Origin of the sequence: Lachnospira intestinalis, assembly GCF_040095895.1 — a bacterium.
Taxonomy (GTDB): Bacteria; Bacillota; Clostridia; order Lachnospirales; family Lachnospiraceae; genus Lachnospira; species Lachnospira intestinalis.
In genome coordinates, this window is record NZ_JBBMFS010000001.1 from 173,015 (window position 1) to 403,700 (window position 230,686).

General features: G+C 40.7%; 247 protein-coding genes, 3 tRNA genes, 1 other RNA gene, 3 pseudogenes and 2 other annotated features (2 of these 256 cut by a window edge). Of the genes and pseudogenes, 223 read left to right on the forward strand and 31 right to left on the reverse strand.

Features of this window, described 5'->3' with window-relative positions; translation table 11 throughout:
* The 18 genes from WMO37_RS00710 to WMO37_RS00795 all read left to right on the forward strand — a co-directional run.
* Window positions 1-600 carry the 3' portion of a vitamin B12 dependent-methionine synthase activation domain-containing protein gene (locus WMO37_RS00710; protein ID WP_227089545.1) on the forward strand. The gene continues 84 nt to the left of window position 1, outside the view, so 600 of the gene's 684 nt are visible here — the last part of the coding sequence; its start codon lies off the left edge, out of view; it ends in the stop codon at window positions 598-600.
* Window positions 593-3,043 (forward strand): homocysteine S-methyltransferase family protein, encoded by a 2,451-nt coding sequence (locus WMO37_RS00715; protein ID WP_349154014.1) that lies wholly within the window; start codon window positions 593-595, stop codon window positions 3,041-3,043. Before WMO37_RS00710 ends, WMO37_RS00715 begins: the two co-directional genes overlap by 8 nt.
* Window positions 3,044-3,256: 213 nt before the next feature.
* On the forward strand, window positions 3,257-3,898 hold the full coding sequence (locus WMO37_RS00720) for a redox-sensing transcriptional repressor Rex (protein ID WP_436970244.1): 642 nt from the start codon (window positions 3,257-3,259) through the stop codon (window positions 3,896-3,898).
* Window positions 3,899-3,925: 27 nt separating this feature from the next.
* Entirely contained in the window at window positions 3,926-4,531 is a 606-nt protein-coding gene (locus tag WMO37_RS00725; RefSeq protein WP_349154015.1) for a hypothetical protein, read from the forward strand.
* 67 nt (window positions 4,532-4,598) lie between these two features.
* On the forward strand, window positions 4,599-6,167 hold the full coding sequence (locus WMO37_RS00730; RefSeq protein ID WP_349154016.1) for an NAD(P)H-hydrate dehydratase: 1,569 nt from the start codon (window positions 4,599-4,601) through the stop codon (window positions 6,165-6,167).
* A 62-nt stretch (window positions 6,168-6,229) separates the two neighbouring features.
* Window positions 6,230-7,420 (forward strand): alanine racemase, encoded by a 1,191-nt coding sequence (gene alr, locus WMO37_RS00735; RefSeq protein WP_349154017.1) that lies wholly within the window; start codon window positions 6,230-6,232, stop codon window positions 7,418-7,420.
* A gap of 74 nt (window positions 7,421-7,494) precedes the next feature.
* On the forward strand, window positions 7,495-7,860 hold the full coding sequence (locus WMO37_RS00740) for a type II toxin-antitoxin system PemK/MazF family toxin (protein WP_022432790.1): 366 nt from the start codon (window positions 7,495-7,497) through the stop codon (window positions 7,858-7,860).
* Between the two features lie 144 nt (window positions 7,861-8,004).
* On the forward strand, window positions 8,005-8,898 hold the full coding sequence (locus tag WMO37_RS00745) for a hemolysin family protein (protein WP_022432789.1): 894 nt from the start codon (window positions 8,005-8,007) through the stop codon (window positions 8,896-8,898).
* Window positions 8,891-10,180: an O-acetylhomoserine aminocarboxypropyltransferase/cysteine synthase family protein gene (locus WMO37_RS00750; RefSeq protein ID WP_022432788.1), complete on the forward strand. Its 1,290-nt coding sequence runs from the start codon at window positions 8,891-8,893 to the stop codon at window positions 10,178-10,180. Before WMO37_RS00745 ends, WMO37_RS00750 begins: the two co-directional genes overlap by 8 nt.
* A gap of 61 nt (window positions 10,181-10,241) precedes the next feature.
* On the forward strand, window positions 10,242-12,056 hold the full coding sequence (locus WMO37_RS00755) for a GGDEF domain-containing protein (RefSeq protein ID WP_227089551.1): 1,815 nt from the start codon (window positions 10,242-10,244) through the stop codon (window positions 12,054-12,056).
* Window position 12,057: 1 nt separating this feature from the next.
* Window positions 12,058-12,843 carry an ABC transporter permease gene (locus tag WMO37_RS00760; RefSeq protein ID WP_349154018.1) on the forward strand — a complete coding sequence of 262 codons (786 nt, stop codon included), beginning with the start codon at window positions 12,058-12,060 and terminating at the stop codon, window positions 12,841-12,843.
* A 2-nt stretch (window positions 12,844-12,845) separates the two neighbouring features.
* Window positions 12,846-13,430: an ATP-binding cassette domain-containing protein gene (locus tag WMO37_RS00765; protein WP_227089553.1), complete on the forward strand. Its 585-nt coding sequence runs from the start codon at window positions 12,846-12,848 to the stop codon at window positions 13,428-13,430.
* Window positions 13,431-13,507: 77 nt separating this feature from the next.
* Window positions 13,508-13,999 (forward strand): acetolactate synthase small subunit, encoded by a 492-nt coding sequence (gene ilvN / locus WMO37_RS00770; protein WP_022432784.1) that lies wholly within the window; start codon window positions 13,508-13,510, stop codon window positions 13,997-13,999.
* Window positions 14,000-14,032: 33 nt separating this feature from the next.
* Window positions 14,033-15,058 (forward strand): ketol-acid reductoisomerase, encoded by a 1,026-nt coding sequence (gene ilvC / locus WMO37_RS00775; protein WP_022432783.1) that lies wholly within the window; start codon window positions 14,033-14,035, stop codon window positions 15,056-15,058.
* Window positions 15,059-15,293: 235 nt separating this feature from the next.
* Window positions 15,294-16,040 (forward strand): adaptor protein MecA, encoded by a 747-nt coding sequence (locus tag WMO37_RS00780; protein ID WP_022432782.1) that lies wholly within the window; start codon window positions 15,294-15,296, stop codon window positions 16,038-16,040.
* 20 nt (window positions 16,041-16,060) lie between these two features.
* Window positions 16,061-16,786, forward strand: coding sequence for an ABC transporter ATP-binding protein (locus WMO37_RS00785; protein ID WP_022432781.1), 726 nt, complete (start codon window positions 16,061-16,063; stop codon window positions 16,784-16,786).
* Between the two features lie 9 nt (window positions 16,787-16,795).
* Window positions 16,796-17,713: a SufB/SufD family protein gene (locus WMO37_RS00790; protein ID WP_227089556.1), complete on the forward strand. Its 918-nt coding sequence runs from the start codon at window positions 16,796-16,798 to the stop codon at window positions 17,711-17,713.
* Window positions 17,714-17,896: 183 nt separating this feature from the next.
* Window positions 17,897-19,009 carry a S66 family peptidase gene (locus WMO37_RS00795; protein WP_349154019.1) on the forward strand — a complete coding sequence of 371 codons (1,113 nt, stop codon included), beginning with the start codon at window positions 17,897-17,899 and terminating at the stop codon, window positions 19,007-19,009.
* A gap of 66 nt (window positions 19,010-19,075) precedes the next feature.
* Here WMO37_RS00795 and WMO37_RS00800 read toward each other — a convergent pair whose 3' ends face one another.
* Window positions 19,076-20,260: a nucleotide sugar dehydrogenase gene (locus WMO37_RS00800; RefSeq protein ID WP_022432778.1), complete on the reverse strand. Its 1,185-nt coding sequence runs from the start codon at window positions 20,258-20,260 to the stop codon at window positions 19,076-19,078.
* A gap of 216 nt (window positions 20,261-20,476) precedes the next feature.
* Here WMO37_RS00800 and WMO37_RS00805 point away from each other — a divergent pair, with 216 nt between their 5' ends.
* The 7 genes from WMO37_RS00805 (at window position 20,477) to WMO37_RS00835 (ending at window position 26,999) form a co-directional block, all read left to right on the forward strand.
* A complete protein-coding gene (locus tag WMO37_RS00805; RefSeq protein ID WP_349154020.1) occupies window positions 20,477-21,946 on the forward strand; it encodes a sensor histidine kinase in 1,470 nt (489 codons plus the stop codon).
* Complete coding sequence (locus tag WMO37_RS00810) at window positions 21,943-23,016, forward strand: response regulator (RefSeq protein ID WP_349154021.1); 1,074 nt, start codon at window positions 21,943-21,945, stop codon at window positions 23,014-23,016. Before WMO37_RS00805 ends, WMO37_RS00810 begins: the two co-directional genes overlap by 4 nt.
* A gap of 12 nt (window positions 23,017-23,028) precedes the next feature.
* Window positions 23,029-23,832, forward strand: a complete 804-nt coding sequence (locus WMO37_RS00815) for a CheR family methyltransferase (protein ID WP_349154022.1) — start codon at window positions 23,029-23,031, stop codon at window positions 23,830-23,832.
* A gap of 23 nt (window positions 23,833-23,855) precedes the next feature.
* Window positions 23,856-24,884, forward strand: a complete 1,029-nt coding sequence (locus WMO37_RS00820) for a protein-glutamate methylesterase/protein-glutamine glutaminase (protein WP_349154023.1) — start codon at window positions 23,856-23,858, stop codon at window positions 24,882-24,884.
* A gap of 27 nt (window positions 24,885-24,911) precedes the next feature.
* Window positions 24,912-25,304: a response regulator transcription factor gene (locus WMO37_RS00825; protein ID WP_227089563.1), complete on the forward strand. Its 393-nt coding sequence runs from the start codon at window positions 24,912-24,914 to the stop codon at window positions 25,302-25,304.
* A 19-nt stretch (window positions 25,305-25,323) separates the two neighbouring features.
* The gene (locus WMO37_RS00830) at window positions 25,324-26,499 is read left to right on the forward strand and encodes an Hpt domain-containing protein (RefSeq protein WP_349154024.1); all 1,176 of its coding nucleotides are present in this window, start codon (window positions 25,324-25,326) and stop codon (window positions 26,497-26,499) included.
* 426 nt (window positions 26,500-26,925) lie between these two features.
* Window positions 26,926-26,999, forward strand: a tRNA-Pro gene (locus tag WMO37_RS00835).
* 156 nt (window positions 27,000-27,155) lie between these two features.
* Here WMO37_RS00835 and WMO37_RS00840 read toward each other — a convergent pair.
* Window positions 27,156-28,007, reverse strand: a complete 852-nt coding sequence (locus tag WMO37_RS00840; RefSeq protein ID WP_349154025.1) for a LysR family transcriptional regulator — start codon at window positions 28,005-28,007, stop codon at window positions 27,156-27,158.
* A gap of 454 nt (window positions 28,008-28,461) precedes the next feature.
* On the opposite strand from WMO37_RS00840, the gene leuC reads away from it, so the two are divergent.
* Window positions 28,462-29,727, forward strand: coding sequence for a 3-isopropylmalate dehydratase large subunit (gene leuC / locus WMO37_RS00845; RefSeq protein WP_022432768.1), 1,266 nt, complete (start codon window positions 28,462-28,464; stop codon window positions 29,725-29,727).
* Between the two features lie 26 nt (window positions 29,728-29,753).
* Window positions 29,754-30,239, forward strand: coding sequence for a 3-isopropylmalate dehydratase small subunit (gene leuD, locus WMO37_RS00850; protein WP_022432767.1), 486 nt, complete (start codon window positions 29,754-29,756; stop codon window positions 30,237-30,239).
* Between the two features lie 109 nt (window positions 30,240-30,348).
* Here the strand turns inward: leuD and WMO37_RS00855 are convergent, their stop codons facing one another.
* On the reverse strand, window positions 30,349-31,182 hold the full coding sequence (locus WMO37_RS00855; protein WP_349154026.1) for a hypothetical protein: 834 nt from the start codon (window positions 31,180-31,182) through the stop codon (window positions 30,349-30,351).
* A 232-nt stretch (window positions 31,183-31,414) separates the two neighbouring features.
* Between WMO37_RS00855 and thrC the strand changes: the two genes are divergently transcribed.
* From thrC to WMO37_RS00935, 16 genes are all read left to right on the forward strand, one after another.
* Window positions 31,415-32,902, forward strand: coding sequence for a threonine synthase (gene thrC / locus WMO37_RS00860; protein ID WP_349154027.1), 1,488 nt, complete (start codon window positions 31,415-31,417; stop codon window positions 32,900-32,902).
* A gap of 131 nt (window positions 32,903-33,033) precedes the next feature.
* Window positions 33,034-33,780, forward strand: a complete 747-nt coding sequence (locus WMO37_RS00865) for a CpsB/CapC family capsule biosynthesis tyrosine phosphatase (protein ID WP_349154028.1) — start codon at window positions 33,034-33,036, stop codon at window positions 33,778-33,780.
* Window positions 33,781-33,786: 6 nt separating this feature from the next.
* On the forward strand, window positions 33,787-34,551 hold the full coding sequence (locus WMO37_RS00870; protein WP_349154029.1) for a YveK family protein: 765 nt from the start codon (window positions 33,787-33,789) through the stop codon (window positions 34,549-34,551).
* Window positions 34,551-35,261, forward strand: coding sequence for a polysaccharide biosynthesis tyrosine autokinase (locus WMO37_RS00875; RefSeq protein WP_227089572.1), 711 nt, complete (start codon window positions 34,551-34,553; stop codon window positions 35,259-35,261). Before WMO37_RS00870 ends, WMO37_RS00875 begins: the two co-directional genes overlap by 1 nt.
* Before the next feature lie 52 nt (window positions 35,262-35,313).
* A complete protein-coding gene (locus WMO37_RS00880) occupies window positions 35,314-36,048 on the forward strand; it encodes a hypothetical protein (protein WP_349154030.1) in 735 nt (244 codons plus the stop codon).
* Window positions 36,049-36,253: 205 nt separating this feature from the next.
* Window positions 36,254-37,336, forward strand: coding sequence for a heat-inducible transcriptional repressor HrcA (gene hrcA, locus WMO37_RS00885; protein WP_022432761.1), 1,083 nt, complete (start codon window positions 36,254-36,256; stop codon window positions 37,334-37,336).
* A gap of 71 nt (window positions 37,337-37,407) precedes the next feature.
* Window positions 37,408-37,998, forward strand: a complete 591-nt coding sequence (gene grpE / locus WMO37_RS00890) for a nucleotide exchange factor GrpE (protein WP_264473923.1) — start codon at window positions 37,408-37,410, stop codon at window positions 37,996-37,998.
* A gap of 43 nt (window positions 37,999-38,041) precedes the next feature.
* Complete coding sequence (gene dnaK, locus WMO37_RS00895; protein ID WP_022432759.1) at window positions 38,042-39,931, forward strand: molecular chaperone DnaK; 1,890 nt, start codon at window positions 38,042-38,044, stop codon at window positions 39,929-39,931.
* Between the two features lie 85 nt (window positions 39,932-40,016).
* Complete coding sequence (gene dnaJ, locus WMO37_RS00900; protein WP_349154031.1) at window positions 40,017-41,147, forward strand: molecular chaperone DnaJ; 1,131 nt, start codon at window positions 40,017-40,019, stop codon at window positions 41,145-41,147.
* 191 nt (window positions 41,148-41,338) lie between these two features.
* Window positions 41,339-44,293, forward strand: coding sequence for an insulinase family protein (locus WMO37_RS00905; protein ID WP_349154032.1), 2,955 nt, complete (start codon window positions 41,339-41,341; stop codon window positions 44,291-44,293).
* A gap of 30 nt (window positions 44,294-44,323) precedes the next feature.
* Window positions 44,324-45,277 (forward strand): GTPase Era, encoded by a 954-nt coding sequence (gene era, locus WMO37_RS00910; protein WP_436970245.1) that lies wholly within the window; start codon window positions 44,324-44,326, stop codon window positions 45,275-45,277.
* Between the two features lie 15 nt (window positions 45,278-45,292).
* Window positions 45,293-46,030 carry a DNA repair protein RecO gene (gene recO, locus WMO37_RS00915; RefSeq protein WP_349154034.1) on the forward strand — a complete coding sequence of 246 codons (738 nt, stop codon included), beginning with the start codon at window positions 45,293-45,295 and terminating at the stop codon, window positions 46,028-46,030.
* Between the two features lie 120 nt (window positions 46,031-46,150).
* Entirely contained in the window at window positions 46,151-46,987 is an 837-nt protein-coding gene (locus tag WMO37_RS00920) for a pyridoxamine kinase (protein WP_349154035.1), read from the forward strand.
* Between the two features lie 24 nt (window positions 46,988-47,011).
* Entirely contained in the window at window positions 47,012-47,614 is a 603-nt protein-coding gene (locus WMO37_RS00925) for a TIGR04100 family radical SAM protein (protein WP_022432753.1), read from the forward strand.
* Between the two features lie 235 nt (window positions 47,615-47,849).
* Complete coding sequence (locus tag WMO37_RS00930) at window positions 47,850-49,238, forward strand: glycine--tRNA ligase (RefSeq protein WP_349154036.1); 1,389 nt, start codon at window positions 47,850-47,852, stop codon at window positions 49,236-49,238.
* Between the two features lie 18 nt (window positions 49,239-49,256).
* Window positions 49,257-50,915 (forward strand): hypothetical protein, encoded by a 1,659-nt coding sequence (locus WMO37_RS00935; RefSeq protein WP_349154037.1) that lies wholly within the window; start codon window positions 49,257-49,259, stop codon window positions 50,913-50,915.
* Window positions 50,916-51,112: 197 nt separating this feature from the next.
* On the opposite strand, the gene WMO37_RS00940 is transcribed toward WMO37_RS00935, so the two are convergent.
* A complete protein-coding gene (locus WMO37_RS00940) occupies window positions 51,113-52,315 on the reverse strand; it encodes a D-alanyl-D-alanine carboxypeptidase family protein (protein ID WP_349154038.1) in 1,203 nt (400 codons plus the stop codon).
* A 186-nt stretch (window positions 52,316-52,501) separates the two neighbouring features.
* On the opposite strand from WMO37_RS00940, the gene WMO37_RS00945 reads away from it, so the two are divergent.
* From WMO37_RS00945 to WMO37_RS01025, 18 genes are all read left to right on the forward strand, one after another.
* Window positions 52,502-54,454 (forward strand): diguanylate cyclase domain-containing protein, encoded by a 1,953-nt coding sequence (locus WMO37_RS00945; protein WP_349154039.1) that lies wholly within the window; start codon window positions 52,502-52,504, stop codon window positions 54,452-54,454.
* Between the two features lie 154 nt (window positions 54,455-54,608).
* Window positions 54,609-55,940, forward strand: a complete 1,332-nt coding sequence (locus tag WMO37_RS00950) for a replication-associated recombination protein A (protein ID WP_227089581.1) — start codon at window positions 54,609-54,611, stop codon at window positions 55,938-55,940.
* Window positions 55,937-59,488, forward strand: a complete 3,552-nt coding sequence (locus tag WMO37_RS00955; RefSeq protein WP_349154040.1) for a DUF5717 family protein — start codon at window positions 55,937-55,939, stop codon at window positions 59,486-59,488. Before WMO37_RS00950 ends, WMO37_RS00955 begins: the two co-directional genes overlap by 4 nt.
* A gap of 38 nt (window positions 59,489-59,526) precedes the next feature.
* Complete coding sequence (locus tag WMO37_RS00960) at window positions 59,527-60,690, forward strand: DUF5716 family protein (RefSeq protein WP_349154041.1); 1,164 nt, start codon at window positions 59,527-59,529, stop codon at window positions 60,688-60,690.
* Between the two features lie 2 nt (window positions 60,691-60,692).
* Window positions 60,693-61,514 carry a hypothetical protein gene (locus WMO37_RS00965; protein WP_349154042.1) on the forward strand — a complete coding sequence of 274 codons (822 nt, stop codon included), beginning with the start codon at window positions 60,693-60,695 and terminating at the stop codon, window positions 61,512-61,514.
* Window positions 61,515-61,533: 19 nt separating this feature from the next.
* Window positions 61,534-63,192 (forward strand): hypothetical protein, encoded by a 1,659-nt coding sequence (locus tag WMO37_RS00970; protein ID WP_227089585.1) that lies wholly within the window; start codon window positions 61,534-61,536, stop codon window positions 63,190-63,192.
* A gap of 71 nt (window positions 63,193-63,263) precedes the next feature.
* Complete coding sequence (gene pheS, locus WMO37_RS00975) at window positions 63,264-64,283, forward strand: phenylalanine--tRNA ligase subunit alpha (RefSeq protein ID WP_227089792.1); 1,020 nt, start codon at window positions 63,264-63,266, stop codon at window positions 64,281-64,283.
* Window positions 64,284-64,341: 58 nt separating this feature from the next.
* A complete protein-coding gene (gene pheT / locus WMO37_RS00980) occupies window positions 64,342-66,765 on the forward strand; it encodes a phenylalanine--tRNA ligase subunit beta (protein ID WP_349154043.1) in 2,424 nt (807 codons plus the stop codon).
* An 88-nt stretch (window positions 66,766-66,853) separates the two neighbouring features.
* On the forward strand, window positions 66,854-67,885 hold the full coding sequence (gene queA / locus WMO37_RS00985; RefSeq protein WP_349154227.1) for a tRNA preQ1(34) S-adenosylmethionine ribosyltransferase-isomerase QueA: 1,032 nt from the start codon (window positions 66,854-66,856) through the stop codon (window positions 67,883-67,885).
* A gap of 43 nt (window positions 67,886-67,928) precedes the next feature.
* Window positions 67,929-68,276, forward strand: a complete 348-nt coding sequence (locus tag WMO37_RS00990; protein WP_349154044.1) for a PilZ domain-containing protein — start codon at window positions 67,929-67,931, stop codon at window positions 68,274-68,276.
* Between the two features lie 7 nt (window positions 68,277-68,283).
* An RNA gene (rnpB, locus tag WMO37_RS00995) (RNase P RNA component class A) lies at window positions 68,284-68,631 on the forward strand.
* 282 nt (window positions 68,632-68,913) lie between these two features.
* Window positions 68,914-70,212 (forward strand): phosphopyruvate hydratase, encoded by a 1,299-nt coding sequence (gene eno / locus WMO37_RS01000; RefSeq protein ID WP_349154045.1) that lies wholly within the window; start codon window positions 68,914-68,916, stop codon window positions 70,210-70,212.
* Between the two features lie 105 nt (window positions 70,213-70,317).
* Window positions 70,318-72,498 carry a glycoside hydrolase family 3 C-terminal domain-containing protein gene (locus WMO37_RS01005; RefSeq protein WP_349154046.1) on the forward strand — a complete coding sequence of 727 codons (2,181 nt, stop codon included), beginning with the start codon at window positions 70,318-70,320 and terminating at the stop codon, window positions 72,496-72,498.
* A 96-nt stretch (window positions 72,499-72,594) separates the two neighbouring features.
* A complete protein-coding gene (locus WMO37_RS01010; protein ID WP_022432737.1) occupies window positions 72,595-73,458 on the forward strand; it encodes a methyl-accepting chemotaxis protein in 864 nt (287 codons plus the stop codon).
* Between the two features lie 47 nt (window positions 73,459-73,505).
* Window positions 73,506-74,426, forward strand: a complete 921-nt coding sequence (locus tag WMO37_RS01015) for an AAA family ATPase (protein ID WP_227089590.1) — start codon at window positions 73,506-73,508, stop codon at window positions 74,424-74,426.
* Window positions 74,426-76,180, forward strand: a complete 1,755-nt coding sequence (locus WMO37_RS01020; RefSeq protein ID WP_227089591.1) for a vWA domain-containing protein — start codon at window positions 74,426-74,428, stop codon at window positions 76,178-76,180. Before WMO37_RS01015 ends, WMO37_RS01020 begins: the two co-directional genes overlap by 1 nt.
* Before the next feature lie 159 nt (window positions 76,181-76,339).
* Window positions 76,340-76,444, forward strand: coding sequence for a hypothetical protein (locus tag WMO37_RS14875; protein WP_369426203.1), 105 nt, complete (start codon window positions 76,340-76,342; stop codon window positions 76,442-76,444).
* Window positions 76,419-76,595, forward strand: coding sequence for a hypothetical protein (locus tag WMO37_RS01025; RefSeq protein ID WP_227089593.1), 177 nt, complete (start codon window positions 76,419-76,421; stop codon window positions 76,593-76,595). The genes WMO37_RS14875 and WMO37_RS01025 overlap by 26 nt, the downstream gene beginning before the upstream one ends.
* Before the next feature lie 99 nt (window positions 76,596-76,694).
* Here the strand turns inward: WMO37_RS01025 and WMO37_RS01030 are convergent, their stop codons facing one another.
* Together WMO37_RS01030 and pyrB are read right to left on the reverse strand one after the other, a co-directional pair.
* A complete protein-coding gene (locus tag WMO37_RS01030) occupies window positions 76,695-77,120 on the reverse strand; it encodes an aspartate carbamoyltransferase regulatory subunit (RefSeq protein WP_022433214.1) in 426 nt (141 codons plus the stop codon).
* Window positions 77,121-77,172: 52 nt separating this feature from the next.
* Window positions 77,173-78,096 (reverse strand): aspartate carbamoyltransferase, encoded by a 924-nt coding sequence (gene pyrB / locus WMO37_RS01035; RefSeq protein WP_349154048.1) that lies wholly within the window; start codon window positions 78,094-78,096, stop codon window positions 77,173-77,175.
* A gap of 403 nt (window positions 78,097-78,499) precedes the next feature.
* Between pyrB and trpS the strand changes: the two genes are divergently transcribed.
* Window positions 78,500-79,591 (forward strand): tryptophan--tRNA ligase, encoded by a 1,092-nt coding sequence (trpS, locus tag WMO37_RS01040; protein ID WP_022433216.1) that lies wholly within the window; start codon window positions 78,500-78,502, stop codon window positions 79,589-79,591.
* Between the two features lie 125 nt (window positions 79,592-79,716).
* On the opposite strand, the gene WMO37_RS01045 is transcribed toward trpS, so the two are convergent.
* The 3 genes and pseudogenes from WMO37_RS01045 to WMO37_RS01055 form a co-directional block, all read right to left on the reverse strand.
* Window positions 79,717-80,766: a lactonase family protein gene (locus WMO37_RS01045; protein ID WP_349154049.1), complete on the reverse strand. Its 1,050-nt coding sequence runs from the start codon at window positions 80,764-80,766 to the stop codon at window positions 79,717-79,719.
* 306 nt (window positions 80,767-81,072) lie between these two features.
* Window positions 81,073-81,330, reverse strand: coding sequence for a PRC-barrel domain-containing protein (locus tag WMO37_RS01050; protein WP_022433218.1), 258 nt, complete (start codon window positions 81,328-81,330; stop codon window positions 81,073-81,075).
* A gap of 61 nt (window positions 81,331-81,391) precedes the next feature.
* Window positions 81,392-81,889: pseudogene (locus WMO37_RS01055) on the reverse strand (sigma-70 family RNA polymerase sigma factor); the annotation flags it as partial.
* A 136-nt stretch (window positions 81,890-82,025) separates the two neighbouring features.
* Here WMO37_RS01055 and WMO37_RS01060 point away from each other — a divergent pair.
* From WMO37_RS01060 to WMO37_RS14900, 13 genes are all read left to right on the forward strand, one after another.
* Window positions 82,026-82,190, forward strand: a complete 165-nt coding sequence (locus tag WMO37_RS01060) for a hypothetical protein (RefSeq protein WP_349154050.1) — start codon at window positions 82,026-82,028, stop codon at window positions 82,188-82,190.
* The gene (locus WMO37_RS01065) at window positions 82,147-82,689 is read left to right on the forward strand and encodes a hypothetical protein (RefSeq protein ID WP_349154051.1); all 543 of its coding nucleotides are present in this window, start codon (window positions 82,147-82,149) and stop codon (window positions 82,687-82,689) included. Before WMO37_RS01060 ends, WMO37_RS01065 begins: the two co-directional genes overlap by 44 nt.
* Window positions 82,686-82,922, forward strand: a complete 237-nt coding sequence (locus WMO37_RS01070) for a hypothetical protein (protein WP_349154052.1) — start codon at window positions 82,686-82,688, stop codon at window positions 82,920-82,922. Before WMO37_RS01065 ends, WMO37_RS01070 begins: the two co-directional genes overlap by 4 nt.
* Before the next feature lie 72 nt (window positions 82,923-82,994).
* A complete protein-coding gene (locus WMO37_RS01075; RefSeq protein ID WP_349154053.1) occupies window positions 82,995-83,786 on the forward strand; it encodes a hypothetical protein in 792 nt (263 codons plus the stop codon).
* Between the two features lie 179 nt (window positions 83,787-83,965).
* Window positions 83,966-84,388, forward strand: a complete 423-nt coding sequence (locus WMO37_RS01080) for a hypothetical protein (RefSeq protein ID WP_349154054.1) — start codon at window positions 83,966-83,968, stop codon at window positions 84,386-84,388.
* Window positions 84,389-84,400: 12 nt separating this feature from the next.
* On the forward strand, window positions 84,401-85,036 hold the full coding sequence (locus WMO37_RS01085; RefSeq protein WP_349154055.1) for a hypothetical protein: 636 nt from the start codon (window positions 84,401-84,403) through the stop codon (window positions 85,034-85,036).
* Window positions 85,037-85,220: 184 nt separating this feature from the next.
* Window positions 85,221-85,367: a hypothetical protein gene (locus WMO37_RS01090; protein WP_349154056.1), complete on the forward strand. Its 147-nt coding sequence runs from the start codon at window positions 85,221-85,223 to the stop codon at window positions 85,365-85,367.
* 128 nt (window positions 85,368-85,495) lie between these two features.
* Window positions 85,496-85,738 carry a hypothetical protein gene (locus tag WMO37_RS01095; protein WP_349154057.1) on the forward strand — a complete coding sequence of 81 codons (243 nt, stop codon included), beginning with the start codon at window positions 85,496-85,498 and terminating at the stop codon, window positions 85,736-85,738.
* A gap of 11 nt (window positions 85,739-85,749) precedes the next feature.
* Window positions 85,750-86,403 carry a Rha family transcriptional regulator gene (locus tag WMO37_RS01100; RefSeq protein WP_349154058.1) on the forward strand — a complete coding sequence of 218 codons (654 nt, stop codon included), beginning with the start codon at window positions 85,750-85,752 and terminating at the stop codon, window positions 86,401-86,403.
* Window positions 86,404-86,476: 73 nt separating this feature from the next.
* Window positions 86,477-86,800 carry a hypothetical protein gene (locus WMO37_RS01105; protein ID WP_349154059.1) on the forward strand — a complete coding sequence of 108 codons (324 nt, stop codon included), beginning with the start codon at window positions 86,477-86,479 and terminating at the stop codon, window positions 86,798-86,800.
* On the forward strand, window positions 86,800-86,964 hold the full coding sequence (locus tag WMO37_RS01110) for a hypothetical protein (protein ID WP_349154060.1): 165 nt from the start codon (window positions 86,800-86,802) through the stop codon (window positions 86,962-86,964). Before WMO37_RS01105 ends, WMO37_RS01110 begins: the two co-directional genes overlap by 1 nt.
* 56 nt (window positions 86,965-87,020) lie before the next feature.
* Window positions 87,021-87,266: a hypothetical protein gene (locus tag WMO37_RS01115; protein ID WP_349154061.1), complete on the forward strand. Its 246-nt coding sequence runs from the start codon at window positions 87,021-87,023 to the stop codon at window positions 87,264-87,266.
* A gap of 76 nt (window positions 87,267-87,342) precedes the next feature.
* A complete protein-coding gene (locus tag WMO37_RS14900; protein WP_436970241.1) occupies window positions 87,343-87,477 on the forward strand; it encodes a hypothetical protein in 135 nt (44 codons plus the stop codon).
* A 1,192-nt stretch (window positions 87,478-88,669) separates the two neighbouring features.
* Here WMO37_RS14900 and WMO37_RS01125 read toward each other — a convergent pair.
* From WMO37_RS01125 to WMO37_RS01145, 5 genes are all read right to left on the reverse strand, one after another.
* Entirely contained in the window at window positions 88,670-88,993 is a 324-nt protein-coding gene (locus WMO37_RS01125) for a hypothetical protein (RefSeq protein WP_349154063.1), read from the reverse strand.
* Window positions 88,994-89,009: 16 nt separating this feature from the next.
* Window positions 89,010-89,318 (reverse strand): hypothetical protein, encoded by a 309-nt coding sequence (locus tag WMO37_RS01130; RefSeq protein ID WP_349154064.1) that lies wholly within the window; start codon window positions 89,316-89,318, stop codon window positions 89,010-89,012.
* A 120-nt stretch (window positions 89,319-89,438) separates the two neighbouring features.
* Window positions 89,439-89,708: a hypothetical protein gene (locus WMO37_RS01135; protein WP_349154065.1), complete on the reverse strand. Its 270-nt coding sequence runs from the start codon at window positions 89,706-89,708 to the stop codon at window positions 89,439-89,441.
* Between the two features lie 69 nt (window positions 89,709-89,777).
* Window positions 89,778-90,053 (reverse strand): hypothetical protein, encoded by a 276-nt coding sequence (locus WMO37_RS01140; protein WP_349154066.1) that lies wholly within the window; start codon window positions 90,051-90,053, stop codon window positions 89,778-89,780.
* A gap of 16 nt (window positions 90,054-90,069) precedes the next feature.
* Window positions 90,070-90,447, reverse strand: coding sequence for a hypothetical protein (locus WMO37_RS01145; RefSeq protein ID WP_349154067.1), 378 nt, complete (start codon window positions 90,445-90,447; stop codon window positions 90,070-90,072).
* Window positions 90,448-90,686: 239 nt separating this feature from the next.
* On the opposite strand from WMO37_RS01145, the gene WMO37_RS01150 reads away from it, so the two are divergent.
* Window positions 90,687-91,076 carry a hypothetical protein gene (locus WMO37_RS01150; protein WP_349154068.1) on the forward strand — a complete coding sequence of 130 codons (390 nt, stop codon included), beginning with the start codon at window positions 90,687-90,689 and terminating at the stop codon, window positions 91,074-91,076.
* 134 nt (window positions 91,077-91,210) lie between these two features.
* On the opposite strand, the gene WMO37_RS01155 is transcribed toward WMO37_RS01150, so the two are convergent.
* The gene (locus tag WMO37_RS01155) at window positions 91,211-91,441 is read right to left on the reverse strand and encodes a hypothetical protein (protein WP_349154069.1); all 231 of its coding nucleotides are present in this window, start codon (window positions 91,439-91,441) and stop codon (window positions 91,211-91,213) included.
* A 172-nt stretch (window positions 91,442-91,613) separates the two neighbouring features.
* Between WMO37_RS01155 and WMO37_RS01160 the strand changes: the two genes are divergently transcribed.
* From WMO37_RS01160 to WMO37_RS01320, 33 genes are all read left to right on the forward strand, one after another.
* The gene (locus WMO37_RS01160) at window positions 91,614-91,841 is read left to right on the forward strand and encodes a helix-turn-helix domain-containing protein (protein WP_349154070.1); all 228 of its coding nucleotides are present in this window, start codon (window positions 91,614-91,616) and stop codon (window positions 91,839-91,841) included.
* Window positions 91,842-91,931: 90 nt separating this feature from the next.
* Window positions 91,932-92,210, forward strand: coding sequence for a hypothetical protein (locus WMO37_RS01165; RefSeq protein ID WP_349154071.1), 279 nt, complete (start codon window positions 91,932-91,934; stop codon window positions 92,208-92,210).
* A gap of 72 nt (window positions 92,211-92,282) precedes the next feature.
* Entirely contained in the window at window positions 92,283-92,903 is a 621-nt protein-coding gene (locus WMO37_RS01170; protein ID WP_349154072.1) for a hypothetical protein, read from the forward strand.
* A 624-nt stretch (window positions 92,904-93,527) separates the two neighbouring features.
* Entirely contained in the window at window positions 93,528-94,253 is a 726-nt protein-coding gene (locus WMO37_RS01175) for a hypothetical protein (RefSeq protein ID WP_349154073.1), read from the forward strand.
* A 248-nt stretch (window positions 94,254-94,501) separates the two neighbouring features.
* Entirely contained in the window at window positions 94,502-94,843 is a 342-nt protein-coding gene (locus WMO37_RS01180; RefSeq protein ID WP_349154074.1) for a nucleoside triphosphate pyrophosphohydrolase family protein, read from the forward strand.
* A gap of 100 nt (window positions 94,844-94,943) precedes the next feature.
* A tRNA-Gln gene (locus tag WMO37_RS01185) sits at window positions 94,944-95,014 on the forward strand.
* A 775-nt stretch (window positions 95,015-95,789) separates the two neighbouring features.
* Window positions 95,790-95,975, forward strand: coding sequence for a hypothetical protein (locus tag WMO37_RS01190; protein ID WP_349154075.1), 186 nt, complete (start codon window positions 95,790-95,792; stop codon window positions 95,973-95,975).
* Between the two features lie 10 nt (window positions 95,976-95,985).
* Complete coding sequence (locus tag WMO37_RS01195) at window positions 95,986-96,231, forward strand: hypothetical protein (protein WP_349154076.1); 246 nt, start codon at window positions 95,986-95,988, stop codon at window positions 96,229-96,231.
* 2 nt (window positions 96,232-96,233) lie between these two features.
* Window positions 96,234-96,476 carry a hypothetical protein gene (locus WMO37_RS01200; protein WP_349154077.1) on the forward strand — a complete coding sequence of 81 codons (243 nt, stop codon included), beginning with the start codon at window positions 96,234-96,236 and terminating at the stop codon, window positions 96,474-96,476.
* Window positions 96,473-96,664 (forward strand): hypothetical protein, encoded by a 192-nt coding sequence (locus WMO37_RS01205; protein WP_349154078.1) that lies wholly within the window; start codon window positions 96,473-96,475, stop codon window positions 96,662-96,664. The genes WMO37_RS01200 and WMO37_RS01205 overlap by 4 nt, the downstream gene beginning before the upstream one ends.
* A 4-nt stretch (window positions 96,665-96,668) precedes the next feature.
* Window positions 96,669-97,043, forward strand: a complete 375-nt coding sequence (locus tag WMO37_RS01210) for a hypothetical protein (protein WP_349154079.1) — start codon at window positions 96,669-96,671, stop codon at window positions 97,041-97,043.
* Window positions 97,044-97,072: 29 nt separating this feature from the next.
* Entirely contained in the window at window positions 97,073-97,354 is a 282-nt protein-coding gene (locus WMO37_RS01215; RefSeq protein ID WP_349154080.1) for a hypothetical protein, read from the forward strand.
* A 105-nt stretch (window positions 97,355-97,459) separates the two neighbouring features.
* Window positions 97,460-99,196, forward strand: coding sequence for a hypothetical protein (locus tag WMO37_RS01220; RefSeq protein WP_349154081.1), 1,737 nt, complete (start codon window positions 97,460-97,462; stop codon window positions 99,194-99,196).
* 3 nt (window positions 99,197-99,199) lie between these two features.
* Window positions 99,200-99,631, forward strand: coding sequence for a hypothetical protein (locus WMO37_RS01225; RefSeq protein WP_349154082.1), 432 nt, complete (start codon window positions 99,200-99,202; stop codon window positions 99,629-99,631).
* A gap of 328 nt (window positions 99,632-99,959) precedes the next feature.
* Window positions 99,960-101,399 (forward strand): phage portal protein, encoded by a 1,440-nt coding sequence (locus tag WMO37_RS01230; RefSeq protein WP_349154083.1) that lies wholly within the window; start codon window positions 99,960-99,962, stop codon window positions 101,397-101,399.
* Between the two features lie 106 nt (window positions 101,400-101,505).
* Window positions 101,506-102,087 carry a hypothetical protein gene (locus WMO37_RS01235; RefSeq protein ID WP_349154084.1) on the forward strand — a complete coding sequence of 194 codons (582 nt, stop codon included), beginning with the start codon at window positions 101,506-101,508 and terminating at the stop codon, window positions 102,085-102,087.
* A gap of 2 nt (window positions 102,088-102,089) precedes the next feature.
* On the forward strand, window positions 102,090-102,434 hold the full coding sequence (locus WMO37_RS01240; protein ID WP_349154085.1) for a hypothetical protein: 345 nt from the start codon (window positions 102,090-102,092) through the stop codon (window positions 102,432-102,434).
* Between the two features lie 16 nt (window positions 102,435-102,450).
* On the forward strand, window positions 102,451-103,521 hold the full coding sequence (locus tag WMO37_RS01245) for a major capsid protein (protein ID WP_349154086.1): 1,071 nt from the start codon (window positions 102,451-102,453) through the stop codon (window positions 103,519-103,521).
* Between the two features lie 13 nt (window positions 103,522-103,534).
* Window positions 103,535-103,762: a hypothetical protein gene (locus WMO37_RS01250; protein ID WP_349154087.1), complete on the forward strand. Its 228-nt coding sequence runs from the start codon at window positions 103,535-103,537 to the stop codon at window positions 103,760-103,762.
* 13 nt (window positions 103,763-103,775) lie between these two features.
* On the forward strand, window positions 103,776-104,156 hold the full coding sequence (locus WMO37_RS01255; protein ID WP_349154088.1) for a hypothetical protein: 381 nt from the start codon (window positions 103,776-103,778) through the stop codon (window positions 104,154-104,156).
* A gap of 102 nt (window positions 104,157-104,258) precedes the next feature.
* Complete coding sequence (locus WMO37_RS01260; protein WP_349154089.1) at window positions 104,259-104,582, forward strand: hypothetical protein; 324 nt, start codon at window positions 104,259-104,261, stop codon at window positions 104,580-104,582.
* 1 nt (window position 104,583) lies between these two features.
* Window positions 104,584-104,910, forward strand: coding sequence for a hypothetical protein (locus WMO37_RS01265; RefSeq protein WP_349154090.1), 327 nt, complete (start codon window positions 104,584-104,586; stop codon window positions 104,908-104,910).
* A gap of 1 nt (window position 104,911) precedes the next feature.
* Window positions 104,912-105,343: a hypothetical protein gene (locus WMO37_RS01270; protein ID WP_349154091.1), complete on the forward strand. Its 432-nt coding sequence runs from the start codon at window positions 104,912-104,914 to the stop codon at window positions 105,341-105,343.
* Between the two features lie 4 nt (window positions 105,344-105,347).
* A complete protein-coding gene (locus WMO37_RS01275; protein WP_349154092.1) occupies window positions 105,348-105,887 on the forward strand; it encodes a hypothetical protein in 540 nt (179 codons plus the stop codon).
* On the forward strand, window positions 105,887-106,297 hold the full coding sequence (locus WMO37_RS01280; RefSeq protein ID WP_349154093.1) for a hypothetical protein: 411 nt from the start codon (window positions 105,887-105,889) through the stop codon (window positions 106,295-106,297). The genes WMO37_RS01275 and WMO37_RS01280 overlap by 1 nt, the downstream gene beginning before the upstream one ends.
* A gap of 57 nt (window positions 106,298-106,354) precedes the next feature.
* Complete coding sequence (locus tag WMO37_RS01285; RefSeq protein WP_349154094.1) at window positions 106,355-106,855, forward strand: hypothetical protein; 501 nt, start codon at window positions 106,355-106,357, stop codon at window positions 106,853-106,855.
* Between the two features lie 145 nt (window positions 106,856-107,000).
* Entirely contained in the window at window positions 107,001-107,432 is a 432-nt protein-coding gene (locus WMO37_RS01290; RefSeq protein ID WP_349154095.1) for a hypothetical protein, read from the forward strand.
* Window positions 107,433-107,524: 92 nt separating this feature from the next.
* Window positions 107,525-107,824, forward strand: coding sequence for a hypothetical protein (locus tag WMO37_RS01295; protein ID WP_349154096.1), 300 nt, complete (start codon window positions 107,525-107,527; stop codon window positions 107,822-107,824).
* Window positions 107,825-107,879: 55 nt separating this feature from the next.
* A complete protein-coding gene (locus WMO37_RS01300; RefSeq protein ID WP_349154097.1) occupies window positions 107,880-112,115 on the forward strand; it encodes a hypothetical protein in 4,236 nt (1,411 codons plus the stop codon).
* Window positions 112,116-112,278: 163 nt separating this feature from the next.
* Window positions 112,279-112,695 carry a DUF6711 family protein gene (locus WMO37_RS01305; RefSeq protein WP_349154098.1) on the forward strand — a complete coding sequence of 139 codons (417 nt, stop codon included), beginning with the start codon at window positions 112,279-112,281 and terminating at the stop codon, window positions 112,693-112,695.
* On the forward strand, window positions 112,688-114,835 hold the full coding sequence (locus tag WMO37_RS01310) for a hypothetical protein (protein ID WP_349154099.1): 2,148 nt from the start codon (window positions 112,688-112,690) through the stop codon (window positions 114,833-114,835). Before WMO37_RS01305 ends, WMO37_RS01310 begins: the two co-directional genes overlap by 8 nt.
* Before the next feature lie 12 nt (window positions 114,836-114,847).
* Window positions 114,848-116,926, forward strand: a complete 2,079-nt coding sequence (locus tag WMO37_RS01315) for a hypothetical protein (RefSeq protein ID WP_349154100.1) — start codon at window positions 114,848-114,850, stop codon at window positions 116,924-116,926.
* Window positions 116,927-117,045: 119 nt separating this feature from the next.
* Entirely contained in the window at window positions 117,046-118,143 is a 1,098-nt protein-coding gene (locus tag WMO37_RS01320; protein WP_349154101.1) for a glycoside hydrolase family 25 protein, read from the forward strand.
* A 39-nt stretch (window positions 118,144-118,182) separates the two neighbouring features.
* Here WMO37_RS01320 and WMO37_RS01325 read toward each other — a convergent pair whose 3' ends face one another.
* The gene (locus tag WMO37_RS01325) at window positions 118,183-118,692 is read right to left on the reverse strand and encodes a hypothetical protein (protein ID WP_349154102.1); all 510 of its coding nucleotides are present in this window, start codon (window positions 118,690-118,692) and stop codon (window positions 118,183-118,185) included.
* Window positions 118,693-119,249: 557 nt separating this feature from the next.
* The gene (locus WMO37_RS01330; RefSeq protein WP_349154103.1) at window positions 119,250-119,615 is read right to left on the reverse strand and encodes a helix-turn-helix transcriptional regulator; all 366 of its coding nucleotides are present in this window, start codon (window positions 119,613-119,615) and stop codon (window positions 119,250-119,252) included.
* A gap of 121 nt (window positions 119,616-119,736) precedes the next feature.
* Between WMO37_RS01330 and WMO37_RS01335 the strand changes: the two genes are divergently transcribed.
* From WMO37_RS01335 to WMO37_RS01500, 35 genes are all read left to right on the forward strand, one after another.
* A complete protein-coding gene (locus WMO37_RS01335) occupies window positions 119,737-119,961 on the forward strand; it encodes a hypothetical protein (protein WP_349154104.1) in 225 nt (74 codons plus the stop codon).
* A 252-nt stretch (window positions 119,962-120,213) separates the two neighbouring features.
* On the forward strand, window positions 120,214-120,366 hold the full coding sequence (locus WMO37_RS01340; protein ID WP_349154105.1) for a hypothetical protein: 153 nt from the start codon (window positions 120,214-120,216) through the stop codon (window positions 120,364-120,366).
* Between the two features lie 3 nt (window positions 120,367-120,369).
* Window positions 120,370-120,528, forward strand: a complete 159-nt coding sequence (locus tag WMO37_RS01345; protein WP_349154106.1) for a hypothetical protein — start codon at window positions 120,370-120,372, stop codon at window positions 120,526-120,528.
* A gap of 221 nt (window positions 120,529-120,749) precedes the next feature.
* Window positions 120,750-121,481, forward strand: a complete 732-nt coding sequence (locus tag WMO37_RS01350) for an ORF6C domain-containing protein (RefSeq protein ID WP_349154107.1) — start codon at window positions 120,750-120,752, stop codon at window positions 121,479-121,481.
* Window positions 121,482-121,593: 112 nt separating this feature from the next.
* The gene (locus WMO37_RS14905; RefSeq protein WP_436970242.1) at window positions 121,594-121,851 is read left to right on the forward strand and encodes a DUF6906 family protein; all 258 of its coding nucleotides are present in this window, start codon (window positions 121,594-121,596) and stop codon (window positions 121,849-121,851) included.
* On the forward strand, window positions 121,775-122,221 hold the full coding sequence (locus WMO37_RS01355) for a hypothetical protein (protein WP_349154108.1): 447 nt from the start codon (window positions 121,775-121,777) through the stop codon (window positions 122,219-122,221). Before WMO37_RS14905 ends, WMO37_RS01355 begins: the two co-directional genes overlap by 77 nt.
* Before the next feature lie 19 nt (window positions 122,222-122,240).
* Window positions 122,241-122,834 carry a single-stranded DNA-binding protein gene (locus WMO37_RS01360; RefSeq protein WP_349154109.1) on the forward strand — a complete coding sequence of 198 codons (594 nt, stop codon included), beginning with the start codon at window positions 122,241-122,243 and terminating at the stop codon, window positions 122,832-122,834.
* The gene (locus WMO37_RS01365) at window positions 122,821-123,015 is read left to right on the forward strand and encodes a hypothetical protein (protein ID WP_349154110.1); all 195 of its coding nucleotides are present in this window, start codon (window positions 122,821-122,823) and stop codon (window positions 123,013-123,015) included. The genes WMO37_RS01360 and WMO37_RS01365 overlap by 14 nt, the downstream gene beginning before the upstream one ends.
* Window positions 123,005-124,930, forward strand: coding sequence for an AAA family ATPase (locus tag WMO37_RS01370; RefSeq protein ID WP_349154111.1), 1,926 nt, complete (start codon window positions 123,005-123,007; stop codon window positions 124,928-124,930). Before WMO37_RS01365 ends, WMO37_RS01370 begins: the two co-directional genes overlap by 11 nt.
* Before the next feature lies 1 nt (window position 124,931).
* A complete protein-coding gene (locus WMO37_RS01375; RefSeq protein ID WP_349154112.1) occupies window positions 124,932-125,246 on the forward strand; it encodes a hypothetical protein in 315 nt (104 codons plus the stop codon).
* Window positions 125,247-125,852: a DUF6273 domain-containing protein gene (locus tag WMO37_RS01380; protein ID WP_349154113.1), complete on the forward strand. Its 606-nt coding sequence runs from the start codon at window positions 125,247-125,249 to the stop codon at window positions 125,850-125,852.
* A 6-nt stretch (window positions 125,853-125,858) separates the two neighbouring features.
* Window positions 125,859-126,464, forward strand: coding sequence for a hypothetical protein (locus WMO37_RS01385; protein WP_349154114.1), 606 nt, complete (start codon window positions 125,859-125,861; stop codon window positions 126,462-126,464).
* A 3-nt stretch (window positions 126,465-126,467) separates the two neighbouring features.
* Entirely contained in the window at window positions 126,468-126,839 is a 372-nt protein-coding gene (locus WMO37_RS01390; protein WP_349154115.1) for a four helix bundle protein, read from the forward strand.
* A gap of 67 nt (window positions 126,840-126,906) precedes the next feature.
* The gene (locus WMO37_RS01395) at window positions 126,907-127,788 is read left to right on the forward strand and encodes a recombinase RecT (protein ID WP_349154116.1); all 882 of its coding nucleotides are present in this window, start codon (window positions 126,907-126,909) and stop codon (window positions 127,786-127,788) included.
* Between the two features lie 4 nt (window positions 127,789-127,792).
* A complete protein-coding gene (locus tag WMO37_RS01400; RefSeq protein ID WP_349154117.1) occupies window positions 127,793-128,182 on the forward strand; it encodes a YkgJ family cysteine cluster protein in 390 nt (129 codons plus the stop codon).
* Window positions 128,179-128,544 carry a hypothetical protein gene (locus tag WMO37_RS01405; RefSeq protein WP_349154118.1) on the forward strand — a complete coding sequence of 122 codons (366 nt, stop codon included), beginning with the start codon at window positions 128,179-128,181 and terminating at the stop codon, window positions 128,542-128,544. Before WMO37_RS01400 ends, WMO37_RS01405 begins: the two co-directional genes overlap by 4 nt.
* Before the next feature lie 2 nt (window positions 128,545-128,546).
* Entirely contained in the window at window positions 128,547-128,675 is a 129-nt protein-coding gene (locus tag WMO37_RS01410) for a hypothetical protein (protein ID WP_349154119.1), read from the forward strand.
* Between the two features lie 17 nt (window positions 128,676-128,692).
* Entirely contained in the window at window positions 128,693-128,869 is a 177-nt protein-coding gene (locus WMO37_RS01415) for a hypothetical protein (RefSeq protein ID WP_349154120.1), read from the forward strand.
* A complete protein-coding gene (locus tag WMO37_RS01420; protein ID WP_349154121.1) occupies window positions 128,859-129,587 on the forward strand; it encodes an MBL fold metallo-hydrolase in 729 nt (242 codons plus the stop codon). Before WMO37_RS01415 ends, WMO37_RS01420 begins: the two co-directional genes overlap by 11 nt.
* A 161-nt stretch (window positions 129,588-129,748) precedes the next feature.
* Window positions 129,749-129,922, forward strand: coding sequence for a hypothetical protein (locus tag WMO37_RS01425; protein WP_349154122.1), 174 nt, complete (start codon window positions 129,749-129,751; stop codon window positions 129,920-129,922).
* A 102-nt stretch (window positions 129,923-130,024) separates the two neighbouring features.
* Complete coding sequence (locus WMO37_RS01430) at window positions 130,025-130,444, forward strand: hypothetical protein (RefSeq protein ID WP_349154123.1); 420 nt, start codon at window positions 130,025-130,027, stop codon at window positions 130,442-130,444.
* Window positions 130,428-130,811, forward strand: coding sequence for a hypothetical protein (locus tag WMO37_RS01435; RefSeq protein WP_349154124.1), 384 nt, complete (start codon window positions 130,428-130,430; stop codon window positions 130,809-130,811). Before WMO37_RS01430 ends, WMO37_RS01435 begins: the two co-directional genes overlap by 17 nt.
* A gap of 8 nt (window positions 130,812-130,819) precedes the next feature.
* Window positions 130,820-131,227, forward strand: coding sequence for a YopX family protein (locus tag WMO37_RS01440; protein WP_349154125.1), 408 nt, complete (start codon window positions 130,820-130,822; stop codon window positions 131,225-131,227).
* A gap of 1 nt (window position 131,228) precedes the next feature.
* Window positions 131,229-131,693: a DUF1653 domain-containing protein gene (locus WMO37_RS01445; RefSeq protein ID WP_349154126.1), complete on the forward strand. Its 465-nt coding sequence runs from the start codon at window positions 131,229-131,231 to the stop codon at window positions 131,691-131,693.
* Complete coding sequence (locus WMO37_RS01450; protein WP_349154127.1) at window positions 131,694-132,122, forward strand: single-stranded DNA-binding protein; 429 nt, start codon at window positions 131,694-131,696, stop codon at window positions 132,120-132,122.
* A gap of 12 nt (window positions 132,123-132,134) precedes the next feature.
* The gene (locus WMO37_RS01455; protein WP_349154128.1) at window positions 132,135-132,473 is read left to right on the forward strand and encodes a hypothetical protein; all 339 of its coding nucleotides are present in this window, start codon (window positions 132,135-132,137) and stop codon (window positions 132,471-132,473) included.
* Window positions 132,470-133,063 carry a GIY-YIG nuclease family protein gene (locus tag WMO37_RS01460; protein WP_349154129.1) on the forward strand — a complete coding sequence of 198 codons (594 nt, stop codon included), beginning with the start codon at window positions 132,470-132,472 and terminating at the stop codon, window positions 133,061-133,063. The genes WMO37_RS01455 and WMO37_RS01460 overlap by 4 nt, the downstream gene beginning before the upstream one ends.
* Window positions 133,053-133,865 carry a radical SAM family protein gene (locus tag WMO37_RS01465; RefSeq protein WP_349154130.1) on the forward strand — a complete coding sequence of 271 codons (813 nt, stop codon included), beginning with the start codon at window positions 133,053-133,055 and terminating at the stop codon, window positions 133,863-133,865. Before WMO37_RS01460 ends, WMO37_RS01465 begins: the two co-directional genes overlap by 11 nt.
* Before the next feature lie 175 nt (window positions 133,866-134,040).
* Complete coding sequence (locus WMO37_RS01470) at window positions 134,041-134,211, forward strand: hypothetical protein (RefSeq protein WP_349154131.1); 171 nt, start codon at window positions 134,041-134,043, stop codon at window positions 134,209-134,211.
* A gap of 72 nt (window positions 134,212-134,283) precedes the next feature.
* Window positions 134,284-134,475 (forward strand): hypothetical protein, encoded by a 192-nt coding sequence (locus tag WMO37_RS01475; protein ID WP_349154132.1) that lies wholly within the window; start codon window positions 134,284-134,286, stop codon window positions 134,473-134,475.
* Between the two features lie 40 nt (window positions 134,476-134,515).
* Entirely contained in the window at window positions 134,516-135,277 is a 762-nt protein-coding gene (locus WMO37_RS01480; protein WP_349154133.1) for a conserved phage C-terminal domain-containing protein, read from the forward strand.
* A 16-nt stretch (window positions 135,278-135,293) separates the two neighbouring features.
* Window positions 135,294-135,956: a replicative helicase loader/inhibitor gene (locus WMO37_RS01485; protein WP_349154134.1), complete on the forward strand. Its 663-nt coding sequence runs from the start codon at window positions 135,294-135,296 to the stop codon at window positions 135,954-135,956.
* A gap of 1 nt (window position 135,957) precedes the next feature.
* Window positions 135,958-136,623, forward strand: coding sequence for a hypothetical protein (locus WMO37_RS01490; RefSeq protein WP_349154135.1), 666 nt, complete (start codon window positions 135,958-135,960; stop codon window positions 136,621-136,623).
* A gap of 141 nt (window positions 136,624-136,764) precedes the next feature.
* Entirely contained in the window at window positions 136,765-136,974 is a 210-nt protein-coding gene (locus tag WMO37_RS01495) for a LuxR C-terminal-related transcriptional regulator (RefSeq protein ID WP_349154136.1), read from the forward strand.
* Window positions 136,975-137,140: 166 nt separating this feature from the next.
* Window positions 137,141-138,502 carry a recombinase family protein gene (locus WMO37_RS01500; RefSeq protein WP_349154137.1) on the forward strand — a complete coding sequence of 454 codons (1,362 nt, stop codon included), beginning with the start codon at window positions 137,141-137,143 and terminating at the stop codon, window positions 138,500-138,502.
* Window positions 138,503-138,510: 8 nt separating this feature from the next.
* Here the strand turns inward: WMO37_RS01500 and WMO37_RS01505 are convergent.
* A pseudogene (locus WMO37_RS01505) lies at window positions 138,511-138,807 on the reverse strand (sigma-70 family RNA polymerase sigma factor); the annotation flags it as partial.
* Between the two features lie 147 nt (window positions 138,808-138,954).
* On the opposite strand from WMO37_RS01505, the gene nrdR reads away from it, so the two are divergent.
* The 17 genes from nrdR (at window position 138,955) to WMO37_RS01590 (ending at window position 152,003) form a co-directional block, all read left to right on the forward strand.
* On the forward strand, window positions 138,955-139,401 hold the full coding sequence (gene nrdR, locus WMO37_RS01510) for a transcriptional regulator NrdR (protein WP_349154138.1): 447 nt from the start codon (window positions 138,955-138,957) through the stop codon (window positions 139,399-139,401).
* A gap of 29 nt (window positions 139,402-139,430) precedes the next feature.
* Window positions 139,431-139,946 carry a YqeG family HAD IIIA-type phosphatase gene (locus WMO37_RS01515; protein ID WP_349154139.1) on the forward strand — a complete coding sequence of 172 codons (516 nt, stop codon included), beginning with the start codon at window positions 139,431-139,433 and terminating at the stop codon, window positions 139,944-139,946.
* Window positions 139,933-140,799 carry a shikimate dehydrogenase gene (aroE, locus tag WMO37_RS01520; protein ID WP_349154140.1) on the forward strand — a complete coding sequence of 289 codons (867 nt, stop codon included), beginning with the start codon at window positions 139,933-139,935 and terminating at the stop codon, window positions 140,797-140,799. Before WMO37_RS01515 ends, aroE begins: the two co-directional genes overlap by 14 nt.
* Before the next feature lie 90 nt (window positions 140,800-140,889).
* Window positions 140,890-141,387, forward strand: coding sequence for a shikimate kinase (locus tag WMO37_RS01525; RefSeq protein ID WP_227089598.1), 498 nt, complete (start codon window positions 140,890-140,892; stop codon window positions 141,385-141,387).
* On the forward strand, window positions 141,384-141,830 hold the full coding sequence (aroQ, locus tag WMO37_RS01530; protein WP_227089599.1) for a type II 3-dehydroquinate dehydratase: 447 nt from the start codon (window positions 141,384-141,386) through the stop codon (window positions 141,828-141,830). The genes WMO37_RS01525 and aroQ overlap by 4 nt, the downstream gene beginning before the upstream one ends.
* A gap of 112 nt (window positions 141,831-141,942) precedes the next feature.
* The gene (gene efp, locus WMO37_RS01535; protein WP_022433225.1) at window positions 141,943-142,500 is read left to right on the forward strand and encodes an elongation factor P; all 558 of its coding nucleotides are present in this window, start codon (window positions 141,943-141,945) and stop codon (window positions 142,498-142,500) included.
* A 147-nt stretch (window positions 142,501-142,647) separates the two neighbouring features.
* Window positions 142,648-143,697: a mannonate dehydratase gene (locus WMO37_RS01540; RefSeq protein WP_349154141.1), complete on the forward strand. Its 1,050-nt coding sequence runs from the start codon at window positions 142,648-142,650 to the stop codon at window positions 143,695-143,697.
* A gap of 111 nt (window positions 143,698-143,808) precedes the next feature.
* The gene (locus WMO37_RS01545) at window positions 143,809-144,654 is read left to right on the forward strand and encodes an SDR family oxidoreductase (RefSeq protein WP_349154142.1); all 846 of its coding nucleotides are present in this window, start codon (window positions 143,809-143,811) and stop codon (window positions 144,652-144,654) included.
* Window positions 144,655-144,889: 235 nt separating this feature from the next.
* The gene (locus WMO37_RS01550; protein WP_349154143.1) at window positions 144,890-146,578 is read left to right on the forward strand and encodes an ATP-dependent nuclease; all 1,689 of its coding nucleotides are present in this window, start codon (window positions 144,890-144,892) and stop codon (window positions 146,576-146,578) included.
* 397 nt (window positions 146,579-146,975) lie between these two features.
* Window positions 146,976-147,470, forward strand: coding sequence for an alpha/beta hydrolase fold domain-containing protein (locus WMO37_RS01555; protein ID WP_349154144.1), 495 nt, complete (start codon window positions 146,976-146,978; stop codon window positions 147,468-147,470).
* A complete protein-coding gene (locus tag WMO37_RS01560; protein WP_349154145.1) occupies window positions 147,425-147,664 on the forward strand; it encodes an alpha/beta hydrolase family protein in 240 nt (79 codons plus the stop codon). The genes WMO37_RS01555 and WMO37_RS01560 overlap by 46 nt, the downstream gene beginning before the upstream one ends.
* Before the next feature lie 43 nt (window positions 147,665-147,707).
* Window positions 147,708-147,926, forward strand: coding sequence for an aspartate dehydrogenase (locus WMO37_RS01565; RefSeq protein ID WP_347996703.1), 219 nt, complete (start codon window positions 147,708-147,710; stop codon window positions 147,924-147,926).
* 14 nt (window positions 147,927-147,940) lie between these two features.
* Window positions 147,941-148,480, forward strand: a complete 540-nt coding sequence (locus tag WMO37_RS01570) for a nitroreductase family protein (protein ID WP_227089606.1) — start codon at window positions 147,941-147,943, stop codon at window positions 148,478-148,480.
* A gap of 78 nt (window positions 148,481-148,558) precedes the next feature.
* A complete protein-coding gene (locus WMO37_RS01575; RefSeq protein WP_349154146.1) occupies window positions 148,559-148,969 on the forward strand; it encodes a peptide deformylase in 411 nt (136 codons plus the stop codon).
* 318 nt (window positions 148,970-149,287) lie between these two features.
* Entirely contained in the window at window positions 149,288-150,289 is a 1,002-nt protein-coding gene (locus tag WMO37_RS01580) for a calcium/sodium antiporter (protein ID WP_349154147.1), read from the forward strand.
* A 16-nt stretch (window positions 150,290-150,305) separates the two neighbouring features.
* Complete coding sequence (locus tag WMO37_RS01585; RefSeq protein WP_349154148.1) at window positions 150,306-150,992, forward strand: TMEM165/GDT1 family protein; 687 nt, start codon at window positions 150,306-150,308, stop codon at window positions 150,990-150,992.
* Between the two features lie 30 nt (window positions 150,993-151,022).
* A complete protein-coding gene (locus tag WMO37_RS01590; protein WP_349154149.1) occupies window positions 151,023-152,003 on the forward strand; it encodes a DUF3878 family protein in 981 nt (326 codons plus the stop codon).
* A 271-nt stretch (window positions 152,004-152,274) separates the two neighbouring features.
* Here the strand turns inward: WMO37_RS01590 and WMO37_RS01595 are convergent, their stop codons facing one another.
* From WMO37_RS01595 to WMO37_RS01620, 6 genes are all read right to left on the reverse strand, one after another.
* Window positions 152,275-152,586 carry a DUF1540 domain-containing protein gene (locus WMO37_RS01595; RefSeq protein WP_227089609.1) on the reverse strand — a complete coding sequence of 104 codons (312 nt, stop codon included), beginning with the start codon at window positions 152,584-152,586 and terminating at the stop codon, window positions 152,275-152,277.
* Window positions 152,587-152,764: 178 nt separating this feature from the next.
* Window positions 152,765-153,382, reverse strand: a complete 618-nt coding sequence (gene lepB, locus WMO37_RS01600) for a signal peptidase I (RefSeq protein ID WP_436970246.1) — start codon at window positions 153,380-153,382, stop codon at window positions 152,765-152,767.
* A gap of 183 nt (window positions 153,383-153,565) precedes the next feature.
* Window positions 153,566-155,560, reverse strand: coding sequence for a molecular chaperone HtpG (gene htpG / locus WMO37_RS01605; RefSeq protein WP_022433241.1), 1,995 nt, complete (start codon window positions 155,558-155,560; stop codon window positions 153,566-153,568).
* Between the two features lie 182 nt (window positions 155,561-155,742).
* The gene (locus WMO37_RS01610; RefSeq protein WP_022433242.1) at window positions 155,743-156,240 is read right to left on the reverse strand and encodes a DUF5721 family protein; all 498 of its coding nucleotides are present in this window, start codon (window positions 156,238-156,240) and stop codon (window positions 155,743-155,745) included.
* Between the two features lie 33 nt (window positions 156,241-156,273).
* A complete protein-coding gene (locus tag WMO37_RS01615; RefSeq protein WP_349154150.1) occupies window positions 156,274-157,053 on the reverse strand; it encodes an ABC transporter permease in 780 nt (259 codons plus the stop codon).
* The gene (locus tag WMO37_RS01620) at window positions 157,053-157,811 is read right to left on the reverse strand and encodes an ABC transporter ATP-binding protein (RefSeq protein ID WP_227089612.1); all 759 of its coding nucleotides are present in this window, start codon (window positions 157,809-157,811) and stop codon (window positions 157,053-157,055) included. Before WMO37_RS01620 ends, WMO37_RS01615 begins: the two co-directional genes overlap by 1 nt.
* A gap of 156 nt (window positions 157,812-157,967) precedes the next feature.
* Here WMO37_RS01620 and WMO37_RS01625 point away from each other — a divergent pair, with 156 nt between their 5' ends.
* A complete protein-coding gene (locus WMO37_RS01625; protein WP_349154151.1) occupies window positions 157,968-159,011 on the forward strand; it encodes a DHH family phosphoesterase in 1,044 nt (347 codons plus the stop codon).
* Window positions 159,012-159,019: 8 nt separating this feature from the next.
* Here WMO37_RS01625 and WMO37_RS01630 read toward each other — a convergent pair.
* Window positions 159,020-159,092: transfer RNA gene (locus WMO37_RS01630), tRNA-Thr, on the reverse strand.
* Between the two features lie 132 nt (window positions 159,093-159,224).
* Here WMO37_RS01630 and WMO37_RS01635 point away from each other — a divergent pair.
* From WMO37_RS01635 to WMO37_RS01730, 21 genes are all read left to right on the forward strand, one after another.
* Window positions 159,225-159,899 carry a ClpP family protease gene (locus WMO37_RS01635; RefSeq protein WP_022433246.1) on the forward strand — a complete coding sequence of 225 codons (675 nt, stop codon included), beginning with the start codon at window positions 159,225-159,227 and terminating at the stop codon, window positions 159,897-159,899.
* A 47-nt stretch (window positions 159,900-159,946) separates the two neighbouring features.
* Window positions 159,947-160,861 (forward strand): radical SAM protein, encoded by a 915-nt coding sequence (locus WMO37_RS01640; RefSeq protein WP_349154152.1) that lies wholly within the window; start codon window positions 159,947-159,949, stop codon window positions 160,859-160,861.
* A 107-nt stretch (window positions 160,862-160,968) separates the two neighbouring features.
* Entirely contained in the window at window positions 160,969-162,420 is a 1,452-nt protein-coding gene (locus WMO37_RS01645) for an MFS transporter (protein WP_349154153.1), read from the forward strand.
* Window positions 162,421-162,434: 14 nt separating this feature from the next.
* Window positions 162,435-164,324 carry an alpha-amylase family glycosyl hydrolase gene (locus WMO37_RS01650; RefSeq protein ID WP_349154154.1) on the forward strand — a complete coding sequence of 630 codons (1,890 nt, stop codon included), beginning with the start codon at window positions 162,435-162,437 and terminating at the stop codon, window positions 164,322-164,324.
* On the forward strand, window positions 164,311-165,252 hold the full coding sequence (locus tag WMO37_RS01655; RefSeq protein WP_349154155.1) for a tetratricopeptide repeat protein: 942 nt from the start codon (window positions 164,311-164,313) through the stop codon (window positions 165,250-165,252). The genes WMO37_RS01650 and WMO37_RS01655 overlap by 14 nt, the downstream gene beginning before the upstream one ends.
* Before the next feature lie 50 nt (window positions 165,253-165,302).
* Entirely contained in the window at window positions 165,303-165,944 is a 642-nt protein-coding gene (locus tag WMO37_RS01660) for an HAD family hydrolase (RefSeq protein ID WP_349154156.1), read from the forward strand.
* A 58-nt stretch (window positions 165,945-166,002) separates the two neighbouring features.
* Window positions 166,003-166,383, forward strand: coding sequence for an AlbA family DNA-binding domain-containing protein (locus WMO37_RS01665; protein WP_349154157.1), 381 nt, complete (start codon window positions 166,003-166,005; stop codon window positions 166,381-166,383).
* A 42-nt stretch (window positions 166,384-166,425) separates the two neighbouring features.
* Window positions 166,426-167,310 (forward strand): DUF5301 domain-containing protein, encoded by an 885-nt coding sequence (locus tag WMO37_RS01670; RefSeq protein ID WP_349154158.1) that lies wholly within the window; start codon window positions 166,426-166,428, stop codon window positions 167,308-167,310.
* Entirely contained in the window at window positions 167,228-167,461 is a 234-nt protein-coding gene (locus tag WMO37_RS14880) for a FaeA/PapI family transcriptional regulator (protein WP_369426199.1), read from the forward strand. The genes WMO37_RS01670 and WMO37_RS14880 overlap by 83 nt, the downstream gene beginning before the upstream one ends.
* Window positions 167,462-167,534: 73 nt before the next feature.
* Window positions 167,535-167,925: a binding site (T-box leader), on the forward strand.
* A gap of 47 nt (window positions 167,926-167,972) precedes the next feature.
* Window positions 167,973-169,382 (forward strand): anthranilate synthase component I, encoded by a 1,410-nt coding sequence (trpE, locus tag WMO37_RS01675; RefSeq protein WP_349154159.1) that lies wholly within the window; start codon window positions 167,973-167,975, stop codon window positions 169,380-169,382.
* Complete coding sequence (locus WMO37_RS01680) at window positions 169,379-169,978, forward strand: anthranilate synthase component II (RefSeq protein ID WP_349154160.1); 600 nt, start codon at window positions 169,379-169,381, stop codon at window positions 169,976-169,978. The genes trpE and WMO37_RS01680 overlap by 4 nt, the downstream gene beginning before the upstream one ends.
* 1 nt (window position 169,979) lies before the next feature.
* The gene (trpC, locus tag WMO37_RS01685) at window positions 169,980-170,780 is read left to right on the forward strand and encodes an indole-3-glycerol phosphate synthase TrpC (RefSeq protein WP_349154161.1); all 801 of its coding nucleotides are present in this window, start codon (window positions 169,980-169,982) and stop codon (window positions 170,778-170,780) included.
* A complete protein-coding gene (locus WMO37_RS01690; RefSeq protein ID WP_349154162.1) occupies window positions 170,773-171,432 on the forward strand; it encodes a phosphoribosylanthranilate isomerase in 660 nt (219 codons plus the stop codon). The genes trpC and WMO37_RS01690 overlap by 8 nt, the downstream gene beginning before the upstream one ends.
* 51 nt (window positions 171,433-171,483) lie before the next feature.
* Window positions 171,484-172,668 (forward strand): tryptophan synthase subunit beta, encoded by a 1,185-nt coding sequence (gene trpB / locus WMO37_RS01695; protein WP_022433257.1) that lies wholly within the window; start codon window positions 171,484-171,486, stop codon window positions 172,666-172,668.
* A complete protein-coding gene (gene trpA / locus WMO37_RS01700; protein WP_349154163.1) occupies window positions 172,668-173,468 on the forward strand; it encodes a tryptophan synthase subunit alpha in 801 nt (266 codons plus the stop codon). Before trpB ends, trpA begins: the two co-directional genes overlap by 1 nt.
* A 15-nt stretch (window positions 173,469-173,483) precedes the next feature.
* A complete protein-coding gene (locus WMO37_RS01705; protein ID WP_022433259.1) occupies window positions 173,484-173,795 on the forward strand; it encodes a DUF3837 domain-containing protein in 312 nt (103 codons plus the stop codon).
* 138 nt (window positions 173,796-173,933) lie between these two features.
* Entirely contained in the window at window positions 173,934-174,200 is a 267-nt protein-coding gene (locus WMO37_RS01710; protein WP_022433260.1) for an HPr family phosphocarrier protein, read from the forward strand.
* Between the two features lie 36 nt (window positions 174,201-174,236).
* Complete coding sequence (locus WMO37_RS01715; protein ID WP_022433261.1) at window positions 174,237-174,824, forward strand: DUF6465 family protein; 588 nt, start codon at window positions 174,237-174,239, stop codon at window positions 174,822-174,824.
* Between the two features lie 95 nt (window positions 174,825-174,919).
* The gene (locus tag WMO37_RS01720) at window positions 174,920-175,417 is read left to right on the forward strand and encodes a CarD family transcriptional regulator (protein ID WP_022433262.1); all 498 of its coding nucleotides are present in this window, start codon (window positions 174,920-174,922) and stop codon (window positions 175,415-175,417) included.
* A gap of 154 nt (window positions 175,418-175,571) precedes the next feature.
* Window positions 175,572-176,258, forward strand: coding sequence for a polysaccharide deacetylase family protein (locus tag WMO37_RS01725; RefSeq protein WP_349154164.1), 687 nt, complete (start codon window positions 175,572-175,574; stop codon window positions 176,256-176,258).
* 98 nt (window positions 176,259-176,356) lie between these two features.
* Window positions 176,357-177,349, forward strand: a complete 993-nt coding sequence (locus WMO37_RS01730; RefSeq protein ID WP_349154165.1) for a Gfo/Idh/MocA family protein — start codon at window positions 176,357-176,359, stop codon at window positions 177,347-177,349.
* Between the two features lie 190 nt (window positions 177,350-177,539).
* Here WMO37_RS01730 and WMO37_RS01735 read toward each other — a convergent pair whose 3' ends face one another.
* A complete protein-coding gene (locus WMO37_RS01735; RefSeq protein WP_349154166.1) occupies window positions 177,540-178,253 on the reverse strand; it encodes a Crp/Fnr family transcriptional regulator in 714 nt (237 codons plus the stop codon).
* 235 nt (window positions 178,254-178,488) lie between these two features.
* Between WMO37_RS01735 and WMO37_RS01740 the strand changes: the two genes are divergently transcribed.
* The 8 genes from WMO37_RS01740 to WMO37_RS01775 all read left to right on the forward strand — a co-directional run bounded on the left by WMO37_RS01740 (window position 178,489) and on the right by WMO37_RS01775 (window position 186,665).
* Entirely contained in the window at window positions 178,489-179,319 is an 831-nt protein-coding gene (locus tag WMO37_RS01740) for an ATP-binding protein (RefSeq protein ID WP_022433266.1), read from the forward strand.
* A 23-nt stretch (window positions 179,320-179,342) separates the two neighbouring features.
* Window positions 179,343-180,935 (forward strand): hydroxylamine reductase, encoded by a 1,593-nt coding sequence (hcp, locus tag WMO37_RS01745; RefSeq protein WP_349154167.1) that lies wholly within the window; start codon window positions 179,343-179,345, stop codon window positions 180,933-180,935.
* Between the two features lie 279 nt (window positions 180,936-181,214).
* Window positions 181,215-181,631 (forward strand): hypothetical protein, encoded by a 417-nt coding sequence (locus WMO37_RS01750; RefSeq protein WP_349154168.1) that lies wholly within the window; start codon window positions 181,215-181,217, stop codon window positions 181,629-181,631.
* 113 nt (window positions 181,632-181,744) lie between these two features.
* Entirely contained in the window at window positions 181,745-183,256 is a 1,512-nt protein-coding gene (locus tag WMO37_RS01755; protein WP_349154169.1) for a type I restriction-modification system subunit M, read from the forward strand.
* A complete protein-coding gene (locus tag WMO37_RS01760; protein WP_349154170.1) occupies window positions 183,246-184,277 on the forward strand; it encodes a restriction endonuclease subunit S in 1,032 nt (343 codons plus the stop codon). Before WMO37_RS01755 ends, WMO37_RS01760 begins: the two co-directional genes overlap by 11 nt.
* A gap of 161 nt (window positions 184,278-184,438) precedes the next feature.
* A complete protein-coding gene (gene fic / locus WMO37_RS01765) occupies window positions 184,439-185,044 on the forward strand; it encodes a protein adenylyltransferase Fic (protein ID WP_349154171.1) in 606 nt (201 codons plus the stop codon).
* Between the two features lie 85 nt (window positions 185,045-185,129).
* The gene (gene xerA, locus WMO37_RS01770; protein WP_349154172.1) at window positions 185,130-186,113 is read left to right on the forward strand and encodes a site-specific tyrosine recombinase/integron integrase; all 984 of its coding nucleotides are present in this window, start codon (window positions 185,130-185,132) and stop codon (window positions 186,111-186,113) included.
* A 15-nt stretch (window positions 186,114-186,128) separates the two neighbouring features.
* Window positions 186,129-186,665 carry a restriction endonuclease subunit S gene (locus tag WMO37_RS01775; protein WP_349154173.1) on the forward strand — a complete coding sequence of 179 codons (537 nt, stop codon included), beginning with the start codon at window positions 186,129-186,131 and terminating at the stop codon, window positions 186,663-186,665.
* Here the strand turns inward: WMO37_RS01775 and WMO37_RS01780 are convergent.
* The gene (locus WMO37_RS01780; protein WP_349154174.1) at window positions 186,662-187,327 is read right to left on the reverse strand and encodes a restriction endonuclease subunit S; all 666 of its coding nucleotides are present in this window, start codon (window positions 187,325-187,327) and stop codon (window positions 186,662-186,664) included. The genes WMO37_RS01775 and WMO37_RS01780 overlap by 4 nt on opposite strands.
* A gap of 72 nt (window positions 187,328-187,399) precedes the next feature.
* On the opposite strand from WMO37_RS01780, the gene WMO37_RS01785 reads away from it, so the two are divergent.
* The 19 genes from WMO37_RS01785 (at window position 187,400) to WMO37_RS01875 (ending at window position 212,275) form a co-directional block, all read left to right on the forward strand.
* A complete protein-coding gene (locus tag WMO37_RS01785; RefSeq protein WP_349154175.1) occupies window positions 187,400-188,626 on the forward strand; it encodes an FRG domain-containing protein in 1,227 nt (408 codons plus the stop codon).
* A gap of 14 nt (window positions 188,627-188,640) precedes the next feature.
* A complete protein-coding gene (locus WMO37_RS01790; protein WP_349154176.1) occupies window positions 188,641-191,847 on the forward strand; it encodes a type I restriction endonuclease subunit R in 3,207 nt (1,068 codons plus the stop codon).
* Between the two features lie 16 nt (window positions 191,848-191,863).
* Window positions 191,864-192,181 carry a nucleotidyltransferase family protein gene (locus tag WMO37_RS01795; RefSeq protein ID WP_349154177.1) on the forward strand — a complete coding sequence of 106 codons (318 nt, stop codon included), beginning with the start codon at window positions 191,864-191,866 and terminating at the stop codon, window positions 192,179-192,181.
* A gap of 21 nt (window positions 192,182-192,202) precedes the next feature.
* Window positions 192,203-193,210, forward strand: coding sequence for a virulence RhuM family protein (locus tag WMO37_RS01800; RefSeq protein WP_349154178.1), 1,008 nt, complete (start codon window positions 192,203-192,205; stop codon window positions 193,208-193,210).
* A gap of 35 nt (window positions 193,211-193,245) precedes the next feature.
* Window positions 193,246-193,815 carry a M48 family metallopeptidase gene (locus WMO37_RS01805; RefSeq protein WP_349154179.1) on the forward strand — a complete coding sequence of 190 codons (570 nt, stop codon included), beginning with the start codon at window positions 193,246-193,248 and terminating at the stop codon, window positions 193,813-193,815.
* 82 nt (window positions 193,816-193,897) lie between these two features.
* Window positions 193,898-194,177: a binding site (T-box leader), on the forward strand.
* Window positions 194,178-194,240: 63 nt separating this feature from the next.
* Complete coding sequence (locus tag WMO37_RS01810) at window positions 194,241-196,892, forward strand: valine--tRNA ligase (RefSeq protein ID WP_349154180.1); 2,652 nt, start codon at window positions 194,241-194,243, stop codon at window positions 196,890-196,892.
* Between the two features lie 76 nt (window positions 196,893-196,968).
* Window positions 196,969-197,340 (forward strand): PAS domain-containing protein, encoded by a 372-nt coding sequence (locus WMO37_RS01815; RefSeq protein WP_022433274.1) that lies wholly within the window; start codon window positions 196,969-196,971, stop codon window positions 197,338-197,340.
* 123 nt (window positions 197,341-197,463) lie between these two features.
* Entirely contained in the window at window positions 197,464-198,624 is a 1,161-nt protein-coding gene (locus WMO37_RS01820) for a pyridoxal phosphate-dependent aminotransferase (protein ID WP_022433275.1), read from the forward strand.
* Window positions 198,621-199,334, forward strand: coding sequence for an ECF transporter S component (locus WMO37_RS01825; protein ID WP_349154181.1), 714 nt, complete (start codon window positions 198,621-198,623; stop codon window positions 199,332-199,334). Before WMO37_RS01820 ends, WMO37_RS01825 begins: the two co-directional genes overlap by 4 nt.
* A 56-nt stretch (window positions 199,335-199,390) precedes the next feature.
* Complete coding sequence (locus WMO37_RS01830) at window positions 199,391-199,690, forward strand: hypothetical protein (protein WP_022433277.1); 300 nt, start codon at window positions 199,391-199,393, stop codon at window positions 199,688-199,690.
* A gap of 265 nt (window positions 199,691-199,955) precedes the next feature.
* Window positions 199,956-201,893, forward strand: coding sequence for an NAD(+) synthase (locus WMO37_RS01835; RefSeq protein WP_349154182.1), 1,938 nt, complete (start codon window positions 199,956-199,958; stop codon window positions 201,891-201,893).
* 50 nt (window positions 201,894-201,943) lie between these two features.
* A complete protein-coding gene (locus WMO37_RS01840; protein WP_349154183.1) occupies window positions 201,944-203,143 on the forward strand; it encodes a peptidyl-prolyl cis-trans isomerase in 1,200 nt (399 codons plus the stop codon).
* Window positions 203,144-203,160: 17 nt separating this feature from the next.
* Entirely contained in the window at window positions 203,161-203,814 is a 654-nt protein-coding gene (locus WMO37_RS01845; RefSeq protein WP_227089638.1) for an HAD family hydrolase, read from the forward strand.
* A 2-nt stretch (window positions 203,815-203,816) separates the two neighbouring features.
* Entirely contained in the window at window positions 203,817-204,488 is a 672-nt protein-coding gene (locus WMO37_RS01850) for an HAD hydrolase-like protein (RefSeq protein WP_349154184.1), read from the forward strand.
* Window positions 204,489-204,822: 334 nt separating this feature from the next.
* A complete protein-coding gene (cysK, locus tag WMO37_RS01855) occupies window positions 204,823-205,758 on the forward strand; it encodes a cysteine synthase A (protein WP_227089639.1) in 936 nt (311 codons plus the stop codon).
* A gap of 18 nt (window positions 205,759-205,776) precedes the next feature.
* Complete coding sequence (gene nadA, locus WMO37_RS01860; RefSeq protein WP_349154185.1) at window positions 205,777-206,688, forward strand: quinolinate synthase NadA; 912 nt, start codon at window positions 205,777-205,779, stop codon at window positions 206,686-206,688.
* Window positions 206,689-206,880: 192 nt separating this feature from the next.
* Complete coding sequence (locus tag WMO37_RS01865; RefSeq protein WP_227089641.1) at window positions 206,881-207,459, forward strand: TetR/AcrR family transcriptional regulator; 579 nt, start codon at window positions 206,881-206,883, stop codon at window positions 207,457-207,459.
* A gap of 119 nt (window positions 207,460-207,578) precedes the next feature.
* Window positions 207,579-209,561, forward strand: coding sequence for an oleate hydratase (locus WMO37_RS01870; RefSeq protein ID WP_349154186.1), 1,983 nt, complete (start codon window positions 207,579-207,581; stop codon window positions 209,559-209,561).
* 242 nt (window positions 209,562-209,803) lie between these two features.
* Window positions 209,804-212,275 (forward strand): cation-translocating P-type ATPase, encoded by a 2,472-nt coding sequence (locus WMO37_RS01875; RefSeq protein WP_349154187.1) that lies wholly within the window; start codon window positions 209,804-209,806, stop codon window positions 212,273-212,275.
* A 48-nt stretch (window positions 212,276-212,323) separates the two neighbouring features.
* Here WMO37_RS01875 and WMO37_RS01880 read toward each other — a convergent pair whose 3' ends face one another.
* From WMO37_RS01880 to WMO37_RS01890, 3 genes are read right to left on the reverse strand one after another with little or no spacing between them, the layout of a single operon-like run.
* A complete protein-coding gene (locus WMO37_RS01880) occupies window positions 212,324-214,222 on the reverse strand; it encodes an ABC transporter ATP-binding protein (protein WP_349154188.1) in 1,899 nt (632 codons plus the stop codon).
* Window positions 214,215-215,948, reverse strand: coding sequence for an ABC transporter ATP-binding protein (locus WMO37_RS01885; RefSeq protein WP_349154189.1), 1,734 nt, complete (start codon window positions 215,946-215,948; stop codon window positions 214,215-214,217). The genes WMO37_RS01880 and WMO37_RS01885 overlap by 8 nt, the downstream gene beginning before the upstream one ends.
* Window positions 215,949-215,967: 19 nt before the next feature.
* Entirely contained in the window at window positions 215,968-216,432 is a 465-nt protein-coding gene (locus WMO37_RS01890) for a MarR family winged helix-turn-helix transcriptional regulator (protein ID WP_349154228.1), read from the reverse strand.
* Window positions 216,433-216,743: 311 nt separating this feature from the next.
* Between WMO37_RS01890 and WMO37_RS01895 the strand changes: the two genes are divergently transcribed.
* The 7 genes from WMO37_RS01895 to WMO37_RS01925 all read left to right on the forward strand — a co-directional run bounded on the left by WMO37_RS01895 (window position 216,744) and on the right by WMO37_RS01925 (window position 224,829).
* A complete protein-coding gene (locus tag WMO37_RS01895) occupies window positions 216,744-217,556 on the forward strand; it encodes a substrate-binding periplasmic protein (RefSeq protein ID WP_349154190.1) in 813 nt (270 codons plus the stop codon).
* Window positions 217,553-219,739: an ATP-binding protein gene (locus WMO37_RS01900; protein WP_349154191.1), complete on the forward strand. Its 2,187-nt coding sequence runs from the start codon at window positions 217,553-217,555 to the stop codon at window positions 219,737-219,739. The genes WMO37_RS01895 and WMO37_RS01900 overlap by 4 nt, the downstream gene beginning before the upstream one ends.
* Before the next feature lie 123 nt (window positions 219,740-219,862).
* On the forward strand, window positions 219,863-223,603 hold the full coding sequence (locus WMO37_RS01905; RefSeq protein WP_349154192.1) for an InlB B-repeat-containing protein: 3,741 nt from the start codon (window positions 219,863-219,865) through the stop codon (window positions 223,601-223,603).
* Window positions 223,604-223,829: 226 nt separating this feature from the next.
* On the forward strand, window positions 223,830-223,952 hold the full coding sequence (locus WMO37_RS01910; protein ID WP_264473911.1) for a hypothetical protein: 123 nt from the start codon (window positions 223,830-223,832) through the stop codon (window positions 223,950-223,952).
* A 28-nt stretch (window positions 223,953-223,980) separates the two neighbouring features.
* Window positions 223,981-224,115 carry a hypothetical protein gene (locus tag WMO37_RS01915; RefSeq protein WP_349154193.1) on the forward strand — a complete coding sequence of 45 codons (135 nt, stop codon included), beginning with the start codon at window positions 223,981-223,983 and terminating at the stop codon, window positions 224,113-224,115.
* 79 nt (window positions 224,116-224,194) lie between these two features.
* Window positions 224,195-224,503: a type II toxin-antitoxin system RelB/DinJ family antitoxin gene (locus tag WMO37_RS01920; RefSeq protein ID WP_349154194.1), complete on the forward strand. Its 309-nt coding sequence runs from the start codon at window positions 224,195-224,197 to the stop codon at window positions 224,501-224,503.
* Window positions 224,500-224,829, forward strand: a complete 330-nt coding sequence (locus WMO37_RS01925) for a type II toxin-antitoxin system RelE/ParE family toxin (RefSeq protein ID WP_349154195.1) — start codon at window positions 224,500-224,502, stop codon at window positions 224,827-224,829. The genes WMO37_RS01920 and WMO37_RS01925 overlap by 4 nt, the downstream gene beginning before the upstream one ends.
* A gap of 74 nt (window positions 224,830-224,903) precedes the next feature.
* Here WMO37_RS01925 and WMO37_RS01930 read toward each other — a convergent pair.
* Window positions 224,904-225,008, reverse strand: a pseudogene (locus WMO37_RS01930) (helix-turn-helix domain-containing protein); the annotation flags it as partial.
* A gap of 546 nt (window positions 225,009-225,554) precedes the next feature.
* Between WMO37_RS01930 and WMO37_RS01935 the strand changes: the two are divergent.
* From WMO37_RS01935 to clpB, 6 genes are all read left to right on the forward strand, one after another.
* Window positions 225,555-225,812, forward strand: a complete 258-nt coding sequence (locus WMO37_RS01935; protein WP_349154196.1) for an AbrB/MazE/SpoVT family DNA-binding domain-containing protein — start codon at window positions 225,555-225,557, stop codon at window positions 225,810-225,812.
* Window positions 225,813-226,157 carry a putative toxin-antitoxin system toxin component, PIN family gene (locus tag WMO37_RS01940; protein ID WP_349154197.1) on the forward strand — a complete coding sequence of 115 codons (345 nt, stop codon included), beginning with the start codon at window positions 225,813-225,815 and terminating at the stop codon, window positions 226,155-226,157. It begins immediately after the preceding gene.
* 7 nt (window positions 226,158-226,164) lie between these two features.
* Entirely contained in the window at window positions 226,165-226,512 is a 348-nt protein-coding gene (locus WMO37_RS01945) for a hypothetical protein (protein ID WP_349154198.1), read from the forward strand.
* Window positions 226,513-226,752: 240 nt separating this feature from the next.
* Window positions 226,753-228,438 carry an ABC transporter ATP-binding protein gene (locus WMO37_RS01950; protein ID WP_349154199.1) on the forward strand — a complete coding sequence of 562 codons (1,686 nt, stop codon included), beginning with the start codon at window positions 226,753-226,755 and terminating at the stop codon, window positions 228,436-228,438.
* Between the two features lie 123 nt (window positions 228,439-228,561).
* On the forward strand, window positions 228,562-229,002 hold the full coding sequence (locus WMO37_RS01955) for a tyrosine-type recombinase/integrase (protein WP_349154229.1): 441 nt from the start codon (window positions 228,562-228,564) through the stop codon (window positions 229,000-229,002).
* A 313-nt stretch (window positions 229,003-229,315) separates the two neighbouring features.
* Window positions 229,316-230,686 carry the 5' portion of an ATP-dependent chaperone ClpB gene (gene clpB / locus WMO37_RS01960; protein ID WP_349154200.1) on the forward strand. 1,239 nt of this gene lie beyond the right edge of the window, so only the first 1,371 of its 2,610 coding nucleotides appear in the window; the start codon lies at window positions 229,316-229,318; the stop codon falls past the right edge of the window.

Below are 230,686 nucleotides of genomic sequence, written 5' to 3' on the forward strand. Positions count from 1 at the left end.
GCGTTTATGGCATTGATGAAAGACTGTGAAAAAACGGTGCTTGCACAGGCAAGACCGCGTTATGTCTACCGCATTTTTGACATCAGGGAATGTGAGGAGGGCGTGTGTGCGGAAGGCACGGATTTTATACTGCGCGGCAATTCTATAAAAAAACATTTAAAGGGCTGTGAAAAGGCAGCATTTTTTGCGGCAACCATATCGGATGGAATCGACAGACAGTTACGGATTGCACAGGTATCTGACATTACGAAAGCATTTGTAATGGACAGCCTTGCAAGTGTGGCAGTCGAGCAGGTATGTGATAAATTCGAGCAGATTTTAAAAGAACAGACACAGGGGTATTATCAGACGTTCCGGTTCGGGCTGGGCTACGGCGATCTGCCGATTGAACAGCAAAAAGATTTTGTGGCACTGCTCAATGCTCCAAAGCAGATTGGATTAAGTGTCAGCAGTTCATTTATGCTGATTCCGACAAAGTCCGTGACGGCCGTTATCGGGCTGTCGAAAGAACCGGTAAAAGGTGTGGCAAGAGGCTGTCAGACCTGTAATATGAGAGAAAAATGTCAGTACAGAATAAAGGGTGGTCATTGTAATGGATAAAAATTTTAGGGAACTCTTGAAAAAAGAATACGTTGTATTTGACGGTGCAATGGGAACAATGCTTCAGGCAGCAGGCATGAAAATGGGCGAAACACCGGAAGTATTAAGTATTACCCAGCCACAGCTTTTAGTCGGGATTCATGAAAAGTATCTGCGTGCAGGTGCAGATGTCATCTATGCCAACACATTCGGTGCAAACCGTTATAAGCTGGAAGAATGCGGAAAAAGTGTTGATGAGATTGTAAAGGCATCCATTAAAAATGCAAAGCAGGCATGTGAAAATGTCAATCCGCAGGCACTTGTCGCTTTAGATGTTGGTCCGATTGGACAGCTTTTAGAGCCGACCGGTACACTTTCTTTTGAAGAAGCTTATGATATGTACCGTGAAATCGTTGAAGCGGGCAGCGCGGCAGGCGCAGACCTTGTCGTTTTTGAAACCATGACCGATTTGCTTGAATGTAAAGCGGCGGTACTTGCGGCAAAAGAACATTCGGATTTACCGGTAGCGGTTACAATGACTTTTGAAATCAATCAGAGAACTTTCACAGGCTGTTGTATTGAATCCATGGCACTGACCCTTAGCGGACTGGGTGTAGATGCGCTGGGTGTCAACTGTTCGTTAGGACCGGCAGAATTAGAGCCGGTCGTTGCAAAGCTTTCCGAGTGGACAAACCTGCCGATTATCGTGAAACCGAATGCGGGACTTCCCGACCCTGTTACCAATGAATACAATGTATCGCCGGAAGAATTTGCACAGATGATGAAGAACCTGCGCAAATACGGCATTAAAGTATTCGGCGGCTGCTGTGGTACAACACCGGATTTTATCCGCTGTGTATCCGAAATGCTGCATACGGACGGCAATGCAGGTTTCTGGCATGAAAAGGAAATTCCGGCAGCAGTCTGCTCACCTACAAAGGCAGTGACAATTACGGAACCGCGTATCATCGGGGAACGTATCAATCCGACCGGTAAGAAGCTGTTTAAGGAAGCCCTGCTGCGCGGCGATATGGACTACATTTTAAATCAGGCATTGGAGCAGATTGGTGCGGGTGCGGATATTCTCGATGTAAATGTCGGACTGCCGGGAATTGATGAAAAAGAAATGATGATTTCTGCCGTAAAGTCTATTCAGGCAATTGTTGATGTACCGTTACAGGTGGATTCCACGATTCCGGAAGTGTTAGATGCGGCACTCCGTGTATACAACGGAAAACCGATTGTCAATTCGGTCAACGGCGAGGAAAAGTCCTTAAAGGCAGTGCTTCCGCTTGTAAAAAAATACGGTGCGGCAGTTGTCGGTCTTACACTCGATGAGAACGGAATCCCGCCAAAGGCAGAAGACCGTTTTAAGATTGCACAGCGTATTTTAGAGCGTGCGCAGGCAATCGGTATTCCAAAGGAAAATGTCTATATTGACTGTCTGACACTGACGGCTTCCGCGGAGCAGGAAGGTGTTATGGAAACGTTAAATGCAGTTTACCGTGTAAAACATGAGTTAGGCTTAAAAACCGTACTGGGCGTGTCAAACATTTCCTTCGGTCTGCCAAACAGAGTGTTAGTCAACCACATTTTCTTAACCATGGCGCTGCAAAACGGCTTAGACCTTCCAATTATCAATCCGAATATTCCGGAAATGACGGGGGCGGTCAGAGCTTACAAACTGCTTGCCAATATTGATAAAAATTCAGTGGATTATATTAAAGCCTATGCCAATATGCCAAAGGTTGAAAAAATCAATCCGGCGGCAAAACCGGCAGCGGGAAGCACAGGTGCGGCACCGGCGGGGGCACAGACGGCAGCTGTACCGGCAGGTGACTGTAAAGAGCAGTTATTCCATGCGGTTTATGCAGGCTTAAAAAATGAGGGTGCGAACCTCACAAGAGAACTGTTAAAAGACAATGACTCCATGGTAATTGTCAATGAAGTGCTGATTCCGGCACTGGATAAAATCGGCGAGGACTTTGAAAAGGGAACGCTGTTCCTGCCGCAGCTGATTATGGCAGCTTCCGTTGCACAGGCGGCGTTTGAAGTCATTCGTGAACATATGGTGCAGAGTAACGCCGCACCGGTCAGCAAAGGCAAAATCGTCATTGCAACTGTCAAAGGTGATATTCACGACATCGGTAAAAATATTGTAAAGGTTCTGCTTGAAAATTACGGTTATGACGTGATTGACCTCGGAAAAGACGTGGAATATCAGGCGGTCGTTGATGCAGTCCGTGAAAATGATGTCAAGCTGGTCGGACTTTCTGCCCTGATGACAACGACACTCGTTTCCATGAAAAAGACGATTGAACTGCTTCATGAAAATGAGCTGGATTGCAAAATTATGGTAGGCGGTGCGGTTCTGACACCGGAATATGCCAAAGAAATTCATGCCGACTTTTATGCAAAGGATGCCAAGGAATCCGTAGATATTGCAAAAAGAGTGCTGGGGTGATATAATAAAAAATATTATAATAATCACGGATTGTTTCGTGCTGCGCACTCTCACAATCCGGCCCGCTATTCGCATATCGTGGGATTTCATCCCACTTTTATGCTCATAGCGGGCGGGTCCCAAGGTCGTTCACCCACATATGAGCAAGCTCATGTGGGTTCAGATCTTTTGACCCTGGTATCCGAAGATACATTGAAAAGAAAGCATGGTGACATGAGTATGGAAGAAACAAAAAAGATATCAGCTGCGGTAATCAGACGTCTGCCACGATATTACAGATATCTGGGCGAACTGAATGAGAGCGGAGTACAGAGAATATCTTCAAAGGAATTAAGTGCAAAGATGAAAGTAACCGCTTCACAGATTCGTCAGGATTTAAACAATTTTGGCGGCTTTGGACAGCAGGGTTACGGTTATAATGTGAAGTATCTTTATGATGAAATTGCCAAAATTTTAGGAATTGACCGCCCGCATAATATGATTATTATCGGTGCGGGTAACTTAGGTCAGGCAATTGTCAATTATGAGGACTTTGAAAAACGTGGATTTGTGATTAAAGGAGTCTTTGATAACAATCCGGAGATGGAAGGAAAGACAATCCGTGGAATCCCGGTGATGATGATGGATGCCGTTTCTGATTTTATTAAGAGAAATGAAATCGAGATTGTAGCACTGACGATTCCCAAAAAAGCAGCAAAAGAAGTCGGTAAGCTGGTAGCAGATGCCGGAATTAAGGCAATCTGGAATTTTGCCCATACAGATTTGAATCTTCCGGATGAAGTCATTGTTGAAAATGTACATTTATCAGAAAGCTTGATGCGCCTTTCGTATACCATTGCAAATGAAGGACGGTAGAAAAGATTTACAAAGGGGGAATAGCGGATGGCACAGCTTACATATAAGGCAATGAAGGATAATGCGGCTTTGAAAAATCTGCCGATTTTAACGCTTGACCAACGGTGGTACAGACTTGTGCCGGAATCTGTAAAAACGGATGAAATCCGTTACTGGGAAAAACGTGTCAATGAACTGCTCAAAAAACAGGGGCAGGTCAACGAAGACCTGATTCAGGTAAAAAAGATTAGAAAAGGATTGTTCCGGGGCATTGTTAATCATATGAACCAGAATGACGAAGATCCGAAAAAGCAGAAAATTATGGATGAAAGCCAGCGGCTGATTTATGAAGCAAGAGATAAAATCTCCCAGCTAGAAGATGAATCGGACGAAGTGCCTAAAAAACTTCGCATAGCAAACATGCATCTTTTTTATGAAACAGTCAAAATGTGTTATGAAAAAATCAACCGCAACAATAAAGACCTGGAGCGGCTGGAAGCATGGATTGAAGACACGCGGATTAAACTTAAGAAAAATTTACTGGTCAAGCAGGACAAAGAGGATATGAACGAGCAGATGTATTCTTATATGCATGCGATTTTAGGTCCTGAAATCATGAGTGAATTAGACCGGTTGAATGAGAATGACGAATAGAAGAAAGCTGCTGTGCGGGAAGAAGTCCGTATGGCGGCTTTTTGTTTTACAGGGCAGGAGGGTGTTTATGAAGAAATTAATGAATGGTGCGCAGATGAAAATGATTGACACGTATTCGATTCAGGAGGTGGGGATTCCTTCACTGGTTTTGATGGAGCGGGCGGCACTTTGTGTGACGGAGGCGGTGCTTGAAAAGATTAAAAAGACGGATAAGGTGCTGTGCGTGTGCGGAAGCGGCAACAACGGTGCGGACGGCATGGCGGTGGCGCGCCAGCTGACAGAACGTGGAATTTCGGCAGAGGTGTATACGACAGCAGAGGAAGGAAAAGGAACAGAAGAGTTAAATCGGCAGTGTGCGATTTTGCAGAAACTGGGAATTGTGTTTGTGAACGACATTCCTGCCGGTGAATATAATTGTATTATAGATGCTGTTTTTGGCATCGGTTTATCAAGAACAATTACAGGCAGATATGAACAGATTATTGCAAAAATCAATGCGGCAAAGGATACGGGAAGCCTGATTGTGGCAGTAGATACGCCATCGGGAATTAATGCCGGGGACGGACAGGTCATGGGCTGTGCCGTAAGGGCAGACATGACGGTGACCTTCGGCTTTGCAAAATGTGGGCTGTGCCTGTATCCGGGAAGAATATACGCAGGAGAACTGTGTGTTGCCAATGCCGGTTTTGCCGACGTCCGCACAATTCCAGAAATCTGGGAGCAGGCGGCATTTACAATGGAAGATACAGACATTGCGGCTTTTTTTGACCGTCCGGCGGATACGAATAAGGGCAGCTACGGAAAACTGTTGATTGTGGCAGGCTCTGAAAATATGGCGGGAGCGGCAGCACTTTCTGCAAGGGCGGCATACCGTACCGGCTGCGGACTTGTGAAGGTTTTCACACACGAAAACAACCGTACCGTTGTATTAACGCATGTGCCGGAAGCGGTTATGGTAACATATAAAGATACCGCAGATATAAAAGAAAAGCTTGCAGGGGAGCTGGACTGGGCAGACTGCGTGGTGGCAGGACCGGGGCTTTCCAAATCAGATACGGCAAAAGAAATTGTAGCCGAGATGATAGCCTATCAGCCTAAAAGAGAAAAAAGGCTTCCGGTGCTTCTGGATGCAGACGCATTAAACATCATTGCTGAAAACAGAAAACTGTTAAGCGGGATTGCAGAGAATGAAGGCAGCTCCAAGCAGTACGTGTATACGCCGCATATGGGGGAAGCAGCAAGACTGTCCGGCAAAAGTATCGCTCAGTTAAAAGAAACGTCCTGTGAATCCGCAAAGGAGCTGGCACAAAAACTGTGCGGAGTCTGCGTTTTAAAAGATGCGGCAACAATCGTATCGGACGGCAGCCGCATTTATATTAATACTTCTGGCAACTCCGGTATGTCAACGGCAGGCGCAGGCGATACGCTCACGGGGATTCTTGCAGGGAGCGTGCTTGCCGGGCGGACACAGAAGAACGGAAAAGAAAATGCTTCATACGAATTTTTTGAAAAAATCTGCATGGGGGTCTATCTGCATGGCAGGGCAGGCGATGCGGCAGCAGACAGATTTGGCAATGCAGGCATGAAAGCCATGGACATTGCAGATGCAGTGGCAAATGTGCTTAAAGAGAACTAGACATTTTTTGAAGTTGTTGTATAATACTAAGAAGCAAATACATAAGTCTGAGGAAAAGGAAAATGAAGAATAATAAGTATTATAGAGTATATGCAGAAATTAATTTAGATGCTATTGTGAAAAATGTTGATAATCTGATGGCACTGACAAAGGAAAATACGGGCGCACTTGCAGTTGTAAAGGCAGACGGCTACGGACACGGCGATGTCGCAGTGGCAAAAGCAGTTGCGCAAAAAGTAACGGGCTATGCCGTGGCAACACTTGATGAAGCAGTCAATCTGCGTGAAAACGGTGTGAAAAAGCCGATTCTGGTGCTGGGGTATGTAGATCCGTACGAGTTTGATATTCTGGTATCCCATGAAATTACGGCAACCGTATTTGATGTGGAAACGGCACAATTACTTGCAGATGCTGCAAGGGTGCAGAAAAAACAGGCACACTGCCATATCAAAGTTGATACCGGTATGCGAAGAATCGGACTGGAACCGGATGAGAATGGTATTGCCATTGTAAAGCAGATTACGGCATTAAAGGAATTGTCCGCAGACGGCATTTTTACACATTTTGCGGCATCGGATGAAACTGACAAGACATCGGCAGAACATCAGTTTAAATTATTTACGGATTTTACAGGACGTCTTGAAAAAGAAGGAATCCATTTTACATACAGACACTGTGCAAACAGTGCGGCGGTGATTGATATGCCGCAGGTGGACCTGGATATGGTAAGACTGGGAATTGCCATGTATGGCATGTATCCGTCAGATGAGGTCAAAAAAGAAAAGGTGGAATTATTCCCGGCACTGGATTTAAAAAGCCATATTACGATGGTAAAAGAAATTCCGGCAGGCGAAAAGGTCAGCTACGGCGGTACATTTACAACGACAAGAACCACAAAGCTTGCGACCGTTTCAGTCGGTTATGGTGACGGTTATCCAAGGGCTTTATCGTCTAAGGGATATGTTTTGGTCCGGGGTCAGAAAGCCCCGATTGTCGGCAGGGTCTGCATGGATCAGATGATGGTAGACGTAACGGATATTGAAAATGTCACAAGAGCGGATATTGTCACGTTGATTGGAAAAGATGGTGATGCAGAGATTACAGTGGAAGAAATCGCAGCACTGGCAGGTACATTTAATTATGAATTTGTCTGCGATCTGGGCAAGCGGATTCCACGCAGCTATTATCTGAACGGAGAATATATCGGAACACATGACTGTTTCCGCGAAAACTGGAATTTGAAAAATTTATAAAAAATGAATACACGCCCGCAAGCTGGAAATACTAAGCATATAAACAAAAAGTGCTTTGGGGAGTGTGAATAATTTTGGTAATCAGACGAGGAGATATTTTTTATGCGGATTTAAGACCGGTTGTCGGTTCGGAACAGGGCGGTGTCAGACCGGTGCTTATTATACAGAACGATACAGGAAACAAACACAGCCCGACAGTTATCTGTGCTGCAATTACATCAAAAATGAACAAGGCAAAGCTGCCTACCCATGTAGAGATTGATTCCATGCGGTATGATATTGTCAAAGATTCAGTGATTCTTTTAGAACAGCTGCGGACAATTGATAAAAAAAGATTAAAGGATAAAGTGTGTCATTTAGACAATGAAATTATCAGTCAGGTGAATAAGGCACTTTATATTAGTCTTGAAATGGGGAACAGCCTGGCAGGACGTAAATAAATGCGCCTTATGGCGCGACTGGCAGGCTGTATTTATTGACTATATAAGGATGTATATGATATAATTGTTAACGAATTTATAATGATTCTGGTATAATGTCAGAAATTTTACAAAAAGAGATTTATAAAGGAAGGAAAATTTAAAATGAATGATGCGCACCCCGCGGATGGGAACGAAGGACTGCTTTCAGCTTTATTCCGTAAGCTTGGAACAAGAGGGAAAAGAGATGATGATGTAACCGGTGAAGAAATCAAAGACATGGTCAATGAAGGACATGAACATGGTGTACTGAATGAAAATGAAGCCGAGATGATTAACAATATTTTTGAATTCGGTGAAAAACAGGCACAGGATGTCATGACACACCGTAAAAGCATTGCAGCAATTGACAGTACGGCGACCGTACAGGAAGCTTTTGATTTCATTATGAATGAAAGTTATTCCCGTTATCCGGTGATAGATGGGGATATTGATAATATTATGGGAATTTTGCATATACGGGATTTATTAAAAGTATATGTAGACGAACAAAAACGCTGTAAACAGCTGTCAGAAATCAAAGACCAGGTGCTTTTTGATGCGTATTACATACCTGAAACAAGAAATATCAGTCTGTTGTTTAAAGAAATGCAATCTAAAAAGGTACATATAGCGGTTGTTGTTGATGAATACGGACAGACCGCAGGCATTGTAACGATGGAAGATATTCTTGAGGAAATTGTAGGAAATATTCAGGATGAATATGATGAGGAAGAAGAGCTGATCAGCCGTATGGATGACGGTTCGTATATGATTGACGGTCAGACAACTTTGGAAGAACTGGAAGAATTGTTTAATATTCATTTTGAATGTGAAGATATTGATACAATTAATGGCTATATGATATATAAGCTTGGAAAGATTCCAGAAGAACAGGAGCAGTTTCAAATGGAATGCGGCGGATATCTGTTTGATGTGGCAGAGGTCGCAGACAAGATGATTCGCAAAGTCAGAGTGACAAAAATACAGGAGAAGGAGCAGACAACAGAAAATGAGTAATTACAGAATTGAAACAAAGTGTATTCAGAGCGGATGGGAGCCAAAGAATGGAGAACCGAGAATTCTTCCGATTATCCAGAGTACAACGTTTAAGTATGAGTCCAGTGATGAGATGGGTGCATTGTTTGATCTGGAAAAGGAAGGATATTTTTATTCAAGATTACAGAATCCGACGAATGATTATGTTGCGAAAAAGATTTGTGATTTAGAGGGAGGTTATGCGGCGATGCTGACAGCCTCCGGTCAGGCTGCCAATTTCTACGCAGTGTTTAATATCTGTGAGGCGGGTGATCACTTTATCAGTACATCAGCCATCTATGGCGGTACGTTTAACCTGTTTGGTGTAACAATGAAAAAACTGGGAATTGATGTGACATTTGTAGATCCTGAAGCAACAGAGGAAGAGATTCAGGCGGCGTTCCGTCCGAATACAAAGTGTATTTTTGGCGAAACGATTGCCAATCCGGCACTCGTTGTTCTTGATTTGGAAAAGTTTGCAAAGCTTGCCCATAAAAACGGTGTACCGTTTATTGTAGACAATACCTTTGCAACACCGGTTAACTGTCATGCGTTTGACTTTGGCGTGGATATTGTGACACATGCGACGACAAAGTATATGGATGGACATGCAGCAACAATCGGCGGCTGTATCGTAGACAGCGGTAATTTTGACTGGGAAAAATATGCAGATAAGTTTCCGGGACTGACAACACCGGATGAATCTTATCACGGCGTGATTTATACACAGCGTTTTGGCAAAGGGGCTTACATTACCAAGGCAACCAGCCAGCTGATGCGCGATCTGGGGTCTGTACAGTCACCGGAAAATGCGTTCTTAATTAATCTCGGTCTGGAAACGCTGGCGCTGCGCATGGAAAGACATTGCAGTAATGCGCTTACGGTAGCAAAATTTTTAGAGAACAATGAGCATGTGGCATGGGTTAATTACGCAGATCTGGAAAGCAGTAAATATCATGCATTACAGCAGAAATATATGCCTAATGGTACATGTGGGGTTATTTCCTTTGGTTTAAAGGGTGACAGGGCAACGGCAGTGAAATTCATGGATCATTTAAAAATGATTGCCATTGTAACCCACGTTGCGGATGCAAGGACATCTGTTCTTCATCCTGCAAGCCATACACACAGACAGTTAAGTGACGAACAGCTTGCAGAGGCAGGCGTTCAGCCGGATTTAATCCGTCTTTCAGTGGGCATTGAAAATGTGGCGGATATTATTGATGATATTCAGCAGGCATTAGAGGTGACATTTGCATCGTAAAGCTGTGGCTATAAGGAAAATGTAATCTTAAAGCCGCATGAGTGGCAAAGGGGGTGTCAAAATGTCTGGGGAAATAGACGGAAAAACAGAAAGTGGAACACCGGAGGCAAATTTTACATTAAGCAATAATTTTGCAGTTGTAATGGGCGATGAACGTTTTTACAGGCTGTTTGGGGAAAAAACACTTTATACATTTAATATGCTTATACATCCAAAGGATCGTCAGGATTTCGAATCGTTTATGGAATCGGAAGATGTTGCAGCTTATGCGGTTGTACGGTGTATGACAGCAAATGATTCATATCGCTGGTTTATGCTGGAAAAAAATAATGAACAGGTAAAATCGGAGCAGATGACCAATATTCACTTGAAGGATATTTGTCTGGTCAGTGCCAGGTTTGGTTTGTATATGGATCGTATCCGGAAATATCGTGCAGTGATGAATATGATTCAGGATAAAATGTTTGAATATAATCACCACACCGGAATTTTTACAATATACTGTTATGTCAACAACCGTTCTGAGATTATTGAAAAAGACGATTTAAAAGCATGGGAAGAACGCATGATGCGTCTGGGCTTTATTGATGAAAAACAGCAGGCGGCATTCAGACAGCTCTGTGATAATATACAGGCAGGCTCTGAAAGCTTTGCGACGACCCTGCGTACAACACTGATGTCTAAAGGGGAACGCATGGATGTTCTGCGTTTCAGGGGACAGACCATTTATAATGGAGAAGAACGTGTGCTTACCATAGGATTGATTACAGAGCAGGGAAACCGTATGACAGGTACAGACATTTTACTGGATTCGGCAGTTGTCAATCAGGATTCCGCAACAGGAGTCCTGAATAAAAAAACGGTGACAGATGAAGCAACGGCAGCGATTAATCTTGCCAATGTGGCGGGCTGTGACCACAGTATGTATCTGATGGTGTGGGATATCGATGACTTTAAACAGGTCAATGATACCTATGGACACTATTTCGGTGATGAGGTTATTAAGCATCTGGCGACAGAGCTGAACCGCGCAGTGGCAAACCGTGGATTGGTAGGCAGAATCGGCGGCGATGAATTTTTAGTACTGCTAAAAGAAGCAAACGGAGAAGATACTTTGAGAAGTCTGCTAAAGGCGGTCCGCAAAAAGCTGAAAGTGGATCTGGCACAGGAAAAGCCGGATTATGAATTTTCAGCATCCATCGGTATTTCCCAGTACGGAAAAGATGGAACGGATTATGAAACACTGTTTAAAATCGCAGACGGTGCATTGTATATTGCCAAAGAAAAGGGAAAAGACCGGTTTATCGTATATGATAAGGAAAAACACGGACATCTGCTGACAGAAGACGGATACTGTCATAAAAAGACAGCGGGTGTTGATTTTATGCGTCCGATTGATAAGGTGGAGCTGTCAACGAATCTGATGCTGAAAGTTTTCAACGGCGGTATGGATGTGGCAGAGGAAGTGCTGATGGAGCTTATGGATAAGATGAATATTCATGGCATGACGATTTATAAGGCACCGTCCATGGAATGCCGGAAAACGCTGGGGCATTATGAAAAAGAGCCGGGAACACAGCTTTGTCTGTCGGAAGAGAAGTATCTTGCACGTTTTGATGAGCATCATATTCACGTGATTAATAATACCGCATCCATAGCAGTTGAGTATCCACAGGTTTACGAACATTTTAAGCAGAATAATATTGGTTCGGCGCTGCAGTTTTCATGCATGTTAAATGGACAGCTGTGGGCAGTTTTTGAATTTGATATATTCGGCGCAAACCGCAGAAAGTGGTGTCAGGATGATATTTCGGCGATTTACAGTGTAGTAAAGGCGATTGCAGATGTATATAAAAAATTCTATGAGCAGAAATAGAATGCTTTCTATTATAAAAAAAGCAGGAATTATTGGAATCTGGCTGGTAATCTGGCAGATTGCAAGCAGTGTAACAGGACTGGCGTTTCTTCTGCCGGGTCCTGTTACTGTTTTTTTGGCGCTTGGAAAAGCCCTTTGTACGCGTGCATTTTACCGGGTCGTTTTTCACAGCTTTATTAAAATCAGTGCCGGTTTTTTGGCTGCGCTGCTGGCGGGACTGGTACTGGGCAGTATTGCAGCGGTAAAAAAAGGTGTGCAGTCCTTTTTGGAACCGTTGGTGTTATTGATGAAGGCTCTGCCGGTGGCAGCATTTATTATTGTGATGCTGATCTGGTTCGGTTCGCAGAATGCGGCGGTTACGATTGGATTTATGGTTGTATTTCCAATGGTTTATCAGGCAGTGCTTGAAGGTGCTTGTGCAGCGGATACAAAACTGCTTGAAATGGCGGTGGTTTTTGAACTTTCACCGGTAAAAAAGGTGCGTTATATTTATGTGCCGCAGATTATGCCGTTTCTAAATGCGGCAGTCAAAACGGCAGCAGGCATGTGCTGGAAAGCGGGAGTGTCTGCGGAGGTAATCGGACTGGTGAAAAATTCCATCGGGGAAGAGCTGTATTATGCAAAACTGTATCTGATGATGCCGGAATTATTTGCGTGGAGTATTACGATTATGTGCATCAGTTTTCTGTTTGAGAAGCTGGCTGTTGCGCTGATCAGGCAGTGCGGCAGGGTAATATCAGGTGATATACATGGCAGCGGGAAGGAACAGGACAGATGCAGAAGCTGAGGATGGAACATATATATAAAAGTTATGGACAGGCAGTGGTTCTGCAGGATTTTTCGTATGCTTTTACACCAGGTGGCATAACCTGTATTATGGGAGAATCCGGAGCAGGGAAAACAACGCTTTTAAGACTGCTTATGGGGCTTGAAAAGGCAGATTCCGGTATTATTACCGGATTTGATAAAGTATCGGCGGTTTTTCAGGAGAACCGTCTGATAGAACATTTAAATGCTGTTGAAAATACGGCGCTGGTGATAAAAGACAGGAATGCAGGAAAATGTGCATATGAACAGCTTTTGCAGCTTCTTCCCAAAGAAGCACTTTTAAAGCCTGTCAGAGAATACAGCGGCGGCATGAAACGGCGTGTGGCACTGGTGCGGGCGATGGCGGCAGACAGTGAGATTGTACTGTTAGATGAACCGTTTACAGGGCTTGACAGCCGGAACAGCAAAAAAGCCGCAGAATATATTCTGTCGGAGCAGAGAGGCAGAACGGTTATTTCCGTTACACATGATATGGAAATGTGCAAAATGCTCGGGGCGGGCATTTGCTTATTGACAAGTGGCAAAGCAGTTGCTACAATATTATGAGTGACAAAATTCCACAATATTTGGAAAATCAAACTGCCAGTAAAGTTCTGACAGGGTTCTGAAAATGGAGGGAAAAGATGAGACATGCAGTTTTTTCTATTCTTGTTGAAAATTCATCCGGCGTATTAAGCCGTGTGGCAGGGTTATTCAGCAGAAGAGGTTACAATATAGACAGCCTTACAGTAGGTGAAACACAGGATCCGAAGTATTCCCGCATGACGGTTACCGTTACCGGGGATGACGATGTTTTAGAGCAGATTCAGAAGCAGCTTACAAAGCTGGTGGATGTAAAAGAAATTATGGAACTTCCACAGGATGCATCTGTGTGCAGGGAACTTGTTCTGGTTAAAGTAGAATGTGATGCAGCGCACCGTCAGGAGATTATTGCAATCAGTGATGTCTTCCGTGCAAAAATTGTAGATGTATCGCCGGAGTCGGTAATTATTGAACTGACTGGCGCACAGAATAAGCTGAATGCGTTTATTGAGTTACTTAATGGTTTTAAAATTACAGAACTCGCAAGAACAGGTATTACCGGACTTGCAAGAGGCGCTGCAAATTTAAAATAAATATTTTAGTTATCATACGGAGGTAATTGTAAAATGGCAGAAGCAAGAATTTTTTATCAGCAGGATTGTAATTTATCATTACTTGACGGTAAGACAATCGCCATTATCGGTTATGGCAGCCAGGGTCATGCACATGCTTTAAACTTAAAGGATTCAGGATGCAAGGTCATTATCGGTCTTTACGAGGGGTCTAAGTCATGGAAGAGAGCTGAGGAGCAGGGTTTTGAAGTATTCACAGCAGCAGATGCAGCTAAGAGAGCCGATATTATTATGATTCTGATTAATGATGAAAAACAGGCTAAGTTATATAAGGAATCAATCGAACCAAATCTTGAACCGGGCAATATGTTAATGTTCGCTCATGGTTTCAACGTTCATTTTGGTCTGATTAAGGCTCCTAAGGGTGTAGATGTTACAATGATTGCACCAAAGGCTCCTGGACATACAGTACGTTCTGAATATCAGGCAGGTAAGGGTACACCTTGTCTTGTAGCTGTTGAACAGGATGCAACAGGTAAGGCACTTGATATGGCACTGGCTTATGCACAGGGTATCGGAGGAGCAAGAGCCGGTGTTCTTGAAACTACATTCAGAACAGAAACAGAAACAGACCTTTTTGGTGAGCAGGCAGTTCTTTGCGGTGGTGTTTGCGCATTAATGCAGGCTGGTTTTGAAACACTCTGCGAAGCCGGATATGATCCAAGAAATGCATACTTTGAATGTATCCATGAAATGAAGTTAATCGTTGACTTAATCTATCAGTCAGGTTTTGCAGGAATGAGATATTCTATCTCTAACACAGCAGAATATGGTGATTACATTACAGGTCCTAAGATTATCACAGAGGATACAAAGAAGGCTATGAAGAAAATTCTTTCTGATATCCAGGATGGTACATTTGCGAAGGACTTCTTATTAGATATGTCAGAAGCAGGTGGACAGGTTCACTTCAAGGCTATGAGAAAGTTAGCTTCAGAACATCCATCAGAAGCTGTTGGTGAAGAAATCAGAAAGCTTTATAGCTGGAATGATGAATCAGATAAGTTAATCAATAACTAATCGTAATACATAACGAGGTCAGGGCGGCTGTGTTTTGCACAGCCGTCTTTTTAAGTTATGCAGATTTTCAAGGGTGCCAATATTCTAAAAACCGGAAAACGGAGCGAGGGACATGTTTTGACAGAAAAATATAAAAATTTTATATTTTTAGGATTTTTTTGTTTTGTATTCTGTGTTAAAATAATTTTGTATACAGCAGGCAGCGGAAGCAATGCTGCCCGGAAATGGAGTTTTTATGGAATTTAAAAGAATAGATGATACGAAATTCCAGTGTTTATTAGATGAAGATGATTTAGAAGATAACAATATTTCACTGGATGATTTTTTTAGAAATGATACAAAAAAGATTCACGGACTGCTCGATGTAATATTAGAAGAAGCACAGAAATCAATTGGCATTATGATGGATGGCGGTGTGATGTCTTTACAGCTGGCACCACAGCCAAATCATACCATCCTGCTCACTATTTCGTCCGGACACGATGAATTCAGCGATATGATCAGAAATGCAGGAAAGATGATGACAGACAGGATTTTATCGGATATCCACGATGCGGGCAGCAATGTTATTAAAAAAGAAGATGCCGGTGATGCAATCAAGTCAGCACCGTTTGTTCCGGTAGAAAAATTAGAGGAGCAGATTAAAAATAAGCTGAAAAAAACAGCAAAACAGCAGGAAGGCCAGATGATTGCCATTTACCGTTTTGCATCAATGCAGGCAGTAGAGGAATTTGCACAGAATTGTCCAAAGACATGGGGATTAAAGAACAGTCTTTATAAGCATAAAGAACAGGCATGTTTTTATTATATTGTAGAACGTACAAGATGTGCACAGGAAAAATATCAGTATATCTGCGATTTATTAACGGAATATGGCGGATATGTTTCATCGAAAAAGGAAACAGCGGCATATATCATGGAACATTGTGAAATACTGATAGAAAATAATGCTGTCAATATTATGAAAAAATATTGTATGTAAAGCAGGAAATGAGGAGAAACATGTTAGAATTACAAAATATCGGATATGCTGTTGAAGAAGGAAATACAAGAAAAGAGATTTTAAAGAATATCAGCTTAAAGATAGATGACCGTTTTGTAGCAATTACAGGTCCAAACGGCGGAGGAAAGTCTACACTTGCCAAAATTATTGCAGGCATTAACAAGCCGACAAGCGGTAAGATTTTACTGGATGGTGAAGATATTACAGATTTATCCGTTACGGAGCGTGCTAATAAAGGGATTAGTTTTGCATTTCAGCAGCCGGTCCGTTTTAAGGGACTGACCGTACGGGATTTAATTACGCTTGCAAAAGGTGAAAAGATTTCTGTAGCAGAGGCCTGTTCATATTTATCAGAAGTCGGATTGTGTGCGAAGGATTATATCAACCGCGAAGTGAACGCATCTTTATCCGGAGGCGAATTAAAAAGAATTGAAATTGCGATGATTATTGCCCGGGGAACGAAGCTGTCATTATTTGATGAACCGGAAGCGGGGATTGACCTTTGGAGTTTTAACAACCTGATTAAAGTATTTGAAGGTATGCACGAGAAAATTAACGGTTCAATCCTGATTATTTCCCATCAGGAACGCATTTTAAATATTGCAGATAAAATTATTGTGATATCTGATGGACAGGTGGCGGCACAGGGAACGAAACAGGAAGTGCTGCCGAAGCTTTTAGCTTCATCCGAGGCCTGTGAAACACTGATGAATAAGCTGGTATAGGAGGTAGGAATGGACGAGATACAAAAAAGTCTGCTCGAAAAGATTGCGGACATTCATGAAGTGCCGGAAGGCGCATATAATATCCGCTCAAACGGACAGTTAGAAGGCAGAAATACAACAGCCAATATTGATATTGTAACCAAAAAGGACGAACCGGGCATTGATATTATTATCAAACCGGGTACAAAAAATGAAAGTGTGCATATTCCGGTTATTTTAAGTGAAAGCGGCTTAAAGGATATGGTGTACAATGATTTTTATATTGGAGAGGGTGCAGATGTAACCATTGTTGCAGGCTGTGGCATTCATAACTGCGGTGTAGATACATCGGAACATGACGGAATCCATACATTTTATATCGGTAAAAATGCAAAGGTAAAATATATTGAAAAGCACTACGGCGAAGGGGATGGTGCAGGTGAGCGTATTCTAAATCCGACGACGATTGTGCATATTGAAGACGGCGGCTATATGGAAATGGAAACGACCCAGATTAAGGGTGTGGATTCCACGGTGCGCGATACAAAGGCAGACCTGGCAGACGGTGCAACGCTTGTTATCAAGGAAAAGATTATGACACACGGACGCCAGACGGCAGAAACGAATTTTACGGTAGAGTTAAACGGTGTAGACTCCAGTGCCAATGTGATTTCACGTTCTGTTGCCAAGGGTGAATCCAAGCAGGTGTTCAATTCAAATATCTGCGGAAATAATCAATGCTATGGTCATACAGAATGTGATGCGATTCTGATGGATAATGGTCATGTCAAGGCAGTTCCGTCATTGGAAGCCAACAATCTGGATGCAAGTCTGGTACACGAAGCAGCAATCGGAAAAATTGCCGGTGATCAGTTAATCAAGCTGATGACACTCGGATTAACGGAAGCGCAGGCAGAGGAACAGATTATTAACGGGTTTATGAAATAATGTGCGCAAGCAATGAGCCGTGCCAGCTGAAAGCAGAAAAAAGAGCTGTGCTAGCACAAAGCTCTTTTTGATGGTTTCTGCTGATAGGGCGAACGCCCGACAGTCCAGGAAAGCAAGGCTTTCCTGGACATACACGGCGAAAATTGGTGAGTGGACGGATTGAGAAAGAGTGGATCAGATAGAATGAGATATCCAGCATATTTAAAGAAAAACGGAACAATCGGATTTGTGGCGCCGTCCTTCGGGTGTGCCACTGAACCGTATAAAAGTGCATTTGAAAGCGCACTGGCTGCATTTCATGAAATGGGCTATCAGACGATGCTTGGACCCAACTGCTACGCGGCAGAGGGGATCGGTATCAGTAATACACCACAAAAATGTGCGGCAGAATTACAGCAGATGTATGAAAACCCCGAAAATAATATTCTGTTATCTTGTGGCGGCGGTGAACTGATGTGCGAGATCCTGCCGTATATCGACTGGGAAGCGATAAAAAAAGCACCGCCGAAGTGGTTTGCGGGCTATTCGGACAATACGAATTTCACTTTTTTGCAGACGATAATGGCAGATACAGCATCCCTTTATGCGCCATGTGCGGGTGCATTCGGCATGAAGCCGTGGCACAGGGCAGTGCAGGATGCTTTCGGGGTACTGACGGGTACATTGGAAGAAACGGCAGGTAACAGCGGAACAGAACGTGAAAGTGCAGCTGATGGACAGAAAAAAATGCCTGAAAGAAAGATTACAATAACGGATTATGATTTATGGGAAAAAGAATCTTTAAAATCCGAAGAAAATCCAACAGCACCGTATCATGCCACGGAAAAGTCCGTACTGAGGGTATACAGTGAGGACGGTACGGTAACAACACAGACACGGGTATCGGGCAGGCTGCTTGGCGGCTGTATGGACTGCCTTGTAAATCTTACAGGGACATCGTTTGATAAGGTGGCAGAGTTTCAGAAAAAATACCGTGATGACGGCATTTTATGGTTTCTGGAAAGCTGTGATTTGAATGTGATGAGTATCCGCCGTGCCATGTGGCATATGAAGCAGGCAGGCTGGTTTGAGAATACCAAGGGATTTCTGATAGGACGTCCGTTGCAGTTTGGACAGGAAATGATGGGCTTAGACCAGTACGAAGCGGTGATGGGCATTGTAAGGGAATATCACGTGCCGGTCATTATGGACGTAAGTATCGGACACCTCCCGCCTTCCATGCCGGTTATCTGTGGCAGTCTGGCAGAGGCAGTAGTGCATGAAAATAAGCTGACACTGGAGATGCGACTGCGGTAATGAAAAAATGAAGTATTTTTTGTCGTCAAGTAACACGGGACAAAAAATACTTCATTTTTTTCGCTCTTAATCGCGCAGATAAATATCTCTTGTATAGACTTTATCTTTTACATCGTCTAAAACAGAATCGTAGCGGTTCGTGACGATGACGTCAGAAGCTTTCTTAAATTCATCCAGATTTTTTATCACTTTAGAATTACAGAACTTATCTGTATCAATGGATGGTTCGTAGATAATAACTTCCACTCCCTGCGCCTTGATACGTTCCATAATACCGAGGATGGAGCTTTGACGGTAGTTGTCTGAATGGGTTTTCATTGCAAGGCGGAACAGTCCGACAACATTTGGATTCATATCTAAAATGCGCTCTGCAATAAAATCCTTCCGCGTACTGTTGGCGGCAACTATCGCCGACATAATGTTGTTTGGCACGTTTTTGTAGTTGGCAAGCAGCTGTTTGGTGTCCTTTGGCAGACAGTAGCCGCCGTATCCAAAGGATGGATTGTTGTAATGTCTGCCGATTCGCGGGTCCAGTCCGATACCTTCAATAATCTGTTTGGAATTTAATCCGCGCACATCTGCAAAGGTATCCAATTCGTTAAAGAAAGAAATGCGGAGTGCGAGATAGGTATTGGCGAATAATTTAATTGATTCTGCCTCAGTTGTTTTTGTAAAAAGCACCGGAATGTCGGTTTTAATTGCACCTTCGCTTAACAGTCCGGCAAATTTTTTGGCACAGTTTAATAAATCCGGCTGTTCACTGTCGCAGCCTACGATAATCCGGCTTGGATAGAGATTGTCGTATAATGCTCTGCCTTCCCGTAAAAATTCCGGTGAAAATAAGATTTTTTCATATCCGATTTTGGCAATTAACTCACGGGTGTATCCGACAGGAACCGTTGATTTGATGACAATTGCGGCGTTAGAGCCGCAGGATAGCACATCCGATACAACCCGTTCTACGGAACTGGTGTCAAAATAATCTTTTTTTGAGTCATAGTCTGTGGGTGTGGAGATAATGACATAATCCACAGCTTTATAGACAGAACATCCGTCCGTTATTGCAGTCAACTGCAACGGGTGACCGGAAAGATATTCTTCGATTTCTTTATCTGCAAAAGGAGAAATCCGCTGATTAATTTTGTCAATTTTATCCTGGATAATATCTATTAAATAGACTTCATGGTGCTGGGCAAGTAAAATGGCGTTTGACAACCCCACATATCCGGCACCGACAACTGCGATTTTCATAATTGTTCAAATGACCTCCTCAATATAATAGCATTAGTTTAGCACAAAAGTACCGTAGAATCAAATTTATAAATAAAATAGTATTAAAACATAAGTAATTAGATATTGATAAATAAAAATGAATATTGTATAATAAATTTAGTTTTTTTGTGCTTGTGTTTAGAAAATTATTTTACTTTTGGGGAAAAGTATGAGGCTTTAGGGAAGGACAGCGCTATGGGAGATGCAATGGCAATGCGTTCCCTGCTTGAAAACAATCTGGGGATGATTATTGCATTTGACGGGCAGGGGACCGTGACATTTTTGAATGGTATTGCAAGAGAGGAACTGGATTACCGGCAGGGAAAGAAAAAGATTTCTGTTGAAGATATTTTTCCAACGTTAATCAGGGAAAACTGCAATTATGATGAATATGTAAATTCAGTACAGGGACAGTTAATCAAGACTGTGGCATATCGTAAGAATAATACGTGTTTTCCGGTGATGATACGTTTTTCAAAATTGTTTTTTGAAGATGTCGGACAGATTAATGCCGTAGCAGGGCTGAATATTCAGGATGAAGAAGATGCAATCCGTGAATTAAAAAAAGTTGAGCAGGAGATGGAGCAGAATTTAAAGGCACGTGACAGTTTTGTGGCAAATATTACCCATGAACTGCGTACGCCGGTCAATGGAATTAAAGGTCATGTAAAAAATCTGCTGGATCTGGAAACAGAGCCATCTAAGAAATCCACACTGGGTATCATTATCCAATGCTGTAACAATATGGAGAAAATTATTAATAATCTGCTGGATTTTTCAAAAATGGAGGCAGGCAAATTTGAAATCTGTGAAAAACCATTTGAATTCAAAAGCTGTGTCAATCAGGCGATGGATACCAACCGGCCAGTGGCAAATCAGAAAGGGCTGCATTTTCATGCGTTTGTAGCAGAAGACGTGCCGCAGACGGTTATCGGGGACGAATTAAGAATTACACAGATTATGAACAATCTGCTGTCCAACGCATTGAAGTTTACTTCAATGGGGGCGGTGACACTGGAGGTTTATAAAACACATCAGCGTGAAGATGTTGTTGAACTGACATTTTTTGTAACCGATACCGGAATCGGTATTGATGCGCAGGGCAGACAGAAGCTGTTTCAGAGTTTTTCGCAGGCGGATGATTCGATTACGAGAAGATACGGCGGAACGGGTCTGGGACTGTATGTCACTAAACAGCTGGCAGAGCAGATGCACGGACATATTGAAGTAGAAAGTGAACCGGGCAGGGGCAGTACATTCAGCTGTGCAATTAAGGTCAAAGTACCTGTACAGGCGGTGGAGCAGGAAAAGGAACAGAATATTGAGTTTGATATTTCTAACTTGAAGAATCATCTGCTGGGAACGCAGGCAAAGAGCCGGATGGAACAGGTTTATATGTATGGAAGCGCAGCTAACAGGCGGGAACTTGCCATCAATATGGAAAAACTGGTTTTGTGCATCGAGATGGAAAACTGGGAAAAGGCAGAAGGGTTTGCGGAAAATATTAAAACGCTTTGTGCAGAATCCGGGGAGCAGACATTAAAGAGCAGGACATTTCGTCTGCTGATGGCAGTCCGGAAAGAAGATTATAAGCAGGCAATCGGATATTCGGAAGAAATCCGTACAATTTTAAAACTAAAAGAACCGGGGGCAGAAGGTGTATGAAGCAGAATGATAAACAAATACCGGTAATTTTGATTGTTGATGATGTGGAAGTCAATGCAAGATTATTAAAAAAGATGGTTGAAAAAATGGGATATCAGGGGCTGACTGCAACAGGCGTAAAAGAGGCGGTCAGTCAGATGCAGAAAGAACTTCCGCAGCTGATCTTGCTGGATATTATGATGCCGGATATGAGCGGTTACCAGTTTTGCGAATTATTAAAAGAAAATCCGGATACAAAGGATATTCCTGTCATCTTTGTATCGGCAGCCAGCGAGCTTGATGATAAAATGAAGGGCTTTCAGGTGGGGGCGGTTGATTTTATCAGTAAACCGTTTGACTATGGCGAAGTGGCAATGCGGGTTAATACACATTTAAAAATGTATCAGATGAAGCAGGAACTTGAAGACAGTAACCGCAGACTGAGCATTATTGTTAGTGAACAGGCAAAAAAATATGATGAAGAACAAAAAAGACTGTTAAAGGCACTGGCAAAGATTACGGAAGGCAGTAATGCAACCGGTATGACAAAACATCTGGAAAATGTGGCATATAATGCAAGACTGCTGGCACAGGCATTAAATTTTACGGAAAAGTATGAAAACCAGATTTCTAAAACTTATATTGAAGCAGTGGAGCTTGCCGGTGCGGTACATGATATCGGAAAATTGACCGTTCCGAAAGAAATTCTTGATAAGCCCACAAAGCTTACGGAAACAGAGTGGGAGATTATGAAGCACCATACGGATAACGGGGATGAATTAATACGGGCGGCATATCCGGATGTAGAGGATAATACATTTGTCAAGGTGGCATGTGATGTGGTGCGGTCCCATCATGAGGACTGGGACGGAAGCGGATATCCTGACGGTTTAAAGGGCAGTGATATTCCGCTGAGTGCGCGGATTGTAAAAATCGTGGATGTTTATGACAGTATTTTGTCAGACCGGTGTTACAGGAGTGCGTACACCAAAGAGGAGTCGTTAGCTTATATGAAACAGGGAAGTAAAAGCCGGTTCGACCCATATATTCTGGAGGTATTTTTAAAGATTGAGAAGCAGCTGAGAAAGTAGCGGGGAAAAGCGATGACAGATGAAGAATTTTCACGCATTGTAAAATATACGGCGGTGCGTTACGGGATTAATTTATACCACAAAAAAGTCATGGTAGAGGGACGGCTTTCCAATTATCTGGCGGCAAACGGATTTAAAAGTTATACGGAATATATGGATCGGGTGGAAGCAGATTACACCGGGCAGGAAGCCCAGAATCTGATAAATATCCTTACGACAAATCACACATATTTTATGCGGGAGCCTGAACATTTTGAGTTTTTTAAAAATGTGATTCTGCCGGAATTAAAAGAACGGGAAAAGACTGGAATAGATTTACGGATATGGTCTGCGGCGGCATCGTCAGGACAGGAACCATATACGATTGCCATGATACTCAAAGATTTTTTGGGACCGGAGTATAATGCATGGGAAACTTCCGTGCTGGCAACGGATATTTCAAGAAAAGTACTGGACAGCGCGGTGAACGGTATTTATAGTGCAGAGCAGATTAATACACTGCCTGTCTGGTGGAGGAACAGTTATTTTGTGCCGCTGCCCGATGGAATGTATCAGGTGAAAAAAGAACTGCGCCAGCAGGTGGTTTTCAGACAGTTTAATCTGATGAATCCACTGCCGTTTAAGAAAAAAATGCATGTGATTTTTTTGAGAAATGTCATGATTTATTTTGACGAAACGACCAAGAGAAAACTGGTTCAGCGACTTTATGAATTTTTAGAGCCGGGCGGTTATCTGATTATTGGCAGTACAGAGAATATCGACAGAAGCGCAGTGCCGCTTGTTTATGTCCGACCGTCAATATTCAGGAAAGAATAAATATAGGGAGGAAATACAAAACGATGAAAAAAATAAAAGTTCTGATTGTAGAGGACTCCCTGATGTTCCGGCAGATTTTAGTCCGGAATCTTATAACAGACCCAATGTTAGAGGTTGTGGCACAGGCCTCAGACCCTTATGAAGCAAGAGATGCCATTTTAAAATACGAACCGGATGTGATGACGCTGGACATTGAACTGCCGCGAATGGACGGCATTGAATTTTTAAGGAAACTGATGCCGCAGTATCCGCTGCCGACCGTGGTAATCAGCGCATTAAGCGACAGGGTATTTGATGCGATGTCGGCAGGTGCTGTGGAATTTGTCAATAAGCCGTCAGGAATGACAGCGGAGCAGATTGCAGAATTTATCAGGGGAGAACTGATTACAAAGATAAAAATTGCATCTACGGTACAGGTTGGAAAACTAAAACGGGTAGGAAGCTACAGTTTCAGGCAGAATGGGTATGGCACAGGAGCCGGAACGGTTGTTGCAATCGGTGCATCAACGGGCGGGACGGAAGCCATTTATGAGGTGGTCAGGCGTTTTCATCAGGATATACCGGGAACGGTTATTGTGCAGCATATGCCGCCGGGATTTACCAAAATGTATGCGGAGCGGTTAAATAACCAGTGCCGCGTGGTGGTACGGGAAGCAAAAACCGGGGACAGGGTTGTGCCGGGACAGGTGTTAATTGCCCCCGGAGATGCCCATATGCGGCTGTTAAAAGTCAACGGTGAATATCAGGTGGAATGCAGAAGCGGACCGAAAGTCAACGGACACTGTCCGTCAGTAGATGTCCTCTTTGAGTCGGTAGCAAAAGCAGCAGGAGCGGGGGCGGTTGGCATTATCCTTACAGGAATGGGAAATGACGGCGCAAAGGGATTGCTTGAGATGAGAAGGGCAGGAGCAAAAACAATCGGGCAGAACGAAGCCAGCTGTATTGTATATGGTATGCCAAAAGCGGCATATGATATTGGAGCAGTACAGCAGCAGGCAGAATTAACGCAGATTGCACAAAAAACGTATGATTGTCTGGAAACAGTCAGATAAAATATAGATGGAAAAGAGGGTGCAAAAATGAGAATTTTAATTGTTGAGGATGATTTTGCAAGCAGAAAGTTTATGATGAATTTTATGTCGGCATATGGGGACTGTGACGGCACGGTAGATGGCATGGAAGCGGTTGAAGCGTATATGATGGCGCTGGAAGATGAACAGCCGTATGACTTAATCTGCTTAGATGTCATGATGCCGGTCATGGATGGATATCAGGTCTTAAATACTATCCGGAATATGGAAAAACAGCGTGGTATCGAAGGCGATGACCGCGTAAAGATTATTATGATGACGGCATTAAATGAACAAAAAAATGTAAGAAAAGCCTTTGAAATGGGCTGCACGGTTTATTGTGCGAAGCCGGTTGATCTGGATAAATTAAAAAATGTGTTAAAGAAATTGAAACTGATATAATATCACAGGAGGAGAAGAAATGGCAGAAGATTTTAGTGCAGACGGCATGCTGGATATGTATCTGTATGAAAACGGACAGCTGATTGAACAGCTGGAAGCGACAACCCTTGAAAAAAAGGACGCGGACAGCTTTGACGAAGCAGATATCAATGAGTTTTTCAGAGTCATGCACACCATTAAAGGTTCGTCAGGGATTATGATGTTTGATGACATTATGAAGCTTGCGCATAAGCTGGAAGATGTGTTTTATTTTATCAGGGAATCCAAGCCGGACAACGTTCCGCACATGGAACTGGTAGAACACATTTTTCAGGTGTCGGATTTTATATCGGCAGAATTTGATAAAATCAGGGACGGGGGTGACCCGGACGGTGATGCCAAAGAACTGATTGATGAACTGGATGTGTTTTTGAAAAAAATTAAAAATGAAGCAACGGAGGATGGTAAAGAACTGCCGCCGGCAAATGTGCAGGAGCCGCCAAAGCAGTTTTATATTGCACCGGTAGCAACAGAAAACAGTAAGTTTTACAGAATTCACATTTTCTACCGTGCGGATACGCAGATGAGCAATCTGAGGGCGTACACGGCAGTGTATTCGTTAAAAGAAATTGCGGAGGATATTTTATATAAGCCGGAGGACATTGTTACGAATGAAGCTTCGGCAGATGTGATTTTAGCAGACGGTTTCCAGATGATGCTGCAGACCCAGAGCAGTAAGGAGAAAATTGAAAAGCTGATTGACGGGTCGGGTGTTGAAAAAATTGACATTACAGAGTGTACGCCGGATGAATACATTAAAGGCTTTGAAGCGCCGGTGATTGTCAATAACGGAAAGGTTATCGACCTGGATTCCGATGTGGAAACCATTGAAGCACGGGTGCAGAAGGAACAGGAAGCAAAAAAAAGCGAAGAACCAAAGCCCGGCGATTATGTTATTAAGACCAAAGAACCGGGAAAGCCAAAACAGCTGGCAAAAACCCGGAAGGAAAAACCGGCGGCGCAGACATTTATCAGTGTAAATGTGGCAAAAATGGATATGCTCATGGATTTAATCGGTGAGATTGTCATTGCAGAGTCGGTTGTTTTACAAAATCCTGATTTAAAAGTGCCGGGATTAAGCCTGAATAACTTTAACAAGGCAGCGGCACAGCTGACAAAGTTCACCTCGGAATTAATGAGCAGATTATTTCTTTAGATGGGGATTTTGGTAAGTATTAAAGTGAATTACGGATGAATAATGTGTAAATAGGTGCGGCGGGCTGCATAATGCAGACCCGCCGCTATTAATAGGGGAAAGTGTTTACAAGCAAAGGGGCGGTCATAGTGGGAAGCTATATAAAGGACCTTCCCTCCGCTTGTATAAAAATATGAAAAAGTGTATGAAAAAAGCTTATAGCCTTTCAACGATATTTATAATACGGCATAAATGTGACCAAAAGAAGTCCATATTATGAAATAAATATGTCTTCTATGTATTCTGTGTTATCTGTTTATTATCAAAAAAATGTAAAACAAAAATAAAAAACAAAATAAAAAATGCTTGACATTTATAACAACATGTATTAAACTAAATATCGTTGCAGCGATACATAATCAATTGATTCATCAATTAGCAGCATATCGGAATGTGGCTCAGCTTGGTAGAGCGCTTCGTTCGGGACGAAGAGGTCGCGTGTTCGAATCACGTCATTCCGATTCTTCAAGGATTTCAGTACGGATATGTGAGCAAATCCTTGGCAGGGGCGGGAGAGCCGGTTTAGAGTTCATCTAAACCGGCTCTCTTTTTGCACCCGGGAGCGCGATATGCGATACGGGAAACTGCTGTGTAAAGAGCGGCTGTGGTTCTAAACTTTACTTGTGCAGCAGTTTTGTCCACAGTTCTTTACTTCTTAAACTTCCTATATAATAGCTGTTAATTTTCGGTGTTTCAAAATCCAGAAGAGGAATCGTACGCAGTTTTTTATCTGCAAGCTCCTGTTCGATCATTTTGTCGGGCAGAAAGCTGTAACCGGTTGTGTTAATCAGATAGGGAATCAGTTTGGTGCTGTTGTCAATTTCAAACTTAAACTGATAGTGTGTCGGAAAGAGATTCCGGATAAATTCCCCAACGTCATTGAGTGCAAAGTTACACATCATATATTTAATAGAAGTCAGTTCTTCTTTTCGGATACCGTCCGCATGCAGCATATTATCATAACCGGTCGCAAGCACAAGATTGTCCGTGTGAAAATGGTGACATTCAAAGCCTGCGCGTACCAGCGGGACGGATGTAAAGACACAGTCTAAAATGCCGTCCATTAACAGCTGGATCATATCGGAAGAATGACCAATCGTGACTTTGACAGAGTGCTTTTTAGAAGCGCTTTCAAAGCCGGAAATCAGCGGAAACAGGTGACATTCATAAATGGAATTGGTCGAGCCGATGCGCAGACTGTTTTCGTAAGTGACGGAGGAGTGCATTTCCTTTAAAGAGGCTTCCTCCAATTCAACAATACGTGTGGCATATTTTAAGAAAATACGACCGTCTTCCGTAAGTGAAACATGTTTTTTATCGCGGTAAAACAGCAGCTTTCCGACTTCCTTTTCCAGCTCGCAGATGCGCTTTGTTACGGTGGATTGGGAAATGTAGAGGGAAGTGGCGGTCTGCGAAAAACTGTTTAATTTGGCAAGGGTAATAAAGGTTTTTATGGATTGTGAATTCATGGCGCTCTCCTTATATTTTGAACAGGCATTAGGGAATGTATCAATATTCCAGTTATTGTTCAGAGCCAGCCTCCAAAATGTTGCACATTTTGTCGGTGTGGCGTATCCGCCAAATAGATTTTCAACCATATTTGTTCACTCATGCGAGCATGGTTCGCAAATATGCTTAAAAAACTGCCTGGCTCAGGATTTAGTAATAACTGTTCAGAGCCAGCCTCCAAAATGTTGCACATTTTGTCGGTGTGGCGTATCCGCCAAATAGATTTTCAGCCATATTTGTTCACTCATGCGAGCATGGTTCACAAATATGCTTAAAAATCTGCCTGGCTCTGAACAGAAACATATTCTAAAAAGGAATTATAGTTATTTAAATAATTCTCTTTACAAATTTTACAGGATACGGCTATAATTAGTCAATAGAAGTCAATAGAAAAAGAAATGGAGGAACAGGTTCATGGGAATGACTATGACACAAAAGATTCTTGCGGCACACGCAGGTCTTTCAGAAGTAAAGGCAGGACAGCTGATTGAAGCGGATTTAGACCTTGTACTTGGAAATGATATTACATCTCCGGTTGCAATTCATGAGATGGATAAGATGACAGTAAAAACTGTATTTGATAAGGATAAGATTGCACTTGTACCGGACCATTTTGTACCGAATAAGGATATTAAGTCTGCCGAGCATTGCAAATGTGTCAGACAATTTGCGATGAAGCATGATATTACAAATTACTTTGAAGTGGGACAGATGGGTATTGAACATGCACTGCTTCCGGAACAGGGACTTACGGTTGCAGGCGACGTTATTATCGGTGCAGATTCACATACCTGTACATACGGTGCGCTCGGCGCATTTTCTACAGGTGTAGGTTCAACGGATATGGCTGCCGGCATGGCAACAGGCAAGGCATGGTTTAAAGTACCGTCTGCAATTAAATTTGTACTGACAGGCAAGCCAAAGAAGTGGGTTAGCGGAAAAGATGTTATTTTACATATTATCGGCATGATTGGCGTAGACGGCGCGCTGTATAAGTCTATGGAATTTACAGGAGACGGCATTGCCAATCTGACAATGGACGACCGTTTTACGATTGCAAACATGGCAATCGAAGCCGGCGGAAAGAACGGTATCTTCCCGGTTGACGATTTGACAAGAGCATATATGAAGGAACATTCAAAGAGACCGTTTGTAGAATATACAGCAGATGACGATGCAGAGTACGAACAGGTTATCAATATTGATTTATCAGAAATTGAACCGACAGTTTCTTTTCCGCATCTTCCTGAAAATACACATGTAGTAGGAAGCTTTGACGACATTAAGATTGACCAGGTCGTTATCGGTTCCTGCACAAACGGACGTATTGACGATTTACGCTGTGCGGCAAAGATTTTAGAAGGCAGAAAAGTGGCAAAGGGACTGCGTGTTATTGTTATTCCGGCAACACAGAAGATTTATATGCAGGCAATCGAAGAAGGACTGGTTCAGACATTTATCCGTGCGGGCGCAGTAGTCAGCACACCGACCTGTGGACCATGTCTTGGCGGTTATATGGGTATCCTTGCAGAAGGAGAACGCTGTGTATCTACAACTAACCGTAACTTTGTAGGACGTATGGGACATGTAGACTCTGAAATTTATCTTGCGAGCCCGGCAGTTGCAGCAGCAAGTGCGGTTACAGGTAAAATCAGCCAGCCGTCAGACCTTGGATTATAAGAATCGTATCAGAATGGAGGAACAACATGAAAGCAGAAGGCAGAGTATTTAAGTATGGCGATAATGTAGATACAGATGTTATCATTCCGGCAAGATATCTGAATTCATCAGACCCGGCAGAACTCGCAACGCATTGTATGGAAGATATTGATAAGGATTTTGTAAAAAAGGTTCAGAAAGGTGACATTATCGTTGCCAATAAGAACTTTGGCTGTGGTTCATCCAGAGAACATGCGCCAATTGCAATTAAGGCAGCAGGTGTAAGCTGTGTTATTGCAGAAACCTTTGCAAGAATTTTCTACCGCAATTCCATCAATATCGGTCTTCCGATTATCGAATGTCCGGAAGCTGCAAAGGCAATTGAAGCCGGTGATGAGGTGGAAGTGGATTTTGACAGCGGCGTGATTACCGATAAAACAACAGGAAAGTCTTACACCGGTCAGGCATTTCCTGAATTTATGCAGAAGATTATCAAAGCAGAAGGTCTGATTAATTACATTAACCAGAAGTAAAATGATAAAAGTGTCTGTGCAGGCAGGTATCGCAGTATAATCTGTGTCTGCACAAAATAGTAAAAGCGGCAGAAATTCTTGAATCTATGATTTGAATTTCTGCCGCTTTTTAGTAAGTGAGTCCTAACTGTTCGATATAGCGGCGGAATCTGCGTGAAATTTTTACCGTATTATAAATAGAAGCGTATTCGATGTGGGACAGTCCTTCAATATAATTCCGGGTGTAGTTCTTAAAATCCGGCAGCTGTTCTGCAAGTAAATCAATGGCGCGGTTATAGGCAATCGCGGCTTCATTTTCCGACGTATAAGTGCCGATGGTATAGTTGCCGTTAATGTGGATACGGGTTTTGTATAAAATCCGTCCGTTTTTTTCAATCTGTTCTACGCCGTTGTACCGGTTGACAATGGCAACATTGGAATAGCGGAAATCGTGTTCGTCACCGTTGCGGAATAAATAATCCTTTCCTTTTACGGAGTGGCTGCGGATACCGAAGCGTGCTAAAATACTGGTCTGCATACCGAAGTCATTGACAAAAAAATAACCGCCGCGGCTCATGATTTTGTGTCCTGAATAGTAAAATAAATCTTCAATATCAAAAGTTAGCACAATTTCCGGTGAAAAAAAGTATAAAAAATATTTATCACACAGATAAACCGGTGTTTTAATATAAATGTTATTATCCCGGAGATTCAAAAGAATCATAAATTTTTCAAAAGCCAGTGCAGAAGTGCAGGAGGAGTAGCTTGTTATTTTTTCTGCAGCATTGACAAAATGGGAACTTTTTTCATCCCGCACAATGGCATTGGCTTCGGAATAGACGGCGGCAGCAGTCTTGTAATCGTCAAAGCTTCCAAGACTGATATGTTTATTCTGACAGGTCAGCGATACCCGGTAGTATTCGGTGCCGTCTTTTTTATATGCTGTATAAACCCCTGTTGCCATAACGTCCTCTCCTTTTGTAGATATTTTAATGTATCCGGTTCTGCGATAAGAGTGGATTCGCGCTGCCTGCGTAAAAGCTCCCCCTCACGTATCTGTAAAAGATTGTAACATAAAATACATAAATACAAAATACCTTAAAAGCTATTGTGTTTCCAAAAATCCTGTTGTATAATGTCAACTGAATACTGTTTTAAGCAGAATTTGAATGAAAATATAAAGGTGGAAGAAAAGAATGAGTTTGTTTTACAGAAGTACCAGAGACGACAGCGTAAAGGTTACTGCATCACAGGCAATTTTAAAGGGTCTTGCGGCAGACGGTGGTTTATACGTACCGGAGCAGATTCCGGCATTGGATAAGAGCTTTGAAGAATTATCAAAGATGTCTTATCAGGAAGTGGCATATGAAGTGATGAAGCTGATGCTTGATGACTTTACAGAGGAAGAATTAAAGAACTGCATTAACAAAGCATATGATTCAAAGTTTGACACAAAGGTCATTGCACCGCTTGTAAAGGCTGATGGCGCATACTATTTAGAATTGTTCCACGGTTCAACAATTGCGTTTAAAGATATGGCATTATCCATTCTGCCACATTTACTGATTACTTCTGCAAAGAAAAACAACGTAAAGAATGAAATTGTAATTCTGACTGCAACTTCAGGAGATACAGGAAAGGCTGCTCTTGCAGGATTTGCTGACGTTAAAGGAACTAAGATCATCGTGTTCTATCCAAAGCATGGTGTCAGTCCGATTCAGGAAAAGCAGATGGTAACCCAGAAGGGTGACAATACCTATGTAATCGGTATCAATGGCAATTTTGATGATGCACAGACCGGTGTTAAGAAGATTTTCGGTGATAAAGAACTTGAAAAGGTCATGAATGAAGCCGGATACCAGTTCTCCTCTGCCAATTCTATCAATATCGGACGTCTGGTTCCGCAGATTGTTTACTATGTATATGCTTATGCACGCCTGCTCGCAGACGGTGAAGTAAAGGCAGGGGAAGCAATCAATGTGGTTGTGCCGACCGGTAACTTCGGTAATATTTTAGCAGCATTTTATGCAAAGAATATGGGACTTCCAATTCACAAACTGATTTGTGCTTCCAATGAAAATAAAGTACTGTATGATTTCTTTACAACCGGTATATATGACAGAAACAGAGAATTTGTCCTGACAACTTCTCCGTCAATGGATATTTTGATTTCAAGCAACTTAGAGCGTCTGATTTACCGTATTGCAGGTAACAGTGCTGAAAAGAATGCGTCACTTATGCAGTCCTTAAAGGAATCAGGAAAGTATGAAATTACAGATGATATGAAAGCACAGCTTTCGGACTTCTACGGTAATTACGCAACAGAAGCAGAAGATGCGGCAATGATTAAGAAGCTGTATGAAGATACAGGATATGTAATTGATACCCATACAGCAGTTGCAGCATCTGTCTATGAAAAGTATCAGAAGGAAACCGGTGATACCACAAAGACAGTGATTGCATCAACAGCCAGCCCATATAAGTTTACAAGAAGCGTGATGGATGCGATTGACAATAAGTATGATGTAATGTCTGATTTTGAGCTGGTAGATGAGCTTTCTAAGCTTTCTAAGGTAAAAGTTCCGCAGGCGATTGAAGACATCAGAACAGCGCCGGTACTGCACGATACTATATGTGATGTTGATAAGATGTGCGATAATGTAAAAAGAATTTTACATATTTAATTAGATACATTCATTTGAATTGGAGTCATCTGACAGGAAAAAATGTCAGATGACCCCAATCTTTTGTTGCAAAAAAGTGATTTATGATATATAATGTCAAAGTTGCAGATTTTATAAAAGGAAACAGAATTATGAGAAAATTAACGACGTTTCATTATGTTGACATTCACAGCCATATTTTATATGGTGTCGATGACGGTCCGGATAATATTGAAACCAGTATTGAGATGATGAAAATTGCATATGATGAGGGTATTCGCAAGATTGTGGCAACACCACATTATCATCCTGGTAAATGTACAATGGGATACGAACAGCTGCGCAGAAATTTTGAACTGTTTAAAGAACAGATGAAAGATGTATGCCCTGAGATTGAACTGGCACTTGGCAGGGAAATTTATTATACTTCGGATATTTTAGATGATCTCGAAGCACAGGCGCATCTGACAATGGAAGATTCCAAGTATATTTTAATAGAATATCATCCGACTGTGGAATATTCTTATCTGCGTACCAGTATCAGCAATGTGATGCAGATGGGCTATACGCCTGTTATTGCGCATATTGAACGCTATATGTGCGTATTGGAAGACTGGAAGCTGGCTTTGGAATTAAAGAACATGGGGGCTGTCATTCAGGTGAATGCGGGTTCTGTTATCGGGGATTCCGGAAGTAAGGTGAAAAAGTTTATCAAAAGACTGTTAAAAGAAGAAATCGTGGATGTTATCGGAACAGATGCACACAGTAATGGAAGAAGATCGCCTAGAATTCAGGAATGCGCAAAGTATATCTGCCGCAAATTTGATGAGGATTATGCGAAGGCACTGCTGCGTGATAATGCAGAACGGATTCTTAAAGGTGAATATTTGGAGGACTAGAAGAATATGGAAAATTCGATGAAGAATAATGACGAAATTGAAATCGATTTACGACAGATTTTTATCGTTATTATGAGTAAGATTGCAATTATTCTCTTAGTGGGAGTGATTTTCGGTCTGGCGGCATTTATTGGAAGTAAACTGCTTTTAAAGCCGGTGTATCAGTCACAGACGAGCCTGTATGTGTTAAATAAGCAGAGCCAGGGAACAACAACATTAAGTGATTTGCAGTCATCAACACAGCTGACACAGGATTATATGATTCTTGTAAAAAGCCGTACCGTAACAGAAAAGGTTATCAGTGACCTTGGGTTAAATACGACAAATGAAAAGCTTGCAAAGCAAATCAGCGTATCCACACCATCTGACAGCCGTGTGCTTGAGATTACGGTTTCTAACAACGACCAGTATGAAGCAAAAAGAATCGCAGATAAAGTAGCGGAAATTTCAGCAGATTCTATTTGTGATATTATGCAGATTGAAAAGGTCAATGTATTTGAGGAAGCAAATATTTCTGAAAAGCCGTCAAGCCCGAACTGCTTAAAAAATGCAATCATCGCATTTGTATTAGGCATGGTGCTTGCAATTGCCATTGTTGTTATACGATTTGTAATGAATGATACCATTAATACATCTGAAGATATTGAGAAATATCTTGGAATCAGTACCCTTGCATTGATTCCTTTATCAGAAGATTTAGATGACAGTGCGGAAGCTGCGGCAAAGAGAAAGAAGCATAAGCACAGTTCTTCAAAGAAGGGAGATAAGTAATGCCTACAGTTAACATTGAAAGACTCAGAAAGTTAGATTACCGCTGTAACGAAGCTTATAAGACATTGAGAACCAATATCCAGCTGTGTGGTTCTGATATGAAAGTAATTATGTTTACAAGTTCTACACCGAATGAAGGAAAATCCAGTGTTTCTTTTAATCTGGCGGTATCACTTGCAGAATCCGGCAAAAAGGTAATTTTCATTGATGCTGATTTAAGAAAATCCGTTCTTGTCGGCAGATATAAGATTAATAAGGCTATTAAAGGACTCACTCATTTCCTGTCCGGCATGAATAAATTTGAAGAAGTAATCTGTACAACGAATGTAGATAATCTGTATGTAGTATTCTCCGGAATCGTTCCGCCAAACCCTTCGGAACTTTTGGCGAACAATTCATTTGATGCACTTGTAAAGGCGCTCAGGGATACTTATGATTATGTGATTATTGATACACCGCCGCTTGGCAGTGTTACAGATGCAGCGATTGTCGCACAGAAATGTGACGGTGCAGTGCTGGTTGTTGCAGCGCATATGGTTAATTATAAGTTCGTCCAGAAACAGTTAGAACAGCTTAAAATGACAAAGTGCAAGATTCTCGGAAGCGTTCTGAATAAAGTAGACCTTGCCGGAGATAGTTACTATGGCAAATACTATGGCAATTATTATGGCAAGTATTACGGCAATTACAGTCATGGTGATAAGGAATAATGCATAGCTGATATAACATGGAAGTTTAACCATTTCACGGAGGAGGAAACAAATGGAAAAAAAGCAGGGCGTTATTATAGCATTACTGGCTGTGTGCGTGTTCTTTTCGGTTATCATCGCGGCGATGTATCTGACCTCAGACAGAACTGCTCCGGTAATTACTGTAGATGAATCCAAGGTCAGACCGTATTCGGCAGAGCAGGGCGAAGAAGTGCTTAAAAGTTATGCAAAGGCAGTCGATGCAAAAGACGGTGATGTAAGCAGCAGCATTGTCATTGAAAATATCTATATTATGCCGGATATGACAAGGGCAAAAGTGATTTTTGCGGCAAGAGACCATAATAATAATGTATCAAAATACAGTTATATGATTGCATATGAAGCGAGCCAAGAAGAAATTGAAGCAAAAGAACAGCTGACCCAGGCAGAAACAACCACGGCAGCCGAGACGGAAAAGACAGAGACAGACAGTACAAAGAATGCTTCAAAGACGACAGAAGCGGAAAAGACAACTGCAGAGAGCGAAGCAGAAACAACTGCAGGCGGACCAAAGATTGTTTTATCGGCAACAGAAGCGACGGTTGAAGCGGGAAACAGCTTTAATGTGATGAAGTATATTTCATCTATTACGGATGATAAAGATACAGAGGATACATTATCCAGAAGAATTATAGTTAACGGTACATACAGTACTTCAAAATCAGGTACATATACATTGGATGTATATTGTACGGATTCAGATCTGAATGAATCAAACCACGTGGCATTTACACTGAACGTTAAATAAGAAAAAAATCAGATAATCCCCGGAGAGCATGCTGCTTTTCCGGGGATTTCTGCTGTTCATCTGCAATTTATGTATTTTATAAATAATTTATAGAAAAAATTTGAGATTGTTGTTGACAATACGGGGGTGTAGTGATATTTTAAGTATATCGATGTTAGCACTCCACCTAAATGAGTGCTAACAAGATAAGAAGGGAGCAGATGCCATGGAGCTGGATGATAGAAAATTAAAGATTTTAAAAGCTGTCATACAGAACTATCTTGAAACGGGTGAACCGGTTGGCTCAAGAACCATTTCAAAATATACCGATTTAAAATTAAGTTCGGCAACAATACGAAATGAGATGGCAGACCTCGAAGAATTAGGATACATTGTACAGCCGCATACCTCGGCAGGGCGGATTCCTACCGATAAAGGCTACCGCTTATATGTGGACGATTTAATGGCACAGAAAAAGCAGGAGTTAGAAGACCGGGAAAGCAAAGTGTCCGACAGAGAAAAAGAGGTTGATTCCATGCGGGATATTTTAAATGAAAAGGTAGACCGTGTAGAGGAACTGCTTCAGAATGTAGCGAAAGTTCTGGCAAAGGATACGAACTATGCAACAATGATTACAGCACCGCAGGTAAAAGGCAATAAACTGAAATTTGTACAGCTTTCTCAATTGGAGAGTGATAAGATTTTAGCAGTTATTGTAATGGAAGGCAATATTATCCGTAATAAAGTGATTGATGTCAGTGAGGCACTTTCACAGGAAAATATTTTAAAGCTGAACATTCTGTTAAATACTACACTGACGGGGCTGACATTGGAACAGATGAATTTAAGCATCGTATCCAAGATGGAGAATCAGGCAGGAGAGCATATGCAGCTTGTTAAAGAAGTGCTGGATGCCATTGTTGAAGCAATCAGCAATGAAGACCAGTTAGAGATTTATACAAGCGGTGCAACGAATATTTTTAAGTATCCGGAATTAAGTGATTCTGTCAAAGCGAGTGAGCTTATATATACTTTGGAAGAAAAGCAGAGCCTTTCAGGATTGATTGCAGACCAGCAGTCGGGGAAAGACAAAGAAGCGGACGACCATGGTATTCAGGTATATATAGGAAATGAAACACCGGTTGCTTCCATGAAGGACTGCAGTGTTGTTACGGCAACCTATGAATTGCAGGACGGTTTGAAAGGGACAATCGGAATTATCGGACCAAAGCGGATGGATTATGAAAAGGTTGTAGAATCGTTAAAGACAATCCAGACGCAGATGGACGAGGTTTTTAAGAAAACATAGGAAAGGTTGGTAAGAAAGTGTCTAAAAAAGAAGAAAAGAAAAATAGTAAAGAGTCTGTCGATGATGTAAAGATGACAGAAAAAGACGCTGATGCCGCTAAAACTGCTGGAGCAGAAGACGATGGCACGCAGGCACAGAAAGAAAACACTGATGCCGAAAATCCGAAGGAAGCGAGTCAATCATCCGAATCGCAGTCTGCCGATGGAATAGATACAAAGAAAAAGGATGCGAAGGACGCATTGATTGAAGAACTTCAGGATAAAGTAAAACGCCAGATGGCGGAATTTGATAATTTCAGAAAGAGAACTGAGAAGGAAAAGTCTTCCATGTTTGAAATGGGTGCTTCCGATATGATTAAGAAGCTTCTTCCAATCGTTGATAACTTTGAAAGAGGTTTCAATTCAATTTCAGAAGAAGAAAGAGAAACACCATTTGCAAAGGGCATGGATATGGTCTATAAGCAGACCATGAAGATGTTAGAAGATTCTGATGTCAAGCCGATTGAAGCACTCGGCATGGAATTTAATCCTGAACTGCACAATGCAGTGATGCATGTGGAAGATGATTCAGTCGGTGAAGGAATTATCGTTGAAGAATTCGAAAAGGGTTACACATACAGAGAAACCGTAATCCGCCATTCAATGGTAAAGGTTGCAAATTAATCAGTAAATGATGGGCAGAAGCCCTTAAGAAAGGAAGATAACTATGGGAAAGATTATTGGTATTGACTTAGGTACTACAAACTCATGCGTAGCAGTTATGGAAGGCGGTAAGCCGGTTGTTATCGCAAACACAGAAGGTCTTAGAACAACACCTTCAATTGTTGCATTTACAAAGAACGGAGAAAGACTTGTTGGTGATCCTGCAAAGCGTCAGGCTGTAACAAATGCAGACAAGACAATTTCTTCTATTAAAAGACATATGGGTACTGATTACAAGGTGGAAATCGAAGGTAAGAAGTACTCACCACAGGAAATTTCAGCCATGATTTTACAGAAATTAAAAGCTGATGCTGAAAACTATTTAGGTGAAAAGGTAACGGAAGCCGTTATCACGGTTCCTGCTTATTTCAACGATGCACAGCGTCAGGCAACAAAGGATGCCGGTAAGATTGCAGGTCTTGATGTAAAGAGAATTATCAACGAGCCGACAGCTGCAGCTTTAGCTTACGGTCTTGATAACGAAAACGAACAGAAGATTATGGTATATGACCTCGGTGGTGGTACATTCGATGTGTCTATTATCGAAATCGGTGACGGCGTTATCGAAGTTCTTGCAACAGCAGGTAACAACAGACTCGGTGGTGATGACTTTGATAATGTAATCACACAGTATATGTTAGAGGACTTCAAGGCAAAGGAAGGCGTAGACCTTTCTAAGGATACAATGGCACTCCAGAGATTAAAGGTTGCAGCAGAACAGGCTAAGAAGGAATTATCAAGCGCTACAACAACCAATATCAACCTGCCATATATTACTGCAACAGCAGAAGGTCCAAAGCATTTTGATATGACTCTTACAAGAGCTAAATTTGATGAATTAACACATGAACTGGTTGAAAAGACAGCAGAACCTGTACGTAACGCATTAAATGATGCAGGTCTTACCGCTTCAGACCTTTCAAAGGTACTCTTAGTCGGTGGTTCTACAAGAATTCCTGCTGTACAGGATAAGGTAAAACAGCTCACAGGCCATGAACCAAGCAAGACTTTAAATCCTGATGAATGTGTTGCAATCGGTGCATCTATCCAGGGTGGTAAGTTAGCAGGAGATGCCGGTGCCGGTGAAATCCTTCTTCTGGATGTTACACCTCTGTCACTTTCTATCGAAACAATGGGCGGTATTGCTACAAGACTGATTGAGAGAAATACAACAATTCCTACAAAGAAGAGCCAGATTTTCTCAACAGCAGCAGATAACCAGACAGCCGTTGATATCAACGTTGTACAGGGTGAAAGACAGTTCGCGAAGGATAACAAGTCCCTTGGACAGTTCAGACTGGATGGTATTCCGCCGGCAAGACGTGGCGTACCTCAGATTGAAGTTACATTCGATATCGATGCCAACGGTATTGTAAATGTATCTGCTAAGGATTTAGGAACAGGTAAGGAACAGCATATTACAATCACAGCAGGTTCTAATATGTCTGATGAAGATATCGATAAGGCAGTTAAGGAAGCTGCTGAGTACGAAGCACAGGATAAGAAACGTAAGGAAGCGATTGAAGTCCGCAACGATGCAGATTCAATGGTATTCCAGACACAGAAAGCCTTAGATGAAGCCGGAGATAAGTTAGATGCAAATGATAAGGCAGCTGTAGAAGCAGACTTAAATGCATTAAAGGCACTTGTTGAGGGCAGCGATGCTGAAAACATGACAGATTCACAGGTAGATGAAATTAAGGCAGCAAAAGAAAAGTTAATGGAAAGCGCCCAGAAGCTTTTCGCTAAGCTTTATGAAGCACAGCAGGCAGCCGGTGCTGGAGCAGCCGGTGCAGGTCCTGATATGGGAGCCGGTGCTGGTGCAGATGCCGGAGCAGCCGGTGCAAATCCTTACGGTGATGACGTTGTTGATGGTGATTACAAGGAAGTATAAGGTTTGAAACATTTGCTTCAGGTAAAACTGCATGGGGGAATTTCCCTCATGCAGTTTTAAGCGTATAAAAAGAAAGGTAAAAGTTATGGCAGATAAAAGAGATTATTATGAGGTCTTAGGCGTTTCACGCGATGCAGACGATGCGACCATCAAAAAGGCATACCGTAAGCTTGCAAAAAAATACCACCCGGATATCAATCCCGGAGATAAAGAAGCGGAAGCAAAGTTTAAGGAAGCTTCGGAAGCATATGCTGTATTAAGTGATGCACAGAAAAGAAAGCAGTATGACCAGTTTGGTCATGCGGCCTTTGAAAATGGCGGCGGCGGTGGCGCAGGCGGTTTTGATTTCGGCGATATGGGCGACATTTTCGGCGATATTTTCGGCGGCGGTGACATCTTTGGCGATTTATTCGGCGGCGGAAGAAGACGTAACAGCAACGGTCCGATGCGCGGCGCTGATGTAAGAACAACCGTTAGAATTACATTTGCAGAATCCGTAACCGGTACAAGCAAAAAGATCGATGTGAATTTAAAAGAAACCTGTACAAAGTGTAACGGAAGCGGTGCAAAGCCGGGAACACAGCCTGAAACCTGTGGTAAGTGCGGCGGTAAGGGTAAGATTGCCTATACACAGCAGTCTATTTTAGGCATGGTAAGAAATGTACAGCCATGTCCGGACTGTCACGGAACCGGCAAGATTATTAAAGAGAAGTGTCCGGACTGCTATGGCACAGGTTACATCAGCACAAAGAAGACGATTGAAGTCACAATTCCTGCGGGTATTGACAACGGTCAGTGTGTCAGAATCCAGGGTAAGGGCGAACCGGGTACGAACGGCGGCGCAAGAGGTGATTTACTGGTAGCAGTGATGATTGCCGCAGAACCTGGCTTTGAACGTGACGGCTACAACATTTTCTCAAATGTGACAATCAGCTATCCGACGGCTGTTCTTGGCGGTGAAGTTAAGGTAAAGACGGTTGACGGTGAAGTGCTTTATGAAGTAAAGCCAGGAACGGCATCCGGCACGAGAGTCCGTTTAAGAGGAAAAGGCATGCCGACACTGCGCAACAAAAATGTGCGCGGCGACCACTACATTACACTGGTTGTTGATATTCCGACAAGGCTTACCAACGAACAGAAAGAAGCTCTTGCAGCATATGATAAGCTGCTGACAGGTGAAGAAAAGCATATTAAGAAAAAAGGTTTTTTTAAGTAAAATAAACTTAATATATAAAGGGACAGTACAGCGTAGTGCTTTTTGCTTAAAATCTGCGCATACTGTCCTTTTTATGTCTGCGAACTGTGCAGCAGTCTTGCATAGATGCCCGTATTTGTGGTATATTAATTTATTATGATGTGCCTGAAATATGGGCGGCAGGTATGATTAAATGGAAATGAGGGCTATCAATGAATTTAAAAGAAATAACTACAGCATTGGATCAGCTGGATTTAAGTAAATACGAACTGATAAAAAAAGAAGAAATTGCAGATATTCATTCGGCAGGACTGCTGTTAAAGCATAAGAAAAGCGGTGCAAGAGTTGTTGTGCTGTCTAATGACGATGAAAATAAGGTGTTTTCCATCGGCTTTAAGACACCGCCGTTTAACGATACGGGACTTCAGCACATTATGGAACATTCCACACTGTGCGGTTCCAGAAAATATCCGGTCAAAGACCCGTTTGTGGAACTGTGCAAGGGCTCATTAAACACATTTTTAAATGCAATGACCTACCCGGACAAGACGGTGTATCCGGTGGCAAGCTGTAATCTGGCAGATTTTAAGAATATTACGGATGTCTATATGGATGCGGTATTTTATCCGAATATCTATCAGAGAGAGCAGATTTTTAAGCAGGAGGGCTGGCATTACGAATTAGACAGTATCGACAGTCCGTTAAAGTACAACGGTGTTGTGTTTAATGAAATGAAGGGCGTATATTCCTCACCGGACGATGTGCTTTCCAGAGATACGTTTGTATCTTTATTTCCGGATACGGCATACCGTTTTGAATCCGGTGGAGAACCGTCGCATATCCCGGAACTTTCTTATGAAGATTTTCTGGCATACCACAAAAAATGGTATCACCCGGCGAACAGTTATATCTATCTGTACGGTGATTTTGATGTGCAGGAGCGCCTTGATTATCTGGATAACGAATATTTAAAGAATTTTGATGCAAACGATGTGCAGATTGATGCGGATATCGCGATGCAGAGGCCGTTTGATATATTAAAGGAAGAAACACATTACTATGCGGTGACAGAAGATGAACCGCTTGAGAATAATACTTATTTATCTTACAACAAGGTGGTCGGAACGGCACTGGATAAAAAGCTGTATCTTGCAATGCAGATATTAGATTACGTGCTGGTTATGGCGCCGGGGGCTAAGTTAAAGCAGGCATTGATTGATAAAGGAATCGGAACGGATATTTACAGCAGTCTGGAATCCTCCGTATTACAGCCGGTTTATTCAATTGTTGCCAAAAATGCGGAAGAATCCCAGAAGAAGGCATTTGTTGATACGATTGAAGAAGTGCTGCGTGATATTGCAAAAAACGGCATTGACAAACGTATGGCACTTGCGGGCATGAATTATTATGAATTTAAGTTCCGTGAAGCGGACTACGGGGCATACCCGAAGGGACTGATGTATTATCTGACGATGATGGACAGCTGGCTTTACGATGAAAATGAACCGTTTATCCATGTTCAGGCACTGGATACATTTGCACAGCTTCGCAAAGAACTGGACGAGGGGCTTTTTGAAGAGCTGATTCAGAAATATTTACTTGACAACAGCCATGGCAGTCTGATTGCATTAGTGCCAAAGCGCGGACTGGAAGAAGAAAAAGCGGCAGAGGAAGCAAAGCGGCTTGAAACGTATAAAAACAGTCTTTCAAAGGAAGAGCTGGAAGCCATTGTGGCAGATACGGCGGCATTAAAGGCTTATCAGGACGAGCCGTCTCCACAGGAAGAACTCGAACGGATTCCGATGTTAAAGCTGTCAGACATTGAAAGAGAGCCGGCAAAGCTTTATATTGATAAAAAGAGTATTGCAGATGTGGATGTGATTCATCACAACCTGTTTACGAATCAGATTGCGTATCTGATGCTGGCATTTGACTGTAAGAAAGTGCCGGACGAACTGCTTCCGTATGTGGGACTGTTAAGCTCTGTTCTGGGACTTATGGATACGCATAAGCATACCTACCCGGAATTAACGAATGAAATCAACATCAATTCCGGCGGGATAGCTACGGACGCGGCTATTTATACGGACAGTAAAGACTTTTCAAAATACACGGTCATGTATGAAGTCAAGGGCAAGGTTTTATATGAAAAACTGCCGTTTGTACTGGAAATGATGCATGAAATCATTTATGAAACAAAGTTTGAAGATGAAAAGCGTCTGCGTGAGATTATTGCACGGATTAAGTCGAGAATGGAAAGCAATATGACAGGAAGCGGGCATACCGTGGCAATGCTTTCGGCAATGGCACAGTTCTCACCGTCCAGCTACTATTCTGACATCCTGCGCGGATATCAGTATTATGAGTTTATCGAAAAGGCAGACCGGGATTTTGACAGTATGAAAGAAATGCTTGCTGAGAATTTGAAGCGTACAGCGGCGCTGATTTTTACAAAGGAAAATCTGACGGTCAGCTTTACGGCAGAAGATGACGGACTGGAGCTGTTACAAAAGCCGATGACGGAATTTGTTGCAAAACTGGCACAGTTACAGGAAAAAGATGCGGTAAGAACCTTTAGACCGGTAAAGGAAAAAACAGCGTATACTTCTTCATCACAGGTACAGTACGTGGCAAGATGCGGTAACTACCGTAAGGCAGGGTATGAGTATACAGGGGCATTAAAGGTGCTTAAAATTATATTCTCGTATGATTACCTGTGGTTAAATGTCCGTGTAAAGGGCGGTGCATACGGCTGCATGAGCGGATTTTACCGCAATGGCGATACGTACATGGTATCGTACCGTGACCCGAATCTCGCCGAAACCAACACCATCTTTGAGCAGGCAGCAGAATATGTCCGCCGGTTTGATGTCAGTGAGAGGGATATGGTGAAGTTCATCATCGGAACAATCGGCGGCATGGATACACCGATGAATCCGGCATCAAAGGGCGTGCGTTCTTTCGGTGCATATATCTGTCATACAGAATACGCACAGTTAAAAAAGGAACGTGAGGAAGTGTTGAATGCGACAAAAGAGTCTATTCGAGCATTGGCGCCGCTCATTGAAACCGCGGTTTCACAGGACTATCTGTGTGTAGTCGGCAATAATGCTAAAATCCGTGAAAATGAGCAGATGTTTGAAAAAATAGAACCATTATACTTATGATGTCAGGGAGGATTTATGAATTTAGATGAAATGCTGGCGGCAAGTGGTATCAGCGGTGGTGCGGCTGCGGTCAATGGAAATACAAAATCGGGCTTTGTAACATTTGTGGGACGTCCGAATGTCGGGAAATCGACACTGATGAACCGGTTAATCGGACAGAAAATTGCGATTACATCCAATAAGCCGCAGACAACCCGTAACAAAATACAGACAGTTTTTACCGATGAACGCGGGCAGATTGTATTTGTTGATACACCGGGTATTCACAAGGCAAAAAATAAGCTGGGTGAATATATGGTCGGTGCGGCAGAAAAAACGATTGGTGAAGTCGATGTGATCTGCTGGCTGGTAGAACCGACAACGTTTATCGGTGCAGGAGAACAGCACATTATTGAAAAGTTAAAAAAGGTGAAAGCACCGGTTATTTTAGTCATTAATAAGGTGGATACGATTAAGAAAGAAGAAATTCTGCCGGTTATTGACCGCTATAAAAATGAAGTGGATTTTGTGGAAATTATTCCGGTTTCCGCAAGAAACGGCGACAATACCGATGATTTAATCAATGCGATTTTCCAGTATCTGCCGTACGGTCCGATGTATTATGACGAAGATACGATTACAGACCAGCCGATGCGCCAGATTGTATCCGAGCTGATTCGTGAAAAGGCACTGCATGCCTTAAACGAGGAAATTCCACATGGAATCGCGGTTGTCATTGACAGCATGAAAGAAAGAAAATCCCCGAAGGGTCTAATTACGGATATTCAGGCAACGATTATCTGTGAGCGTGATTCGCACAAGGGTATCATTATCGGCAAGGGTGGTCAGATGTTAAAGAAAATCGGTGCCAATGCCCGTTATGAAATTGAACGCCAGTTAGAAACAAAGGTAAACCTCCAGCTTTGGGTAAAGGTAAAAAAAGAATGGCGCGACAGTGATATTCTGATTAAAAACTTCGGATATGACAAGAAAAAAGACGAATAGCAGATGTGAAGCGGTATGGGAGATATTACAGAAGTAACCGGCATGATTTTATCGTCTATGCCGGTCGGTGAATTTGACAGGCGGGTGGTGCTGCTGACCAAAGAGCGCGGAAAGATTTCCGCTTTTGCCAAGGGTGCAAGAAAACCAAACAGTCCGCTGGTGGGAATTACCCGTGCCTTTATATTCGGAACGTTTCAGGTCTATGAAGGGAGAACTTCCTATACGATACGGCAGGCGTCCATTACACATTACTTTGAGGCGGTTATTTCGGATCTGGATGCGGTCTGCTATGCCTGTTATTTTGCAGAGATTGCGGATTATTACGGCAGGGAAAATCTTGATGCGGCAGATATGCTCAATCTCCTATATGTTTCGTTAAAGGCGCTGGCAAACAAAAAGATTCCGGATACACTGGTAAAATGTATTTTTGAATTAAGAATGATTGCCTTAAACGGCGAGTGTCCGGAAGTGTTTGCATGTAAGAATTGCGGCGGTACACAGGACTTAGATACGTATTCGATGACGGCGGACGGCATTTACTGCCATGCGTGTCACGGACAGGCGCCGGACGGCATACAGTTAGAAGAATCTACCGTATACACGCTCCAGTATATTGTCACGGCACCGCTTGAAAAGCTGTATACGTTTACAGTCAGTGAAAATGTACTCACGGAATTGAAAATGGTTTTAAAGCGTATCTGTGCAAAGCATTTGGATAAGCAGATGAAATCCGAAGCCATGCTGCCGGGGTAAAGTAAGCCGGGATACAGGACACGGACATATGTTCGTGCTCCGCGTTTCGGATATGTGCCTGTAAAATGACGGACTGCGGCAGAGCCGTACAGAAATAAGAATAAAAAGAGGATAAAGGATATGTCAGATATGTCACACAATCATCAGAAGAAAATAGCGGTTATCAACGATATGTCCGGGTTTGGGCGTTGTTCAATTGCTGTGGAGCTGCCGGTCATTTCGGCAATGAAGGTTCAGTGCTGTCCACTGCCAACGTCGATTTTTTCCAATCACACGGGTTTTGAAAGCTTCTTTTTTGATGATTATACAGATAAAATGGAAGACTATATGCAGGAGTGGGTGAAACTGGGATTGCAGTTTAACGGCATCTGCACGGGCTTTTTAGGCTCGGCACGCCAGATACGGATTGTGGAGCATTTTCTGTCACTGTTTCAGACAAAAGACAACATTACCATTATCGATCCGGTGATGGGCGATTACGGAAAAATGTATCCGACCTATACGCAGGAAACCTGTGAGGAAATGAAAAAGCTGGTGACACATGCGGATATTTTAACACCGAATCTGACAGAAGGCTGTATCCTTTCCGGAATGGCATATCATGAAAGCTGGACCAAAAAAGAGCTGACCCATATGGCAGAGCTTTTAGCGGAAACAGGACCGGAAAAAATTGTTATCACAGGTATCCAGCAGGGGAAATATGTGGCGAATTTCTGTTATGAAATGGGGCAGGAGGGCTATTTTATCAAGACCGAAAAGGCAGGGATGTCCCGTTCCGGCACGGGTGATATTTTCAGTGCCATTATTGCGGCAGATGCGGTCAACGGTGTGGATTTCCACGATTCGGTGAAAAAAGCATCCGCATTTATTAAAAAATGTATTTTGAAATCTATGGAAATGGACATTCCGCTGACAGACGGTGTCTGCTTTGAGGAACTGCTCACTACCTTAAAATAAAGATATGGAAAAGGAGATTATACGATGGAAATTCTTTATAAGGTACATAATAATCTGTACGTCAATCTGACAAATAAATGTCCGTATGCCTGTACGTTCTGTCTGAGGCAGACGATGGACAGAATCGGAGAATCCGACAGACTGTGGCTGGAAAGAGAGCCGTCTGTGGAAGAAGTAAAAAAAGAATTTGAAAAGTTTGATATGACACAGTACAACGAAGTGGTGTTTTGTGGCTTTGGTGAGCCGACAGAGCGTTTTGATGCGTTAAAAGAGATTGCGGCATTTGTCAAAGAAAAATATAACAAGCCTATCCGTATCAATACCAACGGTGCAGGCAGTCTGATTAACGGACGTGACATCGCACCGGAATTAAAGGGACTTGTAGACACGGTATCCGTCAGCTTAAACCATCCGGAAAAAGAGGAGTATTTAAAGCTCGTCAGAAGTAAATTCGGGGAAGAATCCTTTGATGCGATGCTTTCATTTGCAAAAGCGTGTACAAAATACGTACCGCATGTTGTTATGACAACCGTAGATACGACCATCAGTCACGAACAGGAAGCACAGTGTCAAAAGATTTGCGATGAAATCGGCGCGGCATACAGAATCCGCCCGTGGGAAGACTAGTGTGAACAATCCTTAAATCAAAGATTGTTGACACGGATATTTGCGCTGTGAATAGCACAAATATCCATATATAGTAATCGCGGCTTTGTAAGAAAGCCGCTCAGAAGAAGAATATGGTCTTGTCAGAATGATAAAAATAGTATAAAATTGTTGCATGTTTATGCGGAGTGTAAGCGCATAAAAGAAAAAGGATAGAGAAGAATGAGCCGCAGGTGCGGAGGAATGGAGATTAGAAATGGAAAAGACAATGGAAAAGATTGTAGCCTTAGCAAAGGCAAGAGGATTTGTGTATCCGGGTTCAGAAATTTACGGTGGACTTGCTAATACATGGGACTACGGCAATCTGGGTGTAGAATTAAAGAATAATGTGAAAAAAGCATGGTGGCAGAAGTTCGTTCAGGAAAGTCCGTACAATGTCGGCGTGGACTGTGCAATTTTAATGAACCCTCAGACATGGGTTGCTTCAGGGCACCTTGGCGGATTCTCTGATCCGTTAATGGATTGTAAGGAATGTCATGAAAGATTCCGTGCCGATAAGCTGATTGAAGACTGGGCAGATGAGAATAAGTTTGATTTAGGCGGTTCTGTAGACGGCTGGACACAGGAACAGATGAAGAATTTCATTGACGAACACGAAATCAACTGTCCGACCTGCGGAAAGCACAACTTTACAGAAATCAGACAGTTTAACCTGATGTTTAAGACATTCCAGGGTGTTACGGAAGATGCAAAGAATACCGTTTATTTAAGACCGGAAACAGCACAGGGTATTTTCGTCAACTTTAAAAATGTACAGAGAACATCCAGAAAGAAAGTACCGTTTGGTATCGGTCAGATTGGTAAGTCTTTCAGAAATGAAATTACACCGGGTAACTTCACATTCCGTACCAGAGAATTTGAACAGATGGAACTTGAATTCTTCTGCAAGCCGGGAACAGACTTGGAGTGGTTTACATATTGGAGACAGTACTGCATCGACTGGTTACAGAAGCTGGGAATCAAGGAAGATGAAATGCGTGCAAGAGATCATTCTCCGGAAGAATTATGCTTCTACAGCAAGGGAACAACGGATATTGAATTCTTATTCCCATTCGGCTGGGGCGAGCTCTGGGGTATTGCCGACAGAACAGATTACGATTTGACACAGCATCAGACCGTATCCGGTGAAGATATGTCTTATTTTGATGATGAAGCAAAGGAAAAGTACATTCCATACGTTATCGAGCCTTCACTGGGGGCAGACCGTGTAACACTTGCATTCCTGTGTTCTGCATATGATGAGGAAGAATTAGAAGGCGGTGACGTAAGAACCGTGCTTCATTTCCATCCGGCACTGGCACCGGTTAAAATCGGTGTGCTTCCGCTGTCTAAGAAGTTAAATGAAGGCGCAGAAAAGGTGTTTGCTGAACTTTCAAAGACTTATAACTGTGAATTCGATGACAGAGGAAATATCGGTAAGAGATACAGAAGACAGGATGAAATCGGTACACCGTTCTGCATTACATACGACTTTGATTCAGAAGAAGATAATGCCGTAACGGTACGTAACAGAGATACAATGGAACAGGAACGTGTAAAGATTGCTGATTTAAAGGCATATTTCGCAGACAAATTTACATTTTAATATGTGAGAGGAATCGCCATGAAATGTCCGAAATGTGGTCAGGAGTATGAGGGCAGTGCCTGCCCGAATTGTGAACCGGGACCAGAGATTATCGTCAATAATGCAGATTATCTGAGGAGAAAAGAGGCGTATGAAAAGAAGCAGGCTGAAAAAGAGTCTGCTTCTTCTCACACAGACAAGCCGCAGAAAGAATCGGAAGAGGAAAACGCCGATGACCGCAGAGCAGTAAAAAAGAAGCCACAGGAACAGCCGGAGTATGAGGAAATCGATTATCTGGGTATGATGAAAAAGGTGTATGATACCGGAAAAGAAGCAGCAGGCAGTGCCGCAGAGGAGCTAAAGAAACGAAAAGGCTTTTTTAGCAGATACCGGAAACGGATTATCGCGGCAGTGCTGGTTGTATGTGTACTGGCAGGCGGCGGATTTGGCATTTACAAGCTTGCTTCCCGTAAAAATTATGTGCTTTATATGAGTTCCGGTGCAAAGATTTACAATGTTGCAGGGCTGGAAAATAATTATGTGTGTGAAAATAAGCAGGCGGTTTTTGCAGTCGATAACCGTACATTTTACACGCCGCAGTTTCCACAGCAGATTGATGCCGATGCGGTGACAAATACGCTTGCAAGCGACAACGGGGAATATTTTGCGGCAACCGTCTATGATGAGGGCAGTGCGCAGTATGCGCTGTATACATGGAAAGATGGACAGGATGCGGTACAGGTGTCTAAAAATGCCTATGATAAAGATATCGGTTATATTACGAATAAAGGAAAAGTTATTTATTCCGATGTCGAGGTTGTCAATGAGGAAGGCGGACTCGGAGCTATGCAGTTATATGTATACGATGCGTCCGGAAAGCTTACACTCATAGAAGGGCAGTTAAAGGAATATTTTGTGTATGCGGCAGAAGAAAAAATTGCCTGCTACAACAAGAATAATGTATTGTATCTGTATGATTATGATGAGAATAAAAAAGAAAATGAATTATCTGACAGTGTCAGAAGCGTGTATGCAGAAAGTGCGAAGGCAGATAACTTTTTTACGGCAAAGGCAGATACGGTAAATACTTCAAAGAATGCCCATGCGCTGATTTTCAGTGACGACGGTGAGTGGTACTACTACAACATTTCAGAACAAAAGACAAAGTATATGATGCAGGAACTGTCATCTTCCGTAGAAATAATTTATGAGGAAAAGGCAGGGTATCTGTATCTTTTAGCGCCGAATAAAATTACCTATGCGGAATTGTCACAAGACGGTATTAAAGAACGTGTGCAGGTTGATACACTGCTGCAGGCAGATTATGAGTATCTTCCGGCGGATAATATACTGGTGTACATTAATGCAGACGGTACACTCTGTTACAGTGAAAAAGGAAAGAAAAGCGGGATTACATCCGGCGTCACGGCAGGAACACTCAGCAGTGTGGACAATACACAGAACGGTATTACTTATATCAAAGACGGTGTGCAGTATTATTGTGCATCGGTAAAGGGCAGTCCTGTAAAAATGTGTGAGCAGACGGAACAGACAGACACGGCATATACACTGCTGTATAAAAACAGGCTGTATTTTTACGATGCCGACGGACAGCTTTATTCCTGTGCAAAAAAAGGGAATGGGCTTGAGAAGGTTGGCGATGTCAGCCGTTTCTGGCTTGGAACAAAATATCAGTAAAACGGTAAAGTATTTAATGCAACAGTACCGGGCAGAAAGACGATAATCTGCCGGTGCGGGTGCAAAGTAAAAAAGGACGGAATCAACAGTATCTGAAACAGATTTAAGTTTCAGATACCGGGGATTCCGTTTTTTGCGGCTTATTGTATGCTGTTATATCGTTTTTTTATCCTGTACGGTTATGCTGTATTTCTAAATCACGCGGCACCGGTAAGTTTCCGGAACATTTTAAACAGTGCATCGCCGTATGTGGCAGAAGAAACAGACTGTGCGGCAGTGATATCGACCGTGCCGATGGTCTTTCCGTCCAATGTGTATGTCAGGGTGCCGATGACGTCCCCCTCGTTTACAGGTGCTGTGACTGTTTCAGGGAGAGTCAGTTGTTTTTCGATGCTGGCGGTATCGACAGGTTCTAAGAATAAGGTCGAAAATTCTTTTGCATAGGAAAGTGAAAGCGTATCGCACTGCCCACCGGATACGGATAGGTTTGGGAGCTGCGGCATTTCAGTATCGTGATAAATGTCGCATACACTATATCCGTAATTCAGCAGCGTTACGGCATCTGAAAAACGGGTCTTACTGTCGGGAGCAGCCATGATAACGGCAATTAATTCAACACCGTCTTTATTGGCGGTTGCAGAAAGACAGCATTTGGCAAGTCCGGTAGAACCGGTCTTTAAGCCTGTTGCCCACTGATATTGTTTAATAAGCTTATTCGTGTTTGTCAGACCGAACTCACTTTCGCCTTTGCGGGTAACGTGCGTAATCGTATCCATCCAGATGGTTGAGTAATTGTGAATCTGAGGATACTGCACAATCAGTTCACGGCTCATCAGGGCAACATCCCTTGCAGTTGACATATGCCCGTCTGTATCCAGTCCGCAGCAGTTGATAAAAGTAGTGTTATTCATGCCAAGTCCTTTGGCACGCTCATTCATTTTGGCAACGAAGCCCTCCTCGCTGCCGGCAATCAGTTCCGCCATGGCAACACAGGCATCGTTGGCACTGGCAACACTGATACATTTAATCATGGTTTCGACCGTCTGTGTTTCGCCGGGTTCTAAAAAGACCTGGCTGCCGCCCATGGAAGCGGCATATTCGGATACGGTCACATCGTCGGTCAGGTTGATTTTACCGGAGTTTAATGCATCAAAAATCAGAATTAATGTCATGATTTTTGTAATGCTTGCGGGGTGTAAGACTGTATCGGCATCTTTTTCATAAATCACCTGTCCGGTGGAAGCTTCCATTAAAATGGCGGCGGGCGAGGTAATGGCAGGACCATTGTCGGAATTTCCGGCATATGTAATGCAGGGGAAAACGGAGGTTAACAAAAAACATACGGAAAGAAGTAGGGCAGTCAGACGGACTGCCGGATAAAGAAGCACAGTTTTACGCATAAGAAGCTCATTTCCGCTAAAAAGCAATTCATTTTCTTAATGCAGTATATGAAATAGACTTAATTTGTATGCTTTTGCTGTATTTTTTTGTGAAAAATAGGCAAATCTGCTTTCGGGTAGTGAAATTTGAAAAAAAATATGTTATATTTCTTATTATTGGGTTTACTAGAGCCTGTGGAGGAATAAATGAGTAGTAATGTAAAAGATGTTATTTATTCTGTTTACAGAATACGGATGAGTGATTACCGTATCATCTCGGCAGATGAAAATTTTGAGAAACTGACAGGATATACTGAAAAAGATTACAGAGAAAATCAATTAAAACATACCGATTTGATTCCGGCAGAAGATATCGTTGAATATATAGAAAAGATGATGCAGATACGCAGGAACCAGAACGAAAATATACAGGAACACCGTCTGGTAAAAAAGAATGGCGATATCATTGTAGTTTTCTGTTATGGAAAAATCTACAAAGATGAAAAGACCGGGGAAATGCAGGCGCAGATTATTGTTTCAGATGTTACCGATACAGCGCCGCTTTCCCAGGTTAAAATAGAAAACAGCAGTTATATGGAAATATCAGAACATGATATGCTTACAGGTCTTTATAACCGAGGCAGTTTTGAAAAACGGGTAAATCACGATTTAGCACTGCTTAATGATGGCAACTGTGCGATTATTGTAATGGATATCCGTGAATTAAAATGGATTAACGACACATACGGACGTTCCGCGGGGGACATGGTAATCAACAATATGGCTGCCAATATGGTATCTATATTCCGTTCCGATGTGGTGATGTCCCGTATTGGCGGCGATGAGTTCTGTCTGTATATTCCACTGTACGAAGAAAAGATGCAGCAGCAGTATATGGATAAAATTATGCAGGTAGCAGAGCAGACAACAATTACCGGATATCCGGATGTGCGGATAAAAGTGACAGTGGGAACAGCGGTGAGTTCACGTTTCGGCACAGATTTCTGGCAGCTTTACAGCAGCGCGGAAACGGCGTTAAAACAGGCAAAAGAAAAGGGAATGACAGGTGTTTCCGTACAGGCTGACAATCCGGTATATAAAGAGGCATATACAGAATCCATTCTTGTAGTAATGGCAAATGATGGTATCCAGCATATGGTGGGAGATATCTTTACGGGAAAATATAAAATTATTAAAGCAGATACCAGTCAGGAGGCAATCGAGATTGTTGATGAAAAAAAGGATTCTCTGTGTCTGGTGCTGACGGAAATGTATGCCAATGGGATAAACGGTTTTGATTTACTTGATTATATGCGGAAAATGGATTATATCGATAATGTTCCGGTTGTTTTTTTATCCAGTGAATATATAGAAGATGTCTATAAAAATGCATTTGCACATGGTGTTATTGATATTGTGACAAGTCCGATTGATACATACAGCTTCAGCAGCCGCTTAAATAACATCATTGATTTATATAAACACAAAAATGCGTTAGAAGAAAAGACCATGCGTCAGACCCGGAAGATACAGCGGCTGAATGAAAAAATTATTGAATCTCTGGGCAATGTTGTAGAATTCCGTGATGTGGAATCCGGTGCGCATATTAAGCGTGTGAAATTTTTTACAAAAATCCTGGCGGAATGTGCAAAAGAGGAATGCCCGGAATATGGACTGACCCAGAACGATATTGATATGATTGTACAGGCATCGCCATTACATGATGTGGGAAAAATTTCAATTTCCGATACGATTCTGCTAAAGCCGGGAAAACTCACACCGGAAGAATTTGAGATTATGAAGACCCACACAACGAAGGGATATGATATTATCCTTCGTATTTTTAACGATGAAGGGGAAGAAGAATATATGCAGTACTGCTCGCAGATTGCAAGGTATCATCATGAAAAATACGATGGGGGCGGATATCCGGAAGGACTTACAGGAGATGAAATTCCAATTGGTGCACAGCTGGTGTCACTGGCAGATGTCTATGATGCGCTGATTAGTAAACGCTGTTACAAACCGTCATTTTCATATGATACAGCTTATCAGATGATTCTGGACGGAGAGTGCGGTATATTTAACCCAAGATTATTACAATGCTTTATAAAGAAAAAGAATGAATTAGAGGCAATGGCAGAACAGTTTAAAGACTAAAAGGGGATAGTGTGAAAAAGCCTTAAATCAAAGCTTTTTCACACAGGGATTTGTTTTTGAGCAAAAACAAATCCCCTTGATGGCAGATGAGGAACCGCCTGCGCGGATTTCTCATCGCCCCTTCGCAACAAGTTGCCAAGGAATGAGGATAACTATGGATTTATTTGATTATATGCGTGAAAATACAATAAAGCAGGAATCGCCGTTAGCATCTCGTTTAAGACCGCAGACACTGGATGAAGTGGTGGGGCAGCAGCATATTATCGGAAAGGACAAGCTGCTCTACCGCGCCATTCAGGCAGATAAATTAAGCTCCATTATTTTTTACGGACCGCCGGGAACGGGAAAGACGACACTGGCAAAGGTCATTGCTCATACGACTAGTGCGGCATTTGAACAGATTAATGCGACTGTTGCCGGGAAAAAAGATATGGAAGACATTGTTGCCAAGGCAAAAGATAATCTCGGCATGTACGGTAAAAAGACGATATTGTTTGTCGATGAAATTCATCGTTTTAATAAAGGACAGCAGGATTATCTGTTACCGTATGTGGAGGATGGGACGCTGATTTTAATCGGAGCGACAACGGAAAATCCCTATTTTGAAGTCAACGGCGCTCTTTTATCCCGCTCGGTTATTTTTGAATTAAAGCCGCTTGAAAAAGAAGATATTAAAAAGCTGATTGTGCGTGCCGTACAGGACGAAAAAAAAGGCATGGGCAGCTTCCATGCACAGATTGACGAAGATGCGCTGGAATTTCTTGCAGACGTAGCAAACGGCGATGCAAGAAGTGCGTTAAATGCAGTAGAACTGGGAATTCTTACAACGGCAAAATCAGAAGACGGAAAAGTGCATATCACACTGGATACGGCACAGGAATGTATCCAGAAGCGTGTGATCCGCTATGATAAAACAGGCGATAACCACTATGATACGATTTCAGCATTTATTAAGAGTATGCGCGGCTCAGATCCGGATGCCACCGCCTATTATCTGGCAAGAATGTTATATGCCGGGGAGGATGTGCGGTTTATTGCAAGGCGGATTTTAATCTGTGCGAGTGAAGATGTGGGCAATGCAGACCCGCAGGCATTGGTAGTTGCTTCGGCGGCGGCACAGGCGGTTGAGCGGCTCGGTATGCCGGAAGCACGGATTACGCTTTCACAGGCGGCGTTGTATGTGGCATGCGCACCGAAAAGCAATGCGGCTTATATGGCAGTCGATAAGGCAATGGAAGTGGTAAAAACACAAAAGACCGCTCCAATTCCGGCACATTTGCAGGATGCCCACTATAAGAGTGCGGCAAAGCTAGGTCACGGTGCAGGGTATCTGTATGCACATGATTATAAGAACCACTATGTCAGACAGCAGTATCTGCCGGATGCATTAAAAGACAGTCGTTTTTATGAAATGACAGAAATCGGTTACGAGAAAAAGATGAAAGAGCATTTAGATAAAATCAAAGCGGAGGCTGATTCCGAATGAAGGAGTATATCAATCGATTAGCAAGAGGAAAATTTACATATCAAAGACCAGAATTAGAAGTGCAGGATTATACGCTGACCGGCAGTGTCACGGCAGGCGGACAGGGAATGTTTACGTTCCGGTTTACGGCATCACAGCCGGCTTACGGCATTGTATTATCCAGTCATGCACGTGTCCGCATTGAAAAACCCCAGTTTGGCACGACACCGGCAGAGATAGTTTATACGGTAGATGCCGCGGATTTAAAAGAAGGTACGGTGATTCAGGGACAGTTTTATATTGTCAGCAGTGCGGGTGAAAAAAGCGTATCTTATGAATACACGGTTGAAGCGCAGAAGGTCATGACCAGCATGGGAGCAGCAGGCAGTATGTTTCATTTTGCCAATCTTGTACAGACTTCACCGGAGGAGGCAGCAGGCTTTTTTTTATCGCCGGATTTTAAACGGATATTTTTAAAAAACGATCCGGTACAGACCAATATTTATGATGTGGTAAAAGGCGCTAAAAACGGCAGTGAAGCCAACGTTTATGCAGCAATGGAAGAATTTTTAATTGCCGTGCGGAAAAAATCACCGGTTGGCATAGATGTTTTTCCGCAGACAAAGACATTTGCGGATTTTACGGAAAGCGTGAAAGAGCGTATAACGATTACCAGGAGCGGCTGGGGGTATACGGAGCTTACGGTTGAAACGGATGTACCGTTTATCTGTCCGAAGATAACACGCATTACGTCTGAAAATTTTACGGGCAATAAGTATGAACTGGAATATGTCATTGATGCGGACAAGCTGCACGCGGGCAGGAACTGGGGCAGAATGACAATCTGTTCTTTTACGCAGAAATATACGGTTGAAATTGAAGTAGACTGCGCCGGACAGGAAAATACGCACCGTGAGAAAAAGCAGGCGGCGCTTGCACTGGTTCAGGAATATTTAAGTTTCAGAATGAAGCGGGAAGACAAGCGGGCATGGCAGGACAAATCTTTACAGATTATAGAACGCATGCGCGGTATCTGCGATGACGATATTTTTTTCAAGCTGGCACAGGCACAGATTCTGCTGGTGCAGAACCGCAGTGATGAAGCCGGCTGGCTGATTGACAATGTCAGGGATTTTCTTGAAGAAAATAAGGACAGCCATGTGGAATTGTACTGTTATTACCTGTATGTCAGTGCAATGTATTATAAAGATAAGTCCTATACCTTTGCGGCAGTTAAGGTAATCCGGGATTATTATGAAAACGGCTATGATACGTGGCGTGTCCTGTGGGTTTTATTTTATCTGGATGTTTCTGAAGATGCGAATAAGAGCATTAAGCTTTTACGGATTAAGGATGCATACCACAACGGCTGTGTAAGCCCTGTGATGTATTATGAAGCGTTACAGATTTTAAATGCACAGCCGGAGCTTTTGCGTGTGTTAAACGATTTTGAACTGCACATTTTACAGTTCGGCTGTAAGTACGGCATAATTTCCACGAAACTGACTTTGTATGTGTGTGAAATGATTGCGAACGGAAAAGTGGCAGATATGCAGTATTTAAGACTGCTTAAGGCATTAAACGACTTTTTTGACAAGGATGAAATCTTAACCGTACTTGTTACACATATGATCCGCAATGAGCTGGTTGGACCTGAATACGCAGGACTGTACGAGAAGGGAATTCTGCGTGGACTCCGCATTACACGCCTGTATGAATTTTATATAGAAAGTTTAGATAAAAAAGAATTAAAACGCCTGCCGCAGATTGTACTGCGTTACTTTACATATGAGAGCAGTTTAAGTACAAAAAGCAAGGCATATCTGTATGCGGACATTTTAAAAAATCACAGCAGCTCCAGAGAAATCATGAACACGTATGCACCGCAGATAGAGCGGTTTGCCTATGGGCAGATGAAAAAGGGATATATTGATCCTTATCTGGAAGTGATTTATGGATGGCTGTTTCAGAATGTCGGTGTCAATGAAGAAACGGCACCATTCTTGTCAAGATACTTATTTACATACCGTATTACCGTATTCAATGACAAGATTGAGTCGGTGCTGGTAAAGCACAAGGAACTGCGCAAGGGACAGCGCTGTACGCTGGTGGGACGGACTGCCTATGTGCAGATGTATACAAGGGACTGCATTCTGATGTTTGAAGATGCAGGCAAACAGGTACATAAAGGCAGTATCCAGTATGAAATCGAGAGGGTTTATGATAATCCGGCATATTTAAAAGCGCTGGATGATTACTGCAGCAAAGACATTTATCTGCTGCTGAACTGGTTTGAACAAAGCTTAGAACAGCGTAAAAACGATGAAGAAGCCTGTGCAGTCTGTCTTGCATTGATGGCAGACGGCAATGTCAACCAGATTACAAGAAAACGGTTAAACAGCTGGCAGATACAGTATTATCATGAATATTATCATGGCGAAGATTTTGGAGAGCGCTATGAAAAGATTTTAAAAGAAGAATTGCAGATACACGATGCAGCGCTGCTGATTGAAACGTGTATTGCAGAAGGCATGTATGAGGATGCTTTTGATTTGGTATGTGAATACGGTTTTGAAGAAGCCGCACCGGCAAAGCTTTTACGTATGGCAAGAAATATGATTTTGTTAAGACCGCAGGAATACAATGAAAAACTGCTGGCGTGCTGTATTCATGTGTTTGATGAGGGCAAGTATGACGAAAATGTACTGGCATATTTAGAACAGTTTTATCAGGCAAAGTCCGATAAAATGATGAAAGTATGGCGTGCCTGTGCAGGATTTAGGGTGCCGTGCCAGGCACTGGCAGAGCGGATACTGGTGGAACGGCTATTTACAGGAAATTTATCTGGCAGAATTCCGGAAGTTTTTACGTATTACCGTCAGCAGCTGCCGGATGCGGCGGTTGAAATGGCTTATCTGGCAGAAAATGCGTACCGTTATTTTGTGAAACATGAAACGGCAGACGAACAGGTCTTTACCTGTATCGGCGGATATCTGCTGGAAAATAAAAAAATGCCGCCGGTGTGTGGTATGGCATATTTAAAATACCATACGCAGTTTGGACAGGAACAGCTTGGCGCTACACATATGCTGTTACTGCAAAAGCTGATGGATATGCTGTGTGCGGAAAATATTTTCTTTTCATTTTATGAGCAGTATAAGGGGATACTTTCCCTTCCGTATAATGCGGCAGACAAAACAACTGTAGAGTATTATGCACCGGAAAACAGCAAAGTACAGATATTCTACCGTCATGATGATAAGGAAGAATATCAAAGTGAAGTGTTATCCTGTGTGGCAGGCGGTGTTTATGCAAAGAGCTTTTCTTTGTTTTACGGGGAAAGCATACAGTACTATTTTCTGGAAGATGACGGAAAGAAAAAGAAAAAAACACAGGATGCCAGCCTGCTTTGTAACAATGTGACACCAAAAGAGCCGCAGGGACGTTTTGATTATTTAAATGATATGCTTGTCAGCATGGAAATGCATGATATGGCAACCATGAAAAAACTCATGCAGGGGTACTGCGTGCAGGATTACATTGTGGAACAGATGTTTCAGCCTTTTTAAGAATGAAGGAGCTGCGCAGGCGGCAGAAGGAGATTGAATTGATAGTTGGAATAGATATCGGGCAGGAAAGTTCCCAAATCTGCTATTATGATGAACAGCAAAGACAGCCGGTATCGGTAAGCGTTGTAAATTCCGTGGACAACCGGCAGAAGTATCAGTTTGGATTTATGCTATCCGGTGCCAATCAGGATAATTTAAAAGAACTTCTTTGTACGCTGCTTGCGCTGCTTCCAAAAAACGGGCGAAAGGCAGGAGAACGGGATTCTATCTGTGTCACCGTCAGTGATTTTTCAAAGCCGGTGTTAGAAAAACTCTCGGCGGCAGTACAGCTTACAGGGTATGCAAAGGAAAACTGGAGTTTTATCAGCCATGAGGAAGCTTATGCGTATTACGCCTTTTCACAAAAAAAAGAGCTGTATGTCAACGGCGCGGTTTTACTCGATTACAGGGAAGACGGACTGCATACGCATTATATGACGATTGTAAAAAAAAGCGGTCAGGAAATGATACCGGAGGAAAGCCACGTTTACAGCTCCGAAATGATTTGTTCCGTGCCGCAAAGACGGAAAACACTGGCGCAGGCTGAAAAAGAACTGATACACTGTGTGCAGGATGCATTAAAGGATAAAATCGTATCTGCGGTATATCTGACGGGCGCCGGTTTTGAAGCAGAAAATCTGCCCAAGGAACTGACCCATGTGCTGTGCGCGCGCAGAAAAGCATTTGCGGGACAGAATCTGTTTGTAAAAGGTGCTGCATATGCTGCATTAAAGGAAGACACTTCTGCCGGTCATAGCAGCGGCAGACTGCTGGCGTGCAGAAACCGCATTACCACGGGGCTTGAATTAAATATCAAAGAACGCGGCGAGGAAAAGCGGTTCCGCATGGTCAGACCGGGAACGAACTGGTACGAAGCCGGACGCAGTGTGGAACTGATACTGGAAGATATGAGAACGATTCCTGTTATTTTGCACAGATGTGACACCGGACATGAATGGACACAGGAAATTGACATCAGTGCGATACCGTTCCGCCAGGGCAGGATGACAAGAGTGGCTTTTGAAGTCCGTTTTGACAGTGACAGCCATTGCGTGGTACGGATAGAAGATATGGGCTTTGGCGGATTTGTCAAAAGTTCCGGGGTTGTAGTGGAAGAAGAAATAAATTTGGAAACAGACAAAATTGCACAGAAAGAGGAATGAATATGAGCGGAATCATTTTATGCCGGACCGGGCGGGCATTAAAGCCGCTGGTTTTGGAAGAACCGGGGGTACAAATCTATTCACTGGAAGAATTGTGCTATTATATATACAACAATATCTATATTCTGACAAATGCATTTTTAGATGAAAAACTTATTGCGTTTATCCGGACAGAGATTAAGGAACCGTTGCTGGCAGACAAGCTTGAGCAGTTGAAGTGTGAAAATGCAGGGCTGGCGGAAGCGGTTGTGACCATTTTAAAGTATGTGGATTATTATGATACGGCAGAAATTGAACAGGTAAAGGACCTGCTTGCGATGCTGGATACACAGAATGTCTATGAACGGATGAAAATGCGTGCAGACCGGTTCCTTGAAAAAGGCTGCTATTATAGTGCAATCAGCAATTATGATAAAATTGTAAATGGAGAGCGCGACATCAATCTTTCAGGGCTGTTTTACGCAAAGGTCTATCACAATCTGGGAACTGCCTATGCCAGAATGTTCTTCTTTGAAAAAGCGGCAAAGTATTTTGAAGAAGCGTATAAAATCGGTCAGCATGAAAAGTCCCGGAAATGTTATCTTGCGGCATGCCGTATGGCAGAGGGTGAGGAACAGATACAGGATATGCAGGCACCGGAAGAAGAACAGGTGCTGCAAAGAGAACTGGAACTGCTTACAGACAATGCACGTTACAGCGATGAATACCGTGCGATGCAGAAAATGGAACACTTAAAATCCGACGGTGAAGTAGCACAGTATTATAAGGCGATTGATGACTGCATGGACAGATGGAAAGCGCAGTATAGAAGGTATACGTCATAGACGGATGAAATGAGGAAATATGGGATTATTAAATTATATCAAGGGAACAATTAAAGAAAATTACGATTTGGAAGATATCGAGGACATTGAAGACATTGATGATTTTGTCTATGACGATGAGCAGAATACAGGGGAAGAACAAAATGCGGATAATTCGCGGACAGAAGATTTAACGGGACTTGTCAGCGAATTTGAAAAAAATTATCAGAAGCATGAAAAAAAAGCAAAAGCACCGCAGAAAAAGAATAAAAAGGTCAGTTCCGAAGAAAAAATTCAGGAACAGCGCAGAAAAGCAAAAGAAGAAGAAAAAAAGTATGATGAGCTGTTAAACAGTGTGCAGGCAAAGTCCCTGATTCATGTAGTAGATAAGATGAATCAGGCAGGGACACAGGAAAATTATTCGGGGAAGCTGGCAAAAGAAGAAAAAGAAGAAACGGAATATTTAAAACAGCTTGAAAAAAAAGAAGAAAAAAAGCGGATTCAGGAAGTTTTAAATTATTCGGAAGAAGATAAAGAATTCGATGCCAGTGCCGTACATATCCCGGATGTATCCAGAACACCGCGCCGTCTGGACAATATTAATACGGATTACTACGATAAGGAAGAAACAAAAGCCTATATCCGCAGCCAGTGTGAAATCATGGAAGAAGCCACCGGACACATTGAACTGGCGATGGAAGAATACAATGTCGTTACGGAACATTTTTCGGATATCCAGCTGATTGATACGGCACCGGACAATATCCGCAGAAGGATTACGGAAACGGCAGACCGTGTAGATAATCTGACGGTAGACCGGCGGATTTTTAAATCCGGCGAGCATAAGCTTTCCACCCATACGTATCACCGCATGGAACAGTTTGAAGATGAACTGCCGCGTGGTATGAAGTATCTGGAAAAACAGGAATCGTATTATGAAACCGTCAAACGGGATATGAGGATTCTTGAAGGGGAACGCATGAGTCTGCGCATGGAGGCTGCGGCACTCACAACGCGCCAGCTGCGTATCAGAAGCCTTGCCCTTGCCGCGATTGTCGGGCTGGCATTCGTATTTATGGTATTTTTCATTGCGCTTTCCGTAACGGAAGATACACAAAATACCATGCTTTATATTGTCGTTGCCTTTCTGGGAGCGGTGCTTGCCCTTGGCATGTTTGCCCTGCTAAAATATACGGAACGGCAGGTTCTGGTGACGGAAATCAAACTCAATAAAGCTACGACATTACTGAATAAAACAAAGATTAAGTATATCAACGCAGCCAATACGCTTGATTATGAATATCATAAATATCATGTCAGAAGTTCGTATGAACTGTCAAAGAAATATGAAGTTTATATGGACATGAAAAATGAGCAGCGCAAGATTGTACAGATGACGACCAAATTAAGTGAAGCAGAAGAAGATTTACTGGATTTACTCAAAAAACTCGGACTCTATGATGCCAAATTGTGGCTGTCACAGGTACGTGCCCTTGTATACAGCAAGGATATGGTGGAAGTGCGGCACGATTTGAATACACAGCGCCAGAAACTGCGCAAACAGATAGAATATAACGAAAACAGGATTGAGGAAGCAAAGAAGAATATTAAAGAGGCAGCGGTCCGTAATCCCGACTGTATGGACGAAGCAATCCATATTATTGAGCAGTTTGAGAGTAAAAACGTAAGAAATCAGTAAAAACTGCTTGCCAATTTGTAGTCATATGATAAAATAAAAGTTAGGTTTTGCAATTGGAGGAAAAGAAAATGATGAAAGAAAGACTGCATGAAATCAGAGAAAAGGCATTAGCCCAGATTAATTCCACTGATTCACTTGAAAAATTAAATGAGGTAAGAGTTTCTTTCCTGGGTAAAAAGGGAGAACTTACAGAAGTCTTAAAGGGCATGAAAGACGTTGCACCTCAGGACAGACCGGCAGTTGGACAAATCGTAAATGAAACCAGACAGGCAATTGAGGAAGTACTGGAAAACGCGAAAAAGGAACTTTCCGCAAAAATGCGTGAAGTCCAGTTAAAGAGCGAAGTGATTGATGTAACACTTCCGGCAAAGAAAAACAATGTCGGACACAGACATCCAAACACTGTTGCACTCGATGAAGTAAAGAGAATATTTGTCGGCATGGGTTATGAAGTTGTAGAAGGACCGGAAGTAGAATATGATTATTACAATTTTGAAGCGTTAAATATCCCTGCAAATCATCCGGCGAAAGATGAACAGGATACATTTTATATTAATGATAAAGTTGTACTGAGAACCCAGACTTCACCGGTTCAGGTCCGTGAAATGGAAAAAGGCAAGCTGCCGATCCGTATGATTGCGCCGGGCAGGGTATTCCGTGCAGATGAAGTCGATGCAACCCATTCTCCATGCTTCCATCAGATTGAAGGCATGGTTATTGATGAGGGTATTACATTTGCAGATTTAAAAGGAACACTGGCTGAATTCGCAAGAGAGTTATTCGGACCGGAAACAAAAGTAAAATTCCGTCCTCATCATTTTCCATTTACAGAGCCAAGTGCAGAAATGGACGTGACATGTTTTAAGTGCGGCGGTAAGGGCTGCCGTATGTGTAAGGGCGAAGGCTGGATTGAAATTCTTGGCTGTGGTATGATTCACCCGCATGTATTTGAAATGAGCGGTATTGACCAGAACAAATATACAGGATTTGCATTCGGAATCGGTTTGGAAAGAATTGCGTTGCTGAAGTATGAAATTGATGACATGAGACTTCTCTATGAAAATGACGTAAGATTCTTAAAACAGTTCTAAAAAGAACGACGGCTGTAAGACAGCAAAGAAATTGGATACGAGGAAAGGATATTGAATCATGAATACATCATTAAATTGGATTAAGGCAATGGTTCCGGGACTGGAAGTAACAGACCAGGAATTCAGGGACGCAATGACACTTTCGGGAACAAAGGTGGAAAATTTTACCGCTTTTGACAAAAATCTTGATAAAATCGTTGTCGGACAGATTGAATCGGTCGAAAAGCACCCGGATGCAGATAAGCTGGTAATCTGCCAGGTGAATGTCGGCAGTGAAACTGTTCAGATTGTAACAGGCGCACCGAATATTCCGGTGGGTTCATCAGGACAGAAAGTACCGGTTGTATTAGATGGCGGATGTGTGGCAGGTGGTCATGACGGCGGCGCACTTCCGGAAGACGGCATTAAGATTAAAAAGGGTAAGTTAAGAGGTGTAGAAAGCTTCGGTATGATGTGTGCCATTGAAGAACTCGGTTCTTCCCGTGAATTTTATCCGGATGCACCGGAAAACGGCATTTACATTTTAGGTGATGATGCACAGGTTGGAGAAGATGCCGTTCACTATCTCGGTTTAGATGATACCGTATTTGAATATGAAATTACAAACAACCGTGTAGACTGCTACAGTATTATCGGTATTGCAAGGGAAGCAGCGGCAACCTTCAGAAAGCCGTTTACACCGCCGGTTGTAACAGAAACAGGCAACGCAGAAGACATTAACGATTATGTAAAGGTTGATGTGGAAGCCACAGACCTCTGTAGCCGTTACACCGCAAGACTTGTAAAGAATATCAAGCTTGCTCCGTCACCGAAGTGGATGCAGCTCAGACTGGCATCAGCAAGTATCCGTCCGATTAACAACATCGTGGATATTACAAACTACGTTATGGAAGAATATGGTCAGCCAATGCACGCTTATGATTATGACACCCTTGCAGGCGGTAAGATTGTTGTAAGACGTGCCAAAGACGGTGAGAAGTTCATGACATTGGATGGACAGGAAAGAACACTTGATTCTGATATGCTGATGATCTGTGACGGTGAAAAGGCTGTCGGTCTTGCAGGTATCATGGGCGGTGAAAATTCCAAGATTACGGATGACGTAAAGACCATGTTATTTGAAGCTGCAACCTTTGACGGCACAAATATCAGAAAGGCAACAAAGCGCCTGGGTCTTCGTACAGATGCTTCCGGTAAGTTTGAAAAGGGCTTAGATCCTGAAAATGCACTGGCGGCAATGAACAGAGCATGCCAGTTAATCGAAGAACTTGGAGCCGGTGAAATTGTCGGCGGCGTGGTTGACGTATATCCGAATAAGAAGGAAAGAGTCAGAGTTCCGTTTGAACCGGAAAGAATCAATGCACTACTGGGTACAAATGTTTCCGTGGAAGAAATGCTTGGATACTTTAAGATGCTTGAATTAGACTATGATGAAGCAAAGCAGGAACTGATTATTCCGACGTTCCGTCAGGATTTATTAAGAACAGCGGATATTGCGGAAGAAGTTGCAAGATTTTTCGGATATGCCAATATTCCTACAACACTGCCACACGGAGCTTCTACAATGGGTAAGATTTCCTTCAAGCAGAGAGTGGAAGATGTAGCCGGAGAAATCGCACAGTTCTGCGGATTCTCACAGGCAATGACTTATTCATTTGAAAGTCCGAAGGTATTTGATAAGTTAAAGCTGGCAGCAGATGCAGAGGAAAGAAAGACAGTTGTCATTTCCAATCCGTTGGGAGAAGATTTCTCCATTATGAGAACACTGCCGTTAAACGGAATGCTGAATTCGCTTGCAATCAACTACAACCGTAGAAATAAAGATGTAAAGCTTTATGAACTGGCAAAGGTTTATGTTCCGGTAGAAGGAGAAGACCTTCCGGATGAGAGAGTACAGTTCACACTGGGCTTCTACGGCGACGGCGATTTCTTTACAATGAAGGGTGTTGTTGAAGAATTCTTAGAAAAAATCGGTATGAGTGCAAGACCGGAATATGATCCGGAAGCCGGAAAGACATTTTTACATCCGGGACGTCAGGCAGAGATTCTTTACAAAGATACTGTAATCGGTTATCTCGGTGAAGTACACCCGGATGTTGCAGACACCTATGGACTGGGCGAGAGAACATATATTGCCGTACTTGATTTACCGGAAATTTTACCGTTTGCTTCATTTGACAGAAAGTACGAAGGCATTGCAAAATTCCCTGCTGTTACAAGAGATATCAGTATGGTAATGCCAAAGACGGTACTTGTCGGTGAAGTAGAAAAGATTATTGAAAAGAGAGGCGGAAAGCTTCTTGAAAAATATAACCTGTTTGATATTTATGAAGGTGCACAGATTAAGGAAGGTTTCAAGTCCGTAGCTTATACCATTTCTTTCCGTGCAAAGGACAGAACATTAGAAGATAAAGATATCCAGCCGATTATGGAAAAGATTCTGGGAGACCTTTCCGGCATGGGCATCGAACTTCGTTCTTAATTATAAATAAAAAACAGCCCGTTCTGCGGCAGAAAAGCTAACTGCCGCGAAGCGGAAAAAGATAGAAATGGAGCAGCATATGGAATCAATGAATTTACATGATTTTTATTATGATCTGCCACAGGAGCTGATTGCACAGGACCCGCTGTCAGACCGTTCCAGTTCAAGACTGATGGTACTGGATAAAAAGACAGGGGAAATACAGCACAAAATTTTTAAAGATGTGATTGATTACTTAAATCCGGGAGATTGTCTGGTCATTAACGATACCAAGGTGATTCCGGCTAGACTGATAGGCGAAAAAGTCGGAACGGGCGCGGCAATCGAAGTGCTTTTACTTACCCGCAAGCAGGATTTAAAAGACACATGGGAAGTGCTTGTAAAGCCGGGTAAAAAGGCAAAAATCGGTACACAGATCAGCTTTGGCGGTGGAAAATTAATCGGAGAGATTGTGGATATTGTAGAAGAAGGCAATCGTATGATACAATTCACTTATGACGGTATTTTTGAAGAAATACTCGATGAACTGGGTCAGATGCCGCTTCCACCGTATATCACACACCGTCTGGAGGATAAGAACCGTTACCAGACCGTTTATGCAAAGCATGAAGGTTCTGCAGCGGCACCGACAGCGGGTCTTCATTTTACAAAAGAACTGCTGGAAAGGATACAGGAGAAGGGTATTGAAATTGCCCGTGTCACGCTGCATGTCGGACTTGGAACGTTCCGTCCGGTAAAGACAGAAAACATTCTGGAGCATCATATGCATTCAGAATTTTATACGGTGACACAGGAAGCAGCAGACAAGATTAATACGGCGCGCAAAAACGGCGGAAAGATTATTGCAGTCGGTACGACAAGTACACGTACACTGGAATCTGTCGGGACAGAAGATGGTACAGTAAAAGCCGGCAGCGGCTGGACCCAGATATTTATTTATCCGGGATATCAGTTTAAGGTTATTGACAGCCTGATTACCAATTTCCATCTGCCGGAATCCACGCTGGTGATGCTGGTTTCAGCACTGGCAGGCAGGGAACACGTTCTTGCGGCTTATGAAGAAGCAGTAAACGAAAAGTACAGGTTTTTCAGTTTTGGAGATGCTATGTTAATAAAGTAACTTAAAAGTTTACTTTTTAAGGATCATAACAGGGGGAGTACTTATGGGTGATGAAAGAAGAAGAACAAAAAGAATTGATGTAGAAGCGAATTTATCAATTCGTCCGATTACAGATCAGGATACTAAGGAAGAATTTATTGCTGTTCATGCAACGAATGTATCAAGTGGTGGAATTGCATTTAAAACAAAAGACGTTCTGCCATTACATTCTTTTTATGACATGTTGCTTGAAATGAGCGGATGTGATAAAATTGAAACCGTTATTGAAGTTGTGCGGATTGCATCACAGGACGAAGACGGCACGGAGTACGGCTGCCGTTTTGTAGGACTTGGCAAAGAAGCCCAGTTCCGTATTGATGTATTCCGTATGGTAAAAGAAAATACAAACTAAAAAAGACTGAGTAGCACAGATGATTGCGGCTGCAATTGCCGAAAGGCAGCAGGTGAGGAAAGTCCGGGCTTCACAGGGCAGGATGCCGGATAACGTCCGGTGGAGGTGACTCCAAGGCTAGTGCAACAGAAATAAACCGCCAGCATATGCTGGTAAGGGTGGAAAGGCAGTGTAAGGGACTACCGCGCGGCTGGTAACAGAAGCGGCAGATGTAAACCCCATCCGAAGCAAGACCGAATAAAAGCGATACGGCGGCCCGTCGTGCTTTAGGTAGGTTGCTTGAGCCTGCTGGTAACAGCAGGACTAGATAGATAATCATCTGATACATAACCCGGCTTATAGTGCTGCTCAGTTGTTTGTAAAAATATTTGTAAAAAGAACAGGTAAAAAATGCAGATAGAAATATCGGCAGGCACAAGTGCCGCAGAAAATGTAGGAATATGTTTTCTGCGGTGCTTTTATTATAAGAGCAAAGCTTTTAAATATTTTGGATAAAATATACAGGATTGTCCATAATACATGATAGAAGGAAACTGTAAGACTGCTGAACTTACAGCGTAACTGTTACAGTCCGCAGGACGGACTGTGGCAGACGAGAAACCGCCTTCGTGATAAAATCGCTCAGAAAGAGGTCAGTATGGATTATTTAGAGATTGAAAAGGTTATTGGACGTGAAATTATGGATTCAAGAGGCAATCCGACAGTAGAAGCGGAAGTTTATCTCGCAGACGGAACGGTTGCAAGAGGAACAGCGCCAAGCGGTGCTTCGACAGGTGAATTTGAAGCACTGGAGCTGCGTGACGGCGATAAGAGCAGATATTTGGGAAAAGGCGTACAAAAAGCCGTAGAAAATATCAATACAATTATCAACGAAGCGATAAGAGGACTGGACGCTTCTGACATTTATGCCGTTGATAAGGCAATGATTGAGGCAGACGGAACAAAGGACAAGTCCAAGCTGGGGGCAAATGCGATTCTTGCCGTATCTATTGCATGCTGCAGAGCGGCTGCGACAGCATTGGATATTCCACTGTATCGGTTCTTAGGCGGTGTCAGCGGAAACAGACTTCCGGTGCCGATGATGAATATTGTAAACGGCGGCTGTCATGCTTTATCATCAGGACTGGATGTACAGGAATTTATGGTAATGCCGGTCGGTGTGCCGTCTTTTAAAGAAGGACTGCGCTGGTGCTCGGAAGTATTTCATGCGCTGGCCTCTATTTTAAAGGAAAGAGGACTGGCAACTTCTGTCGGTGATGAAGGCGGTTTTGCACCGGCGCTTGCATCCGATGAAGAAGCTATTGAAACGATTCTTGAAGCCGTAAAAAAAGCAGGCTATGAACCGGGAAAAGATTTCATGATTGCCATGGATGCAGCTTCTTCCGAATGGAAGACCAAAGAAAAGGGAAAATACAAGCTTCCGAAAGCAGGAACAGTTTATACCTCAGAGGAATTAATTGAACACTGGAAGAAGCTGGTTGAAAAATTCCCGATTATATCGATCGAAGATGCGTTAGACGAAGAAGACTGGGAAGGCTGGAAAAAGCTGACGGCAGAACTTGGCGATAAGGTACAGCTTGTAGGTGATGATTTATTTGTAACGAATACAGAGCGTCTGTCAAAGGGTATTTCACTGGGCTGCGGCAATTCAATCCTGATTAAATTAAATCAGATTGGTTCTGTATCTGAAACACTGGAAGCTATTAAAATGGCACACGAAGCCGGTTACACAGCGATTGCATCCCATCGTTCCGGTGAAACAGAGGATACCACCATTGCAGATCTGGCAGTGGCATTAAATACCTGCCAGATTAAGACCGGTGCACCTTCGCGTTCAGAGCGTGTTGCAAAGTACAACCAGCTGTTACGTATTGAAGAACAGCTTGGCAGTGCGGCAGCTTATCCGGGAATGAGTGCTTTTAAAGTAAAAAGATGAGCTTTTATAAAAGTTGTTTACTTATGTAAAAATGCAGCGCAAAATTTACGTTGAGATTCCATGATAATTCCGCTATGATGAAAGAAAAGTAAAGAAGGTATTATAATGAAAAATCATCAGACGGAATTAACAGAAAATGAAGAACTGTGCGATTTGTACCGTAAGAAGGCGGAAGAACTGGTTTCGCAGATGACAATTGAGGAACTGGCAGACCAGACGTTAAACAGTGCGCCACCGATTGAACGGCTGAATATTAAAGGATATGACTGGTGGAATGAAGGACTGCACGGCGTGGCAAGAGCCGGTACGGCAACGGTTTTACCGCAGGCAATCGGGCTTGCGGCAGCATTTGATGAAGATTTAATGGAGCAGGTTGCCGATGCCGTGTCTACGGAAGGACGTGCCAAATTTAATATGCAGCAAAAATACGGAGATGTCGGGCGCTACAAGGGATTGACCTTCTGGGCGCCCAATATCAATATTTTCCGGGACCCAAGGTGGGGACGCGGTCATGAAACTTATGGCGAAGACCCGTATCTGACAGCGCGGCTTGGAATCCGCTACATAAAGGGCTTACAGGGACATGATGCACATTACTTAAAATCGGCGGCCTGTGTTAAGCATTTTGCGGTACATTCAGGCCCGGAGGGACTGCGGCACAGCTTTAACGCTGAGGTTACAAAAAAAGATTTGTATGAAACGTATCTTTCAGCATTTCATGCCTGTATTAAAGAGGCAAAGCCCGAAGCAGTCATGGGTGCGTATAACCGCGTAAACGGCGAGCCGTGCTGTGGCAGTAAGACCCTGCTTACAGACATTTTGCGGAATGAGTGGCATTTTAAAGGACATGTTGTGTCGGACTGTTTCGCACTGCGCGATTTTTACCAGCACCACATGGTAACAAAAGATGCCGTGGAATCGGCGGCTCTGGCGATGAATAACGGCTGTGATTTAAACTGCGGACATATGTATCTGCACCTTTCGGAAGCGGTTTCGCGCGGTATGGTTTCAGAGAGCAGACTGCGGGCGGCGGTGACGAATCTGTATACCACCCGGCTGAAGCTGGGCATGGAACAGGATAAGGAGCTGCCGGACAATCCTTACGACAAAATTCCGTATTCTGTTGTAGATTCCGTAGAAATGCGTGAATTCAACGAAAGTGTGTCAGAGAAAACGTTTGTTCTGTTAAAAAATAACGGGATTCTGCCGCTGAATCGGGAAAAACTCCGGACAATCGCAGTGATTGGACCGAATGCAGACAGCAGGAGAGCGCTTGTCGGCAATTATGAAGGGACGGCATCGCGTTACATTACAATTTCCGAGGGCATACAGGATTATGTTGGGGATTCGGTCCGGGTGCTGGTGTCCGAGGGCTGTGATTTGTATAAAGAAAACTGGAAGAAGAACCGCATTGCCGAGGTGCGTGAAATGGCAGAAATGAGCGATGTTGTCATTCTGTGTCTGGGACTGGACGCAGGTATTGAAGGTGAACAAGGCGATGCGGGCAATGATTTTGCAAGCGGCGATAAGCCGGACTTAAAGCTTCCGGGAGAGCAGAACCAGATTCTTGAAGCGGCATTAGACAGTGGAAAACCTGTCGTTGTCCTACTGTTATCGGGCAGTGCGCTGGCGGTCAACACGGCACAGGAGCGTGCCGCGGCGGTCATGCAGTGTTGGTATCCGGGTACTCAGGGCGGACGTGCGGCGGCAAGGATTTTATTTGGGGAAGTCAGCCCACAGGGACATCTGCCGGTTACATTTTATAAAAGCACGGAAGAACTGCCGGAATTTACGGATTATTCCATGAAAAACAGAACTTACCGCTATATGAAGCAGGAAGCATTGTATCCGTTTGGCTACGGACTTACTTATACTTCATTTTCGTATGATAATATGGAATGTGGCGCAGGCAGGCAGACGTTTCAGAAAATGAAAGCCGGAGAAAAAATACAGCTTCCGGTTTCGGTGCGTGTGTGCAATACCGGAAACTTTGACTGTGCCGAAACCGTTCAGGTTTATGTAAAGGCTTTGTGTGATGGCAGTCCGAATCCGCAGTTAAAGGGCTTTGGCAAAGTCTTTTTAAAGGCGGGGGAAGAAAAGCAGGTAACGGTCTGGTTATCAGAAGAGGCTTTTGAACTCTACGATGAAAATGGGCAGATCTATTTTACCGATGAGGGCTATACCGTTTATATTGGCGGAAGCCAGCCGGATACAAGAAGCCGGACATTGACAGGAACCATTCCGCTCAGGCAGAATTTATGGTCGGAAGTGGTAAATAATACTTGAATTTATAGGAAATAACGTATTTGCAGCATTGCATATGTCTGTTTTTTGCGTTTATTAAGAGTTTTATGTGTTAAATTTGTTCACACGGTGGAATTCGTGCTGCAGGCATTTCGAATTCTGTTTTTGCCGCAGGACTGGCTGGAAACAGTCTACGGTATTTCCGGTGTTAAAAATGTCTGCGGAATGGAGCTTAGGTATGAAAAATTTACAAAAGTTGCAAATGATATTTCAAAGAATCTTACTGCAACGGTAAAAAAAGGAAAAGATGCAGTATATACACTGGCAGACGGCAGTGCCAATGTCAACTCGGCAGCTGCACAGATGGCTCAGATTGTAGAAGAATCTGTGAAGTCAACGGTAACGGTGATGGATAAGGTCAATGCGGCAACAGAAGAAGTTCATAGAAACAATGAACTTGCCGGACAGCTGGAGCAGGGATTTGATAATGTGAAAGACGCTGTTAATAAGGGAAATGCAGCAGTTGAAGAGGCGAAAAGCACTATAATGTCTGTTGAAAATACAGTTGGCGCTGCGCACAAGACGACCGGTGCACTGCTGACCGAAATGAAACATATTACAGATATTCTCGGGGAAATTAATTCCATTGCATCACAGACCAATCTGTTATCACTCAATGCTTCAATTGAAGCAGCAAGAGCAGGCGAACACGGAAAAGGATTTGCCGTGGTTGTAGATGAAATCCGTGCCTTATCAGAAGAAAGTGCAAAATCAGCAGGTAATATCCAGGATATATTAAAATGGCTTACCGATATGACAAAGCAGGTAGATGAAGAAATTACAACCGGTACGAATGCAGCGGCAGAAAGCGTTACAACGATTAACGGTCTGCTCGGATATTTTGAAAATATCAATCATGCAACCAATGATGCGAGTAGTATTGTAAGTGAAGAATATGATATTATTGAAAATATCAAAGAAAGTTTTGAAATAAATAAATAAAAAGAATATAATTAAAATATAAAAAAACAGTTAAAGGGGTGTTGGTATTGAATAATCTGATTGAGTTTTTGAAGCAGGAAGGTGTTTCAGCACAGCTTGTAGAAGAAGTCCGGCATTATTCAGAAGAACATACTGTAGATGAAGCATTAAAAAAACGTATTCCTGTACCACATTTTCATTATTATGGCAATAAGGTATGGGAAGAGGCTCTTGCAGTGCTTCTGTGTGGCAGAAATCTTTTGCTGGCAGGAGAGAAGGCAACGGGAAAAAATGTGCTTGCACAGAATCTTGCAGCAGTTTTTGAACGTCCGGCATGGGATATTTCCTTCCATGTTAATATGGATGCGGCTGCGCTGATAGGTTCTGATACATTTCGCGATGGCAGGGTTACATTCAGACCCGGACCGGTGTATTGTTGTGCACAAAGCGGCGGCTTTGGGATTCTCGATGAAATCAATATGGCAAGGAATGAAGCACTTGCAGTCTTACATTCTGTACTTGATTTCAGACGTGTAATTGATGTTCCAGGATATGACAGGATAGAGGTTGCAGATGATACACGTTTTATTGCTACGATGAATTATAATTATGCAGGTACAAGGGAATTAAATGAGGCACTTGCCTCAAGATTTGTAGTTATACAGATGCCGCCACTGGCAAAGGAAGATCTTGAGAGACTGTTAAAGGATCAGTTCCCTTCACTGGTTACTAAGTATAACAAACAGTTTGCACTTTTATTTAATGAACTTCAGAAAAAATGTGAAAATGGTGAACTTACAGAGAAAGCTTTGGATCTGCGTGGATTAATTGATGCTATAAGTCTTATAAAAAAGGGTATTCCAATCAGGGATGCATTGGATCTTGGAATTACCAATAAGATATTTGACAGCTATGAAAAAGAGCTTATACGTGATGTCATAGCTTCAAGGTTTCCCTTAAAGCTGCATAATACGGAGGTGTTTGAATAATGCGTACCATTTCTTATACTGCTAAGGAAAGACGGGCTGCTAATCAGGTATGGAATGCGGCGGAACGCTATAATTTTGATCCATTGTTTCTGGCTGTTGAAACAGGGGATTTAGATTCAGATTTATATATGAATCTTATAATTGGACTGGCATATAAGTATTATGGTGAAAAGGCAATCAGCACTTTATTTGGTTATTGGAACGGAGATATCAGTCAGGCTATGCTGGATGATCTGACATGGCTTTATCTGGAACATGTACTGTATACAGAGGAAGCATTAAAACGTCCGTCTATGACTGATCTACGGGTTTATTATGGAAAGGCTTTTTTTGCAGGTGAATATAAGCTGTCTAGGCAGGAGTGGATGAGCAAAAACCGGCTTGTATATAATATGCAGTCAGCCAGATGGAGCAGTGTGTCAGGGAAAAAGAAGGTTCTGCTGACACCAAATGAACAAAAGCTGTATGCAGAACTGACACCACAGATAATGCCTGAAACAGACCGGTTGATAGATACTGTGCTGGCAATTTATCGCAAATTTAATCTTTTTGATGGCGTAAAACATGAAAAAAAAGCGTTACGACTGCATTTTACAGGGGCATTTGCCCGGATAATGACAAGAATAATGCCAGTCAGCTCTGTAAGAAATAATCATGTAATGGTTATGCGTTCTTCTGAGGCGGACAATATGACTGGTGGAGCAGCTTACAGTAAAAAGAAAGATAATATAACATATAAGAAAGAAAATGATGACTGCTCTTATATTGAGAATTGTTTTGGAAGATCTGTTATATCAGAGCAGACTCTTACTAAAATAGAAAAAGAACTGTGTACAGGCAGTCATACAGGATGCCATTTATGGTTTACTGATGGAAAATATATAACAAAGAAAAATATACCGAAGGAATTTCTTCATTTAAGAGAACAGTCACAGCTGCAGGTTGAAAGAAATCATTCATATTATAATAAAAATGTACGGCTTTATGATAGTCTTATTGCACATATGGTTGAACAAATCCGTAATAGCGAATATATAAGTCAGAAGACAGATGTAATATCAGGGCAGAGCGGAAGGCTTGATACAACTAAAGTATGGCGTGCAGAATATATAGAAGATAACAGGATTTTTCACACATATGAGGATGATAATCAACCGTCCTTTACAGTGGATCTGCTTCTTGATGCATCTGCTTCAAGGCTTCAGTATCAGGAAATGCTTGCTGCGCAGGGAGTAATTATTGCCAAAAGCCTCGTGGAATGTAATATACCGGTCAGGGTAACAAGATTTTGCAGTGTCAGAGGATATACAGTTTTTCATATATTGAAGTCTTTTAGGGATAAGAAATGCGACAATATTTTCAATTATTATGCTGCCGGTTGGAATCGTGATGGTCTTGCTTTTCGGGGAATTGGTAAAATCCTTGATATGAACCCGGGGGTGGCTGACAGGCACCTTGTGATTATTTTAACAGATGCTGCGCCTAATGACAGCCAGCGTATTCTGCCATCACAGGACAGCCCGTTTGGGCATGATTATAGCGACGATATTTCTGTTAATGATGCAGCCAATGAGGTACGTGCACTGCGTGATAAAGGAATACATGTATCAGCTGTTTTTATGGGAAATGATGCGGCGGCCAATAGCGCAGAAAAGATATATAGAAAAGAATTTACAAGAATACGTCGTATTGATGAGCTGGCAAAGGCGGCAGGAAGACTTATACAAAAAGAGATTCAGTCGTTGACAAGATAATTGCAAATGTGTATATGATTAGGAATGGAGATAATAGGGTGTGGGTATTTTATATTTTTAATATAATTGTGAAAAATGTATATATACATAAAATGACAACTAATATAAAATAAAAAAACAAAAGAAATGGAGAATGTAATGTACTGTAAAAATTGCGGAATGAAACTGGAGAATGGGGCTAAGTTCTGCGGCAGATGTGGAATGCCAGTCGATAATGAGATTTTTGAAACAGGAAGAAATGGAGACGCTGGTAGCAACTTCTGAAGAAAATTCAGCAACCATTCAGAGTATTTCGGAAACGATTGCTGCACAGAATAACTCTGTAAAAGACATTTTAACGGAAATTGATGAAATTGCCGGAGTTTCAACAAAGTTGGAAGAACACTTTGACATGGAACAGGCACAGTGTGAATAGATTATAAATCAAAGAAGCTGTTATCTGATATATGCAGATAACAGCTTCTAATTATTTAAATTTTAAATTTACAGTCCGATATAACGATAATCGGAGCATTTAGCGGGTATATTTTTCTTCACAGTATTTACAGCGGTATACCTGATTTTCTTCGTCTGTCAGAATAAAAATGTGCTTTAATTCCTGTTCGATAGAAGTAATACAGCGAGGATTTTTACACTTAATCACATTTGTAATCTTTTTTGGAAGTGAAAGACGTTTCTTTTCAACAATTTTACCGTCTTTAATAATATTGACTGTGATGTTGTGATCAATAAAACCAAGTACATCCAGGTCTACCAAATCGAGTCCGCCTTCGATTTTGATAATATCTTTTTTACCCATTTTATTACTGCGGGCATTTTTAATGATAGCTACACAGCAGTCGAGCTTGTCCAGTCCGAGATTGTTATAAATCATCATGGCTTTGCCGGCTTCGATGTGGTCCAATACAAAGCCTTCGTTTAATCCGCCTATATTTAACATAAAGTCCTCCGTTCTGCCGTATCCGCGGCATGATTTTTGATGTGTCAGAAATTTAAACTGTTTTGTCCAGTCCGAGCAGTGTCAGAATCAGCGCCATTCGTACATAGACACCGAACTGTACCTGCTTAAAGTAAGCCGCGCGCGGGTCGTCATCAATTTCTACGGAAATTTCATTGACACGCGGAAGCGGGTGCAGTACATACATATTGTCCTTTGCAGCAGCCATTTTTTCTTTGTTAAGAATATAAAAATCCTTCATTCTTAAATATTCGTCTTCGCTGAAAAAACGTTCCTTCTGGACACGTGTCATGTAGAGAATATCAAGCTGTGGTATAACGTCTTCTAAGCGTTCAACTTCTTCAAATTCCACATTGTTATGAATCAGGACATCTTCGCGGATATAATCCGGCACACGCAGTTCTTTCGGGGAAATAAGAATAAATTTCACATTCTTATAGCGAATCAGGGAGCGGATCAGAGAATGAACCGTACGCCCAAACTTCAGATCGCCGCACAGACCAATCGTAAAATTATCCAAAGAACCACGCAGTTCGCGAATCGTCATCAGATCTGTTAAAGTCTGGGTTGGATGTTGATGACCGCCATCCCCTGCGTTAATCACCGGAATCCCGGATTTCTCAGCGGCAACCATAGGAGCACCTTCCTTTGGATGGCGCATAGCGCAGATATCTGCATAACATGAAATAACCCGAATCGTATCAGAAACGCTTTCACCTTTAGAAGCAGAGCTGGAATCGGCAGAAGAAAAGCCGAGAACAGAACCACCAAGATTAATCATGGCTGCCTCAAAACTAAGGCGGGTTCTAGTACTCGGTTCATAAAATAAAGTGGCAAGTTTTTTACCGTCACAGCAATGGCTGAACTTTTCAGGATTCTTTGCAATGCGGCTTGCGAGGTTTAGTAAATCTTCAGTTTCATCTACGCTTAAATCAAGCGGACTAAGTAAATGTTTCATGATATTCCTCCTTGTAATCTACTGTTCACTATTCTACTACGAAATCCTGCAATTCTCAATTGTTATTTGTAAAATAATATGGTAAAATGTGAAATAGCAGTGAGCTGTGCAAAACGAATTATAAAAAAAGTCTGTGGGAGCTTGCTCACAAAAGACTTTTTTTATAATTCGTTTTATAGGGCGAACGCCCGTCATGAGTAATCTGAAAGATTACGAATGGCACAGCGCCAACCTCAAGCAAACTTTGCGGGGAGTGCCACAAAAAAGCCAAAGCATAGTGGGGGCATCACCACAAGCAAACAAGTGAACTTTAGTTCACAACGTTTGCGGGAACAGACACCAAGGCGCCCTAATCAATCACACAGCTCACACCATCACACGTTCAACAGGGAGGAAATAAAAAATGTCTAAAATAATCCTTACAGGAGACAGACCGACAGGAAGACTTCATTTAGGACATTATGTAGGTTCATTAAAAAGACGAGTAGAATTACAAAACTCAGGAGAGTTTGATAAAATCTTTATCATGATAGCAGATGCACAGGCATTAACTGATAATGCGGACAATCCGGAAAAGGTTCGTCAGAATATTATCGAAGTTGCATTAGACTATTTATCCGTAGGCATCGACCCGGCAAAGACCAATATCTTTATCCAGTCACAGATTTCACAGCTTACGGAATTAACATTTTACTATATGAATCTGGTAACCGTATCCAGATTACAGAGAAATCCGACTGTAAAGTCAGAAATCCAGATGAGAAATTTTGAAGCCAGCATTCCGGTGGGCTTTTTTACCTATCCAATCAGCCAGGCAGCAGATATTACGGCATTTAAAGCAACAACAGTGCCGGTAGGCGAGGATCAGGAACCAATGCTTGAACAGGCAAGGGAAATCGTCAGAAAGTTTAACGCAGTATACGGCGAAACCTTAATCGAGCCGCAGATTCTTCTGCCGGACAACAAGGCATGTTTCCGGCTTCCGGGTACAGACGGCAAAGCCAAGATGAGTAAGTCCCTCGGCAACTGTATTTATCTTTCAGATACACCGGAAGATGTAAAGAAAAAAGTTATGAGTATGTATACAGACCCTGATCATATCCGTGTGGAAGATCCGGGTAAGATTGAAGGCAACTGCGTATTTACGTATCTGGATGCGTTCAGTACGGAAGAAGATTTCAAGGAATTCTTACCGGATTATAAGAATCTGGACGAACTCAAAGAGCATTACCAGCGCGGTGGCTTAGGTGATGTCAAGGTAAAGAAATTCTTAAACAACGTGCTTCAGAAGCAGTTAGAACCAATTCGTCAGAGAAGACATGAGTACGAAAAAGACATTCCGGAGGTATATCATATCTTACAGGAAGGTACAAAGGTGGCTTTCGCAGAAGCACAGCAGACTTTAAATGAGGTCAAAGCGGCAATGAAAATCAATTACTTTGATGATGCAGAACTGATTAAAGTCCAGTCCGAAAAGTACAGCCGTGCAGACTAAAAGTGCAGATAAAAGATTACAAAGATGTAAAATACTAAATGAATAAAAGCGGCAGTCTGAAATGAGCCATTCGGATATTTCAGACTGCCGCTTTCCTGCTCTGGCTGTCAGAATCAGAAACGAATTTATGAAAGTTTCTTTATTACTAAATTATTTGGTCTGGAAATCTTTAATTCCGGTCCGTTCATGACAATCAGTCCCTTGTCAAAATGAATGGTAAAAATTGTAATAGAATTTCCTTCATTATTCATGGACAAAATATGCTTATCATCCGGGAACATGCTGATATACTTTGGATAATCACCGCTTACAGGCAGAGAGGAGAGGGTATAGAGTTCCCCTGTTTCCTTGTTAACCTTGTAAATGGTTACAGTATTATCGCCTGCATTTGAGCAGAGACAGTTGTTACCGTCATTTGAAAAAATCAGATTGGCGGCGGCGCTGTTGGATTTGTGGCTCTTGCGCAGGGTGAAAATATTCTGTACAAATTCAAAACGGCCTTTTTCGCCCGAATTGTGGTAAGAATATACATTAATATAATTTTTTAATTCACATACGACATAGGCAAATCTGCCGTCCGGGCTGAAAGTCATCTGACGCGGTGCAGATTCTAACTGGGAACGGATAATGTCGTACAGCTTTAATTTACCGGTTGTATGGTTAAATTCATAAATTTTAATCTGATCAATGCCCAAATCACACACACATAAAAGTTCTTCGTCCGGGGTAAAGACAGAACTGCTTACATGCGGACGGAAATTGCGTTCGGCAACACTGCCGATACCTTTATGAAAAACTTCATCGGTAATTTTACCGACAGAGCCGTCTTCATTGATATGTAATACGGTGATTTTTCCATCGTGGTAGCCGGAAACGATTAAAAATGTATCCTGTTTATTTAAAGTCAGATGGCACCCGCGCATACCATTAATGGTATGAACATTGATTAAAGTTAAATCACCGTCTGCTTCGATTTTGTAAGCGGCAACACCGCGGTCACAGATAGAATATAAAAATTTTCCGCTGTGGGATAATACCAGATAAGAAGGATTGTCAATCTGGACTTCCTTTCGCTCCGTAATTCTTCCCTTTTCTACATCCATATCGTAAATATGGATTCCTTTGCTGGATTCATGCGTATAGCTTCCGGCATATGCAACATATTTATCACTCATAACCTTCTCCAATTCTCCAGCCGGCAAGCATCAGCTTATGTCTGCCGGCTGGCAATACAAAATATACCTATATTTGATGTTGGAATCCCAAGTTTCCAACTCTGATATCTACGGATTGTTCCGTGCTGCGCACTCTCACAATCCTACCCAATATTCGCATATCGTGGGACTGTCATCCCACTTTTATGCTCATATTGGGGTGGGTTGCAAGGTATTTCACCCACCTATGAGCAAGCTCATGTGGGTGAAATACTTTGCAGCCCTGATATCATATATTTTAAGGCATAGAGAAAATGTTTTCAATGTTTATGTGCATTTATTTATGATTTTTTCGACATTTACTTCTACCAGAACGGCATCCGGACCGATACAGCGCACACAGGAAAACGGAATGACATATTCGATTTCCCGCCCGAAAAGGCAGAACAGTTTTCCGGGACCGGGAACAATCAGCGATTGAATGCAGCCTGTACATTCATTGAATTCAACGTCTGCCACACAGCCTAAAATTTTGCAGTCACAGGTATTGATAACCTGCTTGTTATGCAGTTCACAGATTCGCATAAAAACTCCGTTGGAAAGCTCTGTGTTATTATATGCAAAAATAAGTGAAAAATCCTTAAAACTATGAGAGGTATTTTTTCATGGATTTGAGTGCGTTTTTTTCAAGGCGGCTGACCTGTGCCTGTGAAATACCGATTTCTTCTGCGGTTTCCATCTGGGTTTTACACTCAAAAAAGCGCATGTTGATAATGCGGCGTTCGCGCGTATCGAGGTGTTCCATAGCTTCATGCAGGGCGATATGCTGTACCCAGTTTTCTTCTTTGTTTTTTTTGTCACTGACCTGATCCATAATATAAAGCGTGTCGCCACCCTCGGAGTAGACCGGTTCATATAAGGAAACCGGCGACTGGATAGCTTCCATGGCGAGAACAATATCTTCTTTGGATACGCCGATTTCATCGGCAATTTCTGTTACGGTCGGTTCTTTCTGATGTTGTCTGGTAAGGGCTTCTTTCGTGTAAATGGCTTTATATGCAGTGTCACGCAGAGAACGGCTGACACGGATTGGATTGCTGTCCCGCAGGTACCGTTTAATTTCCCCAATAATCATGGGTATTGCGTTAAAGAAGTGCTAATGCCGTATTTATCACGATTTTTAAACATGAATTATTTGAATATGTCGCTAAAGTGTCGTTTTGATGTCGCTTTTAGCGTCTTTTTTTATGCCAAAATGTAATTGTAAGGAGGAAGCGCTTATGTTTTCAGACGAAGTTTTAGAGAAGATTTTTGCAAGAAAAGAATTACAAAGCTTACCTCTGCAAGTTCAGTCAAGCATAATCCATGCGATTGAAAATGTTTTAGAGGAGGACAGCAAAAATGCAGATAAACAATCCGTATCAGCAACCGGCAATGAATTATAATCCAGGATATGCCGCATATCAGTACAATCCTATGGCAAATATGCAGAGATACCAACAGCCGGATACGCAAATTCAACAGCAGATTTCACAATTTCAGCAACAACAGCAGGTAATCGGCATAAACGGCAAGATTGTAGCGGCAGTTGAAAATATTACCGCAAATGATGTGCCTATGGACGGTTCAGTTGCCTTTTTCCCAAAGCAGGATTTGTCGGAAATCTATGTAAAAGGTTGGAACGCAGACGGAACAATCAGAACGATTGTGTATAAGCCTTATACAGAGCCTTCAAACAATACAGCGGTAAATTCTATGGGCGGCACAGAAAAATCAAAATTTGACCTATCAGAGGAAAGCACAGAGGTATTAATGAACAGGTTTGATAGTTTGGAAAATAGATTAAGTGAAATCGAGCAGTTTATGACGACTAAAACATCGGCAAAAAGCACGGCTAAATCAAAAAATAGCCCAAAGCAGGACGGTGGGGGTGAAGATGAATGAATCCAGTTGAGCTTATTCGATTAATAAAAAGCGGCAATCCGCAACAGGTCCTTTCACAAATGATGAATAGCAATCCTCAAATATCAAACAATCCTATGGCTAAAAATGCCATTCAGATGTACCAAAACGGGGACACGCAGGGGTTGAAGATGTTGGCAGAAAATCTTTGCCGTGAACAGGGAATTACAACCGATGAAGCAAAACAGCGAGTTTTAAGTATTTTTAATCGTTAGTACATTTTGGGTTGTGCGCACATAATAACCGGTTATCCCATTTGTAAATATATTTCAATGGAGGTAAACAAAATGTTTAACACAGGTGCAATGCCTAGTCTTGCTGATATTGCGGCAGTAACGGGCAATAAAAATGACGGTGGCTGGGGCGACGGCAACGGCTGGTGGGTTCTTATTATTCTTTTTGCTATTTTTGGCGGCTGGGGCAACGGCGGCTGGGGTGGTAATGGTGCAAATGGCGGTGCAATGCCTTATGCTACGAGCGCATTAACGCAGGCAGATTTACAGAGAGGATTTGATACACAGTCAATCGTGTCAAAGCTTGATGGAATCTCAAACGGACTGTGTGATGGCTTCTATGCTGTCAATAATGGTATGCTCACAGGCTTTAATGGCATTAATACCAATATCTTACAGACCGGATTTGGTATCCAGCAGGCTATCAATGCCGACACTGTAGCAAATATGCAGAATACAAATGCATTACAATCACAGCTTGCTAATTGTTGCTGTGAAACGAGAGAAGCCATTCAGGGTGTAAATTACAACATGGCACAGAATACTTGTGCATTACAGAATACAATGAATAGTAATACACGAGATATTATCGACAGCCAAAATGCAGGAACAAGAGCCATTCTTGATTATCTCTGCAATGAGAAAATTTCCAGCTTACAGGCAGAAAACAACGATTTACGCAGAGCGGCTTCACAGGATAGACAGAGTGCATTACTTACTACTGCAATGGCTTCGCAGACACAGCAGATTATTAATGCAGTCAATCCGGCGCCGATTCCGGCATATCAGGTGCCGAACCCTAATGTATATTACGGTTGTGGTTGCAATAGCGGTTGCGGCTGCTAATTTACTAAATAATCAAGTATCTTAATCAAATTGAGTTTTTTCGAGTTTCACTCGGAATAAAACTCAAAAGGTTATGTCTGCTAATGCAGTATTACAATGTTCCCGACACCAATGTCGGGAAGACAGGGCAGACTTCAAGAAAGTTTGCCCTTTATTTTGTGAAAGAGAGGTATTATTTTATGGCAGAATTTACAGGAATTGCACTTCAAACTGTTGCGCAGGGAGAAGATGTTGCATTTACAGAAACACCGGTTGCTGGTTCAAATTGCATTACGCACAGACAGGGAAGCGGTATTGTTAAATTGAGAGGACTTACAAACCAGTGCCGGGCAAGATTTTTAGTATCTTATTCCGGGAATATTCAAATCCCGACAGGTGGAACGGTTGAAGCTATTTCTCTTGCTATTGCGATTGACGGTGAGCCGCTGCAGTCAACTCGTATGATTGTTACACCGGCGGCAGTAGAGAACTTCTTTAATGTTTCGGCACAGGCATATGTAGACGTTCCACGCGGTTGCTGCGTTACGGCAGCGGTACAAAATACATCTGCACAGGCAATCGAAGTTCAGAACAGCAATTTAATTGCAGTTCGGGAAGCATAAGGGGGCGGTTTTATGGATATTATGAGAATGCACGACATGATTGAAAAACTGTCTGAATGTGCCAAATGTGAAATTGACAAAGGAATTGAAAATATAGACCCGTGTGAAATGGGACAGGTTACAGATATGATGAAAGACCTTGCAGAAGCAATGTATTATCGTACATTGATGAAATCAATGGAAGAATCGAGTGCAGATGAAACAATGGAAATGTTTGAGCGGCTTGGTGACGGCAGAAGATTTTATGATAACTACCGCTATTCAAACGGCAGATTTGCACCGAAAGGCAGAGGAACGCGCCGGGGATACGATGAACCTCCGTATTTCCACATGACACCGGAAATGTACCGCGGAATGGAACATGACAGGGATATTGACCGCAATTATGGAAGAATGTATTACACAGAACCGGCGACAAGCGGCATGAATATGACTGAAAGCGGATATGATAAAGCGAAGCGGCATTATACAGAAACCAAAGAAATGCACAAAGCGAATACCGCAGAGGACAAAGAACATAAGATGAAATCGCTTGAAAACTACATGAAAGAGTTGTCCGGCGATATTACAGAACTGCTTACAGACATGACGGCAGAAGAACGTACAATGCTGAAAAGCAAGCTTTCAACGCTTGTAAGTAAAATGTAATAATGTAATGGCAGGGGCAGAAATGTCCCTGCTTTCTTGAACATTGACAACTAAATATTGGCTAGTGATTTGTGGATTTAAAAAATTTTTTCAAAAAGGCATTGACTTGTTACACGTAACATTATATAATGTAACTCGTAACAAGGAGGTGGTTAAAATCGCACCTAAGAGCAGAGCTGATTACATGAAACAGCGTAGAGAAAAGACAAGAAATTTTAGTGCTGAACTTGACAGAGAAAAGTTTGAGAAGCTAGAAAAAAAACTTTCTGAAAAAGGGATAACTAAAAAGGAATGGCTTGACAACAAGGTTGATGAAGAAATCAGTAATTAAGCAAAAAGAGCAGTTGCCCATGATTTGACGGTCATGCAACTGCTCTAAAACCGAGATAACTCTCTGTGAAATATTTTATCATAGAGAGTATCTCTTTTCAAGAAAAAATTGAAAGGTAGGTATAATTTATGAAAGAATTTTTGCAAATAGTGTATACGAATCAAATAGAAAATACGGAAACTGGTGATGAGTATTTTAAAATCTTTGAACCATTTATGGATAGGCTTAAAGAAATCTTGAGTGACAGCCTTTATGAAGAACTAGAAGAATTGTTCAATACTTGTGCAGCTCAAAACAACAGCTTCTATGCAGTTACGGGTATGAAACTGGCGATTGGCATTATGGACGGAACCTTTGTTCCAACATGCTAGGAGGTTCTGTTATGAATGGAGAAGTAATAAATAAAAATACTACAATAACTACATTAGAAATTGCAAATATGCTAGAAATGAAACATTATAAGATACTTGAAAAATTAGAGGGTACAAAAGACGGCAAAACAAAGGGAGTTATTGAAACTTTAACTCACCACGATTTCGTGGTCAGTGATTATTTTATTCCGTCTACATATAAAGACGATAGCGGAAAAGAAAACAAATGTTATAAAGTAACCCGCATGGGCTGTGAGTTTCTTGCGAATAAGTTTACCGGGGAAAAGGGAATTGTTTTTACCGCCCTGTACGTGAAACGCTTCCACGATATGGAGCAGGCATTGAAAAAATCACGGCAGGCAATCCCGGAGAAAGAGTCACTTGAACATTATGGTATTGTAGAAAAGCCGGATAGCGGCAAGTGGTTTAACAAGAATAACTGGAAACTTAAAATAATCTGTGACCGATTCAAATGGACACGAAAATTTTTATACCACAAAATTCTTGTTGAACTGTCCGATTTGCACAATTTAGAGCTTGTAGAAAAGCTTTATACCGTTGCATACGGACACAAACCGGAGTACAAGCTGAATTTGCTGGATTACAGTGAAGAACTTGCCGAAACAGCAACAAGATATGTTAATTACTTGTTAATTGAAGAATGAAAAAATAATAATTTCAAATTTAGAAATCACTGGCTGATATTTAGCTGGTGATTTCTTTTTTTTGAGGTGAAATATGTTTTTGATAAATGGTATTGAGTGGAAAATTGAATTTGTTCACGGCACAAACAATAATTTGACACGTTCTGACGGCTCTATAAGCCTTGCTGTGACCGATTGGAACGACAAGACTATATATGTATCAAACAAGCCAAAAGGGGCTTATTTGCGTAAAATAATAGCACACGAACTATGCCATTGTTTTTGCTTTTCTTATGGTGTGAGTATGCCGATTGAACAGGAAGAATTTATGGCAGACTGGATAAGCAAATATGGCACAGATTTGATTTATCTGCTTGATTATTTAATGGCAGGGATACAGAGGGGAGCGGCAGTGTAATGGATAAAATAGATAAGCTTCTTGAATATGTGCGCCGGACAAATCCCGAAATGACAAAAGAACGATTGATTTATGAATTGGAAGAGTGCCAGTATACAGCAAAATCATTAATCTTTACGGCAGAAAGTGTGAATTTGCAAAAAGAAAAAGATTTAAAAAGTTGATTTAAAGCTATCTACATGGTATAGTATTAGAAAACGCAATAAAGGGGTAGCGAAGTATGAAAACTTGTCCAAATTGTGGAGAACTGATAGGCGATAGCGTTGACCGTTGTTTTAACTGCAATTACAGCTTTAAGTACAAGAGCGTAATTAAGAAAGAAGCATTGCAGGAGTGCAGAAAGCAGGCAGAAAAAGAAATCGAAGAACTTAACCGGAAAAGTAAAAAGCTGTGGCTGTTTAAAAAACGAAAACATTCAAAAATTATACGCTTATGGTACTGCACCGTGCAAATTGAACGGAAATAAAATAAGAAAAACAAATACATCAGGGACAACAGGTGTTTGGTTTGATAAGTCAAGGAATAGGTGGTGCGCAGAAATAATGTTTAAAAAGACAAAATATTTTTTAGGACGCTACAAAAGCAAAGAAGAAGCTATAAATATTCGGAAAATTGCAGAAGATAAAATTTTTTGCGAATTTTTAGAATGGTATGAAAAAACTAAAAAAAGTGATTGACTTTTTGCGAGGCATTGATATATTTATTCTATATAGTAAAAAGAGAGGAAGTGAAAGAAAAATGCCGGCGGGACACTTGAAAAATGAACATGATAAAGAGAATAAGGAACAGGACTTTGAAACAACATTTTTGCATGGGCATGACGGTTCGCAATGTATATATTATACAAATGAAAAATGCTTATATTATAATGACTGTGAATCACCGTGCCACCATTGTCATCACTACACGACAAAAATTAGAAATTGAAAAACTGCTTGTTGTTCGCAACGGGCAGTTTTTTTAAATTTTCGCTCAATTTTTTATTCGGAAAAATTTTTAACCCCCCGTCCCTTTAGATTTTCAGCCCGGTCAATCCATTTTCAAAAATCCTCAATTTTCGAGCGGATTTTAAGCAAATTTTGCCGGCAAAATTCACGAAAAGTTTTACTATTTTAACGTGCTAAAGTATAAACTATGAACTTGCTTCGGCGAATGAAAAGTCTATTTTTTTATGTCTGCAATCTTGTAAAATGCCCGCAGTCGCCTTATTATTTTGCTATGGTAAAAAGCTAGCCATATAAGGCATTTAAAGCCGTATATGGTTATAAACGGCATAGAAGCGCAACGGCAAAACACCTTTATTTTGGCGGTTGTTGTCCCTGCTTGTGCTTTGCCCGCGTAGCTTTTACGCGCTGTATAACAGTATCCCGATTTTGGGCGTAGTATTCCCGGTTATATATTGCCAAATTTTTGCGGCGTGCGATTCCTGCGCATTCTGGACAACAGTATTTCCGGTACACAGACATAAAATTCCTACCGCACACCGGGCAAATTCGATTTACTTTTTGGTTAGATAACTGCGCCCGCCTGCGTTCATTTCCGGCGGTGTCCTGCCGGTGCTTGCGTTCTGCAGCGCAGGCAGCGGAGCAGACCTCTACACCCTTGCAGCTTAAAAAGCTTTTGCCGCAAATGGTGCATTTTTTCATTTTTGGCATAGAATACCCCCTTTTATATTTTAAGATAGCACAAAAAAAGCTATAAAAATAGCCTTGCATTTTTTTGGTATATATGATATTATATTTTGCAAATGAAAGTTTGCGATGTGTGCGGTGTTTTGATAAACCGTAACACGTGGTGTATTGAAATATGTTTTATATTTCGACATCATTTAGCCGCACACAAAAGCCCCGGAAACAATCCGGGGCTTTTTTATTCTTCTAGAAGATACTTGTATGCCCTGTAAATTTCTTGGGCTTTGCTAATTTCTTTTATATTCCCAAAAAAATTTCGAAATAAAACGGCGTCGGGTTTTACGAACACCGTTACAAGTTCGGCTTCCCGGTCGTATTTGGAATATTTTTTTCTATCGGCTTTTACCCTACGATAAAAGTCGATACATGCCCCCGTTGCTTGCTTTTGCACGTCTAGGCAATACAATTTATTTCCGAGTTTAATTGGTATATCTCTTGTTGTTCCATACGGCAACTTGCCAATGGCGGCAATGTCGCCATTATTTAAATTGATAAGTTCCATGATCGTAACCTCCCTTTTAAAATACATCTGTTATTTTGTATATAGTTTCATGATATTCATTTTCGTTTGATACCACCTCTATAGTAATAGATATATTTTCATCGTATACTTCCAACGTTTGCGAGCTGGAATATGGTATATCTCTAAAATCACCGATTTCCACGGCATAATCTGAATAATCCGGACTGTTTCCGTTTTCGTCCAAATATTCAGAATCAAAGGCACAGATTAAATTTTCATAAAAATTTTCTTCTGTTGCCCATTCCCCGATTAAATTTCTTAAATTTTCGCGGAAGCGTTCTTCCGCCTGCTCTAATGTATACATAATATACCCCTTTCCGGGTTTTCACCCTTGTTTTTTGTTTTATTATATCCGAAATTCGGATAAAAGCAAGCCGGGGAATTGAACCCCGGAAGCCCGGCACCGTCTGCCGCTTGCCTGTTGTTATAAGGCTTTTAAAAGCTCTATAAGCTCACTGCGCCGCGTTTGAATCAGCTTCTTAGCGGTGCAGAAGTTAATCTTTCCACCGGATAAGCGTTCTAACTCTTTAGCGGCGCTTATATATGCGGAAAACTCTTTTTTATACGCGCTGTCAAATGCGCGTTCTTTTTCTACGTTTTCCGGCTCGGCTTCGTATTCCTGTTGTGCCTTGTCTGCGGCTTTTTCCAGCTGCTCTAATTCTTCAATTTTTTTTATTAATTCTATATTATTCATAACATAGAACCTCCTTTTATTTTTTATAAAAAGCATTGGACGGAATCGAACCGCCCGCGCGCCTGTTCTCTATGCCTGTACCGCTACAAGTTCCATGCCCGCACTGGCTACGTCCGGCAGGAATGTGCCGAGGGCGGCAACGGGGATAAACATAGTGTACCCGTCGAAGCTCCGGAACTCTGCCAGTCCGTCGCTTGTAGCGGTATATACATATTCGCGGAAATCCACGAAACTGTAATATATACCGCCAACGCGGTAATATGTCGCCGCTTCGGCGGCGGTCAATTTTTCAATTTCGGAAAGCCTTTTAATGAGTTTGCCATTTTTGTCTCGATATCTTTTCATTTTTAATCCTCCTTACTTACTCGCTAATTTTTTTAAAAATATCTATTGTTTTGCGCGCGTTTTCTCTCTTCTTTTCAGCTATACAACCACGACGGCGGCTCTTTAATGCCTTTCTTGCCGTCTCTAAGCTATTAACTCCCCATCCTGCGGCTTCTCTTAATAGCTCAACTTCTTCTTTTGGTAACTTAATAGCTCTTAAAGTATCGCAATTAATAGAGTAATCATCTTTGATTTCTGGATATAAATCTTGACAAAGCGGAATGTATTCATCACTTCCCATATTCTCGCCAATGTTCCACACATAAAACCCGGACGGAATTTTTTCGACTATTTTGAAAACATTTGTGTTTAGAGTTCCGCTCACAATTATATTGCCTACAACTTTAAATTTCATGATTTTGTACCATTTCGCCGATTGTGATATAATCGGCTCACCTTTCTTTTTTGATTGGTGGCAACCGCCTTTTTGTTCTCTTGTCTTTCGACAATGTTATAATAGCACATTAATTACATAAATGCAATACATAAATGCAATAAAATTAAAATAATATTTAATTTAATGCAAAAAATTGACTTTTATTGCAATATGTATTATTATATGTAATAGCATTACATTAATGAAAGGCGGATAATATGGATAATATTGAAATGTTAGAAAAGTACAAACAAAGGATAAAACGGCAAAACGAAAAAATAAAGCAGGACTACGACCGTGCGAGCGTAACACTCCCCAAAGGCACGAAATACCGTATACAGGCATTGGGCTACACCGTAAACGGATTTTTAAATTCTGCGGTATTGGCAGAGCTGGAAAGGTTAGAAGCAGAAGCACCGCAGACAGCGCAGCCGGAAGCCGTAAAAGAAGAACAGCCGGAGCAGGCACAGCCAAAAGCAGACCCACCGGAAGATGTCGCAGAATTAAATAATTGGTTGCACCAAATCCAAGAGGAAAACGAGCAAAAGCGCTTGCAAGAGGTCGCACGCAGGCAGGCGAACGTAGAAGCAGAAAACGGCTATGATTAATAAAATAGTTGCCGTTTAAAAAATTAAGCTATATAATCTATACAGAGCGGAACACGAACCGCCCGGCAATTTAATATAGCACGTAAAAAAAAGAGAACCGCGCCCCCTCGGCGGTTCTCTTTTTTGCTTCTTTTTTATTCTTCGGAGTTTCCCCAGCCGGAAAGCGTGCACGGATTCCCGTTGCCGTCTTCCCATCCGCCCGTTATCGGGTCAATGCCACTGTTTAATTCAGCGGTGCAATTTTTATAGTCCGCGCAATCTCCGCAAACTATATGTCCCAAAAAATCCCCGTCTAAATTTACAGAGAACACCGCCGAGCCGTCCCCCTCTACCGTTATGCCGTTTTTAAATTCCCAATATTCCATATTTTTATACCCTTGCGGCAGTATTGCCGCCCTTTTTTTTTGATAATAGTATTATCGCACCCACCTAATATTTTGTCAAGGAAATTTTATCTAAAAATAGAATAATTTTATTGACTTTTTACTATATATAATGTACAATTTTTAACATATTAAAAGGAAAGGAGCACGCAAAATGATAAAATACAAAATAGACGTATTCGAGTTGTTAAAAGAGCGTGGATATAATCAAGCCCGAATCCAAAAAAACGGGCTTTTGTCGGGGCAGACTATGCAAAATATTAAGGCAGGTAAAAGCGTTACACTGGAAACGTTAAACCGAATATGCATAATGTGCCGTTGCCAGCCGTCCGACATAATAGAGGTTGTGCCGACAGACGCGGAAAAAATAAAATTTTTCTAGCAAAAGCACTTGACAACATTCTAAAATTAGAATATAATAAAGACAGATTAAAGGAAAGGGCGCCCCGTAGAGGGGCGAGGGTACAGAAACATGAAAAAAATAATTTTTAAAGAGGACGAAAACAACACAATAATTATTACGGGGACGGCTTCCGAAGCTGAAGCCCTCTACAAACAGGCTTTAGCCAGTGGCGAAGCTTCGCCACTGGTAATTGAGCCAATGCCGAGATTTAACCCGGCGAAAATGTACGGCATCATGTTTTATGATGTCGAGGGGTTCGACTTCCCGCAATTTGAAGTTGTAACCGCGAACGGAATTGTCCGAATGTTGAACGATTCCGTCGAGGTATCGGAGTATGCCCCAGCATAAGGGGTGTACTGTAAATATTAATATAAGCCCTCTCCATTTTTTTGGGGGCTATTACTTTAAGGAGGGACGAAAATGAAAAAACAAGAAATTAATTCCGGCTTTTTAATTTCCAAAATGGAAGAAGCCGCAGGAGTTGAAACGGAAAAATATTTTAACGAGCAATTCAAAAAAATTTTGTCTGAAAATATTGAAAATTTAGAAACCTTAGCAGAAGAGGAAGAGGAAGACGGCGAAATTGAAGCCGCAGCAGAAAACCGCAAACTAATAACACGGCTGCGGCATGAACTGCAATTTGATGTCGATTATGACACATTTGACAGTTTAATGTTGCAAATTACCGGGGGTATATCTTACGATTTGGACATCGTAGATGAATATATATATACCGAAGAAAAAAAAGCACATATAAAAAAATGTGCAAATAAATATATGGGAATAATTGCTGGATTCCCAGAAATCGCCGATTATGAAATTAGTTATTCAAATCGGAGCCAATCTATATATTTAGTAACGGATTTACCTGTTACTGATGATAATATAAATAAATTCATTGTTGATTGTTGCCACTGCGAAGTGACTTATACTGAACGATACACAACAAACACGGTTGAAATCCGCCTTTCGGACCACGATTTTGGCGGAAATATTAATTATTCATATTGGAAACCGTGTATTAATATTGTTATTAATTAGGGAGGACTGAAAATATGAAATTTAAAATAGCCGGGGTGCTGTGTTCCCGGCTATTTTTATGCCTTAATTAATCATTATATAACTATATATTGAATAAGTCAATGTTATCCAACTAAATATATAATTTAATAAAAATTTAATAAAATTTATAAATAATTCCGCTACTCGAGCGATACCCTATAGATACCCTATCCGCAGAAGAAAAAAGAGAAAAAAAGAACGAAAGAAAAACCAAAGAGAAAAGAAGCAAAAGAGAAAATAAAAAGAAAGATAGAATAAAAAGAGAAATAAAGAAGATATATTTTTAAATAAAATACACTGTATTTTTTATTTTTTAAGTAATTTAGGGAATTAATTTAGTTTATATATATAATATAATACGCGCGGATTTATTTAAAATATATTCAAAAAAGCTATTGACAGTATAATTATTTTAGTGTATTGTGTAAGCACAGGTTGCAGAAATGCAAAAATGAAAATTGAATAGTAATTATTTTTAATACCTACAAATGCGAGCCGCGGATTTCCAGCGACCAAAGAAACCCAAATAAAAATTGGGTTGAACAATGCAGTTTGTAGGTATTTTTTTTATTTTAAAATTTAAAAGTTGGGAGGTGTACAGAATTGGAGAAATTAGCAGGAGCAGAGCCAAGCTCATTAGAATCAATCAAAAATGATTTTGAGGAGTATTTAAAAGAGTTCTGCACTGAAAACAATATTAAAGACCAGTACGACATCTATCCGGCCATGTGGAATGCAGCACTTACATATATTTGCCAAAATACTTTTAAGGCTAATCCAAGTATTTTAGCAATGCCTAAAAATATAAATAATGCTTATAACTTAGAAGCTGTAGATTATATATTAGATATATATGCTTACGAATGTTTTATACATAATCAAGAGATAAGTGTAGTTGGTTTTCATTTGTTTTCAGGTATGTCCTTAGATACTATATATAGTCTAAATAATAGCAATAAAAGATGTGTTGTATATAAGGATTTACAGGGGAATGTTATTAGTAATTTAACTGTAAGCAGGCTAAAAGAGGGGGAATATGTAAAAGAGCTAAGCACAAAAGGGGCTGACATTTTTAAAAAATTGAAATTATTTTCTGAGGAAAGTTTGACAGCTCTGATGAAAGACAGGCGCAACAATCCAATGAAGTACTTGCCTATACTAAATAGGCGCTTCGGTTGGAATCTGCCAGGAGTAAGCCGGGAAACGTTCGGAAAGACAGCATTGACAGCGGCGGACCTCCCAAAATTGGGAACGGAATTGGACGAAAACGGCGCACAACTTCCACGGTTAGAAGCGTGCGAAACGTTAAACAATTCAGACACAATTTAAAAGTGCCGTATTTACTGGTGTTCAAGCTATTTCGATATGCTTAGAACTTCGCTAAACATGAGTTTAGCGAAATGAACAAAACAAATAATCAGAAACAACAAACAAAATAGCGAATAATCAGACAATTAAATAACGGCAGATAATTGCCTGCAATGGTGATTCTGTTAGGGGGTGGGGGTTGAATAAAAACAGCCACCCGACCCGACTAAGTACCAAAAATAATCTCAAAAACAAAAAGAGGTGTATCAATGACATTAAATGAGTATCAGGCAGAAGCAATGCGTACAGCAAGTAGAACAGCCACAGCACACGAAGATAATCTTTTGCTTAATGGAGTGATGGGCTTAAATGGCGAAGCTGGAGAAGTGATTGACATGGTAAAGAAAATGCTTTTTCAAGGTCATACGCTTGATAAAGACCACATGGCAAAAGAACTGGGCGATTGCCTTTGGTATTTAGCCGTAGCCGCAAAAGGCATTGGATATGACTTAGATACCATTGCTGAAATGAACAAAGCAAAGCTTAGAAATCGTTACCCGAACGGTTTTGAATCCGAAAGGTCGTTACATCGGGATAGCAAAGACATTTAAAGCAAAACAAACACCTTGTCAAACAATGCTGTAAGAATGGCTACAAAGGATAGTACAATGAGGTGTGCGGGAAATAGAGTTGGGAATACCCGCAAAACAATGCCCTATAGCCAAGCGGTAAGGCACGGGATTTTGATTCCTGTATCACCGGTTCAAATCCGGTTAGGGTAGCTGGGCTTTTGATAGCCCTTTTGTCCCATTCTTTGGTACCCCCTTATCTCCCGTTAGCGGAAAGCTGATTAAAGGACCGTCACAAGGTCCGGCGGGATTTACAAACATGATTACCCCGGTGCAGATAGGCTTTTCAACCTTGCCGGGATACACTGAATTGAGTTAAAGCTTTTCGGGATACTGGAAAGTGTAGGCTTTTTGCTTGAAGCAATTTAAGCAAAGAAGACAGCAAAGCTGTCAACAAAGTGGTGCAGTATATCATCATAAGGACGTCAAAAGTAGAATCCTTGTGGCTGACGAATAATAAACGCTTGCGGTGCAAGAATAACCTGTTTGTGTTCGTGGTGTGAAAGACTACAAACAAAACAGGAATTTCATTAAGTCGGCTTGCCTTGAATCCGGGAAACCGGAGTATAACACAAGAAATTTGTTAAAGTAGCGGTATGGCAAAACAATTTTTTTTGGCAAACCAAAAAAACTTCCGAAAGAACCGTGAAATTTGCAGGTTAAATTCGCTCCCTGTCCGTGCTTGACAGCGGTAAGAAGCCAAGGGTCGCACCCGGAAGCTCGGACTTATCGTCACGGTGACTGAATGTGACTGCGGGTATGATGAATAAAGAGAAGTCTTAATCATGTTTGTTTTTTTGGAAAAGCGGCAACGATTGGCGGTGTTGCGGCAGACTGTAAATCTGTTCCCATGTGGTAAACATTGGCGGTTCGATTCCGCCCTTTTCCATTTTTTTTAAAAAAAATAAAAATAAAAAAGAGGTGCAGTATGGCAAAAGGTGTTCATGCAGTAGATAAGGACAAGTTTATTGAAGCCTACAATAAATGGGCGAGCGGCGAGGTAACGATAACAAAAGCAACGGAAATAGCCGGCATGAGTTATCCGACATTTCACAAATACGTAGGCATATTAATTACAGGCGGGAAATTTCCTGACGGGCTATTTAAGGATTAGGAGAGTGCGCATGAGAGTAGAGATTAAAGGTAATGTATATGGAATGTCGCGCAAAGAGTACAAGCAGTTCCTTAAAATAGCAAGCAAAGCTATACCATGTGGCATTTATGCGGCTGAAAAGGGAAGCACTGCTATTATGCTGAATGAAAAATACGGGAGCATTGAAGATTTGAGAAAATCCGTGTCCGAATATAAATTAAAAGGATTCAAGGTGTATTACAATGACAAGAACAACGATAAAAAAGTAGTGAAATAATAATGAAATATATAAAAGAATGGCACACTTGCGACAGGTGTGGAAAAGAGATAATACCTAAGAGCTGGAAAGAAGTTAGATTTAAGCAAGTCGAAAGTTGCGGAGACATAGTTCCTACTTTTGAAGATAATGATATGTGTCTTGAAATCAAGAATGTCCGTAGATATAAATTTTTAGAAAAAACATATGAATTATGCCCTAAGTGCAGAAAAGATTTTGAGAGGTTTATGAGGAATCAGTTATGAAAATATCAGAAATGAATAACTGCATTGAGAAAATGCGTGAATGTTACAAGTTTGATGATGATAAAACGGAAATACGGATTGGGGATATGATGAGTGGAAGCAGCAGATATGTAGCTGTCGGTACAAGGGATGAAAACGGAACACAGATTGAAATGACAAGATATGCGGATGAACTGAACAAGGAGTGAGATTATGTTAATAGTTGCATTGCAAGACGATATAGACAATTTATATGCTATCTGGAATACAGTTGCAGACCGATTTTTAGGAGTTAATCTTGGAAAATATGAAGCTGTCGGAATTATTATGGACTACAAGGGAGATTACACCTTTGAAGAAGCATTAGACAGAGTGGAACACCCACAACCATTTAAAGATATTGCCAAGTGCTTGTGCGAAGAACTTAATCGTGACGATAACAAAGTTGAAAATGCAATCCAATACTTAAAAGATGTATCGTGGAAAATAGGAACTACTGGCGTTGAGTATCTTTCAGAGAGAGACGGACAAAAAATGAGGGAGTACATAAATGTACTTGAAAACAGAATTGATGAATTAGAACAATGATTGCTGATTACCAGCGGAAAGGAATTATTATGAAAAAGAAAATTTTAGCAGTTGTATTAGGCTTGACATTGTGCTTAGGAATGACCGGATGTGCGTCATGGGACAGAGCGGTAACAGATATGAAAAGTGATGTAAATGGCGGTATGCAAAGAACAATTACTGTATACACGGCAGATGGTAAAGAACTTGCAACATATAAAGGCAAAATTGATATTGGTGCATACGATGGTGGATATGTTAAGTTTGATTTTAACGGCAAGAGATATATCTACTACAATTGTTTTGTAGAAAGCATTGCAGATATTGATTAAGTGATATTACCGACTACAGATTGATTGTAGTCGCTAACCAACAAAAATTATTGGCAGAGGTCTGAAAGTGCCTTTGCTTTTTTTGGAAAGTAGAGGTGCTTTTCTTTGGCAAGTTCAAGCCTTATTTCAGTAGTAAGTCAGTATGAAAAATATATTGAAAGTAATGGTATTAATGAATCGGTAGTAAACGCATACATAGAAGCCGCCCAAGTTGCACTACAAACAGAAAAAGACGTTGAATATGGATTGAAAATTTCGGCAAGGGCAAAACAGTTGGCGGAAAAATTCATTTTTGATTCCACAGGCGGCACGGCATGGGATTTAGAAAAGTTTGCATTTAAAAATAAAGTCCAGTACGACATACTGGATAAATACTATAGCGTATTACTTGCGGAAGCACAAAACAAAATCGTTGACAGCGGCTTTATGTACCTTGAAAAGAAGCGAGAACCAAAAGAGCGGTTTTATATGCCACGGCGCAAACAATTCCTTAAAATAGGGCTTACACAGGCTTTACAAGGCATGATTGACGATAAGTACGATATTTTGTGTGTGTCGTTAATTCCCGGAGCCGGAAAAACAACAGTCGAAAAAATGTTTAACGCACTTGTGGCTGGCTGGTATCCAAAAGACTTTAGCTTGTTTTATTCGCACAGCGGCGATATAACGCGAATGTATTTTGACGGTGTGTATGATATTGTTACAAATTCAGACGAATATACGTGGAGTGAAATATTTCCGAATTTACACGTAACAAGCACAAATGCAAAACTTGAACAATTCAATATAGGCAAATACAAACCGTTTCCGTCCGTGCAGTGTACGTCGGTAGGTAGCAAGAATAGCGGAAAGGTTAGAAGTTCAAAATATTTGTTGGTCGACGACTTGATTGGGGGGGTCGAGGAAGCCTTAAATCCAACGATTCTTGATAAGTTGTGGAACAAATACGCAGTAGACGCAAGGCAACGTAAAATACAGGATACGGACGGTCATAACTGCAAAGAAATTCACATTGCCACGCGTTGGAGTGTTAGAGATGTGATAGGACGTATTCAAAATATGTATGCAGGAAATCCACGGGTAAAAGTTATTGCAGTCCCGGACATTGACCCGGAAACTGGAGAAAGTAACTTTGACTATGAGTTTAGCGGATTTACTAAAGAATTTTTTGAAGACCAGCAGTTATTAATGGACGATATATCATATCGCTGTCTGTACAAGCAAGAGCCGATTGAACGTGAGGGCTTGCTGTTCCCGGACGACAAAATAAGAAGATACCTTAATCTTCCGCATGGAGAACCGGAAATAATTACGGCACAATGCGATACAAAAGGAAAAGGAACAGACTACTTTGTCATGCCAATACTTCAAAAGTACGGTGAGGATTATTACTGTGTTGATTGCGTGTGCGATAACACGGCAGATTATGAAATGCAATATGAAAATGCGGCAAATGTAATTGCGAATAATAAAGTTCAAGAATGCGAATTTGAGCGAAACGCGGGCGGCGATAGAGTAGCAATGGAAGTCAATAAGCGCGTACTTAGTAAAGGCTGGGTTTGCAATATTACCGATATGCCGACAGAAACAAATAAAGAAGCACGAATCTTCCAGTGTTCAAACTGGATATTACAGCACGTTATTTTTAAAGACTCGCAGTTGTACAGCCCAAAAGAACCATACGGTGTCATGGTTGGACTTTTAAAGCAGTATTCAGTTTCGGGCAAAAAGCAGTTAGATGATGTACCCGATGTTTTTTCAAATTTTGCATTAAGAATCACGCAATCAAATAAGACGGCGAAAATTGAAGCCGCTATTAATCCATTCCGCAGGAGGTATTGATTTATGACGACAAAGGAATATTTACAGCAAATTGGAAAATTAAATAAAATGATTAACAATAAAATGATTGAACTGGCACAGATGAAAGAAATGGCATACAGTATTAAAGCCGTGGGAACAGATGAGCGCGTTATGTCTTCTAGCGACCCGGACAAAACAGGCTGCGCATATGCTAAGATTGAAGAAATGGAAGAAAAAATTAACGGCATGATTGACAACTACGTAGATACAAAAGAAAAAATTATTAATCAAATTGAAAGTATAGAGGACGAAAACCTATATAATATTTTATTTTTAAAATACATAGCAAAAAAACGGTTTGAAGATATTGCGGTCGAAATTGACAAGTCATGGCGGCAGACAATCCGATTGCACGGAACGGCACTCAAAAAATTTGAAGAAAAATACGGAAAAGAATACTTGTCGTGTCATTGAATGTCATATTAATACTGTGTTATTATTATAATGTCAAATAAAAGTTCCGAGGAAAGCACTGCTACAGAAATGTGGTGGTGCTTTTTTCATGCCAAAAGAGGTTGAATATGAGGTTTTACACTAAAAAAAATAAGGCTGTAATGTGTCCGAATTGTGGCAAATTATTGACGTATGCCGATAAAGATGACCCCAATTTACATAAATTGGCTTGCAAGCATTGCCGTAAGTGGATTTGGTATTATCCGAATGATGATGATAAAAATGAAACCAAAGAAATCCCGGATACACGCTCGTCAAGCGGAGTCAGACTTTACTAGGAGTATTAAATATGTTAAATGATGTATATTTCCACGAACTTGTAAGAGGTTGTTATGGACGCAAAATTGCATATACCAATGTTGAAAAAATAACAGCAGATAACGTTGTTAAAATCGTTGGAGATTGCATTGGTGTATTTAACTATAACAAGCCCATTATCCGGTATTTGTGGCACTATTATAAAGGCGACCAGCCGGTATTATACAGAATAAAAATGCAAAATGAAGATGTAAACAATAAAGTTTGCGAAAATCACGCATATGAACTGGTTCAATTTAAGGTTGGACAAACATATGGTGAACCGATACAGTACGTTAGCCGAAAAGACGATGAAAAAGTTAATAAAGCGGTTGATACGCTGAACGATTATATGTCTGACGCTAACAAGCAGGAAAAAGATATTAAGGCAGGAGAGTGGCAGTCAGCGACCGGCACATCTTTTAAAGCAATACAGATTGTCGATGGCGACATACCGTTTCGGATTATAGCGCCAAGCCCAATGAACACCTTTGTTATTTACAATAAAGCTACAGAAGAACCGGTGCTTGCTGTACAGGAGTTAAAAGACGAAAATAACAACTTTTATAAGCTGTGTTATACAGATTCAATGACATTTAAAATTCAAGACAGCAAAGTTATTGAAAGCAGATTGCACGCGTTTGGCAGTATCCCGATTGTGGAATATCCGAATAATCACGAAAGGATTTCAGATATTGAATTGGTTATCAGCCTGTTAGATTCAATAAATACCATGCAGTCAAATCGAATGGATTCGGTGCAGCAGTTCGTTGAATACTGGGTAAAATTTATCAACTGTGAAATTGATGATGAAACTTTCCAAAAGATGAAAATGAACCATGCACTCGTTGTTAAGTCTATTAATAAAGATAACAAGTCAGACGTGGAAATTATGACGCAGGAATTAAACCAAACGCAGTGTCAAGTTGCCAAAGACGACTTGTGGGACAATACATTGTCAATTCTTGCGATTCCAAACAAACAGGGCAACACCGGCGGAGATACGCAAGGTGCGGTGGAATTAAGAAATGGTTGGGATTTCTCGAAAACAAGAGCAAAGCTTAAAGACCCGATTGTAAAAGCGGCGGAAAAGCGGCTTGCAAAGGTTGTGCTAAATATTATACGGATTAAGGACCGTGATTTAGGCATAAAAATGCGGGATTTTGAAGTGCAAATTAATCATAGCCCACAGGATAATATGTACACTAAAGCACAAACACTTACAGTATTGCTTCAATCTGGCATACATCCACTTGTGGCAATTAAAACGGTAGGGCTTTGGGGAGATTCAGAAAAAACATTTGTTCTTTCAAAACCGTACCTTGATGTCTTGTATAAGACTGTTGAAAATATGGAAGAACAGGAAACTAAAGCGCAGGAAATAGTTAATCAACTTAATAATCAGCAAAATAAGGCAGTTAACGAGCAATAATCGGTAACTGCTTTTATTTTATAAATTTGCAGTCATGCGACAAATGGCAGAAACAATCGAGCGGAGAGAACCGTGTAAAAAAACGTGATTTTAGGAGGAATAAACGATGACAAGAGAACAGGCAAAACAGAATCTTATTTCAATCGGAATTTCAGAACCGACCGATGAGCAGGTGAGTAATTATCTGAATCAGTTAAACGGTGAAACAAAGAAAGAAAAAGATAAAGCGGCAGAGTATAAAGCGAAAGCTGACAAGGCAGACGAACTTCAATCAAAAATTGATGAAATAGAAGCCGGAAACCTTACAGAGCTTGAAAAAGCCAACAAAGCACTGGAAACGGCAAACAATCAGATTGCGGAGTTACAAAAAAGCAATGCAATTAGAGATTTGCGTGAAAAAGCTATGACGGATTTTAAAATCACGGCAGAGCAGGCAAAGACGGTTGTAAAAGAGGACGGAAGCTTTGACACAACTGTTCTCGGACAGATTATTTCAGAGAAAGAAACCGCTTCCGCGCAGGCAAAGGAACAGGAAATTGCCAAAGGTACACCGAATCCGGGCGGCGGCGGTAGTAACCAAGATTCAGAGAAGACAGAAGCAGAAAAAATAGCCACAAGTCTTATCTCAAGCAATTCAAAAAGTCAAAGCAACAATGATGTTTTGTCACATTATTTAGGAGGTAATTAAAAATGTCAAACATGCAGTATGAACAGACTTCATATGTCGGAAACGTTCAGATTTTAAAAAGACTGCCTAATGAAGCGATTCCAATGACACTTGATTTTACAGATGTTGTTGAAAAGACGGCTGACGGCAGAAAGATTGTAAAGGCCGGCACACCAATCGGAAAAAATGGAAAGGCAGACAACACGGCAACGGTCGTAGGCATTTTGAGATACGATGTCACAGAAGACAGGCCACAGGGTGTGATTTTAAAGAAAGCATATATCAATAAAAGCGTGGCTGAAAAGCATTCCGGTGTTACATATGACGCAGGCGTTTCCACAGCGCTTCCAATGATTGTATTTGAATAATTTGGGAGGTATATAGATGTTAATTAATGAAGTGTTAAACAGTAAGTCTATTGCACTTACAACAACAGAAGAAGCAAGTAATCAAATCCCATATCTCGGATTAAATTGGTTTCCGGAAAGAAAGAAACAGGGGCTTGATTTAAGCTGGATTAAGACACATAAGGGACTTCCGGTATCGCTTGCGCCGTCAAATTTCGACACAATTCCGACACTTAGAGCAAGAGAGGGATTAAGCAAAGAAAAAACACAAATGGCATTTTTCCGTGAAGGTATGGAAGTCGGCGAAGAAGAAATGCTTGAAATTGAACGTATTAGTTCTACAGATGACCCGTACCTTGCAAGTGCCTTATCAAGCGTATATGACGATACTAACAACCTTGTGAGCGGCGCAGAAGTCGTGCCGGAACGCATGAGAATGTCGCTTCTCGCTACAGAAGCAGGACACCCGGTTATTGCTATTGAAAGTGACGGTGTACAGTACGCATATGATTACGACAAGGACGGTTCATATGCAAAAGACCATTATGCAAAGCTTGAGGACACTAGCATGTGGAGTGATACAGTGAACTCCAAACCACTTACAGACCTTAATAATGCTCGGAAAAAATTACAGAAGAAAGGCAAGATTGCTAAATACGTTCTTATGAACACCAATACGTTTCAGTATTTACTTGAAAATGCACAGATTAGAAATTCAATCCTTGCACAGAATCTCACGGCAACGATTGAGGTTGATGACGACACGGTAATTTCAGTTGTTCAGAAGCGTACAAAGCTTACAATCGTCCTGTACGACAAAATGTATATGGACGAAGCTGGGAAAGAACACTATTTTTACCCGGACAACAAAGTAACACTGTTGCCGGACGGAAAACTGGGTAGTACGTGGTTCGGAACGACACCGGAAGAAAGAACTGCAAGACAGGTTGCTGACGTTGATGTAACGACATATGGAACAGGAATCACAGTTGCTACAAAGGTTGAGTATGGCCCACCAATGAAGATGTCAGTATTCGCTTCTGAAGTAGTATTGCCGTCTTACGAAAATATGGATAGCACATTCGTACTTGAGGTCCATCATGATTAATCGGAGGTAGCATATGAAATATCCATATATCGTTATTAAAAACGGGAAATGGTATGCGGCAGGCGAAGAAGTCCCGGACACTGTTCCGGGAAACAAGCCTACCGGATATACCAAGACTGAAATCAACCGTATGCCGACAGCGGAATTGCAGAGTTTAGCGGCACAGAACGGCATTGAAAATGCGGCGGAAATGAGCGGAGTTGACCTTAAAGCAATCTTGATTGAGAAGTTAGGATTATAAGCAGGAGAACAGCATGGAAGAATACACAACATTAGAGCAGGTAAAAATCCGGCTCAAACAATTTCATATTGAAACGGTTGAAAATGAGGATAACACTGAATCTGATGTTGTTGTGTTTGACAGCAAAGAAGACAACTTGCTTCTTGAACAGCTCATAAAACAGGCAACGAAAGATGTAATTGCAAAACGGTGTTATCCGCAAAGTTATACGCAGGAACAGATTGACAATGACTTGAAATGCTATGAAAGTGTAATTGTCAATCTTGTGGTATATGACCGGTCACAGGCAGGAGAAAACTACATGGCAAGCTACAGTGAAAACGGTGTAAGCCGTAGCTGGAAAGACCGTGATAGCCTGTTTGTAGGGGTATATCCGTTTGTAAAAGCATTATAGAAGATTGTGCGTTACGTTTTACCAGCACCGGGAAAACGTAGCAGGCGGCACACAGTAAGGGTGGTGGGCGGTGTGCCACAAAAAAATGAAAGGCGGTATATTATGCCAGTTGCAATAATTATAAGTATCATATCGGTTGCTTTTTCCGTCTTTTTTGGATTTTTTAGTCTTTGGTTTGGTTTGAAAAACAACAAACACACAGACACAAAAGACATTGAAGAACGCGTAAAAGAGAATACACGTATCAATATGAAACTTGACGCCATTTCAAGCAATACAACTGAAATAAAAAATGAAGTGTCAGAAATGAGAAAAGAGATTAATTCTCACGATACACGAATTATCAAAGTTGAAGAAAGCGTGAAATCGGCACATTACAGACTGAACACTATTGAAGAACGTCTGAATGGCGAAAAGGAGATGTAATATGAATATTTTAGAAACATTGACGTCAAACATCATGATTATTTTAGCGGTAATCGGCGCAATCGCGTTTATTGTGTCGGTGATTACACAGGTTATCAAAGGAGTAGGTGTTTTTGCGAAGATTCCAACTGACGGATTGGTACTTGTGTTATCAATCGGCATTACAGTAGCGGCATTTGTAGCATATATGCAGTATTTACACATGACTATCCTGTGGTACATGGTTTTAGCCGCAATTATGGCAGGCTTTGTTGTTGCTTTTGTTGCTATGTATGGCTGGGAGAAGCTTTCAGAACTGTGGAAACGGTTCGGAAAGAACGTAGATTGATATGTTGGACATTAATAAACAAAAGATGATTTACGCACTTAAAGACGGCAGAACACCGGTATACCAACTGAATAAAGACGGTTCAATAAAATACATCATTGTTGACGGTGAAGAGGTCCCTGTTGAAACAGGAGAGTATACCACAAGTTATAAAAAGCCTGTGGTTTTTTATTCTTCAATAAGCAATAAATTAAGCGAAGCACTGATAAAGGAATTTGGTGTAGATAATTCTACGAATTTTGTTCAAATTGTGGAAGACAAAGGCAAATTGCCGTTAGATGTTGGCTCGCTTGTTTGGAAAAAGTCAGAAGTGAGGTACAAAGATAAGGATAAAACAATCATTGATGAAACCAGTTGCGATTATATCGTTAAGGGTGTCGCTGATGAGGGATTAACGGCAGATTTATTTCTTTTACAGAAAAACGTGAGGTAAGCACATGGCTACAAGACCAATAGTTATAACATTGTCCCAAAAATCCGTAGAAAACGCAATAAAACGAGTACAGCAGTATCAATTAAGATTTCAACGTAAACTTAGAAAATTCGTGAAAGAACTTGCTAATGTAGGCATTGCCGTAGTTGATACCAATATGACAGAAGCGCAGTATACGTTTGACGGCAAAATAAGAAGCGGTTCTGACACGTCACACAATGCTTACGTAGAACTTAATTCCAATGGTAGTACGGCAGAAGCAAAACTGATTGTACAGGGGAAAGAACTGTTATTTATCGAGTTTGGCGCAGGCGTATATTATAACGGCGCCGCCGGTGCAAGTCCGCACCCCAAAGGAGAAGAATTTGGATTTTTAATCGGTTCGTATGGCAAAGGCAACGGACAAAAAAAGGTTTGGGGCTATTACGATGAAAATAACCAACTTGTGCTTACAAGAGGTGTAAAAGCTACTATGCCAGTATTGAAAGCAGAGCAAAAGATAATTGAGGACTACAAAAATGTTGTAAAGAAGGTGTTCGGATAATGATTGATAATCAGTGGGCTTTTGATTTAGAAACAAATGTATTTTCGATAATCAAAAAAAAGGCATTGGCAATTCTTGAAGATAATTACCCGGATATTAGCATTACAACCGATGAAGAATCAAACGATAAACCGGTGTTTCCGACAATATTAATACAGTCTGTTGAACCGACTGAAACAAACAGCGATTTAGAAGCCGACAGAATTAATACTGTAGACTTTACAGCACAGGTAACAGTAACAACAAACCGAAGCAGAAGCGAGGCATTGCAAGTATCCAATGTTATAGCAGATTTGTACAAGAAACGATTGTTTAAGATAAAGCCCATGCCGTTTGTACGAAAAGAGGGGAATCTGTGGACAGCAACTTTCCGTGCAAAGCGCAAATTTGGGTGGAATGACATTTTATAGCAATTTACAAAGAGCCGAAAGGCTCTTATTTTTATGCATTTTTTTTAGGAGGTAAACATGGCTACAGGTTTAAAAAGTAGAATTATTTACAGGAAAAAGACCAAAGAAAGCAACGAAAGCGATTACTGGGCTGGCACATACAACCTGTTGATTAGAGCAAAAAGTATTCCGTCACCGGTAGGTGAGCGCAACATGGTTGATACGTCTACGCTTGAAGATTTAGTCGAAACGCAAGAACCTGGAAGACGCGCGGCGGGTTCAATGGCTGTAAGCGGTGCATTTGAACGCGAATATCTTGACAATTTAGTTGAGATTGAAGACGAAAAGTTAGACATTGTTGTTCTTTATGGCACAGACGGCAAAGGTAAAGAGGGCATTTGTGGTTTTATCGGCTCTGAATCATTCGCGCCGGACGAAGCTACAGACGACCATTTAACAGGTACTTGCAACATTGCTATTTCAACAGTGCCGCGTTGGATTCATAAAGACTATGACGTTGCGGTAACAGAAGATGAGAACGGTTATCCGACATCAATTACATTATCAAAAAAATCGTAAGTCAGTCCGGAAAAACAAATAAGGCTGTTGCGACTGACGAGGATACAAAAACAGCCGTAGTAATTTGATAGTTAGTAAATAATATGGCAGGGCGGCAGAAATGCCGTCCCTGTCCTATATAAAGTGAAAAGGACAGGTAATGAATATGAAAACAATTACAGTAAACAGTAACGAATATAAATTAGAGTTTTCTTTTGAAGCGGCAGAGTATAAAGACATCGTGCAGAAAATGTTTAAGGTCCTCAGCGGTGCTTACGTTGTCGAAGAATCAAAGGATATGCAGAATCCTACTACTAAGGATATTATCAACGGCACAGCAAATATGATTGGCGATACAGCAGATATTTGCGTTACTGCTTTTTATGCCGGCTTATTAGAAAATAATCCACTTTCACATGAAGAAGCAAAAACAGTCATGAGGGATTATATGAAAGAAAATAAGCTTTCGTACAAAAAACTGTATGACGAATTGAGAAATTGCATGGAAACAGATGGTTTTTTCGACCTGTCGGGGCTGAACGACATGATTCAGCAGATGTACGGGACAGCACCGGAAGCGACAGCACAGACAGCATAAAAAAATCTGAAATTAACTGGCATAAAATAATTTGGGAAGACTATTTTCCGACAGCCTTTTCAATCGGGATACACATAGATGAGTTTAAGCACATGACACCGGCACAGTTAGGATACTGCATAAAAGGACATGAGTTGAAAAGAAAAGAACAGGATAGCGATATGTGGCACTTCGCCGGTACATATGGAATATCTGCCCTTATTTATGCGATAGACCGTTGCTTAAACGGTAAAAAGGCAAGGTCGGAGTACATCAAAAAACCAGTTTCAATTTTACTTGAAGAAGAAAGTAAACCAAAATCAAAAGAAAGTAATGAGGATGTTGCAATGTTTGAAATGCAACAAAGAATCAAAATGCTGGAAAAAGAGGGCAGCATATTAAGTCCGTCATAGGTGGTAGCATGCGAATTGCTACCACCTTTATTTTTGCGCTAAAGGTGGTGAGGACGTGGCAGATAATGAACTGGACAGCTTAAAGCTTACAATAAAAGCAAATGCAACAGACGCAAACAATGCACTGGATAAATTGGTTGAAAATTTAAAAAATTTATCAAGTTCTTTGGGCGTTATTAATAACGTTAATTTTTCAAATTTTTCAAATGGCGTAAAAAATATTACAGACGCAATGCAAGGAATGAAAAACGTAAGTAAGGCGGATTTTACACGCCTGTCGGAGGGCATGAAAAAAATTTCAAGCATTGACACTGCCGCAATAAACAAGGCTTCTACGGCAATGACGTACTTAGGCAAGTCCTTTAATTCCATGCAGGCAACCAGTGAAGCGACAAAGCAGATTACAGAACTTGTGACAGGGATTAAGCAGTTAGGATATGCCAGCGCCGCAAAAGCCATTGACAATATACCGAAGCTTTCAAGCGCGATGAAACAGCTTATGCAAGAACTGTCAAAAGCACCACAGGTAAGTCAAAATCTTATTGATATGACTAATGCACTTGCGAATTTAAGCCGCACAGGGGCTTCAAGCGGCAGAGCGGCAACGTCATTAAGCAAAAACTTTTTGAACGTTTCATCTTCTGCAAATTCGGCAACTAAAAGCAGTTGGTCGCTGGCTTCCGCATTTGGTAAATTATATGCTTCTTACTGGCTTGTTTTTAGAGGAATCAGTAAACTGGGAGATTCGATTGATATAGCTTCATCACTCATAGAAGTTGAAAATGTTGTACGTACCACTTTCGGAAATTATGAAAACCTTGTAGACAGCATGGCAAAAACATCTATACGTGATTTTGGTATGTCAGAACTGTCAGTAAAGCAGTATTCAAGCCGTTTTCAAGCCATGGGTGTTGCTATGGGCTTTTCTCAAAAGAAAATGGCGGATATGTCCATTGAACTGACAAAGCTGACGGCCGATATGGCTTCATTTTACGATATGGAACAGTCAGACGTTGCGAGAAATCTTCAAGCAATTTTCACAGGCGAAACAGAGCCATTAAGAAAATATGGACTTGATTTGACACAAGCAACGTTAAAAGAGTGGGCTTTAAAAAACGGACTTGACGCTAATATCAGTTCCATGACACAGGCTGAAAAAACCATGTTGCGATACAAATATGTTATGGCAAATACGGTGGCAGCGCAAGGCGACTTTGCAAAAACTGCCGACACATGGCACAATCAAACAGTTATTTTAAAGCAATCATTTCAAGAACTGGCAGGAATCATAGGCACATCGCTGATTAATGCGTTTAAGCCGTTTTTAAGCGGATTAAATTTCGCAATGACACAGGTTATTAATTTTGCTGAAACAGTAACAAATGCATTAGGTGCAATTTTTGGTTGGAAATTTGAAGTTACAAACAAAGGTATTGCCGATGATTGGTCGGACGCTGCGGACAGCGCCGATGATATAGCAGACAGCACCGGAAACGCCGCTAAAAACGTTGAGAAGCTGAATAAGGGTGTAAGACAGTTTGATGAATTAAAACTGATTACAACACCGGATTCAAGCGGTGGAAATGGCAAAAAGGGTAGCGGTACAGGAGCGGCAAGCGCAGACGGAGCAAGCGGCGGCCTTGTGAAAGTCGATACCATTTGGAAAGACTATAAAAGTCAAATTAAAAATTTACGCGAGTTAGGCGAGTATATAGGCAATACGCTTACAGATACGCTGAATAGCATTGACTGGGACAGCGTGTATGCCGGTGCTAGAAATTTTGGTAAAGGCCTTGCTGATTTCCTCAACGGGCTTATCTCACCGGAATTATTCGGTGCTGTCGGCAGAACTATTGCAGGAGCATTAAATACTGCTGTGTATACGGCTTTATCGTTTGGGGAAACGTTTGACTGGGAAAACTTAGGATTTTCTATTGCAACCGGGATAAATCAATTTTTTGAAACGTTTGATTTTGCTTCAACCGCAAAAGCTATCAATAAGTGGGTTCAAGGCATTTATGACACAATCAAAACAGCTATAAAAAATATCAAATGGTCAAAAGTGCTTGAGGGAATAGCAACATTAATTGGTGATGTTGAACTAAAAACAGTAGCAATCATAATTGGAGCAGTACTTTTAAAGAAATATTTCAAACTGGAAATTGCTAAAAATATTTTAAAGGGCATTGCAACGTCAATTTCACAGTCAATAGCAAAATCACTTGCGGCAAAAATGGGTGTTGAAATTGCACAAAACGCAGGAATTTCAAAGGCACTTACGGCTGGGATTAAAAAATCAATAGGAAATATTGATTATGGTGGACTATCAAAAACACTTTCGTCTTTAATGTCAACAAAGTTAAAAGCTACAATCGGAATTGCGGGTATTGCAACAGAGTTTTTAACAGTTGCAACTGTTTTTGAAAAAATTGGGGAAGGTGCTAATTTTACAGTCGGTATGTTGGCAAAAGTGGCGGCAGGCGCAGGAGTGGCGGCGGCGGCTTTAAAGCTGATTGGCTTATCTACACCGTGGACAGCGGCTATCGTTGGTATTACAGGTGTGGTTGCGGCTATCGCAGGAATCGGCATAGGATACGCAAAAGCGCAAAGCGAAGTAGTAAGCGCCAATACTATAATCAGCGATTCTGTATTAGCAACGGCAGAGAGTTTAAATTCAACAATACAGTCATCTAAAGACCAGTTTAATAGTGTAGGTGATACCTATGCAGGCGTTAAAAGCGTTGCAGATAAATACTTTGAATTGGCAGATAATTTTGACAATTTAACAGATTCGCAAAAGGAAATGCTTATTGCATACGCAAATTACATTGTCGAACAGTGTCCGGAATTGGCAGATTCGATTGATACGGTAACTGGCGAATTTAAAGGACAAAAAGAAGAAGTTTACAATACAATTTCTGCACTTGAAGCTTATGCCAAAGCGGCGGCAATGCAAGATGTATTAAAAGACCTGTACAAGCAAGAGATTGATATTGGCAATCAACTAAAAGAAAATAATGAAAAATACAACAAAGCAGAAAGTATTATTTATGAATACGTAAAAGAGCTTACTGGAATGTCTAAACAGGCATTTGATTCAGCATATGAAATCAGTGGATTGGGTGACGCATTTGATGTGCTTTCGGGACTTTTAGATGACCCAATGAGAAAAACCAGTGATTTTACAAAAACATCATACAATTTACGAAAAGAGTTAGGATTAAATTCGCAGGAAACATGGCAATTAGCAAATGATAATAGAGAATTAAAAGAATCTTATGAAAAATGTGAAAATGCAATAGCGAATGCCGCAACCGAAGCGGCAAATTGCAAAAATGAATACAACAATCTTACCCAACAGCAGAACAACACTGCGGACAGTTCTGATAATTTGCGGGATACAATGCAACAAAACAATGAGCAAATAAGAGAATCCGTGCAACAGTCAATGTATGACATTGAAAAAAATGTAGCGGAAAAGTCAGGCGAATCTACAGAAGATATTTCAAATTTTTACAACAAAGCAAGTGAAACCTTTAGCAGATTGGGTGTTGTAGGAACAGACGGCGGTACAAAGCTGTATAACGGATTTACGACCAAAACAAGCGGATTGCCAGGATACAATAGCGCAATATTCGACAATATTCAACAAACGGCTATTTCAAAGGCACTTGATACCGGCTCAAAAGCGGGTGAAAACCTTGTTGATTCGTACAAGAAAAATATTGACGGTGTACCGAACACAACGGCAGTTGCTTTCCTGTCAATTATAGACGCGGTAAACGCAGGAGAAATTGGTTCAGACGTTGGTGCTGACCTCATGAATAACTTAGCGGATACGATAAGCAGTAAAGCGTGGAAAGTGCATGAAGCATTAACCAATGCTATTCAAAATAGTTACAAAATGGAACTGGAAAGCGATGATAATTATAGCGCAGGCGACCCATTGAAAAGTGGATTTGCTAAAATTCGTATTAAAGGGTATGCGGACGGCGGTTATCTTCCACAAAAATATAGCATTGTCATGGCGGGTGAAAACGGAATACCGGAAATTGCCGGAACGGTCGGCGGCAAGTCGGCAGTAGCGGGCGGCGCAGAAATTACGGGGATTAAAGATTCCATTTACGATACGTCACAGCGAGAAATAGCACTGCTTAGACAGCAGAACCAGTTGTTACAAGGAATACTCAACAAGGACTTGAGTATAAGCCAAAACGACATCGGAAGCAGTGCAAGAAAATACGCAAGAGAATATTTTAAAAGAACTGGCAAACCGGCATTTGATTATTAATGCATGTACAATAGATGATAATTAATCTATTATAATACGTGACAACTTGCTTTGCGGCGGAATCTATTTTATGTAGGTTTCGCCTTTTGCCATTTCTTTAGCACATATCGAATGCCGGTATGTGCTTTTTTGTTACCAATTTTTAAAAATGTGAGGTGCAGGCATGGCGTACAACGGCTTTTTGATTAAAATTGGAGATTATACGATACCGGACGGATTAATCAAGGCAGATTCCTACAGCGCATACGCAAATATGCAGGACATTGACGATTACACGGACGCAAACGGATACGAGCATAGAAACGCTGTTGAATTAAAGGCATTAAAGGTTGAATTTGAAACCAAGGCAATGCTTACAAATGAAACATTTGAAGTGCTGATGAGCAATATTCGCAACAATTTTACAAATCCGCAGGAGCGTGGCTGTTATATTACGGCTTATATCCCGGAATATGATGATTATGTTACGCAGTATGGCTATATGGCTGATTTTCAGCCTACAATTTACGGCACGTACGGAAATGTAATTCGATACGATTCAATCAGGCTTGCTTTTATTGGAGGTGTTTACGGTGGTTAATTATCAATACGCAGAATTATTTAAAAAAGATAGTATAGATAAGCAGTTGACGATTGAAACGGACGACAAAACGACAAAAATTACAAATGTTGAGCTACATCAAGAGCAGTTTGAATTGATGGAAAGCATTTGTTCGGAAGCTGAATTGACAATCGGAAGCTGTGAAGCGGCAGTGCTTAAATTTACTGTATCAAACATTTTTCTTCCGATGAAAGATAAAATGATAACAGTTAAAACTGTAATTGATAATAATACTTCAAATCCGTTTCAGATTGGCAGATATAAAGTATACTCCGACACACCAACGGCAGATAGAACAAAGCGTGATATTGTGGCATATGATGCGTTGTATGACGTGATAAACGCAGATGTAGCGGAGTGGTACAATACTTTGCTCCCGGATAAAGACAGCATTACGACAATGAAAGCTTTTCGGGATAGCTTTTTTGGGTATTTTGGGATTGAGCAGGCGGACGCACAGCTTGTAAATGATGATATGAAAGTCGAAAAGACGGTTGAGCCGGAAGAATTAAGCGGTGCAACTGTGCTGAATTGTATTTGTGAAATTAACGGCTGTTTCGGACACATTGGACGTGACAGCAAATTCCATTACATTTACCTTGAACAGGAGATACAGGGGTTGTATCCAAGAAACAACCTGTATCCGGCAGATGATTTGTACCCGCGTGAACCGAAAAGCACGAGAATAAGCAAAAGTCTGTATATATCGGCGCAATACGAAGATTTCCTCGTGAAAACTATTGATAAACTGCAAATCCGGAAAGAAGAAGACGATATCGGAGTAATTGTCGGAAGCGGCACAAATGCCTATGTTATACAGGATAATTTTCTTGTTTACGGCAAAGGCAGTGAAGAACTGACGGGAATCGCAAATAACATTTACGGAAAAATCCGGGGAATTATTTACAGACCGTTTTCTGCGGACTGCAAAGGAAACCCATGTATTGAAGTAGGTGACGCGGTTCGTCTGCCAACAAAATATGAAATCATTGAAAGCTACGTGTTAAAACGTACACTAAAGGGCATACAGGCACTTAGGGACAACTATGAAGCAACGGGTGAAGAATACCGTTCTACACAGGCAAATAGCGTGCATAAAAGCATTATACAGCTTAAAGGAAAGACCAATGTACTGACACGGACAATCGAAGAAACAAACAGTAAGATTACGGACGTTGAAAGCGGATTAAGTTCTGAAATTAAGCAGACTGCAAACAGTATCCGAAGCGAGGTATCCGATTCAGTAAACAACTTATCCAGTAGTATACAGCAAAACGCAGAATCAATTGCAACGGAAGTAAAGCGGGCAAACGAAGCCGAGGGCAATTTATCGACGAAAATTACACAGACTGCGGAATCAATTACATCAGAAGTAAGCAAAAACTACGAAACAAAAGAAAACGCTACAAACACAAAAACGGAGTTGGAAAGTTCTATAAAACAGACGGCAGACGGATTTACGGCAGAGTTATCAAAACAGGTAACGGAAACTAAACAATATGCTGAATCTGCCGCTGAAACGGCTGAAAGTAATGCAAAACAGGACACAGCAGATAAGTTAAAGGATTACAGCACAACAACGGAAATGAATACCCAAATCAATGCTACAGCAGAGGGAATTTCGGCAGAGGTAACCCGAAAACTGCAAAGCTACAGCACTACAGAACAGATGAATAGTGCAATAAGGCAGACGGCGGACAGCATTAATACAGAAGTATCAAAAAAAGTAAATGGCGATGAAATTATTTCAAAAATTAACCAATCTGCCGAAAACGTTTCGATTGAAGCAAACAAAATCAATCTGAACGGCGCTGTGACGGCTAATCAGAATTTTAAAATCGATTTGGACGGCAGTATGGAAGCGTTATCCGGACTAATCGGAGAATGGCAGATATTTGACGGATATTTGCGGTATGTTTTAGGAGAAAATGCACAGGCACTTTTAAAACCGGACGAATTGCTTATTAGTAGAAGTGCCGGGGCAAACTTTCACGCATATCCGGGATTGTTGTATATGCAATCTGATGACGGAGAACGAAGCATTTCTATTGATTGCAATGACGGAAGCATTAATTTGGGCGGAAGCTGGACAACTCCGTGGGGCGACATAGAAGGATAGAAAGGAGCAGGCATGAATAAAACGTATGGTCGTATAAATTGGGAAAATTATCCGAGTGATGAAACACCACTGAATGAAAGTAATCTGAATAAAATAGATGTGGCTACAGATGAAATTGACAATAGGGTAATTACACTGGACACTACAAAAGCGACCAAGGAAGAAGTTTCAACACTGGTGCAGGACGTTGCCTTTGAAGAAAAGACAGGAATTATTACTATTACTAAAAAAAATGGCTCAAAAATAACGATTGACACGCAGATGGAAAAAATCGCGGTAAATTTTTCATACAATGCCGAAACACAGCAGATTATTTTAACGCTTATTGACGGCACAAAGCAATATATAGACCTGGCAGCACTGATTACACAGTATGAGTTTTTGGAAAGTGACACGGTGGCATTTTCGATTGACAGCGCTGGAAAAGTGTCTGCAATCGTAAAAGAAGCGAGTATACAGGAAAAACACTTACGACCTAATTATCTTGCAGATATTAAAGTTGAAGTTGCAAAAGCACAGGCAAGCCAGTCGGCGGCGGCAAAATCTGAAAGCAATGCAAAAGCAAGTGAAACAGCGGCGGCAACCAGCGAATCCAATGCGGCGGCGAGTGCTACAAAAGCACAGAGTTATGCTACTGGCGGTACAAACAGCCGCACAGGCGAAGATACGGACAATGCAAAGTATTATAGCCAACAGTCGGCACAGAGCCAATCGGCGGCGGCAACAAGCGCAGATACGGCAAACACGAAAGCAGAAGAAGCGGCGGCAAGCGCGGCAACAGCTAAAACAAGTGCCGATAATGCCGCAGGAAGCGCAAATTTAGCCAATGAAAAGGCAAATAGCGCGGCAAATAGCGCAACCATCGCAGTTTCAAATTCCAATGCGGCACAGCAGTACGCTTCTAATGCGGCGGCAAGTGCGGACACAGCACAAAACTATGCCGTAGCAGATACAGACAGTGCAAAATACTATTACGAGCAGGCAAGACGGATTTCTGAATCGTTTTCAGGCGCATTAAGACCGATGGGAACGGTTGCATTTGCAAATCTTCCGGCACTATCAGAAGCGGACGGCGGAAGCATGTATAACATTTCAGACCAATTTACAACGACTGCTGAATTTAAAGAAGGAGCGGGAAATACTATTCCGGCAGGCGCAAACGTATATAAGACAGAGGACGGAAAGTGGGATGTACTCGCGGGAACACCTGTAACCGGTGTAAAAGGCAGTGCAGAAAGTGAGTATAGGCGGGGCAATGTTGATATAACAGCGGAAAATGTAGGTGCGATACCGGCAGGCGGCAATGCAGGAAGTGCGACAACAGTCCAAGATTACAACGATACATCCAAGAAAATCAAAGTCGGTTGGGTAGGGAATTCATTATCCCAAGACCAGATTCTAGGTGTGGCTTGTTATGCTAGCGGAGATGATGATATAGTAAAAGCCAAAATCAAAGACGTGTCAAAAGCTACGTTTGTAAACTGGCTGGGGACAGTTCTGGCGGCAAACAACGCTGCACATTTAGGAAGAAATGGCAATGCAGGCTACCCGATGACCTTTAACTGGGCAGGCAAAGATGGACAACCTTCGTGGCTGTGGGGCGGTGAAAACGGAGAAGACATGTATGTTTACAATCCTAGTAATTTTAGCGTAAATTATGCAGAAAGTGCAGGAAATTCCGTGAAAGTAAATGGGCATACTGTCAATTCAGACGTGCCGTCAGACGCAAAATTTACGGATACAAAAGGCAGATATATTGGCACTGCCGTAACAAAGCCACAAGATAAAACAGAAATGTATATCACATATCTTTCAAGCGGTTATATTGTAATGGCAGGAAAAACAGTAAGCAAAAGCTATGCAATGAATACACAATATGGAAATGCGTTTTGGGCACCGTTCACAATTTATTTGCCGCCTAGTATTGTAAAAAATATTGACAGCGTGAATATTACTCCATTTGCGGAAACAGGGTTGATAAGTGCAAGCATAAACGGCTATACCAGCGAACAAATAACGGGATTTGTTTGGTCGCCACAAAACGAAACAAAAAGCATATCATTTCATGTTACCGTGCATGGAAGGGCATAAGGTAGGTGATTGGTATATATAACGACAGCAGTTAAAGATACGAAAGTGTCTTATTTTTTTACCCTAAAACACAATAAAAATTATATTTAGCCGCAGAACAGCGGCAGAAAGAGGTTCATATGAGCAGATATTCAGTAATTGATGTAAGTAAGCATAACGGAGTTATCGACTGGGATACCACAAAGGAAAATGTTGACGGTGTAATTATTCGTGTCGGTCACGGCAATGACAGCACATCACAGGACGACCCGCAGGCAATCCGTAACATGGAAGAATGTGAAAGACTGGGCATTCCGTATGGCGTGTATCTGTACTCTTATGCGTTAAATAATGCCGAAGCAGAAAGCGAAGCGGCACACGCACTGCGCATGGTAGAGGGCTACAATCCGGTGTTAGGTGTATGGTTCGACATGGAAGACGCGGACGGATACAAAGAAAAGCACGGGTTTAACCCATACGATAACAGACAGGAAATTACTGATTTTTGTAAGATTTTCTGCGACAGAGTATCCGAAGCAGGATATAAGACTGGTGTTTATGCGAGCAAGAATTACTGGGATTCAGTAATCTATGCAGACCAGTTATCCGACTACGAAGTATGGCTTGCGCACTGGGGAATTTCAGAGCCGTCAATGGATTGTCTGTTATGGCAGTATACATCAGACGGTGAAGTTGCCGGTGTACCATCAAGCAGGGTCGATATGAATTACTGGTACGGCGAGTTGCCGGAAGTTGACGGCGGCAGTGATTCTGATAGCAATTCGGGCGACTGCGGCGGCGATGAAGAAGACACAGAGGACGGTGGATACAGCTATTCTGTAGGCAATACCGTAAACTACGATACAATCTATGTATCTTCAACGTCAGAAGAAGCATTAAAGCCTACATATACGACCGGCACAATTACACGAGTTGTTGACGGTGCGAGAAACCCATATCTGATTGATGATGGCACAGGTTGGATTAATGATGATTGCATTGCTGGCGGCGGCAGTGATGATTCTGACGATTCAGAAGAAAGTTCGGATTGCGGCGGCATTTCTGTGGGCGATACCGTCCGTTTCAACGGCGATACTGACTACAATGGCACGGCAATTAAGGCATGGCACAATGACAGCGGCTATGAAGTCACACAGCTTGACGGGGATAGAGCAGTCCTTAGCTTCAATGGTGCTGTATTTGCGGCAGTCAATGTCAGCGATTGCGAATTAATCTAAACATAAAAATACCGGGAGTGTAATACTCCCGGTGATATTTTAATTGTTATCGTGTAAATCAATCATAACAGCTTCAACTTGTGGAATTGTTATCGGTTTATTCAATGTAGATGTGTATGAATACTGACCAACATAACCACCATAAATTGTAATTCTATCATTTTCAAGTAGTTTACCGTCAATCACATCATTTGCATAAACAACAAGCAACGCGTGATTGTAGTCATCATCTACAGCCATTCTTATAGCGGTGTAATTGCTATCAACCGCGCCAATCATCTGTATAATTTTTCCGTCAAATTTCACAGGTTTATCAATATTTTTGTCCGGGTACCTTGCAAGTGTTTCATAGGTAATATCTTCTGTGTATGCCATTCTATCCCTTGATAACAGTGTTTCTTTTTCTGTAGGGGCTTCTGTTTCAGTTTGCGTTTCCGTTACTGCTTCTGTACTGTTTGCGGTGGTAGAATTATCCGCGGTTGAATTTTGGCAAGCCGCAAGTCCTAAAAGGCATACAGGCATTAATAAGCATAATAATTTCTTTTTCATAAAAATTCTCCCTTGCTTTTTATTTTTTGAATAATAATAGCATATAATCTGATTTTTGTCGAATTGATAAATAGCAAATTAGTACTATACGCGCCGCAATCCGACATTATATGACAGCATATGCCATAAAATGTAGATGATTTTAGAGTAAATGTCGTTTTTTGCGGTTTAAATCGTTTGTGAAAAATTGGTAATTTTTGTAAAATTAAATTGTCCAAAAGATTGGGCAATTCAAGTTCCGGTGGGCGGTTGCGCTGTTTGGCATTGCGCCGCCGCCCCTTTACATAACCTTAATTTACATCAGTGACCTTTGTTCCAATCTTGACGGAAGCAAACATTTGTTCTATAATGCTTGTATCGCTACTTTATGTTTTGTGTCGGGGAATACGGAGGGCTCTATGAGTAAAAAAAACGAAAATGAATTTTACAGAAAAGAAATATACAATCTAATATTAAAATGTGAAAATACGCATTGGCTAAAAGTTATATATGCGTATATAAAAAGGTTGCTTAAATAAAATAGCCGGGATAGCATTTTGTGTTATCCCGGCGTATTTTTATTTGTCTTGTACCATTGAATCGACAAGCTTTTCTAAACTATCCCAGTCTTTTTCGTCAAGCTTTCTTAACGCCGCAATAAGTCTATACTTAAAGCTTTTTTCACCAGCAGCTTGAATATCAGCAAACATTTCAGCTATTTCTTCATCTTTTGTCTTTTTAACAAAAGGTTCACCGTCACCTGTACGTAGCCAATATTCATTAACAGAAAATTCCTTACAAATCAAAGCTATTGCTGAATCACTCGGAACGCTTCTTCCCATTTCATATGTTGCAACAGTATTCCTTTTTACTTTTATTTTATCGGCAAATTCCTGTTGCGTCAAATTAAAATGACTTCGGATTTCTTTAATTCTATTGTTCAATGTTTTGTCCTCCTTTCCAAAACTAATATATCACACCTTGTTGAAAAAATCAACAAAAAGTTCTTGACAAATGTTTTTTATCGACATATAATTGTTTTACAATCAACAAGCAGAAAGTGAGGTGATAACACTGAAACAATATGTACTTGGTGAGCTTGAAACTACATATGTGGGCAAGGCATATGCAGAATATCAGCGTTGCAACAGTCAGAAAGCTTCAGAATTAGAAAATGAAGTTAAAAAGCTAATATCCGAATACAATCTGACTGCTACAGTTGCTAAAGGCTTCTTGGAATACATGAGATTAGTTATTGATGGTTGCTCATGCATTCCGAAAGAGAAATAACCTCAACGGAATGTTCGTTTGAAAGACAGTTTCCGTCGGGAATTTCACTTGCGAGATTGAGCATTGCGATTAACTTACCTGAATATGGATACTCTTTTCCACAGTTAGGGCAAATAACTTTATCGGAATTAATATCTTCATTTACAGTGTATGTGCAATGGCAAGGGCAAGAAACTTTAATTTTAATGAACATTTGAACCACCTCCTTATAAAAAGATAAGGAGATTATATCACAGAAAGGAAGTGAATGAAATGAGTGAAAAAGAAAAGGCGATTGTTGAAAAATTAAAAGACACAATTCCTAAAATGTCAGAGTATCAAAAAGGGTATCTGCTTGGCATGGTTGAATCAATGGCAGATAGAGAACGGTCAGAACCCAACAAGGAAAAACAGGGAAAGGAGTAACAGGTGGACGAGAAAAAAAGGCATATTTCAGAAATCCTCTGTCAGCAGATAGAGTTGCTGGCAGAGGAAAGCAAGAAAACAAATGATGTAGATGTCAAAATTCGCATTGCGGGCGAAATTGACAGAATGGCAGATACCATTCTTAACATTTACGACGAGTAAATGTACTGTCAATGCTTGAAATGTTGCGGCTAATATCTTTGAGTTCAACAAAATAACGACTTGATAATGCAAGCTTTTTGATTGAACAACATTTTTGATTAGATAAATACAACGCACATTCAGATTGGCAATTTTCAAAGTTGTTTAAAGGACATTTATTCAACGTGTTCACCTCTTTCCTATTAAAAGATAAGAGGATTATACCACAGAAAGGAGAAGAAATGGCAGAAACGAATTTACAGGTTTTTAATTCAGAAGAATTTGGAAACGTCAGAACGGTAATCGTAAATGACGAGCCGATGTTTTGCTTGACTGATGTATGCCGGGCATTGGAAATATCTAACGTGGGAAATGTTAAATCTCGGTTATCTTCAAAGGGTATCCGCAACATGGATACCCTTACGGCAGGCGGAAATCAGAAGCTTATTTACGTGAATGAAGCCAACCTGTACAAAACAATATTTCAGAGCCGCAAGGCAAGCGCAGAGAGATTTACTGACTGGGTAACATCAGAGGTTCTTCCGTCAATCAGAAAGACGGGAAACTACAACATGAATATGACGGATGAGGAAAAAATTCGGCTTATTGCAAAAGGCAATGTGAAGCTGAATGAAAGAATTGACAAGGTTGAAGATAAAATATCTTCCCTTGAAAATGATATGCCGCTGTACGGCTGTGAAATAGATGAAGTGCAGAAGCATATTAAAAGGAAAGTAGTTGATGTTCTTGGCGGCAAGAACACCAGCGCATACAAAGACAGTAGCGTGAGGAGTTCGGTATTTGCGGACATATACCGACAGTTGAAACGCGAATACGGGTGCGTTTCGACATACAAGAGTATAAAACGCAAATACATTGCAGATGTGCATGAGTTTATTGATTGCTATTTGCCGCCGACCGTGCTTTCAGAACAGATTGAAAATTCCAATGCACAGATGTGCATGAGTTTTTAGAAAGGGGTATGAAAATGTATATTAATCCATTTGCGGCAGGAGTGATTTTCACAATCCTCGTTGAAATTGGGCTTGCTTTGGTTTACTCATGGAGTAACGGAAAGGATAAAAAATGAAACAGCCAAAGAAACTTACAAGGCAACAGAAAGAAACGTGTTCTGCACACCACTTAAATGCGGAACATTGGCTTTTGGTTGAAGAAACAGAGTTTTATTTAAAACTTATTAATAAGGAAACCGGAAGCCGGAAAACGATTGACAAATTCACAAAGACTAATAAAGGGAGAAAAAGAAATGAACAAAGAAAAGGTAACAGTACAGGATTGCGTAGAAATGCAGGAAATGAAAAATCAGTCAGTCATTTTGAATGACGGCAAGGTTGTAAGATTTGAAGAAAATCCGAAGCCTAAAAAGGTCCTGTGGTTTTCTCGACACAAAATGACAGAGCCACAGTTAGCCGCACTGGGAAACGTTGAAATCGTGCAGATTGACCGGTCGATTGAATCGGCAAGCGAGTTACAGGAAGAAATCAACGACTGTGACATTATTGCCATTGTCGCGCCTATCGGATTGCAGGCGCAGTTTTTAAAAGTTGCCGGTGACAAGCCAGTAATTGTAGCACTTAATAACAGAGTGCTTGTACCACAGGAAGACGGCGCAGAAGCCAAAGCAGTATTTAATTTTGTCAAGTGGGAAAGACTTGTCAAGATTGATGTTGTAAAAGAAGATTTTAATAATTAAAAGAAAAGAGGACAAAAAAATGAACAAAATTGAAATAAGTGGGAAAGTAACAAAAGAACCGGTTTTCTCTCACGAAAACCATGGTGAAAAATTCTACTCAACACAGATTACAAGTGTGAGGACAAGTGGTGTCCCGGACACACTCAACGTTACATTTTCAGAAATTTTCCTTAAAAATATTAAGGAAGATGAACAAGTTAAAATTTTCGGAGAAATCCGAACAATGAACTATGACGGTCACTGCCACATCTTTGTTTTTGCAAAAGACGTTACAGAGTATCCGGGAAAAGACGGAAATTTTGCGGAACTGGACGGATATATCTGTCGTGAACCAATTTTCCGTGAAACGCCGCTGAACAGAAAAATTACTGACTTACTGGTAGCAAGTAACCGGAAGTACGGCAAATCAGATTATATCCCGTGCGTTGCATGGGGAAGAAAAGCTGTTAAGGCAGGGCTTATGAATGTGGGTGAAAAAATCTCTTGTACCGGCAGATTACAAAGCCGTGAATATCTGAAAAGGTATGAAGACGGCACAGAAGAAATCAAGACAGCCTACGAATTGTCAATCAATAATTTACGAGAGGGGGATTCCGAAAATGGCGAAGATTAAGATTTCGAAGAAACGGTATGAAGCACTTTTGGACACAGAAACAAGAGTTCAAGTGCTTTTGAGCAAAACAAAAGCGGATAAGTACATATCACTGGTGGACATGTACAGAATTTTGGGAAATGAGTTTGAAGCCCAAAAAATTGAAAAAGAAAGGGACAAGGTGGAATGGGATGAGGATTAAGCTGTTAAAAATTATCGTAGAAAATTTCATGTGTTATGCGCATGAAGAATTTAACTTCTTTGATTTAACAAAAATTTTCGCAATGAACGGCAAAGGAAAATCCAGTATTGCTGCAGCATATAAGTGGTGCATGTTTAACTGCGATTATGAATTAAAAGATAATCCGGTTGTGCGCCGGGAAGTAGGCGGAAAGTCCGTTGATGATATGGACACAAGCGTTGAACTTACACTTGACGTTGACGGAAAAGAAATAACTATGAAGAAAGTGCAGAAGCGTACCTACAGTAAGGATGGCAGCAGTTATAAAGACGATAACAAGTATTTCATCAATGATGTTCCTAAGACATTAAAGGATTTCAACGCGTATCTTGGCGTTGATATGAACGTGTTTAAGATGTGTAGTAATGTGAACGCATTTCTTAATCAGAAACCGGCAGACATGAGAGAATATTTATTTGATTTAGTAGAGGACGTTTCTGATATTGATGTAGCACGCCAGCAGACCGAATTAGCCGAGTTAGTTCCATTGTTAGGCAAATATGCGGCAGAGGAATTATTGGCTATGAATAAGGCTACCAAGACCAAAATTACAAAGGATTTGCCTATTCTTGACGGACAGATTAAGGAGAAGGAAAGAGATATTCAGCTCAAACAGGCTATTGATACATCTGACCTTGAATTACAGAAGAACAGCCTTAAAGAGCAGATTGCCGATTGTGTAGCAAAGCAGACTGACAATGATAAGCTGTTATCCGGATATGATAAGGCAAGTACCGATATTATCAATCTTAAATTTGAACTGAATGACATGGGTCGCAAGGCAAATGAAGAAAATTTCAAACAGAGAAGACGGATTGATGATGAAATCGTTGACGTCAAGCGTAAGATTGATGAAATTTCAAGAAGCATTAAAACAGCTAATGATGAAATCGAAAAAGCCAATGCAGTTATTGGCAGATACACGCTTGAATTGCAGGAAGCTAGGGGGACGTGGACGAAATTACATGAAATGCAGTTTGACGAAAATGAAAAAATTTGTCAGATGTGCGGACAGGAGTTGCCGGCAGACAAAGTTGAATTGCTTATTAAAAACTTTGAATCTAAAAAGGCTTCGGCACTTGAAAGCGAAGCTGAAAGGGGCAACAAGATTAAATTTCTTGTGGATTCAGAAAGAGAATCTGTTGCTAAATTGAATGAAGAAATTGCCGCACACGAATCCGAAAAAAAAGAACAGGAAGCGAAGTTAAAAGACCTTGAAAGCCAATTAGCGGCACTTCCAGTTGAAATTGATGTAACAGGTTCAGAGGAATACAAGTCACTTGAAAAGCAGATTGCTGAAAAAGAACAGGCTATGCACAAGGCCAATGACATTTCGGCAATTAAGGTAGAATTAAAGGCACAGGAAACGGATTTAAGACAGCAGTTGTCTGACTGCGAGAATCAGATTGCTAAATCCGATACTTCCGCAGATGAACAGCGGCTTGAAGAATTGAAGAAAACAAGGCTTGATTCTGAACAGAACAAGGCGAACGCAGAAAAGATACTTGCCTTGCTTGAAGAATTGGACAAAGCAAAGAATAAAACGCTGTCAGAAGCTATTAACAGCCATTTTGAATTAGTTGAATGGCAGTTGTTTGAACTGGCTAAGAATGGAAATTACAAATCAGTTTGCATTCCGAAAATTGACGGCAAGTCGATTCTTACGACCGTGTCAAACAAGGGCAACCGAATTTTGGGTAGAGTTGATATTTGCAAGTCAATTCAGAAAATTAGCAGTATTAGCTGTCCGATTTTCCTGGACGACAGTGAAAGCCTGTCAACCGACAATCAGAAACGGGTAGCAGGCATGGTTGACAGCCAGTTGATTATGCTGATTGTGAATGACGGCGATAGATTGGAAATTGTGGAGGTATAACATGAATTTATATGTTTACACATTAAATACTTTTTTTAGCAATAGACCAAAAGGAATACATATAGAAAAGGTTGAAGCACGAGAAACTCCAAAAACATATATGTGTGATTCATATGGTACAGGGTATACCAGCCGTATAAGAAAGCAGGATATAGGGCTGATTATTAACGGCAGAATAATCTTGACAGAACCTAACTTTGAATATGCAAAAAATAAATTCAAGGAAATGGGCGAAGCAACGATTAGACTGCAAAAAGAAAGATTAGAAAACGCCGAAAATGTATTGAGAATTATCAATGAAAGTGAGGAAAATTAAATGAGTAGAGAATTGGAACTTGCAAGAGAGCTTGTGAGAAAGTTAGAAGAAGCAGAAAAGGATAGTAAGGTACAGTTATCAGAATTACAGCCGGGAGAAACGTTTAAAATCGGAGAACATGATTTTATCGTTCTTGAGCAGAACGGTTGCAGTGGCACGACAAATGTAATATCTAAAAGCTTTATGGCAAAGGATATTGTTTTTGACAGCAATACAAGAGATTACAACAAATCTAATCTTAAAAGAGTTATTGAAGAAAACATCCAACCGGTCATTGAATCAGAGATTGGAGCAGGCAACATTATTAAACAGGCAGTTAGCTTAACATCTGTTGATATGCAAGATGAATTTAAGCCTTGTTATTGCAAGGTAAGACCGATAACATTTGACGAAGCAAGAAAGTATAACAATTTGCTTGTTAATAAAGATTTAGACGATTGGTGGTGGACTTGTACGCCTTGGTCTACGGCTGACAGGGGTTGGAAGCGTACAATTTCCGTTGTTTCGCCGTCCGGCAATTTCGACTACAGCAGCTGTTACAGCGGCGGCGGTGTTCGCCCTTTTTGTATCTTAAAATCTAATATCTTTGTATCGAAAGGAGAATGATTGATTATGACATTGACAATGAAAAGTTTACAAGAGCAGATTAATGAATTAAGAAATGAAGTTGCTGTTTTAAAAGCAGTTGAAAAAACAAGAAAGATTCCAGCCGGATTAAGCGCAGGAGATACATTTAAACTTGCTGGGCTTACATGGACAATCCTTGATATTACAGATAAAGGATATATGTGCCTTGCTGACAGATTAGAGGATTCAATGAAATTTGATAGTGAATCAAATAATTGGGTTGGAAGTCAGTTGAGAGAATATCTCAACACAGAATTTATCGAAAAGATTACTAATGAAATAGGAGAAGAAAATATTATTGCATTTAACCGCAATCTTCTTTCACTTGACGGTCAAGATGAATATGGAAACTGCGAAGACACAGTATCTTTATTGACCGTAGATAACTACCGCAAGTACAGAAGCTTTATCCCGAATACTAACGATTGGTGGTGGCTTGCAACACCATGGAGCACAAAGCGTAATGACTGTGAATATTACGTTACCGTTGTTTCGTCGTCCGGCTTTATCGACGACGACTACTGTGGCTGCCTCTACGGTGTTCGCCCTTTTTGTATCTTTTCATCTGAACTCTTTGAATCAGAGGATTAGTAAATGGCAGAAACAGATTTAAAAGTTATTTTAAAAGCAAAAGAACTGGCAGAACATACTTTGAGGATAACTTCAAATTGTAACCGATACCCGAAAAAATACAGATTTTCATTGGTAGATAAAATGCAGAATAAATCACTTAAAATCTATAAATATTTGTATGGAGCCAATCGGACAGACTTGAAATTATATCGCAGAGAACGGTTAGAGTTGCAGACCAAAGCAATAACACATTGCGATGAATTGCTATTTTATATTGAGTTATCAATGAAGCTGAATATCATCAATATTAAGAGTATGGAATACTGGTCTAAGATGGTTTCTGACATTAAACATATGGCGATTGCTTGGAGAACCAAAGACAGAGGAAGATAAAACATTATAGGTGTCGTTCAATGGATTTATATGTAAAAAAATTATTAGAAAGAGAGGAATAGAGATAATGGCAGAGAATACAGCGGTTGCAGAAAAGAAAGAAGCTGAAAGCAGAGAGCTTGTGGCAAAAGATTTTACAGAGGGAATGGTTGTTAAAATTAAGCAAAAAGAGAAATTTGGCTTAACATTCCCTAAAGATTACAACTACACAAACGAGTTTATGTCGGCAATGCTGATTTTGCAGGACACAGTAGATATGAACAAAAAGCCTGTATTGCAGAGTTGCACAAGGGCAAGTATTGAAAATGCACTTGTTGAAATGGTTACGAACGGACTTTCAATGCAGAAAAAACAGTGCTACCCGGTTGCTTATGGCGGTAAGCTACAGTGTCAGAAGTCAGTGTATGGAAACACTTGTATAGCAAGGAGATTTGGACTTAAAGACATTAATGCAGCGGTCATTTACAAGGGAGATGTGTTCAAGTACCACAAAGAGGATGCAAAGACAATTATTGATTGCCACGAACAGAGTTTTGAGAATATCGACAATGACAAGATTGTGGGTGCTTATGCAGTAGCTGTTATGGATGACGGAGAGAAAATATCAGAAGTTATGACCATTGCGCAGATTAAGCAAGCTTGGAAGCAGGGATATGGGTACAAAGAGAATGGGGACGGCGCCCATCAGAAATTTGCTGACCAGATGGCTATGAAAACTGTTAAAAATAGACTTCTTAAATATATCAATAATTCTCATAGTGGTAATGAAAATGAGGATTACGAGGAAATCAGCCACGATGAAATGCTTGAACAGGATGTTGCATACGATATTGAGCAGAACGCAAACACAGTAGATTTTGACGAATCAGACATTATCGACACCACAGCCACAGAAGTAACCGAAGAACAGGAAGAAGATAGTGCATTACCGCCATTTATGCAGGAGTAAGCCTATGAAATCAGCAAGTTTAGAACAGATGATGGCTGATATGAATAATGGCACTTATGACTTGACTTGCAACGGAGAATGTACTCAATGTGGCAATTGTTGCAGTAACTTACTTCCTATGACAGAAGATGAAATTACAACAATCCACAAGCACATAAAGAAGCACCGCATTAAGGAACACAGGCATAATTATCCGACAGCTACACCAACAATGGATATGACTTGTCCGTTCCTTAATGATGATAAGTCAAAAGAAAAACACGAGATTTATTCAGTCAGACCTAGGATTTGCAGAGAGTTTATCTGTTGTCCGAGTAAAAGACCACCGATTGATGATTGGGGTTACAAATTAAAGTGTAAGACAGTTGATGTCAGAAAGGAGTTTTTTAAATGAGAGTAATATCACAGGACGGAACAATAGATGTTCCTTATGAAATGGTAGTTATTCAGAAGTTCAGAAATGCTATTTATTTCTTGAACCGTAATTTAACAGGAGTAGAAGGCTTGATTAATGACATTGCGTTGGCTGAATATTCCACTAAAGAAAAGGCAATTAAGGCTATGGAAATGCTGAGAGAAGCATACGCAGGAAAGCCAAAATTAAATGTAGACAAAATCCCTAACTTAACACCACAGGAGTTTGGAGAAAAATTAGGAATTGGCGATATTCTACTTTGCAATAAAGTTAATGCAGATGTCAGTTTTTCAAGCAATTACTATTTTCAGTTTCCACAGGATGATGAAATCGAGGTGTGATTATGGCAAAACACACAATGCAAGAATTATACCAATGGCAGGCATTACCGCTGAATATCAAGGTTTTAATGACGGCAGAGAGAATAAGGAACTGGGTAAATGAACACGGAAATATGAATATTAAGTATTAAAGGAGTGAAATGTAAATATGAAACAAAATCCAATAATAATTGCGTGCGAATCGTGCGGAAAGCCACAGCAAAAAGATGAATCACGTTCTAACGAAAATTGGAATGTTTATGACACAAAAGCTGTTTGTGAGTGTGGTGGAAAATTCAAAATAATGTTAAGAGAGGATGCAGAAAAATTAAGGAATGAAACTTAAATGTATAGCAACAGGAAGTACAGGGAACTGCTATACCTTAACTTCCGACAATGAAGAAACACTTATCCTTGATTGTGGAATCTCAATTAAGGAAATCAAGAAAGGCTTGGATTGGAACATAAGAAATGTGGTTGGCTGCATAGTCAGCCACGTTCATTCAGACCACAGCAAGTCAGTAAAGGATTTTGAAGCTATGGGAATACCAGTATTTGCCCCATACATAAGCGAAAAACCTATGAAAATTGGTAATGGAGATTTTAGAGTACAGGCATTTGACCTAACAACAATAGACGGAAGCTGGACACATACCAATGCAGACGGAACACCTTGCCCGATATTCGGATTTCTGATTACTCACAAGGAAATGGGGAGAATGCTTTACATAACCGATTGCGAATTAATCAAGTGGAAGTTTAAAGACATAAACCACATTCTCTTAGGTGTGAATTATGACAAGGATTTAATCGACAGGGATAACACAGGCAAAGCTAATCACGTTTTCAGAGGTCACTTATCCATTGACACAGCTTGCGATTTTGTTAAAGCAAATCATTCAGACAGCTTGCAGAACGTCATAATGTGCCATCTATCAGGTGAAAATTCTGATAGAGATAGTTTTATTGAGAAGATGAAAAAGGTTGCTTATGGGTCAAATGTGAGTGTTGCAGAAGCCAATAAAGAATGGATTCTAAAAAATCCGAATGAATGCCCGTTTTAGAAAGGAGATTAAATGTTAAAACATCTTAAATTTTGCCATGTGATTGGTGGAAAATATAATTTTGATTGTCACCTTTATTTAAGCGATATCGCTATTGAGAACTACAAAAATATAGGTTGCAAAGTCAAAATTTTGTTTGATTCAGAAAGGAGTAAACAAGCATGAAAGTCAAAGAATTAATCGAAGAATTAAGCAGATACAATCCTAATGCAGAGGTTGAATGTACATATAGCAATGATACGTTTAACATTAATGAAATTGTGGATAAAACGTTTGCAACATTTTATCCTACGGTACTTATAGGGATTGAAAATCAAAATCCGAAAGGAAACTAGAAAACATGATTAAAGGTAGAAAAGTCTACGACCCACTAACTAATACTTGGAGTACTGAATATTGGATTGTGGACGATAAAGGAAATTTAGAAAGGAGTAGAAATGAATATCGATGATTTTATAAAACGTGCGAAAGAAAAAGCAGAAGAATATAAATATCGTGCGAGCTTTTTTGAGAGCAGTAATCCCATGAATACAGCTTGCATTAAAGTCGCAAAAGACCATGAACAGTTAGCTGAATGGCTTGAAAAATCCAAGGAATATCAGCAGCTAGAGAAACAGGGAAAGCTAATCAAGATACCGCTTGAAGCGTACTGCATTGTGGATTTTGAAGTACGAAAAGGCTTTGTATTAGAGGAAACATATCATATGAGTAGAAAACCTTTGCTAGTTGTTCGATATGATGATAACACTCTCAAAAGCCATAGTGGATACTTAGGAATTTCAGTATTCCTCACAGAATCCGAAGCAGAAGCAAAACTGAAAGAATTGAGAGGTAGAGAAAATGAAAGTAGTAATTGACGTCCCTAAAGATTTCACAGGAGATTATATTGTTGACAAATTCAAAGATTTATTTTCAAGGGTTATTGCAGATATTGATTGCAAAGGTATGTGTGGTAGATACGAGAAAGAAATTGCTGAAATGTTTTTAAAAGCATTTGATGATAGCGAAGAAAAAACTTCTTGCAACTGCCAACGCAACAGCAATCCAAGAGATAATGAGCCTTGTTGCAGATGTGATAGCAGAAAGACCAATGCCGACAGAATAAGGAATATGTCGGATGAAGAGTTGGCGGAGTTTCTAGCTGTTCACGATTTAGCATTAAATGGCAACGATTTACCAATGCTTACTGATTGGTTTGAATGGCTTCAATCAGAAGCGGAATAGGAGAGAATATGGAAGATAGATATTTATTCAAAACAAAGCGAAAAGATACCAACGAATGGGCTATCGGAAATTTGATTCACACTTTTACTGGCATGCCTTATATCGTTACAGAATACGACCACATATTGAATTTTATTACTATCGATGAAGTTGACGAACGTACAGTATGCCAATGTACAGGACTAAAAGATAAAAACGGAAATATGATGTACGAAAATGATATTGTAAAAAGAACTGATAAGCCTAAGGCAGGAGAACCTACAATCGGTATAATTGAATACGATATTGCCAACACAGCGTTCCTTATTCGCTGGATAGACAATCCTAATTATTCGCCGACTTTTCCATGGAAAGAAAAAATTGAAGTTATTGGCAACATTTTTGACAATAAAGATTTGTTAGAAAGTGAGAAATAATATGGCAAGAATATTTAGATTTAGTGGTTATTTAGTTTCCAATCGTGAGAATATCTCGCTAGAAGATATATATGATGACATAAGTAATGTGGGATATGCTGAAAACTGGCAACAGTTACATATCGAACAGTCGGAAGAATTTAATCTTGATGGCGAAGATAAGCCGAACTGTGACCTTGCGTTACTCACAAGGCATTTTAAAAGTTTTTGTGATAGTGCTTATAATTTTGACCGACCTATTCCGCAGAAAGGCGAGAAATATAAGCATTTCAAGATTGGCAAGATTGTTACTATTATCGGTATTTCAAGGCACACAGAAACAGAAGAAATATCAGTTGTATATGAACATGAGGGACATATCTGGAACAGACCTCTTGAAATGTTTATGAGCGAGGTTGACAAGGAGAAATATCCTAATGCAGAACAGAAATACAGATTTGAATTAGCAGAAAGCGAGGAAAAATAGATGAATCGTGTAATTTTATGTGGCAGGCTGACTAGAGAGCCGGAGGTAAGATATTCACAGACGGCAAGCGGAAGTATGGCGGTAGCAAGGTACACATTAGCTGTTGACCGTAAATTCAAAAAAGAGGGCGAGCAGAATGCAGATTTTATTAATTGCATTGCGTTTGGAAAATCGGGAGAATTTGCCGAAAAATATTTCTTTAAGGGAATAAAAATTGCAATCAGCGGCAGGATTCAGACTGGAAGTTATACGAACAAAGACGGTCAGAGAGTTTACACGACTGATGTAGTTGTTGAAGAACAGGAGTTCTGCGAAAGCAAACAGAATCAGCAGAGTAGCGGCATAATTCAGCCGAACAGTAATGTTGACAGCAATGGATTTATGAGTATCCCAGACGGAGTGGAAGATGAGGGATTACCATTTAATTAAAGAGGTGTGAGTATGAAAGAGAGTGAAGCAATTAAAGAGTTTCATCAGAATATTGATATGCCATTTGGAAGTAACATATCAAGAGAAGCGTCTGAACTTGCAGTATGGGCGCTTGAAAAGCAGATACCAATGAAACCTATTTTAAAAAATGGAGAAAACGGGAGTTTTGTTGATTATGAAAATGGACACGGAGAATACAAAGTAACAAAATGGCAAGATTGGGTATGCCCTATTTGCGGTTGGTTTGTCGGACAGAGATATAATCGGTCTCAAAACCATTCACACGACCAAAGGAAATGTAATTACTGCAATGAGTGCGGTCAAAAAATTGATTGGAGTGATGAAATTTGAATTATCAAAGCATTAGGCAGGCAAAAGCGATTGAACAGAACAATAAAAAACGCTTATTAGAAGTCAATCCAAAACTTGACGAGGAGAGCGGCATATACTTTTTGACACGAATTGATGAAAACGGATTCAAGTATGCCTATATCGGGCAGGCTGTACATATTCTGACAAGGCTTGCACAGCACCTTGTCGGATACCAACATATTGACCTTTCACTCAAAAAGCACAAATTGTACTCAAAAAGCAATCCTTGTGGCTGGAAGATAGGATTTCTGCATTTTCCTAAGTCGGAACTGGATAAACAGGAACAGCATTATATCAAAGCATATGCCGATTATGGTTATCAGTTGCGAAATAAAACAAGCGGTTCGCAGGGCGAGGGCAAGGCACAGATTGATGATTACAAGCCGTCTAAAGGCTACCGTGACGGCATACAGCAGGGCAGAAAGAATCTTGCAAAGGAACTGTCACACATTGCAGAAAAACACCTCAAAATCGAAATCAGAGAAGACAAGAGGTGTAACAAGGTGTCGCAGAAGCAGTATGAGAAGTTTATGGATTTATTGAAAGTGGGTGAAAGTGATGAGCAGTAAGTTGCACAAAATACCGCATTTTAATTCTTACGATGATATAAGAGCTGAAATGCAAAACGATTTACAGTACAGGCTTGCGAATAGAACAGATAAAACGTTCCTTGGCAGACCTCTATATTATCGAATAAATGTACAGTTGATATTAACACAGGAATGTCCTTATAACTGTCCATTCTGTTTAGAGAGGAAGAACCCTATGCAGGGCGAAAATGATTTTAAGGCACAGATTGAAGCATTAAAAATGGTGTTGTCAGAACATCCGAACGCAAGATTTTCAATCACAGGCGGTGAGCCGGGGTTATATCCTAGCCATGTATCAGAAATTATTGATACATACAGAAAACATAGTAATAATGTGTTTTGCTCAATCAATACAACTGGATATTCAAAGGAGCTTAACGGATTAGCACATATCAACTTATCATATAACGATTATGTGCATAAAAGCCCTATTGATTTCCCTAATTGTACAGTCCAAACAGTAGTTGAAAATCCAACGATTGAATATATTAAGGAATTTATGCAGATGGAAGCTGATAATTTTTCATTCAGATTTTTAAGCGGTCTCGAAAAGAAAGATTATTCAGTGGATATATGGAATGATTTACAGAATGATGATGATATTGATATTCATACATTTAGGATTGGTGATTTCTTTGTATATGCTACATTTGATTATATGGGAAAACATGCAAGATTAACATTAGGAGATATGTGGCAGCAGAGAAACAATGATTATAAAGATGGATACTCAAATATTATTATTCATCCTGATGGAACTATTGGAACTAATTGGAGATAAGAAAGTAGGTGATTTAGTTGAAAGATAACCAGTGCAGAGCTTACAAACGCACATACAAATGCCCGAAAGACAAGTGTGACGGCTGTCATCGGCGCATGAGCAGATTCTACTTGATACAGGAAATTGTAGAAATTTTGATGAAATCAGACACACCAATTGGAGAGGATTAATGCAAATGAAAATCAAAAGCATAATAAAAGGAATCGTAAGAGGTTTAGTCGTAATAATGTTTGCCACAGGAACATTTGTGATTTGCAAATTGATGATTTCCGTATATTTTCATCAGATTATTACATTTCTGCTTGTAGTTGCGGCTATATCACTGATATGCTGGGCATTTGAGTGATAGGAAAGGATATGACATGACAAAAAATGGACAGTTTGAAATAACTGATTTTTTAAGAAAGGAAAGCCGATTATGACAGATGATACAAAACACGAAATACAAATCTTACTTGACCTGTTAAAATCCAGCCTTACACGGAACGGTGTAAGCATGGCAACTGACAGAGAGGAAAATTTGATGTTTTTTGATACCGCAGAATATAACCGAAGCGGTGGCAAGTCATTTGACGGATTTAGAATCAATATTAATGATTTAGTAAAGTAACGAAGCAACGGAACTTGAATAACAGATAAGGGGCGATAATATGGCAATATATCGAAATGTCCAATTGGCATTTTGGACGGATAGCAAAGTTGAAGACGATTTTACACCGGAAGACAAGTATTTTTACATGTACATTTTAACTAATCCACAGACGAATATCTGCGGGTGCTACGAAGTGAATTTTTCGCAAATGGCAAGACATACAGGCTATAGCAAAGACACTATCGTAAGGCTTCTTGAGCGGTTCGACAAAGTACATAATGTTATAAAATACGATTCAAATACGAAAGAGATACTGATATTGCGGTGGTACAAATACAATTGGAATAAATCGGAAAAAGTTCTTGCAGGAGTATTGAGTGCGGCAAAACGGATTAAATCTGAAAAATTCAGAAAATACGTTAATGATATTGTTGATTCAATCAGAAATGACACGCCATTATTAGACCACAGCATTGAAGAAACATCTGATACCAATTTGCCCGACAATGCAAATGAAAAGGGAAACAACGTGGTGTATATGAATGTTATCGACTACTTGAATAAAAGATGTAATACTAAATACCGATACAATGCGCAGGCAACAAAACGGCATATACACGCAAGGATAGAAGACGGGTATAAAGAATCTGATTTTTACGAGGTAATAGACAAAAAGGCGGCCGAATGGTTGGGTACGGATATGGAAAAATATTTGCGACCGGAAACCTTGTTCGGAACAAAATTTGAAAATTATTTGAACCAAAATATAGTACCTAATAAAAATTTTAGCAAGGGTACTATTGATTGGGACAATGTGTAAAGGCAGGTGGCAATGATTGACAAGAGAAGAAACAGTCAAAATCATTCGGATTATGTGCGACAGCTATCCGAATTATAAGCCGAACAATATTTCGGAAACGGTTGACGTGTGGTGCATGATGTTAGAGGATTACAACTACAATCAAATTTCGGTTGCGTTAAAAGCTTACGTAACATCGGATACAAGCGGATTTGCGCCGAGTATAGGAGAGCTGATAGCAAAAATACAAATGATTTCACAGCCGCAGGAATTGAATGAAATGGAAGCATGGAGTTTAGTGAGTAAAGCATTGCGGAATGGCACATATGGTGCAGCTGAGGAGTTTTCAAGGCTTCCGCCGACCGTTCAAGAAGCTGTTGGGAATCCCGACAATCTAAGAAATTGGGCAACGTCCGATTACAAAGCGATTGAAACCGTAATACAGTCCAATTTTATCAAAACTTACAGAAGCGTTACAAGCCGGACAGAAGAAATTAAAAGAGTGCCGGCAGAAATTCAGAAACTTATCGAAAAAGTAAATCAAAATTCACTAAAGGCTCAAATCGAGCAAAAATACCAAAATAATACAAATTTTCTTTCGGACAAGAATAAGCCGTCTATGAGCGATACAGAAGACGTAGAAGCATATTCAGAACCGCCGAAAGAGTTTGAAGTTTTAAAGGACAATTTGAGGAAATAAAATGGCATTAACGCAAAAAGAAATTAGTCATAATTGTTACAAAAGGCGCAAGGACAATGGGTTGTGTCCACGTTGCGGCAAGCCACTCGACAGAATCGGGCATTATTGCACTAATTGTTTAAAAAAATCAAACGAATATTCGAGAGAAGTTCGTGAGTGGTGCAAGCAAAACGGGATTTGCCCGGAGTGCAAAAAAAACAAGTTATTCGGTGATGAGCATATTTGCCCGGAATGTTTGGCAAGAAAAGCTATGTACCGCGCAAACAATCCCATATCCGATGAAAAACAAAAACAATACAATGAGAGATTCAAAAAACAGCAGCGGGCGCTGTACCAGCAACGAAAAGAACAAGGTATTTGTACCCGTTGTGGTAAACGTCCAGCGGCAAAGCCTAAAGCCAAATGTGCAGTATGCTTAAAAAAGAACGCTCAAGCGCATAAAAAGCAATATTACGACAAAATAGATATAAAAGAGTATCGCAAAGCTAATAATCTATGCTACCACTGCGGCAATCCTATAGACCGTGAAACAGGGCAGTTGTGCCAATCGTGTTGGGATAAATTCCGTGAAAATGGATTAAAAAGCCCACATGATAATACATACTGGCGGCAGGACAATAACATAGTTTTTAAATGGAATCGAGGTGCTAAAAATGAACATAAATAGTGCAACTGACAAAGGCTGTGATAAATGCAAGCATAAGTTTTATTTAGGCACAAATAAGCAAGGTGCGGCAATTTACGGTTGTAAAAACCGTACTGGTAAATGCCCGGAGCGCAAAAACAAATAATTGAAAGGAAACGGCTTATGAAAATTTCAGAATTGACTAAGCCGGAGCTTGAAAAAATCATTGAAAATGCCAATTTTACAGATGAAGAAGAAAGAATTTTTAAATTGCTTTCAAAAGGGAACACTATAACACAGATAGCAATTCGGGTATCACTTTGTGAAAGAACTGTTAATCGAAAAGTTATTAAAATCAAGCAAAAAATTAAGCGATTGGAGGATATTTTATGATTAATGTTACTCAAAATGGTAAAAATGTAGACATGGAAGAATTAACATTGCCGGACAGTATCGTTAAAATGATTGCAGAGATAATTGACAAGTAAATTTTAGATGTGTAAAATGTGCTGTATCGTGATAAATGCGGCACATTTTATACTTTAGGAGGATATATACTATGAAATGTGTTGCTTATATGAGAGTATCGACAGAGAAACAGGCAGAAGAAGGTAACGGACTTGAAAGCCAAAAGCGCGATATTGAAAACTATTGCAGAAAAAATGAATTGATAATAGCTGATTGGTATGTTGATGAAGGATATACGGGTTCAAATATGAATCGCCCGGAATTGCAAAGGCTGATTACTGATTGTAGCCGCAAAAAAGTAAATTGCGTTGTTGCATTTAAGCTTGACCGTATTTCCCGAAGCATGGTTGACGGAATTTACATCATCGAAAAAGTATTCCAAAGCAATAATGTTGCGTTTAAATGTGTACATGACAGCATTAGTTATGACAGCCCTATGGAACAGGCATACACACAGATGATGGCAGTATTTGCACAACTCGACAAAAACACAATGATGTTGCGTATGCGCGGCGGTATGCTTGAACGTATTAAGCAAGGCTACTGGTGGGGTGGCGGCAATACGCCTTACTGTTATCGGTATGATAAAGAACAAGGAATATTAATTCCTATCCAGGAAAGAGCAGAACAGGCAAGGAAAGCCTTGGAATTGTTTATTTCCGGCTATTCAGACGCGAAAATTAAAGAAATATGTGGCTTCAAATCTGAATTAGTTACGCGAAAAGTGCTTACCGGAGTTGTAAATATTGGCATGATACCATACAAAGGCAATATCTATCAAGGCAAGCATAAACCGATTTTTGATAAAGATAGATTTGAACTTGCTCAAGAATTGAGAAAATCAAGGTGCTCTGCAAAAATAAGTTGCTTTACTGAACCGAATTTACTCACAGGTTTGTGCTATTGCGGAGTGTGCGGTTGTAAAATGCGTTATCAAAAGTGGAGTAATGGGAATCACAAGATATATTGCTGTTCAAGAAATAAAGGCTTGAAATATCTTCCGAATTACAATCCGAACTGCAATAATTCTCTTGAATGGGCCGACGATATAGAAAAGCAAGTTACTGATGAAATACTTAAAATTTCACTCAATTTGTCTTCTTACAAACCAAAAGCAAAAGAAACAAAGCTTGAAATTATGCAATCACAACTTGAGCGAGAACAAACAAAGCTTAAACGTCTATATAGCTTATATGCAGACGGCAATGATACTGTCTTGGAAATGATAAAAGATTTAGAATCGCAAATTTCAAAGACAAAAGAAGATATTTCTGTAGAAAGTAAAAATGCCATTAATACACAAAAGAAAGAATTTACTTATCAGAACATAAAAAAACTTGCCGATGTTTGGGACAACATCGACAAGAAACAAAAAAATTTCATACTGAAAACTATAATAGATAAAGTTATTATAGTCAATGGAAATGTTGAAATTCAGTTAAAGAATTTTTAGCATATACTTAATGCTACGGGAACGGCGTAGGTTGAGAATTGTACGCCCTGTGAAATATCAAAATTATCAATTGCTTTAATCATGCCGACACAGCCAATCTGGAATAAATCGTCAATATTTTCACTGCTTTGTGAAAAACGCTGAACAATGCTTAAAACAAGGCGCAGATTTCCGTTAATAAAACGCTCGCGTGCCTGTGTATCCCCATTTTTGATTTTTTTTAACAGCAATTCTTTTTCCTCCGTTTTTAAGAGTGGGAGAGCAGCGGTATTTACACCGCAGATTTCAACTTTATAACCAGCCACGTTAGTCCTCCTTAAAAAATGTATTTCATCATTAAGGATTGCCTGCTGGCGTTCATTTATACTGCTAAGAATATCCAATTTTGTATTGACCGCAGACAGATATTTCATTAAAATAAATGTATATTTTTATGTTTGGAGGTAACGGTTTTGAAATGTCCGTTTTGTGGTAAAGATAATACAAAGGTTATAGATTCCAGGCCGACAGATGACAGCGCTATCCGCAGACGCCGCCAGTGTGATGCCTGTGGCAAGCGTTTTACGACCTATGAAAAAGTGGAGTCCATGCCGTTAATAGTGATAAAAAAAGACAACAACAGAGAACCTTACGACAGGGAAAAACTGACAGCCGGTATTGTGCGTTCCTGTCATAAGCGCCCGGTGTCGCTGACCCGGATTAATGCAATGGTTGATGAAATTGAAACGCAGATTTATAATATGGGAGAAAAAGAAATTCCTGCCAAGGTGATTGGAGAAATCGTTATGGAGAAATTAAAAGATTTGGACGAGGTGGCGTATGTACGCTTTGCTTCCGTCTACCGTGAATTTAAAGATGTCAATACCTTTATGGCGGAGATTCAGAAGATTTTAAAATAAAACAGATTATTTTAGAAATGGAGATTTTTGTGTTAAAAAGATTTTATCCCGATGACTACGTGGATTCGGCATATGAGATTCCGTATGAGGAACTTTATAAAAAAGGATACAGGGGGATTGTTTTTGATGTGGACAATACCCTTGTAGAACACGGCGCACCGGTGACGGAGCGGGCGGTAGCGCTGTTTGAACGGTTAAGAAAGACAGGATACGATACCTGTATCATTTCCAATAATAAAGAGCCGCGTGTCAGACCGCTGGCAGAGGCGGTTCATTCAAAATATGTCAGTGATGCGAAAAAACCGTCCCCAAAGAATTATATTAAAGCTATGGAATGTATGAAGACAGATGCCAATACGACATTTTTTGTCGGTGACCAGTTGTTCACGGATGTCTGGGGGGCAAACCGCGCAGGCATGATGACAATTCTCGTCAAGCCGATTGATAAGCATGAGGAGATTCAGATTGTATTAAAGCGGTATCTGGAAAAAATTGTCCTGCATTTTTATAAGAAGCAAGAAAGGAAAAGATATGGGAGAAATTAAAGGAACAACAAGAGTATGCGGACTGATTGGCAATCCGGTAGGACATTCTATTTCACCGGTCATTCACAATACGCTGGCAGATTTGTGCGGAATAGACATGGTTTATACGACATTTAAGGTGGAAAAGGGTGCGGTTGATACTGCTGTGAAAGGCGCCCACGCATTAGACATTTTAGGATTAAATGTAACCGTGCCGCATAAACAGGAAGTCATTGGAGCGCTGGAAAGTGTCGACCCGCTGGCAGAAGCGATTGGTGCGGTCAATACGCTGGTGCGCACGGAACACGGCTATAAAGGCTATAATACAGATATTTTAGGACTGGAGCGCGAACTGGAAGAAGAACAGGTTGAGTTAAAGGACAGTCCTGTGATTTTACTCGGTGCAGGCGGCGCGGCAAGAGCTATTGCCTTTTTATGTGTCAGCAAAGGCGCAAAAGAAGTTGCCATTTTAAACCGCACGGAAGAAAAAGCGGCAGTGATTGCAGAGGATGTAAACCGCCATTTGCAGTCAAAGGCGGCATATGCCATGAAGCTTTCGGATTACGGAAAGCTGACCGGGGAAAATTATGTGGTCATTCAGACAACCAGTGTCGGTTTATATCCGAATTGTGATGATGCAGTCATAGAGGATGAGGATTTTTATAAGAGAGCGGCTGTAGGTGTGGACATTATCTATAATCCGGCAGAAACAAAATTTATGAAGCTGATGAAGGCACAGGGCAAGCCTGCTTATAACGGCTTGAAAATGCTGTTATATCAGGGAGTCAGTGCATTTGAACTTTGGAATGATATGAAAGTAAGTAAAGAAAATATCCGGAAAGTATATGAAAATATGCAGAAGAAGCTGGGATAGAAAGCCGGCCGGAAACGGCAGGTTATACTAAAAGGTTAAAACAGAAAATTCAGAATAAGAAAGTTAAGAAAAATGTTGGACAATATTATATTGATAGGATTTATGGGCTGCGGTAAAACCACATTCGGTACGTGGATTGCAAAAAATAAAAAAATGGATTTTTGCGACACTGATGCGCTCATCGTAGAAAAAGAAAAGAAAAGTATCAATGACATTTTCAGTGAAAACGGCGAGCCGTATTTCAGGGAACTGGAAACAGAAATTGTCAAAGATTTAATTAAGTCCAGACACAATACTGTAGTGTCGGTCGGCGGCGGACTTCCGCTAAAGCCGGAAAACAGGGAGTTGTTAAAAAAACTGGGTACGGTCGTGTATTTGCGGACATCGGTGGAGGAACTGACAAAGCGCCTTGCGGGAGATACGACAAGACCATTGCTGGCAGGCGGCAATATCCGTGAAAAGATTACACACCTTATGGATATGCGGCTTTCGGATTATTTAGATGCTGCCGAGGTGATTATTGACACGGACGGCAGAAGTTTTGATGAAATGTATGAGAATATTTTAAAGGAGAAAAGGGAAGCATGAAGATATTAGTATTAAACGGACCAAATATTAATTTTCTGGGAATCCGTGAAAAAGGCATTTATGGCAATCAGGATTACGACACGCTGGTAAAAATGATTGAAGAAAAGGCAAAGGAGCTTGGCGTTGACGTGGAAGTATTCCAGAGCAATTATGAAGGCGGATTAATCGACCGGATTCAGAAGGCTTATTTTGAAAAGGCAGACGGCATTATCATTAATCCGGGCGCATTTACACATTACAGCTATGCGGTGCGCGATGCGCTGGCTTCGGTTGCGGATATTCCAAAGATTGAAGTCCACATCTCCAATGTGCATACCAGAGAAGAATTTCGTCATACTTCCGTGACTGTTCCGGTATGTAACGGACAGGTTGTAGGACTGGGACTGAAAGGCTATTTATATGCGCTTGAAGCGGTTAAGGATATGGCAGAGAAGAAAGCGTAAGAAGCAACATTTTGCGGCATGGCATGACTTTTAGTAAAAAGTGGTTGCCAAAACCGGCAATTTATTATAGAATTATATAAGTTATTGATTATTATAGGAGGTATACCAAAGAATGGTAACAGCAGGAGATTTTAAAAATGGCATTACACTTGAAATGGATAATGCAATCTGGCAGATTATAGAGTTCCAGCACGTAAAGCCGGGCAAAGGTGCAGCATTTGTTAGAACAAAGTTAAAGAATATCGTGAGTGGCGGTGTTGTAGAAAAGTCTTTCAGACCGACAGAAAAGTTCACACTTGCACACATTGAAAGAAAAGAATATCAGTATTTATATGCTGACGGCGATTTATACAACTTCATGGATACAGAAACATATGATCAGATTGCTTTAAGCAAGGAGAATGTTGGTGATTCATTAAAGTTCGTTAAGGAAAATGAAATGGTTAAGTTATGTTCACATAACGGCAACGTATTCGCTATCGAACCGCCGATTACTGTAGAACTTGTTATCACAGAGTCTGAACCGGGCGTTAAGGGTGATACAGCAACAGGTGCTACAAAGCCGGCTATCGTTGAAACAGGCGCTAAGATTTTAGTTCCGTTATTCGTAAATCAGGGCGATACCGTTAAGATTGATACCCGTACAGGAGAATATCTTTCAAGAGTATAATATTTATTACTATGATAAATACAAAAAGGCAGTAGGCAGAAAACCGTTGTTTAGGCGGGTCTGCTTACTGCCTTTATTTTTGTAATAATCCTTCTTAAATGGGCAATACTGTATGTAGTTGATCAGACAGAAGGGAGAAATGTATTTATGAAAAGTTCATTTCGCTGGTATGGGGAAAGCGACCCGGTAAAACTGGAGTATATCCGGCAGATTCCGGGCATGCGTTCCATTGTATCGGCAGTATATGATGTGAAACCGGGCGAGGTGTGGCCGGAAGAAAGTATCCGGCATCTGACAGAATTATGCAGGGAACACGGGTTGATTTTTGATGTGGTGGAGTCCATTCCGGTGACTGAAGAAATAAAGCTTGGGAAACCGGAAAGAGAGCAGCATATTCAAAATTACTGCGAATCTGTCCGCCGTTGTGCAAAGTATGGAATTAAGTGTATTACGTACAATTTTATGCCGGTGTTTGACTGGACAAGAACACAGCTTGACAAAATGGCAGAGGACGGTTCAACCAGTCTTGTTATGTACTGGGAGCAGATGAAAGGACTGGACCCGTTAAAAGATGACATTCATCTTCCGGGCTGGGATGCAAGTTATACGCAAAATGAAGTCCGTGATTTAATTCGTGCCTACTCCGAGCTGGGTGAGGAAGGGCTTTGGCAGAATATTGAATATTTTCTGAAACGTGTGATTTCCGTGGCAGAGGAATGTGGCGTAGTAATGGCACTTCACCCGGACGACCCGCCGTATCCGATATTCGGACTGCCGCGTGTGATTACCGGTGAAAAAAATATTGACCGATATCTGTCTATTGTAGACAGCCCGTCCAATGCTTTGTGTTTTTGTACAGGTTCTCTTGGCAGTTCAAAGGGAAATGATGTACCGGCGCTGGTGCGTAAATATTCGTCCATGAACCGTATCGCATTTATCCATTTAAGAAATGTAAAAATTCTGCCGGACACTTCGTTTGAAGAATCAGGTCATTTAAGCCGTGAGGGCAGTCTGGATATGAATCAAATAGTCAAGGCACTTGTAGAAACAGGGTATACCGGATATTTCCGACCGGACCACGGCAGAATGATCTGGGGCGAAACAGGAAAGCCGGGGTACGGACTGTATGACAGGGCGCTTGGAACGGCCTATGTAAACGGACTGATTGAGGCAAACGGTGGAACGATAGAGAAGTAGAGCGGAAAGAGAGCAAAAAGCATAACAGAACCGTAATAAAAAACGCAATAAACGTGCAGGATAACAAAAAAAGAAGGTAAAAATCATAAAACAGCCGGAAGGGAGAAAAATGTGTTAGAATTGCCGTTAAAAACAGATTTTACGGGAAAAGTGGTTGTGGTTACGGGAGCGGGCGGTGTGCTGTGCGGCGATATGGCAAGAGCATTTGCACAGGCAGGCGCAAAAGTAGCAGCACTGGATTTAAATGAAGATAAGGTAAAAAAACTGGCAGAAGAATTAAAAAATGAAGGATTTGTATGTGAGGGATATGCGGCAAATGTGTTGGAAGCAGAGCAGGTAAAAGCGGTACATGCCCGCATTTTAGAGGATTTGGGAAAATGTGATATTCTCATTAACGGTGCAGGCGGCAATAACAAGCGCGCAACAACCGATAATGAATACCAGCATGAAGCCAAAGCAGGACAGACCACGTTTTTTGATTTGGATACGGAAGGGGTGGATTTTGTATTCCGGCTGAATTTTCAGGGAACGTTGATTCCGACACAGATTTTTGCGCAGGATATGGTAGAGAAGCAGTCGGGAAATATTTTAAATATTTCTTCGATGAATGCGTATATACCGCTGACCAAAATTCCGGCATATTCAGGCGCGAAAGCGGCGGTCAGCAATTTTACCCAGTGGCTTGCCACACATTTTGCGGGAAGCAAAATCCGCTGCAATGCCATTGCGCCCGGATTTTTAGTGTCCAATCAGAACCGCGCACTTTTATTTGACGAAAACGGACAGCCGACAGCCCGTTCACAAAAGATTTTAGCGGGAACGCCGGCAGGGCGGTTTGTAGAAAGCAATGAGCTGTTAGGCGGCGTATTCTTTTTGTGTGATGACCGTGCGGCAAGCGCCGTTACCGGCGTTGTACTGCCGATAGATGCAGGGTTTTCGGCATATTCGGGGGTATAAAATTTAAGATTTCTGGATTGGAGGACAGGTGCAGAAGTGCCTGTCCTTTTTAAATGAAATGTTAAATTGCAGGATTTTATGGTTAAAAAGGTAAAAATAGGTAAAATTAAGAATTTAAGTATGGAAAATATAGGATTCGGCAGCAAAATTTAGAGGGGGATTAAAAAGGGGTATAGTAAAAATAGGTTTAAACAAAAGCAGACATGGTAAATGGAGTAAAGAACGGAGGTAAAAGATGAAATTAATAGAACTTCAAATTAAAAATTTTGGTTGTATAGATGAAAATGGAATTACAATTAAAATTGATGACATTGTTGTTTTAATCGGACCTAATAATGTTGGAAAAACAACATCAATAAGAGCATATGAAATGTTTGCAAATTCAGGTACAATATTAAAAATTGATGATTTTTATCAAAATAATGAAAATAATCCGGTAGAAATAGCAGGGGTGTTTGGTGAAATTACAAATGAAGATAAGCAGCAGATAGGTGAAAAATGGATTTATAAGAATAATGATAAACAAGATGTTATTAAATACAAATGGAGATGGGAGAAAAGTGGAGTAAAAGGCGAAAAATATTCATGGTATGATAAAGAAGGTAAGTGGGAAAAAGGTGGAATGGGAGGCTGGGATTCCAAAATTGCCAGTTGTATACCGGTTCCATTAAAAATAAGTCCGTTTGATGATTCGATTCAGTTAGAAAATAAGATTGTCGAATTATTAACATCGGCAGTAAAGGAAAATGTAAAAAATGATCAATCAAAAGTAGCAAAATTATTGGATCAGGTTAATGATTTAGCTAATGAGGTAAAGAAACAAATAGCTGAAGAATTGAATAAAACAACAAGCAGATTACAAAAAAACTTAAATGAAGTATTTCCGGAACATAATGTAGATATAGCACCACAAGCTGACAAAATAGAGGTTGATAAAATATTAGCGACAGGAACTCATCTGAATGTAGCTGGGAATGATGGAAAATATTATCCTTTAGCAAATCAGGGAAGTGGACTACAGAGAGCTTTTTTGTGGTCTGCAATAGAGGCATTGGCAGATACGGGGAAAATGAAATCTGGCAGAAGTACAATAGAGAGCGAAAAGCCTAAAATGTTATTGGTTGAAGAACCAGAATCATTTTTACATCCACCAGCTGTACGTTTAGCAAGAGAGGCTTTGTATAAAATTGCGGAATTGGATAATTGGCAGGTAATGATTACTACACACTCCCCTATTTTTATTGATGTTTCAAAACCACATACAACAATTATTCGCGTTGAAAAAAATGAGGGGGCAACAAAAATTTTCTCGACAGAGAAAGCACAGTTTTCAGATAAAGAAAGAGAACGTCTTCAGATGATAAGAAATTGTCACCCGACAATAAATGAATTTTTCTTTGCTAATAAAGTTATATTAGTTGAAGGGGATACAGAACAAGTGACATTTTCTCAGGTAAAGGAAGAAAGGGTAACGATAATAAATTGCAGGGGAAAAGCGAATATTCCAATGTTTGAAAAAATACTGAATCATTTTGGAGTGGAATATATTGCTGTTCATGATTTAGATACACCTAAATCCAAAAGAGATGGTAAATTTATAAAAAATTCAATGTGGACAATTAATGAAAAAATAATTGAGGAGGCTAATAAGGGTTTAAATGGCAAAGTTATAGTGAATATCCCAGATTTTGAAAGACAATTTTTTGGATATTTACAATCAGGGGATAAACCATATAATGCAATTCTTGAATTACAAAAAGAAGAAAGAAGGAATGTACGTGATGAACTTGAGAAAATTGCAAACGGGTCATTAAGTGAAAAATATGAACGAGAGATTACAAATGTTTCTGATTATAAAAAATTAGGAATTGATTATTGCAACGAAAATGATGTGCCAATGACAGAAATTTGGGAATTTGATTAAGAATATAGTAAATTTTAATTTCCAGTTTACTAAATAATAAGAGAAAGTTATTCTGATGATTATTTGTCAGAGTAACTTTTTTTATATCTTAGGAAAAAGAGTTCATAAGCAGTTAGGAATTGATTTTGTATTTAATGCGGATCGTCTGGCGTTTTAATATGCAGAGCCAGATTGCAAATTTAAACAAAACAGCTTACAATAATATATATAGAAATTTTTAATAATATAGGATAAAATTGCTGGGAAATGGAGGCGTTTTTATGACACATGAGCAATTTGAAAAGGCGGACAGAAATTTATCGGTCTGGAGAAAAACGAAAATGTATGTCTTGCCATTTACGATAAGTATGATGGATTTGGCAGTCTGAAAAGCATACAGGTTATGGGAAAAGCTGAATTGATAGAACCGTTTTCTGATACATATAATGAACATGCGCAGATAAAGAAAATACCGATAGAGGCATTAAAGAAACATTCAAATGTGGAATATGCGCATATAGATGGCACGACACTGCATTTGCAGATTATCACACCGCAGACGAGAAACACTAAAGAAAGTGATGAAACATATCCTTGTATCGTGTATGTGCAGGGTTCGGCATGGATGAAGCAGAATATTAATGCAAAGTTTGGACTGCTTGCAAGGCTGTCAGAAAGGGGCTATGTGATTGCGGTTGTTGGGTATCGTCATTCCGGGATTGCGCCTTTTCCGGCACAGGCTGTAGATACAAGAAATGCGATAAGATATGTAAAGCTGCACGCTAAAGAATACAAGGCAGATGTGAATCAGATGTATGTTGGCGGAGATATTTGCACCATAATCCTGAACTTTGCAGGAAAATGTCGGTGGAGTGTAATATCAGTGAAAATGTTTCACTGCCGCCGGTATTAATGTTTCACGGAACAAAAGACCGTACTATTCATCCAAAAGTCAGTGTGGTTGTGTATGAGGCGTTAAAGAAATATCATAAAGAGGTACAGTTATATATGCTAGAAGGTGCGGACCACGGCGGAAGTGAATTTTTCAGCGATAAAGTTTTAGATATTATGGAAGCATTTTTACAGCGGATAGTATCGGCTTCTTAGTTTCTGGGACAAAAATGTACATAGAATGTGAGTGATAAAGCATATGGGTTTATTTAAAAAGAAAGCAAAAACGTATTCATATGATAAAGAGCGTATGAAACCTGTAATTAAAACCAGTATATGCACAGGTGAGCAGGTGGCTGGGTTTAAGGATATTCATACCGGAAAGATAGAAGATATTATGCTTGTGAAAACGGCGGCAGATATCGAAAGATTTAAGAAAATTTATGGAATAGAAGGCAGTATTGATAAAGAGTATTAGAAATGGAGAACATTATGGAATTACAAAATGTATTAAATAACAGAAGAAGTATGAGAAATTACGATGCGGCAAAAAAGGTTACAAAGGAGCAGGTTGAAACAATTATCAATGCGGCGATACTGGCTCCTTCATGGAAGAATTTACAGACATCAAGATATTACTGCATTTTATCAGATGAAAAAATTGAAGAATTCAGACAGAAGTGTCTGCCGGAATTTAATCAGAAGAATGCCGAGGGAGCGGCACTTGTTGTAGCAACATTTGTAAAAGGCTGCGTTGGATTTGACAGATTATCCGGTGAGCCGGTTAATGAATGTGGCAATGGCTGGGGCTACTATGACCTTGGTCTGCAAAATGAAAATTTCGTGCTTAAAGCGAAAGAACTGGGGCTTGATACACTGATTATGGGAATTCGTGACGGTGAAGCAATAAGAAATTTCCTTGATGTGCCGGAAAATGAGCAGGTAGTATCTGTGATTGCGGTCGGATATGGTGCAAAGGACGTGCAGATGCCTAAAAGAAAGAGCGTTTCGGAGATAGCGAAGTTTTATTAAAAGTGCCTGTTCTTTTGGTAATGAAAGTCGTGATAGGTCAAAAAATTTAAAGAAATGTAAGGAATAGAAGGTAGAAATATGGTTCAAAAAATTGTAAAAGGGAAACATATATTTGCAAGAAAAGCACAGCCTGCGACAGAAGCAGACAAACAGGTTGTGACGGATTTGATTGATACGTTAAGAGCCAACAGGGAAATATGTGTCGGAATGGCAGCCAATATGATAGGCGTGAATAAATCAGTCATTGTAGTGGCGGCAGGTCCGTTCCAGTTTGCAATGGTAAATCCCGTTATAACCCAAAAGTCCGGCGAGTATAAGACGGAAGAAGGCTGTTTATCGCTGGATGGAGTCAGAGCCTGTGTGAGATATGAAGAAATAGAGGTGGATTACCTTGACAGCAGCTTTAAACCGCAGCATGGAAAGTATAGCGGATTTACGGCACAGATAATTCAACATGAAATTGATCACTGCAATGGAGTGGTGATATAACATTGGGGAAAAATAGTTTGTGCGAAAAATGTCGAATTTTTATTGACAAACCTCAATGTATTTGATAATCTTTATCAGGTAACTTAATATTCCATGAGGGAGTAGTTAGCGCGAAAGTGTGATTTGTCAACATCCTGATTATATTAAAGAGTATAATCTGGCAAATCTTAAATAATGAGACTCATGTATATCGGTGAACAGCTTATGTGTTATATACGGGCGGGCATTGATATACATGAGTCTTTTTTTATCTGCCGGATATACTTATAAGAGCAGAGATTTCGGCTGGCACACGGTTATGGAAAAAAGGAGGAAAATATGGAAAAATTTATTAACAATGCCCCATTTGCGCTTGTACTTGCATTTCTCGTAATAGGCTTTGTACTGCTGATTAAAGGAGCGGACTTTTTCGTAGAGGGAAGTTCAAGTGTAGCAAAAAGACTGCATGTTCCGTCTATCATTATCGGACTTACAATTGTCGCAATGGGAACATCACTTCCGGAAACAGCGGTTAGTGTATCAGCATCACTTATAGGCAATAATGAGCTTGCGGTCAGTAATGTAGTCGGTTCCAATATATTTAACCTGATGGTTGTAATTGGTGTGTGTGCAGTATTGGCAACAGTCAATGTTGCAAAAGAAACCATAAAACGGGATATTCCGCTTTCACTCATATGTGCAGCGCTTTTAATGCTTTTAGGAATTATCGGACTGGGCGACAAATCCGGCATGACACTCGGACATCTTGACGGCGTAATATTATTGGGATTCTTTGCAGGCTATATTTTTTATATGATTAAAATTGCATTAAAAGCAAGCAGGGAAGGCAGGAAAGTTGAGATAGAGGGCGGTTTAGATGAAGACATCAAACTGATTTCAGTGCCGCTTAGTATTCTTTTCATCGTTGGCGGTGCGGCGGCCATTGCGGTCGGCGGTGATATAACCGTTGATGCTGCGGCGAGAATAGCCGGTGATCTGGGAATGAGCCAGACACTGATTGGACTTACAATCGTTTCAATAGGAACATCCCTTCCTGAACTTGTAACCTCAATCGTTGCTGCCAAAAAGGATGAAGTCGATATGGCGCTTGGAAATGCGATTGGTTCAAATGTATTTAACATCCTTATGGTACTTGGCATTGCTTCGGCAATCAGCCCGGTGAGCATCATCACGGAAAATATTATTGATTTATGCGTGCTGATTGTATTTACGGTGTGTGTATGGATATTTGCAGGGACAAAAAAGAAAATCGGAAGAGTCGAAGGAATCTGCATGGTTGCATTTTACGCAGCATATGCAGTTTACATCATAATAAGATAAAGGAGATAGCATACAAATGCTGCTATTTTTAAAAGTATTTTTTACTGAATTTATAGCGGAAATGGGAGATAAAACCCAGCTGATGCTTATTGCGCTTACTTCTAAATATAAGTTAAGAGATATTATATTAGGAACAGCTGCCGCAATTCTTGTATTAAACGGTCTGGCAGTTCTTGCAGGCGGGCTGATCAGTGAATTTATTCCGGACTGGCTCATAAAGACAATTGCAGCACTTGCATTTCTTTATTTTGCCACATCAACGATTGCCGGTGATGATGACGATGAGGAAGAAGAAGGGGGCAAAACAAAAATTAAGTTTGCACCGCTTGCGGTTTTCTGTACATTTTTTGTAGCAGAACTTGGTGATAAGACACAGCTTACGGCTATAACCTTTGGTGCAAATGAAGGGATGAGCGCAGCGTTTATTGTGTGGATTGGCTGTTCACTCGGACTTTTCGCAGCAGATATTCTTGGTATGTTAGTCGGCTACCTTTTAAAGAGCAAGACTCCGGACGGACTGCTCAATACACTTGCATTCGTAATATTCTCTGTATTTGGGGTATATACTCTCTATCAGGGACTGAAACTTATAGGGGCAAGTGTCTGTCCAATCCCTGTATGGCCGGTGCTGATAGCTGCAACAGTGGTTTTTGCCGTTTTATGTGTCTGTCTTTTTATACGGAGAGAGAAGAAGGCAAAGTAAATGAATGAGCAGCAAACCGGGAGAGAAAAGATGACGGATAACATAGAACAGTATAAGAATTGTCTGGACGGATTGACAAAAGATATGCCGGAAGAATTTTTTAAGCTGGCTCAGGTTTTTGAACTGAGTGTATTTGAACCGATTCACATGGAAGGCAAAAAAGATATTTATGCCGCCTATCTGATGAATGATGCGGTTGAAAGCTATTTTGTTTTTGAACAATCTGTCATGACCGGCTCATACAAAGAGCTTGAATGTGAACAGACGGCAAGTATTGTCCATGATGATAACGGATATATGCTGATAGTCAATCAGAGCGGAGAGAACCGGTTTACAATCCGTTTTACCAATCTGCATATGCAGACAACCTGTTTTGATTACGGCTGCATGGGACATTTCTGGGTGAAAGGATATGAGTATTTGCGCCAGCTGGAATATCAGTTCGCGGATATCCGGGATAAGTATCGTTATCTGGGAAAAGATTTTTGCACAGAGCAGGAATTGATTTTTATGCAGCTTGCGGACTTCCCGCCGATTAAGAAATTCAGGTCGGTGCCGGAGCAGTATTATGTGCCATATCCGGATTCTGTTTATCCGGAAGCAGTCCGGTATCTGATTGAAACAGCAGAGAATGTCGGCGATAAGAAGATGTCTGTAAAGCTTGAACATTATCAAAGAAAACCGACGGCTTTTCAGTGTAATGTGCTTGCCAGAATGTTTCATAAAAAGGCACACAGTCGGTTCGTGGATAAAATCATTGCGGATATGAGAGCAATTTCGGCAGGCTATCCGCAAAGAACCTTTAAAGAGCAGGAGAAACAGCATTATAAAAAGGTTCATCAGAAAGCAGAAAATGCCATGAATTCATTTTTACAAAAAGGACAGGCGTGTCTGCTTTACAGGGAAGAACCGTTTATGTATGCCAAGGATTCAATCACATATAAGGAGCATGTGCTGGTCTTTAAAAATGGACTGGTGAACCGGAAGTGTGAGATTTATACATTCGAATAACAATGTCTGCGGGTTTCTGCCGTATGTGATGTATGCAGCACCTGCGTTAAATATAGAATTACAACAGCTATCACAGCGTATAGAGGCAGACTGTCCGATATCATTTATCAAAACAATATCGGATAGCTGCCTGCTCTTTTAAACGGTGTGTCCGGCTTTGCGATTTAATGCAAAAATTTTAAAACATACATAACATATGCCAAAGCCCACCATAAAAAAATTCTTCATAAAAAATTCCCCTCATATAAATCTACATTTTGCAGATATTTTCCTACTTTTCCTGAAAAGTTGCGCAGACGGTTTCGTGAGCGGCTGTTGCGCGGATACCGGAAATATCGACATGGTCAGCGTGACAGACCTTATCATCGTTATACATGCAGTTGGTTGCCTGACATGCAATTGATAAGGAAACATGCGGTGTCTGGGCGCTGTTTTTCTCACCGGACTTGTCCTCGAAATAACTTCCGCAGCAGGTGTCTTCACAGTTGCAGGCATTAGAGCCATTCACCTCGATAGAACTTAAACAGCAGCAGTTATCCTCATTGTGGCAGCAGCTTTTAACATTACAATCTAATTGAGCCATACAATCCTCCTTGTTTTGCATTTTGTTTTGCATTTTGTTTTGCATTTTGTTTTTGCGTTGCATGAATTAGTATGGCCGGAGCAATAAAAAAATATGCAAATCAAAAGTGATAATTCAACAATTGAATGCATATTTTTTCATTCTTATGTAATTTTTAAAATTTATCGCGTAAAGCCGTTTAATGAATCAGGCTAAAATCAATTTTTCCGTTGAAACCGTCGTAATACCGGAAAATGACTTTGGCAAGAATCTTATCTTTCGCAACGTAAGTGTTTTTCCAGTAGCGCGAATCAAGAGAGGAGTTGCGGTTGTCGCCCATCATAAAATAGTGGCCTTCCGGGACAACATACGTTTCTTCCGTTTCAGATTCTGCCATCGGTTCTTTTAAATAGTCTTCTGAAAGTTCTTCACCGTTTACATAAACATGTCCGCTTTTAATCTGGACAACATCACCGGGTGTGCCGATAATTCTTTTGACATAATTTTGTTCTTCATTATCAGGATACTTAAAAATCACGACATCGCCGCGTTCCGGCTCATCAAATAAATAGGCAAGACGAAAACCGATTAAACGGTCATGCTCCATAATTGTATTTTTCATAGAACCGGTAGGAACTTCTGCGTTGACAATAATATACTGTGTAAATACAAATGCAATAATCACAGCAGCAGCTAAAATTTTAATATAACTGAAAATTTCTGACCAGATTGTTACCGGTTTTGAAGCCTTTTTCTTTTTGTGATTTTTGGAAGCTCCGGTAGAAGTACGGGCAGACGGTTCTTTATCATCGTCCATATCAAAGCCGTAATCATCATTGACGTAATCAAAATCCGGTTCGTCATCGATGTCATTGTATCTATTATCGTATGATGACATATTTTCCTCCTCAATTGCAATGGATTACAGAAAAACTGCCGCATCGGGAAAATCCGAATGCGGCAATTTACCTGATTACCTATAATAATACTTCAAAATATATTATTTGGCAAGCAGTTCCATAATTTTGTTGCTTCTTGCGATGAAGTTTGTCATCTGCTCCGGTGTCAGCGGTGCGTGGCTCAGTAATGCTAAGTCGTAGAGCTGTTCACAGAAAACAGGAGTGTTCTCACCGTCTTTATGGTCAACGATATATTTAACCAGATCATTGTTGGCATTTAATACGAGTGTCTGTCCGTTTGCACCGAACATAGACGGATCCATGCCGTACATATTGTACATCTTCATCATATCCTGCATACGTCTGTCCTGTTCGGAGAGCGTAATCATGGAAGAAATAGAAGCGTTTTTGAGCTTTTCGACCTTGATATTTAACTTATCGTTGTTTAAAGCCTTCTTAAAGACATCGGAAAGTGTTTCTGTAAGCTCTTTTAATTCGTCTTCGCTTGTTTCTTCCTTAAAGCTGTCAGAAAGGTCTGCATCTATACGCTGGAATTTTAAGTTTTCGTTCTTGCCCTCCAAGTGTGTAACAAACGGCTGGTCAATATTGTGTGTCAGGATAACAGCGTCAATGCCTTCTTCCTTAAACATATTGATATACTGGCTCTGTTCGGTTTCATCTGTAACGTAGAAGACTGTATTTTCGTGGTGTTCCTTGTTTTCGTCCAGACATTCCTGAAGTGTAAGGTACTTGCCGTCTAAGTTCTTGAAAATGATGAAATCCTTCATCTTTTCATAGAATTTTTCGTCCTTTAAGCAGCCGAATTTAATAAATGGGTTGATGTCATCCCAGTATTTTTCGTAATTTTCCTTGTCGGTCTTATACATGCCGGACAGCTTATCGCCGACCTTCTTTGTAATGTATTCTGAAATCTTTTTAACAAAACCGTCATTCTGTAAGGCACTTCTGGATACATTTAATGGCAGGTCAGGGCAGTCAATAACACCCTTTAACAGCAGTAAGAATTCAGGAATGACCTCTTTGATATTATCGGCAACGAATACCTGATTGTTGTACAGCTTAATAGTACCTTCGATGCTTTCATACTCCGTATTGATTTTCGGGAAGTAGAGGATACCTTTTAAGTTAAACGGGTAATCCATATTCAGATGAATCCAGAACAGCGGTTCCTTGTAATCCTTAAATACAGTGCGGTAAAATTCCTTGTATTCCTCATCGGTACATTCGTTTGGATGCTTTGTCCAAAGCGGATGAATATCGTTTAATGCAACAGGGCGTTTTACGATTTTTGCCATTTTCTTTGCGGGAACTTTTTCAACGGTTTCTTTTGTACCGTCTTCTTTTTCCACTTCTTCGGTAACGGCATCTTTGATAAAGGTATCAAGCACCTTATCTTTTTCTGTTACTTCTTCTTCCGGGATTTCCTCGGTCTGCTCGCCGGCATCTTCATTTTCAAGGAAAATCGGAATTGGCATAAATGAGCAGTACTTTTCGATGACTTCGCGTGCCTTGTATTCGTTTGCAAATTCATAGCTGTCTTCGTTCAGATATAAAGTGATAGCAGTACCCGGTTCTTCCTTAGTGGTATCCTGCATATCATATTCCGTGCCGCCGTCACATTCCCAGTGAACAGCAGAAGCGCCGTCCTTGAAAGAAAGCGTATCAATCGTTACCTTGTCGGCAACCATGAAAGCAGAGTAGAAGCCAAGACCGAAGTGACCGATGATCTGGTCTTCGTTGGTCTTATCCTTGTATTTTTCAAGAAATGCTTCTGCGCCGGAAAAAGCGATCTGATTGATATATTCGTTGACTTCTTCCTTTGTCATACCGATACCGTTATCAATAATCTGAATTGTCTTCTTTTCAGGGCTTACCTTGACCTGAATCTTATATTCAATATCGTCCGGTGCTTCATATTCGCCGATTAAATCCAGCTTCTTTAATTTAGTAATGGCATCACAGCCGTTTGAAATTAATTCTCTGTAAAAAATATCGTGGTCGGAATACATCCATTTTTTAATGATTGGGAAAATATTCTGACTGTTAATTGATAAATTACCATGTTCATTTGCCATTGTATCATTACCTCTTTTCATTTCATTCATAAAATAATCTGTTAAGATGTAATTTAATACAAGCAAAATGGAAAGTCAAGAAGAAATTAGCACTCATTCATTTTGAGTGCTAATAAGAATAGTGGAAGCCCGCAAAATCAGTGCATTTGCGCTAATTCTAAAAAAATCATGAACTGGCGGGTTCAGACTTCTTCAAAGTCCATGCCATGGGAAAATAAAAAGTCCTTTGCAAAGGCATCAAAGCTGTGTTCAAGGGTTTTATCAAGTGAAAAAACTTTGATAGACGTGCCGGTAACGACGGAAACGGCACCGTCCTGATATTTGATATTTAAAAACAGTCCGTTAATGTCATCGGGTGTCAGTGCAGTCTGATTGTCGGACAGCAGCTTTGTAACCTGTTCCGGCGGGAGCAGAAAGACCATTTTCATATAGGAAGGGACCTTACTGCCTTTGATGAGCCGGAAGCAGAATGGCTTGACAGAAGACCATCGCGAATAGGACTTTTCGGGAAGTTCATTCCATTCTTCTTCGGAAAAGAAATCTTTGTTGAGTTCACCGCTGATGGTATAGGAATTGGCTGTTTTTATCACGGCTTCGGATAAAAACAGCCCGTCAAATGCTTCTTTAATAAGAAGCTGTGACATAAAATTTTTCGTATCTTTTATAGTAAGTGAGAGCATAATTCCTCCGTTTTTGATATTGTATTTTAACTATTATAAAACAATTTTTTCAATGAAGTCAACGATTTTAAAAAGAATCACGGACAGGATACACAAAATGACGATAGACATTGCGACCCAGTCCATTTTAAAAACCTGGCTGCCGTAAATAATTAAGTAGCCAAGTCCGGCTTTGGCAGCGAGAAATTCACCGATAATCACACCCACAAGCGACAGACCGATGTTGACCTTCATGTTGCTGATAATTGTCTTTAATGAAGCGGGCAGGACGACTTTGGTTAAAATGTTTTTTCTTGAGCCGCCCAAAGTCTGAATCAGCAGGATTTTGTCGGAATCGGTTTCTGTAAAGCTGGTGTAAATATTTAAAATTGTTCCGAATACGCCGACGGAAATGGCGGTGACAATAATGGCTTTGGCATTATTGCCGAGCCACACGATAATCATAGGCGCAAGGGCAGATTTTGGAAGGCTGTTCAGCAGCACAAGATACGGTTCTAATACGGCAGATATCGTTTTGCTGCTCCAGAGTAAAATGGCAGTGCCGACACCGAGCAGTACAATTAGTGCAAAACTGATACCGGTTTCGGCTACGGTAACGGCAGTGTGGTAAAAAATACTGCCGTCAGAAATCATTGCAAACAGGGTTTTTATAATGCGGGACGGACTGCTGAAAATAAAATCATCAATCCAGCCTGCGTATGCAGCCACTTCCCAAAGTGTGATAAAACCGGCAAAAAGCAGAATCCTTGCCAAAGTAATTTTGTATTTTAACCGTTTCATTTGTTTAAGATAATGCATTTGAATGGCAGACATTATGACAACTCCTTCCAGATTTGATGAAAATAAGCAGAAAATTCAGGGGCAGTCCGTGAGGAAAACGGTGTGCGCTTATCCACGGAGAGGTGAATGTCAAAAACATTTTTGATACCGGCAGGACGGCTGGATAAAACAATCACCTGTTCACCCATGGCAATCGCTTCGGAAATGTCATGCGTGACTAAAAGTGCCGTTTTTTCCTGTTCCTTGATAATGCGGAAAATATCGTCGCTTACTTCCAGTCTTGTCTGATAATCCAATGCGGAAAACGGTTCGTCTAAAAGCAGAATGTCCGGTTCTAAAACAAGGGTGCGGATCAGTGCCGCCCGCTGGCGCATGCCGCCGGAAAGCTCAGAAGGATGGGCATTTTTAAAGGAAGCAAGTCCGTAGTCATGCATCATATCGGCGGCAAGTCTTTTTTTCTGTTCCGTACACTGGTGGGTTACTTCAAGACCAAGCAGAATATTTTTATAAATGGTACGCCACTCTAAAAGAGTATCGTGCTGGAGCATATAGCCAATCCGGGCAGCGGCAGGCATTGCATCACTTTTATAAAAGCGGATACAGCCCTTTTCGGGTGCGATTAATCCGGCAATTAAGGAAAGCAGTGTGGATTTTCCGCAGCCGGAAGGACCGGCAATCGAGGTGAAGCTGCCGGGCCGGACAGAAAAAGAAACATCTTTTAATGCAGGTGTTTCCCCGGAGGGCGTATGGTATGAATAAGATACATGGTCAAGGGTTAAAACTGGATTCATAAAGCAGCCTCCAATCCTTTTGATATATTTTATGGTAAAATAGGGCATACGGTGTCAAATGCAATTGCAAATCGCGCAAAGAATAGATATACTATATAAGGAAAATCATATTTACGATAGAACGCATAAAATAAAGAGAAATATGAGGGATAAAATATGCAGCATTTGGAACACATTTTAGAATGTATTCATGATAAACACATTTTTATACAGACACATAACTTCCCGGACCCCGATGCGATTGCAAGTGCATACGGGTTAAAGGTACTGCTTGAAAAAAAGGGAATTGGGACAACGATTTGTTATAAAGGAAGAATTGACGATACGATTACGGCAAAGATGGCACAGCTGCTTGCAATTGACATTGTTGAGCAGGAGGAAATTACGGATATGTCCGCAGAATCCGAGATTATTCTGGTGGATTCCCAAAAGGGCAACGCGAATGTCATAGATATGCAGGGCAACGAAATTCTCTGCATTGACCATCATCCGACCTATGAAAATCAGGATTATCGTTATTCGGATATCCGTGTGGAGGTTGGTGCGTGTGCATCTATTATCGCCGGATACTTTATGGAAAGTGGGATACCGGTTGATAAACGCACGGCTACGGCACTGTTATACGGAATAAAGGTGGATACTGCCAATATGACAAGAGGGGTGAGTCCGCTGGATCTGGAAATGTTTTACCGGCTCTTTCCGTTAGCGGAGCATGCACTTTTGCAAAAGCTGGATACGAGTGTCCTGCACATGAAGGATTTGCGCGCCTATGCCAATGCAATAGATACGATTGAAAATGTGAACCGTGTCTGCTTTGCCAATACCGGTGTAGACTGCCATGAGGCACTGACAGCATCCATTTCGGATTTTATATTGGCGCTGGATGAAGTCGATGTGGTTATTGTATCGTCTTACCGGGAGGATGGCATAAAGCTGTCAGTGAGAAGCAGTGCGCCGTGGTGCAATGCGGGTAAGCTTACTAATGAAGCATTAAAAGGCATTGGAAACGGCGGCGGGCATGAGCATATGGCAGGTGGATTTATTCCATTCGGGAATATACCACAGAACAGTGATGCCAATAGCAGCAGTACAGATATCAATCATGCCGTTTCAGTGGAAAATCAGCCGGTTGAACAAAGGGCTGAGGGACTTTTAAAAGAAATGAAGAAAAGATTTCTTCAAAAAATTGAAAATGGGTAAAATAAAAAAGCTTCCGATGGGACTCGAACCCACGACCCACGCATTACGAATGCGTTGCTCTACCAACTGAGCCACAGAAGCATTTACCTTGTTACTATAGTACAAAATGATTTTGCTGTCAAGCCTAATTCCCAAAAATCGCTATAAATAAATTTCGCTGTCCGTTACAAAATAAGAAATAAAAAAGCTGTAACACAGCGGAAACGAGGAATTATGGCGGAAAAACAGGAAAAAGAGGAGCAGAAGGATAAAAAAATAGAAAGCTATGGACAGGTACTTTTAGGAGAAGACGAACACAACGGTAAAATCCAGCTGATGACGATTATCGGCGAGATTGAAGGGCATGACGTCCTTCCGGCGGCGAGCAAAACGACAAAGTACGAGCATATTTTACCGCAGCTTGCATCAATTGAAGACAGTGCCAAAATCGGCGGTGTACTGTTTTTAATCAATACGGTTGGCGGGGACGTGAGTGCAGGACTGGCACTTGCGGAGATGATTGCATCTATGAAGACACCGAGCGTTTCACTGGTGCTTGGCGATTCACACAGTATCGGAGTGCCGCTTGCAGTCAGCACAGATTATTCCTTTATTGCGCCGACGGCAACGATGATTGTCCATCCGGTGCGCATGAACGGAACGATTATCGGTGCGCCGCAGACATTCGACTATTTTCAGCTGATTCAGGACAGAATTGTGCATTTTATAGCCGGACATTCACGTGTCGAAAAGGAAAAACTGGAACAGATGATGATAAATACCGGAATGCTTACCAAGGATTTAGGAACCATTCTGGTCGGGAAAGAAGCGGTCCGGCAGGGGTTGATTGACGAAGTCGGCGGAATCAGTGCGGCGCTTGAGAAATTAAGGTCGCTAATGGCTGATTGAGACTTTTTTAATTTTAATGCGAAAATTTAATGTAAAACGGAGAAAAGATGAAATGTAATTTGTGTCCGCGCAAATGTAATGCGGACAGGGAAAAACAGGAAGGAGTCTGCCGGATGCCGTGGGATATTTACGCGGCAAGGGCGGCTCTGCATATGTGGGAAGAACCGTGCATTTCGGGAGAAAACGGTTCAGGTGCCGTATTTTTTACGGGCTGTACCCTGCGGTGCGTATTCTGCCAGAATCACGAAATTGCCGCGGGAAAACGTGGACAGAAGATTGATGAATCGCATCTGGCGGAGATTTTTTTAAAATTGCAGCAGCAGAAAGCCAATAATATTAATCTGGTGACACCCACACAGTATGTTCTGCCAATTATTGCGGCAGTTAAAAAAGCAAAAGCGCAGGGATTAAAAATTCCCGTAGTGTACAATACAAGCGGTTATGAGCGCGTGGAAACGCTGAAAAATCTTGAAGGGATTGTGGATGTATATCTGCCGGATTTTAAATATACAGATACTACATATGCAAAACGCTATTCCAATGCACCCGATTATTTTGACGTAACCAAAGCGGCGCTTGCGGAAATGGTGCGCCAGCACCCGGCACCGCAGTTTACGGATAAGCAGGAAGCGGCGGTGCGCGGAATTGAAGAAGGAATCATGACAGGCGGCGTGATTGTGCGGCACCTGATGCTGCCGGGACTGTTAAAGGATACAAAAGCAGTAATACGGTATTTATATGAAACATATGGTGACAGTATTTATATCAGCATTATGAACCAGTATACACCGATGCCGTTTGTGGAAAATATCCCCGAATTAAACCGGAAAGTTACCCACAGGGAATACGACAAAGCCGTGGATTATGCGATTGGTTTAGGCGTGGTAAATGGCTTTATTCAGGAGGGCGGTACGGCAAAGGAAAGCTTTATCCCCGAATTTTCGGGTGAGGGTCTGGAATAAAAACAGAAGTCTTAAAAATTTATAAAAATGCTTGAAACTGCCGCAAAGATAGGGGATACTGTTAATTAAGAAGCTTTGTGGCAGAATAAGTGATGTGAGGATAAAGTATGCAGGATATGCAGTCAGAAAATGCAGTAATTGAATTAAACCGTGCACATTTGTGGCAGATTGCATTATTTTCATTAAATAATACGTCTACGAATCTGTATCTTGCCATGATGGGCTACGTGTCATATTATGCAAACGGAATTGCGGGGCTGTCTGTTGTGGTAATTTCTTTTATTCTGACCGGAATGAGAATCTTTGACGGTGTTACAGACCCGGTTATCGGTTATGTGATTGATAAAACCAACGGACGTTTCGGAAAGTTCCGTCCATTTATGATTTCAGGATATGTCCTGCTTGCGGGCAGTTCGCTGGTGCTGTTTTTTACGACTCATCTGGTGCCTGCGTTCTTTAGAATTCCGTATTTTATTGCCGTGTATTCTGTATACATTATCGGATATACGTTTCAGACGGCGGTTGTAAAGTCGGGGCAGTCTGTTATTACCAATGATGTGAAACAGCGCCCGATGATTACATTTTTTGATTCGACCTTTATTATGCTGGCACACGGACTGACGGCATTTTATGTGTCGGTCTACCTGATTCGCAAATACGGTAACTTTAACAGCCGTGCGCTTTTTGAGGAATTTGTGATTACCGTGGTTGTGCTTTCAGGTATCTGCACGGCACTGGCGGTTATTGGGATATGGGGCAAGGACAACAGCCGATATTTCCAGCTTGATAATGAAAAGAAAAATAATATTCATTTCCGCGACTACTGGCAGATTATGAAACACAACAAGCCAATCCGTATGCTGGTCATTGCAGCAGCCTCCAATAAATTTGCATCCATGGTATACAGTAACTCCACGGTGCTTGTCATGCTGTTTGGCATTTTAATGAACAATTACCCGCTGGCGGGCATTATCGGTGTTATTGTGGGAATCCCTAATTTAGGCATTATTTATCTGGGTATCCGTTATGCGAAAAAAGTGGGGCAGAAAAAAGCAATGGTGGTATCCACATGGTTTGCCATTGCATTTCAGGTGGTCATGATGTATATGATGTTATGCACCGATTTGACAAAGGTTTCACTGGTGCAAATTAACGGGATTACCATAGCATTTTTACTGGTATTTGCCCTGTTAAACGGCGTAAAATCCATTACCAATAATATTGTTGTGCCGATGATTGCGGACTGCACGGATTATGAATACACGCTCAGCGGACATTTTGTTCCGGGCATTATGGGTGCGTTATTTTCTTTTATTGATAAATCCTTCTCTGCGCTTGGAACAGGCTTTGTGGGCATTGCACTTTCCATGACAGGTTATGCAAAAGTATTTCCGCAGGTCGGCGATGCGCTGACACCGCAGTTAAAATATATGACCGTGTTCTTTTACTGTGTTATACCGATTCTTGGCTGGTTTGTCACAATTTTTATTATGCGGTTTTACCGGCTGGATAAAAAGGCGATGAGCATATTGTATACAAAAAAGGGGCAGAAAGAGTAGAAATGAGGAGAGCTATGAACATAAAAAAAGGAAATCCGCTGCAAAAGGGGAGTACAAAACAAAAAGACGGCTATAATTTTGCGATTGCATCGGCGGCGGAAATAATTGATCTGCTGTTGTATGCGCCAAAAGCGGACGAGCCGGAGTACCGGATTGAACTGACAGAAGCCTATAAGACGGGCGATGTCTTTTCGGTGCATATCAGTGGCATTTATCTGGACAGGTATCTGTATTGCTATGAGGCGGACGGGAAGAAAATCATTGATCCGTATGCAAAGACGATTACAGGCTGTGAAGTTTTTGGCAAAGATGAAAACAAGCAGCATTTAAGCCGGGTATGTCTTTCAAAATATGACTGGGAAGACGATACGGCACCGGAAATACCGTATCATGACAGCGTTTTTTATAAATGCAGTGTCCGCGGACTGACCGCTTCAAAAACGTCAAAGGTGCGCCATAAGGGAACATTTTCGGGCGTGGTGGAAAAACTGCCGTATTTAAAGGAACTGGGCATTACAGCGGTGCTTTTTATGCCGCTGTATGAATTTGACGAAATCGGAAAGTTTCCGCAGCTTTATGACAACGGATACGGAAAATATGCATCCGGTCCGATAGCGGGCAGAATCAATTACTGGGGATATACCAAAGGATTTTATTTTGCGCCGAAGGCTTCGTTTGCGTGGACGGGACGAAAGAAAGCAGACTATACGGCAGAGATGAAGGACATGGTAAAAGCATTTCACAAAGAGGGCATGGAAGTTCTTATGGAAATGCATTTTCAGGACGAGCCGGTCGATTTTATTTTAGACTGCCTGCACTACTGGGTGACGGAATACCACATTGACGGAATACATCTGTTTGCCGGTGAGGCGGCGTTAAATGCAGCGGCAAGGGATGCATTGTTAGCAAAGACAAAGCTGATTACGGTATTCTGGAACGGTGAAAAAAAGCATTATAAAAACATGGCAAATTACAATGCCGGATTTATGAACGTGGCACGTAAATTTTTAAAGGGCGATGAAAACCAGCTTGGCGATTTTGTTAATGTCAGCCGCTATAATCCGGTGCAGAGTGCCAATATTAATTATATTACAAGCCATGACGGATTTACGCTGTTTGATCTGGTCAGCTACGACAGAAAGCACAACGAGGCAAACGGCGAAGGCAATGCGGACGGTGAAAATTTTAACAATAGCTGGAACTGCGGAACGGAAGGACCTTCAAAGAAAAAAAAGATACAGCATCTGCGCCTTAGGCAGATGAAAAATGCACTGATGCTGGTGCTGTTATCGCAAGGCACACCGTTACTGCTTGCAGGCGATGAGTGCTGTAATTCACAGGCGGGCAATAACAATCCGTACTGCGTGGACAGCGAACTTTCGTGGGTCAGCTGGAACAGCCGCGGCATGGCGGCGGAAATGACAGCATTTGCAAAAGAACTGATTGCATTCAGAAAACAGTACAAGATTCTGCATATGCCAAAGCAGCTTTTATCCTATGACAGCTTATCGTGTGGGTATCCCGATATTTCCTGCCACGGCAGCAGTGCATGGTATAATACCATGGAAAGCTACAACCGTCATATTGGCATGATGTATTACGGCAGGTATGCATATATTGAGGATTTATGCCAGCAGGGAAATGCAGACGCGGATACATTTCTTTATATTGCATACAATATGCACTGGGAAGAACACGAACTGGCACTGCCAATCGGATATAACGAATGTGACTGGCAGGTGGCACTCTGCTCCGGTGATAAAGGAAGTGCTGTGCTTGGAAAAGATGGAAAAACCGTACATGTAAAGCCGCGCTGTATCGCTGTTTTAACAGGGTTGAGGAAAAAGAAAGAAAATAACAAGAAAACAAATCGAAAAACAGGTGAAGAAAATGGACATTCATAATTTAGAACAGATTAAACAGGAATTTTCCGGCTTTCAGCAGGAGTTTGAAACCGGAAATAAGGAAAAGGCACTGGAAAAACTGCTGGAGCTTTTAGATGCGCTGGAAGAAGCGGATACTTCAAGAAGGGCGGCGCAGATTGATAAAGACGGAAATGTTACACTGTCATCGGAAATCCCGGCAGGAAAACCGGCGGCAGAAAAATCAGCAGAAGACGGAACAGGCGAAAGTCAGCCGCTTTATATGAGCTTAAATCACGTCATGGAGTATTATATTTTTGCGTATTACTTCCAGCCGGCTACAGAGGTGCGCTGTACCGACATACCGTATGGGGAATATTACCGCACATACGGACAGCTTGCACTTTCCATGCAGAAGTACAATGGGGCAAAAAAGGCATATGAGCGTGCGATTGCGTGGAATCCGGTCGATTTAGACGCCTATCTGGGACTGGCAGAGGTGTATAAGTATCAGAATCAGCGGGAAAAATATCTGACGGTTACAAAGCAGGCATACCGTTACTGCTGTACACGCGCAACCATGGCACGCTACTACCGCAATATGGCATTTTATTATCTGTCCGGTTATGAGCCGGAAACGGCGCGTGCATGCTACCAGTACAGCAACGTGTATTACCACACGGAAAATGCGGACAGCGAGTTAAAGTATATTTCCGAGGCAATTCAGCAGGAAACACCACAGACAGATATCCGTGCGATTCAGAAGCTTTTTGACGAAAAACAGATTGAGCCGGGACCGGATTCCCAGACGATTGGCATTGTATATAAGGTCGGTGAAATTTTATTAAAGGACGGCGATTATAAGTTAGCAAAGGACTGCTATTCGATTGTCTATGATATTACGCAGGACGCAGCCGCAGAAAAAATGCTGAATGAACTGGAAGCTGCGATTTCAGGGTCAGAAGAGTAAATTAACAGAATTTTTTTGGGCAAAAAGAACATGAAGTAAGGGAGAAAATGATGAGTAAAATTGACAGTATTCTATTTGATTTGGACGGAACGCTCTGGAGTTCTGCAAAAGCCATCAGTGAAGCATGGGGACTGGTATTACAGAAGCATGAAGATATCGAAAAAAAAGAGGTAACAGAAGAAGAACTCTACAGCTGTATGGGACTTCCGATGTATGACATTGCGGCAAAGCTTTTTCCGTCGCTTTCAGAAGATGTCCGCAATCAATTAATGGACGAGCTGTGTGAATTTGAAAATGGTTATCTTGAAAAACGCGGCGGCGTTTTATTTAACGGACTGGAAGAAACACTGGCACAGTTACAAAAAAAATATAAGCTTTATATTGTAAGCAATTGTCAGGACGGATATATCGAAGCATTTATCAAAGCACATCATATGGAAAAGTATTTTGAAGATACAGAGTGCTGGGGAAGAACCCGCCTGTCAAAGGGTGAGAGTAATAAGATACTGATAGCGCGTAATCATCTTAAAAATCCAATTTATGTCGGTGATACCGCGGGGGATTACCAGTCTGCCGTTGATGCGGGAATTCCGTTTGTTTATGCGGCATACGGCTTCGGTGAGGTACAGGATTGTGCTTATGAAATCCAGAGTATCCGGGAACTGCCGGAGGTGCTGGAACGGGTGCAGTAAAGGACAAAAAAGATTTTTTTACAGCTGTTTTATGTGCTTAGAAAGGAGATGACACTACTTGAAAGATATATTTGATATATCAAAATTTGATTCATATAAAGAAGATAACCGTCGAGAAGTTAAGAAAGCAAATGGCGGATTACCAGTGTCATTGTGGGACACATATTCTGCGTTTGCGAATTGCTATGGCGGTGTCATTATTCTCGGTGTTGCAGAGAATAATGATGGAACATGGAGAACGACAGGACTGAGTGTGGCAGATAAAGGAAAGTTTATAAAGCAGTTTTGGGATATTATCAATAATCGAAAGAAAGTAAATGTTAATATTTTACTCCCTTTTCGGAATTGTGTACCCACTGAAAACGAGCCTATAAACATGCATTCACAATGCATAAAAACACGTTCTGGCTATTTCCCACACATTGAAATATACACTTAGATAACGTATAATACGAAATATATTTTGGGGAGGATTATGATCATGAAAAAGAAATTATGCAGTATTGTTTGTCTTTGCTACTTTGTTTCAATTATGTTATGTGCATGTGGAAGAAAAGAACAGGGGAATCCTATTAGATTGCCAGCCAGAGAGGATATTGTATCGATTGGTGTCTCTGACGGTGACAAATATGCTATATCACCTAACACAGAAGGTGAAGCTACGGAGTTTATTGATGAATTTTTATCTATGCTAATGGATATGGAAACAACCAGTCAGCAATCAATCAATGATGCACCGGTCAACAAAGATTCTATTACGATCAATATAAATTGTGATGGGGCGGCAGGAACTACTCTTTTTTACTATGTAGATAAAGGAATCGAATATGTAGAACAGCCATATCAAGGAATTTATAAACCAACGCCTGCTTTAGGTAATTGTATAACTGAAATGCTTGCTTCGGCAGATAATAGACCGCTAATGGTAACATTTCAGGCATCGGTAATTGAAACGAATCATGATTCAATAATAGTAAAACCGGTAGATGGTTCTTTGGAACTTGATTCAGCAGATAAGTTTTATATATCAAACGAAGAGAACCTTGAATTACAAATTGGAGATTTCGTAGAAATTAGCTATAACGGAGAAATAATGGAATCATATCCTGCACAATTAGGAGAGGTTTATAAAATTACCGTGATAGAACAGACAGAAGCAAATGCCATGTGGGATAGAATACCGATGGTAAGAATAGATGGTAAATTATACTACGATACAGGGAGAGAAAGCATCATGGATGCACGTTGTGGCACTATGGATGGAGAAATAACATCAACTGTCGATGGAACTGAAATACCAACAGAAGATAATCAGCGAAGAAAACAAGCGAAGAAAAACGAGCAATCATATTGCGAAGATATATGAATATCTTACACAATATGGTGAAGGTAAAACAAATGATATTGCTGCATATATTGGTTTAAGTGCTTCACGCACAAGGGCAATTCTGTCGGAACTGGACAATATTGAGATTATAGGTACCAACACGAATAGAAAGTATAAAATTAAAAAATAGCTAAATTCTTGAAAAAGAATTGACAGATGTGATAAATAGTGCTAGAATATCACCAATTTAACAAATTAAAGAATTAAAGTCGATGAACAAAATAGTACTTTCAGAAGGTACACTACAGAGAGCCGGTGGCGGTGAGAACCGGTGTGGAGAGCTGGAACGAATGGGTTTGGGAGATGCATTGGTGAACATTTTATGGTTAAGTAAGTAGCTGATGACGTGACCTCACGTTACAGGGGCAGGGTATTGCACAGGCAGTATCAGGAATGAGTCAGATAACAGGTGGCATATCCGGTTTCGGGTATGCTTTTTTTTATTTTATCGGAAATGACAGCATTTCTATAATATAAAAATAAAAGCCAGACTATCCGTGACTTTTATTTTCCTATATTTGTAACAGGGAAAATGAAAACACATAATCTGGTATCTGAGAAAACAGGGTGGCACCACGATAATTCGTCCCTTATGCAGTGATAATAGCTGCATAAGGGATTTTTTTTATGGAGGAATGGCGATGAAAAGACGGTTAAAAGCATATAAAAAGACAGTCAGCATCGTAGATGAATCTACGATAGCACTGTATGAAAGCCTTGGCAGAGAAAAGAAAGGCTTTCTTATGGAAAGTAATGACAAGGAAAACGGAAGATACACCTTTATGGGTGTTGAGCCGGAAGCACTGATTCAGTCAGACGGTGAATCTCTGGTAATTACAAAGGCAGACGGCACAAAGGAAGTGCGCAGGGGCAACCCGCTGGAGCGGTTAAAAGAATATTACAGTGAATTTGAAATTGTAAAAGAAGACGGTGAACTTGAATTTACAGGTGGACTGGTCGGCAGTCTGGGATATGATTTTATCCGCTATACCGAGGATTTACCGGACGACAATGAAGATGAAATCGGAATTGAAACCATTCAGCTTATGCTGGCTTCAAAGTTTCTGGCAATCGACCATGTAGCAGAAACCTTTACAGCGGTAATACTGGAAGAAGACAGCCCGGAAGGCAAGAAACGCGCAGAACAGGAAGCCAAAGAGCTGATTGCGCGGGCAAGAAAAAATCCAAAGGCGGCAGAGAAAAAACACGTCCATGATGGCATTATCGTGAAAAAATCCGATACCTGTGAGCAGTACAGCAGGAAAGTTGAAAAAATCAAACAGTACATCAAAGAAGGACACATTTTCCAGACGGTGCTTTCACAGCGCTGGACGATTCAGACCAAACAGGACGGTTTTGAACTGTATAAGGAACTGCGGGAATTAAATCCGTCACCGTATCTGTATTATTACAATTTCGGTGATTTTGAAATTATCGGAAGTTCGCCGGAAATGATTGTCAAGCAGACAGATAACAGAGTTTATACCTGTCCGATTGCAGGTACGAGAAAGCGCGGAAAGACACCGCAGGAAGATACGGCATTGGAACATGAACTGCTCGCAGATGAAAAAGAGCGTGCAGAACACGTTATGCTGGTCGACCTTGCAAGAAATGACATGGGAAGAATTGCACAAATCGGTTCGGTAAAGGTGTCCGAATTTATGAGAATCCAGCGGTATTCCCACGTTATGCACATCGTTTCACTGGTAGAGGGAAGAAAAAAAGGCGAGTATCATCCACTGGATTTGGTATCCTCATTTCTTCCGGCAGGCACCTTAAGCGGTGCACCGAAAATCAGGGCAATGGAAATTATTGACGAACTGGAAACGGTCAGACGCGGATTATACGGCGGCGCAACCGGTTATCTGGATTTTGGCGGCAACATGAATTTCTGCATTACAATCCGTACCATGATAAAAAAAGGTGAAAAAGTTTATTTACAGGCAGGTGCGGGAATTGTGGCGGATTCTGTTCCTGAAAATGAATATCAGGAGTGCTGTAATAAGGTCATGGCACTGGCAAAGACACTGGTCGAGGAGGAAAAGTTATGATGTTACTGATAGATAACTATGATTCGTTTACATATAACTTGTATCAGTTTATCGGTACATTTAACAATGATATAAAGGTCGTCAGAAACGATAAAATTACAATAGAAGAAATAGAAGACTTAAATCCTGAATCCATTGTGATTTCGCCGGGACCGAAAAGTCCAAAGGAGGCAGGTATCTGTCTGGAGACCATTCGCCATTTTGCGGGAAAGAAGCCGATGCTTGGAATTTGTCTGGGACATCAGTGTATCGGAGAAGCATTTGGCGCAACGGTTTCTTATGCAAAGAAAATCTGTCATGGAAAACAGTCGCTGATAGAACATGATACAGACGGTATTTTTGAAGGCATTAACGAACCAGTCAAAGTTGCACGCTATCATTCACTTGCAGTCATAGAGGATACCCTGCCGGACTGCTTACAGGTGACGGCAAGAACGCAGGACGGAGAAATCATGGCAATGAAGCACCGGGAATATCCGATTGTGGGATTGCAGTTTCATCCGGAATCCATTTATACAGAGCACGGAAAGAGAATGATAGAAAATTTTGTAAACAACATAGGAAATGGGCAAAAATGCCTGCGGAATGGGGATTAATATGATTCTTGATGTAATTGTTGAAGATAAGAAAAAACGGCTGGTTGAACATAAGGCGGCAGTCAGCGAAGAAGAAATGAAACAGAAAGCATTGCAGAGTACACGTGAAAGTGTGGGATTTGCAAAGGCATTAAAAAAAGACGGTCTTTCTGTTATCGGTGAGTTTAAAAAGGCATCGCCAAGCCACGGGGCAATGGATATCAAGGTGGATTTAAAGGAGCGGATTTTGCAGTATAACGATTCGGTTGATGCGATTTCCTGCCTGACCGAGGAAGACCATTTTTACGGTAGTACGGCGTATCTGGAACAAATCCGGAAAATGACAAATCTGCCGGTTATCCGCAAGGATTTTATTATTGAAGAATATCAGGTCTATGAAGCAAAGGTTATCGGCGCAGATGCGATTCTTTTAATTGCCGCGATTTTAGATGATGAAACCTTTAAACGACTGTATGACCTTGCTTACAGCCTTGGGCTGGACGTATTGTGTGAGGTTCATGACGAAGCAGAATTGCAGAGAATGCTGGCGTTAGATGTTGAAATCATCGGAATCAACAACCGCAATTTAAAGACCTTTGAAGTGACCATGGATACAACAAAGAAGCTGTCAGCCATGCTTCCGAAAGACTTCAAGGAACGCGGTAAAGTGCTGGTATCCGAAAGCGGTGTCAGCACGGACGGAGATATTTCAGCATTAAAACAGAGCCATGCAGATGCATTTTTAATTGGCACGGCACTTATGGAATCAGACAATCCGGGGGCGCTTACAAAGCACTGGAAGGAAGTTTATGCAAATGGGTAAGACAAAGGTAAAGGTCTGTGGGCTGACGCGGGAAGAAGAAGCAGAAATGCTTGCGGACTGCCGGGTGGAATTTGCGGGCATGGTATTGTTTTTTCCAAAAAGCAAACGCAATGTCACCTTACAGCAGGCAGAAAAAATCCTTGCGGCACTCAAAAAATACGGTGTATCAAAGAGCGTTGCCGTGACGGTGTCCCCGACAAAGGAACAGGTAGAACAGATTATGCGGCTGGGATTTGATTACATACAGATTCACGGAACATTGTCCGATGAGGTACACGATGTGCTGAGGATTCCGGTAATCCGTGCAGTCAACGTGGCAGGAGAAACGGCGGAAGATAAGGAAAGTATCCGGCGGCAGTTAGAAAGCGTTCTGGCAGATGAAAAAACGGCGGGCATATTATTTGACGGCAGTTCGCCGGGCGCAGGAAAAACATTTGACTGGAATTTGTTAAAAAATATACAAAAAACGGATAAGCTGCTGTTTCTGGCAGGTGGCTTAACACCTGAAAATGCCGCGCAGGCGGTAAAAACCGTAGCACCGGACGTTGTTGATGTCAGCTCCGGTGTGGAAAAAGACGTTTCGCCGTGTGCGGCATTTGCGGGAAAAGATGCAGAAAAAATCACAAAATTTGTAGAAAATGTAAGGTTATAAGACATGATTACCTGGAATCCTGAGTAATCATGCAGGCAGAAGGAGGATAAAATGAGTAACACATATTATGGAGAATTTGGCGGACAGTTTGTATCGGAATCACTGATGAACACACTGGCCGAACTGGAAAAAGCATTTGATGAGGCGATTAAAGACCCGAAATTTATTGCGGATTATAATTATTATTTAAAAGAGTATGTTGGCAGGGAAACACCGCTTTATTTTGCGGAGCGTCTTTCTGAAAAGTACGGCACAAAAATTTATTTAAAGAGAGAAGATTTAAATCATACCGGCGCGCATAAGATTAATAATGTCATCGGACAGATTCTTCTGGCAAAGCGCATGGGAAAGACAAAGGTTATCGCCGAAACCGGCGCAGGACAGCACGGTGTTGCAACAGCAACCGGCGCAGCTTTATTTAACATGGAATGTACCGTATATATGGGTGCGGAAGATATTGAAAGACAGCGCTTAAATGTATTCCGTATGGAGATGCTCGGTGCAAAGGTATGCCCGGTTACAACCGGAAGTTCAACTTTAAAAGATGCAACCAATGAAGCTATCCGTACATGGGCAGAGCGTGCAGAGGATACATTCTATATTATCGGTTCAGCCGTAGGACCGCATCCGTATCCGAAGATGGTAAAAGAATTCCAGAAGATTATCAGTGTAGAAGCTAAAAAGCAGATTCTTGAAAAAGAAGGCAGACTGCCGGATGTGGTAACAGCCTGTGTCGGCGGCGGTTCTAATTCAATTGGTATGTTTGCCGATTTCATTGATGAACCGTCTGTACGTCTTGTCGGTGTGGAAGCAGGTGGATTAGGTGTTGAAACCGGAAAGCACGCAAGTGCAATGGCACTGGGCAAGGTCGGTGTGTTACACGGCATGAAGACTTATCTGTTACAGGATGATAACGGTAATATTGAACTGGCTCATTCTATTTCTGCCGGACTGGATTATCCGGGTGTCGGACCGGAACACGCTTATCTGCGTGATACAGGCAGGGCAGAATATGTGTCTGTGACGGATACGGAAGCAATGGAAGCACTGCTGGAGCTTTGTAAGCTTGAAGGAATTATTCCGGCAATTGAAAGCGCACACGCACTTGCTTATACTTTTAAGATGGCAAAGAATATGAAAAAAGATGACATCATTGTAGTCTGCCTGTCAGGCCGTGGTGATAAAGATGTCCATACAGTAGAAAAGTATTTAAACGGAGAGGAGACTAACAAATAATGAATCGCATTGAAAAAAGATTAGAAGAATTAAAGCAGGAAAATAAAAAAGCATTTATTACATATACAACGGCAGGACTGCCGGATTTACAGACCACGGCAAAACTGATTTTTGCACAGGAAGAAGCTGGTGCGGATATTTTAGAAATCGGCGTGCCGTTTTCAGACCCGGTAGCAGACGGCCCGGTGATTCAGAATGCCTCATATCAGGCAATCCAGAAGGGCGCAACGCTTACAAAGATTTTTGATATGGTCGAGGGTGTCCGCAAGGAAAAATGTGAGGTTCCAATTGTGTTCATGATGTATTATAATACAGTATATCATTATGGACTGGAAGCATTTGTGACACGCTGTATCGAGTGTGGTGTTGATGGCTTGATTATCCCGGATTTACCTTTTGAAGAACAGGGCGAATTAAAGGCAGTACTTGCAAAGAATGAAGCTTCACCGATTCTGATTCAGCTGGTTTCACCGGTTTCAAAGCAGCGTGTGCCAATGCTTCTTGAAAATGCAAGGGGCTTTGTATACTGCGTATCCCAGATGGGTGTTACCGGCAAAGGTGCCAATTTCCATAAGGATATCCGGGAATATCTGGCAGCAGTGAAAAAGGAAAGTGCAATTCCGGTGATGGTCGGTTTCGGAATCCGCACGGCAAAGGATATTGAACCGTTTGAAGATATTGTGGACGGTGCAATCGTTGGCTCTAACCTGCTGCGGATTTTAGAAGAAAGCAATTATTCCGTGGATGCAGTCAAAGAATATGTATCCGGATTTAAAAAGGAATTAAATGAAAACAAATAAGCGGGGTGAACAGCAGTGGTACCGGTTCTTGCCAAAAATGCAGTGCGGATAAAATGTAATTTCCAGAATGCAGGCATGACGGGAAATTATGAATGTGCTTATGCGCTGGGAATTTTAAATGCCCAGCTGGGCCTTCCCGAAATAACAGAATATGAAGATATTGCCGCATTAAAAGAACAGCTTTTGGAAAAAGCCGCAGATTATAAAACGGAAGAGGCAGGCTTAAAGCAGATGGTGCATCTTTTAAAAGAATATGAAGCAGCGCCTGTGGCAGACGAACAGATGCGGGAACTTTTTACTATGGGATTTCATGATAAGAATTTATAAATTTTAGCTGATTTATTATGAAAAATGCCAAAAATTCGGATATCTGTTGACTTATTCTTCCGAATAGAGTATATTTTGTAAGTGAATTAAAATATATGAAATTATTAGTAAATGAAAGTTAAAGGTGGATGTTAAACTATGACACAGACAGTAGAAGTAGCAGACATTGAAAAGACACATAAGAATGCAATCGCTGAGCTTGTGCAGACAGCCTGCAAATTTGAAAGCCATATTGAGATTGAAAGCGAAGGAAAAAATATCAACGCAAAGAGTCTTATGGGGATTATGGCATTTGGCTTGAAAAAGGGAATGGAAGTAAGCATTTCCGCAAAAGGAACAGATGAAAAGGCAGCAGTAGACTGTATCAGCCAGTTCTTAACAAGCAATGCAGAATGTGCAATGTAATGTAAATGTGTGATCAAATGTGAGGAGGTCCGTTTTATGAGAGGAAAAGGAAAATCAGGAGCTACAACAGCAGCAAAAGAAAATGCAGTAAACACAGTTGCAAAGAAGGCAGAATCAACTATTGAAGCAGTGGCTGAAAAGGCAAAAGAAGCTGTAAAGAAAGTAGAAGTTAAAGAAGAAGCTGTTAAAGAAACACTTGCAGAAACAAAAGCTGAGGTAAAGGCAGAAGTGAAAGCAGCAGAAAAGGCTGTAGAAAAAGCAGCAGAGCCTGCAACAGCGGTAACAGCAGCAGAAGCTGCACCTGCAAAGAAGACGGCGGCAAGAAAGACAGCTGCGAAAAAGACAGAAACAAAGCCTGCTGAAAAGAAAGCAGCTGCAGTTAAGAAAACTGTGAAAAAAGCAGTAACAAGAAAGACAGCTGCAAAGAGTGAACCGTCTACGGAAGTATTTATCCAGTATCATGGTAAGCAGATTGATGAAAAGGCATTACTTGAAAGAGTTATGCAGGACTGCGGTGAGGATAAGATTTCAGTGGAAGATTTAAAGCTTTATGTAAAGCCGGAAGATAACGCTTGCTATTATGTTGCAAACGGTAATGTGGCAGGTAAAGTAGATTTATACTAAAATTACTTTATATAGTCAGAACAGAGCTGTTGCGCGAAAACGTTGATTTTCGTGTGGCAGCTCTTTATTTCAATCAGATAAAGGAGAGAGGATGTATGTTTGAAGTTGGCGACAGAGTATTTTACGGTGTTGTGGGCGTGTGTGAAGTAGAAGACATTGCAGCACCGCCGATTAAAGGTATTGACGGAAAGTATTATTATTTACAGCCGGTTTATGATGATAAAGGCATCATCTACTCTCCTGTGGACAGTAAGAAAGTGTCTATGCGGACTATTATCACAAAAGAGGAGGCACAGACATTTTTAGAGCGTGCCAGAAACTGTAAAAGTGATGAACTGCTTAATCAGAAGATTACACCGAACCAGTATGATGAAATGGTAAAATCCCAGGATACGGAAAAGCTGATGCACCTGGTACGTTTTTTATATGATATTAAAAATGAACGTGCAAAGGAGCTGCGCAAAATGAAGTCGGCAGACAGCAGAATGTTAGTAACGGCAAGAAAACTGCTTTACGGTGAACTGGCTGTTGCACTGGGGAAAGATTACAGTGAAATGTCAGATTTACTTGATCAATATCTTGGACAGAATTAATAAATCCGTACAATAAAAATGTTGCAAAAAATATAGAAATAACCGCATACAGTTTTTCATAGATATAAATCAGACAGGATTGATTATCGCAGAACTGAATAAATTCAGTTCGCGATTTCTCCGGCATTAGAATGCCTGCGGAATGGGGATTGGTATGAAGAAAAAACTGATGCGGCGTTTTTGTATTTGGGGCGTATATTGTCTGTGTGTCCTGCTGATGTTGATTGTCAGCGGTGTAGGCGGCAAGGCAGAGCAGACGGCGGCGATTTCTGCAAATGACTGTTATGAGAACAGGATTGCAATTACATTTGACGATGGACCGGGTAAAGGCACAACGGAAAAGTTATTAGACGGACTAAAGGAACGTGGCGTAAAAGCGACGTTTTTTTTAGTTGGTGAAAAAATTGAAGACAACCGTGAACTGGTGGCGAGAATGTATGCGGAGGGGCATCTGATTGGCAATCATACATTTACCCATGTACAGCTTAGTAAGGTGGATGGAAAGCAGGCGCTGGAGGAAATTGTGAAGACCAATACACTGATTGAAGAAATTACAGGCGAACCTGTCCGGTATATCCGTCCGCCATACGGTTCGTATTCCAACAGTCTTTTAATGCAGATTAATATGACACCGGTTTTGTGGAGCGTAGACCCCGAAGACTGGAATACGGATAATACAGGGCAGGTTGTAAAGTCTGTTGTCGCAAATGTAAAATGCGGTGATATTATTTTACTGCATGATATTTATGATTCATCGGTGGTGGCGGCGTTGGAAATTGTGGACGAATTAAAAGCGAAGGGATTCATTTTTGTTACCGTGGATCAATTACTGCTTGATTAATTGTACGAAAGCGTGTACACTGGGGTTGAATTTGAGAGGAAGAATGAAGGAAGATAAGAAAATGAGAGAATAAGAAAATGAGAAACGGAGGGATTACGATGAAGTGGGGTATTATGGCAACAGGCAGTATTGCACAGAAATTTGCGTCAACCGTGAATCGTATGACAGACGAAGGAGAAATCTTACAGGCAGTGGCTTCCAGAACAAAGGAATCTGCAGAAAATTTTGCAAGACAGCACCGGATTCCGGAGGTATTTGATTCATACAAGGCTATGGCGGAGTCCGACAGTGTCGATGTGATCTACATTGCAACACCCAACAATATGCATTATGAAAATGTAAAAATGTGTCTTCTGGCAGGAAAACACGTTCTTTGCGAAAAGCCGTTTACAACCAGTGCGGCACAGGCGCAGGAACTCTATGCGCTGGCAGAGGAAAAAGGTCTGTTTTTAATGGAAGGTTTCTGGATTCGTTTTCTTCCGGTTTTACAGAAAATGCAGGAACTCATCAAGGAGGGAAAGTTAGGAGAAATCCGCTATATCCGTTCCGAATATGGATTTGTTGCAAAAGGGGACAGAAAAGTGCGCAAGTTTAATCCGCAGCTTGGCGGTGGCGCCTTGTTAGATATCGGTATCTATAACCTCGGTTTTTTAAATATGATTATGGGAAAGAATCCCGATTCATTTACCAGCGACGTCCATATGACAGACGTTGGCACAGATGATTTCAGCGTGATTCATCTGCATTATTCGCAGGAGAATGGACAGGGAGCAGAAGCGGTTGTCACAACGGCAATCGGGCTGGATATCCAGCGGAAAGCCGCAGTTATCGGTACAAAGGGCAGTATTTATCTGGACGATTTTCAAAAGGCGGAAACAATGACGGTTTCTTTATCGGACGGAGAAGAATATGAAATTGAAATCCCGTTTGAAATCAATGGCTTTGAGTACCAGATAAGAGAAGCTTCCAACTGTATCAGAGAGGGCAGAACCCACAGCGGTATCTACACCCCGCAGATGTCCTTGCAGACGTTGTCATTGATTGATGATATCCGTGCAGGCTGGAATATGAAATTTCCGTTTGAAAGATAAAATACAGTAAAAATAAAATATAAATTAAATATAGCAAAATAAAATATAGTAAAAGCCTGAAATCACAGGGGTTATGTTATGTATGCGGAGTTGGAATACATGGCGGCACGGGTGGTTTCAGGCTTTTATTTTAGCATTTTACCGGAAATGAAAATGGCATTTTATCAGAAGTAAAAATTTGTCGGACAGATTAAGATAGAATATCTGCATTTACATCATCCGGTACAGACTGTAGTATAAAGTGATTTTTATTTGTGGTAAGCAGTCCCTGCTTTTGCAGGCGCGACAGCTCCGCGGACATGGCAGCACGTTCCACGCACAGATAGTCGGCAAGCTGCTGGCGGTCATAAGGAATATCAAAGGAAAGACTGCCCTGCCGCTGGGCTTCGGCAGACAGGTAGGAAAGCAGTTTTTCTTTTGTTGTGCGCTTGCTCATATGTGTGATTTTCTCATTAAACAGTAAAAGCTTTTTGGCAAGAACAGAAATCAGGTTCTGGATTAAATGTGTGTGATGTTCGCAGGCAGACGGGCAGACCCCTAAAATGCGGTGAATATCTAAGTACAGCAGGGAACAGTCTTTCGTTACTACGACACTGATATTTAATGCAGTACCGTTGGAAGCGGCAAAGGGTTCGGCAAAGGTCTGTCCCGGAAGAATCTGCGCCATGATATTTCTGTGTCCCCATACATCTTCCTGAATTACAATCGCACTTCCCGATAACAGCAGTACCATAGTTGATGTCGTATCTCCGGCACGTAAAAGGTAGCTGTCTTTTTCTTTATCGCTTACAAAAGCCCCCATACAGTGTAATACAGATAATATTTCTGAATCGGACATGCCCGAAAAAATAGAAGCTGTCCTAAGAATCGGTAAAAATTGTTCTAAATTGTCAGTAGTGTTCATATGAATCTCCATTTCTGAGCGACTTGTTGCTAATTTCCATTCCGTAGGTGATAATTTCAAAGGTAATTGATTGTTGTCAAAGTAAATTTTTTATATTATTTTTACTTTGTTTGAAATCAAACATACTTGTTTGAATTATTATAATAAAATCATCATAGAAACGCAAGAGCGGCTGTGCAATAAAAATAGTATAGCCGTTCATCAACAATAAAAACATTCAGAAAGGATTGTTGAAATGAAAAGAAGAATTATCACGATAGATGAAGAAAAATGTAACGGATGTGGTGCCTGTGCCAATGCGTGCCACGAAGGTGCAATCGGAATGGTAAACGGTAAGGCAAAACTGATGCGTGACGATTACTGTGACGGACTGGGTGATTGTCTTCCTGCCTGTCCGACAGGGGCAATTACATTTGTAGAACGCGAAGCGGCGGCTTATGATGAGCAGGCAGTTCTGGAAAATAAAAGAAAGAAAATGCAGGCACAGGGGCAGTCCGGCACACAGATGCCACTTCATGCAGGTTGTCCGGGTACGCAGATGCGCCGTATGCACCATGCGGAAAATAACAGTGCGGCAGGACAAGGCAGTATAGCTGGGCTGAATAATAACGCAGGTCAAAACGGTGTAGTGGGAATGAATAATATCGCAGGTCAAAGCAGTGGTACAGAACCGGCAAATGCAGCATCGTTTTCGCCGGTGTCACAGCTTTCACAGTGGCCGGTTCAGATTAAACTGGTGCCGGTAAATGCACCGTATTTTGATGGCGCAAAGCTGTTAATTGCGGCAGACTGTACGGCATATGCTTATGCAGGCTTCCATGAAAAATTTATCAAAAATCATATCACGCTGATTGGTTGTCCGAAGCTTGATGATGTTGACTATTCGGAGAAACTGACACAGATTATTGCCAATAACAATATCAAGAGCATTACGATTGTCCGCATGGAAGTGCCTTGCTGTGGCGGCATTGAATACGCTGTGAAAAAGGCCATTCAGGACAGCGGAAAGTTCCTGCCATGGCAGTGCTATACGATTTCGATTGACGGAAATATTATTGATGAATAAGAATTGCGGAATGGAGAGTAATAATGGAAAATAAAATGTTTTGTTATCAGTGCGAACAGACGGCAGGGTGTACAGGCTGTACACAGTCAGGTGTCTGCGGAAAATCAGCAGATACAGCCAGATTACAGGATGAGCTGACCGGTGCGTTAATCGGTCTTGCGCGTGCAACGGAGAGTAATCCGGCAACACAAAATACGTATCAGACAATTATCGAAGGACTTTTTACAACAATTACTAATGTAAGTTTTGACGATGATGCCATTATCAGGCAGATTGAAAAGACCCATGCGGCAAAGGAAGAACTGGTACCGGGCTGCGGAAGCTGTGGCGCGCCTTGCGGCAAGACAGAAGATTATGATATGCAGCAGCTTTGGAATGACAATGAAGACATTCGTTCTTTGAAATCGCTGATTTTATTCGGACTGCGCGGCATGGCGGCATATGCTTATCATGCACAGATGCTTGGATATCAAGATGATGAAGTCAATGACTTTTTCTGTGAAGGGCTGTTTAAAGTCGGTTATGAAAATACAATGGAAGAACTGCTCCCAACTGTATTAAAGGTCGGAGAAATCAATTTAAAATGTATGGCACTACTTGATAAAGCCAATACAGAAAGCTATGGAACACCGACACCGGCAGTCGTACCGCTGACCGTGGAAAAAGGACCGTTTATCGTTGTCACAGGTCATGATTTAAAAGACCTAGAACTGCTGTTAGAGCAGACAAAGGATAAGGGAATCAACATTTACACACACGGAGAAATGCTTCCGGCGCATGCTTATCCGAAGCTGAAAAAGTATCCGCATTTAAAAGGAAACTTCGGTACGGCATGGCAGAACCAGCAGAAGGAATTTGCAAATCTTCCGGCGCCGGCTTTATTTACAACAAACTGTCTGATGCCGCCAAAGGCAAGCTACGCAGACCGCGTGTTTACAACAGAAGTGGTGGCATTTCCGGATACCGTTCATATCGGGGAAGACAAGGACTTCACGCCGGTTATTGAAAAGGCACTGGAGCTTGGCGGATTTGCGGAAGATATGGAGTTTACCGGAATCAACGGCGGAAATAAGGTACAGACCGGTTTTGGACACGGCACGATTTTATCTGTAGCGGATAAGGTTGTGGAAGCCGTCAAGGCGGGCGATATCAGCCATTTCTTCTTAGTAGCGGGCTGTGATGGCGCAAGACCGGGCAGAAATTATTATACGGAATTTGTAAAACAGACCCCGAAGGACAGCATTATTTTAACACTTGCCTGCGGCAAGTATCGTTTTAATGACCTTGACCTCGGAGAAATCGGCGGACTGCCAAGAATTATGGATATGGGACAGTGTAATGATGCGTATGGCGCAATTCAGGTGGCAGTTGCCCTCGCAGATGCGTTCGGCTGCGGCGTCAATGACTTACCGTTATCTTTCGTACTGTCATGGTACGAGCAGAAAGCGGTCTGCATTTTACTGACACTTCTGCACTTAGGCATTAAAAATATCCGTTTGGGTCCGTCTTTACCGGCGTTTCTCTCACCGAATATTTTAAATTTCCTCGTAGAAAATTACGGCATTGCGCCGATTACGACACCGGAGGAAGACTTGAAGGCACTGTTGGGAAAGTAGGAGCTGTTGTACAAGATATAAAAATTAAGATACTGTTTCGTTAGATAAGACGATAAGGCATCGGACAGACTGCAAGCGCGGGCTGGACGGTGCCTTGTTTTGCGTGGAGGAAGATAAGATATAAAAATTTTGACACAGGGTACGTCTTTATTATATCCTATTAAATTACGCTTAAAACAGGGCAAAAAATAAATGAAAAAAATTTGAAAAAAGTGCTTGACACGAATAGTGCCTTTGTTTAACAATCAGCAAGAATAAAAAAGAAAGGAAGAAAATCATATGAATTATTATGATGAACAAATGGCAAAAATAAAATTTTACGGAATTGAATATATGGATGTGAATACTATAAACGATTACATTTTTCTAGAAAAAAAGATTGATAAATTGCTGGTTGATTTTGATAAAAAAGAATGTCTAATTAAAGCAGAAAATCTTAGAAATAAAGCTGACGAAGAAAAACAAAAATTAATAAGTGTTTATTATCCATCGATAATATCGTTTACATTTAGTATATATCAATTAGTAACAAGTGTGCTGTTTAATAGTCTTGTACTAATAGTATTAATAAGTGCAGTTTTAAATATTATAGCATCAATGATATTAAATAAGCGTACAAGTACAATTTTACGGATTAGCGAAAACAAAATAATGTTTTATAATAGAATATGTGAAATTATAAGAGAGAAAAATTAAAGTACATATATTTTATATCTATGATATTGTCCCGCAATTAAAATGGCTATAATTGCAAATGTGAAAATGTAATGATATACTTAACATTAAGTGAGTGAAAGTGAGGATTTAATGTGGCAGATAAGAATAATACAAATATAGGTTTTGAAAAGCAAATATGGGATGCGGCTTGTGTATTATGGGGACATATTCCGGCAGCAGAATATAGAAAAGTAATTATCGGATTGATATTTTTAAGATATATATCAGCAGCTTTTGATAAGCGATATAAAGAGCTTATGGAAGAAGGCGATGGATTTGAAGATGATATAGATGCATATACAATGGAAAATGTATTTTTTGTTCCAGAGGAAGCAAGGTGGTCAACGATTGCAAAGGCTGCACATACTAATGAAATCGGAATAGTAATTGATAAGGCAATGCGGGCAATAGAGGCAGATAATAAAACGCTCAAGGATGTATTACCTAAGAATTATGCAAGCCCGGATTTGGATAAAAGGGTGTTAGGCGATGTTGTTGATATATTTACCAATAATATTGATATGTCCGAAACAGAAGCAAATGAGGATTTGCTTGGCAGAACATATGAATATTGTATTGCTCAGTTTGCAGAAAAGGAAGGTGCAAGTGGCGGAGAGTTCTATACACCGTCCAGTATTGTAAAAACGTTGGTTGAAATATTAAAACCTTTTGAAAATTGCCGCGTATACGACCCTTGTTGTGGCTCCGGGGGAATGTTTGTTCAGAGTGCTAAATTTATTCAGGCACATAATGGAAAACGAGGAGCGATCTCTGTATATGGACAGGAGGCAAATGCTGATACATGGAAAATGGCAAAAATGAATATGGCTATCAGGGGGATAGACGCAAACTTTGGACCATATCAGGCGGATACATTTACAAATGACTGGCATAAGACATTAAAAGCAGATTTCATACTTGCAAATCCACCATTTAATTATCATCCGTGGAATCAGGAAAGACTAATAGATGACCCGCGTTGGAAGTATGGTTTGCCACCGGCAGGGAATGCCAACTATGCATGGATTCAGCATATGATTCATCATCTTGCACCAAATGGCAAGATTGGGTTAGTGTTAGCCAATGGTGCATTATCAACACAGACAAGTGGAGAGGGAGAAATTCGTAAGAATATAATAGAAGATGATAAGATAGAGGGAATTGTAGCCATGCCTACACAGCTTTTTTACAGTGTAACGATTCCGGTAACTCTATGGTTTATTTCTAATAATAAGAAACAAAAGGGAAAGACATTATTTATTGACGCCCGAAATATGGGACATATGGTAGACAGAAAACATCGGGATTTGGACGACGAAAAAGATATTAAATTATTATCATATACATTTGAAGCATTTCAAAATGGAACTTTAGAGGAGAAAAAGGGTTTTTGCGCTATTGCAACAATCGAAGATATCGCAAAACAAGATTATATTCTTACTCCGGGACGTTATGTTGGTATTGCAGAACAGGAAGAGGATAAGGAACCGTTTGAGGAAAAAATGACAAGACTTACGTCTGAGTTGTCGGAGATGTTTGCAAAGTCTCATGAATTGGAAGAAGAAATTAAGAAGAAGCTGGGGGCTATTGGGTATGAAATATAATAAATATACATTCAGTCAATTAGCAAAAATAAAATATGGAAAAAATCAAAAGAAAGTTGTATCAGAAAAAGGAACAATTCCTATTTATGGAACAGGGGGACTTATGGGGTATGCAACACAATTTTTGTACGATAAGCCATCGGTTCTTATTGGAAGAAAAGGTACAATAGAAAAAGTGCGGTATATTGAACGACCGTTTTGGACAGTAGATACATTATTTTATACGGAAATAAATGAAAATCTTGTTTTGCCGAAATATTTATACTATGTGCTTTCAAATATGGATTTGAAACAGTATAACGAAGGAACTACAATACCAAGTTTAAGAACAGAAACATTAAATCGATTAGAATTTAATATTCCGTTGATTGAAGAGCAGAAAAAGATTTTAAATATTTTAAAAACTTTAGAAGATAAAATAATACTTAATGAGAAAATAAACAATAATTTAGAGCAACAAGTGCAAACTATATTTGATGATATGTTCCCAGATATTTTTTCTTTAAATGCAAATGCCACTCTTCAAGACTTAATCGTATTTACAAATGGTAAAAAGCGTCCGGAAACAATCGGAAATATTCCTGTATATGGTGGTAATGGAGTATTGGCATATACAGACGAATCGAATGCAAATAATTGTGTCATCATTGGCAGAGTTGGAGCATATTGTGGAAATACATTTCTGTGTCTTGATAAATGCTGGACGAGCGATAATGCAATACAAGCCAAAAGTCGTAATGAATCTTCGCCATTATTTATCTATTACTTGTTACGAAATGCATCATTATTTTCCAGACATATTGGTACAGGACAGCCACTAATGACACAAGGAATACTAAATGCTATACCTATTAAATACCCATTAGAGGAAAAGGTTTCGACATTTATTGATATTTGTACCCCTGCGCATAAGATGATTTTTTCCAATATACAGCAGAATAAATTTTTGGTATCTACGAGGGAATCTTTATTGCCCAAACTTATATCCGGCGAACTTGATGTCTCCGATCTCGACATTTAAGCCGCTAAATTATTGTTTGTAGTTCTTTTAGTTGTAGCTGTTGTTTTATACACTATGAACGTTAATGTGACAGGAGGTGCACTGTTTGATAAAGCACTTCAATGTAAATAGTATTTTAAGTAAAATAAAATGTGTAAATACACATTTAGAAAGGATAGGATATGGCATTAGATAACAAATTGAATATTACTGATTCTACGGAATTAGCTAGAATGGAAGAAAAAATAAGTAAGAAAAAAGCCGTAGAATTATTTGAAAATGGATATTTGGATAATTATGAGGCTGGAAGTTTTAAGATGCTTGCAGAGATTCATAAATATTTATTTGATGAAATATATGATTTTGCAGGAAAAGTACGAACAGTAAATATTGCAAAAGCTAATTTTAGATTTGCACCGGTGATGTATTTACAGGCAGCTATTGAAAATGTTGAGAAAATGCCACAGTCAACATTCGATGAGATTGTCGAAAAATATGTTGAGATGAATATAGCACATCCGTTTCGAGAAGGTAATGGTCGAAGCACCAGAATATGGTTGGATTTAATTTTGAAAAAAGAATTAAACATGGTTATTGACTGGAGCGTTGTAGACAAAGAAGATTATCTGTTGGCTATGGAAAGAAGTCCAATTAAAGATATTGAAATAAAATATATTTTAAAGCGAGCTTTGACAGATAAAGTAAATGACAGAGAAGTGTATATGAAAGGTATAGATCATAGCTATTATTATGAAGGCTATGCTATATACAAAGCAGAGGATTTATAAATATTTTCTCCTATCAACGGCAGGAGATATAGAAGAACTGCCGTTGCAAGTCGTTCTCAAGAATTGTTATGAAGGAGAATTGACGATGAAACAAAATTTAATTACAGACATTGTTCAGGGAATGTTGCCTTATTTGAATAATGCACAGAGTAAACAATTACAAGAAGTATTACAGCATGCGCTTATGAACTATAAAGTTTCACAAGACATAGAAACAGTGAAAGAATCAGAGCAGGATTTTGTGGAACTTTTTTTATCAGCAAAGCGTATTGAAGGCTGTTCAGAGAAATCTCTTAAGTATTACAAATCGACCATTACTACAATGTTAATAACACTTGATAAAAGTGCTAAATATATTGTGACTGACGATATTAGAGGATATCTTACGGAATATCAGCGAAAGAATGGCTTGAGTAAAGTTACAATAGATAATATTCGGCGTATACTTTCCAGTTTTTTTTCTTGGCTTGAGGATGAGGATTATATATTAAAAAATCCTGTAAGGCGAATACATAAGGTTAAGACAGGAACTAATATTAAAGAAACATATTCTGATGAAGCACTGGAATTAATGAGAGATAATTGCACAGAACTTAGGGATTTAGCTATGATTGATATGCTTGCTTCAACAGGTATGCGTGTGGGGGAAATGGTATTGCTTAACCGAAATGATATTGATTTTAATGAAAGAGAATGTATTGTTTTTGGTAAAGGCAGCAAAGAAAGAGTTGTCTATTTTGATGCAAGAACAAAGATACATTTGCAAAATTATTTGGATAGCAGAAGTGATAATAATCCAGCATTGTTTGTGTCTCTTAAAGTACCACATAAAAGATTGCAAATAGGCGGAATAGAAACAAGACTTAGAGAATTTGGAAAGCAATTAGGATTACATAAGGTACATCCGCATAAATTCAGAAGGACCTTAGCGACCATGGCAATAGATAAGGGAATGCCCATTGAGCAGCTTCAACAGCTTTTGGGACATAAAAAGATAGATACAACATTGCAGTACGCAATGGTTAAGCAAAGCAATGTTAAGATTGCACATCGAAAATATATTGGATAGAGAGGATATAGAATTATGGCTGAATGGATGAAAACTTCATTAATAGATATAGTTAAGCTTATTGGTGGAGGCACACCTAAAACAACTAAATCTGAATATTGGGGAGGAAATATCAACTGGTTATCTGTCAAAGATTTTAACAATGAGAATCGTTATGTATATTCTACAGAAAAAACAATTACAGAGGAGGGATTGAATAATAGTTCTACAAAATTACTTCAAAAGAATGATATTATTATTTCAGCTAGAGGTACAGTTGGAGAATTAGCTATGATACCATATCCAATGGCATTTAATCAGTCTTGCTATGGAATAAGAGCTGTAAAAGGTGTTGATAGTACATTTCTGTATTATTTGATAAAAAATAGTGTGAAAAAGATTAAATTAATTACACATGGTTCTGTTTTTGATACTATAACAAGGGAAACCTTTGCAAATATTGATGTAGAAATACCGGATATTAAAACTCAGCAAAGTATAGCTAATGTATTATCAAATATTGATGATAAAATAGAGATAAATCAAAGAATAAACAATAATTTAGCGGCTTAAATTTCGACATTGGAAACATCTAATTCACCGGACATTAGTTTTGGTAAAAGGGTGTCACGCAAAGAAGCAAGATGTTGATTTTCCTTCTTAAGCTGTAGGCGCTGCTCAAACATTGGAGCAACCGTACATTCAAAATTTTTTACGATGGTTTCATCGGCCGGGAAATCAATTTCAAAAGAGTTGATGTCACTTTGATTGAAACCTGCCTGAGCGCTTCTGCCGCCCTTATTATTTATTCCTTCGTAAAATGTACGAGAAGATAAATAACAACGCAAAAATTCTCTGAAAAAAGATTTTTTGGGAAACACCTTTGCAAGGGCAACATTATAAGCTCCGTTAATTCCGAAACATATACGTCCAAGAGAAGCACCATATCGGGCTATCATTATATCGTGCTCCTCACAAAGTTTGTTTTTAGGCGAGTCGGGAATATATGTTATATGGCTGTCTGTATCATAATCTCTAATTTGAACAAAGCGTATGTAACCATCTCTTTCACTAAAAACGAATTCAGAGGCGGGCGGTTGGCTTCCACCAGCATAATCCATTAAGTCTGATAACGAAATGTGTTTTGTATCAATATCTGAAGGTATACAAAAGATGTTTTCATACAAAGCCTGCGCTTGTTGCTCTAAATTATTGTTTACAGCAATATAAAACAAATGAAAATATTATTATTAAATAATAAGTTCTATTAGTAAAATAATTACCAAATAAGAGGTGATAAAATGCACATGTCTTTAAATACAGATGAGGGAATTGAAATTACATCTGTTGATGAGTATATGAGAGAGATAAGTAAGTTGAATCAGAATAAAAAGGATCCCAATGCACAAATGTTTTTTAGAGGGCAGGCTGTCGATTATTGGGATATAAGACCTAGTATTTTTAGAGACCAAATGTTAAGTGTAGAGCATAATTTAATGTCAGAACCATTAAGACAAATTCCAAATGAGTTTAATAATCTTGGTGACAGTTTTGAAATCATGGAGAAATATCAACATTACGGTATGTGTACCAGATTACTTGATATAACAACGAATCCATTAGTAGCATTATATTTTTCATGTGAACGTTATAAAAAAGAAGAATATAAGGACAGGGAAACAAAAAATATAGAAAAAGTCGCGCCACGTGGGATAGTATATTTTAAAGAAGATAACATGCCCTTAAAATATAATGATTTAGAAGTGAGGATTATTTCAAGATTAGCTAGTTATGACATGAATAGTGATAGGACACTGGAAGAAATTGTTGAAAAATTATATCAAGATACTGTTATAAGTATGGATTTAAAGAAAAAATGGCTGGAAGAAAATGGAATGTTTGAGTTTATACATATTTGTCAGAGTGTTTGTACTGTACTTCCAATTATGAATAATGATAGATTGATTAGACAAAGTGGGGCTTTTTTATTACCGGGTAAATTTATTGTGACTAATAGAGGTGACAATTTAAAAAATGCTATAATAGCAAAGGCAGAGTCAAATTTGAGAAATGAATTTGAAGGCATGTTTTTTTATATTGATGATAATAATAAAGAAAAAATAAGAACAGAGTTAGAAAATTGTAATATAAGTGAAGCTAATTTATTTCCAGAATTGGAATACCAACTTAAGTATATACGAAAACATAATGAACAATTTAGACGAGCTGTTTCATATTTTGAAAAATTTGAAAAAATAGAGAAAAATTCAACCTATAATGTAGAAATAAAAGATGAGTACGATATAGATAAATTGAGAATGGTTATCGGAAAATATGACTTAGAAGATGGGGTTAAGAGGGAGATTGAGAATGTCTTTTTAAATAATCAAGATGTAGATTGGATAAAAAGAGATAGTGTTATAAGTAGAATAAAAATACAGATATGTAAAAAATTGCTAGATAACGGTTATGTGAAAGCGGATGCAGAAAAATTAGCGAAAAATATAATAGCTAAAGTAATAAGAGAAAAATGAGTGAGGTAATACATATGTCCACAACATTTACAGAGGCAAATTACGAGAATTCAATAATAGAATTATTTGAAAATATGGGATATCAGCATGTATATGGACCGAATATAGAGAGAGATTTTTATAGTCCGTTATATAATGATGTGCTTATCGAACATATTCACAGCTTAAATCCTTCTCTTCCGGAGAAGGCTGTTTCTGATGCAATGTACAAATTGCAGAATTATGAAGCAGGAGATATTGTGCAGAAAAACGAAGTGTTTATGGATTACTTACAACATGGAATACCGGTAAGGTATACTGCTGGCGGGGAGCAGTGTTCTTCTCTTGCATATATTGTAGATTATAAAAATATAGATAATAATTCTTTTATTATAGCCAATCAGTGGACATTTGTTGAAAATAGCAATAAGAGACCAGATATCATTTTATTTGTCAATGGGCTGCCGCTTGTTCTTGTTGAATTGAAATCACCTTCACGAGAGGAAACGGATGCATCAGAGGGATATACTCAGATACGGAATTATATACATGAGATTCCTTCGATGTTTATTTATAATTGCATTTGTGTCATTAGTGACCACTTAACATCTAAAGCAGGTACAATTACTTCAGATGAAGACCGTTTTATGGAGTGGAAGACGAAGGACGGTAATTATGAAAATACACAACATGCGCAGTTTGATACATTTTTTGAAGGAATGTTTGACAAAACAAGACTGCTTGATATTATCAAAAATTTTATCTGTTTTTCGAATGAGGGATTGGAAAAGTATAAGATACTTGCAGGGTATCATCAGTATTTTGCAGTAAAAAAAGCTGTAGAAATGGCAAAGAAAGCGGTAAATACGGATGGTAAAGGCGGCGTTTTTTGGCATACACAAGGTTCAGGAAAATCATTGTCTATGGTATTTTATGCGCATTTGCTGCAAGAGGCATTGGATAGTCCGACAATCGTTGTAATTACAGATAGAAATGATTTAGATGACCAGTTATTTGGACAATTTACAAAATGTAGTTCGTTTTTAAGGCAAGTACCGGTTCATGCTACTTGTAGAAAATTAGGTGTGAATGCATCTAAAGAAGATATAGGACTGAAAGACTGGCTGAATGGGAGAAAAGCAAACGGAATTATATTTACTACTATGCAAAAATTTGAAGAATCAGATGAGCCATTGTCTGAAAGACACAATATTATTGTAATGGCAGATGAGGCGCATCGTGGACAATATGGTTTGAAAGAAAAAGTTAAGATAGTAGAAAATAAAGACGGTGATAAAGAGGCTAAGATAGTTACCGGAACTGCCCGGATTATTAGAAACTGCCTTCCTAATGCTACATATGTAGGTTTTACAGGGACACCTATATCTATGAAAGACAGAAGTACAAGAGAAGTTTTTGGCGATTATATTGATATTTATGATATGACACAGGCAGTCGAAGACGGTGCAACAAGACCTGTTTACTATGAAAGCAGAGTTATCAAATTGAAACTTGATGAAGCAACGCTTAAATTAATTGATGCAGAATATGATTTAATGGCTGAAAATGCAGATGCCGAGGTTATAGAAAAGAGTAAGAAGCAACTAGGTCAAATGGAGGCAATACTTGGAAATGATAAGACAATTAATTCATTGGTAGAGGATATTTTAGACCATTATGAGAACAATAGAGAAAATCTTCTTACGGGTAAGGCAATGATAGTTGCTTATTCTAGAACTATTGCAATGAAAATATATAAGAAAATATTAGAACTTAGACCAACATGGACAGAAAAAGTCGGAGTAATTATGACGGATAGCAATAAAGACCCGGAAGAGTGGAAAGCAATTATTGGCAACAAACGTTATAGAGAAGAAATGGCTAAAAAGTTTAAAGATAATAAAAGTCCGTTTAAGATTGCGATTGTAGTAGATATGTGGTTGACAGGTTTTGATGTTCCGTCATTGGCAACAATGTATGTATACAAGCCGATGAAAGGATATAATCTTATGCAGGCGATTGCAAGAGTTAATCGTGTTTTTAAAGATAAAGAAGGTGGATTGGTTGTTGATTATGTAGGTATTGCTTCTGCATTAAAAGATGCAATGAATGATTATACTTCAAGAGATAAGAAAAATTATGGAGATACGGATGTTGCAAAGGCGGCATATCCAAAATTTATAGAAAAGCTATCAATTTGTCAGGATTTTTTCCATGGATATAATTATTCTAAATTTATGACAGGTACGGATTTGGAACGCTCTAAAGTAATTAGTGGCGGTGTTAATTTTATTGTCGACATTCATAAACAAGAGGATAAGACAGAATTTTTAAAAGAAGCATTGCTTTTAAGACAGGCATTATCGCTTTGTTCTTCAATGGTTGAAGAATCATTACGAGTGGAAGCAGCTTTTTTTGAATCTGTAAGAGTGCTTGTAATGCGGCTTATGAATCAAGGAAATGGTAAGAAGATATCCCTTCCGGAAATGAATGCCAGAATTAACGAATTACTCAAAGCAAGTATTAAAAGTGAAGGCGTGATTAATTTGTTTTCGGATGTTTCACAGAACTTTTCATTATTTGATACTAAGTTCCTTGAAGAAATATCTAAAATGAAGGAGAAAAATCTTGCAGTAGAATTGCTGAAAAAATTAATTGCAGAGCAGGTTCAGATATATAGAAGAACAAATGTTGTTAAATCGGAAAAATTTAGCGTGATTATACAAGAGACAATGAATCGTTATCTTAATGGTATGTTGACAAATGAACAGGTAATAGAAGAACTTCTAAACCTTGCAAAGCAAATTGCAGCAGCGCAAAAAGAGGGCGATAAACTTGGATTAACAGCAGATGAACTGGCTTTTTATGATGCACTTACAAAACCACAGGCAATTAAAGATTTTTATGAAAATGAAGAATTGATTGCAATAACTAAAGAACTTGCTGATACTTTACGTAAAAATCGTACTATTGATTGGCAAAAGAGAGATTCAGCACGAGCGAGAATGAGAATGATGATTAAAAAACTTCTAAAAAAACATAAATATCCACCGGAAGGAATGGATGATGCCGTGCAGACTGTTATGACACAGTGTGAGTTGTGGACAGATAATAATGACTTGGAGAAGGATGAGAGCAATGTTGTAAGTTATAGTAATTATTCAGTGTCATATGAGAATATGACAGATGAAAATATATTAGCAGCAGAATCACAAACCAGGTATGGCAAAAATAATTCTTGAAAGATAGTGGTTAATAATGAGAGAATTAGATGAAACAGCATTTACAGAAAGAGAATTAAAGATATTTAAAGAAATACAAGAATATGCAAAGAAATATCAGATGAAAAAGGTTGTATTATTTGGTTCAAGGGCAAGAAGAACGAATCGTGAAAAGAGTGATATAGATTTAGCGGTATATGGCTGTTCTGATGTTACAGAGTTTTATTTTGATATTGAGGAGGAGGTCAATACATTATTAATGTTTGATGTTATTGACATGGACAGGAAAAATATATCGAAAGATTTGTTGCAGGAAATAGAAAGGGACGGGGTTATTATTTATGAAGAAGTTTGAAACTATAGAAAGGACAGTTTTATGGGGAAAGAATTACAAATAAGAAATAGTACAGTTGATTTTCTTGTATTTACCCGTGATGCAGGAGAAGACGGAATAGAAGTCAGAGTACAGAATCATGATGTATGGCTGACACAAAAAGCTATATCGCAGCTTTTTGATGTAGACAGAAGTGTTGTTACGAAGCATTTAAAGAATGTTTTTGAAGAAAAAGAATTGGATGAAAATTCAGTTTGTGCAAAATTTGCACAAACTGCTGACGATGGAAAAACATACCAATACAAGTTTTATTCTTTGGCAGCTATTATTGCAGTTGGATATCGTATTAATTCTGAGCGGGCTGTTCAGTTTAGAACATGGGCAACAAAGGTACTTGAAACATTTACAAAGCAGGGATATGTGCTGGATAAAAGCAGATTGATTAACGGACAGATTTTTGATGAGGATTACTTTGAACATCTTATTGCTGAAATTCAGGAAATCAGGGCAAGTGAAAGAAGATTTTATCAGAAAATTACAGATATTTATGCAACAGCGGTTGATTATGATAAAAACTCGCAGGTGACTAGAGAATTTTATGCAACAGTACAAAATAAAATGCATTATGCTGTTCATGGCAATACGGCGGCAGAGGTGATAGTTGCCAGGGCAAACCACAATAAAGAACATATGGGACTTACATCATGGAAAAATGCGCCAGACGGAAAAATCGTGAAGACGGACGTAACGGCTGCCAAAAACTATTTGCAAAAAGAAGAACTTGCAGAATTAAATGAGATTGTAACAATGTATCTTGATTATGCAACCAGACAGGCAAGAAGACATATTCCGATGACAATGGAAGATTGGAAGACAAAACTGGATGCGTTTTTAAGATTTAATGATGCAGAAGTATTGCAGGATAAAGGAAAAATAACTGCCGCGATAGCAAAAGAGTTTGCAGAAAGTGAATTTGAAAAATACAGAGTAATACAAGATTCTCTTTATGAAAGCGATTTTGATAAATTGATGAAAAATATGGAAAGTTAGATAAAACAAAAATAGAATTGAGGAAAGGTAACCCTATGACCACCACCCACTACATTCCAGACACCACCCCACCCATATCCTACACAATCATCCACTCCGCCCGCAGGACACTGGGGCTTGAGGTGCGGAACGGGAAGGTGACGGTGCGTGTGCCGGACCGACTGCCGGAGCGGGAAGCCGAGCGTTTCGTGGCAAAGCACACAGACTGGATTATAAAAAAGCTGTCCGAAGATAAGCAGCGACAGCAGCAAAAGTCGGCTTACCGGATTCCGGCACCACAGGAACTCACACAAAACCAGATAGAACAGATGAAGCTGGAATTTGATACAAAGACAAAAAAATATGCAGGGCAGATGGGCGTTACCTATGGAAGAATCACAATCCGCAACCAGCAGACACGATGGGGAAGCTGTAGCAGTAAGGGAAATTTGAATTTTAATTACAGGCTTTTTTTTCTGCCGGAGGAACTTCGGGATTATGTCATTGTGCATGAACTGGCGCATAGGCGGCAGATGAATCATTCTAAGTTATTCTGGGCAGAGGTGGAAAAGGTTCTGCCGGATTATAAAGTGCGCAGGCAGGCTTTAAAGCGGATTGTAATCTGAGCAATAGAAAACAAATAATTTTATTTTTTCCCCGATTTGCTTGCATTTTTTTAAACTTCATATTATGATAGAAAGCAATGAGATAAATGCGAGGAAAAAGAGGAGTAGACAGGCTTCTGCCGCAAGAGAGAACCATTCACGGGCTGGAAGGTGGTTTCGGATCAGAACTGTTGAAGGTAGCTTTGGAGCAGCACAGCTGAACACAGACGGCACAAGCGGCATGGTCTGGAAAGTAGGTAGTGACGTATCCTGCGTTAAAGGAGAATGAGGATTATGCGTTTCTTCTATATAATAGTAGGTGTTATATCAGAAACAGCCGCATGATTGAACAAAGGTGGTACCGCGTTATATACGCCCTTTGCAGCAACGAAAGACGCTGTAAAGGGCGTTTTTTGTAAAAAGTTACAAAGAAAGGATTTTAACCCATGAGCAAAGAATTAGAGAAAAATTACAATCCTTCCGAAATTGAGGAAAGACTGTATCAGAAATGGCTGGATAAGAAGTATTTCCATGCTGAAGTAAACCGTGACAAGAAACCATTTACAATTGTTATGCCGCCTCCAAACATTACAGGTAAGTTGCATATGGGACATGCACTCGATAACACGATGCAGGATATCCTCATTCGTTTTAAGAGAATGCAGGGATATGAAGCACTCTGGGTTCCGGGAACAGACCATGCAAGTATTTCTACAGAAGTAAAGGTTACCAATGCCTTAAAAGATGAAGGAATTGATAAGCATGAACTTGGCAGAGAGGGCTTCTTAAAAAGAACATGGGAATGGAAAAAAGAATACGGCGGTACGATTACAAGCCAGTTAAGAAAAATCGGTTCTTCCTGCGACTGGGACAGAGAACGTTTTACCATGGACGAGGGCTGTTCAAAGGCAGTACAGGAAGTATTTATCAAATTATACGAAAAAGGACTCATTTACAAGGGTTCCCGTATTGTCAACTGGTGTCCGGTATGTAATACTTCCATTTCCGATGCAGAAGTAGAACATGAGGAACAGGCAGGACATTTCTGGCACATCAATTATCCGGTAGTTGGCGAAGAAGGCAGATTTGTTGAAATCGCAACGACCAGACCGGAAACACTGCTCGGCGACAGTGCGCTGGCTGTAAATCCAAACGATGACCGTTACAAGGATTTAGTCGGCAAAATGGTTGAACTGCCTTTAACAGACAGACAGATTCCGATTATTGCAGATGAATATGTTGATATGGAATTTGGTACAGGTGTCGTAAAGATTACACCGGCACATGACCCGAACGACTTTGAAGTCGGTAAGCGCCACAACCTTCCGGAGATTAACATTTTAAATGATGATGCAACCATTAATAATCTCGGCGGCAAGTACGCAGGCATGGACAGATATGAAGCCAGAAAAGCCATGGTGGCAGACCTGGACGCACAGGGCTTACTGGTTCGTGTAGAAGACCATGTACACAATGTAGGTACACACGACAGATGTAAGACAACGGTTGAACCGATGATTAAACAGCAGTGGTTCGTTAAAATGGACGAGCTGATTAAGCCTGCCGTAGAGGGCGTAAAGAACGGCGACATCGAATTAATGCCGGCTTCTATGGACAAGACTTATTTTAACTGGACAGACAATATCAGGGACTGGTGTATTTCAAGACAGCTCTGGTGGGGACACAGAATCCCGGCATATTATTGCAAGGACTGCGGCGAGATGACAGTTTCAAGAGAAGCAGTATGCTCCTGCCCGAAGTGCGGCAGTAAAAATGTAGAGCAGGACCCGGATACACTGGATACATGGTTCTCATCTGCATTGTGGCCGTTCTCAACACTGGGCTGGCCGGATAAGACACCGGAGCTGGAATATTTCTATCCGACAGATGTACTTGTAACCGGTTACGATATTATTTTCTTCTGGGTAATCCGTATGATTTTCTCAGGCTATGAACATATGGGTGAAAAGCCGTTTGGCAAGGTATTATTCCACGGTCTTGTAAGAGATTCACAGGGCAGAAAGATGAGTAAGTCTTTAGGAAACGGTATTGACCCGCTGGAAGTTATTGATAAGTACGGTGCAGATGCACTCCGTTACACACTGATTACAGGAAATGCACCGGGTAACGATATGCGTTTCTACTGGGAAAGAGTTGAAGCGAGCCGTAACTTTGCAAATAAAGTATGGAATGCTTCCCGTTTCATTATGATGAATGACCCGGATAATAAAGTAAAGGCAACCGATGCACAGCCGGAGAATTTAACGGCGGCAGATAAGTGGATTCTTTCTAAAATGAACAATTTAATTCAGGAAGTAACAGATAATATGGAGAAATACGAACTCGGTATTGCTGTTGCAAAGTTAAATGATTTTATCTGGGAAGAATTCTGCGACTGGTATATCGAAATGGTAAAACCACGTCTGTACAATGACGAAGATACCACAAAGAAAGCGGCTATCTGGACATTAAAGAAGGTACTGATTGATGCATTAAAGCTGCTTCATCCATATATGCCGTTTATTACGGAAGAAATTTTCTGCAATATTCAGGACGAAGAAGAATCTATTATGATTTCTGCATGGCCGGTATATTCAGAAGCATTTAATTTTGCGGAAGATGAAAATGCAATCGAAACCATTAAGCAGGCAGTACGTAATATCAGAAATGTCCGTGCGGAAATGAATGTTGCACCGAGCCGTAAGGCAAAGGTATTTGTTGTATCCGAAGATGCGAAGATTCGTGATATTTTTGAAAACGGTAAAGTCTTCTTTGCAACACTCGGTTATGCCAGTGAAGTGGTTATTCAGCAGGATAAGAGCGGAATCCCGGATGATGCCGTATCAACGGTTATCCCGGATGCAGTTATCTACATTCCGTTTGCAGAGCTTGTAGACATCGACAAAGAGATTGAACGTTTACAGAAGGAAGAAAAGAAGTTAAACGGTGAAATCGCAAGATGTAACGGTATGTTAAACAATGAGAAGTTTACATCCAAAGCACCACAGGCAAAGATTGACGAAGAAAAAGCAAAGCTTGAAAAGTATACACAGATGCTTGCACAGGTACAGGAACGTTTAAAGACACTTGTCAAATAAGCATACGGCTGATATACTAAAAATAGTTACTGAAAGTATAAGCAAACGCCGTGCAAACGGCAGAAAAGAGGTTGTTATGTCAGCAAAAAAGATGCATGCAATTCCATATGCACAGTTTTCAACAGAAATGCGCAGCGGTAAGATTATTAAAATCGATGACGGATTTACAAAGCTGTTAGGCTACACAGAAGACGATGTAAAGAATGGTCTGGTATTTAAGCAGTTTGTACCGGATTTAGAATACAGTGAAATTATTGCAGAATTAAGAGAGCAGTTTATTGAGAAAAAATATGCCTGCTATCGTCATGAGGTTGTATCAAAGACCGGAGAAATCCGCATGATTGTTGCATTTTTCACAATTCAGAACAAGCTGTTAAACGGTCACCGCGTACTGGAAGTCAGTGTTGCGGATATTACGGATTACACACATTTTCCTGAAACAAAATAAAAAATAACAGGCTGCACGGAAATTTTTAAAAGTTTCCGTGCGGCATTTTTCACACATCAAGCTTTGCTTGATGTTGGATAATTGGTTTTTGAGGAAAATGATTGTAGGAATGGAGATAAGATTATGGAATTTCAGTTTTCTAAAAGAGCGGAAAGCTTTCAGCCCAATATTTTTAACATTTTAAATGAAAAAAGACAGGCGCTCATAGAAAGTGGAAAAAAGATATACAATATGTCTGTAGGAACACCGGACTTTCCGCCGGCACAGCATGTATTGGACGTAGTCAGTGAAGCGGCAAAAAATCCGGAGGAATACAAGTATTCGCTGGGAGATACCGGGGAGCTGTTATCGGCTGTAGAGGGCTGGTATCAGAACCGCTACGGTGTTACCTTGCAGGATGATGAGATTTTATCACTGGCAGGCTCGCAGGAGGGCTTTGCCCATGTCGCACTGACACTGTGCGACCCCGGTGATGTGGTTTTAGTGCCGAATCCCGGCTATCCGGTATTTGAAGCGGGTCCTTTTTTAAACGATGCGAAGATTGCGTATTATGAGTTAGATAAGACAAACCATTACGCACCGGCATTGGATAAGATTCCGGAGGAACTTGCAAAAAAAGCAAAGATGATGGTGGTTTCTTATCCGCTCAATCCGACCTGCACCTGCATTGAAAAGGCAGATTACGAAAAGATTATTGCATTTGCAAAGAAGTATAATATTGCAATTATTCATGATAATGCGTATTCAGAGATTGAATATGACGGCAGAACGGGATTTTCATTCCTTTCCGTGCCGGGAGCTAAAGAGGTCGGCATTGAATTTAATTCGCTGTCAAAGACCTATAATCTGACGGGAATCCGCATTTCCTTTGCATTGGGAAATAAAGAGCTGATTCAGAAGTTTAAGACAGTCCGTTCACAGTTTGACTACGGAACGAGCTTTATTGTGCAGAAGGCGGCTGTTGCTGCACTGACAGGTCCACAGGACGGAGTAAGAAAGCAGTGTGCGGCTTATGAAGAGCGCAGGGATGCGCTGTGCGGCGGTTTAAACGGCATCGGCTGGCAGGTTCCGTATTCAGAAGGTACGATGTTTGTATGGGCGCCGCTTCCAAAGGGATATACCTCATCAGAAAAGTTCTGCATGGATTTACTGGAAAATACAGGGGTGCTTTGCACGCCGGGCAGTGCATTCGGAAGCGAGGGCGAAGGTCATGTGCGTTTTGCGTTGGTACTTCCGCCGGAAGAAATTAAAAAGGCTGTAGAAGCAGTAGGAGCGTGGTTATGAAAGATACCGTATATTTTATTGTGATATCGTTAATCATGGTTGTGATGGCATATTTTGTGGCATTTGGCTGTGAGAGGCTGATTGAAAAGAAAACTCATGTCAAATTTTCATCGGAAAAGACGAAGGTCAACAAGCTGGTGATTATGGCAATGCTTTCTGCGGTGGCAGTGGTATTGATGTATTTTGATTTCCCGCTGGTATTTTTAGCGCCGGGATTTTATAAGCTGGATTTCAGTGAAGTTCCGGTTTTAATCGGTTCATTTTTATTAGGACCGTGTGCGGGTGTCATTATTGAAGCCGTCAAAGTGTTACTGCATATGTGTCTGAAAGGAACGACCACGGCATTTGTCGGGGATTTTGCAAATTTCATCTTAGGCTGTGCGTATGTTGTACCGGCGGCAGTGATTTATCATTTACATAAAACGAAAAAAATGGCGGTTGTATCACTGATAGCAGGCGGTGTTATTTTAATTATCAGCGGAACACTGTTAAATGCCTTTTATCTGCTGCCGAAATATTCGCAGTTATACGGTATGCCGGTTTCGGCGTTTATTGAAATGGGCAGTAAGATTAACGGTTCAATCCACAATCTTTTTTCGTTTGTCGCACTGGCAGTTGCACCGTTTAATTTGATAAAATCAGTGATTGACGGCGTAGTGACATTTGTTTTGTACAAATATTTAAGCAGACATTTAAAGGAAACGGTATAAATTTTCAAAAAGATGTCCATACTGTAGAAGAAATCTTTTAACGTGTGGAGGTTCTTATGAAAAAATGTAAACTGGCACTGGTCGGGTTACTGCTTGTACTGAGTATGGGCGTACTTGTGGCGTGCGGAAATGAAAAAAATGAAGAAACCGGGAGTAATACTGATTCAGGAAACAACCATGAGTCAACCGGTGTGATTGAAGAAATTGTAACTGATGCGGCAACCGGTGTGAAGGATGCGGTTACGGAAGCCGGTACAATTTTAGAAGATGCCGGACGCGGTGTGGAGGATTTGTTTAGCGGAAATGCCGAGGAGCAGATGACCGATTCCACACTGGAACAGACAATGCCAAGATAGGCAGTATTATAGACGAGTTGTAAAAGACATGAGTTTTTCGTAAAGCTCATGTCTTTTGCCGTTGGGAACATGGCACTTATCATTGTGATTTTAGTGTCAGAACAGTTTTGGTGCTGGACAGGCGGTGCGGATTTGTAGACATCAGGGCATGAGATATGATATACTGTGAGCATGTCGTGCGCCGTACCGGAGAAAATCGGAAGGAAGTGCTGTGCGGCATGAACAGACAGCGAATATAGGATTGCAGAAATGAGGAAGGTGCTTTATGAAGCATGGATATGTAAGAGCAGCGGCGCTGACACCGGTTATCCGGGTGGCGGACTGCGAATATAATACACAGCAGGTATTAGAAGGCATGAAGGAGGCATTTGCAAAAAAGGCGAAGGTTGCCGTATTTCCGGAAATGTGTCTGACGGGATATACCTGCAATGATTTATTTTTACAGGAAGTATTGATAAACGGTGCATTAGAGGGCTTGGAAAAACTGGTTGCATCATCGAAAGAAATGCCGGGCATGGTCAATGTAGTCGGACTTCCGTTTACTTATGCGGGAAAACTCTACAATGTGGCGGCAGTTTTCTGTGGCGGAAAATTATTGGGGCTTGTGCCGAAGAAATTCCTGCCAAACTACGGTGAATTTTATGAAAGAAGACAGTTTACACCGGGCTTTGAAACGTGTGTAACGGTTGAAATATCGGGACAGCGTGTTCCGTTTGGCATGAATCAGTTATTTGTATGCAAAAATATGAAGAATTTTGTAATTGCGGCAGAAATCTGTGAGGATTTATGGACACCGAATCCGCCGGTAACGGCACATGCCATGCATGGCGCAACGGTGCTTGTAAACTGTTCTGCCAGCAATGAAACGATTGGCAAGGCATCCTACCGCAGGGAACTGGTAAAGGGCGAGTCGGCAAGACTGGTGAGTGCCTACATTTATTCGAGTGCAGGCGAGGGCGAATCCACGCAGGATATTGTCTTTAGCGGACACAACCTGATAGCGGAAAACGGCACACTGCTTTCAGAGGCAGAGAAATTTGCCAATCAGAATGTGTATGCCGATATTGATTTGGAAAGAATTGCATTTGAAAGAAGAAGAATGTCTACATTTACGGTGGATACAGACTGTTCCGGCTATACGGTGACGGAATTTGAAACGGTCGTGGAGGATTTGGATTTAATCCGGTGTTTTGACAAAGCGCCGTTTGTGCCGTCAGATATAGCGGAACGTAACAGCCGATGTGAGGAAATTTTAGATATTCAGACATACGGACTGAAAAAACGTCTGGAGCATACAAAATGCAAGAGTGCCGTTATCGGTATTTCCGGCGGACTGGATTCCACACTGGCACTGCTTGTAACCGTACGTGCATTTGATTTGCTGGGGCTGGACAGAAGCGGTATTACGTGCGTGACAATGCCGTGCTTCGGTACAACAGACAGAACGTATGGCAATGCAGTGACATTGACGAAAAGACTGTCCTGTACACTTCGTGAAATTAATATCAAAGCGGCGGTACATCAGCATTTTGCGGATATCGGACACGATGAGAGCCTGCACAATGTAACCTATGAAAACGGACAGGCAAGAGAGCGTACACAGATTTTAATGGACATTGCAAACCAGACAAACGGCATGGTTATCGGAACCGGCGATATGTCCGAGCTGGCACTCGGCTGGGCAACATATAACGGCGACCATATGTCGATGTACGGTGTCAATGTTTCAATTCCAAAGACACTTGTGCGTCATTTGGTACGGTATTATGCGGATAACTGTAAGGATAAGGAATTGTCTGATACATTGCTTGATATTTTAGACACACCGGTCAGTCCGGAACTGCTTCCGCCGCAGGAAGATGGAACGATTGCGCAGAAGACCGAAGATTTAGTCGGTCCGTATGAATTACATGACTTTTATCTGTATCATATGCTGCGTTTCGGGGTACAGCCTAAGAAGCTGTTCCGTATTGCAAAGATTGCATTTGACGGTGAATATGCGCCGGAGGTAATTTATAAGTGGCTTCGGACATTTGTATGGCGCTTTTTTGCACAGCAGTTTAAACGCTCGTGTCTGCCGGACGGTCCAAAGGTGGGCAGTGTCGCCGTTTCGCCGAGAGGTGATTTGCGTATGCCAAGTGATGCGGCGGTGCAGTTATGGATAAAGCAGTTAGATGATATCCGGGAAGAATATCATTTTTAATTTACTATGAAAAGAGCGGCAGAAGACCGCATGAATGGAGGACATGAAAAATGGCAAAGAACAACCGGCCACAAAACCAGCAGGAACAAAAAGTAGTGACCAAGTATGACAAGAAAGTACAGAAACGAAAAGAAGCACAGCGCAAGGCAGAGCGGGATAAAAAAATAGCCGTATTTGCCTGCATTGCGGCGGCAGCGGCAATTATCGTGATAGCAGTGTGTGTTGCGGTATCCAATTATACAAAGGTGCATAAGAAATTTATCGAAGTCGATAACACACCGGTCAGCCAGATTGAATTTGACTTTTACTACGGCGTGGCAAAATCAGATTTGTTAAATTCTTCTTTATACGGCACAATGACATACGCATCTTATTTCACATCTTATATGGGATATGATACAGGTAAATCCGATGCAAGCCAGAAATACGCTTCATCAGATAACACATGGTATGACTATTTTGCCAATACGGCAGTTACGAAAATCAAGGAATTTAAGGCGTTAAACAAGGCAGCGGACGATGCCGGTTTTACATATAATACGCTGGAAGATGATTATAACAGTTTTATTGAAAATATTGCATCCGAAGCAGACAGCAACAGTATCAGTGTAGGGGAAGCCTATAAGGAGCTGTTTGGCAGTCATGCAACAGAAAGCAGTATTAAGCCGTATGTAGAGAAATATTTAAAAGCGGCGGCTTATCAGAAAGAATTACAGACAACACTGGCGGCAACCGATGATGAAGTAGCGGCTTATTATGCCGAAAATAAGGATAACTACGATACGGTAGATTACCGCTCATTTACAATTACGGCAGAAACAGCCGGTGATACGGCAAGTCTGGCGGCGGCAAAGACGAAAGCAGATGCCATGGCGGCGGCTGTAACAGATGAAGCTTCCTTTGCACAGGCATGTACCCAGTATGCCGCAACCGATGAAGATAAGGAAAAATATGCAGACGAAACAGCTTCTTTAAGCAAGAGTGCAAAAAAATCTTCCGTAACCAATTCATCGCTTGCAGACTGGTTATTTACACAGGACAGAAAAGCCGGTGAAGTAACGGTCATTGAAGATACAGACAATTCAGCTTACATTGTGGCATATTTTATCAGCCGCAGTTATGATGAAAGCAACAATACAACGATTGCAAACCAGCTTCTTTCGCAGAAGTATAACGAGCTGATTACCGGTTACACAGACAATATGAGTGTAAACAATATCAAAAACAGAATTAAAATGCTTTCAGAATAAGAAAGGATTATGGCAAAGTGAAACTGGATTTGGGAAATTATCGGTGTGCAATTTTTGATTTGGACGGAACACTGCTTGATTCTACGTGGGTGTGGGAAAAGATTGATATTGATTTTCTTGCAAAACGTGGAATCGCCGTTCCGGCAGATTATATGCAGGAAATCCGTAACCACAATTTTATTACTGGTTCAAAATATGTCATTGAACGCTTTCATCTGAATGAAAATGCAGAGGATATTGCAGCAGAGTGGCATGAAATGGCACAGGAGCAGTACGATAATGTGATTACGTTAAAACCGGGAGCCGGTGCATTTTTAAGAAAATTAAAGGCACAGGGCATGAAATTGACGGTGGCAACCTCGTCTACGCATACGCTGTTTGAAAAATGCTTAAAACGCAACGGCATCTATGATTTGTTTGACAGCTTTACGGAAACGCATGAGGTAGAGCGTGGCAAGGGATATCCCGATGTCTATGAACTGGCAGCTTTACGCTGTCAGACGGATACGGCACACTGTATCGTGTTTGAAGACATTTTAAAGGCAGTGCAGGGCGCAAAAAAAGGCGGATTTTATACGGTTGCCGTGTATGATGCGGCATCCGCGCAGGAGCAGGAAGAAATTAAAAAATTGTGTGACAGATATATTTATGGATATGAAGAATTGGAGTAGAAATGCAGAAGAAGTATTTATTATTTGACTTAGACGGAACACTGACCGATTCTAAGCTTGGCATTACTAGATGTGTGCAGTATGCACTGAAATCACTGGGCATTGACGAACCGGATTTAGACAAGCTGGAGTGTTATATCGGACCGCCGTTAATCGACAGCTTTCAGCGTTATCACGGTTTAAGCTTAGAGCAGGCGCAAATCGGTGTGGCTAAGTACAGAGAGCGTTTCCGTGACACGGGAATTTTTGAAAACGAAGTGATTGCGGGAATCCCGGAAGTTTTAGAGGAATTAAAGAAGCGCGGCTATGTCATGGCGCTGGCAACATCTAAGCCGGAAGAATTTGCACTGCGTATTACAAAGCATTTCCATCTGGCACAGTATTTTGAGGTTGAAGTGGGCAGTGGCATGAACGGAGAACTTAAGTACAAGGCAGATGTCATTGCGGAAGTGTTAAGACGCATTGCACAAAAGCACCCGGAGCAGGACATGGCAGAAATTGAAGCCGATTCGGTAATGATTGGCGACCGCGTGCATGATATTGAAGGTGCAAAGAAGTGTAAGATTGAGTCGGTCGGTGTGCGTTTTGGATTTGCAAAGCCGGGCGAACTTGAAGAAGCAGGCGCAGATGAAATTGTGGCAACGCCGGAGGAACTGCTGGAGGTGTTTGGGTAAAGCCTTGAAAATAGACATTTATTTTTAAAATGTGCATATAATAGTATATACATTATTGAAAATTTTTATATGTAGATAATTACAAAAGCATAATTTCTATGTTATGATTACATTGTAAAAGACAGTAATAAAAATTACTGGTTTTGAAATTATTGAAACAGAAGCAGCATAACAGGACAGCAATCAACCTACGATTGCTGTCCTGTTTTTGCGTGATACGGAGAAAATATAAAAAACAGAAATTACTGCTTGACAAATGGATATATTCGAGGTACTATTAATTCACAGTAATCCTACTAAACATATATGATATAAGAAAAGAGAGGAAATTGATATGGGTAAAATAACAGAAAGCGCATTAGAATTAGTTGGAAAAACACCGTTATTAAGAGCGTCAAGATATGCAAAAAACGTTGGAGCAGAGCAGGCAGATGTTTTAGTAAAGCTGGAATATCTGAATCCGGCAGGTTCCGTAAAGGACCGTATCGCACTGGCAATGATTGAAGATGCAGAAAAGAACGGTATTTTAAAGCCGGGTGCAACAATCATTGAACCGACATCAGGTAATACCGGTATCGGTCTTGCGGCTGTTGCGGCAGCAAAGGGTTATAAGGCAATCCTTACACTGCCAGAAACTATGAGTGTAGAAAGAAGAAACCTGTTAAAGGCTTATGGTGCCGAACTTGTGCTGACAGAAGGCGCAAAGGGCATGAAGGGCGCTATCGCAAAGGCAGAAGAATTAAGAGATTCCATTCCGGGTGCTGTTATTTTAGGACAGTTTGTCAATAAGGCAAATCCGGCGGCTCATAAGGCAACAACAGGACCGGAAATCTGGGAACAGACAGACGGCAAGGTTGACATTTTTGTAGCAGGTGTCGGTACAGGCGGAACAATCACAGGTGTCGGCGAATACTTAAAATCACAGAATCCTGATGTAAAGATTGTTGCTGTAGAACCGGCATCCAGCCCGGTACTTTCAACAGGTACAGCAGGTCCTCACAAGATTCAGGGAATCGGCGCAGGCTTTGTTCCGGAAGTGTTAAACACAGATGTATATGATGAAATCATCACAATCGAAAACGAAGATGCGTTTGATGAGGGCAGAAGATTTGCAGTCAGCGAAGGTATTCTTGTCGGTATTTCATCAGGTGCAGCTTTAAAGGCGGCTTCTATTTTAGCCGCAAGACCGGAAAATAAGGGCAAGACAATCGTTGCATTATTACCGGATTCAGGTGACAGATATTTATCAACACAGTTATTTAACCGCTAAGGAGCCGCAGGAAAACTCATGGAAAACAGAATTGAAAAAATAAAGAAAATGCAAAAGGAAAAAGATGTTGTCATTCTGGTCCATTATTATGTGGACGGTGCCGTACAGGAAATTGCGGATTATGTAGGAGATTCGTTTTATTTAAGTAAGGTTGCCACACAGGTTACACAGCAGAATATTTTGTTCTGCGGTGTATCCTTCATGGGCGAAAGTGCCAAAATCTTAAATCCGGAAAAGAACGTGGTAATGGCAGATGCCCACGCAGACTGCCCAATGGCACATATGGTTACGGTAGAACAGATAGAACAGGTCAGAAAAGAAAATCCTGACGTTGCCGTAGTCTGTTATGTCAATTCAACCGCAGAAATTAAGGCAGTGTCCGATGTCTGTGTGACATCATCCAATGCCGTGAAGGTTGTAAAAAATCTTCCGGAGCAGAATATCTTTTTTGTGCCGGATAACAATTTAGGCAGATATGTGGCAAAACAGCTGCCGGAAAAGCATTTTATCTTCCATGACGGTTTTTGTCATGTACATAAGAGTATTCATGCAGAAAATGTAAAGGCGGCAAAGGAAGCGCATCCGGAAGCACTGGTGCTTACGCACCCGGAATGTACGGAAGATGTTATCGAACTTTCGGATTTTGTAGGCAGTACATCAGAAATTATTGATTACGCGACAAAGAGTGATGCTGACCGTTTTATTATCTGCACGGAAATGGGTGTGTTCTTTGAGTTACAGCAGAAGAACCCTGAAAAGAAATTTTATTCAGTCGGACACAGACAGTTCTGTCCGAATATGAAGAAAGTGACATTAGAGCGTGTCGAAGAAGCACTTGAAAAAATGCAGCCATACGTTGAAGTTCCGCAGGATGTATTGGAGGCAGCCGCAAAGCCGTTAAAGAGAATGTTGGAGCTGGCGGCAAAGTAAATAAGTGGCAAAGCAGCCTGTATGCGCCTGCCGGGGGAAATATCCGGTGGGTGTATGCGGGCTGTTTTTTACGCTTTGGCAAGGGTGGGGGTTAGAATCGTTTTTTACGGTGGGGAAAATGCGGGTGATTTTTGTGGGGAGTTCTGTTATAATGAGTGTAAAAAGTAAATTATGATGCAAAAGGAGCCAGCTATGTCAAACACAACCAAACGTGCATTGGAAAATTCACTCAAGCAGATGCTTTTAAAGAAGCCGCTGGATAAAATAACAATCAGCGATTTGACGGACGACTGCGGAATCAGCCGCATGGCATTTTATTATCATTTTAAGGACATTTATGATTTGGTAGAATGGTCCTGCATGGAAGATGCAACGAGGGCATTGCAGGGGAAAAAGACGTATGACACATGGCATGAAGGATTAAAACAGATATTTGAAGCGGTTCTTGAAAATAAGCCGTTTATCATGAACGCATATCATGCATTGAGCCGGGAACAGATTGAAAATTATCTGTTTATGCTGACACACAATCTGCTTATGGGTGTCGTGGAGGAAAAATCCAAAGGACTTGACATTACCGAAGGAGAAAAAAGTTTCATTGCTGATTTTTACAAATATGGGTTTGTCGGTGTCATGCTTGACTGGATTGGCAAGGGAATGAAAGAGGATTACACAGAGATTACAGACAGAATGAGCGCCACGCTGGACGGCAGTATTACTAATTCGATTCATAATTTTGCAAATAAAAACCTTACAACTTTCCGCATTTGATAAAAATTTAATCAAATTTACGATTTTGTAAATTGAAAAAGATTTGCCGATTCTTTATGATAAAACCATCAGGAACGTTCATAATAAATTTTAGAGAATTCAGAAAGGTGGCAGTCATTATGGCAAAAAAATCAAAACTGGGTGTTGCATCTGCAATCGTAGTCGGCGCAGGAGCAGCCGCATTATATGCAAAAAAGGCGAGTGAAAACAAGCAGGCAAAAAACGGACAGACAGGAAAAAAGGCAGACGAAACACAGGAACGAAACGAGTACCGCAATACAGAACGCGGTAAGTATGAAAAAAACAGCAAAGGTATTTATTACAGCAACGGCAACTACGAAGCATTTGCCCGTCCGGAAAAACCGGAAGGTGTTGACGATAAGCATGCATACCTTGTAGGCAGCGGGCTGGCTTCACTTGCGGCGGCGTGTTTCCTTGTACGTGACGGACAGATGCCGGGCAAAAACATTCACATTTTAGAAGCTATGGACATTGCAGGCGGTGCGTGTGACGGTATTTACGATGCTTCCCGCGGTTATGTAATGCGCGGCGGCCGTGAAATGGAAAATCATTTTGAGTGCCTGTGGGATTTATTCCGCAGTATTCCATCAATTGAAACACCGGGCGTTTCCGTGCTGGACGAATATTACTGGCTCAACAAAAAAGACCCGAACTATTCATTATGCCGTGCAACGGTAAACCGTGGACAGGATGCCCATACAGACGGCAAATTTAATTTAAGCCAGAAGGGTTGTATGGAAATTATGAAGCTCTTTATGACCAAGGACGAAGATTTATACGACAAGACGATTGAAGATGTTTTTGATGACGAAGTGTTTGATTCGACATTCTGGTTATACTGGAGAACGATGTTTGCATTTGAAAACTGGCACAGTGCATTGGAAATGAAGCTGTATTTTCAGCGTTTTATTCATCATATCGCAGGTCTGCCTGATTTCAGTGCGTTAAAATTTACAAAATACAATCAGTATGAATCCCTGATTCTGCCGATGAAGAAATATCTGGAAGATGCCGGCGTAGAATTCCGTTTTAATACAGAAGTAACAAATGTTATTTTTGAGCATAAGGACGGCAAAAAGATTGCAACGGCGATTGAGTGTAAGGAAAAAGGTGTAGAAAAGGGCATTGTCCTGACTGAAAATGACCTTGTATTTGTTACAAACGGAAGCTGTACGGAGGGAACGATTTACGGCGACCAGAACCATGCACCAAACGGTGATGCAGAAGTGCGCACAAGCGGCTGCTGGAGCCTTTGGAAAAATATTGCAAAGCAGGACCCGTCATTCGGACATCCTGAAAAGTTCTGTTCAGATGTAGCAAAGACGAACTGGGAATCTGCAACGGTTACAACACTTGATGATAAGATTATTCCATATATCACAAAGATTTGTAAGAGAGACCCAAAGAGCGGAAAAGTTGTAACAGGCGGTATTGTAAGCTGTCAGGATTCTAAATGGTTGTTGAGCTGGACGATTAACAGACAGGGACAGTTTAAGGACCAGGATAAAGATAAGGTCTGCGTATGGGTATATGGACTGTTTACCGATGTACCGGGCGATTATGTTAAAAAGCCGATGAAAGAGTGTACCGGTAAGGAAATCACAGAAGAATGGCTGTATCACTTAGGTGTGCCGGTTGAAGAAATCGAAGACCTCGCTGAAAACAGTGCAGTCTGCGTACCGACAATGATGCCGTATATTACAGCATTCTTTATGCCAAGAACCAAGGGAGACAGACCGGACGTTATTCCGGACGGCTGTGTAAACTTTGCATTCCTCGGACAGTTTGCGGATACACCAAGAGATACTGTATTTACAACAGAGTATTCTGTAAGAACGGCAATGGAAGCGGTTTACGGACTGCTCGGTGTTGACCGTGGCGTACCGGAAGTATGGGGCAGTGTTTACGATGTCCGTGAATTGCTTGACAGCTCCGTAAAGCTGATGGACGGAAAATCTCCGCTTGAAATTCAGCTGCCTGGACCACTCAATGCCTTAAAGAAGCCTTTATTAAAGCTTGTAAAAGGCAATGTCATTGAAAAATTACTGCGTGACCACGATATTTTAAAAGATAATATGTAATTTTACGGGACCGGCACAAAATGAAGTGCCGGTCCCTTTTTTGGCATATTTTGCGGCATATCGTATTTAAGGTGGATAGCTTTCATTTTCTGTAAAAATTTCCAGAAAAAACCATATGTAAAATGGTAAGAATTGACATACAATTTTAATAAATTTCATAAATTTTTTGATACCAACAGAGAAAGCGGCGGATTATAATAAAAATATGTGATAAATAACGAGGTGACGACATGGGGGATAAAATGAGGGATAAAACAAATGAGCCGGTAAAAGAACTTAAAGGTCTGACCGAACAGGAAGTGGAACTCAGGGTAGAACAGGGACTGGATAACCGTGCCGATACGACGACGGATAAATCTATCAAAGAAATAATTTTTTCCAATGCATTTACATATTTTAATTTAATATTTTTAATTATTTCAATATTGCTGCTATGCGTAAAATCATACCGGAATCTGACATTTCTGCCGATTGTTATCGGAAATACGCTGATTGGCATTGTACAGGAACTGCGTGCAAAGAAGATTCTGGATAAAATGAATCTGTTAAACGCGCCGCATGCAACCGTATTAAGAGAAGGCATGCAAAGGCAGATTTTATCGGAAGAACTGGTAAAAGACGATATTGTGGTACTGCGCGCGGGCGATCAGATTTGTGCCGATGCGACAGTGCTTGAGGGAAATGTGCAGGTCAATGAATCGCTTCTGACAGGCGAAGCCGATGAAGTTGAAAAAAAGGCAGGCATGCCGCTGTTATCCGGCAGTTTTGTGGTTGCGGGAGAATGTTACGCACGGCTTGATAAAGTGGGAAAGGATTCGTATATTTCAAGACTTGCGACACAGGCAAAATCCATGGGTAGTGGAGAGCAGTCAGAAATGGTGCGCTCGATTAACCAGATTGTCAAATGGGTTGGTATTATAATTATTCCGATTAGCATTATTTTATTTTACCAGAGTTTTTATATCAATCACACAACCTTGCAAAAAGGTGTCACGTCAACTGTTGCGGCAATCATTGGCATGATACCGGAGGGGCTGTATCTGCTGACGACAATTGCGTTGGCGTTAAGTACCATGCGGCTTGCAAAAAACAAAGTGTTACTGCATGATATGAAAAGTATTGAAACGCTTGCCAGAGTAGACGTGCTGTGTGTGGATAAGACGGGAACAATTACAGAGCCGTCCATGTGTGTCAAAGAGATTCACGCATTTTCAGGGGAAAATGAGCATACAGCGGGACAATATAGTCGGTTTGATGAAGCAGAACAGTCCACGCGGTTTCATGAAACAGAGCTGGAAGCCTTGTTGGCAGACTATGTCCGGGCATCAAAGGATAACAATGCGACCATGCAGGCATTAAAAGCATATATGGCGCAGAATATTGGAAAAAATGACAATGCTGTCAATTATAAAAATACAGATACAGAAAACAGACAGGTGGTGGAAGTCTTTCCGTTTTCATCGGCTGTAAAGTACAGCGGTGTTGTATTTAACGACGGTGCTTATGTACTGGGGGCGCCTGAATTTGTCATGCAGTCCCATTTTTCCGAGGTAGAACAGGAACTGCTTCCTTATACAAAGAAAGGATACCGTGTGCTGATATTTGCCCGCTATGCAGGCAGGGATTTGAAAAACGGATTGACGGAAGAAGTGACACCATTGGGCTTTATTGTGCTGTCCAATCCAATCCGTGCCAACGCAAAGGAAACATTTGCGTATTTTAAAGCACAGGGTGTACAGATTAAAGTCATTTCAGGAGATAACCCGGAAACGGTTTCGGAGATTGCAAAGCAGGCAGGCATTGAGGGGGCGCAAAATTATATTGATGCCACGCGGTTAGATTCACAATTTAAAATTGAAGAAGCGGTCAGAGAGTATACGGTTTTTGGCAGGGTAACACCAAAGCAGAAACAGCAGCTGGTGCAGGCACTCCAGAAAGATAAACACACAGTTGCAATGACGGGTGACGGTGTCAATGATATTCTTGCCATGAAAGATGCGGATTGCAGTGTAGCAATGGCATCGGGCAGTGAAGCGGCTTCGCAGGCGGCACAGGTTGTCCTGCTGGATTCGGATTTTGCACATATGCCTTCGGTTGTCTGGGAGGGCAGACGTGTCGTCAATAATGTGGAACGCTCGGCAAGCCTGTTTTTGGTAAAAAACATCTTCTCCCTGCTGATGTCAGTATTTTCGGCGGTATTTATGATTACATATCCGTTGGAACCGGCACACATTTCATTGATTAGTATGTTTACAATCGGTATTCCGGGATTTTTGCTGGCATTAGAGCCAAACAAGGAACGAATCAAAGGGAAATTTATCAAAAAAGTTTTGTTAAAAGCATTGCCAGCCGGACTGACCGATGTCTTTGTGGTTGGTGCACTGGTGATATGCGGCGATGTCTTTTCACTGCCGTCAGCGGATATTGCGACAGCGGCGACACTGTTACTGGCGGTTGTCGGATTTATGATTTTAATTAAAATCAGTGAACCGTTTAACAAGATGAAATATGCCATATTATTTGGCAATATCGCAGGACTGCTGTTTTGCGGTATTATGCTGAATCACCTGTTTGCAATGAGCCAGTTGTCGGCAATCTGTATGCTGTTATTAATCGTATTCGGATTTGCAGCAGAATCCTTATTCCGCTACCTGACACTGCTGGTTGAAAAAGCAGACGAGTGGGTAGAGAAAAAAAGCCGGACACGTCTGTAAAGAGCGTGTCCGGGTATTTTTGCATGGATTGGATTTTGGATTGGTAATTTATGATAACTCCAGCTTTCCTGTATACAACTGATAGTACGTTCCCTTTTGTGCAATCAAATCTTCGTGGTCGCCGCGCTCAATAATCTGACCGTGGTCTAATACGATAATTGCGTTACTGTTGCGGATAGTAGAAAGGCGGTGCGCAATAACAAATACGGTACGTCCCTTCATTAAGTTATCCATACCCTTCTGTACGATACTTTCGGTACGTGTATCAATACTTGAAGTTGCTTCGTCCAGAATTAAAACCGGCGGGTCGGCAACAGCGGCACGGGCAATGGAAATGAGCTGGCGCTGTCCCTGTGACAATTCTTCGCCGTCACCGCTTAACAGTGTATCATAACCGTGCGGAAGCATATTGATAAACTGGTCTGCGTGAGCCAGCTTTGCCGCATTGTAAATCTGTTCATCGGTTGCATCAAGATTACCGTAGCGGATATTGTCCTTAATCGTACCGGTAAAGAGGTGCGTATCCTGAAGAACAATACCGAGTGAACGGCGTAAGTCATCTTTTTTAATCTTTGTAATATCAATGCCGTCATAGCGGATTTCACCGTTCTGAATATCGTAAAAACGGTTAATCAGGTTGGTAATCGTTGTTTTTCCGGCACCGGTAGAACCTACAAAGGCAAGCTTCTGACCCGGTTTTGCAAAAAGACTGATATCCTTTAAAATAATCTTATCCGGGTTGTAACCGAAGGTCACATCCTTAAAACGGACATCCCCTGTTAATTCGGTATAAGAAGCCGTGCCGTCAGAAGCCGTCTGCTTCCATGCCCAGATACCGGTTCTTTCCTTACATTCATGAAGGATGCCGTTGTCATCCTTTGTGGCATTGACAAGTGTAACCGTTCCTTCATCCGCTTCCGGAGTTTCATCAATCAGCGCAAAAATACGTTCTGCACCGGCAAGCGCCATAACGATAGAGTTAAACTGCTGTGCGACCTGCATGAAAGGCTGTGTAAAGCTTTTTGTAAACTGTAAATAAGAAGCCATAACACCCAGTGTAATGCCGCCGACACCCATAACGGAGAGCGTACCGCCTAAAACTGCGGTTAATACGAACTGGAGATTACCGATGTTACCGATAACAGGTCCCATGATATTGGCGTACTTATTGGCATTTGCGGCGCTTTCAAATAAAGCTTCGTTTAATGCGTCAAATTCTTCTTCGGACTTTCTTTCGTGGTTGAAAACCTTTACCACACGCTGACCGTTCATGCGTTCTTCGACAAATCCGGTAACGTCGGCAAGTGCTACCTGCTGGCGCACGAAGTATTTACCGCTGTTTCCGCCGATAGCTTTTGTTACAAGAATTAAGATGCCGATAACGGCAACTGCAAGCAGTGTCAGCAGAGGGCTTAACACCAGCATGGCAATAAACGTTACAATAATTGTAAAAAAGGACATCAGCGCCTGCGGAATCGACTGGCTGATCATCTGACGCAGGGTATCCGTATCGTTCGTATAAAGGCTCATGACAGAACCGTTGGTATTCTGGTCAAAGTAGCGGATTGGCAGTGTCTGCATATGCTCAAACATATCGTCACGCACACGCTTTAACACTCCCTGACCGATGTATACCATCATTCGTGTATAAATAAATGTAGAAAGTACACCCATTAAAAAGATACAGCCTAAAACAGCCAGTGCCTGATAAAATCTTGTGAAATCCGGTGATTCCTGTCCGATTAACGGAATAATGAAATCATCGAGCATATATTTCAGTGACAAGGACACAGAAATAGAAGCAACGGAGCTGATTAAAATGCACACAAATACCAGCACAAAACGCAACTTATACGTTTCGGTTACGTATTTGAGCAGTCTTTTGGCTGTTTTGAGTGTATTTTTTGAAAGCCGGGACGGCTTTTTTGTTTTCTTTTCATTACTCATTTTCAGCACCTCCCTTTACCTGTGATTCATAAACTTCTCTGTAAATTTCATTGGTCTTTAACAGTTCTTTAGAAGTACCGATACCCGTGATTTTACCGTCATCAAGCACGATAATCTGGTCAGCATCTTCAATCGAAGAAACACGCTGTGCAATAATGATTTTTGTGGTATCCGGAATTTCTTCACGGAATGCTTTACGGATTAGCGCATCGGTTTTTGTATCAACTGCACTTGTCGAATCGTCCAGAATCAGGATTTTCGGTTTTTTAAGCAGCGCTCTTGCAATACAAAGGCGTTGTTTCTGACCGCCGGATACATTGTTACCGCCCTGGACAATCTGTGTATTGTAGCCGTTTGGAAATTCCTGGACAAAGCCGTCAGCCTGTGCCAGTTTACATACATTCTGTACTTCTTCGTCGGTTGCACTTTCATTTCCCCAGCGGATATTTTCATAAATAGTACCGGAGAAAAGAACATTTTTTTGTAAAACCATGGAAACCTGGTCACGCAGGGCTTCCAGATTGTAATTGCGTACATCGACACCGCCGACTTTGACAGCGCCGCCGGTTACGTCATACAGTCTTGGAATGAGCTGTACGAGTGTGGATTTGGCACTTCCCGTTCCACCGATGATACCGATTGTCTGACCGGATTGAATGTGAAGGCAGACATCTTTTAAAGAAAGAGTACCGTCTTTACCTGCATAGCTGAAGTTTACGTGGTCGAAAATGATTTCTCCGTTTGCAACATCCTTTACAGCATCGTCAGAATCCTGCATTTCAGGTTCTTCATTTAAAACTTCTGCGATACGGTCGGTAGAAGCTTCCGCAATCATAATCATAACGAATACGAAAGTTACCATCATCAGGGACATCAGAATCTGAAGTGAGTAGACGATGATACTGGTCAGTTCACCGGTTTGCATTGTACCGGTAACAATGCTGTTTCCGCCAATCGCAACAATGACTAAAATAACAACGTACATGGTAAACTGCATGACAGGAGAGTTCCATGCAACGATTTTTTCCGCCTTTGTAAACAGGCTGTATACATATTTGGAAATGATGTGGAATTTGTCAATTTCGTAATCTTCACGGACAAATGCCTTTACCACACGGGAAGCATTGACATTTTCCTGTACGGAATTATTTAAAACATCATATTCATCAAATACCTTGATAAAATGCGGGTGCGCCTTTTTGGCAATAAATATCAGTGTTCCGCCAAGCAATGGGATAACGATTAAAAACAGCATAGCAACCGTTTTATTTAAAACGAGTGTCATAACCCATGATAAAATAATCATAATCGGCGCTCTGGCAAGAAGACGGATACTCATCATATATGCCATCTGTACGTTGGTAATATCCGTTGTCATACGGGTTACCAGACCGGAAGTAGAAAAGTGGTCGATATTTTTAAATGAAAACTGCTGGATTTTATAAAAAATATCGTGGCGCAGATTTTTGGAATAACCTGCCGCCGCAACGGCCGCCATATTACCGGCAGTCACACCGAAAAACAGGGCAAGCATTGCCATTGCAACTAAAATAATACCGCGCTGGATAATGTAGTTTAAATTTCCGTCTGCAATGCCCACATCAATAATTTTAGCCATTTCAAGCGGAATCAGAACTTCCATAAAAACTTCAAGAATAACAAAAAACGGTGTCAGAAAGGACTGCTTTTTATATTCACGCACGGACTTTAACAGTGTTTTGTTCATGGTTTGATTCTCCTTAATTTTATAGTTTATTTTCAGAAAGGTTTTGTAACATTTGCAGGAGCACCTGCTTGCAGACTGCCACATCTTTTTTGGAAATGCCCTGGGTCATCTGGGCTTCTGATTCGTTGATGTGGTACAGGATACTGGGACGAAGCGCCTCTGCCTTTTTGGTAGGCACAATCCGTTTGAGTCTGGCATCTTTTTCAACACTTTCGCGGTAGATAAATCCGTTTTTTTCCATCAGCTGTAAAATGCCGGTTACGGTAGACTTGCGAATCTGAAATTCTTCTTCAATATCTTTTTGATAAATTTCCCGATGCAGTGTTTCCAAAAGAATGAACTTAAGAATGTGCTTCTGCATAACGGTCAGACTGTCACCGTCAATCATAGCGACAATGCAGTTTTTTCGTTTCATCTGGTGGGAAAGCATCTGAATCAGTCGTCCCATGTGCATGTTAGTGGATTTTTCATCAAAATCCTGCAATCCAATCACACTCCTTTCTAAAGAAATGGTTAGCAACCTAACTTTTGATATTATAGGGAGAAGATTTTTAAATGTCAACTTTTTCTTTAGGAGTTTATAAAAAGTTCATATTCGGGAAAAATTTATCATTCCGCATCTGCCGCATGAAGATTAAAATATAGGTCGGAATGCAGCTAAGACACGGAAATGCATAAAAGGTACATTTTCGTGTCCTTTTATGGAAAACGGATTTTGTCAGAATGTTGATTTTTTATAAAAAATATAGTATGATAAAAACAATTCAAGTGTAAATATGAGGGGGATGGATAATAATGAAATATTGGATAAAAAGGAGTGTACTGCCTTTTGGTATTGTATGTCTGATGAGTATGGCACTGTGTGGCTGTGGCAGAGAGAAAAAGGAAGCTGTAACGGTACAGCCCGAACTGGTTATCGGAAGCGATGACTATGAGCCGTATAATTATCAGAATGAGAATGGCGATTATGCAGGTGTTGATGTGGAGCTGGCAAAAGAAGCGTGCCGCCGGATAGGCTATACACCGGTCTTTAAACAGATTCAGTGGGATGATAAAGATATTTATTTAGAAAACGGTGAAGTTGACTGTGCGTGGGGCAGTTTCTCAATGGATGGCAGGGAGGATGATTATATCTGGGTCGGACCTTATATGTACAGCAGGGAAGTTGTGATGGTGCGGACGGACAGTGATATTTATAAGCTGGATGACTTAGCCGGGAAAAATGTTGCGGTACAGTCCAGTACACAGCCTGAACGGATTTTTTTAGGGCAGGATTACGATATAATTCCCAAGGTGAAAAATGTGTATTCCTTTGTAGAGATGAATGAATTATTTGCTGCATTGCGCAAGGGATACGTTGATGCCTGTGCGGGACATGAGATTGTGATGCGGGAATATTTAAGGCAGTCCGGTCAGAAATACCGCATTTTAGATGAGGAAATCATTGATTCAAAACTGGGTGTGGCTTTTTCAAAAAATAAAGACACCCAGAAGGCAGAACAGCTTCGTCAGGCGATGGCGGAGATGCTTGAAGACGGAACGGTTCAGTGTATTTTGGAAAAATATGGGATGGAAAACCGGGTGGCAGCAGGGGGGATTACACCATGAAAAAATCAGGACAGTCTAAAATGAAGGTGCAGTTATACGAAGGACTCCTTGTAGTTGTCATTATAGTGGTTATTGTCGTTCTGATACTGGCGGTCCGCTCGGATAAAAAAAATATTGAGAAGACCTTTGACAATACACTGACTTATTTAAAAAGTCAGTGCTTAAGCTACGATGAGGTCGTACAGGCAGATAAAATTAAGAGCCTGGTACGGCTGACAGAACAGGCAGTTGAAGTAGGAGCGGATATCCATAGGGATTCTGAGTTAATTGATTCAGTATATTTAAAGAACTATACAGAGGCACAGCGGATGGCAGGTATTATCATTTTAGATGAAGATATGCAGCCGGAATGTCAATACAGCAATGTCGGATTGGATTATGATGCATGGAAGGAACTGATTCAGGATAAAAAAATCAGCGAGATTACAAAATATTCTAAAAAAATCTATGCAGAACGGATTCAGAAAAACGAAAAATGGTATGATCTGGCAGCAATATCCAGAACAGACAGTCCGGGAGTTGTATTTTGCTACTGTTATCAGGATACAGACCGTCTGACAGACAGTTATGCGGCAGTCAATAATCTGCTTGCCGGATATGCCATGGATATGAATGGTACCCTTTTTATAGCAGCTGATGATAAAATTTACGGAACAAATGATGCGCAATACGAGAATTGTCAAACCACGGAAATTCCGGTTATACAGGAATTACGTTCCACAGAACTCTCAGATAATCTGGTATATTTTACAAGTGACGGACACCGTTATTGTGGCGGAAAAGGACGATACAGGGATTATAATTTATACGTATATTATCCACAGAAAGAAGTGTTTGCGGCAACACGCAGGACAGTTCTTTTGGCATTATGTATTTCCATGCTTATCTGGGCAGCTGCAACGGTGGCAAGAAATAAATCCGGGCGGGTTCATATGCGGGAATTAAATGAGCAGCTAAAGATTATTGAAGCACAGCAGAAAAAAGAGGTGGAATATCAGTTAAAATTAAAGCAGTCCATGGAAGAAGCAGTCCGTGCTAATATAGCAAAGACAGATTTTCTACGCAGAATGAGCCACGATATCCGTACACCGATTAACGGAATCAGGGGTATGGTAGAAATCGGAAGGTATTATAAGGATGATTTGGAAAAACAGAGCGATTGTCGTGAAAAAGTCTGGGAGGCTTCCGGCTTTCTGCTGGACCTGGTCAATGATGTTCTGGATATGAATAAACTCGAATCCGGACAAATCCAGCTTTCAGAAGATTCTTTTGATTTGCAGGATATTTTAAATGAAGTAATGTCTATTTTAACGGTACAGGCAAAAAAGAAAAATGTCTGTTTTTATCCGATACAGACACAGCTCATGCACTGGCATTTAATCGGCAGTCCGTTACATCTGCGGCAGATTCTTTTAAATATTATGGGAAATGCCATTAAGTATAATAAAGAAGGTGGTTCGGTGACGACCTCGGTGACAGAAACGGAGAGTACATCTGATTTTAACAGAGTCATGCTGGAATTCATATGTCAGGATACAGGAATTGGTATGAGTAAAGATTTTCAGGAGCATATGTTTGAACCGTTCGCTCAGGAAAAAGAGATGATGCAGACCGTTTACAGCGGCACGGGACTGGGACTTCCGATTGTCAAAAAAATTGTAGAGGTAATGCAGGGAACAATTGATTATACCAGTGAAAAAGAGAAAGGCACAACATTTGTAATAAGACTGCCGTTTCAGGTGGATAAGAAGAAGGAACAGTATACAGTGCAGGATGAAGAAGCAAAAACTGTTGTACTTGACGGCATGAAAGTTCTGCTTGCGGAAGACAATGTGCTTAACATGGAAATTGCAGATTTCATCTGTGAGAATGAAGGCATGATTGTTACAAAAGCATGGAACGGAAAAGAAGCATTGGAGTTGTTTGAACAGGCTGAACCCGGCACATTTGATATTATATTGATGGATTTGATGATGCCGGTTATGAGCGGACTTGAAACGGCAAAAAATATCCGCTCGCTTCAGCGGCCGGATGCAAAGACGATACCAATCATAGCAATGACGGCAAATGCCTTTTCGGATGATGTGGCAGACTGCAAAGCGGCGGGAATGAATGAGCATGTGTCAAAGCCGCTGGATGCGGATAAGCTGATAGAAACGATAGCAAAATATGTTTCAGGATAAAAAATAAGGATAAAAAATAATAATTTTTTATAGACACCAATCAATAGATATGGTATATTAAATTGCTACTATAAAAACGAAAGAATAAAACATGTACAATAATGTATGGAAAGGCAGGCGCTATTGAGAAAAAACATTACAAGAGGAAAAAGAATTTTTGCGGCAGCAGCCGTAGTGACAGCAGTGTGTATGACAACCAATACAGTTGTTCCATTTATGACTTATGCATACGCAGATACAGCGAATATACGTGCAGGGGCAGTTACGGTTACAAGTGAAAGCCAGCTTCGTCAGGCATTGCAGGCGGGCAGCAGTTTAATTGTTGTCAGTGGGAGTATTACGGTTGCAGAGGACGCTGCGGGAACACCTCTTATGATACCGGGAAATGTGACGATAACAGGGGCGGACAGCAGCAGTGAACTGATTATCAGAGGTGCAGTACAGCTTACCGGTGATCATGTTACGATTCAAAATGTAAAATTGCATTTTATTTCCACGAATGCTTTACAAAGCGTCGTACATAGAGAGATTTTTCTGGCTGGACACAGTCTGGTACTGGATAGTGTAGATACGTATGTTAAAGGTGGTGCAGGTTCCGGACTGGGAGGTTTTGGGGGAACAGAAGAAGAACTGCTCCCAACAGTCTATGCAGGCGGATTTAAAAATACGGTTGTCGGACAAAATGCATCATTGACTGTTACCAATGCGGTTGAAAATACAAAGATTCAGGCCGTTTACATGAGCCATGATTCCGGGAGTGACGGGAAAACCGCATATACAGGCAGCGCAGAAGTTTATGCAGATGCAAAAACGGTTATTCGTGAAGGAATTCATACAGAAAATAACAGCTGTGCAGATATTACGCTGAAAGGCATGGGAGAGAGTATTATTGCCAGTGCGAAAATAAAAGATTTTTACGGCAATGAAAACACCAGTCTGACCTTGCAGAAATGTTCTGTAGACGGCAATATCCAGAATGTTGAAAATGTTATATTGGATGATGAAGCGGAACTGTGCCTGGTATCCGGCAGTTTAAAAAATATAGAGGTAAAAAACAAAGCCTCTTTAAATCTGACAGAGTATGATGAAAGTATCTTTGTTGAAATTAAAGGAAATTTCACCGGAAATCAGACGTCAGACAATATCGCAGACGGCTATATTGTATTAAAAAAGGATAATCAGGTCATTATTGATAAGGATGTAACAGGTACAACGAAGGCGGCAGTCGGTAATAAGCTGTTTCCATCCGTTTTCACGGAAGGTTATACTTATATAACGGCGCAGGGCAAGGCAGCTAAGGAAAGCTTTGCACCGGCAAAAGCAGGCTGGTTTTTTAAATATACCGTGGATACACAGTCAAACTGGACAGCAACGACAAAGCAGCCGGAGGAAGAAGACTTATCTGTTGGCAGACTGGTGATTCAGTCTGCACCGCAAACGGTAAATATCAACCGCATTTTCCAAAAGGAAGACGGCTCAATTCCTGATGATACGGTGTATTTTGATATTGACTGTTATAACAGTCAGGGCGTATTAATGGACGGTGCTGATGTGACCGACTGGCTTGGAAGCAGTGTTTTGGTTATGAAAACGTCACTTTGGGAAAGTGAAGATGCGGAAAGTCTGAATGAAACCAATTGGGGCGAAGCTGTCGCGCTGGTAACGGACGGAGAAAATTATCCAAACCGTTATTTTTTAGAAGCATATCCGGGGGCAAAGACGGGAACATATACTTTTTTATTTTTCCCGAACGGATATGATGAAGGCAATATTGAAACAGTCGGCGCGGTAAAAGCCCAGAAAGATAAGATATTTGCAGAATGTACGGTGGAATTTACCGATAAAGATATTGAACCGGTGCAGAAGCATCAGGTGATTGTAGGCAATGGAACCGGTTCGGGAGAATATGCAGCAGGCGACATTGTCACTATAACTGCGGCAGGTGCGGCACAGGGTATGGCATTTGACCGGTGGGCAGGCAATACTGCACTTGATTTTACAGAGAACACGGACAGCCATTCAGCGACAGCTGTATTTATCATGCCGGACGGTGATGTCGAAATCAATGCAGAATATAAAGACATTTCGGCTCCGACAGGAGAGATTACCGTATCGACAAATAAGTGGAACGTATTCTGCAATGCAGTGACATTTGGAAAGTTTTTCAAGGAAAGACAGGAAGTCGGTATTCATGCAGATGATCTGGGGCTGGGTATCTATAAGGTTTTTTATCTGATTTCAGAGGAAGCAAAGACGTTGGAAGAAGTGCAAAATATTCAGGCTTCAGACTGGATGGTTTACGAACAGCGTTTTGCAATTGATCCGGATAAAAAATGTATTGTTTATGTTAAAATTACAGATAAGGGCGGTAATACAGCCTATCTGTCTACAGACGGACTGGTATTTGACGGTTCTTCACCGGTTATTGGCGGCGTAAAGCATAATGAAACATACGGCGGCAGTGTTCAGTTTACGGTAAACGATGACAATCTGGACTATGTGGAGATTGACGGTGTTTTAGCAGGTCGTGAAAACGGAGGTTATACGGTCACAGATGTTGAAGGAGTGCATACAATCACAGCCGTTGATAAAGCCGGAAACCGTACACAGGTAAGCGTTACAATTGTACACGCAACACAGCCAACAACGGAAGCACCAAAGCCAACGCAGAAACCAACGGAAGCGCCGACTGAAAAGCCAACGCAGAAGCCGACACAGGTGACGACGGAAAGCACAACCGAAAGTACAACAGAAGCGCCAAAGCCAACGCAGAAACCAACGGAAGCGCCAACAGAGGTAACAAAGCCGACGGAAAAGCCGACAGAGGTGACAAAGCCGACTGAAAAGCCAACGCAGAAGCCGACACAGGCGACGACGGAAAGCACAACCGAAGGCACAACAGAAGCGCCAAAGCCAACGCAGAAACCAACGGAAGCGCCGACAGAGGTGACAAAGCCGACAGAAGCCCCGACACAGAAGCCGGAAACAGATGAAAAGGTCATTTATGAAATGCGTCAGGATGCAGATGGTAACTGGCATTACTATGCAAATGATACTATTGCTGCGGATTACTGTGGCATGGCAGTAAATGAATACGGCTGGTGGTATATCAAGAATGGTGATGTAGACTTTACATATACAGGTATGGCATGCAATGAGTACGGCTGGTGGTACTTCAACAACGGACAGCTGGATACGACATTTTACGGTCTTGCAAATAATGAATATGGAACATGGTTCTATACGGACGGACAGTTAAATTTCGGTTTTACAGGGATGATTATTCCGGATGACGAGTGGCTCTATGTTCAGAACGGACAGGTACTGACAGATTATACCGGAATGGCATTAAACGACTACGGCTGGTGGTACTTTAACAATGGCAGAATTGATTTTGTATATATCGGGATGGCGGCAAATGAATACGGCTGGTGGTATTTTAACAACGGACAGATTGATTTTGGCTATAACGGTTTTGCCGCAAATGAATATGGTACATGGCTGTTTACAAACGGTATTTTAAATACGGGATTTACCGGTATGACATTAAATGGTGGTACATGGGTATATGTTACAGATGGATATATCAGTGACACTTATACCGGAATGGCATTAAATGAATATGGCTGGTGGTACTTTAACAATGGCACACTGGATTTTAACTATACCGGAATGGCTTTAAATGAGTACGGCTGGTGGTATTTTAAGAATGGACAGCTGGATTTAGGATTTACCGGTATTGGCAGTAATGAATACGGTGACTGGTTCTTTAAGGACGGGAGAATCGCTTTTGAGTACACAGGAAGCTATAATGATGGCGGACAATGGTATATGGTAAATAGCGGTTTTGCCAGTAAAATATAATAAAATCATGGGAATGGAGCAGAAATCCAATATGGAACTGCTCCATTTTTAAAAAAAATTGGCACTCCGGTATTGACATTGCTAATAATAGGTGCTATAGTACAGATAGAACAAAAGAGAAAGCAAAGTAAGTTGAAAACAGCAGATGTTTTACAATTAAAGGCTGATACAGTTTCATATGAAGCTGCTCAACATAAATGAATGAATATGAAAGGAAGCGATTGTTATGGATAAGAATCCAAAACATCCATTAAAAAAGAAGAAAGTTGTACAGAAGGTGAATGCAACTGCAAACCATATGGAAGGTGAGCAGGAAGTTTCATCAAAGCATAAAAAACACACATATTAGTTGAGTGAAAAATCCCACAGGCTGCGAAATGACGACCTGTGGGATTTTCTTTATTAAATTCAGACTGGTACAGAGTCTTGCGCTGATGGCGATTGTTGTATTCAATGCGTCCGGCGTAAAAGAAGTATTGTTACAGTTATTCAATAAGATTATTGAAACGTAAAAACGGTATTGCTATTGTACGGACATTTGCATATAATAAAGATAGATGGAAACACTACTCACGAAAGGAGATGCTTTATATGGCTGCAAAATCAGCAAATTTATATGCAAGGATTGAACCGGATGTCAAAGAAAAAGCTGAAAGTATCCTGTCTACACTTGGTATCCCTGCTTCCAGTGCTATTAATATGTTTTATAAACAGATTATCTTACAGAGAGGACTTCCGTTTGAAGTAAAAATACCATCTGCCAGACCTGTTGACATCGGCACATTATCAGAAGCAGAGTTCAATGAAGAATTGGAGAAAGGATATGCGGATATGCAGGCTGGACGGACAAAAAATGCGAAGAAAGCTTTTGCGGACATTCGCAAGGATTATGGTTTATGATGTATGAAGTAGAAGTATCCGAACAGGCTGACAGTGATTTGAGAGGGATTTTTGAATATATTGCTTTTGAATTACAATCGCCGGAAAATGCAAGCGGACAACTTGATCGTCTGGAAGAACAGATATTAAGTCTGGATACGATGCCGGAGCGTTATCGAAAATATGAAAAAGAACCGTGGAAAAGCCGTGGACTTTGTGTATTACCAGTAGATAATTATGTAGTACTTTATATTCCGGACAGCGATAAAAAAGTTGTAACAATACTTAGAGTAATGTATGTCGGACGGGACATAGACAATCAGTTAAATTTCTACACAAAGCAATAAAGGATATGATTTAAAGCAGTTTTTCATTTATGATTGACTGCTTTTTTCATACACAAAAGAGATTAAAATTGTTATCAAAGATATCTGTTCACATTATGCGACATACCAATAATATCATTGGGGGGGGTACAGGATAATATATCACACAGCGTTTCCAATGTTGCGGTTGTGATGTTCTTATTGTGCTTTAAATTGAAATGTTATATTATTAAAATAAAGATAATACATAAACTGGGTATTCAAATCGCAAAAAAATTTTTTTGAAAATTTTTAAAAAATATAAAACTTTTTCCAGACCCTGCGTGTCTGATATATAGATAACTCAATAAGACGTTGAAAAAAAGGAGTGCACTTATGAAAAAAGAAGAAATTACAACACTTGTACAGAAAATAAGTGAATAATCTGCGCCCAAATGAGCCGCCTGTCCGTTGCAAGTGAGCCACGATTCCATTTTGCCGTGAGCCATCATTCCGGTCACAATGAGCCACTTGTTTTCATGATGTGAAATTTATCTAGTTGCATGGAGTGCCGTGAATGCCCATTTTGACTGGGATTGCGGGATTTTAAGATTTTATCTGATTTTATTAAAAATCGACAAAAATCAAAAAAATGGTGTCAAAATTGGTGTCAAATTACACATAAAGGGTTGATGTTTTTATAAAAAGGGATATACTTAATATGTAAGGAAAGTAAGGAATACATTACTGTTGAAAGGAGTTTTTATATGGAATTAGCAAAAGTTACATCAAAAGGTCAGGTTACTATACCTATAGAAATTCGTAAAAAATTGGGAATTAAAAATGGAGATAAGGTACTGTTTATTGAAGAATCCGGCAGAATCTATATAATGAACTCTTCCATGGACGCTCTTCGTGAAGCGCAGCAAGAATTTGCGGGAGAAGCAGAAAGACTTGGGTTAAAAAATGATGAAGATGTTATGGATATGATAAAGGAGTTTCGGGAAGAAAGTGTGGTGAAGTAAATGAGAATTATGCTTGATACAAATGTATTAATATCCGCATTACTGTTTCCCGGTGCAAAGATGAATGCAATGATGAATTGCATATTTACACAGCATGAACTTGTGTTATCATCTTATGTTGTAAATGAGTTAAAGAGTGTTATAAAAAGAAAATTTCCTCAAAAAGAATTGGTAATTGATAAGTTATTAATGGTTATGAGCTTTGAATATGTCTATACTCCAGATACCTTAGAAGAAGGTCTTTTTAATATCAGGGATATAAAAGACTATCCCGTATTATATACGGCTATTATAGAAAATGTGGATATTCTTATTACCGGTGATAAGGATAAGGGGCAGTCTTGAAATAGAAATGTCAAACTTAAAGGGACTGGCGAAGCTCACCAGAAAAGGTGATTTACAGAGAAAGATTGACGAAAAGACGGATTATATCAACCGATTAAAGGTAGGACTCTCAAACATGGTTCGTAATAGCGGTTTTGAAAACATGAACGAGTTCCTGCTGACATTCAGAGAATGCAGGAATGCTTATACGGATTATCAGAGACAATACGAAAGCTGGAAGAATGCCTGCAGAAAACCGGATACACCTACGCATAAGGATGAAAAACTGTCGGATAAACTTGCAAGACTACAAAGGAAAGCCGCTGAAAACCAGAACAGTATCAGCAGGCAGACAAAGAACAGAGGGGCAAGATAATATGCCCTTTGTTTTATATTCTTTTGACGGAATTACGATAGAATATTGGAACTTAGCATGATATAATAATAGAAAATTTTTAGGAAGAGGTGAGAACGATATGAAAATTATCCGAGATAACTACTCAGTACAGTTGATGTAAACTGTTGGCAGATTGTGCTGAGGTTAAAAGAAACTTGCTAGCAGTCGTTGACTGTACTGTCCTAATGCTTGAAATACAATCTATAAAGGAGTACAGTTATGCGTTATATAAAAGAAATATTAAAGAAAAACAGAATATGGGTATTAGTCTACATTGGGCTAGGTATATTTAATGCATTTATGGCTAATTACAAGGCTGACTATTTCCAAAAGGTCATTGATGGATTGGCTGATAGAACACTTGCATTTGCAGGAGTTGCAACATATGGTTTTATTTTGCTGGTAAATTATTGTATGAATTATTTGGATAATTATCCTGAAAAGAAATTGGAACATGGTATTTATCTGGATTTTAAGCTTTTGTCCTTTAGAAAAATAAGTACAATTGATTATACAGAATACCAGAAAATAGGTACAGGCAAACTTGTTCAAAGGATTGAGAATGGTTCAACAGCAGGAAGAAATGTATTATTCAATTTCTGGTTGCGTTTGATTCGTGACTTACTTCCTACCATTGGTTTTAGTATATACTTTATTTGGAAAATAGATGAAAAAGTCACTTATGTACTGTTTGTAGGCTATGCGTTTATTTTTATAATAACCAACATTCTATTAAAGTTTCTTTACAAAATAAAAGAAAAGATTTTGAATAGTGAAGAACTATTAAATCACTATTTGGTCAGAGGCTATATGGAAATGTTGGTATTTCGTATGAGTAAACAGTTCCCGAATGAAATAAAGAAGACTTGTAATGCAAAAGAGGATATTGTTTCGTCAAAAGTAAAAATGAATATGATTCATGAAGCATTCTTCACAATATTTGCACTACTTGTGGCAATGTTAGACATTGGTATTCTTTTTTATGCATGGAAAACGAAAAACCTTACAGTAGGTTCTGTGGTTGCACTAATTGCACTGATTGAAAATGCTTATACACCAATTGCCATTTTTAATGTACTTTATGTCCAATATAAATTGGACAAGGCGTCGTATAAGAGATTTGAGGAATTTTTAGGCTTAAAAGACGATGTTCAATTAAGAAACGGTAACGCAATAAATACAAATGTTGGAAAAATTGCAATAAGAAATTTATCATTCCAATATGAGGAACGAAAAATTATTGATGGCTTGAGCCTGTCAATACAAAAGGGAGAAAAAATAGCTTTTGTAGGAGAAAGTGGTTCTGGAAAATCGACCTTGATTAAGATTTTATTAGGGTTGCTAAAATATAATCAGGGAGAAGTTCGCTTAGGAGACATGGAGTTAAAAGAAATTTGTCTTAATAATCTGTATGATAGAGTTAGCTATCTATCACAGGATGCCCCTGTTTTTGACGGAACAATAAAAGAAAATCTGGTATTTGAGAAACAAGTGTCAGTAGAACAAATGCTAGGGGTATTGAGTGAAGTGCAACTATCTCATTTAGTTGAAAATCTTGCGGAAGGTTTAAATACTGAAATTGGTGAGAAAGGTACTTGTTTATCGGGTGGAGAAAAACAAAGACTTGCATTAGCTCGCTTGTGGTTTGAAGACTCCGAACTTGTCATTTTGGATGAAGCAACATCTGCAATGGATAATTTAACAGAAGAAAATGTAATGAAATCAGTTATGCAAAAAATGAAAGATAAAACTGTCATTGCCATTGCACATAGATTAAATTCCATTGCAGGTTTTGACAGAATTATTCTCTTTAAAGAAGGGAGGATTGTTGGACAAGGTACTTTTGAAGAACTACTACATACAGATTCTTATTTTATGGACTTGTATAATGCGAATGTGAAATAATTGTTTTTTAGGTCGAAACTTGTAAAAATACAAAGGGGCTGTTGCTCTTGCACTTTTTTAATTGTTAGAGTAGCAGTCCCTTAGTGTAAGTTTCATGTATGTTTACCTAAGACAGATTCAGGTATACGCACTATTCCCATGACAAATGAAGTAAAATCGGCTTTTCAGAGACAGAGACAGGTTAATTTTATGATGGGAATTGACAGAAATATTACAGTGGAAGGATATGACGGATTTATATTTACGGCAAAGACTGGAAGACCATTACAGCCGTCAGCAGTTAACAATATTTTGTATAATATTGTAAAAGCATATAATAAGGATGAATTGAAGAAAGCGAAAAAAGAACACCGTAAGGCAGAACTGCTTCCAAAGTTTTCAGCCCATGTTTTAAGACACACAGCCTGTACAAGAATGGCTGAAAAGGGAATGGATATAAAGGTGCTTCAATATTTGATGGGACATTCTTCCATTGATATTACAATGCAGGTGTATAACCACATTACGGATATGTCACGTGTTAAAAATGAAGTTGTGAAGATGGATGAAGCAGTAAACGCATGAAAAAAAATAAAAATTGGTGTCAAATTGGTGTCAAACAGCAAAAATGACAGATTTTCAAAAAATTAAATGCACGCAACCCCAGTAAAATCAAGGGTTGCAAAAATTAAATAAAAAAATTAGCACTCACCTCTTGACAGTGCTAACAACATGTGATATAACACAATTAAGCCTTGGGTGTTACATAACAAATAGAACAATAAAACAGCAATCATAAAAACAAAAATCCTGCATGAATCGAAGAAGAAAAAGGCTGGCAGGAATGGTTTCAAAGTGATTGTATACAATAGAGAATGAGAAAAAGGAGGCAGAAACTATGAACATTAACAAGTTTACACAGAAGTCCATTGAAGCGGTGAACCAGTGTGAAAAGATTGCTTACGATTATGGCAATCAGGAAATTGACCAGGAACATTTTCTTTACAGCTTAATGACAATAGACGATAGTCTGATTGCAAACCTGATTGAAAAAATGCAGATTAATAAAGAAGCATTTATTTCCAATATTGAAACACTGCTTTCACAAAAAACAAAAGTATCCGGCAACGTACAGCTTTACGTGAGCAATGACTTAAACAAAGTATTAATCAATGCCGAAGACGAAGCAAAGCGCATGGGAGATGCGTATGTATCTGTTGAACATCTGATGCTGGCAATGATTGCATCACCCAATAAGCAGATTAAGCAGCTCTTTAAGACCTACGGTATTACAAGAGATTCGTTCCTTTCCGTACTGGCAACGGTCCGTGGTAATCAGTCCGTAACAAGTGATAACCCGGAAGCAACGTATGACACGCTGGCAAAATACGGACAGGATTTAGTTGAAAAGGCAAAGTCCGGTAAGTTAGACCCGGTTATCGGCAGGGATAATGAAATCCGTAATGTTATCCGGATTCTTTCAAGAAAAACAAAAAACAATCCGGTGCTGATTGGTGAACCGGGTGTCGGTAAAACAGCCGTTGTCGAAGGTCTGGCAGAGCGGATTGTCCGTGGCGATGTACCGGAGGGCTTAAAGGATAAGAAAATCTTTGCGCTGGATATGGGCGCACTGGTAGCCGGTGCGAAGTATCGTGGCGAATTTGAGGAACGTTTGAAAGCGGTGCTTGATGAAGTCAAGAAAAGCGAAGGGCAGATTATTCTGTTTATTGATGAAATCCATACGATTGTCGGAGCCGGTAAGACAGAAGGCTCTATGGATGCAGGCAATATGTTAAAGCCAATGCTTGCGCGTGGTGAACTCCACTGTATCGGTGCAACAACACTGGATGAACACCGTCAGTACATTGAAAAAGATGCGGCACTGGAAAGACGGTTCCAGCCGGTTATGGTTGATGAACCGACCGTTGAAGATACCATTTCTATCTTACGTGGTTTAAAAGACCGTTATGAAGTATATCACGGTGTAAAAATTACAGACGGCGCACTGGTATCTGCGGCAACCCTTTCAGACCGTTACATTTCCGACAGATTCCTGCCGGATAAAGCAATCGACCTTGTCGATGAAGCCTGCGCAATGATTAAGACCGAACTGGATTCTATGCCGGCTGAGCTTGATGAATTACAGCGTAAGGTCATGCAGTTAGAAATTGAAGAAGCTGCATTGAAGAAAGAAACCGACAATCTCAGTAAGGAACGTCTGGAAGCCTTGCAGAAGGAATTATCGGAAATGCGTTCTGAATTTAAACAG

What these genes read in the sequence shown, in the direction of transcription:
- WMO37_RS01655 (WP_349154155.1), top strand. Translation starts at nt 164,311, where the DNA reads ATGGACATTCATAATTTAGAACAGATTAAACAGGAATTTTCCGGCTTT.
- WMO37_RS01825 (WP_349154181.1), top strand. Translation starts at nt 198,621, where the DNA reads ATGAAAGATACCGTATATTTTATTGTGATATCGTTAATCATGGTTGTG.
- WMO37_RS01940 (WP_349154197.1), top strand. Translation starts at nt 225,813, where the DNA reads ATGAGAATTATGCTTGATACAAATGTATTAATATCCGCATTACTGTTT.
- WMO37_RS01135 (WP_349154065.1), bottom strand. Translation starts at nt 89,708, where the DNA reads ATGAATAATATAGAATTAATAAAAAAAATTGAAGAATTAGAGCAGCTG.
- eno (WP_349154045.1), top strand. Translation starts at nt 68,914, where the DNA reads ATGGATTATTTAGAGATTGAAAAGGTTATTGGACGTGAAATTATGGAT.
- WMO37_RS01455 (WP_349154128.1), top strand. Translation starts at nt 132,135, where the DNA reads ATGAAAGAGAGTGAAGCAATTAAAGAGTTTCATCAGAATATTGATATG.
- WMO37_RS00825 (WP_227089563.1), top strand. Translation starts at nt 24,912, where the DNA reads ATGAGAATTTTAATTGTTGAGGATGATTTTGCAAGCAGAAAGTTTATG.
- WMO37_RS01340 (WP_349154105.1), top strand. Translation starts at nt 120,214, where the DNA reads ATGAGTGAAAAAGAAAAGGCGATTGTTGAAAAATTAAAAGACACAATT.
- nadA (WP_349154185.1), top strand. Translation starts at nt 205,777, where the DNA reads ATGGAAAACAGAATTGAAAAAATAAAGAAAATGCAAAAGGAAAAAGAT.
- WMO37_RS01635 (WP_022433246.1), top strand. Translation starts at nt 159,225, where the DNA reads ATGGCGGAAAAACAGGAAAAAGAGGAGCAGAAGGATAAAAAAATAGAA.
- aroE (WP_349154140.1), top strand. Translation starts at nt 139,933, where the DNA reads ATGGGAGAAATTAAAGGAACAACAAGAGTATGCGGACTGATTGGCAAT.
- WMO37_RS00750 (WP_022432788.1), top strand. Translation starts at nt 8,891, where the DNA reads ATGAGTAATTACAGAATTGAAACAAAGTGTATTCAGAGCGGATGGGAG.
- WMO37_RS00880 (WP_349154030.1), top strand. Translation starts at nt 35,314, where the DNA reads ATGGAAAAAAAGCAGGGCGTTATTATAGCATTACTGGCTGTGTGCGTG.
- WMO37_RS01325 (WP_349154102.1), bottom strand. Translation starts at nt 118,692, where the DNA reads ATGAAAAAGAAATTATTATGCTTATTAATGCCTGTATGCCTTTTAGGA.
- WMO37_RS00870 (WP_349154029.1), top strand. Translation starts at nt 33,787, where the DNA reads ATGGAAAATTCGATGAAGAATAATGACGAAATTGAAATCGATTTACGA.
- WMO37_RS01240 (WP_349154085.1), top strand. Translation starts at nt 102,090, where the DNA reads ATGTCAAACATGCAGTATGAACAGACTTCATATGTCGGAAACGTTCAG.
- WMO37_RS01265 (WP_349154090.1), top strand. Translation starts at nt 104,584, where the DNA reads ATGAATATTTTAGAAACATTGACGTCAAACATCATGATTATTTTAGCG.
- WMO37_RS01025 (WP_227089593.1), top strand. Translation starts at nt 76,419, where the DNA reads ATGGAGACGCTGGTAGCAACTTCTGAAGAAAATTCAGCAACCATTCAG.
- WMO37_RS01415 (WP_349154120.1), top strand. Translation starts at nt 128,693, where the DNA reads ATGAAACAAAATCCAATAATAATTGCGTGCGAATCGTGCGGAAAGCCA.
- dnaJ (WP_349154031.1), top strand. Translation starts at nt 40,017, where the DNA reads ATGGCAGATAAAAGAGATTATTATGAGGTCTTAGGCGTTTCACGCGAT.
- WMO37_RS00805 (WP_349154020.1), top strand. Translation starts at nt 20,477, where the DNA reads ATGGGAGATGCAATGGCAATGCGTTCCCTGCTTGAAAACAATCTGGGG.
- trpS (WP_022433216.1), top strand. Translation starts at nt 78,500, where the DNA reads ATGTCTAAAATAATCCTTACAGGAGACAGACCGACAGGAAGACTTCAT.
- WMO37_RS01060 (WP_349154050.1), top strand. Translation starts at nt 82,026, where the DNA reads ATGTTTTCAGACGAAGTTTTAGAGAAGATTTTTGCAAGAAAAGAATTA.
- WMO37_RS01760 (WP_349154170.1), top strand. Translation starts at nt 183,246, where the DNA reads ATGAAATATAATAAATATACATTCAGTCAATTAGCAAAAATAAAATAT.
- WMO37_RS00970 (WP_227089585.1), top strand. Translation starts at nt 61,534, where the DNA reads ATGGGATTATTAAATTATATCAAGGGAACAATTAAAGAAAATTACGAT.
- WMO37_RS01910 (WP_264473911.1), top strand. Translation starts at nt 223,830, where the DNA reads ATGGATAAGAATCCAAAACATCCATTAAAAAAGAAGAAAGTTGTACAG.
- WMO37_RS01875 (WP_349154187.1), top strand. Translation starts at nt 209,804, where the DNA reads ATGAGGGATAAAACAAATGAGCCGGTAAAAGAACTTAAAGGTCTGACC.
- WMO37_RS01365 (WP_349154110.1), top strand. Translation starts at nt 122,821, where the DNA reads ATGGCGAAGATTAAGATTTCGAAGAAACGGTATGAAGCACTTTTGGAC.
- WMO37_RS01355 (WP_349154108.1), top strand. Translation starts at nt 121,775, where the DNA reads ATGAACAAAGAAAAGGTAACAGTACAGGATTGCGTAGAAATGCAGGAA.
- WMO37_RS01750 (WP_349154168.1), top strand. Translation starts at nt 181,215, where the DNA reads ATGAATTATTATGATGAACAAATGGCAAAAATAAAATTTTACGGAATT.
- era (WP_436970245.1), top strand. Translation starts at nt 44,324, where the DNA reads ATGCTGGCGGCAAGTGGTATCAGCGGTGGTGCGGCTGCGGTCAATGGA.
- WMO37_RS01225 (WP_349154082.1), top strand. Translation starts at nt 99,200, where the DNA reads ATGACGACAAAGGAATATTTACAGCAAATTGGAAAATTAAATAAAATG.
- xerA (WP_349154172.1), top strand. Translation starts at nt 185,130, where the DNA reads ATGAAACAAAATTTAATTACAGACATTGTTCAGGGAATGTTGCCTTAT.
- WMO37_RS01590 (WP_349154149.1), top strand. Translation starts at nt 151,023, where the DNA reads ATGACGGATAACATAGAACAGTATAAGAATTGTCTGGACGGATTGACA.
- WMO37_RS01540 (WP_349154141.1), top strand. Translation starts at nt 142,648, where the DNA reads ATGAAAAGTTCATTTCGCTGGTATGGGGAAAGCGACCCGGTAAAACTG.
- WMO37_RS00955 (WP_349154040.1), top strand. Translation starts at nt 55,937, where the DNA reads ATGAAGGAGTATATCAATCGATTAGCAAGAGGAAAATTTACATATCAA.
- WMO37_RS00865 (WP_349154028.1), top strand. Translation starts at nt 33,034, where the DNA reads ATGAGAAAATTAACGACGTTTCATTATGTTGACATTCACAGCCATATT.
- WMO37_RS01100 (WP_349154058.1), top strand. Translation starts at nt 85,750, where the DNA reads ATGAATGGAGAAGTAATAAATAAAAATACTACAATAACTACATTAGAA.
- fic (WP_349154171.1), top strand. Translation starts at nt 184,439, where the DNA reads ATGGCATTAGATAACAAATTGAATATTACTGATTCTACGGAATTAGCT.
- WMO37_RS14905 (WP_436970242.1), top strand. Translation starts at nt 121,594, where the DNA reads ATGAAACAGCCAAAGAAACTTACAAGGCAACAGAAAGAAACGTGTTCT.
- WMO37_RS00950 (WP_227089581.1), top strand. Translation starts at nt 54,609, where the DNA reads ATGGATTTATTTGATTATATGCGTGAAAATACAATAAAGCAGGAATCG.
- WMO37_RS01285 (WP_349154094.1), top strand. Translation starts at nt 106,355, where the DNA reads ATGGCTACAGGTTTAAAAAGTAGAATTATTTACAGGAAAAAGACCAAA.
- WMO37_RS01870 (WP_349154186.1), top strand. Translation starts at nt 207,579, where the DNA reads ATGGCAAAAAAATCAAAACTGGGTGTTGCATCTGCAATCGTAGTCGGC.
- WMO37_RS01570 (WP_227089606.1), top strand. Translation starts at nt 147,941, where the DNA reads ATGGAATTACAAAATGTATTAAATAACAGAAGAAGTATGAGAAATTAC.
- WMO37_RS01160 (WP_349154070.1), top strand. Translation starts at nt 91,614, where the DNA reads ATGATAAAATACAAAATAGACGTATTCGAGTTGTTAAAAGAGCGTGGA.
- WMO37_RS01080 (WP_349154054.1), top strand. Translation starts at nt 83,966, where the DNA reads ATGGCAGAATTTACAGGAATTGCACTTCAAACTGTTGCGCAGGGAGAA.
- WMO37_RS14880 (WP_369426199.1), top strand. Translation starts at nt 167,228, where the DNA reads ATGGAACTGAAATACCAACAGAAGATAATCAGCGAAGAAAACAAGCGA.
- WMO37_RS01645 (WP_349154153.1), top strand. Translation starts at nt 160,969, where the DNA reads ATGCAGGATATGCAGTCAGAAAATGCAGTAATTGAATTAAACCGTGCA.
- WMO37_RS01945 (WP_349154198.1), top strand. Translation starts at nt 226,165, where the DNA reads ATGTCAAACTTAAAGGGACTGGCGAAGCTCACCAGAAAAGGTGATTTA.
- WMO37_RS01690 (WP_349154162.1), top strand. Translation starts at nt 170,773, where the DNA reads ATGGGTAAGACAAAGGTAAAGGTCTGTGGGCTGACGCGGGAAGAAGAA.
- WMO37_RS01715 (WP_022433261.1), top strand. Translation starts at nt 174,237, where the DNA reads ATGAGAGGAAAAGGAAAATCAGGAGCTACAACAGCAGCAAAAGAAAAT.
- WMO37_RS01730 (WP_349154165.1), top strand. Translation starts at nt 176,357, where the DNA reads ATGAAGTGGGGTATTATGGCAACAGGCAGTATTGCACAGAAATTTGCG.
- WMO37_RS01360 (WP_349154109.1), top strand. Translation starts at nt 122,241, where the DNA reads ATGAACAAAATTGAAATAAGTGGGAAAGTAACAAAAGAACCGGTTTTC.
- WMO37_RS00965 (WP_349154042.1), top strand. Translation starts at nt 60,693, where the DNA reads ATGAGCGGAATCATTTTATGCCGGACCGGGCGGGCATTAAAGCCGCTG.
- WMO37_RS00840 (WP_349154025.1), bottom strand. Translation starts at nt 28,007, where the DNA reads ATGAATTCACAATCCATAAAAACCTTTATTACCCTTGCCAAATTAAAC.
- WMO37_RS01495 (WP_349154136.1), top strand. Translation starts at nt 136,765, where the DNA reads ATGAAAATTTCAGAATTGACTAAGCCGGAGCTTGAAAAAATCATTGAA.
- WMO37_RS00800 (WP_022432778.1), bottom strand. Translation starts at nt 20,260, where the DNA reads ATGAAAATCGCAGTTGTCGGTGCCGGATATGTGGGGTTGTCAAACGCC.
- WMO37_RS01720 (WP_022433262.1), top strand. Translation starts at nt 174,920, where the DNA reads ATGTTTGAAGTTGGCGACAGAGTATTTTACGGTGTTGTGGGCGTGTGT.
- WMO37_RS00855 (WP_349154026.1), bottom strand. Translation starts at nt 31,182, where the DNA reads ATGGCAACAGGGGTTTATACAGCATATAAAAAAGACGGCACCGAATAC.
- WMO37_RS01920 (WP_349154194.1), top strand. Translation starts at nt 224,195, where the DNA reads ATGGCTGCAAAATCAGCAAATTTATATGCAAGGATTGAACCGGATGTC.
- WMO37_RS01200 (WP_349154077.1), top strand. Translation starts at nt 96,234, where the DNA reads ATGAAATATATAAAAGAATGGCACACTTGCGACAGGTGTGGAAAAGAG.
- WMO37_RS01915 (WP_349154193.1), top strand. Translation starts at nt 223,981, where the DNA reads ATGACGACCTGTGGGATTTTCTTTATTAAATTCAGACTGGTACAGAGT.
- WMO37_RS01925 (WP_349154195.1), top strand. Translation starts at nt 224,500, where the DNA reads ATGATGTATGAAGTAGAAGTATCCGAACAGGCTGACAGTGATTTGAGA.
- WMO37_RS01350 (WP_349154107.1), top strand. Translation starts at nt 120,750, where the DNA reads ATGGCAGAAACGAATTTACAGGTTTTTAATTCAGAAGAATTTGGAAAC.
- WMO37_RS01650 (WP_349154154.1), top strand. Translation starts at nt 162,435, where the DNA reads ATGAACATAAAAAAAGGAAATCCGCTGCAAAAGGGGAGTACAAAACAA.
- WMO37_RS01145 (WP_349154067.1), bottom strand. Translation starts at nt 90,447, where the DNA reads ATGAAATTTAAAGTTGTAGGCAATATAATTGTGAGCGGAACTCTAAAC.
- WMO37_RS01170 (WP_349154072.1), top strand. Translation starts at nt 92,283, where the DNA reads ATGAAAAAACAAGAAATTAATTCCGGCTTTTTAATTTCCAAAATGGAA.
- WMO37_RS01150 (WP_349154068.1), top strand. Translation starts at nt 90,687, where the DNA reads ATGGATAATATTGAAATGTTAGAAAAGTACAAACAAAGGATAAAACGG.
- WMO37_RS01450 (WP_349154127.1), top strand. Translation starts at nt 131,694, where the DNA reads ATGAATCGTGTAATTTTATGTGGCAGGCTGACTAGAGAGCCGGAGGTA.
- WMO37_RS00830 (WP_349154024.1), top strand. Translation starts at nt 25,324, where the DNA reads ATGGCAGAAGATTTTAGTGCAGACGGCATGCTGGATATGTATCTGTAT.
- WMO37_RS01725 (WP_349154164.1), top strand. Translation starts at nt 175,572, where the DNA reads ATGAAGAAAAAACTGATGCGGCGTTTTTGTATTTGGGGCGTATATTGT.
- WMO37_RS01580 (WP_349154147.1), top strand. Translation starts at nt 149,288, where the DNA reads ATGGAAAAATTTATTAACAATGCCCCATTTGCGCTTGTACTTGCATTT.
- WMO37_RS01840 (WP_349154183.1), top strand. Translation starts at nt 201,944, where the DNA reads ATGGCAAAGAACAACCGGCCACAAAACCAGCAGGAACAAAAAGTAGTG.
- WMO37_RS01445 (WP_349154126.1), top strand. Translation starts at nt 131,229, where the DNA reads ATGGCAAGAATATTTAGATTTAGTGGTTATTTAGTTTCCAATCGTGAG.
- WMO37_RS01370 (WP_349154111.1), top strand. Translation starts at nt 123,005, where the DNA reads ATGAGGATTAAGCTGTTAAAAATTATCGTAGAAAATTTCATGTGTTAT.
- WMO37_RS01810 (WP_349154180.1), top strand. Translation starts at nt 194,241, where the DNA reads ATGAGCAAAGAATTAGAGAAAAATTACAATCCTTCCGAAATTGAGGAA.
- WMO37_RS01740 (WP_022433266.1), top strand. Translation starts at nt 178,489, where the DNA reads ATGAAAAGAAGAATTATCACGATAGATGAAGAAAAATGTAACGGATGT.
- ilvN (WP_022432784.1), top strand. Translation starts at nt 13,508, where the DNA reads ATGAGACATGCAGTTTTTTCTATTCTTGTTGAAAATTCATCCGGCGTA.
- WMO37_RS01425 (WP_349154122.1), top strand. Translation starts at nt 129,749, where the DNA reads ATGAAAGTCAAAGAATTAATCGAAGAATTAAGCAGATACAATCCTAAT.
- WMO37_RS01205 (WP_349154078.1), top strand. Translation starts at nt 96,473, where the DNA reads ATGAAAATATCAGAAATGAATAACTGCATTGAGAAAATGCGTGAATGT.
- WMO37_RS01640 (WP_349154152.1), top strand. Translation starts at nt 159,947, where the DNA reads ATGAAATGTAATTTGTGTCCGCGCAAATGTAATGCGGACAGGGAAAAA.
- WMO37_RS01290 (WP_349154095.1), top strand. Translation starts at nt 107,001, where the DNA reads ATGAAAACAATTACAGTAAACAGTAACGAATATAAATTAGAGTTTTCT.
- WMO37_RS01030 (WP_022433214.1), bottom strand. Translation starts at nt 77,120, where the DNA reads ATGTTAAATATAGGCGGATTAAACGAAGGCTTTGTATTGGACCACATC.
- WMO37_RS01065 (WP_349154051.1), top strand. Translation starts at nt 82,147, where the DNA reads ATGCAGATAAACAATCCGTATCAGCAACCGGCAATGAATTATAATCCA.
- htpG (WP_022433241.1), bottom strand. Translation starts at nt 155,560, where the DNA reads ATGGCAAATGAACATGGTAATTTATCAATTAACAGTCAGAATATTTTC.
- WMO37_RS00755 (WP_227089551.1), top strand. Translation starts at nt 10,242, where the DNA reads ATGTCTGGGGAAATAGACGGAAAAACAGAAAGTGGAACACCGGAGGCA.
- WMO37_RS14900 (WP_436970241.1), top strand. Translation starts at nt 87,343, where the DNA reads ATGTTTAAAAAGACAAAATATTTTTTAGGACGCTACAAAAGCAAAGAA.
- WMO37_RS01295 (WP_349154096.1), top strand. Translation starts at nt 107,525, where the DNA reads ATGACACCGGCACAGTTAGGATACTGCATAAAAGGACATGAGTTGAAA.
- WMO37_RS01625 (WP_349154151.1), top strand. Translation starts at nt 157,968, where the DNA reads ATGCAGCATTTGGAACACATTTTAGAATGTATTCATGATAAACACATT.
- ilvC (WP_022432783.1), top strand. Translation starts at nt 14,033, where the DNA reads ATGGCAGAAGCAAGAATTTTTTATCAGCAGGATTGTAATTTATCATTA.
- WMO37_RS01895 (WP_349154190.1), top strand. Translation starts at nt 216,744, where the DNA reads ATGAAATATTGGATAAAAAGGAGTGTACTGCCTTTTGGTATTGTATGT.
- WMO37_RS01800 (WP_349154178.1), top strand. Translation starts at nt 192,203, where the DNA reads ATGGGGAAAGAATTACAAATAAGAAATAGTACAGTTGATTTTCTTGTA.
- WMO37_RS01680 (WP_349154160.1), top strand. Translation starts at nt 169,379, where the DNA reads ATGATGTTACTGATAGATAACTATGATTCGTTTACATATAACTTGTAT.
- WMO37_RS01050 (WP_022433218.1), bottom strand. Translation starts at nt 81,330, where the DNA reads ATGCGAATCTGTGAACTGCATAACAAGCAGGTTATCAATACCTGTGAC.
- WMO37_RS00945 (WP_349154039.1), top strand. Translation starts at nt 52,502, where the DNA reads ATGAGTAGTAATGTAAAAGATGTTATTTATTCTGTTTACAGAATACGG.
- WMO37_RS01465 (WP_349154130.1), top strand. Translation starts at nt 133,053, where the DNA reads ATGAGCAGTAAGTTGCACAAAATACCGCATTTTAATTCTTACGATGAT.
- WMO37_RS00760 (WP_349154018.1), top strand. Translation starts at nt 12,058, where the DNA reads ATGCTTTCTATTATAAAAAAAGCAGGAATTATTGGAATCTGGCTGGTA.
- WMO37_RS01830 (WP_022433277.1), top strand. Translation starts at nt 199,391, where the DNA reads ATGAAAAAATGTAAACTGGCACTGGTCGGGTTACTGCTTGTACTGAGT.
- WMO37_RS01900 (WP_349154191.1), top strand. Translation starts at nt 217,553, where the DNA reads ATGAAAAAATCAGGACAGTCTAAAATGAAGGTGCAGTTATACGAAGGA.
- WMO37_RS00790 (WP_227089556.1), top strand. Translation starts at nt 16,796, where the DNA reads ATGGACGAGATACAAAAAAGTCTGCTCGAAAAGATTGCGGACATTCAT.
- WMO37_RS00745 (WP_022432789.1), top strand. Translation starts at nt 8,005, where the DNA reads ATGAATGATGCGCACCCCGCGGATGGGAACGAAGGACTGCTTTCAGCT.
- WMO37_RS01315 (WP_349154100.1), top strand. Translation starts at nt 114,848, where the DNA reads ATGAATAAAACGTATGGTCGTATAAATTGGGAAAATTATCCGAGTGAT.
- aroQ (WP_227089599.1), top strand. Translation starts at nt 141,384, where the DNA reads ATGAAGATATTAGTATTAAACGGACCAAATATTAATTTTCTGGGAATC.
- WMO37_RS00920 (WP_349154035.1), top strand. Translation starts at nt 46,151, where the DNA reads ATGTCAGATATGTCACACAATCATCAGAAGAAAATAGCGGTTATCAAC.
- WMO37_RS00810 (WP_349154021.1), top strand. Translation starts at nt 21,943, where the DNA reads ATGAAGCAGAATGATAAACAAATACCGGTAATTTTGATTGTTGATGAT.
- leuD (WP_022432767.1), top strand. Translation starts at nt 29,754, where the DNA reads ATGAAAGCAGAAGGCAGAGTATTTAAGTATGGCGATAATGTAGATACA.
- WMO37_RS01950 (WP_349154199.1), top strand. Translation starts at nt 226,753, where the DNA reads ATGCGTTATATAAAAGAAATATTAAAGAAAAACAGAATATGGGTATTA.
- WMO37_RS01070 (WP_349154052.1), top strand. Translation starts at nt 82,686, where the DNA reads ATGAATCCAGTTGAGCTTATTCGATTAATAAAAAGCGGCAATCCGCAA.
- WMO37_RS00990 (WP_349154044.1), top strand. Translation starts at nt 67,929, where the DNA reads ATGGGTGATGAAAGAAGAAGAACAAAAAGAATTGATGTAGAAGCGAAT.
- pheS (WP_227089792.1), top strand. Translation starts at nt 63,264, where the DNA reads ATGAAAGAAAGACTGCATGAAATCAGAGAAAAGGCATTAGCCCAGATT.
- WMO37_RS01390 (WP_349154115.1), top strand. Translation starts at nt 126,468, where the DNA reads ATGGCAGAAACAGATTTAAAAGTTATTTTAAAAGCAAAAGAACTGGCA.
- WMO37_RS01260 (WP_349154089.1), top strand. Translation starts at nt 104,259, where the DNA reads ATGCCAGTTGCAATAATTATAAGTATCATATCGGTTGCTTTTTCCGTC.
- WMO37_RS01245 (WP_349154086.1), top strand. Translation starts at nt 102,451, where the DNA reads ATGTTAATTAATGAAGTGTTAAACAGTAAGTCTATTGCACTTACAACA.
- WMO37_RS01865 (WP_227089641.1), top strand. Translation starts at nt 206,881, where the DNA reads ATGTCAAACACAACCAAACGTGCATTGGAAAATTCACTCAAGCAGATG.
- WMO37_RS01380 (WP_349154113.1), top strand. Translation starts at nt 125,247, where the DNA reads ATGAGTAGAGAATTGGAACTTGCAAGAGAGCTTGTGAGAAAGTTAGAA.
- WMO37_RS01195 (WP_349154076.1), top strand. Translation starts at nt 95,986, where the DNA reads ATGAGAGTAGAGATTAAAGGTAATGTATATGGAATGTCGCGCAAAGAG.
- WMO37_RS01710 (WP_022433260.1), top strand. Translation starts at nt 173,934, where the DNA reads ATGACACAGACAGTAGAAGTAGCAGACATTGAAAAGACACATAAGAAT.
- WMO37_RS01470 (WP_349154131.1), top strand. Translation starts at nt 134,041, where the DNA reads ATGAAAATCAAAAGCATAATAAAAGGAATCGTAAGAGGTTTAGTCGTA.
- WMO37_RS01090 (WP_349154056.1), top strand. Translation starts at nt 85,221, where the DNA reads ATGAAACAGCGTAGAGAAAAGACAAGAAATTTTAGTGCTGAACTTGAC.
- efp (WP_022433225.1), top strand. Translation starts at nt 141,943, where the DNA reads ATGGTAACAGCAGGAGATTTTAAAAATGGCATTACACTTGAAATGGAT.
- WMO37_RS01140 (WP_349154066.1), bottom strand. Translation starts at nt 90,053, where the DNA reads ATGAAAAGATATCGAGACAAAAATGGCAAACTCATTAAAAGGCTTTCC.
- WMO37_RS01815 (WP_022433274.1), top strand. Translation starts at nt 196,969, where the DNA reads ATGTCAGCAAAAAAGATGCATGCAATTCCATATGCACAGTTTTCAACA.
- WMO37_RS01660 (WP_349154156.1), top strand. Translation starts at nt 165,303, where the DNA reads ATGAGTAAAATTGACAGTATTCTATTTGATTTGGACGGAACGCTCTGG.
- dnaK (WP_022432759.1), top strand. Translation starts at nt 38,042, where the DNA reads ATGGGAAAGATTATTGGTATTGACTTAGGTACTACAAACTCATGCGTA.
- WMO37_RS00725 (WP_349154015.1), top strand. Translation starts at nt 3,926, where the DNA reads ATGGCACAGCTTACATATAAGGCAATGAAGGATAATGCGGCTTTGAAA.
- WMO37_RS01410 (WP_349154119.1), top strand. Translation starts at nt 128,547, where the DNA reads ATGGCAAAACACACAATGCAAGAATTATACCAATGGCAGGCATTACCG.
- WMO37_RS01210 (WP_349154079.1), top strand. Translation starts at nt 96,669, where the DNA reads ATGTTAATAGTTGCATTGCAAGACGATATAGACAATTTATATGCTATC.
- WMO37_RS01095 (WP_349154057.1), top strand. Translation starts at nt 85,496, where the DNA reads ATGAAAGAATTTTTGCAAATAGTGTATACGAATCAAATAGAAAATACG.
- WMO37_RS01125 (WP_349154063.1), bottom strand. Translation starts at nt 88,993, where the DNA reads ATGGAACTTATCAATTTAAATAATGGCGACATTGCCGCCATTGGCAAG.
- WMO37_RS01075 (WP_349154053.1), top strand. Translation starts at nt 82,995, where the DNA reads ATGTTTAACACAGGTGCAATGCCTAGTCTTGCTGATATTGCGGCAGTA.
- WMO37_RS01550 (WP_349154143.1), top strand. Translation starts at nt 144,890, where the DNA reads ATGAAATTAATAGAACTTCAAATTAAAAATTTTGGTTGTATAGATGAA.
- WMO37_RS01595 (WP_227089609.1), bottom strand. Translation starts at nt 152,586, where the DNA reads ATGGCTCAATTAGATTGTAATGTTAAAAGCTGCTGCCACAATGAGGAT.
- WMO37_RS01130 (WP_349154064.1), bottom strand. Translation starts at nt 89,318, where the DNA reads ATGTATACATTAGAGCAGGCGGAAGAACGCTTCCGCGAAAATTTAAGA.
- WMO37_RS01610 (WP_022433242.1), bottom strand. Translation starts at nt 156,240, where the DNA reads ATGCTCTCACTTACTATAAAAGATACGAAAAATTTTATGTCACAGCTT.
- WMO37_RS01250 (WP_349154087.1), top strand. Translation starts at nt 103,535, where the DNA reads ATGAAATATCCATATATCGTTATTAAAAACGGGAAATGGTATGCGGCA.
- WMO37_RS01620 (WP_227089612.1), bottom strand. Translation starts at nt 157,811, where the DNA reads ATGAATCCAGTTTTAACCCTTGACCATGTATCTTATTCATACCATACG.
- WMO37_RS00785 (WP_022432781.1), top strand. Translation starts at nt 16,061, where the DNA reads ATGTTAGAATTACAAAATATCGGATATGCTGTTGAAGAAGGAAATACA.
- WMO37_RS00930 (WP_349154036.1), top strand. Translation starts at nt 47,850, where the DNA reads ATGGAAAAGACAATGGAAAAGATTGTAGCCTTAGCAAAGGCAAGAGGA.
- alr (WP_349154017.1), top strand. Translation starts at nt 6,230, where the DNA reads ATGAAGAATAATAAGTATTATAGAGTATATGCAGAAATTAATTTAGAT.
- WMO37_RS01430 (WP_349154123.1), top strand. Translation starts at nt 130,025, where the DNA reads ATGAATATCGATGATTTTATAAAACGTGCGAAAGAAAAAGCAGAAGAA.
- recO (WP_349154034.1), top strand. Translation starts at nt 45,293, where the DNA reads ATGGGAGATATTACAGAAGTAACCGGCATGATTTTATCGTCTATGCCG.
- WMO37_RS01490 (WP_349154135.1), top strand. Translation starts at nt 135,958, where the DNA reads ATGGCATTAACGCAAAAAGAAATTAGTCATAATTGTTACAAAAGGCGC.
- WMO37_RS00780 (WP_022432782.1), top strand. Translation starts at nt 15,294, where the DNA reads ATGGAATTTAAAAGAATAGATGATACGAAATTCCAGTGTTTATTAGAT.
- WMO37_RS01480 (WP_349154133.1), top strand. Translation starts at nt 134,516, where the DNA reads ATGGCAATATATCGAAATGTCCAATTGGCATTTTGGACGGATAGCAAA.
- WMO37_RS01115 (WP_349154061.1), top strand. Translation starts at nt 87,021, where the DNA reads ATGAAAACTTGTCCAAATTGTGGAGAACTGATAGGCGATAGCGTTGAC.
- WMO37_RS01880 (WP_349154188.1), bottom strand. Translation starts at nt 214,222, where the DNA reads ATGAGTAATGAAAAGAAAACAAAAAAGCCGTCCCGGCTTTCAAAAAAT.
- WMO37_RS01935 (WP_349154196.1), top strand. Translation starts at nt 225,555, where the DNA reads ATGGAATTAGCAAAAGTTACATCAAAAGGTCAGGTTACTATACCTATA.
- trpC (WP_349154161.1), top strand. Translation starts at nt 169,980, where the DNA reads ATGATTCTTGATGTAATTGTTGAAGATAAGAAAAAACGGCTGGTTGAA.
- WMO37_RS01405 (WP_349154118.1), top strand. Translation starts at nt 128,179, where the DNA reads ATGAGAGTAATATCACAGGACGGAACAATAGATGTTCCTTATGAAATG.
- WMO37_RS01270 (WP_349154091.1), top strand. Translation starts at nt 104,912, where the DNA reads ATGTTGGACATTAATAAACAAAAGATGATTTACGCACTTAAAGACGGC.
- WMO37_RS01435 (WP_349154124.1), top strand. Translation starts at nt 130,428, where the DNA reads ATGAAAGTAGTAATTGACGTCCCTAAAGATTTCACAGGAGATTATATT.
- WMO37_RS01385 (WP_349154114.1), top strand. Translation starts at nt 125,859, where the DNA reads ATGACATTGACAATGAAAAGTTTACAAGAGCAGATTAATGAATTAAGA.
- WMO37_RS01820 (WP_022433275.1), top strand. Translation starts at nt 197,464, where the DNA reads ATGGAATTTCAGTTTTCTAAAAGAGCGGAAAGCTTTCAGCCCAATATT.
- WMO37_RS00935 (WP_349154037.1), top strand. Translation starts at nt 49,257, where the DNA reads ATGAAATGTCCGAAATGTGGTCAGGAGTATGAGGGCAGTGCCTGCCCG.
- WMO37_RS01180 (WP_349154074.1), top strand. Translation starts at nt 94,502, where the DNA reads ATGACATTAAATGAGTATCAGGCAGAAGCAATGCGTACAGCAAGTAGA.
- WMO37_RS00815 (WP_349154022.1), top strand. Translation starts at nt 23,029, where the DNA reads ATGACAGATGAAGAATTTTCACGCATTGTAAAATATACGGCGGTGCGT.
- pyrB (WP_349154048.1), bottom strand. Translation starts at nt 78,096, where the DNA reads ATGAAACATTTACTTAGTCCGCTTGATTTAAGCGTAGATGAAACTGAA.
- trpA (WP_349154163.1), top strand. Translation starts at nt 172,668, where the DNA reads ATGAATCGCATTGAAAAAAGATTAGAAGAATTAAAGCAGGAAAATAAA.
- WMO37_RS00730 (WP_349154016.1), top strand. Translation starts at nt 4,599, where the DNA reads ATGAAGAAATTAATGAATGGTGCGCAGATGAAAATGATTGACACGTAT.
- WMO37_RS01235 (WP_349154084.1), top strand. Translation starts at nt 101,506, where the DNA reads ATGACAAGAGAACAGGCAAAACAGAATCTTATTTCAATCGGAATTTCA.
- WMO37_RS00905 (WP_349154032.1), top strand. Translation starts at nt 41,339, where the DNA reads ATGAATTTAAAAGAAATAACTACAGCATTGGATCAGCTGGATTTAAGT.
- cysK (WP_227089639.1), top strand. Translation starts at nt 204,823, where the DNA reads ATGGGTAAAATAACAGAAAGCGCATTAGAATTAGTTGGAAAAACACCG.
- WMO37_RS00925 (WP_022432753.1), top strand. Translation starts at nt 47,012, where the DNA reads ATGGAAATTCTTTATAAGGTACATAATAATCTGTACGTCAATCTGACA.
- WMO37_RS01850 (WP_349154184.1), top strand. Translation starts at nt 203,817, where the DNA reads ATGCAGAAGAAGTATTTATTATTTGACTTAGACGGAACACTGACCGAT.
- WMO37_RS01215 (WP_349154080.1), top strand. Translation starts at nt 97,073, where the DNA reads ATGAAAAAGAAAATTTTAGCAGTTGTATTAGGCTTGACATTGTGCTTA.
- WMO37_RS00765 (WP_227089553.1), top strand. Translation starts at nt 12,846, where the DNA reads ATGGAACATATATATAAAAGTTATGGACAGGCAGTGGTTCTGCAGGAT.
- WMO37_RS01275 (WP_349154092.1), top strand. Translation starts at nt 105,348, where the DNA reads ATGGCTACAAGACCAATAGTTATAACATTGTCCCAAAAATCCGTAGAA.
- lepB (WP_436970246.1), bottom strand. Translation starts at nt 153,382, where the DNA reads ATGGACGATGATAAAGAACCGTCTGCCCGTACTTCTACCGGAGCTTCC.
- trpB (WP_022433257.1), top strand. Translation starts at nt 171,484, where the DNA reads ATGAGTAACACATATTATGGAGAATTTGGCGGACAGTTTGTATCGGAA.
- pheT (WP_349154043.1), top strand. Translation starts at nt 64,342, where the DNA reads ATGAATACATCATTAAATTGGATTAAGGCAATGGTTCCGGGACTGGAA.
- WMO37_RS01615 (WP_349154150.1), bottom strand. Translation starts at nt 157,053, where the DNA reads ATGTCTGCCATTCAAATGCATTATCTTAAACAAATGAAACGGTTAAAA.
- WMO37_RS01280 (WP_349154093.1), top strand. Translation starts at nt 105,887, where the DNA reads ATGATTGATAATCAGTGGGCTTTTGATTTAGAAACAAATGTATTTTCG.
- WMO37_RS01775 (WP_349154173.1), top strand. Translation starts at nt 186,129, where the DNA reads ATGGCTGAATGGATGAAAACTTCATTAATAGATATAGTTAAGCTTATT.
- WMO37_RS14875 (WP_369426203.1), top strand. Translation starts at nt 76,340, where the DNA reads ATGAAACTGGAGAATGGGGCTAAGTTCTGCGGCAGATGTGGAATGCCA.
- WMO37_RS01565 (WP_347996703.1), top strand. Translation starts at nt 147,708, where the DNA reads ATGGGTTTATTTAAAAAGAAAGCAAAAACGTATTCATATGATAAAGAG.
- WMO37_RS01785 (WP_349154175.1), top strand. Translation starts at nt 187,400, where the DNA reads ATGTCTTTAAATACAGATGAGGGAATTGAAATTACATCTGTTGATGAG.
- WMO37_RS01585 (WP_349154148.1), top strand. Translation starts at nt 150,306, where the DNA reads ATGCTGCTATTTTTAAAAGTATTTTTTACTGAATTTATAGCGGAAATG.
- WMO37_RS01255 (WP_349154088.1), top strand. Translation starts at nt 103,776, where the DNA reads ATGGAAGAATACACAACATTAGAGCAGGTAAAAATCCGGCTCAAACAA.
- WMO37_RS01575 (WP_349154146.1), top strand. Translation starts at nt 148,559, where the DNA reads ATGGTTCAAAAAATTGTAAAAGGGAAACATATATTTGCAAGAAAAGCA.
- WMO37_RS01440 (WP_349154125.1), top strand. Translation starts at nt 130,820, where the DNA reads ATGGAAGATAGATATTTATTCAAAACAAAGCGAAAAGATACCAACGAA.
- thrC (WP_349154027.1), top strand. Translation starts at nt 31,415, where the DNA reads ATGAGTTTGTTTTACAGAAGTACCAGAGACGACAGCGTAAAGGTTACT.
- WMO37_RS01110 (WP_349154060.1), top strand. Translation starts at nt 86,800, where the DNA reads ATGGATAAAATAGATAAGCTTCTTGAATATGTGCGCCGGACAAATCCC.
- WMO37_RS01500 (WP_349154137.1), top strand. Translation starts at nt 137,141, where the DNA reads ATGAAATGTGTTGCTTATATGAGAGTATCGACAGAGAAACAGGCAGAA.
- WMO37_RS01735 (WP_349154166.1), bottom strand. Translation starts at nt 178,253, where the DNA reads ATGAACACTACTGACAATTTAGAACAATTTTTACCGATTCTTAGGACA.
- grpE (WP_264473923.1), top strand. Translation starts at nt 37,408, where the DNA reads ATGACAGAAAAAGACGCTGATGCCGCTAAAACTGCTGGAGCAGAAGAC.
- WMO37_RS00940 (WP_349154038.1), bottom strand. Translation starts at nt 52,315, where the DNA reads ATGCGTAAAACTGTGCTTCTTTATCCGGCAGTCCGTCTGACTGCCCTA.
- WMO37_RS01085 (WP_349154055.1), top strand. Translation starts at nt 84,401, where the DNA reads ATGGATATTATGAGAATGCACGACATGATTGAAAAACTGTCTGAATGT.
- hcp (WP_349154167.1), top strand. Translation starts at nt 179,343, where the DNA reads ATGGAAAATAAAATGTTTTGTTATCAGTGCGAACAGACGGCAGGGTGT.
- WMO37_RS01795 (WP_349154177.1), top strand. Translation starts at nt 191,864, where the DNA reads ATGAGAGAATTAGATGAAACAGCATTTACAGAAAGAGAATTAAAGATA.
- WMO37_RS01805 (WP_349154179.1), top strand. Translation starts at nt 193,246, where the DNA reads ATGACCACCACCCACTACATTCCAGACACCACCCCACCCATATCCTAC.
- WMO37_RS01885 (WP_349154189.1), bottom strand. Translation starts at nt 215,948, where the DNA reads ATGAACAAAACACTGTTAAAGTCCGTGCGTGAATATAAAAAGCAGTCC.
- WMO37_RS01020 (WP_227089591.1), top strand. Translation starts at nt 74,426, where the DNA reads ATGCGTACCATTTCTTATACTGCTAAGGAAAGACGGGCTGCTAATCAG.
- WMO37_RS01835 (WP_349154182.1), top strand. Translation starts at nt 199,956, where the DNA reads ATGAAGCATGGATATGTAAGAGCAGCGGCGCTGACACCGGTTATCCGG.
- WMO37_RS01155 (WP_349154069.1), bottom strand. Translation starts at nt 91,441, where the DNA reads ATGGAATATTGGGAATTTAAAAACGGCATAACGGTAGAGGGGGACGGC.
- WMO37_RS01305 (WP_349154098.1), top strand. Translation starts at nt 112,279, where the DNA reads ATGGCGTACAACGGCTTTTTGATTAAAATTGGAGATTATACGATACCG.
- WMO37_RS01475 (WP_349154132.1), top strand. Translation starts at nt 134,284, where the DNA reads ATGACAGATGATACAAAACACGAAATACAAATCTTACTTGACCTGTTA.
- WMO37_RS01400 (WP_349154117.1), top strand. Translation starts at nt 127,793, where the DNA reads ATGAAATCAGCAAGTTTAGAACAGATGATGGCTGATATGAATAATGGC.
- trpE (WP_349154159.1), top strand. Translation starts at nt 167,973, where the DNA reads ATGAAAAGACGGTTAAAAGCATATAAAAAGACAGTCAGCATCGTAGAT.
- WMO37_RS01790 (WP_349154176.1), top strand. Translation starts at nt 188,641, where the DNA reads ATGTCCACAACATTTACAGAGGCAAATTACGAGAATTCAATAATAGAA.
- WMO37_RS01375 (WP_349154112.1), top strand. Translation starts at nt 124,932, where the DNA reads ATGAATTTATATGTTTACACATTAAATACTTTTTTTAGCAATAGACCA.
- leuC (WP_022432768.1), top strand. Translation starts at nt 28,462, where the DNA reads ATGGGAATGACTATGACACAAAAGATTCTTGCGGCACACGCAGGTCTT.
- WMO37_RS01395 (WP_349154116.1), top strand. Translation starts at nt 126,907, where the DNA reads ATGGCAGAGAATACAGCGGTTGCAGAAAAGAAAGAAGCTGAAAGCAGA.
- WMO37_RS01165 (WP_349154071.1), top strand. Translation starts at nt 91,932, where the DNA reads ATGAAAAAAATAATTTTTAAAGAGGACGAAAACAACACAATAATTATT.
- queA (WP_349154227.1), top strand. Translation starts at nt 66,854, where the DNA reads ATGAATTTACATGATTTTTATTATGATCTGCCACAGGAGCTGATTGCA.
- WMO37_RS00875 (WP_227089572.1), top strand. Translation starts at nt 34,551, where the DNA reads ATGCCTACAGTTAACATTGAAAGACTCAGAAAGTTAGATTACCGCTGT.
- WMO37_RS00715 (WP_349154014.1), top strand. Translation starts at nt 593, where the DNA reads ATGGATAAAAATTTTAGGGAACTCTTGAAAAAAGAATACGTTGTATTT.
- WMO37_RS00795 (WP_349154019.1), top strand. Translation starts at nt 17,897, where the DNA reads ATGAGATATCCAGCATATTTAAAGAAAAACGGAACAATCGGATTTGTG.
- WMO37_RS00820 (WP_349154023.1), top strand. Translation starts at nt 23,856, where the DNA reads ATGAAAAAAATAAAAGTTCTGATTGTAGAGGACTCCCTGATGTTCCGG.
- WMO37_RS01230 (WP_349154083.1), top strand. Translation starts at nt 99,960, where the DNA reads ATGTTAAATGATGTATATTTCCACGAACTTGTAAGAGGTTGTTATGGA.
- WMO37_RS01670 (WP_349154158.1), top strand. Translation starts at nt 166,426, where the DNA reads ATGAAAAAGAAATTATGCAGTATTGTTTGTCTTTGCTACTTTGTTTCA.
- WMO37_RS01190 (WP_349154075.1), top strand. Translation starts at nt 95,790, where the DNA reads ATGGCAAAAGGTGTTCATGCAGTAGATAAGGACAAGTTTATTGAAGCC.
- WMO37_RS01005 (WP_349154046.1), top strand. Translation starts at nt 70,318, where the DNA reads ATGAAAAATCATCAGACGGAATTAACAGAAAATGAAGAACTGTGCGAT.
- WMO37_RS01045 (WP_349154049.1), bottom strand. Translation starts at nt 80,766, where the DNA reads ATGAGTGATAAATATGTTGCATATGCCGGAAGCTATACGCATGAATCC.
- hrcA (WP_022432761.1), top strand. Translation starts at nt 36,254, where the DNA reads ATGGAGCTGGATGATAGAAAATTAAAGATTTTAAAAGCTGTCATACAG.
- WMO37_RS00720 (WP_436970244.1), top strand. Translation starts at nt 3,257, where the DNA reads ATGAGTATGGAAGAAACAAAAAAGATATCAGCTGCGGTAATCAGACGT.
- WMO37_RS01105 (WP_349154059.1), top strand. Translation starts at nt 86,477, where the DNA reads ATGTTTTTGATAAATGGTATTGAGTGGAAAATTGAATTTGTTCACGGC.
- WMO37_RS01320 (WP_349154101.1), top strand. Translation starts at nt 117,046, where the DNA reads ATGAGCAGATATTCAGTAATTGATGTAAGTAAGCATAACGGAGTTATC.
- WMO37_RS01420 (WP_349154121.1), top strand. Translation starts at nt 128,859, where the DNA reads ATGAAACTTAAATGTATAGCAACAGGAAGTACAGGGAACTGCTATACC.